This window comes from Streptomyces sp. TP-A0356, assembly GCF_001417775.1.
In the GTDB taxonomy this organism is placed as follows: Bacteria; Actinomycetota; Actinomycetes; order Streptomycetales; family Streptomycetaceae; genus Streptomyces.
In genome coordinates, this window is the sequence record NZ_BBZJ01000018.1 from 56714 (window position 1) to 269575 (window position 212862).

General features: G+C 70.5%; 179 protein-coding genes, 2 tRNA genes and 11 pseudogenes (1 of these 192 running past the window's edge). 77 read left to right on the forward strand and 115 right to left on the reverse strand.

Annotated elements, in window-relative coordinates:
• From folP to ASC56_RS15495, 5 genes are all read left to right on the forward strand, one after another.
• On the forward strand, nucleotides 1-108 hold the 3' portion of the coding sequence (folP, locus tag ASC56_RS15475) for a dihydropteroate synthase (protein WP_079102515.1). It extends 855 nt beyond the left edge of the window; 108 of the gene's 963 nt are visible here — the last part of the coding sequence; the start codon falls outside the window, past its left edge; its stop codon occupies nucleotides 106-108.
• Nucleotides 105-608, forward strand: coding sequence for a nuclear transport factor 2 family protein (locus ASC56_RS15480; protein WP_055491996.1), 504 nt, complete (start codon nucleotides 105-107; stop codon nucleotides 606-608). Before folP ends, ASC56_RS15480 begins: the two co-directional genes overlap by 4 nt.
• 278 nt (nucleotides 609-886) lie before the next feature.
• Nucleotides 887-1246 (forward strand): dihydroneopterin aldolase, encoded by a 360-nt coding sequence (folB, locus tag ASC56_RS15485; protein WP_055491997.1) that lies wholly within the window; start codon nucleotides 887-889, stop codon nucleotides 1244-1246.
• Nucleotides 1243-1854 carry a 2-amino-4-hydroxy-6-hydroxymethyldihydropteridine diphosphokinase gene (gene folK, locus ASC56_RS15490; protein WP_055491998.1) on the forward strand — a complete coding sequence of 204 codons (612 nt, stop codon included), beginning with the start codon at nucleotides 1243-1245 and terminating at the stop codon, nucleotides 1852-1854. Before folB ends, folK begins: the two co-directional genes overlap by 4 nt.
• Before the next feature lie 79 nt (nucleotides 1855-1933).
• The gene (locus ASC56_RS15495; RefSeq protein ID WP_055491999.1) at nucleotides 1934-2419 is read left to right on the forward strand and encodes a DUF3180 domain-containing protein; all 486 of its coding nucleotides are present in this window, start codon (nucleotides 1934-1936) and stop codon (nucleotides 2417-2419) included.
• 19 nt (nucleotides 2420-2438) lie between these two features.
• On the opposite strand, the gene folE is transcribed toward ASC56_RS15495, so the two are convergent.
• The 6 genes from folE to dacB form a co-directional block, all read right to left on the reverse strand.
• Nucleotides 2439-3044 (reverse strand): GTP cyclohydrolase I FolE, encoded by a 606-nt coding sequence (gene folE / locus ASC56_RS15500; RefSeq protein ID WP_055492000.1) that lies wholly within the window; start codon nucleotides 3042-3044, stop codon nucleotides 2439-2441.
• Nucleotides 3045-3190: 146 nt separating this feature from the next.
• Complete coding sequence (ftsH, locus tag ASC56_RS15505; protein WP_055492001.1) at nucleotides 3191-5215, reverse strand: ATP-dependent zinc metalloprotease FtsH; 2025 nt, start codon at nucleotides 5213-5215, stop codon at nucleotides 3191-3193.
• 223 nt (nucleotides 5216-5438) lie between these two features.
• The gene (hpt, locus tag ASC56_RS15510) at nucleotides 5439-5999 is read right to left on the reverse strand and encodes a hypoxanthine phosphoribosyltransferase (RefSeq protein ID WP_055492002.1); all 561 of its coding nucleotides are present in this window, start codon (nucleotides 5997-5999) and stop codon (nucleotides 5439-5441) included.
• Between the two features lie 226 nt (nucleotides 6000-6225).
• Complete coding sequence (gene tilS, locus ASC56_RS15515; protein WP_055492003.1) at nucleotides 6226-7257, reverse strand: tRNA lysidine(34) synthetase TilS; 1032 nt, start codon at nucleotides 7255-7257, stop codon at nucleotides 6226-6228.
• Between the two features lie 191 nt (nucleotides 7258-7448).
• Complete coding sequence (locus ASC56_RS15520) at nucleotides 7449-8573, reverse strand: zinc-dependent metalloprotease (RefSeq protein WP_055492004.1); 1125 nt, start codon at nucleotides 8571-8573, stop codon at nucleotides 7449-7451.
• Nucleotides 8574-8667: 94 nt separating this feature from the next.
• Nucleotides 8668-10326 carry a D-alanyl-D-alanine carboxypeptidase/D-alanyl-D-alanine-endopeptidase gene (gene dacB, locus ASC56_RS15525; RefSeq protein ID WP_055492005.1) on the reverse strand — a complete coding sequence of 553 codons (1659 nt, stop codon included), beginning with the start codon at nucleotides 10324-10326 and terminating at the stop codon, nucleotides 8668-8670.
• Between the two features lie 79 nt (nucleotides 10327-10405).
• On the opposite strand from dacB, the gene ASC56_RS15530 reads away from it, so the two are divergent.
• Nucleotides 10406-10897 carry an inorganic diphosphatase gene (locus ASC56_RS15530; protein WP_055492245.1) on the forward strand — a complete coding sequence of 164 codons (492 nt, stop codon included), beginning with the start codon at nucleotides 10406-10408 and terminating at the stop codon, nucleotides 10895-10897.
• A 188-nt stretch (nucleotides 10898-11085) separates the two neighbouring features.
• Entirely contained in the window at nucleotides 11086-12792 is a 1707-nt protein-coding gene (locus ASC56_RS15535) for a threonine/serine exporter ThrE family protein (protein WP_234376962.1), read from the forward strand.
• 20 nt (nucleotides 12793-12812) lie between these two features.
• On the opposite strand, the gene ASC56_RS15540 is transcribed toward ASC56_RS15535, so the two are convergent.
• Nucleotides 12813-13826: a DedA family protein gene (locus tag ASC56_RS15540; RefSeq protein WP_055492006.1), complete on the reverse strand. Its 1014-nt coding sequence runs from the start codon at nucleotides 13824-13826 to the stop codon at nucleotides 12813-12815.
• A 160-nt stretch (nucleotides 13827-13986) separates the two neighbouring features.
• Here ASC56_RS15540 and ASC56_RS15545 point away from each other — a divergent pair, with 160 nt between their 5' ends.
• Nucleotides 13987-14352 (forward strand): YbjQ family protein, encoded by a 366-nt coding sequence (locus ASC56_RS15545; protein WP_055492007.1) that lies wholly within the window; start codon nucleotides 13987-13989, stop codon nucleotides 14350-14352.
• A gap of 124 nt (nucleotides 14353-14476) precedes the next feature.
• Here the strand turns inward: ASC56_RS15545 and ASC56_RS15550 are convergent, their stop codons facing one another.
• Nucleotides 14477-15238, reverse strand: coding sequence for a MerR family transcriptional regulator (locus ASC56_RS15550; protein WP_055492008.1), 762 nt, complete (start codon nucleotides 15236-15238; stop codon nucleotides 14477-14479).
• A 158-nt stretch (nucleotides 15239-15396) separates the two neighbouring features.
• On the opposite strand from ASC56_RS15550, the gene ASC56_RS15555 reads away from it, so the two are divergent.
• Nucleotides 15397-16683 (forward strand): ion channel protein, encoded by a 1287-nt coding sequence (locus ASC56_RS15555; RefSeq protein WP_055492009.1) that lies wholly within the window; start codon nucleotides 15397-15399, stop codon nucleotides 16681-16683.
• A gap of 165 nt (nucleotides 16684-16848) precedes the next feature.
• Nucleotides 16849-18261: a glutamate decarboxylase gene (locus ASC56_RS15560; protein ID WP_055492010.1), complete on the forward strand. Its 1413-nt coding sequence runs from the start codon at nucleotides 16849-16851 to the stop codon at nucleotides 18259-18261.
• Nucleotides 18262-18331: 70 nt separating this feature from the next.
• Here ASC56_RS15560 and ASC56_RS15565 read toward each other — a convergent pair whose 3' ends face one another.
• The 4 genes from ASC56_RS15565 to ASC56_RS15580 all read right to left on the reverse strand — a co-directional run bounded on the left by ASC56_RS15565 (nucleotide 18332) and on the right by ASC56_RS15580 (nucleotide 22135).
• Nucleotides 18332-18973 carry a PadR family transcriptional regulator gene (locus tag ASC56_RS15565; protein WP_055492011.1) on the reverse strand — a complete coding sequence of 214 codons (642 nt, stop codon included), beginning with the start codon at nucleotides 18971-18973 and terminating at the stop codon, nucleotides 18332-18334.
• A 24-nt stretch (nucleotides 18974-18997) separates the two neighbouring features.
• Nucleotides 18998-19546 carry a DinB family protein gene (locus ASC56_RS15570; protein ID WP_055492012.1) on the reverse strand — a complete coding sequence of 183 codons (549 nt, stop codon included), beginning with the start codon at nucleotides 19544-19546 and terminating at the stop codon, nucleotides 18998-19000.
• Between the two features lie 157 nt (nucleotides 19547-19703).
• On the reverse strand, nucleotides 19704-21164 hold the full coding sequence (locus tag ASC56_RS15575; protein ID WP_055492013.1) for an aldehyde dehydrogenase family protein: 1461 nt from the start codon (nucleotides 21162-21164) through the stop codon (nucleotides 19704-19706).
• A gap of 134 nt (nucleotides 21165-21298) precedes the next feature.
• The gene (locus ASC56_RS15580; RefSeq protein WP_055492014.1) at nucleotides 21299-22135 is read right to left on the reverse strand and encodes a helix-turn-helix transcriptional regulator; all 837 of its coding nucleotides are present in this window, start codon (nucleotides 22133-22135) and stop codon (nucleotides 21299-21301) included.
• 345 nt (nucleotides 22136-22480) lie between these two features.
• Between ASC56_RS15580 and ASC56_RS15585 the strand changes: the two genes are divergently transcribed.
• On the forward strand, nucleotides 22481-22969 hold the full coding sequence (locus tag ASC56_RS15585) for an ATP-binding protein (RefSeq protein ID WP_055492015.1): 489 nt from the start codon (nucleotides 22481-22483) through the stop codon (nucleotides 22967-22969).
• A gap of 164 nt (nucleotides 22970-23133) precedes the next feature.
• On the opposite strand, the gene ASC56_RS15590 is transcribed toward ASC56_RS15585, so the two are convergent.
• From ASC56_RS15590 to rpmG, 8 genes and pseudogenes are all read right to left on the reverse strand, one after another.
• Entirely contained in the window at nucleotides 23134-23391 is a 258-nt protein-coding gene (locus tag ASC56_RS15590) for a DUF397 domain-containing protein (protein WP_055492016.1), read from the reverse strand.
• Nucleotides 23392-23564: 173 nt separating this feature from the next.
• Nucleotides 23565-24026 (reverse strand): SRPBCC domain-containing protein, encoded by a 462-nt coding sequence (locus ASC56_RS15595; RefSeq protein WP_055492017.1) that lies wholly within the window; start codon nucleotides 24024-24026, stop codon nucleotides 23565-23567.
• Between the two features lie 184 nt (nucleotides 24027-24210).
• Nucleotides 24211-24561: pseudogene (locus ASC56_RS15600) on the reverse strand (ArsR/SmtB family transcription factor); the annotation flags it as partial.
• Nucleotides 24562-24571: 10 nt separating this feature from the next.
• Nucleotides 24572-24943 carry a VOC family protein gene (locus ASC56_RS15605; RefSeq protein ID WP_055492018.1) on the reverse strand — a complete coding sequence of 124 codons (372 nt, stop codon included), beginning with the start codon at nucleotides 24941-24943 and terminating at the stop codon, nucleotides 24572-24574.
• 76 nt (nucleotides 24944-25019) lie between these two features.
• Nucleotides 25020-25256: a 30S ribosomal protein S18 gene (rpsR, locus tag ASC56_RS15610; RefSeq protein ID WP_055492019.1), complete on the reverse strand. Its 237-nt coding sequence runs from the start codon at nucleotides 25254-25256 to the stop codon at nucleotides 25020-25022.
• A complete protein-coding gene (locus tag ASC56_RS15615; protein WP_055492020.1) occupies nucleotides 25256-26425 on the reverse strand; it encodes a GTP-binding protein in 1170 nt (389 codons plus the stop codon). The genes rpsR and ASC56_RS15615 overlap by 1 nt, the downstream gene beginning before the upstream one ends.
• A gap of 2 nt (nucleotides 26426-26427) precedes the next feature.
• Complete coding sequence (locus ASC56_RS15620) at nucleotides 26428-26676, reverse strand: type B 50S ribosomal protein L31 (RefSeq protein WP_055492021.1); 249 nt, start codon at nucleotides 26674-26676, stop codon at nucleotides 26428-26430.
• A gap of 5 nt (nucleotides 26677-26681) precedes the next feature.
• Nucleotides 26682-26846: a 50S ribosomal protein L33 gene (gene rpmG / locus ASC56_RS15625; protein ID WP_055492022.1), complete on the reverse strand. Its 165-nt coding sequence runs from the start codon at nucleotides 26844-26846 to the stop codon at nucleotides 26682-26684.
• Between the two features lie 62 nt (nucleotides 26847-26908).
• Here rpmG and rpmB point away from each other — a divergent pair, with 62 nt between their 5' ends.
• From rpmB to ASC56_RS15640, 3 genes are read left to right on the forward strand one after another with little or no spacing between them, the layout of a single operon-like run.
• Entirely contained in the window at nucleotides 26909-27145 is a 237-nt protein-coding gene (gene rpmB, locus ASC56_RS15630) for a 50S ribosomal protein L28 (RefSeq protein ID WP_055492023.1), read from the forward strand.
• Between the two features lie 18 nt (nucleotides 27146-27163).
• On the forward strand, nucleotides 27164-27469 hold the full coding sequence (gene rpsN / locus ASC56_RS15635; RefSeq protein WP_055492024.1) for a 30S ribosomal protein S14: 306 nt from the start codon (nucleotides 27164-27166) through the stop codon (nucleotides 27467-27469).
• Nucleotides 27470-27518: 49 nt separating this feature from the next.
• Complete coding sequence (locus ASC56_RS15640) at nucleotides 27519-28025, forward strand: hypothetical protein (protein ID WP_055492025.1); 507 nt, start codon at nucleotides 27519-27521, stop codon at nucleotides 28023-28025.
• 669 nt (nucleotides 28026-28694) lie between these two features.
• Here the strand turns inward: ASC56_RS15640 and ASC56_RS15645 are convergent.
• A complete protein-coding gene (locus ASC56_RS15645; protein WP_199836000.1) occupies nucleotides 28695-31019 on the reverse strand; it encodes an FUSC family protein in 2325 nt (774 codons plus the stop codon).
• Nucleotides 31020-31194: 175 nt separating this feature from the next.
• On the opposite strand from ASC56_RS15645, the gene ASC56_RS15650 reads away from it, so the two are divergent.
• Entirely contained in the window at nucleotides 31195-31701 is a 507-nt protein-coding gene (locus tag ASC56_RS15650) for a DUF4232 domain-containing protein (RefSeq protein WP_055492026.1), read from the forward strand.
• Nucleotides 31702-32011: 310 nt separating this feature from the next.
• Here ASC56_RS15650 and ASC56_RS15655 read toward each other — a convergent pair whose 3' ends face one another.
• A complete protein-coding gene (locus ASC56_RS15655; protein ID WP_055492247.1) occupies nucleotides 32012-33130 on the reverse strand; it encodes a DUF2786 domain-containing protein in 1119 nt (372 codons plus the stop codon).
• Nucleotides 33131-33248: 118 nt separating this feature from the next.
• On the opposite strand from ASC56_RS15655, the gene ASC56_RS15660 reads away from it, so the two are divergent.
• On the forward strand, nucleotides 33249-34007 hold the full coding sequence (locus ASC56_RS15660; RefSeq protein ID WP_055492027.1) for a Clp protease N-terminal domain-containing protein: 759 nt from the start codon (nucleotides 33249-33251) through the stop codon (nucleotides 34005-34007).
• Nucleotides 34008-34297: 290 nt separating this feature from the next.
• A complete protein-coding gene (locus tag ASC56_RS15665; RefSeq protein WP_055492028.1) occupies nucleotides 34298-35995 on the forward strand; it encodes a bifunctional 3'-5' exonuclease/DNA polymerase in 1698 nt (565 codons plus the stop codon).
• Here the strand turns inward: ASC56_RS15665 and ASC56_RS15670 are convergent.
• A complete protein-coding gene (locus ASC56_RS15670; protein WP_234376963.1) occupies nucleotides 35955-39458 on the reverse strand; it encodes a BTAD domain-containing putative transcriptional regulator in 3504 nt (1167 codons plus the stop codon). The genes ASC56_RS15665 and ASC56_RS15670 overlap by 41 nt on opposite strands.
• Nucleotides 39459-40127: 669 nt before the next feature.
• Entirely contained in the window at nucleotides 40128-41039 is a 912-nt protein-coding gene (locus tag ASC56_RS15675; RefSeq protein WP_371330067.1) for a glycosyltransferase family 2 protein, read from the reverse strand.
• Nucleotides 41040-41622: 583 nt separating this feature from the next.
• Here ASC56_RS15675 and ASC56_RS15680 point away from each other — a divergent pair.
• Nucleotides 41623-42459 (forward strand): RNA methyltransferase, encoded by an 837-nt coding sequence (locus ASC56_RS15680; RefSeq protein ID WP_055492030.1) that lies wholly within the window; start codon nucleotides 41623-41625, stop codon nucleotides 42457-42459.
• Nucleotides 42460-42534: 75 nt separating this feature from the next.
• Here the strand turns inward: ASC56_RS15680 and ASC56_RS15685 are convergent, their stop codons facing one another.
• Nucleotides 42535-43113, reverse strand: coding sequence for a nucleotidyltransferase family protein (locus tag ASC56_RS15685; protein ID WP_234376964.1), 579 nt, complete (start codon nucleotides 43111-43113; stop codon nucleotides 42535-42537).
• On the opposite strand from ASC56_RS15685, the gene ASC56_RS41895 reads away from it, so the two are divergent.
• Nucleotides 42998-43378: a hypothetical protein gene (locus ASC56_RS41895; RefSeq protein WP_234376965.1), complete on the forward strand. Its 381-nt coding sequence runs from the start codon at nucleotides 42998-43000 to the stop codon at nucleotides 43376-43378. The genes ASC56_RS15685 and ASC56_RS41895 overlap by 116 nt on opposite strands.
• 125 nt (nucleotides 43379-43503) lie before the next feature.
• Here the strand turns inward: ASC56_RS41895 and ASC56_RS15690 are convergent.
• The 11 genes from ASC56_RS15690 to bldG form a co-directional block, all read right to left on the reverse strand.
• A tRNA-Thr gene (locus ASC56_RS15690) sits at nucleotides 43504-43580 on the reverse strand.
• 107 nt (nucleotides 43581-43687) lie between these two features.
• Nucleotides 43688-45229, reverse strand: a complete 1542-nt coding sequence (locus tag ASC56_RS15695) for an alpha/beta hydrolase (protein ID WP_055492032.1) — start codon at nucleotides 45227-45229, stop codon at nucleotides 43688-43690.
• A 276-nt stretch (nucleotides 45230-45505) separates the two neighbouring features.
• A complete protein-coding gene (locus ASC56_RS15700) occupies nucleotides 45506-46711 on the reverse strand; it encodes a DNA polymerase III subunit delta' (protein WP_055492033.1) in 1206 nt (401 codons plus the stop codon).
• Nucleotides 46712-46888: 177 nt separating this feature from the next.
• A complete protein-coding gene (gene tmk, locus ASC56_RS15705) occupies nucleotides 46889-50155 on the reverse strand; it encodes a dTMP kinase (protein WP_055492034.1) in 3267 nt (1088 codons plus the stop codon).
• Between the two features lie 161 nt (nucleotides 50156-50316).
• Complete coding sequence (gene topA / locus ASC56_RS15710) at nucleotides 50317-53166, reverse strand: type I DNA topoisomerase (protein ID WP_055492035.1); 2850 nt, start codon at nucleotides 53164-53166, stop codon at nucleotides 50317-50319.
• Between the two features lie 257 nt (nucleotides 53167-53423).
• Nucleotides 53424-53621 (reverse strand): hypothetical protein, encoded by a 198-nt coding sequence (locus ASC56_RS15715; RefSeq protein WP_055492036.1) that lies wholly within the window; start codon nucleotides 53619-53621, stop codon nucleotides 53424-53426.
• A gap of 643 nt (nucleotides 53622-54264) precedes the next feature.
• Nucleotides 54265-55797 carry a class I SAM-dependent methyltransferase gene (locus tag ASC56_RS15720; protein ID WP_055492037.1) on the reverse strand — a complete coding sequence of 511 codons (1533 nt, stop codon included), beginning with the start codon at nucleotides 55795-55797 and terminating at the stop codon, nucleotides 54265-54267.
• A gap of 141 nt (nucleotides 55798-55938) precedes the next feature.
• A complete protein-coding gene (locus ASC56_RS15725; RefSeq protein ID WP_055492038.1) occupies nucleotides 55939-56565 on the reverse strand; it encodes a hypothetical protein in 627 nt (208 codons plus the stop codon).
• 217 nt (nucleotides 56566-56782) lie between these two features.
• A complete protein-coding gene (locus ASC56_RS15730) occupies nucleotides 56783-59185 on the reverse strand; it encodes a sodium-translocating pyrophosphatase (protein ID WP_055492039.1) in 2403 nt (800 codons plus the stop codon).
• Between the two features lie 342 nt (nucleotides 59186-59527).
• Nucleotides 59528-59968, reverse strand: coding sequence for an ATP-binding protein (locus tag ASC56_RS15735; protein ID WP_055492040.1), 441 nt, complete (start codon nucleotides 59966-59968; stop codon nucleotides 59528-59530).
• A 100-nt stretch (nucleotides 59969-60068) separates the two neighbouring features.
• Nucleotides 60069-60410, reverse strand: coding sequence for an anti-sigma factor antagonist BldG (gene bldG / locus ASC56_RS15740; protein WP_010986038.1), 342 nt, complete (start codon nucleotides 60408-60410; stop codon nucleotides 60069-60071).
• An 80-nt stretch (nucleotides 60411-60490) separates the two neighbouring features.
• Between bldG and ASC56_RS15745 the strand changes: the two genes are divergently transcribed.
• Complete coding sequence (locus ASC56_RS15745) at nucleotides 60491-63004, forward strand: DEAD/DEAH box helicase (RefSeq protein WP_079102519.1); 2514 nt, start codon at nucleotides 60491-60493, stop codon at nucleotides 63002-63004.
• Here ASC56_RS15745 and ASC56_RS38000 read toward each other — a convergent pair.
• The 7 genes and pseudogenes from ASC56_RS38000 to ASC56_RS38010 all read right to left on the reverse strand — a co-directional run bounded on the left by ASC56_RS38000 (nucleotide 62910) and on the right by ASC56_RS38010 (nucleotide 67783).
• Entirely contained in the window at nucleotides 62910-63314 is a 405-nt protein-coding gene (locus tag ASC56_RS38000; protein ID WP_234376978.1) for an Rv3654c family TadE-like protein, read from the reverse strand. The genes ASC56_RS15745 and ASC56_RS38000 overlap by 95 nt on opposite strands.
• 159 nt (nucleotides 63315-63473) lie before the next feature.
• Nucleotides 63474-63857, reverse strand: a complete 384-nt coding sequence (locus tag ASC56_RS15755; RefSeq protein ID WP_079102520.1) for a TadE family type IV pilus minor pilin — start codon at nucleotides 63855-63857, stop codon at nucleotides 63474-63476.
• On the reverse strand, nucleotides 63844-64062 hold the full coding sequence (locus ASC56_RS15760) for a DUF4244 domain-containing protein (RefSeq protein ID WP_055492248.1): 219 nt from the start codon (nucleotides 64060-64062) through the stop codon (nucleotides 63844-63846). The genes ASC56_RS15755 and ASC56_RS15760 overlap by 14 nt, the downstream gene beginning before the upstream one ends.
• A gap of 109 nt (nucleotides 64063-64171) precedes the next feature.
• Nucleotides 64172-65056 carry a type II secretion system F family protein gene (locus tag ASC56_RS15765; RefSeq protein WP_055492043.1) on the reverse strand — a complete coding sequence of 295 codons (885 nt, stop codon included), beginning with the start codon at nucleotides 65054-65056 and terminating at the stop codon, nucleotides 64172-64174.
• Entirely contained in the window at nucleotides 65053-65913 is an 861-nt protein-coding gene (locus ASC56_RS15770) for a type II secretion system F family protein (RefSeq protein WP_055492044.1), read from the reverse strand. Before ASC56_RS15770 ends, ASC56_RS15765 begins: the two co-directional genes overlap by 4 nt.
• Nucleotides 65910-66401 (reverse strand): annotated as a pseudogene (locus ASC56_RS41900) (hypothetical protein); the annotation flags it as partial. The pseudogene ASC56_RS41900 and the gene ASC56_RS15770, both read right to left, overlap by 4 nt.
• 257 nt (nucleotides 66402-66658) lie before the next feature.
• A complete protein-coding gene (locus tag ASC56_RS38010; protein ID WP_079102521.1) occupies nucleotides 66659-67783 on the reverse strand; it encodes a TniQ family protein in 1125 nt (374 codons plus the stop codon).
• Between the two features lie 130 nt (nucleotides 67784-67913).
• On the opposite strand from ASC56_RS38010, the gene ASC56_RS15780 reads away from it, so the two are divergent.
• Nucleotides 67914-68780, forward strand: a complete 867-nt coding sequence (locus tag ASC56_RS15780) for a TIGR02391 family protein (RefSeq protein WP_055492046.1) — start codon at nucleotides 67914-67916, stop codon at nucleotides 68778-68780.
• A 119-nt stretch (nucleotides 68781-68899) separates the two neighbouring features.
• On the opposite strand, the gene ASC56_RS15785 is transcribed toward ASC56_RS15780, so the two are convergent.
• The 4 genes from ASC56_RS15785 to ASC56_RS15800 are packed head-to-tail and all read right to left on the reverse strand — an operon-like array spanning nucleotide 68900 to nucleotide 74808.
• Entirely contained in the window at nucleotides 68900-70111 is a 1212-nt protein-coding gene (locus ASC56_RS15785; protein WP_079102522.1) for a TniB family NTP-binding protein, read from the reverse strand.
• 4 nt (nucleotides 70112-70115) lie between these two features.
• Nucleotides 70116-72254: a DDE-type integrase/transposase/recombinase gene (locus ASC56_RS15790; RefSeq protein WP_055492047.1), complete on the reverse strand. Its 2139-nt coding sequence runs from the start codon at nucleotides 72252-72254 to the stop codon at nucleotides 70116-70118.
• Nucleotides 72254-73021, reverse strand: a complete 768-nt coding sequence (locus ASC56_RS15795) for a TnsA-like heteromeric transposase endonuclease subunit (RefSeq protein ID WP_055492048.1) — start codon at nucleotides 73019-73021, stop codon at nucleotides 72254-72256. The genes ASC56_RS15790 and ASC56_RS15795 overlap by 1 nt, the downstream gene beginning before the upstream one ends.
• Nucleotides 73018-74808, reverse strand: a complete 1791-nt coding sequence (locus ASC56_RS15800; protein ID WP_055492049.1) for a TniQ family protein — start codon at nucleotides 74806-74808, stop codon at nucleotides 73018-73020. Before ASC56_RS15800 ends, ASC56_RS15795 begins: the two co-directional genes overlap by 4 nt.
• 68 nt (nucleotides 74809-74876) lie before the next feature.
• Between ASC56_RS15800 and ASC56_RS40615 the strand changes: the two genes are divergently transcribed.
• The 7 genes from ASC56_RS40615 to ASC56_RS15835 all read left to right on the forward strand — a co-directional run bounded on the left by ASC56_RS40615 (nucleotide 74877) and on the right by ASC56_RS15835 (nucleotide 81282).
• Nucleotides 74877-75122 carry a helix-turn-helix domain-containing protein gene (locus ASC56_RS40615; protein WP_055492050.1) on the forward strand — a complete coding sequence of 82 codons (246 nt, stop codon included), beginning with the start codon at nucleotides 74877-74879 and terminating at the stop codon, nucleotides 75120-75122.
• A gap of 7 nt (nucleotides 75123-75129) precedes the next feature.
• Nucleotides 75130-76401, forward strand: a complete 1272-nt coding sequence (locus ASC56_RS15810; RefSeq protein WP_055492051.1) for a TniQ family protein — start codon at nucleotides 75130-75132, stop codon at nucleotides 76399-76401.
• Nucleotides 76376-77566 carry a TniQ family protein gene (locus ASC56_RS15815; RefSeq protein ID WP_079102524.1) on the forward strand — a complete coding sequence of 397 codons (1191 nt, stop codon included), beginning with the start codon at nucleotides 76376-76378 and terminating at the stop codon, nucleotides 77564-77566. The genes ASC56_RS15810 and ASC56_RS15815 overlap by 26 nt, the downstream gene beginning before the upstream one ends.
• A 286-nt stretch (nucleotides 77567-77852) precedes the next feature.
• Entirely contained in the window at nucleotides 77853-78488 is a 636-nt protein-coding gene (locus ASC56_RS15820; protein ID WP_055492053.1) for a hypothetical protein, read from the forward strand.
• Nucleotides 78489-78525: 37 nt separating this feature from the next.
• Nucleotides 78526-79617: an ImmA/IrrE family metallo-endopeptidase gene (locus tag ASC56_RS15825; RefSeq protein WP_055492249.1), complete on the forward strand. Its 1092-nt coding sequence runs from the start codon at nucleotides 78526-78528 to the stop codon at nucleotides 79615-79617.
• Between the two features lie 112 nt (nucleotides 79618-79729).
• A complete protein-coding gene (locus ASC56_RS15830) occupies nucleotides 79730-80215 on the forward strand; it encodes a hypothetical protein (protein WP_159039654.1) in 486 nt (161 codons plus the stop codon).
• 56 nt (nucleotides 80216-80271) lie between these two features.
• Entirely contained in the window at nucleotides 80272-81282 is a 1011-nt protein-coding gene (locus ASC56_RS15835) for a protein kinase (protein WP_159039655.1), read from the forward strand.
• Here ASC56_RS15835 and ASC56_RS40620 read toward each other — a convergent pair.
• From ASC56_RS40620 to ASC56_RS15845, 3 genes are all read right to left on the reverse strand, one after another.
• On the reverse strand, nucleotides 81228-81635 hold the full coding sequence (locus ASC56_RS40620) for a hypothetical protein (protein WP_159039656.1): 408 nt from the start codon (nucleotides 81633-81635) through the stop codon (nucleotides 81228-81230). The genes ASC56_RS15835 and ASC56_RS40620 overlap by 55 nt on opposite strands.
• A gap of 345 nt (nucleotides 81636-81980) precedes the next feature.
• On the reverse strand, nucleotides 81981-84353 hold the full coding sequence (locus tag ASC56_RS15840; RefSeq protein ID WP_159039657.1) for a hypothetical protein: 2373 nt from the start codon (nucleotides 84351-84353) through the stop codon (nucleotides 81981-81983).
• Nucleotides 84354-84509: 156 nt separating this feature from the next.
• Nucleotides 84510-85691: a hypothetical protein gene (locus ASC56_RS15845; RefSeq protein WP_055492057.1), complete on the reverse strand. Its 1182-nt coding sequence runs from the start codon at nucleotides 85689-85691 to the stop codon at nucleotides 84510-84512.
• Nucleotides 85692-85888: 197 nt separating this feature from the next.
• Between ASC56_RS15845 and ASC56_RS40625 the strand changes: the two are divergent.
• The 4 genes and pseudogenes from ASC56_RS40625 to ASC56_RS43120 form a co-directional block, all read left to right on the forward strand.
• Nucleotides 85889-86092 (forward strand): annotated as a pseudogene (locus ASC56_RS40625) (hypothetical protein); the annotation flags it as partial.
• 1267 nt (nucleotides 86093-87359) lie between these two features.
• A complete protein-coding gene (locus ASC56_RS15855) occupies nucleotides 87360-87623 on the forward strand; it encodes a helix-turn-helix transcriptional regulator (RefSeq protein ID WP_055492059.1) in 264 nt (87 codons plus the stop codon).
• A 161-nt stretch (nucleotides 87624-87784) separates the two neighbouring features.
• Nucleotides 87785-88171 (forward strand): annotated as a pseudogene (locus ASC56_RS43115) (DUF6083 domain-containing protein); the annotation flags it as partial.
• Between the two features lie 279 nt (nucleotides 88172-88450).
• Entirely contained in the window at nucleotides 88451-88675 is a 225-nt protein-coding gene (locus ASC56_RS43120) for a hypothetical protein (protein ID WP_371330075.1), read from the forward strand.
• A 468-nt stretch (nucleotides 88676-89143) separates the two neighbouring features.
• Here ASC56_RS43120 and ASC56_RS15865 read toward each other — a convergent pair whose 3' ends face one another.
• The gene (locus tag ASC56_RS15865; RefSeq protein ID WP_055492060.1) at nucleotides 89144-89374 is read right to left on the reverse strand and encodes a hypothetical protein; all 231 of its coding nucleotides are present in this window, start codon (nucleotides 89372-89374) and stop codon (nucleotides 89144-89146) included.
• A gap of 235 nt (nucleotides 89375-89609) precedes the next feature.
• Between ASC56_RS15865 and ASC56_RS41905 the strand changes: the two genes are divergently transcribed.
• From ASC56_RS41905 to ASC56_RS15880, 4 genes are all read left to right on the forward strand, one after another.
• Nucleotides 89610-89750, forward strand: coding sequence for a hypothetical protein (locus tag ASC56_RS41905; protein ID WP_234376966.1), 141 nt, complete (start codon nucleotides 89610-89612; stop codon nucleotides 89748-89750).
• A gap of 433 nt (nucleotides 89751-90183) precedes the next feature.
• Nucleotides 90184-90933 carry an SDR family NAD(P)-dependent oxidoreductase gene (locus ASC56_RS15875; RefSeq protein WP_055492251.1) on the forward strand — a complete coding sequence of 250 codons (750 nt, stop codon included), beginning with the start codon at nucleotides 90184-90186 and terminating at the stop codon, nucleotides 90931-90933.
• A 212-nt stretch (nucleotides 90934-91145) separates the two neighbouring features.
• Nucleotides 91146-92828 (forward strand): cyclic nucleotide-binding domain-containing thioredoxin-disulfide reductase, encoded by a 1683-nt coding sequence (locus ASC56_RS38030; protein WP_079102525.1) that lies wholly within the window; start codon nucleotides 91146-91148, stop codon nucleotides 92826-92828.
• Between the two features lie 125 nt (nucleotides 92829-92953).
• Nucleotides 92954-93589, forward strand: coding sequence for a TetR/AcrR family transcriptional regulator (locus tag ASC56_RS15880; protein WP_055492062.1), 636 nt, complete (start codon nucleotides 92954-92956; stop codon nucleotides 93587-93589).
• Nucleotides 93590-93974: 385 nt separating this feature from the next.
• On the opposite strand, the gene ASC56_RS15885 is transcribed toward ASC56_RS15880, so the two are convergent.
• The 4 genes from ASC56_RS15885 to ASC56_RS15900 all read right to left on the reverse strand — a co-directional run bounded on the left by ASC56_RS15885 (nucleotide 93975) and on the right by ASC56_RS15900 (nucleotide 97120).
• Nucleotides 93975-94301: an MmcQ/YjbR family DNA-binding protein gene (locus ASC56_RS15885; RefSeq protein ID WP_055492063.1), complete on the reverse strand. Its 327-nt coding sequence runs from the start codon at nucleotides 94299-94301 to the stop codon at nucleotides 93975-93977.
• Nucleotides 94302-94358: 57 nt separating this feature from the next.
• On the reverse strand, nucleotides 94359-95363 hold the full coding sequence (locus ASC56_RS15890; RefSeq protein WP_055492064.1) for a zinc-binding dehydrogenase: 1005 nt from the start codon (nucleotides 95361-95363) through the stop codon (nucleotides 94359-94361).
• Between the two features lie 45 nt (nucleotides 95364-95408).
• The gene (locus ASC56_RS15895) at nucleotides 95409-96056 is read right to left on the reverse strand and encodes an NADPH-dependent F420 reductase (protein WP_371330074.1); all 648 of its coding nucleotides are present in this window, start codon (nucleotides 96054-96056) and stop codon (nucleotides 95409-95411) included.
• Between the two features lie 89 nt (nucleotides 96057-96145).
• On the reverse strand, nucleotides 96146-97120 hold the full coding sequence (locus ASC56_RS15900; protein ID WP_055492066.1) for a zinc-dependent alcohol dehydrogenase family protein: 975 nt from the start codon (nucleotides 97118-97120) through the stop codon (nucleotides 96146-96148).
• A gap of 638 nt (nucleotides 97121-97758) precedes the next feature.
• Between ASC56_RS15900 and ASC56_RS15905 the strand changes: the two are divergent.
• Nucleotides 97759-98046, forward strand: a pseudogene (locus ASC56_RS15905) (sulfite exporter TauE/SafE family protein); the annotation flags it as partial.
• A 581-nt stretch (nucleotides 98047-98627) separates the two neighbouring features.
• Here the strand turns inward: ASC56_RS15905 and ASC56_RS15915 are convergent.
• Both ASC56_RS15915 and ssd read right to left on the reverse strand, forming a co-directional pair.
• Nucleotides 98628-99578, reverse strand: a pseudogene (locus tag ASC56_RS15915) (TadA family conjugal transfer-associated ATPase); the annotation flags it as partial.
• A 3-nt stretch (nucleotides 99579-99581) separates the two neighbouring features.
• Nucleotides 99582-100673, reverse strand: a complete 1092-nt coding sequence (gene ssd / locus ASC56_RS15920; protein WP_055492252.1) for a septum site-determining protein Ssd — start codon at nucleotides 100671-100673, stop codon at nucleotides 99582-99584.
• 585 nt (nucleotides 100674-101258) lie between these two features.
• Between ssd and ASC56_RS15925 the strand changes: the two genes are divergently transcribed.
• Entirely contained in the window at nucleotides 101259-102083 is an 825-nt protein-coding gene (locus ASC56_RS15925; protein ID WP_055492069.1) for an HAD family phosphatase, read from the forward strand.
• 382 nt (nucleotides 102084-102465) lie between these two features.
• Here the strand turns inward: ASC56_RS15925 and ASC56_RS15930 are convergent, their stop codons facing one another.
• Entirely contained in the window at nucleotides 102466-103290 is an 825-nt protein-coding gene (locus ASC56_RS15930; protein ID WP_055492070.1) for a Fic family protein, read from the reverse strand.
• Nucleotides 103291-103390: 100 nt separating this feature from the next.
• On the opposite strand from ASC56_RS15930, the gene ASC56_RS15935 reads away from it, so the two are divergent.
• Nucleotides 103391-104371, forward strand: a complete 981-nt coding sequence (locus tag ASC56_RS15935; RefSeq protein WP_055492071.1) for an ATP-binding protein — start codon at nucleotides 103391-103393, stop codon at nucleotides 104369-104371.
• A gap of 102 nt (nucleotides 104372-104473) precedes the next feature.
• Here the strand turns inward: ASC56_RS15935 and ASC56_RS15940 are convergent, their stop codons facing one another.
• On the reverse strand, nucleotides 104474-105736 hold the full coding sequence (locus tag ASC56_RS15940; RefSeq protein WP_055492072.1) for a hypothetical protein: 1263 nt from the start codon (nucleotides 105734-105736) through the stop codon (nucleotides 104474-104476).
• Between the two features lie 337 nt (nucleotides 105737-106073).
• On the opposite strand from ASC56_RS15940, the gene ASC56_RS15945 reads away from it, so the two are divergent.
• The 6 genes from ASC56_RS15945 to ASC56_RS41910 all read left to right on the forward strand — a co-directional run bounded on the left by ASC56_RS15945 (nucleotide 106074) and on the right by ASC56_RS41910 (nucleotide 114482).
• Nucleotides 106074-108449 (forward strand): SulP family inorganic anion transporter, encoded by a 2376-nt coding sequence (locus tag ASC56_RS15945; RefSeq protein WP_055492073.1) that lies wholly within the window; start codon nucleotides 106074-106076, stop codon nucleotides 108447-108449.
• Between the two features lie 373 nt (nucleotides 108450-108822).
• The gene (acs, locus tag ASC56_RS15950) at nucleotides 108823-110820 is read left to right on the forward strand and encodes an acetate--CoA ligase (protein ID WP_199836004.1); all 1998 of its coding nucleotides are present in this window, start codon (nucleotides 108823-108825) and stop codon (nucleotides 110818-110820) included.
• A 182-nt stretch (nucleotides 110821-111002) separates the two neighbouring features.
• Nucleotides 111003-112424, forward strand: coding sequence for a Na+/H+ antiporter NhaA (gene nhaA / locus ASC56_RS15955; protein WP_055492075.1), 1422 nt, complete (start codon nucleotides 111003-111005; stop codon nucleotides 112422-112424).
• A 222-nt stretch (nucleotides 112425-112646) separates the two neighbouring features.
• Nucleotides 112647-113126, forward strand: coding sequence for a phage holin family protein (locus tag ASC56_RS15960; RefSeq protein ID WP_055492076.1), 480 nt, complete (start codon nucleotides 112647-112649; stop codon nucleotides 113124-113126).
• Entirely contained in the window at nucleotides 113123-114073 is a 951-nt protein-coding gene (locus ASC56_RS15965) for an alpha/beta fold hydrolase (RefSeq protein ID WP_055492077.1), read from the forward strand. Before ASC56_RS15960 ends, ASC56_RS15965 begins: the two co-directional genes overlap by 4 nt.
• A gap of 229 nt (nucleotides 114074-114302) precedes the next feature.
• Nucleotides 114303-114482 (forward strand): hypothetical protein, encoded by a 180-nt coding sequence (locus ASC56_RS41910; protein WP_079102527.1) that lies wholly within the window; start codon nucleotides 114303-114305, stop codon nucleotides 114480-114482.
• Between the two features lie 63 nt (nucleotides 114483-114545).
• Here the strand turns inward: ASC56_RS41910 and ASC56_RS15970 are convergent, their stop codons facing one another.
• The 3 genes from ASC56_RS15970 to nth all read right to left on the reverse strand — a co-directional run bounded on the left by ASC56_RS15970 (nucleotide 114546) and on the right by nth (nucleotide 117783).
• Entirely contained in the window at nucleotides 114546-115745 is a 1200-nt protein-coding gene (locus tag ASC56_RS15970; RefSeq protein WP_055492078.1) for a MarP family serine protease, read from the reverse strand.
• A 120-nt stretch (nucleotides 115746-115865) separates the two neighbouring features.
• Nucleotides 115866-116552 carry a CoA pyrophosphatase gene (locus tag ASC56_RS15975; protein WP_234376967.1) on the reverse strand — a complete coding sequence of 229 codons (687 nt, stop codon included), beginning with the start codon at nucleotides 116550-116552 and terminating at the stop codon, nucleotides 115866-115868.
• A gap of 163 nt (nucleotides 116553-116715) precedes the next feature.
• Nucleotides 116716-117783: an endonuclease III gene (gene nth, locus ASC56_RS15980; protein ID WP_055492080.1), complete on the reverse strand. Its 1068-nt coding sequence runs from the start codon at nucleotides 117781-117783 to the stop codon at nucleotides 116716-116718.
• Between the two features lie 341 nt (nucleotides 117784-118124).
• On the opposite strand from nth, the gene ASC56_RS15985 reads away from it, so the two are divergent.
• Nucleotides 118125-118799 carry a Crp/Fnr family transcriptional regulator gene (locus tag ASC56_RS15985; RefSeq protein ID WP_030573597.1) on the forward strand — a complete coding sequence of 225 codons (675 nt, stop codon included), beginning with the start codon at nucleotides 118125-118127 and terminating at the stop codon, nucleotides 118797-118799.
• A gap of 246 nt (nucleotides 118800-119045) precedes the next feature.
• On the opposite strand, the gene ASC56_RS15990 is transcribed toward ASC56_RS15985, so the two are convergent.
• The 4 genes from ASC56_RS15990 to ASC56_RS39705 form a co-directional block, all read right to left on the reverse strand.
• Nucleotides 119046-119876: an MBL fold metallo-hydrolase gene (locus tag ASC56_RS15990; RefSeq protein ID WP_055492081.1), complete on the reverse strand. Its 831-nt coding sequence runs from the start codon at nucleotides 119874-119876 to the stop codon at nucleotides 119046-119048.
• 25 nt (nucleotides 119877-119901) lie between these two features.
• On the reverse strand, nucleotides 119902-120771 hold the full coding sequence (locus ASC56_RS15995; protein WP_055492082.1) for an NUDIX domain-containing protein: 870 nt from the start codon (nucleotides 120769-120771) through the stop codon (nucleotides 119902-119904).
• Between the two features lie 569 nt (nucleotides 120772-121340).
• Complete coding sequence (locus ASC56_RS16000) at nucleotides 121341-121808, reverse strand: RidA family protein (protein ID WP_055492083.1); 468 nt, start codon at nucleotides 121806-121808, stop codon at nucleotides 121341-121343.
• Nucleotides 121805-121966 carry a DUF4177 domain-containing protein gene (locus ASC56_RS39705; RefSeq protein ID WP_003975360.1) on the reverse strand — a complete coding sequence of 54 codons (162 nt, stop codon included), beginning with the start codon at nucleotides 121964-121966 and terminating at the stop codon, nucleotides 121805-121807. The genes ASC56_RS16000 and ASC56_RS39705 overlap by 4 nt, the downstream gene beginning before the upstream one ends.
• Before the next feature lie 161 nt (nucleotides 121967-122127).
• Here ASC56_RS39705 and ASC56_RS16005 point away from each other — a divergent pair, with 161 nt between their 5' ends.
• Both ASC56_RS16005 and ASC56_RS16010 read left to right on the forward strand, forming a co-directional pair.
• Entirely contained in the window at nucleotides 122128-123105 is a 978-nt protein-coding gene (locus tag ASC56_RS16005; RefSeq protein WP_055492084.1) for an ArsA-related P-loop ATPase, read from the forward strand.
• Nucleotides 123102-124490 (forward strand): ArsA family ATPase, encoded by a 1389-nt coding sequence (locus ASC56_RS16010; RefSeq protein WP_055492085.1) that lies wholly within the window; start codon nucleotides 123102-123104, stop codon nucleotides 124488-124490. Before ASC56_RS16005 ends, ASC56_RS16010 begins: the two co-directional genes overlap by 4 nt.
• Nucleotides 124491-125038: 548 nt before the next feature.
• Here ASC56_RS16010 and ASC56_RS16015 read toward each other — a convergent pair.
• Complete coding sequence (locus tag ASC56_RS16015) at nucleotides 125039-125377, reverse strand: WhiB family transcriptional regulator (RefSeq protein WP_055492086.1); 339 nt, start codon at nucleotides 125375-125377, stop codon at nucleotides 125039-125041.
• Between the two features lie 410 nt (nucleotides 125378-125787).
• Between ASC56_RS16015 and ASC56_RS16020 the strand changes: the two genes are divergently transcribed.
• Complete coding sequence (locus ASC56_RS16020) at nucleotides 125788-128064, forward strand: transglycosylase domain-containing protein (protein ID WP_055492087.1); 2277 nt, start codon at nucleotides 125788-125790, stop codon at nucleotides 128062-128064.
• Between the two features lie 107 nt (nucleotides 128065-128171).
• On the opposite strand, the gene ASC56_RS16025 is transcribed toward ASC56_RS16020, so the two are convergent.
• Nucleotides 128172-128639, reverse strand: coding sequence for a GatB/YqeY domain-containing protein (locus ASC56_RS16025; protein ID WP_055492088.1), 468 nt, complete (start codon nucleotides 128637-128639; stop codon nucleotides 128172-128174).
• Between the two features lie 128 nt (nucleotides 128640-128767).
• On the opposite strand from ASC56_RS16025, the gene ASC56_RS16030 reads away from it, so the two are divergent.
• From ASC56_RS16030 to ASC56_RS38045, 4 genes and pseudogenes are all read left to right on the forward strand, one after another.
• Nucleotides 128768-129694, forward strand: a complete 927-nt coding sequence (locus ASC56_RS16030; protein WP_055492089.1) for a metallophosphoesterase — start codon at nucleotides 128768-128770, stop codon at nucleotides 129692-129694.
• Between the two features lie 173 nt (nucleotides 129695-129867).
• Complete coding sequence (locus ASC56_RS16035) at nucleotides 129868-130659, forward strand: Pr6Pr family membrane protein (protein WP_055492090.1); 792 nt, start codon at nucleotides 129868-129870, stop codon at nucleotides 130657-130659.
• 32 nt (nucleotides 130660-130691) lie between these two features.
• A tRNA-Pro gene (locus ASC56_RS16040) sits at nucleotides 130692-130765 on the forward strand.
• Nucleotides 130766-130852: 87 nt separating this feature from the next.
• Nucleotides 130853-131268, forward strand: a pseudogene (locus tag ASC56_RS38045) (mobilization protein); the annotation flags it as partial.
• Nucleotides 131269-131323: 55 nt separating this feature from the next.
• Here ASC56_RS38045 and ASC56_RS38050 read toward each other — a convergent pair.
• A pseudogene (locus tag ASC56_RS38050) lies at nucleotides 131324-131766 on the reverse strand (FAD-dependent oxidoreductase); the annotation flags it as partial.
• Nucleotides 131767-131871: 105 nt separating this feature from the next.
• Nucleotides 131872-132669: a trans-aconitate 2-methyltransferase gene (locus ASC56_RS16050; protein ID WP_055492092.1), complete on the reverse strand. Its 798-nt coding sequence runs from the start codon at nucleotides 132667-132669 to the stop codon at nucleotides 131872-131874.
• A 97-nt stretch (nucleotides 132670-132766) separates the two neighbouring features.
• On the opposite strand from ASC56_RS16050, the pseudogene ASC56_RS16055 reads away from it, so the two are divergent.
• The 5 genes and pseudogenes from ASC56_RS16055 to ASC56_RS16075 all read left to right on the forward strand — a co-directional run bounded on the left by ASC56_RS16055 (nucleotide 132767) and on the right by ASC56_RS16075 (nucleotide 137986).
• A pseudogene (locus ASC56_RS16055) lies at nucleotides 132767-133625 on the forward strand (hypothetical protein).
• Nucleotides 133626-133783: 158 nt separating this feature from the next.
• On the forward strand, nucleotides 133784-133963 hold the full coding sequence (locus tag ASC56_RS16060; protein ID WP_159039658.1) for a hypothetical protein: 180 nt from the start codon (nucleotides 133784-133786) through the stop codon (nucleotides 133961-133963).
• A gap of 283 nt (nucleotides 133964-134246) precedes the next feature.
• Nucleotides 134247-134501 carry a hypothetical protein gene (locus ASC56_RS16065; RefSeq protein WP_159039659.1) on the forward strand — a complete coding sequence of 85 codons (255 nt, stop codon included), beginning with the start codon at nucleotides 134247-134249 and terminating at the stop codon, nucleotides 134499-134501.
• Nucleotides 134502-134906: 405 nt separating this feature from the next.
• A complete protein-coding gene (locus ASC56_RS16070; RefSeq protein WP_055492095.1) occupies nucleotides 134907-135404 on the forward strand; it encodes a universal stress protein in 498 nt (165 codons plus the stop codon).
• A 452-nt stretch (nucleotides 135405-135856) separates the two neighbouring features.
• Nucleotides 135857-137986, forward strand: a complete 2130-nt coding sequence (locus ASC56_RS16075; protein WP_079102529.1) for a SpoIIE family protein phosphatase — start codon at nucleotides 135857-135859, stop codon at nucleotides 137984-137986.
• A gap of 174 nt (nucleotides 137987-138160) precedes the next feature.
• Here the strand turns inward: ASC56_RS16075 and ASC56_RS16080 are convergent, their stop codons facing one another.
• Entirely contained in the window at nucleotides 138161-139108 is a 948-nt protein-coding gene (locus tag ASC56_RS16080) for an MIP/aquaporin family protein (protein ID WP_055492096.1), read from the reverse strand.
• Between the two features lie 984 nt (nucleotides 139109-140092).
• Between ASC56_RS16080 and ASC56_RS16085 the strand changes: the two genes are divergently transcribed.
• The 3 genes from ASC56_RS16085 (at nucleotide 140093) to ASC56_RS16095 (ending at nucleotide 145341) form a co-directional block, all read left to right on the forward strand.
• Nucleotides 140093-142057 (forward strand): NAD(P)-binding protein, encoded by a 1965-nt coding sequence (locus ASC56_RS16085; protein ID WP_055492254.1) that lies wholly within the window; start codon nucleotides 140093-140095, stop codon nucleotides 142055-142057.
• A gap of 328 nt (nucleotides 142058-142385) precedes the next feature.
• Nucleotides 142386-144239: a prolyl oligopeptidase family serine peptidase gene (locus tag ASC56_RS16090; RefSeq protein WP_055492097.1), complete on the forward strand. Its 1854-nt coding sequence runs from the start codon at nucleotides 142386-142388 to the stop codon at nucleotides 144237-144239.
• Nucleotides 144240-144354: 115 nt separating this feature from the next.
• Nucleotides 144355-145341, forward strand: coding sequence for an SURF1 family protein (locus tag ASC56_RS16095; protein ID WP_079102530.1), 987 nt, complete (start codon nucleotides 144355-144357; stop codon nucleotides 145339-145341).
• A gap of 148 nt (nucleotides 145342-145489) precedes the next feature.
• On the opposite strand, the gene ASC56_RS41920 is transcribed toward ASC56_RS16095, so the two are convergent.
• From ASC56_RS41920 to ASC56_RS16130, 7 genes are all read right to left on the reverse strand, one after another.
• On the reverse strand, nucleotides 145490-147037 hold the full coding sequence (locus tag ASC56_RS41920) for a hypothetical protein (protein ID WP_234376968.1): 1548 nt from the start codon (nucleotides 147035-147037) through the stop codon (nucleotides 145490-145492).
• On the reverse strand, nucleotides 147034-147702 hold the full coding sequence (locus ASC56_RS16105; RefSeq protein WP_079102531.1) for a SigE family RNA polymerase sigma factor: 669 nt from the start codon (nucleotides 147700-147702) through the stop codon (nucleotides 147034-147036). Before ASC56_RS16105 ends, ASC56_RS41920 begins: the two co-directional genes overlap by 4 nt.
• A 393-nt stretch (nucleotides 147703-148095) precedes the next feature.
• Nucleotides 148096-149181: an aspartate-semialdehyde dehydrogenase gene (locus ASC56_RS16110; protein ID WP_055492098.1), complete on the reverse strand. Its 1086-nt coding sequence runs from the start codon at nucleotides 149179-149181 to the stop codon at nucleotides 148096-148098.
• A gap of 40 nt (nucleotides 149182-149221) precedes the next feature.
• Entirely contained in the window at nucleotides 149222-150499 is a 1278-nt protein-coding gene (locus ASC56_RS16115; RefSeq protein ID WP_055492099.1) for an aspartate kinase, read from the reverse strand.
• A 348-nt stretch (nucleotides 150500-150847) separates the two neighbouring features.
• Nucleotides 150848-151507 (reverse strand): DUF5063 domain-containing protein, encoded by a 660-nt coding sequence (locus ASC56_RS16120; RefSeq protein ID WP_055492100.1) that lies wholly within the window; start codon nucleotides 151505-151507, stop codon nucleotides 150848-150850.
• The gene (recR, locus tag ASC56_RS16125) at nucleotides 151500-152099 is read right to left on the reverse strand and encodes a recombination mediator RecR (protein ID WP_055492101.1); all 600 of its coding nucleotides are present in this window, start codon (nucleotides 152097-152099) and stop codon (nucleotides 151500-151502) included. Before recR ends, ASC56_RS16120 begins: the two co-directional genes overlap by 8 nt.
• 108 nt (nucleotides 152100-152207) lie before the next feature.
• Nucleotides 152208-152546 carry a YbaB/EbfC family nucleoid-associated protein gene (locus ASC56_RS16130; RefSeq protein ID WP_055492102.1) on the reverse strand — a complete coding sequence of 113 codons (339 nt, stop codon included), beginning with the start codon at nucleotides 152544-152546 and terminating at the stop codon, nucleotides 152208-152210.
• A gap of 364 nt (nucleotides 152547-152910) precedes the next feature.
• Between ASC56_RS16130 and ASC56_RS16135 the strand changes: the two genes are divergently transcribed.
• Nucleotides 152911-153651, forward strand: coding sequence for an SLATT domain-containing protein (locus tag ASC56_RS16135; RefSeq protein WP_055492103.1), 741 nt, complete (start codon nucleotides 152911-152913; stop codon nucleotides 153649-153651).
• A 19-nt stretch (nucleotides 153652-153670) separates the two neighbouring features.
• Here the strand turns inward: ASC56_RS16135 and ASC56_RS16140 are convergent, their stop codons facing one another.
• Nucleotides 153671-155203, reverse strand: a complete 1533-nt coding sequence (locus ASC56_RS16140; protein ID WP_055492104.1) for a substrate-binding domain-containing protein — start codon at nucleotides 155201-155203, stop codon at nucleotides 153671-153673.
• Nucleotides 155204-155350: 147 nt separating this feature from the next.
• Nucleotides 155351-157546 (reverse strand): serine/threonine-protein kinase, encoded by a 2196-nt coding sequence (locus ASC56_RS16145; protein ID WP_055492105.1) that lies wholly within the window; start codon nucleotides 157544-157546, stop codon nucleotides 155351-155353.
• Between the two features lie 917 nt (nucleotides 157547-158463).
• Between ASC56_RS16145 and ASC56_RS16150 the strand changes: the two genes are divergently transcribed.
• The 3 genes from ASC56_RS16150 (at nucleotide 158464) to ASC56_RS16160 (ending at nucleotide 161529) form a co-directional block, all read left to right on the forward strand.
• On the forward strand, nucleotides 158464-159819 hold the full coding sequence (locus ASC56_RS16150) for an aspartate aminotransferase family protein (protein ID WP_055492106.1): 1356 nt from the start codon (nucleotides 158464-158466) through the stop codon (nucleotides 159817-159819).
• Nucleotides 159820-160046: 227 nt separating this feature from the next.
• A complete protein-coding gene (locus tag ASC56_RS16155; RefSeq protein WP_055492107.1) occupies nucleotides 160047-160736 on the forward strand; it encodes a GntR family transcriptional regulator in 690 nt (229 codons plus the stop codon).
• 142 nt (nucleotides 160737-160878) lie between these two features.
• Nucleotides 160879-161529 carry a hypothetical protein gene (locus ASC56_RS16160; protein WP_055492108.1) on the forward strand — a complete coding sequence of 217 codons (651 nt, stop codon included), beginning with the start codon at nucleotides 160879-160881 and terminating at the stop codon, nucleotides 161527-161529.
• Between the two features lie 98 nt (nucleotides 161530-161627).
• Here ASC56_RS16160 and ASC56_RS16165 read toward each other — a convergent pair whose 3' ends face one another.
• Together ASC56_RS16165 and ASC56_RS16170 are read right to left on the reverse strand one after the other, a co-directional pair.
• Nucleotides 161628-163451 carry a bifunctional UDP-sugar hydrolase/5'-nucleotidase gene (locus ASC56_RS16165; protein ID WP_055492109.1) on the reverse strand — a complete coding sequence of 608 codons (1824 nt, stop codon included), beginning with the start codon at nucleotides 163449-163451 and terminating at the stop codon, nucleotides 161628-161630.
• 409 nt (nucleotides 163452-163860) lie between these two features.
• The gene (locus ASC56_RS16170; protein ID WP_055492110.1) at nucleotides 163861-165144 is read right to left on the reverse strand and encodes an adenylosuccinate synthase; all 1284 of its coding nucleotides are present in this window, start codon (nucleotides 165142-165144) and stop codon (nucleotides 163861-163863) included.
• A 195-nt stretch (nucleotides 165145-165339) separates the two neighbouring features.
• On the opposite strand from ASC56_RS16170, the gene ASC56_RS16175 reads away from it, so the two are divergent.
• Nucleotides 165340-166206, forward strand: a complete 867-nt coding sequence (locus tag ASC56_RS16175; RefSeq protein ID WP_055492111.1) for a diacylglycerol kinase family protein — start codon at nucleotides 165340-165342, stop codon at nucleotides 166204-166206.
• Between the two features lie 33 nt (nucleotides 166207-166239).
• On the opposite strand, the pseudogene ASC56_RS43125 reads toward ASC56_RS16175, so the two are convergent.
• Nucleotides 166240-166880: pseudogene (locus ASC56_RS43125) on the reverse strand (ethanolamine ammonia-lyase light chain EutC).
• A 103-nt stretch (nucleotides 166881-166983) separates the two neighbouring features.
• Here ASC56_RS43125 and ASC56_RS16185 point away from each other — a divergent pair.
• On the forward strand, nucleotides 166984-168495 hold the full coding sequence (locus ASC56_RS16185) for an APC family permease (protein WP_055492112.1): 1512 nt from the start codon (nucleotides 166984-166986) through the stop codon (nucleotides 168493-168495).
• 133 nt (nucleotides 168496-168628) lie between these two features.
• Here ASC56_RS16185 and ASC56_RS16190 read toward each other — a convergent pair whose 3' ends face one another.
• Nucleotides 168629-169126: a GbsR/MarR family transcriptional regulator gene (locus ASC56_RS16190; RefSeq protein WP_055492113.1), complete on the reverse strand. Its 498-nt coding sequence runs from the start codon at nucleotides 169124-169126 to the stop codon at nucleotides 168629-168631.
• Between the two features lie 103 nt (nucleotides 169127-169229).
• Between ASC56_RS16190 and ASC56_RS16195 the strand changes: the two genes are divergently transcribed.
• The gene (locus ASC56_RS16195; protein ID WP_055492114.1) at nucleotides 169230-170138 is read left to right on the forward strand and encodes an ABC transporter ATP-binding protein; all 909 of its coding nucleotides are present in this window, start codon (nucleotides 169230-169232) and stop codon (nucleotides 170136-170138) included.
• Nucleotides 170135-171745: an ABC transporter permease gene (locus ASC56_RS16200; protein WP_055492115.1), complete on the forward strand. Its 1611-nt coding sequence runs from the start codon at nucleotides 170135-170137 to the stop codon at nucleotides 171743-171745. Before ASC56_RS16195 ends, ASC56_RS16200 begins: the two co-directional genes overlap by 4 nt.
• Nucleotides 171746-171830: 85 nt before the next feature.
• On the opposite strand, the gene ASC56_RS16205 is transcribed toward ASC56_RS16200, so the two are convergent.
• The 19 genes and pseudogenes from ASC56_RS16205 to ASC56_RS16285 form a co-directional block, all read right to left on the reverse strand.
• Nucleotides 171831-173051, reverse strand: a complete 1221-nt coding sequence (locus ASC56_RS16205; protein WP_055492116.1) for a cytochrome P450 — start codon at nucleotides 173049-173051, stop codon at nucleotides 171831-171833.
• Nucleotides 173052-173120: 69 nt separating this feature from the next.
• On the reverse strand, nucleotides 173121-173795 hold the full coding sequence (locus tag ASC56_RS16210) for a response regulator transcription factor (RefSeq protein WP_055492117.1): 675 nt from the start codon (nucleotides 173793-173795) through the stop codon (nucleotides 173121-173123).
• Nucleotides 173792-175138 carry a sensor histidine kinase gene (locus tag ASC56_RS16215; RefSeq protein ID WP_079102553.1) on the reverse strand — a complete coding sequence of 449 codons (1347 nt, stop codon included), beginning with the start codon at nucleotides 175136-175138 and terminating at the stop codon, nucleotides 173792-173794. Before ASC56_RS16215 ends, ASC56_RS16210 begins: the two co-directional genes overlap by 4 nt.
• A gap of 287 nt (nucleotides 175139-175425) precedes the next feature.
• Nucleotides 175426-176400 carry an alpha/beta hydrolase gene (locus tag ASC56_RS16220; protein WP_055492118.1) on the reverse strand — a complete coding sequence of 325 codons (975 nt, stop codon included), beginning with the start codon at nucleotides 176398-176400 and terminating at the stop codon, nucleotides 175426-175428.
• 242 nt (nucleotides 176401-176642) lie between these two features.
• Complete coding sequence (locus tag ASC56_RS43130; protein ID WP_371330068.1) at nucleotides 176643-176774, reverse strand: hypothetical protein; 132 nt, start codon at nucleotides 176772-176774, stop codon at nucleotides 176643-176645.
• A 218-nt stretch (nucleotides 176775-176992) separates the two neighbouring features.
• A complete protein-coding gene (gene kynU / locus ASC56_RS16225) occupies nucleotides 176993-178186 on the reverse strand; it encodes a kynureninase (RefSeq protein WP_055492119.1) in 1194 nt (397 codons plus the stop codon).
• The gene (locus ASC56_RS16230) at nucleotides 178179-179027 is read right to left on the reverse strand and encodes a tryptophan 2,3-dioxygenase family protein (RefSeq protein ID WP_055492120.1); all 849 of its coding nucleotides are present in this window, start codon (nucleotides 179025-179027) and stop codon (nucleotides 178179-178181) included. Before ASC56_RS16230 ends, kynU begins: the two co-directional genes overlap by 8 nt.
• 179 nt (nucleotides 179028-179206) lie before the next feature.
• Nucleotides 179207-179620: a DUF3151 domain-containing protein gene (locus ASC56_RS16235; protein WP_055492121.1), complete on the reverse strand. Its 414-nt coding sequence runs from the start codon at nucleotides 179618-179620 to the stop codon at nucleotides 179207-179209.
• 97 nt (nucleotides 179621-179717) lie between these two features.
• Complete coding sequence (locus ASC56_RS16240; RefSeq protein ID WP_055492122.1) at nucleotides 179718-181220, reverse strand: MFS transporter; 1503 nt, start codon at nucleotides 181218-181220, stop codon at nucleotides 179718-179720.
• A 106-nt stretch (nucleotides 181221-181326) separates the two neighbouring features.
• A complete protein-coding gene (gene fbaA, locus ASC56_RS16245; protein ID WP_055492123.1) occupies nucleotides 181327-182358 on the reverse strand; it encodes a class II fructose-bisphosphate aldolase in 1032 nt (343 codons plus the stop codon).
• 155 nt (nucleotides 182359-182513) lie between these two features.
• Nucleotides 182514-183062, reverse strand: coding sequence for an orotate phosphoribosyltransferase (gene pyrE / locus ASC56_RS16250; protein ID WP_055492124.1), 549 nt, complete (start codon nucleotides 183060-183062; stop codon nucleotides 182514-182516).
• A 33-nt stretch (nucleotides 183063-183095) separates the two neighbouring features.
• Complete coding sequence (locus ASC56_RS16255; protein WP_055492125.1) at nucleotides 183096-183884, reverse strand: aldose epimerase; 789 nt, start codon at nucleotides 183882-183884, stop codon at nucleotides 183096-183098.
• A 60-nt stretch (nucleotides 183885-183944) separates the two neighbouring features.
• The gene (locus tag ASC56_RS16260) at nucleotides 183945-184799 is read right to left on the reverse strand and encodes an SRPBCC family protein (protein ID WP_055492126.1); all 855 of its coding nucleotides are present in this window, start codon (nucleotides 184797-184799) and stop codon (nucleotides 183945-183947) included.
• A 79-nt stretch (nucleotides 184800-184878) separates the two neighbouring features.
• Nucleotides 184879-186531, reverse strand: a complete 1653-nt coding sequence (locus ASC56_RS16265) for a polyamine aminopropyltransferase (RefSeq protein ID WP_055492127.1) — start codon at nucleotides 186529-186531, stop codon at nucleotides 184879-184881.
• Between the two features lie 139 nt (nucleotides 186532-186670).
• A complete protein-coding gene (locus ASC56_RS16270) occupies nucleotides 186671-187240 on the reverse strand; it encodes a DUF2617 family protein (protein ID WP_055492128.1) in 570 nt (189 codons plus the stop codon).
• A 533-nt stretch (nucleotides 187241-187773) separates the two neighbouring features.
• Nucleotides 187774-188094, reverse strand: coding sequence for a hypothetical protein (locus ASC56_RS38060; protein ID WP_107309263.1), 321 nt, complete (start codon nucleotides 188092-188094; stop codon nucleotides 187774-187776).
• A 179-nt stretch (nucleotides 188095-188273) separates the two neighbouring features.
• Entirely contained in the window at nucleotides 188274-189536 is a 1263-nt protein-coding gene (locus ASC56_RS16275; RefSeq protein ID WP_055492129.1) for a tyrosine-type recombinase/integrase, read from the reverse strand.
• Complete coding sequence (locus ASC56_RS16280; RefSeq protein ID WP_055492130.1) at nucleotides 189536-189733, reverse strand: AlpA family transcriptional regulator; 198 nt, start codon at nucleotides 189731-189733, stop codon at nucleotides 189536-189538. Before ASC56_RS16280 ends, ASC56_RS16275 begins: the two co-directional genes overlap by 1 nt.
• Before the next feature lie 2 nt (nucleotides 189734-189735).
• Nucleotides 189736-190692, reverse strand: a pseudogene (locus tag ASC56_RS16285) (replication initiator); the annotation flags it as partial.
• A 447-nt stretch (nucleotides 190693-191139) separates the two neighbouring features.
• Here ASC56_RS16285 and ASC56_RS16290 point away from each other — a divergent pair.
• From ASC56_RS16290 to ASC56_RS40630, 5 genes are all read left to right on the forward strand, one after another.
• Nucleotides 191140-191523, forward strand: coding sequence for an ester cyclase (locus tag ASC56_RS16290; protein WP_055492131.1), 384 nt, complete (start codon nucleotides 191140-191142; stop codon nucleotides 191521-191523).
• 145 nt (nucleotides 191524-191668) lie between these two features.
• Nucleotides 191669-191968: a putative quinol monooxygenase gene (locus tag ASC56_RS16295; protein ID WP_055492132.1), complete on the forward strand. Its 300-nt coding sequence runs from the start codon at nucleotides 191669-191671 to the stop codon at nucleotides 191966-191968.
• Between the two features lie 336 nt (nucleotides 191969-192304).
• On the forward strand, nucleotides 192305-192934 hold the full coding sequence (locus ASC56_RS16300; RefSeq protein WP_055492133.1) for a DUF4360 domain-containing protein: 630 nt from the start codon (nucleotides 192305-192307) through the stop codon (nucleotides 192932-192934).
• A 260-nt stretch (nucleotides 192935-193194) separates the two neighbouring features.
• A complete protein-coding gene (locus tag ASC56_RS16305) occupies nucleotides 193195-194391 on the forward strand; it encodes a pyridoxal phosphate-dependent aminotransferase (RefSeq protein ID WP_055492134.1) in 1197 nt (398 codons plus the stop codon).
• A 54-nt stretch (nucleotides 194392-194445) separates the two neighbouring features.
• Nucleotides 194446-194610, forward strand: a complete 165-nt coding sequence (locus ASC56_RS40630; RefSeq protein ID WP_159039660.1) for a hypothetical protein — start codon at nucleotides 194446-194448, stop codon at nucleotides 194608-194610.
• A gap of 7 nt (nucleotides 194611-194617) precedes the next feature.
• On the opposite strand, the gene ASC56_RS16310 is transcribed toward ASC56_RS40630, so the two are convergent.
• The 3 genes from ASC56_RS16310 to ASC56_RS16320 all read right to left on the reverse strand — a co-directional run bounded on the left by ASC56_RS16310 (nucleotide 194618) and on the right by ASC56_RS16320 (nucleotide 198760).
• A complete protein-coding gene (locus ASC56_RS16310; protein ID WP_055492135.1) occupies nucleotides 194618-195148 on the reverse strand; it encodes a YbjN domain-containing protein in 531 nt (176 codons plus the stop codon).
• A gap of 278 nt (nucleotides 195149-195426) precedes the next feature.
• Nucleotides 195427-198024 (reverse strand): ATP-dependent chaperone ClpB, encoded by a 2598-nt coding sequence (gene clpB / locus ASC56_RS16315; protein ID WP_055492258.1) that lies wholly within the window; start codon nucleotides 198022-198024, stop codon nucleotides 195427-195429.
• 400 nt (nucleotides 198025-198424) lie between these two features.
• Nucleotides 198425-198760 carry a hypothetical protein gene (locus ASC56_RS16320; RefSeq protein WP_055492136.1) on the reverse strand — a complete coding sequence of 112 codons (336 nt, stop codon included), beginning with the start codon at nucleotides 198758-198760 and terminating at the stop codon, nucleotides 198425-198427.
• A 307-nt stretch (nucleotides 198761-199067) separates the two neighbouring features.
• On the opposite strand from ASC56_RS16320, the gene ASC56_RS16330 reads away from it, so the two are divergent.
• Entirely contained in the window at nucleotides 199068-200051 is a 984-nt protein-coding gene (locus ASC56_RS16330) for a helix-turn-helix transcriptional regulator (protein ID WP_079102532.1), read from the forward strand.
• Between the two features lie 62 nt (nucleotides 200052-200113).
• Here ASC56_RS16330 and ASC56_RS16335 read toward each other — a convergent pair whose 3' ends face one another.
• The 9 genes from ASC56_RS16335 to ASC56_RS16375 all read right to left on the reverse strand — a co-directional run bounded on the left by ASC56_RS16335 (nucleotide 200114) and on the right by ASC56_RS16375 (nucleotide 210294).
• On the reverse strand, nucleotides 200114-201157 hold the full coding sequence (locus ASC56_RS16335) for a LuxR C-terminal-related transcriptional regulator (protein ID WP_055492139.1): 1044 nt from the start codon (nucleotides 201155-201157) through the stop codon (nucleotides 200114-200116).
• 684 nt (nucleotides 201158-201841) lie between these two features.
• On the reverse strand, nucleotides 201842-202978 hold the full coding sequence (locus tag ASC56_RS16340) for a sugar ABC transporter substrate-binding protein (RefSeq protein ID WP_055492140.1): 1137 nt from the start codon (nucleotides 202976-202978) through the stop codon (nucleotides 201842-201844).
• A gap of 421 nt (nucleotides 202979-203399) precedes the next feature.
• The gene (locus ASC56_RS16345; protein WP_055492141.1) at nucleotides 203400-203852 is read right to left on the reverse strand and encodes a heat shock protein transcriptional repressor HspR; all 453 of its coding nucleotides are present in this window, start codon (nucleotides 203850-203852) and stop codon (nucleotides 203400-203402) included.
• Between the two features lie 4 nt (nucleotides 203853-203856).
• On the reverse strand, nucleotides 203857-205026 hold the full coding sequence (gene dnaJ / locus ASC56_RS16350; RefSeq protein WP_055492142.1) for a molecular chaperone DnaJ: 1170 nt from the start codon (nucleotides 205024-205026) through the stop codon (nucleotides 203857-203859).
• Nucleotides 205027-205065: 39 nt separating this feature from the next.
• On the reverse strand, nucleotides 205066-205719 hold the full coding sequence (gene grpE / locus ASC56_RS16355) for a nucleotide exchange factor GrpE (protein ID WP_055492143.1): 654 nt from the start codon (nucleotides 205717-205719) through the stop codon (nucleotides 205066-205068).
• The gene (dnaK, locus tag ASC56_RS16360; protein ID WP_055492144.1) at nucleotides 205716-207563 is read right to left on the reverse strand and encodes a molecular chaperone DnaK; all 1848 of its coding nucleotides are present in this window, start codon (nucleotides 207561-207563) and stop codon (nucleotides 205716-205718) included. The genes grpE and dnaK overlap by 4 nt, the downstream gene beginning before the upstream one ends.
• Nucleotides 207564-207719: 156 nt before the next feature.
• Nucleotides 207720-208358, reverse strand: coding sequence for a hypothetical protein (locus ASC56_RS39725; protein WP_055492145.1), 639 nt, complete (start codon nucleotides 208356-208358; stop codon nucleotides 207720-207722).
• Nucleotides 208355-209809, reverse strand: coding sequence for a polysaccharide biosynthesis tyrosine autokinase (locus tag ASC56_RS16370; protein ID WP_159039661.1), 1455 nt, complete (start codon nucleotides 209807-209809; stop codon nucleotides 208355-208357). Before ASC56_RS16370 ends, ASC56_RS39725 begins: the two co-directional genes overlap by 4 nt.
• A 266-nt stretch (nucleotides 209810-210075) precedes the next feature.
• Nucleotides 210076-210294 carry a hypothetical protein gene (locus ASC56_RS16375; protein WP_055492147.1) on the reverse strand — a complete coding sequence of 73 codons (219 nt, stop codon included), beginning with the start codon at nucleotides 210292-210294 and terminating at the stop codon, nucleotides 210076-210078.
• Nucleotides 210295-210304: 10 nt separating this feature from the next.
• Here ASC56_RS16375 and ASC56_RS16380 point away from each other — a divergent pair, with 10 nt between their 5' ends.
• Nucleotides 210305-210793 (forward strand): hypothetical protein, encoded by a 489-nt coding sequence (locus ASC56_RS16380; protein WP_159039662.1) that lies wholly within the window; start codon nucleotides 210305-210307, stop codon nucleotides 210791-210793.
• Nucleotides 210794-210855: 62 nt separating this feature from the next.
• A complete protein-coding gene (locus tag ASC56_RS16385; protein ID WP_055492259.1) occupies nucleotides 210856-212658 on the forward strand; it encodes a DUF4012 domain-containing protein in 1803 nt (600 codons plus the stop codon).
• The last annotated feature ends 204 nt before the right edge of the window (nucleotides 212659-212862 follow it).

The window sequence follows — 212862 nt, forward strand, 5'->3', positions numbered from 1 at the left end:
CGTGCAGCGGATCACACACCGGGCGCGCTCTCCCCGAACGCCGCCCCGCAGGACGCCCCCGCCCCGAAGACGGCCCCTGGCACCGGAACCCCCGAAGGAGCCCGGTGAGCACCGCTCGCACCGACGTCGAACAGGTCGAACAGGCCAACACCGCCTTCTACGAGACCATGGAGCGGGGTGACTTCGAAGAGCTGACCTCGCTCTGGTTGACCCCCGCTGACCTGGGCGTCGACGAGGAGTACCACGACCCGGCCGACGTCGGCGTGATCTCCTGCGTCCACCCCGGCTGGCCCGTCCTGACCGGCCGCGGCGAGGTCCTGAGGTCGTACGCGCTGATCATGGCGAACACCGACTACATCCAGTTCTTCCTCACGGACGTCCACGTCTCCGTGACCGGCGACACCGCCCTGGTGACCTGCACGGAGAACATCCTCAGCGGCGGCCCGGCCCCCGATGACGGCGACGAGCTGGGGCCCCTCGTCGGCCAGCTGGTCGTCGCCACGAACGTGTTCCGCCGCACCCCCGACGGCTGGAAGCTCTGGTCGCACCACGCCTCCCCCGTCCTGACGGAATCCGTTGACGAAGAGGACGACGGCTCCCCCGCATGAGAGACGATTCCGCCTCATGAGGGGTGGGCTTCGCGGCCCGAGTGGGTAGGCGGCCTCATAGTGGGCGGAATCACCTACTCCTGGGTACAGGCGGCTGCCAGCTCGTGAGCCACCGCGTTCGCCAGGGAAAACGCCGGATGAACCCTTCTGTCCGTATCGCGGGCGCGCGCCCCGTGAGCGAGCTGTGTCAGTACTCGCAGGTAAATTCGTTCGAGGCCGGTGTACCGACCGCACTCGGTGAGTACCTGCCGCTACCGACGATTGCAGGAGTGATTCGCGTGGATCGTGTCGCGCTGCGCGGCCTGAAGGCCCGCGGGCACCACGGGGTGTTCCCCAAGGAACGCGAGGAGGGCCAGACCTTCATCGTGGACCTCGTCCTGGGCCTGGACACCCGACCGGCCGCGGCCGACGACGACCTGTCGAAGACCGTGCACTACGGCGTCGTGGCGGAGGAGGTCGTGGCCCTGGTCGAAGGTGAGCCCGTCGACCTCATCGAGACCCTCGCGGAGCGCATCGCCCTCTCGTGCCTCAAGCACGCCCCCGTCCTGGAGGTCGAGGTCTGCGTGCACAAACCGGACGCGCCGATCACCGTCCCCTTCGACGACGTGACCGTCACCATCACCCGGAGCCGAGTATGACCGCCTTCCTCCCCGGGGGTCAGAGCGACCCGACCGTGCAGCCGGTGCCCGCCTCCGTGGTGGAGCGCGTGGACGCCGCCGACACGACGCTGCAGAACCCCAAGCGCGCGGTGATCTCGCTGGGCGCGAACCTGGGCAACCGCCTGGAGACCCTCCAGGGCGCGATCGACGCCCTGGAGGACACGCCGGGCGTCCGCGTCAAGGCGGTCTCCCCGGTGTACGAGACGGAGCCATGGGGCATCGCACCGGGCAGCCAGCCCACGTACCTGAACGCGGTGGTCGTCGTGAAGACCACGCTGCCCCCCTCCTCCCTCCTGGAGCGGGCACACGCCGTGGAGGAGGCCTTCCACCGGGTGCGGGACGAGCGCTGGGGCGCGCGCACGCTCGACATGGACATCGTCACGTACGCGGATCTCGTCTCCGACGACCCGGTGCTGACGCTGCCCCACCCACGTGCCCACGAGCGGGCCTTCGTCCTCGCACCGTGGTACGACCTGGACCCGGAGGCCCAGCTCCCTGGCCGCGGCCCGGTGGCGGACCTGCTCGCCATGGTCACCCGCGAGGGAGTCACCCCCCGCTCCGATCTGGAACTCCGGCTGCCCGAGTAGTCGTTAAGGTCTACCGGGCCGGGATCCTTCCCGCTCCACGACCGTGTACCGGCTACCGTCGGGCTGACGAAGGGACATCGTGAGAGAGCTGCGCATCAGGACGCTGGCAGCGGTGTTCGTGGTGGCCGGAGTGCTGTCCTGGGCGGGCGCCCGCCTGTGGAGCTCGGTGGGCACGCTGCCCCGGGTCCCCCTGGCCGCGCCCATCGTGCTCGCCCTGATCGCCGTGGTCCTGCTGGCCACGGCGCTCTCCATCCGCGCCCGCCTCAAGGCCCAGCGGGAGCGCCGCCCCGGCGCCAAGGGCGTCGATCCGCTGATGGCGGCCCGCGCGGTCGTCTTCGGCCAGGCAAGCGCCCTGGTCGCGTCCCTGGTCGCCGGAATGTACGGCGGCACGGGCGTCTTCCTCCTGGAGTCCCTGGACCTCCCCACCCGTCGCGATCAGGCCATCTACGCCGGCTTCTCGGTCCTGGGAGGCATCGCGGTCATAGCGGCGGCCTTCTTCCTCGAACGCGTCTGCAAGCTCCCGGACGACGAGGACCACAACGACGGCACGGCACCGGTTTCCTAGGGCGCGGCGGGCGGGGGAGTCAGCGCGCCAGTATCAGGCTCATCGCCTCGGCCCGGGTCGTGGCGTCCCGGAGCTGTCCCCGTACGGCGGACGTCGTCGTCTTGGCGCCGGGCTTGCGGATGCCGCGCACGGACATGCACATGTGCTCGGCCTCGATGACGACGATGGCACCGCGCGCCTCAAGGATGCGCATCAACGAGTCGGCGATCTGCGTGGTGAGTCGTTCCTGTACCTGCGGCCGCCGGGCGAACACCTCGACCAGCCGGGCGAGCTTGGACAGACCGGTGATCTTCCCCGTCTCGGCCGGGATGTAGCCGACGTGGGCCACACCGTGGAACGGCAACAGATGATGCTCGCACAGGCTCACGATCTCGATGTCCTTGACCAGGACCATCTCGTCGTGGCCCAGATCGAACGTCGTCGTCAGGACGTCCTCGGGCTGCTGCCTGAGTCCGGCCAGAAGCTCCCGGTACGCCCGGGCCACCCTCCCCGGGGTCTCGCGCAGCCCCTCTCGGTCCGGGTCCTCACCGATCGCGATGAGCAGTTCCCGTACGGCGTTCTCCGCACGCTTCTCGTCGAACTCGCCGATCGTTCCCTCGCCGTCCAGCGTCACCGGGTCGATCATCTGGTGCCTCGTTCCTGCGCCTGGGACGCGCACGGATCACGCGTCTCATATGCGGCTCTACGGACATGCCGCGCCCCCCAAGGCTAGAACCCTGGGGGGCGCGGCAGAAATTCCGGGCCCGGTGAGGCCCTCGGAAGAGCGGTGACTCAGCTCTCTCGGCGGTCCTCCGGTGTGGTGTCCGTGGGGACGGACTCCGTCGCGTTGGCGATCGCCGGGCTCGCGCCGTTCGCCCCGTTCGTCAGTGCCAGCTCCTTCGGGGAGAGCACCGGCGGGCGGGTGGACGGCGTGCGGCGGGAGGAACCGGTCCAGGCGGGCCGCGGCGGGCGCTTGACGACCGGGGCGAAGATCTCGGCGATCTCCTCCTTGCCCAGGGTCTCCTTCTCCAGCAGCGCGAGCACCAGGTTGTCGAGGACGTCGCGGTTCTCGACCAGGATCTCCCAGGCCTCGTTGTGCGCGTTCTCGATGAGCTTCTTGACCTCTTCGTCCACGAGCGCGGCGACCTCTTCCGAGTAGTCGCGCTGGTGAGCCATCTCACGGCCGAGGAACGGCTCGGTGTTGTCGCCGCCGAACTTGATCGCGCCGAGACGCTCGGTCATGCCGTACTGCGTGACCATCGCGCGGGCCGTGGACGTGGCCTTCTCGATGTCGTTCGCGGCACCCGTCGTCGGGTCGTGGAAGACCAGCTCCTCGGCCGCGCGGCCGCCCAGCATGTAGGCCAGCTGGTCCAGCATCTCGTTGCGGGTCGTGGAGTACTTGTCCTCGTCCGGAAGCACCATCGTGTAGCCGAGTGCGCGGCCGCGGGACAGGATCGTGATCTTGTGGACCGGATCGGCGTTCGGCGAGGCCGCCGCGACCAGGGCGTGGCCGCCCTCGTGGTACGCGGTGATCTTCTTCTCCTTGTCCGACATGATCCGGGTCCGCTTCTGCGGGCCCGCGACCACTCGGTCGATCGCCTCGTCCAGCATCTGGTTGTCGATCAGCTTGCGGTCGCTGCGCGCCGTGAGCAGGGCCGCCTCGTTGAGGACGTTCGAGAGGTCCGCGCCCGTGAAGCCGGGCGTACGGCGGGCGACGGCCGACAGGTCGACGTCCGGAGCGACCGGCTTGCCCTTCTGGTGGACCTTGAGGATCTCCAGACGGCCCTGCATGTCCGGGCGGTCCACCGCGATCTGGCGGTCGAAGCGGCCGGGACGCAGGAGGGCCGGGTCGAGGATGTCGGGGCGGTTCGTGGCGGCGATGAGGATCACGCCGCCCTTCACGTCGAAGCCGTCCATCTCGACGAGCAGCTGGTTCAGGGTCTGCTCGCGCTCGTCGTGACCGCCGCCGAGGCCGGCGCCGCGGTGGCGGCCGACCGCGTCGATCTCGTCGACGAAGACGATCGCCGGGGCGTTCGCCTTGGCCTGCTCGAACAGGTCACGGACTCGGGAGGCACCGACACCGACGAACATCTCGACGAAGTCGGAACCCGAGATCGAGTAGAAGGGGACGCCCGCTTCGCCGGCCACCGCGCGCGCGAGCAGCGTCTTGCCCGTACCGGGAGGCCCGTACAGCAGCACGCCCTTGGGGATCTTGGCGCCGACGGCCTGGAACTTGGCCGGCTCCTGGAGGAACTCCTTGATCTCCTGGAGCTCCTCGACCGCCTCGTCCGCGCCCGCGACGTCCGTGAACGTCGTCTTCGGGGTGTCCTTGGTGATGAGCTTGGCCTTGGACTTCCCGAAGTTCATGACCCGGGAGCCGCCGCCCTGCATCTGGTTCATCAGGAACAGGAAGACGACCACGATGAGGACGAAGGGCAGCAGGGAGAGCAGGATCCCGACGAAGGGGTTCTGCTTGGACGGCGAGACCGTGTAGCCGTCCGGGATCTGCTTGTTCTGGAACTTGTCCTGCAGGGTGTTGGCCAGGGTCACGCCCTGGTCGCCGATGTAGCTCGCCTGGATCTTGGCGCTGCCACCGACCTTCTCGCCGTCCTTGAGCGAGACCTTGATGATCTGCTCGTCGCCGGTGGTCAGCTTGGCCGACTGGACCTTGTTGTCATTGATCGCCTGGACGACCTGGCCGGTGTCCACCGTCTTGTAGCCGCCGGAGGAGCCGACGACCTGCATCAACACGACCACGGCAAGGACGGCCAGCACGATCCACATGACCGGCCCACGGAAGTATCGCTTCACGTCCATCCATACGGAGCGGTGCCGCCCCGTCCCTCCTGCCATAGTGAGTTTGATAAAGACAGTTCTTCTGACGGTACCCCAGGATTGTCACCCGAAGCCGCAGGGGACTTCCGGCAGTACCGTCCACGCCTGCTACAACGGCGCGAAACCCGCTGGGGTTCCCGGGCCTCTTGCCAGGATCGTGACCTGGGCGTTCGGCCGCCGCGGACGACGGCCGAACCCCGGGGGCTCAGCCGCCGTAGACGTGGGGGGCGAGCGTACCGACGAACGGGAGGTTGCGGTACTTCTCCGCGTAGTCGAGGCCGTAGCCCACGACGAACTCGTTCGGGATGTCGAAGCCGACCCACTCGACGTCGATCGCGACCTTGGCGGCCTCGGGCTTGCGCAGCAGCGTGCACACCTTGAGGGAGGCGGGCTCGCGCGAGCCGAGGTTGGAGATCAGCCAGGACAGGGTCAGACCGGAGTCGATGATGTCCTCGACGATCAGGACGTGCTTGCCCTTGATGTCGGTGTCGAGGTCCTTGAGGATCCGCACGACGCCCGATGACTGGGTGCCCGCACCGTAGGAGGACACGGCCATCCAGTCCATGGTGACGGGGGTGGACAGCGCGCGGGCGAGGTCGGCCATGACCATCACCGCGCCCTTGAGAACGCCGACGAGAAGCAGGTCCTTGCCCTCGTACTCCGCGTCGATCTTCGCGGCCAGCTCGGCCAGCTTCGCGTCGATCTCTTCCTTGGTGATGAGCACCTGCTTGAGGTCGGCACCCATGTCGTTCGCGTCCACCCGCATCACTTTCGGTCGTCCCGCACTTGTCGCTCCTTCGCCTCCGGAGTGCCGGTGCCGCCAGGCGGTCGGCCGTGCCCGGAGGTCCGCGTCCGGCAGCCGTGTGAGGGCTGCAGCCCGCGCGGCCTGAGCGCGCTCTCCCTGTCGGCAGCGGCGGGCCCTTCGGCTCGCTCGCGCGGCTGACCGGCCATCCCCTGAGGGCCACCGGGTGCCTCCCGCGGGAGGCGAGTTTTCAGCCTTGCCGAATCACCAGTCTGCCACCCTGCCGCTGGGCGACGACTTTGCCCGGGAGATTGATGGCCCCCTGGCCGCGCCAGCCGGTGATCAGACGGTCGACTTCCTCGATGTGGCGGGCGAAGAGAGAGCCGGCCGGGGCACCGGCCTCGATGGCGGCGCGGCGCAGGATGCGGCGCCGCACGGCGGGAGGCAGGGCGTAGAGCTTGGCGCATTCCAGGAGGCCGGAGGCGTCGCGCACGGAGGCCTCGGCCTGGCTCGCCCAGGCGTCGAGGGCGTCCGCGTCGTCGCGGGAGAGCTGGGCGGTGCGGGCGAGGGCCTCCACGACCCCCTTGCCGAGCGCCTTCTCCAGGGCCGGCAGTCCCTCGTGGCGCAGCCGGGAGCGGGTGTAGGCGGGGTCGGTGTTGTGGGGGTCGTCCCAGACGGGCAGGGACTGAACCATGCAGGCCTTGCGCGCGGTCTGCCGGTCGATGTGCAGGAAGGGGCGGCGGTACCGGCCGCCGGCCCCCGAGACCGCGGCCATACCGGACAGGGAGCGGATGCCGGAACCGCGGGCGAGGCCGAGCAGGACGGTCTCGGCCTGGTCGTCGCGGGTGTGTCCGAGGAGGATCGCGGCGGCGCCGAGGCGTTCGGCGGCGACGTCCAGGGCGGCGTAGCGCGCGTCCCGGGCTGCGGCCTCGGGGCCGCCGCCGCGGCCGACGCTCACGGCGACCGACTCGGCCGGGTGCAGGCCGAGCTCGCGCAGGCGCAGCACAACCTCTTCCGCGCGCAGGTCGGAGCCGGGCTGAAGGCCGTGGTCGACGGTGATGCCGCCGGCGCGGATGCCGAGTTTGGGGGCTTCGAAGGCGAGGGCGGAGGCGAGCGCGACCGAGTCGGCGCCGCCCGAGCATGCCACGAGCACGAGCGGCTCGGAAGGGCGCTCGTGTGTCGTCTGCCCGCTGATCTGCTCCGCGGTGTGCGCGGTGAGGATGTCGTGGAGGACGCGGCGGACCGCCAGGCGTATCGCCGCGACCGCAGGATGGGGACCCATGTCCGGTTCCCTTCATGAAGTTTTCGGGGGGTGAGCCCGAGCCGGTCACTCAGAGTATGTAGATGGTGACAGAAACGGGCCGTTCCCCGAGCATTGCACGGCTACCCATCGCTCACGGTCCCTCGGACGAGTGATTGGCGAGGCGTTCACCTGCCGACGGCCGGATTCGTTTCACTAGGCTCGCGCGGGGCTCACGACTCGGCCCTGCGGTGCACCCGTGCGACCCAGTCCGCCGGTTTGGCGATCTCCGCCTTGGTCGGAAGGGTGTTCGGGGAGGTCCACACCCGGTTGAAGCCGTCCATGCCGACCTGCTCGACGACCGACCGCACGAACCGCTCGCCGTCCCGGTACTGCCTGAGCTTGGCGTCCAGACCCAGGAGTTTGCGCAGGGCGAGGTCGAGGCGGGAGGCGCCCTTGGCGCGGCGTTGCTGGAACTTCTCACGGATCTCGGCGACGGACGGGACGACGTCGGGGCCGACGCCGTCCATCACGAAGTCGGCATGTCCCTCCAGGAGGGACATCACGGCGGTGAGGCGGCCGAGGATCTCCCGCTGGGCAGGCGTCTGCACGAGTTCCACGAACGAGTGACCGTCGTCCCCCTCCTCGCCCTCCGGACGGCCGCCGGCGAGCGACTGGGCGGCTTCCCTGATGCGCTCCAGGACGGTCATGGGGTCGATGTCGGTCTCCCCCAAGAACGACTGGATTTCGCCCTCCATGTGGTCACGCAGCCAGGGCACCGCCGTGAACTGGGTGCGGTGCGTCTCCTCGTGCAGGCAGACCCAGAGGCGGAAGTCATGGGGGTGTACGTCCAGTTCGCGCTCCACGTGCACGATGTTCGGCGCGACCAGCAGGAGGCGGCCGCCGCCGTTCTCGCCCGCGGGGATTTCGCGGGTGGCGGGCGCGAAGGTCTCGTACTGGCCGAGCACCCGGGAGGACAGGAACGACAGGAGCATGCCCAGTTCCACTCCGGTGACCTTGCCGCCGACGGCGCCGAGGACGGCTCCGCCGGGTGTGTTCCCGCGCCGCTCCTGCATCTTGTCGAGGAGGGGCTTGAGGAGTTCCCGGAAACCGGCGACGTTCGCCCGGACCCAGCCGGGGCGGTCGACGACGAGGACCGGGGTGTCGTGCACGCCGTGTTCACCCATACGGGTAAAGCCGCGGACGTGTTCCTCGGAGGCCTTGGCGTGCCTGCGCAGCTCCGCGACGACGGCTCGGGCCTCGTCGCGGCTCACCTCGGGGCCCGGCCGCACGAGCCGGGTCGCGGTCGCCACCGCGAGATTCCAGTCGACCATCTCGGCACCACCGATGCTCGTCATGCGTCAACGGTACGTGCTCGTGCGCGAGTGCGGTGAGGGGTGCGACCGCGGGGCGGGCCGTGGTTGCGGGCCCGTGATGCCGGTGGTGCCGCTGTTACCGGCAGCCGCAGCCCGCCAGGGCCGCCGCCATCCGGTCCAGGGCCGCCCTGGCCGCCGTCTGGTTCATCGAGCCGTCCGTCATGAACGCGAAGGCCAGCAGTCGGCCGTCGGCGTCGACCAGGGTCCCGGCCAGCGTGTTGACGCCGGTCAGGGAGCCCGTCTTGGCGCGTACGACGCCGATGCCCGAGCGCGCTGCGCCGTCCTCGTAGCGGTCGCTGAGGGTGCCCGTGAAACCGGCCACCGGCAGGCCCGTCAGGACGGGGCGGAGTTCGGGGTGGGCGGGGGAGCCGGCGGTGGCCAGCAGGGCCGTCAGCAGGTCGGCGGTGAGCCTGTCGGCCCTGTGCAGGCCGCTGCCGTCGTGGAACTGGGCGCCGGCGAGCGGCAGCCCGAGCTTGCCGAGCCGGGCGGCGATCGCGGCCGCGCCGCCCTCGAAACTCGGCCGGCCACCGGTGGCGAGGGCGGTCTGCCGGGCCAGGGCCTCGGCGATGTCGTTGTCGCTGTTGGTGAGCATCCGCTCGACCAGGGCGGACAGGGGCGGCGACTGGACCGTGGCCAGCGTCTGAGCCCGCTGCGTGGCCTTCGCGGGGGAGGCGCCGGGGGCCGAGGTCTTGATGCCGCGCTCGCGCAGCAGACCGCCGAAGGTCCGCGCCGTGTCGGCCGCCGGGTCCGTGCTGCGCCCTGCCGGCCCGCTGGTGGAGTCGTCCTTGCGTCCTTCGTCGGCCGTCAGCGCGGTGACGGGCGCGAGGTTGTCGTTGTCCCCGATGGGGTGCTTCGCCTCGCCCGTGAACAGGGAGGCGTCGTAGGTGAGCGTCACCGAAGCCATGTGACGTTTCTGCAGGGCGGTGGCGGTCTCGTCGGCGAGGGTGCGCAGACTGGCCCAGCCTCCGGCGTCCTTGCGGGCGGTCAGGGTCGGGTCGCCGCCGCCGACCAGTACGAGCTTGTCGCTGCCGGGCTCCAGCACCGCGCGCGTGGCGAGACGGTGGTCGGGTCCGGCCGCCGAGAGCACGGCGACGGCGGTGGCGATCTTGGTGGTGGAGGCAGGGGTCAGCGAGTCGTCCCCGCCCACGTCGTACAGGCGTTTGCCGGTGACCACGTCGACGACCGCGGCGCCCCGGCGGGGGCCGAGGGAGGCGTCACGCAGGAGCGGGTCGAGCGCCGCGGCCAGGGCCTGGTCCGCCGGGGCCGAGCCGGTGGTCACGGCGGCGCCGAGGCCGGTGAGCACGGAGGCGGCGCTCGGTGCGGGCGCGGGTGCCTGCGCCGCCGTACCGGCGTAGGCTCCGTGATCTGCGCCACCCTCGCGGGCCCACGCTGCGGCCCGGACGCGCTCGGCCGTACGCTGACCCGAGGAGTCCCAGGGACCGGCTGCGGTCGCGGCCCCGGCCGCGAGCGTCAGACCCACGGTGGCGGCGACAGCCGTCAGTTGCGGGGTCGTGAGCCCCCCGGCGCGCGGGCGCATGGCGCGCGCGACCCGCGCGACGTGCGGTTTCACCACCCCGGTGAGCCGTGTCACGTGCGGTCTCACGGCCTCGGAGCTCCGCGCCGCACGGGGTTTCACGGCCTGGGCCACGCGCGCGAGGCGCGGTCTCACGGTCTGCGCGGCCCGCACGAGATGCGGTCTCGCGGCCCGCCAAGCCCTCAGCTCCGGCACGACCACCAGCCCCTTTCGCGATCACACACCTGCGTGAGGGACACTTAACCACCAGAACTATGTGCTGATCATGGAGGAGCCACCGGTGGAGTTCGACGTCACGATCGAGATCCCGAAGGGTTCGCGGAACAAGTACGAGGTGGACCACGAGACCGGTCGTATCCGCCTGGACCGTCGACTCTTCACCTCGACCAGCTACCCGGCCGACTACGGCTTCGTCGAGAACACCCTCGGCGAGGACGGCGACCCGCTGGACGCGCTGGTCATCCTGGAGGAGCCGACCTTCCCCGGCTGCCTCATCAAGTGCCGCACCATCGGCATGTTCCGGATGACGGACGAGGCCGGCGGCGACGACAAGCTGCTGTGCGTGCCGGCGTCCGACCCGCGCGTGGAGCACCTGCGGGACATCCACCACGTCTCCGAGTTCGACCGCCTGGAGATCCAGCACTTCTTCGAGGTCTACAAGGACCTGGAGCCCGGCAAGTCCGTCGAGGGTGCCAACTGGGTGGGCCGCACGGACGCCGAGGCGGAGATCGAGCGCTCCTTCAAGCGTGCCAAGGAGCACGGCGGGCACTGATCTTCGTGAGCCCCGCGGGCCGCGTGACCCTGAGGGGTGACGCGGCCCGTTCGCGTACTGGTGCGCATACTGGGGCGTACGGAAGGTACGTACGGGACACAGACGTACGAAAGGCAAGGCGGGAACTGGTGGCGGAACCGGAGACGGAGGATCGCAAACCGCGGTCGGACGAGGCGAGGAGTGCGTTCGTGCCTCCGGGGCGGAGCGAGAGCGAGTCCGTCACCACCTCCGAGTTCACGATCCCGGGGGGCCTCGGCGTGTCGGCGGGGGGCCTCACCGACGGGTCCACGACCTCCGAGTTCGCCGTCCCCGAGGGGCTCGACGTGCCGTCGCCGGGGGGCGAGTCGTCCGAGACGACGTCCGAGTTCTCCCTCCCGAAGGGGCTGGAGGCCCCGCAGCCGCCGACGGCCGAGCCCGAGGGGTCGGCGTTCAGCCTGCCGAGCACGTACAGCACCAAGAGCGCGCCGCCCGCCTTCACGCCGCCCGCCGGGATCCCCGCGGTCCGGCTGACCAAGGAGGTGCCCTGGCAGGACCGGATGCGCACGATGCTGCGCATGCCGGTGGCCGAGCGGCCCGCGCTGGAGCCCGTGCAGAAGACCGACGAGTCGGGTCCCGCCGTGCCGCGCGTGCTCGACCTGACCCTCCGCATCGGCGAACTGCTGCTGGCGGGCGGCGAGGGCGCCGAGGACGTGGAGGCGGCGATGTTCGCGGTCTGCCGCTCGTACGGGTTGGACCGCTGCGAACCGAACGTCACCTTCACGCTGCTGTCGGTCTCGTACCAGCCCTCCCTGGTGGACGATCCGGTGTCGGCCTCGCGCACGGTGCGCCGCCGCGGCACCGACTACACGCGCCTGGCGGCCGTGTTCCGGCTCGTGGACGACCTCAGCGACCCGGACACGGCGATCTCCCTGGAGGAGGCCTACCGGCGGCTCGCCGAGATCCGCCGCAACCGGCACCCCTACCCCGGGTGGGCGCTGACCGGGGCGAGCGGTCTGCTCGCCGGAGCGGCCTCCGTGCTGGTCGGTGGTGACCTGATCGTGTTCATCGCGGCAGCGCTGGGCGCGATGCTCGGCGACCGGCTGGCGTGGCTGTGCGCCGGGCGCGGACTGCCCGAGTTCTACCAGTTCACGGTGGCCGCGATGCCCCCGGCCGCGATCGGCGTCGCGCTCACGGCCGCGCACGTGGACGTGGAGGCGGCCGCGGTGATCACCGGTGGGCTGTTCGCACTGCTGCCCGGGCGGGCCCTGGTGGCGGGGGTGCAGGACGGGCTCACCGGCTTCTACATCACCGCGGCCGCGCGCCTGCTGGAGGTCATGTACTTCTTCGTCGGCATCGTCATCGGCGTCCTGCTGATCCTGTACTTCGGCGTGAAGCTGGGGGCCCAGCTCAACCCGGACGCGGCGTTGAACCCCGCCGAGCGCCCGGTGGTGCAGATCGTCGCCTCGATGCTGCTGTCCCTGACCTTCGCGGTGCTCCTCCAGCAGGAACGCTCCACCGTGATCTGGGTGACCCTCACCGGGGGTGTCGCCTGGAGCGTGTACGGCGCCCTGCACTACCCGGGCGGCATCTCGCCGGTCGCCTCCACGGCCGTCGCCGCGGGGTTGGTGGGCCTGTTCGGGCAGTTGCTGTCGCGCTACCAGTTCGCGTCCGCGCTGCCGTACACGACCGCCGCGATCGGGCCCCTGCTGCCCGGTTCGGCGACGTACTTCGGGCTGCTGTCGATCGCCCAGAACAACGTGGACAAGGGCCTGGTGTCGCTGGCCAAGGCGGCGTCCCTCGCCATGGCCATCGCGATCGGTGTGAACCTGGGCTCGGAGATCTCCCGGCTGTTCCTGCGGGTGCCGGGCGGCTCCGCCGCGGGGCGGCGGGCGGCCAAGCGGACGAGGGGGTTCTAGGACCGTCGGCAGTGGCCGGCTCAGCCCTGCGGGTAGCCGTTCTGCGGGTAGCCCTGGTCGTAGGGGTACTGCTGTGGCTGCTGCTGGTGGTGGTCCTGGGGGTACTGCGGGGCGTACGGCTGGCTCTGGCCGTAGTCCTGGCCATAGTTCTGGCCGTATCCCTGGTTCGGATCGTAGGGCTGCCGGCCCTGCGGGTGAGCCTGGCCGTGGTTGCCGTACCCCTGGTCGCCGTAGGCCTGGTCATGGCCGTGGTTGCCATAGGCCTGGTTGCCGTAGGCCTGGTCGCCATAGCCCTGGCCCTGGTGGGTCGGCGGCATGCGGCGCAGCTGGGTCGTCGCGTCGTCCGTGACCGGCGGCTGCTGCAGGCCCTGAACCGGCGGCTCCTGGTGGGCGGAGGCCTCCCGCGGGTTCTTCCTGGCCTTCGAGCGTGCCCGCAGGAACTCGATGGCGATCGGGACGACCGAGACGAGGACGATCAGGATGAGGATCGCCTCGATGTTGTTCTTGACGAAGCCGATGTTGCCCAGCCAGGAGCCGAGCAGGGTGACGCCCGCGCCCCACAGGACACCGCCGATGACGTTGAACACGACGAACGAGCGGTACTTCATGCCGCTGACGCCGGCGATGATCGGCGTGAACGTGCGCACGACGGGCACGAAGCGGGCCAGGACCAGGGACTTCGGGCCGTACTTCTCGAAGAACTCGTGAGCCTTGGTCACGTTCTCCTGCTTGAAGAGCCGCGAGTCCGGGCGCTTGAAGAGCGACGGGCCGACCTTCTTACCGAACATGTACCCCACCTGGTCGCCCAGGACCGCGGCGACGCAGATCAGGGCGATGGCTCCCCACAGCGGGAAGTTCAGCTGCTTCGAGGTGATCAGCAGGCCGCACGTGAACAGCAGCGAGTCGCCCGGCAGGAAGAAGCCGATGAGCAGGCCCGACTCCGCGAAGACGACGAGGAGCAGGCCCCAGATTCCGAAGGTGTCGAGCAGGTAGTTCGGATCCATCCAGCTCGGTCCGAGGGCAAGCGTCATCACGGTTCCGGGCTCCTGAGCGGTGAGGGGAGGGGTGCGGCGTCCTGAAACAGCCGACCCGAGGGCGATGGCCGGACAAAGCTATCAACGCCCGGTGTCGCCGCCACGTTCCACCGGTGTCACGGGATTGCACTGTGCGCGAACCCTGGCGAAGCTGTGAGCCATGGGCATCGAAGAGTACGGCGGCGGCCAGGGTCCCCAACCCGACGTGCTGGTCGTGACGACGAACGACGTACCCGGCTACCGAGTCGAGCAGGTCATCGGCGAGGTCTTCGGCCTCACCGTGCGCTCACGGCATCTGGGCAGCCAGATCGGAGCGGGCCTGAAGTCGATGATCGGCGGTGAGCTGAAGGGGCTCACCAAGACGCTCGTCCAGACCCGCAACCAGGCCATGGAACGGCTCATCGAACAGGCACGCGCGCGTGGCGCGAACGGTGTGCTGGCGTTCCGCTTCGATGTGACGGAGGCCGCGGACGTGGGCACGGAGGTGTGCGCCTACGGAACGGCGGTGGTCCTGGCCAAGGAGTGAGCGTGCACCGGGCACAGCGGTAAGGGGCGCGCGGGGTGTACGCGCCCCTTACCGCTGTCTGCCCCACGACACCGCCGTCTGCTCCGCGACCGGTGTCCGTACGGTCACCGGTGGCCGACCGCCCTCACTCGCCGTGGCGGGTTGCGTTCGCCGCGATCGCGTCCCTGAGGTGCTCGGCGAGGCCCGGCCGCTTGGAGTCGTAGAACTCCTTGAAGCGCTCGTCGGAGACGTACATCTCGGCGAGCCCGCGGTGCATCTCGTACGAGCAGGCGTAGAACCACCTGCCGATGTGCTGCCGGTGCTCCTCGGCCATGTCCATGGCGCGTTCGCCCGCCGGAGGCTCTCCCGCGGCCATCAGGGCCTCATAGCGCTCGCTCCATGAGGCCACCTCGGCCTGTATGCGCTTCCAGTCGTCCTTGGTGTAGCGGGCGACGCGGCGCTGCGACTCGGCATACGCCTCCGTGCCGCCCCAGCGCCGCTCGGCCTCCTCCGCGTGCTCCTCGGGGTCCTTGTCGCCGAAGACCTCGAACCTCTCCTCGGGCGTGAGGTTGATTCCCATCTTGCGTGCCTCCATGGCGTGCTCCACGGCCGCCGCCATCTTCTGCAGCTTCTCGATCCGGGCGGTCAGCAGTTCGTGCCGGCGGCGCAGATGCGCGCGCGGGTCCGCGTCCGGGTCGTCGAGCAGGGCGGCGACCTCGTCGAGCGGGAAGCCGAGTTCTCGGTAGAACAGGATCCGCTGCAGCCGGTCCAGGTCGGCGTCGCCGTAGCGCCGGTGACCGGCGTGCGTGCGCTCACCGGGTTCGAGCAGGCCGATCTCGTCGTAGTGGTGCAGGGTACGCACGGTCACACCGGCGAAACCGGCCACCTGGCCCACCGAGTAGCTCACTTCCGCTCCCTTCTGGGTACGCGCTTCAGGCTGGGGCCTCACGTCGCGTGAGGTGCAAGCGGAATTCCTTCGGGGGGCGCTCTGGGTGGCGCGATGCGCCCGGCCCCCCTCGGGATGTTGCACCGATATGCCCGTTTACCCCCGTTTATGGTGAGCGCGTGGCCCAGGACACCGCGCAGCAGGAGACCGCCGTCCCGGCGACCCCCGCGCGGGGTCTGCTGCCGTTGGTCCTGCCGGCGCTCACCGTCGGCGTCGGGGCCAGTCTGCTCTACCTCGGGGTGAGCGGGCTCGCCGAACAGCTGGAGCACGTCCTGTGGCGGAACCTGCCCGACGCGCTGGGCGTCGGTCGCTACTCCGTGCTCTGGATGCTCGTCGTGCTCACGGCGACGGGCGTGATGGTGGGCCTGGTCGTCTGGAAGGCGCCGGGGCACGCCGGTCCCGACCCGGCGACGCTCGGCCTGGCCGTCACGACCCCGCTGCCGCCCTCCGTCGTGCCGGGCCTGCTGCTGGCGGCGGCGCTGATGCTGGCCGGTGGTCCGAGCCTCGGCCCGGAGAACCCGGTCCTGGTGACCAACGCCGCGCTGGCGTTCTGGCTGGGCCGCAGGATCGCGCCCCGGCTGCCGGGCGGCGCCTGGGTGGCGCTGGCCGAGGCGGCGACGATCGGCGCGCTGTTCGGCACGCCGGTCGCGGCGGCCCTGCTGCTGTCCGAGGCACTGGCCGGGCAGCCGATCAGGGGGCTGCTGTGGGACAACGTCTTCGGACCACTGATCGCGGCCGCCGCGGGTGCGCTGACCACCACCCTGCTGGCCCGGCCGTCCCTGGACCTGGACCTGCCCGCCTTCGGCCGGCCCGACTGGGGCGATCTGCTCAGCGCGCTGGCGGTCGCCTCCGCGGGCGCGCTGCTCGGGATGGCCTCGGTGTACGCCTTCCCTTACGTGCACGCCGCCTTCAGGCGCCTGGGGCACCCGATGGTGGCGCTGCCCGCCGGCGGACTCCTCCTGGGGCTGCTGGGGGCCCTGGGCGGCCATCTGACGCTCTTCAAGGGGCTCGACGAGGTCGCGGTGCTCGCAAGGAATCCGGACGGCTGGTCGGCCGGGCAGTTCGCGGCGATGTCCGTGGTGAAGCTCGCGGCGATGCTGGTGGCCGCGTCCTGTGGCTTCCGCGGCGGGCGGATCTTCCCCTCCGTGTTCATCGGCGCCGCACTCGGGCTGTGCGCGCACGCGCTCGTCCCCGCCGTGCATCCGGCGCTCGGCGTCGCCGCGGGGGTGCTGGGCGTGCTCCTCGCGGTCACCCGGCACGGCTGGGTGAGCCTGTTCACGGCCGCGGTGCTGGCACCCTTCCCGGCGATCCTCGCCCTGCTCTGCGTGGCGTCGCTGCCGGCCTGGCTCCTGGTCACCGGCCGCCCGCAGATGCAGCTTCACCCGGACGGCACCGCGATCCGATGAACGGCGGCGCAGGTCCGTCGAACGGGTGAATAAGGAGAACCGGTGAACCAGCCCGCCCCGCCGATCCGATGAACCAGCAGAGCACCCGATCCGATGAACGAGCACAGCACCCGATCCGATGAACCCGTAGACGCGCACCGCCGACGCGATGGGAGACGAGACACCATGTCGCTCCACACAGGCCCGAGGAAGCACGACGAACGCCCCATTTCGCTGAACCCGTTCTTCGGGGAGGCGAATCCCATCCTGGAGATGACCGAGGCACCGCCGAAGCACCGGTTGCCCAGGCGGCCCCTGCCGCCCTCGATCGCGTACCAACTGGTGCACGACGAGTTGATGCTGGACGGCAACGCCCGGCTGAACCTCGCGACCTTCGTCACCACCTGGATGGAGGAACAGGCCGGCCAGTTGATGAGCGAGTGCCGCGACAAGAACATGATCGACAAGGACGAGTATCCGCGCACCGCCGAGCTGGAGAGCCGCTGCGTGGCGATGCTCGCCCACCTGTGGAACGCGCCGGATCCGGATTCCGTCGTCGGCTGTTCGACGACCGGTTCGAGCGAGGCGTGCATGCTCGCCGGGATGGCCATGAAGCGACGCTGGGCCAGGCGCAACGCGGACCGCTACCCGTCCAAGGAGGCGCGTCCGAACCTGGTCATGGGGGTGAACGTGCAGGTCTGCTGGGAGAAGTTCTGCACCTTCTGGGAGGTCGAGGCCCGCAAGGTGCCCATGGAGGGGGACCGGTTCCACCTGGACCCGGGGGCGGCCGCCGACCTGTGCGACGAGAACACCATCGGGGTCGTCGGCATCCTCGGTTCCACCTTCGACGGCTCCTACGAGCCGATCGCCGAGTTGTGCGCGGCCCTGGACGGACTTCAGGAGCGCAGGGGGCTGGACATTCCCGTGCATGTGGACGGCGCGTCCGGGGCGATGATCGCGCCCTTCATCGACAAGGAGCTGGTGTGGGACTTCCGGCTGCCGCGGGTCGCGTCGATCAACACCTCCGGCCACAAGTACGGGCTGGTCTACCCGGGCGTGGGCTGGGCGCTGTGGCGCGACCAGGAAGCCCTCCCGGAGGAACTCGTCTTCCGGGTCAACTACCTGGGCGGCGACATGCCGACCTTCTCGCTCAACTTCTCGCGGCCCGGGTCCCAGGTCGTCGCGCAGTACTACACCTTCCTGCGGCTGGGCCAGGAGGGCTTCCGGGCGGTCCAGCAGACGACTCGGAACGTCGCGCAGGCACTCGCCGAACGGATCGAGGCGCTGGGCGACTTCGAGCTCCTCACCCGTGGCACCGAGTTGCCGGTCGTCACCTTCACGACCGCGCCGGACGTGAAGGCGTACGACGTCTTCGACGTCTCCCGGCGCCTGCGTGAGTACGGCTGGCTGGTACCCGCGTACACGTTCCCGCCCAACCGCGAGGACCTGTCGGTGCTGCGGATCGTGTGCCGCAACGGCTTCTCCATGGACCTCGCCGATCTGTTCCTGGAGGATCTCGAACACCTACTGGCCGAGCTGAGAGAGCAGGAGCACCCGATGACCTTCGACAGAGAGCGGGCCACGAGCTTCCACCACTGACACCGCTGGATTTTGGCTACAACACGAAGTAGCGCCGCCGCCCCGATTGATCAGACGCGATCAGTAGCGATCAGCGGCCATCCTCTGGATGCCGCTCCCCAGTCGCGTAAGGGTTCTCCTCGCCCTCGCCCAGGATGCCCACGAACGGATCGCCCTCCCCGGCGAAGGTGTAGGCACCGGCCTCGATGCGCTCGATCAGGCCTCTGGTCCACGCGGCTTCTCCGTCGGCCGCGTGGACCCACATGTTCATGATCTCGCCGATGTGACCGAGCTTCTCCGGCCCGTCCTCGGGCACGTAGTGCTCCGTTACGGCGTCGCGCCACTCCGCCAGGCGGCGCAGCCGTTCCCTCAGCAGCCGTACCACCTCCGCGCGCTCCAGGTCGACCATGAATCCGATCGCCGTGGAGAGCATGTCGATGCTCCGGTCGCGCGCCACCAGAGCCTCGCGCAGCAGGGTGAAGTACTCCTCGGTGCCCTTGTCCGTGATCTCGTACTCGGTGCGGGGCGGGCCGCCGGCCGTCGACGGGGCGATCTCGTGGGCATGGAGCAGCCCCTGCTTCGCCATCTGTTTGAGGGCGTGGTAGATCGAGCCGGGTTTGGCGTTGGACCACTCGTGCGCGCCCCAGTACTCCAGGTCGTTGCGCACCTGGTAGCCGTGGGCCCGCCCGTGCTGGCGGACGGCGCCCAGCACGAGGAGACGGATCGCTGACATGCGTTCAGACTAGGCCGCCCGGCGTCAGCCCCAGGACGTGCCCCGCTCCGCGGCCACCAGCTCGAAGGCCGTCTTCCCGTCCAGTGACTCACGGATGATGTCCGCGTGCCCCGCGTGCCGGGCCGTCTCGCGGATCAGGTGGAGCATCAGCCAGCGCATCGACACCCTTCCATCCGGCGGGAACCAGGGGTCGTTCGGCAGCGGGAACGTGTCGTCGAGGCTGGGCACCGAGCGGATGAACGCCTCGGTCTCGGCCGCGACCTTCTCCCAGTACCCGAGCTGCGACTCGACCGTCTCGTCCCCGAGGAGCCGGAAGCACTCGTGCCAGTTCGACTCGTCGCGCCTGACCGCGGGCGGCTCGCCCTTGGCCCGGGCGATCCAGGCCTGCTCGACCTCCGCGACATGCTTGAGCAGCCCGGACAGGGACAGTTCGCTGGCGCTGGGCCGGGATGCCGCCTGCTCCGGCGTCAGACCGAGCAGGGCCCGGCGGATGCCGCCGCGCTGTTCCTCCAGGAAGGAGAGCAGCGCTCCGCGCTCGTCGCCCTGCGCCTCCGCACGCACATGAGTGACCATGACCGGCCGCCTTTCGTCGGTTCCAGCGGGTTCGTTCCCGTGTCTGACACCGACGACGCTACGGGCCCTTGCGGTCAGCCTCTGTCCGCAAGGGCCCACCGCACCGAAGGAACCGGAAGAACCCGGAAGAACCAGGTGTGCTGTCCGGACAGCACACCTAGAAGGGGAACGCGCTCCGACCGTGCTGCACCGAGATCCACTTCTGCGTGGTGAAGGCCTCGATCGTCGTCTCGCCGTTCAGCCGGCCGATGCCCGAGTGCTTCTCGCCGCCGAAGGGCACGAGCGGCTCGTCGTGGACCGTGCCGTCGTTCACATGGAACATGCCCGTGTCGATCTGCTTGGCGAAGGCAACGCCGCGCTCGATGTCGGCGGTGTGGACGGCGCCGCTGAGGCCGTAGGGGGTGTCGTTGACGATGCGGACGGCCTCTTCCTCGCCCTCGAAGGGCATGAGGATCGCGACCGGGCCGAAGATCTCCTGCTGGAGGATGGAGGAGTCCGCCGGAACGCCCGTCAGGACCGTTGGCTCGACCAGGTTGTCGGTGGTGGAGCCGTGCACGAGGGCCGTGGCGCCCTCGGCGATGGCCTGCTCCACCGCGCCCGAGATCGCGTCCGCCTGCGAGGAGTTGATGACCGGGCCCACGACCGTCTGCAGGTCGCGCGGGTCGCCCACCTTCAGGGACTTGACCTTGGCGACGAACTTCTCGGTGAACTCGGCCTGCAGAGAGCTGTCCACCAGGACGCGGTTGGCGGCCATGCAGACCTGGCCCTGGTGTACGTACCGGCTGAAGACGGCCGCGTCGACGGCGTAGTCGACGTCGGCGTCGTCCAGGACCACCAGCGCGCTGTTGCCGCCGAGTTCGAGGATCGAGCGCTTGAAGAGGGAGGCGCAGACGGTGGCGACATGGCGGCCGACCTTGTCGGAGCCGGTGAAGGAGATGACCTTCGGGACCGGGTGTTCGAGGAACGCGTCGCCGATCTCCGCTATGTCGGTGATCACGACGTTCAGCAGACCGCCGGGGAGCCCCGCCTCCTCGAAGATCTTGGCGACCAGGGAGCCCCCGACGATCGGGGTGTTCTGGTGCGGCTTGAGGACGACGCCGTTGCCGAGCGCGAGCGCCGGGGCGACCGACTTGATCGACAGCAGGAACGGGAAGTTGAACGGGCTGATCACGCCTACGACGCCGACGGGCACACGGTAGAGGCGGTTCTCCTTGCCGTCGATCGGCGACGGCAGGATCTTGCCCTCGGGACGCAGCGCCAGATGGATCGACTCGCGCAGGAACTCCTTGGCGAGGTGCAGCTCGAAGGCGGCCTTCAGACGCGTGCCGCCCAGCTCCGCGGTGATCACTTCGCTGATCTCGGCCTCACGGTCCTCGATGAGTCGCAGGGCCTTCTCGAACACCGCACGGCGCGTGTAAGGGTTGGTGGCGGCCCACTCCTTCTGGGCGGCCGCGGCGGCCCTGTACGCCTCGTCGACCTCGTCCACCGTGGCTATCGTGATCGACGCCAGCTTCTCGCCGTCGTACGGGTTGAAGTCGATGATGTCCCAGGAGCCTGTGCCCGGGCGCCACTCACCGCCGATGTACTGCTGAGCAAGATCGGTGAAGTAGGACGACATGTGATCCCTCAATCCCTGGCAGCCGAAGCAGACACCGTTCACGCACCCGTGACCGAGTCACGGCCTGATCACGCGTCATCGTACTGTTGTTTAAAGGGAGTTGGAGAACCCGTCGGGATACTCTGCGCGGACTGTCAGGAAAGCTGGAGCAACCCCCGCAGCAGATCGCGGCTCTCGGCCGGTCCGGGGCTGTCCTGCTGCAGTTGCTTCATCGCGGTCTCGTACTGTGCCACGTCCTCGTGTTTGTCCAGGTAGAGGGCGCTGGTGAGCTGTTCCAGATAGACCACGTCGGACAGGTCGGACTCGGGGAAGCTCAGGATGGTGAAGGCACCGCTCTCGCCGGAGTGCCCGCCGAAGCTGAACGGCATGACCTGCAGCCGTAGGTTGGGGCGCTCCGAGATGTCGATCAGATGCTGGAGCTGTCCGCGCATCACCCCCCGGTCACCGTAGGGGCGGCGCAGGGCGGCCTCGTCGAGGACGACGTGGAACTGCGGGGCGTTCTCCGAGACAAGGTACTTCTGCCGCTCCAGCCGCAGCGCCACACGCCGGTCGATGTCCGCGGCGCTCGCTCCCTGCATACCGCGGGCGACCACCGCGTGCGCGTAGGCCTCGGTCTGCAGCAGGCCGTGCACGAACTGGACCTCGTAGGAGCGGATCAGATGTGCCGCGCCCTCCAGGCCGACGTACGTGGGGAACCAGCTCGGCAGGATGTCCGAATAGCTGTGCCACCACCCGGCGACGTTGGCCTCCTTGGCCAGGGAGAGGAGGGAGGTGCGTTCGGCCTCGTCCGTGATCCCGTACAACGTCAGCAGGTCCTCGACATCGCGCGTCTTGAAGCTCACCCGTCCCAACTCCATGCGGCTGATCTTCGACTCCGAGGCCCGAATCGAGTAGCCCGCCGCTTCCCTGGTGATGCCGCGCGCCTCCCGCAGGCGCCTGAGATGGGATCCCAGCAGAATGCGCCGCACCACCGACCCGCTCGAGTCCCCAGCGCTCACGTTCGTCAGCCTCCCCAACCGTCCTTCAGACCGCGCAGTCTGCCACTAAAACACTTCGAGCAGTACTCGTCCGGTTACAGAAATGGAAAGGAGCCAAAGAGGAGACGCAACGAGAGATCAGGAAGGAGCGGCAAGCGGGAAGAAAGTGACAGAAGAAATAAGCAGAAAGCGGTACGGGGCGACCAATTCCGGCCGCGTGCACGTGCATCTGCCCTTGCATCTGCTTGGCTCATCCGAAACCATGGTCCCGCGCCACCGCTGCATCGCCACGACCGCGAACACCCGGGAGTGCCTCGCATGGGAACGAATGGATCGACCATGCTCGAGCCCTTACGGCAGGGACTTCCGCCGCTCGACCCCGCCGCCGTGTCCAGTGCCGCCTCCTGTGCCCTGCCCGCCCGCCTCGAAGCGGTGCGCGAAGCACGGCAGTTCACGCGCAGGACGCTGGGCCAGTGGGATGCGGGCGAGCGCTTCGACGACGTGTGCCTCGTGGTCTCCGAACTCGTGACCAACGCACTGCGGCACGCACTGCCCTCGTCGGCCCCCCGGACGGGTGAGCAGGACCCGCCGGTGCGGCTGCACCTGATGCGCTGGACCACACGCCTGGTGTGCGCCGTGCGCGACCCCAGTCACGACAGTCCGGTGGCGGGCGACTCGGAGGACTTCTCGGCGGAGTCGGGCCGGGGACTGTTCCTGGTCGACTCGTTCGCCGACAGCTGGGGCTGGCACCCGCTGGCGGGCACGCTCAGCGGCAAGGTGGTCTGGGCGCTGTTCCGGCTGCCGCCCGCGCAGGTCTGCGCGGAGTGACCCCCCGCGGCCCTTACTGAGGCCTCGGTTCTACGCGTGTTACGGCCTGCGGCGCATCCATGCGCCGCAGGCCGCTCGCGTTCGGACGGCCAGGACGGACCGGCAGGACGGCCAGGACGGACCGGGGTCCGTGAGCGCCCCAATCCCCGCCCCCCTCAGGCGCGTTACGTGATGAGGTGGTCGAACTCGCCGTCCTTGATGCCCAGCAGCATCGCCTCGATCTCCGCACGGGTGTAGACCAGCGCGGGGCCATCGGGGAAGCGCGAGTTCCGCACCGCCACATCTCCCCCGGGCAGCCGGGCGAACTCCACACAGGACCCCTGGGAGTTGCTGTGCCGGCTCTTCTGCCAGGCCACTCTGTGCAGCTCCGTCGCAGCCATGCCGTTGTACACGTCGTCCACGTCGCACACGTCGTGGTCCACAGGTCGCTCCCCGGATGGTGCATTGGCTGATATGGCCATTTGATGCAGCGGTCAACTGCCCCGGATCATAACTCTGTTCACATGCAGATGCATGGGCAGATGCACGTGCACGGGGGGTGTTCCTGCGATTACAGCTTTTACAGTCCCTTGACTACAGCGTGACGGCGACCTGACTACAGTCCGTCAAGCGCCTGCCCCAGAGCTCGCAATACATGCGACCTCCAGCCCCCGTCCATGACCTTCCGCGCCATCATCTGTGCAGGATCGTCCGGGTCGAACCCTTCATGCACTAGGAAGAGACGCGTACCGCGGCCTTCCTGTTCCAACGTCCATGTGATGGTCCAGTCCGCCGGGTTGGCGGGGTCGGCGTCGGCCCAGCGCAGACGCAGCATCCGCCCCGGCTCGAATGCGAGAACCTGCACGTCGACCGCGCCGGAGAACTTGGTGTTCGGCCGCGGGACCGAGGTCATCCGGTACCGGTGACCGACTTCGAGACGGAAGTTCCCGGCACCGGGCATCTGCCACTGGGCGAGCAGAGCGGGCTCGGTGAGGGCGCGCCAGACCTTGGCCGGCGGATGCGGCAGGAACTGGTCGACGCGGATCGTGGTGAGATCGCCGTCGGGTGCGGTACTCATGGCTGATCGCCGTGGGGTGCGGTGCTCATGGCTGATCGCCGTCGGCCGCGGTCCTGATGACTGGGTCACCGTCGGCCGCGGTCCTCATGGCTGGGTCACCGTCGGCCGCGGTCCTCATGGCTGGGTCACCGTCGGCCGCGGTCCTGATGACTGGGTCATCGTCGGCCGCGGTACTCATGGCTGGGTCATCGTCGGCCATGCGGTCGAGCAGTTCGCCGAGCCCCTTCAGCTGCTCGCGCCAGAACCGCTCGTACGGATGGAGCCAGTCCTGCACCTCGGCGAGCGGTGCCGCCTCGAGGCGGTAGATGCGCTGCCGTCCGCTGCGCTGCTCGGCGACGAGCCCGGCCTCCCGCAGCACCTTGAGGTGCTCCGAGAGGCTGGGCCGCCGCATGTCGAAGTGGTCGGCCAGGGCCTGGACAGGCTGCGGCCCCTCTTCGCGCAGCAGGCGCAGCACCTCGCGGCGCGTGGCGTTGGCGAGCGCGGTGAAGACGCGATCCTCGGCGGCGGTGCCCGCCCCGGCCCCGGTCGTGGTCATGCCGGTCTTCCTATCCCTGAGCCTCCGTCAGCAGCATCAGACCGTTGCCGTCCGGGTCCCCGAAGGACGCCATCCGGCCCCAGGGGAGGTCGTCCGGGCCCTGCACGGACACCCCCGCCTCGGCCAGCCGGGCACAGTCGGCGTCGACATCGGTCGTCACCAACATGATCCCCCGGGCCGAGCCGGGCTCGAAATCACCCATTCCGGGGCCGGAGAGCGTGAAGACGGTCTGCGCGCCGCGGGGGGCGACCTGGAGCCACCGCCCCTGCGGCAGGTCCAGATCGGCGGTGACCTCGAAGCCGAGGACGTCCGTGTAGAAGCGCAGGGCGCGGTCCTGGTCGGCGACGGGGAGCGTGAGGAAGGAGGCGTGTGTGATGCTCATGCGAACGAGAATAGGTAGGAGATTCCCTACGAGTCAAACGTAGGGAATCTCCTACCTATCTGCCGCGGGAGACGGGCTACCGGGACGAGTAGGGCAGCAGCGCCATCTCCCGGGCGTTCTTGATCGCGCGGGCCAGCAGGCGCTGCTGCTGGGCCGACACGCGGGTCACCCGGCGGCTGCGGATCTTGCCGCGGTCCGAGATGAACTTCCGCAGCAGGTCCGTGTCCTTGTAGTCGATGTACGTGACCCCGGCCTGGTCCAGGGGGTTCGGGCGGGACTTGGCCGGGCTCTTGCGGTCGGGCTTGCGGGGCATCAGGCCTCCAGAAGGGTGTCGAAGGCGGGCGGCAACTGCTTCCAGGCGTCGCGGCCCGCGGCGAACTCGGCGTCGGTCAGCAGGCAGGACTCGAGCAGTTCTTCGAGTCCGTCGCGGTCCAGGCCCGGGGAGGTGAACACCAGGTGCTGACAGCAGTCGCCGTGCTCCGGGTGCCAGTCCAGGGCGGCGGCCGCCCGGCGCACCGGCGGCACCATCTCCCAGGCGGCGTCGGGGAGGGAGGCCAGCCACGGGCCCGCGCTCTCCACGCACAGGGCGCCGCCCGCCGCGTCCCAGTGCAGCAGGGTGTCCGGGCGGTCGGCGAGCCAGAACCGGCCCCGACTGCGCGCAGCGGCGCAGGTCAGGTCCTCCAGCGCCGCGTAGAGCCGCTCGGGATGGAAGGGGCGGCGGCGGTGCCACACCAGCGTGGAGACGCCGTGCGCGTCGGCCTCGGCCGGCAGCAGCGCACACGCCGGGTGCTGGGCCGCGGCGGCCGCCTCCACGTCGAACCCGGCGAGGGCGGCCTCCGCCAGCGCCGACCGCCGCGGCGAAGCACCCGCCGGTCCTTCACCGTGGGCGCCCCCGAGGGGGACCTGGCGGGCCGTCGGATGCAACTGGGCCAGCAGCGCCCGGTCCTCTTCGTCGGCCTCCTCGGACTCGGCGACGGCCAGGACGGGGGCGTACTCCAGTTGCCGGGCGAAGGTGTCCGCGACCGTCCGCTGGTCCGTGGCCGCGGCGGCCAGCCCGCGTTCGGCGAGGTCGTCGCCGTTGCCGAGGTAGGGCAGCAACAGGGCCGGGTCGACGGCGGTGATCACCCCGGTGACCGTGAGTCCGCCGGCGGCGATCACCTCGGCCATCGCCTTGGGTTCCACCGAGTCCCACAGTTCCACGACGGCGAGCCGGGTCAGCTCGGCCTCGGCGAGCCGCAGCAGTTCGGGCACCAGGTCCTCGCGCAGCGCGCAGCAGGCGCAGTCATTGACCAGCGGCGCCTCGCCGGTGGACAGCACGCCGCTCGCATCGCGGACCGATCGCACGACCGTGCCGGCCGCTGCGGTCGCCAGGTCGTGATGGAGCGCCACGCTGCCGGGCACGTCGGCGAGCAGCCGCGCGACGGTCGCCCTGCGGGCGTCGGTGTGCAGCCCGGCGACGACCACGACGGAGAGCTCGGTCACGCTCAGCCCCGCTTCCCGTACCGCCGCTCGAAGCGCTCCACGCGCCCGGCCGTGTCCAGGACGCGCGCGGTGCCCGTGTAGAACGGGTGGCTGACGTTCGAGATCTCGACGTCGACCACCGGGTAGGTGTTGCCGTCCTCCCACTTGATGGTCTTGGCGCTGGTCATGGTCGAGCGGGTGAGGAAGGCGTGGTTGGCGGCCCGGTCACGGAAGACGACGGGCCCGTACGAGGGATGGATGCCTTTGCGCATCGGGCTCAGCGCTCCTCTCGGAACTCGACGTGCCGGCCGATGACCGGGTCGAACTTGCGCAGGGTCATCCGGTCCGGGTCGTTCCGGCGGTTCTTGCGGGTGACGTAGGTGTACCCGGTGCCGGCCGTGGACCGGAGCTTGATGACGGGACGGAGTTCGTTGCGTGCCATGCTGCTATGTTACTGAAAATGAATTCCATTTACACAACCCGTCCGAGAGAGGTGCATCACCCTTGTCCGCGCACTGCATGCTGACCGGCGCCCAGCCGGGCTTCGGCAACCGGATCTCGCACTCCCACCGGCGGACCTCCCGCCGCTTCGACCCCAACATCCAGACCAAGCGCTACTGGCTGCCGAGCGAGGGCCGGCACGTACGGCTTCGGCTGAGCGCCAAGGGGATCAAGACCGTCGACACCATCGGTGTGGAAGCGGCCGTGGCCCGGATCCGCGCCCGTGGCGTGAAGATCTGACGGGGGCGAGGGAGCGATATGGCGAAGAAGAGCAAGATCGCGAAGAACGAGAAGCGCCGGGTGGTCGTCGCCCGGTACGCGCGGCGGCGGGCCGAGCTCAAGGAGATCATCCGCCGCCCGTCGTCCACCGAGGCCGAACGGCTCGCCGCCCAGCGGGAGCTGCGCAGTCAGCCCCGCGACGCCAGCGCGACCCGGGTGCGCAACCGGGACAGCGTGGACGGCCGGCCGCGCGGATACCTCCGTACCTTCGGTCTGTCCCGGGTGAATCTGCGTGAGCAAGCGCACGCCGGTTACCTGCCCGGCGTCCGTAAGTCCTCCTGGTAGCTTGCTGCGGTCGTTCACACGACCTCGTCGGCAACTTCAGGAGACTTCAGTGACTTCGGCGACCTCTGTCACGCGCCGGCAGGCGCGCATCGCGCTCGCGGCCGCGGGGCTGACGGCCGCTCTCGTGCTGACCGGCTGCAGCAGTGGCTCCGGGGACGGCGGCTCCTCCGCGCCGAGCGCGTCCTCGTCCTCGTCCCCGGCGGCCACCGGTGACGGCTCCGGCGCCCCGAGCGCCAAGCCCGGGAAGCTGGAGGGCAGCTGGCTGGCCACGACCGACGGCAAGGCCGTGGCACTGGTGATCACCGGCAAGCAGGCCGCGCTCTTCACGACGGGCGGCACCGTGTGCAGCGGGACCGCGGGCGAGGAGGCCGGGATGGAGATGATCCACCTGAAGTGCACGGACGGCAGCAAGAACCGCCGGACCGGGATGGTCGACTCCGTGACCTCCGCGGGCATGAAGGTGACGTGGCAGGGCGGCATCGGCGCGGAGACGTACACGAGGTCCGAGGGCGGCAAGATGCCGAGCGGGCTGCCGACGGCGAGCCTGGGCTCCTGACACGACGGCGCCTGCCGAACGCGGCTCGCCTGCGCCGACGCGCTGTGGAATCCCGGGTGCCGCAGCCCGTCGGCGTGGCCGGGGCTCGGGCCAAGGCCGGGCTTCACGTTTTGGGCCTCGCCCCACGGCGGGGCGTGGTCGTAGGGCCGGGCGGCGCCTTTGGATCTGGCGGTCGCATTGGGGCCGGGCTCGCCTCAGGGCAGGGCCTCGCACGGCAGGCGCGCCAGGGCCGGGGCTTGCCTCACGGCACGGCCTCGTCTCGCGGCCGGACGTCGCCTCACCGCAGGGCCTTGCCTCACGGCAGGCGCGCCAGGGCCGGGGCTTGCCTCACGGCAGGGCCTTGGCTCGGGACCGGGCCTCCCCTCGCGACCGGGAATGACGCCCGGAATCCTGCCGCGCACATCCGTCCCGTCACGGACAGATCCCCTATCAGCCGACTCTCGCAGCATCAGCATCCGCATCAGCCCGACTCTCGCAGCGCCCCCGGACTCCCGGTCACCCCCGGACCCCCGGTCACCCCCGGACTCCTGGTCACGCCCGGCCCTCGGCGCGCCCGGAATCCCCGGGCGACCAGCTCCTTCGCGCCTTGGTCCTTCGGGTGCCGCGGCTCCCCCGCGCCCTATCCCCTTCGCGCACCCTCGTCCTTCGGGCGCCCAGACTCCCCCGCACTCACTCCCCCGCGCGCCCAGGCCCCACCACGTGCCCGGGCTCCTCCCCGCGCCCGATCTCCTCCCCACGCCCAGGCTTCTCCCCGCGCCCGATCTCCTCCCTGCCCCCGGGCTCCTCCCCGCGCCCGGGATCCTGCGGGGGCTCGTCGGCCTTCTGTGTGAGTCCGTCGGTTGTCATCGGTGGCACGTCCGTGTCGAGGGCCGCGGTGAGTTGTTCCAGGGCCTCGAGGATCAGGCCCGCGCCCCGGCGGACGATCGCGGCGGCGGCGGGGTCACCGGCCTTCGTGTTCTCCTCGTCCCCCTCGTCCCCCTCGTCCCCCTCGTCCCCCTCGTCCCCCTCGTCCTCCTCCTCGTCCCACTTCCGCAGCGCCTCGCGTACGGCGTCCCACGACGGCGGCCGGCGTTCGCGGATGGCCTTCGCGCCCCGTTCCGTCGCGGTGCGCAGGGCGTCCGCGAAGCGGGCGGCCGGCGGTACGGGGCTGGCGCCGCGCTCCGGGAGGTGCGCCTCCAGGAGCATGGCGACCCGGCCCATCTGGGCGAGTGCCTCCTCGGCCTCGTCGGCCGCGGTCCGGGACAGACCCCGGTGGCGCACCGGCTCGTTGCGCGCCCGGGCCAAGGCCTCGTGCCAGGCGGCGCGGGCGGTGCGCGCGGCGAGGAGGCTCTCGCGCACATCCGGGGCGTTCTTGCCGGCGGGTTCCGCGTAGCGGCGGATGACGGCCGCGGCGTACCGCCCCTGCGCGGCCAGCCAGTCGGCGAGCCGGTTGCGTAGCCGTGGGGTCTCCCAGGCCGGGTAGACGGCGTACGCGACCATGGCGAGGAGGCCGCCGAGCAGGGTCAGGACGACGCGTTCGGGGACGGTCTGGGTCCACTGCTCGCCGATCATGCCGAGCAGGAAGACGACATACGCGGCGATGCAGGCCTGGGTCGCCACCTGCCCGGTGCGCATGATCAGGTACATCAGGGCGGCGCAGAGCACCGCGAGGGCGGCGGAGAGCACCGGGCCCGGAGTGGCAAGCCGTACGACTCCGGTGGCGAGGGCCACGCCGATGAGGGTGCCCCAGAAGCGGGCGATGGCACGGCTGTAGGTCTGCGAGAAGTCGGGCCGCATGATCATGACCGCGGCCAGCGGAGCCCAGTAGCCGTGCCCGAAGTGCAGCGCGTTGCCGAGGGCGTACCCCACGACGGCGACGACGGAGACCCGGGCCGCGTGGCGGGCGATCGGGGAGCCGGGGCGCAGTTCCTTGCGCATGGCGCGCAGGACGACGGGCACCAGGCGGACGAGACTCGGGCGCACCAGGTGCTTGGGCGGGTCGCCCCCGCCCATGGCCTTCTCGTCCTCCCGCGTGCCTCCGGCCGTCTCCACCACGTCCTGCAGCAGGGTCCGCAGCCGTTCCGCCGCCCGATGCGCGGGCCCCGTCAGGATCGCCCCCGTGTCCGGGGTGCGCAGGGCGGCGACCGCGGCCGGCGGGAGTTCGACCGGGGTGCCGTGCCGGATGGCCTGGGCGGCGGCGTCGAGGATCTCGGCGGCGGCACCGAGCAGTTCATGCACCCGGTCCCGTTCGCGGCCCTCGCGCGGGACACCGACGGCCGGGTCGGCCAGCGAGGCGAGGACCGGCCGGATGCGCTCGGCGAGGCCCCGGGCGCCATGGAGCTCGGCGGGGCGGCGGCGGGCCTGGCGCGGGGTGACGGCGGCGGCGGCGCGGGCCTCCATCAGCGGCAGCGGGTCGAAGGGCGCGACCGGGTCCTGGCGCAGCCGGCGCGCGTAGTCGGCCTCGGCGGCCAGCGCGTCGGCGAGCGCGTCACGATGGGCACCCCAGCGTCGTACCGGGAAGAGCACCACCAGCACGGCCTGCACCACACCACCCACGATCATCATCGCGGCATGGCCCGCCGCCGCGCCCACGGAGGTCGGCAGGGTCACCGTCACCAGCATCATCGCGACGTTCGAGGCGGCCATCAGACCGGCCGTCGTCCCCGCGGCCCAGCTCAGCCCGGCCACGAAGGTCCACACGGCGAGCAGGGTCAGGAACAGCGGCGGGTGGGAGACGGTGAGGTAACCGAGGAAGGTGCTGACCGCGAGGCTCGCGCCCGAGACGAGGGCCAGTTCGGGGCGTGGGCGCCAGCTGCGCTGGAAGGTGGCGATCGCCGCCTGGTTCGCGCCGAACGCCGAGCTGGCCGCGACGGCCGGTCCGAACAGCCAGAGGCTCGCCACGATCACGAGCGCGAGTCCGGCCGCACCGCGCACCGCGACGAGCGGCTCCAGTCGCTTCCGCTCGATCCTCAGCCCCGAGCGTGCGGCCTCCTTCAGCGCCGGCAGCCAGCTCATTCCGCCAGCGTACGGGAGATATGCGGGGACATACGGGAGATGTCATGACGTCCACGGCCCCCGGCGCATGGGGATCTTGAGGCGGCGCATGAGGCATTGAGGGGGGGGCGCGCAACGCACTGCCGCCCGCCTGCGTGATGATCCATGGACACCGTCACGATCTCAGAGGACCCTCATGCGCAGCCTCCCCGTCCCGCTGGCCGTCACCGCTCTCGCCGCGACCCTCACCCTGACCGCCTGCGGCGGCAAGAGCACGCACGACGCCGGGAAGAAGCCCGCCTGCCCGATCGCCGTCAAGGTGGGCCCCGCCAACGCGGCCACCACCGCGGGCGACACCGGCAACGTCCCGGTCACCATCACGAACCGCAGCGGCGGCAAGTGCAGCTTCGAGGGCTTCCCCGGCGTCGAGCTGGACGGCGACTCCTCCTGGAACGTGACGGTCGACAAGGCCGCGAAGCCGGCCAAGGTCACGTTGCAGAAGGGCGAGGCGGCGACCTTCACGATCACCTACGTCCGCGGGAAGGCCGGCGGCTCGCTCAGCGCCTCGGCGAAGACCGTGAAGATCACCATCCCGGGCGCCGGCGCCGCGCAGAGCTACCCGTGGTCGTACGGCGAGGTGTCACTGAAAGACGCGAAGACCCCCGACGCCGCGGTGAGCCCGATCCAGGTCGCGGGCGACTGACCCGCGGCCGCGGTCGGCGACTGGCCCGCGGTCCCGCCCTACCGCCGGCCGGACCCGGAGCCCACGCACGACCGGTCCGCGGCGCACCTGAACCACGGACCACCCCCACGGCGCACGTGAACCACGGACGTCCCCCGTACTCACGGGACCGACGACTCCCTCGGCGCACGTCACACAACGGGGGCTTTCCCGGGAGCACGGGACCATGGCCGACTCCCCGGCGCACGTCACCACGGGGGCTGCCCCGGGCGCACATGACCATGACCGACTCCCCGGATTCGGGCGCGCCGTGGGCGGCCGCCCCCCGTACTCACGGCAGCCGGGGCCGTCCCGCGACCTGGGCCCGGTCCGCGGCCGCGGCGCCCTGTTCCCATCCGGCCGTGTCGTCGACCCCGCGCAGCCGGGTGGTCACGGTGTCCGGGAACATCCGTTCCATGCGGTCCGTGACGGCCACGTCGCGGGCCGCGAGCACCGGCAGCAACTCGCCCTCGCTTCCGGCCACCTGCTCCTCGGCCGCCGCCCGGAGCCGGTCACCGATGCGGTGCGCGTACGCGGCCAGGAAGGACTGCCGGAACGTCTTCGTACGCTTCCTGCCGCCCTTGCGCTGCGCAGCCTCCGCCTTCGTCATCGCCGCGGTGGCCTGCACGAGCAGCGAGGTGTAGAGGAGTTCGACGGCGTCGAGGTCCGGTTCGAAGCCGATGACCGTGCAGAAGCCGAGGGCCTCGTGCCACACGGCGCGGCAACGGTTCGCGTCCGCCACCGCGTCCAGGAGCACCGCCTTGGCCGTCTCGTACGGCGGGTCGACACCGATGCGGCAGGCGCCGGGCCCGTCCTCGGCGTGCGTACGGGCCGCGAGCAGCGCCTCGTCGATGCTGTGCCGCGCCATCAGTTCCTGCGCCTTGGCACTGAGCGCTTCCGCCTCCTCCGGATACCCGGTCGCCTCCGCCTTGGCGAGCAGCGCGCGGATGCGGGCGAGCATGCGGGTCTCCGGCTGCTGCCGGGCCCTGGACTGCCGGGGCACGTCGAGGGAGTCGAGGGTGGGGAGGCGCAGCAGCAGCCGGTACAGCTGCAGTACGGCGGTGGCGTACGAGAAACGGTCGGGGGCGCGCGGCGGTTCCCCGTCGAGGTCCTGGAGCTGGGCGGCCCAGCGCGGACCGGGAGGCGGCCGCTCCCCCGCCTCCTCGACGATCAGCGCGGACACGAGACGTACGTGCAGGTCGTCCAGTTGGCGGCGGACGATGCGTACGACGTCGGCGGGCTGCCAGCCGCGCCGCCAGGCCGCGGCGACGAACTGCTCACCGCGCCGGGCGAGTTCGACGTCGGCCGAGGGGTCGGCGGCGAGCAGCGAGGCGCCGGTGTCGAGGGCCGCGTCGGTGTCGTCGTAGAGGGCTGCCTCGAAGGCGCGGTCCACGGTGGTCGTCGTACTCACGCGTTCGATCGTGACACGGGGACGGCACTGGTGGTGCGGTCGCCGGCGGCACCCGGGCAGGAACATCGAGTGTCAACTTCGGGTTGACGATGGGCTCTTGTCAACCTACGGTTGACACATGACGTCGAAGCCCGACACCACAGCGAACCTGCGTCTCGACGACCTCATCGAAGCCATCAAGAAGGTCCACAGCGACGCACTCGACCAGCTCCAGGACGCGGTGCTCGCCGCGGAGCACCTCGGCGACGTGGCCGACCATCTGATCGGCCACTTCGTGGACCAGGCCCGGCGTTCGGGGGCGTCCTGGACCGACATCGGCAAGAGCATGGGGGTGACCAGGCAAGCGGCCCAGAAGCGCTTCGTGCCCAAGGAGTCCGCGGACCTCGACCCCAGCCAGGGATTCAGCCGCTACACACCCCGGGCGCGGAACGTGGTCATGGCCGCGCACAACGAGGCGAAGGCCGCGGGGAATGCCGAGACCGTCCCCGAGCACCTCGTCCTGGGACTGCTCGCCGAGCCGGAGGGGCTCGCGGCCAAGGCGGTCGTGGCCCAGGGTGTCTCCCTGGAGGCGGTGCGCGAGGCGGCGACGGCGGCGCTCCCGGCCCGCGCCGAGGAGGTCCCTGAGCTCGTCCCCTACGCCCCCGCCGCCAAGAAGGCCCTGGAACTCACCTTCCGGGAGGCTCTCCGCCTGGGCCACAACTACATCGGCACCGAGCACATCCTCCTCGCGCTCCTGGAACTGGAGCACGGCGAGGGCCTGCTGACCGGCCTCGGCGTGGACAAGACGACGACCGAGCAGTACGTCGCGAAGACTCTGGCCGCGCTCCTCGAGACCCGCGAAGAGACCGGCGAAGAGACCGGCGAAGAGGAGGCCTGAGCCAAGGCCCCGACGCGGGCCCACCGCTCCGCGACCGTGCAGGCCCATCACTCCGCCGACCACCCAGCAACCACGCACGCCGACCACCCAGCGGCGAACCAGGACCGACCACCCAGTGGCGAACCAGGACCGACCGCTCAGGGGCGGATCGCGACCGACTGCCCGGCCAGGAGTGCCAAGGCAGAGCGGGCGCACGGCCGGCCGGTGGTCGTCGGGACCCGGCGAGCGGGCCGCGGGCGGGCCGGCTGCACGTCCGGCCCGTTGTCGGACCCCCCTGTCACACTCGCGGCATGACCGGGCGCTGGGCTCTCGCTCCGGCCGAGGACGGTGGCGTGGAGGTCGCCGCCCTCGGCCCGGACGGGCTGCTCACCGGGCCCGTGGTCAGGGAGGGGGATCTCGCCGAGGCCGTCCGGGCGCGGCCGGAGGTCACCCGGTGGGTGTGGCGGTCCACCGCCGACGTCCAGCCACGTCTGCTCGCCGCGGGGGTGCGTGTCGACCGGTGCTATGACGTCGAAGCGGCCGAGGCCCTCCTCCTGGGCCACGAAGGACGCCTCGGCGAGCCCCGGTCGGCCGCCGCCGCACTGGCCCGGCTGCGCGGCGGCCCGGTTCCGCCGGATCCCCCGTCGCGCTCCGCCGAGCCCGGCTCACAGTCCTCCCTCTTCGAGCCGAGCCCGGTCCATCTCCCCCTCGGCGACCTGGTCGAGGTGTACGCGGACCAGCAGCGCAGGCATGAGGCCACCGCGCACCCGGAGCGCATGCGACTGCTCACCGCCGCCGAGTCGGCCGGCATGCTGGTGGCCTCCGAGATGAACCGCTCCGGGCTGCCGTGGAGCGCGGACGTCCATCGCGCCCTGCTGCACGAACTGCTCGGCGAGCGGTACGCGGGCGGCGGCGAGCCCCGGCGACTGGCCGAACTGGCCGACGAGGTGTCGACCGCCTTCGGCCGCCGGGTCCGGCCCGATCTGCCCGCCGACGTCGTGAAGGCCTTCGCGCAGGCCGGCATCCGGGTGCGCTCCACCCGCCGCTGGGAGATCGAGTCCCTCGACCACCCCGCCGTGAAGCCCCTGCTGGAGTACAAGAAGCTGTACCGCATCTGGGTCGCCCACGGCTGGTCCTGGCTGCAGGACTGGGTGCGCGACGGCCGCTTCCGTCCCGAGTACCTGCCGGGCGGCACGGTCACCGGCCGCTGGGTCACCAACGGCGGGGGCGCCCTGCAGATCCCGAAGGTCGTCCGGCGCGCCGTCGTCGCCGACCCCGGCTGGCGGCTGGTCGTGGCGGACGCCGCCCAGATGGAGCCGCGCGTCCTCGCCGCGATCTCCCGCGACCCGGTGTTCATGGAGGTCGCGGGCCGTGCGACCGACCTCTACCAGTCGGTGTCCGACCGGGCGTTCTCCGGCGACCGCGCCCAGGCCAAGCTCGCCGTGCTCGGCGCGATCTACGGCCAGACCTCCGGCGACGGTCTGAAGAACCTCGCCGCGCTGCGCCGCCGCTTCCCCCGCGCGGTCACGTACGTCGACGACGCGGCCCGCGCGGGTGAGGAGGGCCGGCTCGTACGGACCTGGCTCGGGCGTACGTCCCCTCCGGCGGCCGGGGCCTCGCAGGACGCGGCGGAGGAGGCGGGCATCCCGCAGGAGGACGATCCGCCGGGCGCGTCCGAGGAGCCACACCAGTGGCTGCCGGGGTACGCCTCCACCAACTCCCGCGCCCGCGGCCGATTCGCGCGCAACTTCGTCGTGCAGGGCAGCGCGGCCGACTGGGCCCTGCTGCTGCTCGCCGCCCTGCGCCGCGCCTGCGCGGACCTCGCCGCCGAACTGGTCTTCTTCCAGCACGACGAGGTGGTCGTGCACTGCCCGGCCGCCGAGGCGGACACGGTGGTCGCGGCGATCCAGGAGGCGTCGTCCCTGGCGATGCGGCTGACGTTCGGCGAGACGCCGGTGCGGATTCCGTTCACGACGGCGGTGGTGGAGTGCTACGCGGACGCCAAGTGAGGCCCCCCACGGACGGAGAGGGATCGCCGGCCGGCCTGCCGGCCGGTGTTCCTCCCGAGGCCCATGCCTCCTTCCCTCCCCCGCCGGTGCACCCTTCCGCCAGCAGTTCCCTCAGCTCCCCGGCCACCGGACTGTCCGTCCCGTCCAGCGCGGCAAGGGCGGACGTCCACTGCCGCCGGGCCTCCCCCGCGTCGCCCTCCGCCCGGTGGAGCAGGCCTCGCTGGTGCCGGGCCAGGCCCTCGGTGTAGCGGTCGCCGCAGCGGGTGGCCAGGGTCAGCAGCACATCGCACTCGTGCGCGGCCCGCGCCGCGTCCCCCCGCCCCCGAAGCCCCCGCACCAGCCCCAGCCGCGTCTGCGACTCGCCCTGCCAGTGGCCGTGACCGCCGAGGATGCGCAGGCTCTCCTCGAAATGCGGTACGGCGGCGTCCGGTTCACCGAGCGTGAGGTGGGCGAAGCCGATGTTGCAGTGCGCGGAGTGACGGACGATGACATGACCGATCCGCTCGCCGATCTCCAGGCTCCGGCGGTGGTGGCCGATGGCGGCCCGCGGGTCCGTGTGCTCGTACAGGTTGCCGAGGTTGCTGTAGGTGATGGCCTCCTGCATGGGATCGTTCAGGACGCGCGTGTACTCCAGGCACTGCCGCAGCGCCTCGCCGGTCTCCTCGTACCGGCCGAGGCTCTCCAGGAGCAGCGCCCGGTTGTTGAGGCCCCGGCACAGGCAGGAGACGTACCCGAGCCGCCGCCAGATCTCCAGTGCCTCGTCGAGCAGGGCGACGGCGTCGTTGCCGCGGCCCTTCATGAAGTGCAGCCCGGCCAGGTCCAGCAGCGCATACCCCTCCGCGGGCGCGTCCGCCAGCCGGCGTGCCCCGCGCAGGGCGGCCCGGACGAGCACCTCCAACTCGGCAACCCGGCCGCGACGTTGCAGATGCGTGGCGATCAGGCGGACGAGCAGCGGGACATGGGCGGAGGTCTCCGCGTGGCGTTCCACCAGCGCCACCATGTTCTCCAGTTCGAGGACGATCCAGTCGGCGGCGGCCTGTGCGGAGCCGAAGGCGCGCACGCCCGCCACGTCCGCGGTGTGCGTCCCGGGCTGTGACGGGGTCTCCCGGAGCCGGTCCGCGCGCTCGGCGCCCGGCTCGACGATGGCCTCGTAGGCACGTGCGGCCACGGCGGCGTACCAGCGCAGGGCGAGGTCCGCTGCGGTGTGGTCCGTCATCGCGGGCTCCTCGCTCGCCGCGGTCTCACGGGCGAAGTCCCGGACGAGGTCGTGCGGCGCGTACCGCCCGTACGCGGTCTCCTCCAGGAGCGCGACATCGACGAGACGGTCCAGGGCGGCCTCCGCGCGGCGCTCGTCCGCGCCGAGGACGCGGGCGAGGAGGGGCGCCCCGTAGCCGGGGAGGTCCAGCACGCCGATACGGCCGAGGGCGCGCGCCGCGTCCCGGTCCGCCTCACGGTCGGAGGCGCGCAGCGCGTCGTGCGCGACGGCGAGCGAGCTGCGGACGCTGAGGTCGTCGTACTCCAGGTGGTGCAGCCGCCCCTCGGTGGCGGCCAGTTGGGTCGCCAGCATGTCCGGGGTGAGCGCGCGACGGGCGGCGAGACGCGCGGCGACGACCCGCAGGGCGAGCGGCAGACGGCCGGCGAGTTCCACGAGCGGATGCCCGGCGTCGAGCCCGTCCCGGCCGGAGACCGCGCGGAGCAGGGCCGCGCTGTCCTCGTCGGACAGGGGCGGAAGCGGAACGCGGTGGGCACCGTCGAGCGCGGTCAGCGGGGAACGGCTGGTCACGATGACCGCGCAGCGAGGGCCGCCGGGCAACAGCGGACGCACCTGGGCGGCGTGCGCGGCGTCGTCCAGCACCATCAGGGTGCGGGTGGGGGCCAGCAGCGAGCGGAGCAACGCGGCGGCCGCGGCGGGCTGTTCGGGGATACGACGGGGGTCGGCACCCAGGTCGCAGAGCAGCGCGGCGAGCGCCTGCTCGGGGGTGAGCGGGGTCATACCGGGCATGGCACCGTGCAGATTGAGGTAGAGCTGACCGTCGGAGAAACGTTCCCTCAGTCCATGTGCCACATGCAGGGCGAGCGCGCTCTTGCCGACTCCGGCCATACCGCTGAGCACGGCGACGGCGGGCGCACCGTGTTCGGCCCCCAGGAAGCGGAGTAGTTCCTCGCGTACCGTGTCGCGGCCGGTGAAGTGAGCTGGTGCGGCGGGAAGTTGGGCGGGGCGGGGCACGGCGGGCGCGGCCTGGGAGTTCGGGTTCCGGACGCCGGAGTCCTGTTCGGAGCCGGCCCGGCCGGGGTCCGTGCCGCTGTCGCCGCTCGCGCCTTCCGCGCCGACTTCACCGCGTTCGCCCTTAGCCCCCTTCGCCCCCTTCGCCCCCTTCGCTCCCTTCTCGCAGTCCTGGCAGTTCTGGCAGTTCTGGCAGTTCTCGCCGTGCGCGCCGTGCGGCGCTGAAACGTTCGCGTACGTGCGACCGATGCTTGCCCCGTCGGCATAGGTGCGACCGATGCTTGCCCCGTCGGCGTGCCTGAGACCGATGCTTGCCCCGTCGCCGTCGACGTGCCGGGGATCGCCGTTGTGCATACGTCCGCCCCGCGCACCGTCGACGTGCGTACAGCCACCCCACGCACCGCCGTCGTAGGTACGCCCACCCCGCGCACCGTCGACCTGCGTACGGCCCGGGCTCCCCTGCCGGTTGCCGTGCCCGGCCGGGTCGTCCCGCAGGATCTCCAGATGGGCCTCGCGTACGGCGGCCCCAGGCTCGACACCGAGTTCCTCGATGAGGCGTTCGCGCAGGTCGCGGTGGACAGCCAGGGCCTCTGCCGGGCGGCCCGTGCGGTGCAGGACGAGCATCAGCAGCCGGTGGAAGCCCTCCCGCAACGGGTGTTCGGCCACCAGTGCCGCCAACTCCGGGGCAAGACCGCCGAGTCGGGTCCCGCCGAGGTGCAGTTCGGCGTCGTACCGCCACTCCAGGACGAGCAGCCGCGCCTCCTCCAGGCGCTGCACCAACGCGTGTCCCCCGCTCTCCAGGGGCAGTCCGCTGAGCGGGGCCCCGCGCCACAGCGCCAGCGCGCCGGACGCCTCGCGGACCGTGCGCTCCCAGTCGCGCCCGGCGTGCGCGGCGCGGGTCGTGACGACGTGTCCCTCGAAGACCCGGACGTCCAACTCGCCCGCGTCCACCCGCAGGAGATAGCCGGGTGGTACGGCACGCAGCCGCTCGGGGCCGTCGTCGCCGAGGAGGCGGCGCAGGCGGGTGACATGGTTCTGCAGGGAGGCGTGCGCGGAGGCCGGGGGCGCCCCGCCCCACAGCGCTTCCTTGAGTGCGTCGACCGGGACGACCCGGCCCGGCTCCAGCAGCAGCGCGACCAGCAGGGCACGCATCTTGCCACTGCCGATCGCCCGGGTCTGCCCGTCGGCGTCGTACACGACGGGCGGACCCAGCAGTCCGAACCGCAGCCCGTACCGCATAGCCGCCCGCTGCCCTTCCGCACGGCCCGATCGCCGCGCCTCCCATCGCGGTCCGGTTTGCCCACCCGTCGGGAACCGGCCAGCTCACGGCTCGGAAGAACCGTTGGCCACATGTTAGCGATCTGTTGGCGTGGCCTGATGTGATCTATTCATCGGATCTGGCCCGACGGCGCGCGCGTACATGCGTAACTCGGGGGAGTGTCGCCGCCGTGGCCGGATCCGGGGAGAGCGCAGGGCCCGGTCGGCGGAGGTGAACGACCGGGTCCTTCGTCGTTCCGCGAGCTGCGGGCGTTGCCGCTCGCTTGTCGGCACCGATGCGCCGCTCGCTTGTCGGCACCGATGCGCCGCTCGCTTGTCGGCACCGATGCGCCGCTCGCTTGTCGGCACCGATGCCCGGTGCGGCGGCCGCAGCGACATGGGCCATCCGCGCTCACCGGCCCGGACGACCCATGGCCGACCACGCTGACGCGACGTACTCAACGAGCCGGTGGCCGCCCCTCCCGGGCTAGTGCTGTGGCCGGAAAGGTTTGCCGGGAAGCTCGCGGCGTCCGGTGCGGTGCATCGCAAGGCGGAGCGTCGCCCGCGTACTGGATGTACTCGGGCGATGCGACAACGCGGCGAGGTGCCGTGCCGGGCGTCGCGAGCCGGTGATCCTTTCCGGTCGCAGCACTAGATGACCGGCGGCCGGCCGAGCCTGGTGAGCCGCCACACCGTGCGCCAGCGCATGGGCCGCCGATCGCCGCCCGGGGTACGGACCCCCTCCATGAACCCGCCGAACCAGGCCCTCAGCGCGCCGGCCGAACGAGTCCGCAGGAGAGTGACGGCGATCCACACTCCGAGGTGCACGGGGATGAGCGCAAGGGGCAGCCGCCGCCGCACGAGCCACACGCGGTTGCGGGCCGTGACCCGGTAGTAGATGGCATGCCGGGCGGGCGAGGTCTTCGGGTGCTGGAGCAGCAGCTCGGGCGCGTACAGGATGGTCCAGCCGGCGTCGGCCGCCCGCCACGCGAGATCCGTCTCCTCGTGCGCGAAGAAGAACTCGGCGGGCCAGTCGCCGGTCTCGGCGAGCATCGCCATGGACAGCGCGTGCCCGCCGCCGAGGAAGCCGGTCACGGGTCCGCCGCGCATCGGGTCGGCGTCCCCCGCCCGAGGCACGTGCCGCCGCTGGGTCTCGCCGTGCTCGTCGGCGATGCGGAACCCTACGATCCCGAGCCGGGGGTCGGCGGCGTACAGGTCCCGTACGCGCCGGAGCACATCGGCGTCGACGAGCAGCCCGTCGTCGTCGAGTTCGACCACCACGTCGACGTCCCCGAACTCCCGCAGCCGGGCGAGCGCCACATTGCGACCGCCGGGGCAGCCGAGGTTCTCGTCGACCTCGATGCAGGTGACCTCCCCGGGCAGGCCGAGCCGCTCGGCGAACTCGGGCAGGGGGCAGCCGTTGCCCACGACGACGACACGGGAGGGGGCGAGGTCCTGCTTGGCCACGGACGTGAGCAGGGCGTCGACCTCGGCGGGCCGGTTGCCCATGGTCACCACGGCCACGGCGATTCGGGGCCCCGGCTCCTGCTCCGCCTGTGACACGACACCCACCCCATCCGCCCGACGAACTGTGCACGCGATGCTAGCCGTTCACTAAGAGGACGCTTTGTGTCCGCTGGTTCTCCCCGCACCGGACGATTTTTCGAACCGTACGAACAGACACGCGCCGCCACCACCACCGCCCCCGCCCTGACGGCCCCGCCCTGACGCACCCCGCCCCGACGCGCCCCGCCCTGACCGCACCTCCCCGGGCCCACCACCGCGCGTCCGTCCGCCCCCGTTTTCCGTGACACGAGCCAAACCCCGCTCGGACCAGCTTCCGCGAAGCGCTCGCATTCCTTCCGCCGGCCGAACATGCGAAAAGGGGCACCGTGAATTTCCCGTCCAATACGTCGTCGCACTACGGCTCCTCTTGCCGCTGGATCACGCAAGGGAGAATTCACGCACTGCCGGGCGGCCTTGCCACAGGACCGTACGTAACCCTCAACCGTTCCGGGCAGGGGCCCGGTTGGCGGGCGTGCAGCGGCGGCCCGACCGGGTCGGGTACCCTGGCCACGACCGCGCGCAGCACAAGAGAAAGGGGGCGGAGGATCGGCGCCGAAAGGCACCGTGATTCCCACCGCCGATGCCGTCCATCCCGCGGGTTGGTTCGCCCAAGGAAATCTCCAGCCCGAGCAACCCTCACGTAAAGGAACTCGCCGCCCTCCGCCGCCGAAGGAACAGGCAGAATTCCGGAGTGACCCTCGTGGAGGGTTATGAGGAACTGGATCTCGCGCTGCGGGCCGGCGTTCGTCCCCGCGAGCTGTATTTCTGCCCCGCCCTGACCGGCGACGCGGACCCGAGGAACCTGGTGGCCCGTGCGGCCGAACGTGGAGCCGCCCTCTTCAGCCTCAGCAGGCAGGCCTTCGACAAGGCCGCGTACCGCGAGGGCCCGGACGGCTGGCTCGCCGTCGTGCCGGACATCGAGACCGACCTTTCCCGCATCGAGGTCGGTGAGCGCGCCCTCTTCCTCGTCTGCGAGAGCGTCGAGAAGCCCGGCAATCTGGGCTCGATGCTCCGCACGGCGGACGCCGCCGGAGTGACCGCGGTCATCTCGGCCAACCCCGTGACCGACTGGGGCAATCCCAATGTGATCCGGGCCAGCAAGGGCACCGTGTTCGCCGTCCCGATCGCCTCGGCCGACTCCGAGGAAGTCATGCACTGGCTCGCCGAGCACTCGGTGAACGTCGTCGCCACGACCCCCGACACGGACGTCCTGATGGCGGACGTCGACATGAGCGGCCCCACGGCGATCCTCGTCGGCAGCGAGAAGTACGGCCTGTCGGACCAGTGGCTCGCGGGCAGCCACACCAAGGCGAAGATCCCGATGTTCGGTCAGGTGGACTCGCTCAACGTGGCGGTGTCGGCCGCCCTGTTCACCTACGAGGCCGTGCGGCAGCGCATGGCGGCGGGACAAGGCTGAGGGGCCACTCGGCCCGGGAACCACTCGCCTGGCAACGGCTCTCCGCGGGCGACTGGGCCACCTGCGCCGCCGAGGTCAGCCGACGGGTGAGGCCGACGTGACGCTCCCGGACGGCCACTCCAGGATCGTCAGCTCGGGCCACTGCTCACGCCACCGCGCCGCCTTGCTCTCATAGACCGGCCTCGGAGCGAGCACCGGGTTCGGACGAACGACGAGGTTGAACACGTCCGAGAGCCCGTGCGGCGCATACACGCGCCACCGGCCGTTGGTCTCCACACGAACTCCCAGACAGCACGTCGTCGCGGCGAAGCTGTCGATCGCTGACTCAGTGGAGTCATAGGGCGGACACGCCACCCCGAACTTGTCCTCATACCAGAGGTGAACCCGTGCCTCGTTCCGGATCTCGACCTCTGCAGGGAGGCCGGCGAAGACCTCCCGCCCGGTCTTGATCACGGCATCCTCCGCTTCCCAGGACAGATCGCCCTCGTCGAAGTAGAAGACGTCGTAGTCCTTGATGCCGCTGGTCGGCGGCCTGTCCGTGACCACGTTCCACACGGTCTGGAACAGGCACCCTGCCGTCACATACCACCCAGGCAGATCCAACGTCGCAGTCCGCGCCAGCACCTCCGTCAGCACTTCGTTACGCGACAGCACCGCGCGCAGGGACTCAAGTTGCTCGTCGAGAGGAAGTCGGCTGATCATCAACCTTGCCTACCACGGCTCGCCCGACAACGGGCTCGATCCGCCTCAGAGGACCCTCGCCCCCGAGGCCACCGCCAAGCTGGTCCCCCTCCAGCGGAAGGCGGAGGCGGAAGAGGCCGCGCGCAAGGCGGAGAAGGCACGGAAGAAGGCCAAGCGCGCCAACAAGGCCCAGGCCGAGGGCAAGAAGAAGGCCCGGCGGAAGAAGCCCAACAAGTAGGGCCGCGTCCCCTCCGCTCACGCATCGCTCACGCAAGCAATCTCACGGCACCCCGGCCGTGTGACGCGTCATGCCCCGAGCAACACAAAACCCCAGGTCAGTGACTATCTGACCTGGGGTACCAGTGGAGCCGCCTTCGGGATTCGAACCCGAGACCTACGCATTACGAGTGCGTTGCTCTGGCCATCTGAGCTAAGGCGGCGCGCTGACCGCACTATGGTGCGATCAGCAACGCCGGTAAGTCTACACAGTTTCCAAGGGTGCTCTGACCACCGCCCGGAAGCGCCACCTCCGGGGATGGCGCGGCACCTATGAGCAGCGCTTTCCCTGCGCCGAGGGGGTGCCCTGGAGCAGATACGCGTCGATCGTGGAGTCGACGCACTTGCTGCCGCGGCCGTATGCCGTGTGGCCGTCGCCGTCGTAGGTGAGAAGCCTGGCGGAGGAGAGCTGGGAGGCGAGGGACCGCGCCCAGGAGTACGGCGTCGCCGGGTCCCGGGTCGTGCCCACCACCACGATCGGCGCCGCCCCCTTGGCCTCGATGCGGTGCGGCTGCCCCGTCGCCCGCACCGGCCAGTACGCACAGTTCAGCGACGCCCACGCCAGCCCCCTGCCGAACACCGGCGAGGCCTTCTCGAACGCCGGGAGCGCCTTCTCCACGTCCTCCGGACCCGAGAACGCCGGAGGCAGGTCCAGACAGTTCACGGCCGCGTTCGCGAACATGAGGTTGGAGTACCTGCCGTCCGCGCCCCGCTCGTAGTAGCTGTCCGACAGGACGAGCAGACCTGCGCCGTCGCGGTCGCGCATCGCCGAGGTCAGGGCCTCACGCAGCTGGGGCCAGGACGCCTGGTCGTACATCGCGGCGATCACCCCGGTCGTCGCCAGGGCCTCGCCGAGCTTGCGGCCGTCCGCGTCACCCGTCGGGATGGGGGACGCGTCGAGCTTGTCGAAGAACGCCTTCAGGTTGTCGCCGACCTTCGCCGGCGGAGTGCCCGGGCCACCCAGCGGACAGTCCGGCTGCCGGACGCAGTCCTTCGCGAACGACTGAAACGCAGTCTCGAAGCCCGCCGTCTGATCCTCGCTGAGCCTGCGGGGCGACAGTGACGGGTCCATCGCGCCGTCAAGCACCATCCGGCCGACCCGGTCCGGGAACAGCCCCGCGTACGTGGCCCCGAGGAACGTCCCGTACGACGCCCCCACATAGGTCAGCTTCCGGTCGCCCAGCACCGCGCGCAGGATGTCCATGTCACGGGCCGCCTCGGCCGTGGAGACATGGCGCAGCAGGTCCGGCGAGTGCCGCCCGCAGCCCTCCGCGAACTGCCTGTACGCGTCCTCCAGCCGACGCGTCTCCGCCTGGTCGTCGGGCGTCATGTCCGTCTGTGTGTACGCGTCCATCTGGGGGCCGTCGAGGCATTCGACGGGCTCGCTGCGGGCCACACCGCGCGGATCCACGGCGACCATGTCGTAGCGGGCACGGACCTCCGCCGGGTAGCCGATCCCCGCGTACTGCTGCAGATAGCCGACTGCCGAGCCGCCCGGGCCGCCCGGGTTCACCAGCAGCGAGCCGAGGGGCTTGCCCTGGCCGGTGGCCCTCTTGCGGGCGACGGCCAGCCTGACGTCCCCGGACGCCGGCTCGGCGTAGTCGCGCGGCGCCTTCATCGTGGCGCACTCGAAGCCGGGCACTCCGCAGCTGCGCCAGGTCAGCTTCTGCGCGTAGTACGGGGCCAGGGCCGACGGCGTGGACCGGGGCAGCGCGGCCAGCGCCGCGTCCGCCGACGCCATCGTCGACCCGCCGGAGGAGCAGGCCGAGACGAACAGTGCGGCAGCGGCGAGCAGCGTGCCGCCCGTCCGCATCAGGTGCGGCGGGCGGAGGAAGGACGGGGGGCGGAACGGATGGGAACGACGGGGACTGCGGGGACTGCGGGGACTGCGGGGACTGGGGGGACGAGGGGGACTAGCGGGACCAGCGGGACGAAGGGGCGTTCCGGGAATGCGCCTGGTGTGCATTTCGTGAGAGTAACCCTGCGCGACGGATTGATCGCTGACAGTGGCCCGGGCACCTCGTACGAGTGACGAAGTCAATCCGCCGCCGGCCGTATCGCTCTCAGGGGCTTCGCCGCACGCGAGCCGTCACCCGGCCCGCAGCGCCATCGTCATCGCCTCCACCGCCAGCAGGGGGGCCACATTGCGGTCCAGGGCGTCCCGGCACGCGGCGATCGCCTCGATACGACGGAGGGTGGACTCGGGCGTTCCGGCACCGGCCAGCCGCTCCAGGGCGTCCTCCGCGTCCGTGTTGGCGAGGGCGATGCGGGAGCCGAGCTGGAGCGCGAGGACGTCGCGGTAGAAGCCCGTGAGGTCGGTGAGGGCCTGGTCCAGGCTGTCGCGCTGCGTACGCGTTCTGCGGCGCTTCTGCTTGTCCTCCAGCTCCTTCATCACGCCCGCGGTGCCGCGGGGCATCCGGCCGCCCTGCACCGCGCCGAGCGCGGCCTTCAGCTCCTCGGTCTCCTTGGCGTCGACCTCTTCCGCGAGCTGCTTGGAGTCCTCCGTGGCCGCGTCCACCAGCTCTTGGGCGGCTCTGAGGCAGCCGCCGATGTCGTCGATCCGGAGCGGAAGCTTCAGCACGGCGGCCCGGTGCGCCCGGGCGCGCTCGTCCGTGGCGAGCCGGCGGGCACGGTCGACGTCGCCCTGGGTGGCGCGGGCGGCGGCGGCCGCGACCTCGGGCTCGATGCCGTCGCGCCGTACGAGCATGTCCGCGACCGCCTCCACGGAGGGGGTGCGCAGGTTCAGGTGGCGGCAGCGGGAGCGGATCGTCGGCAGGACGTCCTCCAGGGACGGGGCGCACAGCAGCCACACCGTACGAGGAGCGGGCTCCTCCACCGCCTTCAGAACGGCGTTGGCCGACTTCTCGTTCAGCCGCTCGGCGTCCTCGACGAGGATCACCTGCCAGCGGCCGTTCGCCGGTGACGTGAACGACTTGCGGACGGTGTCGCGCATGTCGTCGGCGAGGATCTGCGTGCCCACGGCGGCGACCGTGGTCACGTCCGCGTGCGTGCCCACCAGGGCGGTGTGGCAGCCGTCGCAGAAGCCGCAGCCGGGGGCGCCGCCGAGCGCGCGGTCGGGGCTCACGCACTGGAGCGCCGCGGCGAACGCCCGCGCCGTCCGCGTACGCCCCGCGCCCGGCGGACCCGTGAACAGCCAGGCGTGCGTCATCTTCGACGCCTCGGGCGGCGGGGCGCCGGCGGTGGCCGCGGTGACCAGGGCGTCGGCGTCACGGGCAGCCGCGTCGAGCTGCTCGCTCACCTTCTCCTGACCCACCAGGTCGTCCCACACGGTCACGGGACACCGCCCTTCCCTCGCGCTTCGCCCTGCCGCGATCCATTGTGCGGGTCGCCACTGACAACCGGTCCACTGACCACGGGCGGGGCGGACTCACGACCAGCGGTCACGTCCGGTGCCTGCGGCCGTTGGCGCACCAAGGCGCGGCCCTACCGGATGCCCCGGGGGTGCGGTCTGTCAGCCGCGCCGACCGCGGCCCCGGCCGTCGTCCCAGCCCTCGTCCTCGCGCGGGCCCAGCAGTTCGTCCGCCAAGGTCGGGAGGTCGTCCAGCGGGGTCTCCTCGGCCCACTCCGGACGGGGTCGGCGGCGCGGACGGCCCTCGGCGTCCATCTGCGGCAGCTCGCGCGTGCGGTCCTCGGCCCCCTCGGGCCGCGGTGCCTGTCGCTCGTCCCGGAAGAAGCCCGGCGGCACCCGGTCCGCCGGATCACCGGCAGCGCCCTCCCGTACGGGCGGCAGCACGGCCGTCTCGTCGGCGGCACCCGGCACCACCGGCGGCAGAACCGCCGTCTCGTCGGCCGCTCCCTGCGGCTCCGGCGGTCTCGGCAGTTTCGCCGTCGTCTCCGCGTCGGTCTCCCGCGGTCGCACCGGTGGCAGAACGGCGGTGTCCTCCACCGGCCCGCCCGACGCGTTCGTCGGCGTCACCAGCGGTGTGGGAACCGTGGTCTCGTTGTCCGGCGCGCGGCCGGACGAGGACGCGCCCCCGGCACCACCAGAACCGGAAGCCCCGGCCCCGCCGGAACCGGCTGCTCCAGAACCCGAAGCCCCGGAAGAAGCCACAGTCCCGGTGCCGGCCGTGCCGGAAGCCGCCACGGCGGCCGAAGCCGCCGCCTCGGCCGCGGCCCGGCGGGCCTCCTCCGCCCGCAGCAGGGCCTCCTCGGCCTTCCGCTGCTTGTCGAGACGACGCTCCTCGGCCTCGGCCCGCAGCCGGGCCTCCTCCTCGGCCTGCTTGCGCCGCCGCTCCTCCTCGGCCTTCCTGCGCGCTTCCTCGGCCGCACGTGCCTGTTCCTCGGCGAGAAGCCGCGCCTGCTCCTCCTCGGCACGCCGACGGGCTTCCTCGGCCCGCTGCCGGGCCTCCTCCGCCTGCCGCTCGGCCTCGCGACGCTGCGCCTCCTCCAGCTCGCGCCGCTTGCGCTCCTCCTCCTCGGCGCGGAGCTTGGCGAGCTGCTCCTTGCGCTCGCGCTCCAGCCGCTCCTCCTCGGCCTTGCGCGCGGCCTCTTCCTCCGCCTTGCGCCGCGCCTCCTCCTCGGCCTTCCTGCGGGCCTCCTCCTGGGCCTTCACCTCGGCCTCGGAGAGCGGCAGCATCTGGTCGAGGCGGTGCCGGATCACGGTCGTGACCGCCTCCGGCTCCTGTCCGGCGTCGACGATCAGATAGCGCCCGAGGTCGGCGGCGGCCAGCGTGAGGAAACCGGACCGCACGCGCGCGTGGAACTCGGCCGGCTCCGACTCGAGCCGGTCCGGCGCCTCGGTGAACCGCTCACGCGCGGTCTCCGGCGCGACGTCCAGCAGAACCGTCAGATGGGGTACGAGACCGTTGGTCGCCCACCGGTTGATCCGGGCGATCTCGGTCGGGGACAGGTCACGGCCCGCCCCCTGGTAGGCCACGGACGAGTCGATGTACCGGTCCGAGATCACGACCGCGCCCCGCTCAAGGGCGGGCCGTACGACCGTGTCCACGTGCTCCGCGCGGTCCGCCGCGTACAGCAGCGCCTCCGCACGGTGCGACAGACCGGCGCTGGAGACGTCCAGCAGGATCGACCGCAGCCGCTTGCCGACCGGCGTCGCACCCGGCTCGCGGGTCAGCACCACCTCGTGCCCCTTGGCCCGGATCCACTCCGCGAGCGCCTCGGCCTGGGTGGACTTCCCGGCGCCGTCGCCGCCCTCCAGGGCGATGAAGAACCCGTGCGCCGCGGGTGCCTGCGCCGGGTCGTCCCCGCCGCGCAGGGCGTCGCGCAGGTCGTGCCGCAGCGGGACACCGGAGCGGTCGTCGACCTTGGCGAGGACCAGCGCCGCCACGGGCAGCAGCAGCGCGCCGACCAGCATGAGCGTGAACGCGGCGCCTCCGTGGGCGAACACGAACCGGTCGCTCTGCAGCCGGTGCGGGCCGATGGCCCCGGCCACCAGGGGTGCCACCAGCGCGCTCACGGCGACACAGACCCGTACGACCGCGTGCAGATGCTCGGTCGTCCGCGCCCGCCGGTGGTCCTCGGCCTCCTGGTCGAGCAGCGTGTGCCCGGTGTTCGCGGCGATGCCCGCGCCGACGCCCGCGAGCGCCAGGATCAGCAGCACGCTGGTGACGTCCGGGACGAGCCCGCCGGCGAGCAGCGCGACCCCGGTGAAGGCGATCGCCAGGGCGAGCAGCCGGCGCCGCGACAGCGACGGCAGCACGCTGGGCGCCGTACGGATGCCGACGGCGGTGCCGCCCGTCAGCGCGAGGACCAGCAGGCCGTAGGCCACCGGGCCGCCACCCATGTCCTTGGCCTGCAGCACGGAGACGGCGACGGCGGCCGAGACCGCCCCTGCGACCGCCGCACAGGCCGGCACCAGAAGCGGGATCGCGCCCGTACGGCCCTTGTCGACGCCCGTACGGCCCTTGTCGAGGCCCGTGCCTGTCCTGGGCCGGCGCAGGCCCTCCAGCGGCGACCTCGCGCGCGGGGTACGTGTGCCGGGCAGTTCGAGGGAAGCGACCACCGAGAGGGAGGCGGCGAACAGTCCCGCCGCCACGTACGAGGCGAGGGCGGCCTGGTGCTGGGCGAACCAGGTGATGGCCGTGCCCAGCAGGTTGTTCAGCAGCGACGCGACGACGAGTCCCGCGGCCGCCAGCGGAACCGCCACGAACCCCGTGCGCAGCGACAGACGCCGCAGCGCGTCCATGTGGTCCGGCAGCGGGCGCACGGTCGCGCCCTCCAGCGGCGGCGCGGGCAGCAGCGCGGGCGCCGCGCTCTCCCGGCACACCGTCCAGACGCGCTCGGCCACGCCGGTCACGAAGGCGGTGACCAGCAGGATCGTGAGCGCGTTGGCCGGGGTCCAGTCGATCCACAGGGGGGCGACGATCAGCAGGGCGGCCCGCAGTCCGTCCGCGCCGACCATGGTCCAGCGGCGATCGAGCGGCCCTTCCGGGGACGTCAGCGCGGTGAGCGGTCCCAGCAGGACGGCCCCGAAGAGCAGGGTGGCGAGGACACGCACCCCGAAGACGGTCGCGATCGCGAACCCGAGGCCCCGGTAACCGCCGCCGAAGGAGCCCTCGGCGATGGCCGCCTGGAGGGCGAGGGCGACCAGTACGAGCAGGGCGAGGGCGTCCCCGATGCCGCTCACGAGCTGGGCGCTCCACAGCCGCTTCAACTGCGGTCGGCGCAGCAGCGCGCGAACGGCGCGCTCGCGGGAATCTGCGACCAGGGCGTCGTCTGGGGCCGGATTGGGGGCCGTTGGCTGCTCGGCTCGCGTCATGCTTTCAGCCTATCGACAACCACCGACAGCCCGTGGCAGCCACCCGAACGTACACACGCCCTGACACCAAAGTGTTGCCAGGGCGTGCACAGCGCGAACCAGACGTGAGGGCTCGGCCCCGGCGGCTCAGCCCTCTCGCCCGTCGTTCACGACCCGTCCGCTCAACCCTCGACGGCGTCCCTCGACGCCGCCGTCTTCGCGGCAGCGGTCTTCGCGGCCGTCGTCTTCCTGGCCGGCGCCTTCTTGGCCGCGGCCTTCTTCGCGACGGTCTTGGCGGCCGTCTTCTTCGCAGGCGTCGAAGCCGTCTTCTTGGCCGGCGCCTTCTTGGCAGTGGCCTTCTTCGCCGTCTTCTTGGCGGGCGCCTTGGCGCGCTTCTCCGCGAGCAGCTCGAAGCCGCGCTCCGGGGTGATCGTCTCGACGCTGTCGCCGGAACGCAGGGTCGCGTTGGTCTCGCCGTCGGTGACGTACGGCCCGAAACGCCCGTCCTTCACGACGACCGGCTTCCCGCTGACCGGGTCCTCGCCCAGCTCCTTCAGCGGCGGCTTGGCGGCCGCGCGACCACGCTGCTTGGGCTGGGCGTAGATCGCCTGCGCCTCCTCCAGCGTGATCGTGAAGAGCTGTTCCTCGGACTGCAGCGAGCGCGAGTCCGTGCCCTTCTTCAGGTATGGGCCGTAGCGGCCGTTCTGCGCGGTGATCTCCTGGCCGTCGGTGTCCGTGCCCACGACACGCGGCAGGGACATCAGCCTCAGTGCGTCCTCCAGGGTCACCGTGTCCAGCGACATCGACTTGAACAGCGAGGCCGTCCGAGGCTTGACGGCGTTCTTGCCCGTCTTCGGGGTGCCCTCGGGGAGGACCTCCGTGACGTACGGGCCGTAGCGGCCGTCCTTGGCCACGATCGTGTGGCCGGTCTCCGGGTCGGTGCCCAGCTCGAAGTCGCCGCTCGGCTTGGCCAGCAGTTCCTCGGCCAGCTCGACGCTCAGCTCGTCCGGCGCGAGGTCGGCCGGGATGTCGGCGCGCTGGTGGTGCTCGGAGTCCTTCTCACCGCGCTCGATGTACGGACCGTAGCGGCCGACCCGCAGCACGATGTCGTTGCCCACGGGGAACGACGACACCTCGCGCGCGTCGATCGCGCCCAGGTCGGTCACCAGCTCCTTGAGGCCACCGAGGTGGTCCCCGTCGCCGTTGCCCGCGTCGGCGGCGGCGCCCTCGACAGTGCCCTCACCGAAGTAGAAGCGCTTCAGCCACGGCACGGCCTGCGCCTCACCGCGCGCGATGCGGTCGAGGTCGTCCTCCATCTTGGCGGTGAAGTCGTAGTCGACGAGCCGCCCGAAGTGCTTCTCCAGGAGGTTGACCACGGCGAAGGACAGGAAGGACGGCACCAGGGCCGTGCCCTTCTTGAAGACGTATCCGCGGTCGAGGATCGTCCCGATGATCGACGCGTACGTCGACGGACGGCCGATCTCGCGCTCTTCCAGCTCCTTGACCAGCGAGGCCTCGGTGTAGCGGGCCGGGGGCTTGGTCGCGTGGCCGTCGGCGGTGATCTCCTCGGCGGTCAGCGCGTCACCCTGGTTGACCTGCGGCAGCCGGCGCTCGCGGTCGTCGAGCTCGGCGTTCGGGTCGTCGGCGCCCTCGACGTACGCCTTCAGGAAGCCGTGGAAGGTGATCGTCTTGCCCGACGCGCTGAACTCTGCGTCCCGCCCGTCGGCGGCGGTGCCACCGATCTTCACCGTGATCGAGTTGCCGATCGCGTCCTTCATCTGGGAGGCGACGGTCCGCTTCCAGATCAGCTCGTACAGCTTGAACTGGTCACCGGTCAGCCCCGTCTCGGCCGGGGTGCGGAAACGATCACCCGACGGCCTGATCGCCTCGTGCGCCTCCTGCGCGTTCTTGACCTTGGCCGCGTACGTACGCGGCTGCTGGGGCAGATAGTCGGCCCCGTACAGCTGCGTGACCTGGGCACGGGCAGCGGCGATCGCCGTGTCCGACAGGGTCGTGGAGTCCGTACGCATGTACGTGATGAAGCCGTTCTCGTACAGCTTCTGCGCGATCTGCATGGTGGCCTTCGCGCCGAAGCCGAGCTTGCGGCTGGCCTCCTGCTGCAGCGTCGTCGTACGGAACGGCGCATACGGCGAACGGCGGTACGGCTTGGACTCGACCGACCGGACCGAGAACCGCGTGTTCTCCAGGGCGGCGGCCAGCGCGCGGGCGTTCCGCTCGTCCAGGTGGAGCGTGTTCGCGCTCTTCAGGCGGCCCAGCGAGTCGAAGTCACGGCCCTGCGCGACACGCTTGCCGTCGACGGACGCAAGCCGTGCCACCAGGGACGACGGGTCGGACGGGTCGCCGACACGGCCGGTGCCGAAGGTGCCGGTCAGGTCCCAGTACTCGGCGGAGCGGAACGCGATGCGCTCCCGCTCCCGCTCCACGACGAGGCGGGTCGCCACGGACTGGACGCGGCCGGCCGACAGCCGCGGCATGACCTTCTTCCACAGGACCGGCGAGACCTCGTAGCCGTAGAGGCGGTCGAGGATGCGCCGGGTCTCCTGCGCGTCGACGAGCTTCTGGTTGAGCTCGCGCGGATTGCGCACGGCCTGCTGGATCGCGTCCTTGGTGATCTCGTGGAACACCATCCGCTTGACCGGGACCTTGGGCTTCAGCACCTCCTGGAGATGCCAGGCGATGGCCTCGCCCTCGCGGTCCTCATCGGTGGCGAGGAAGAGCTCGTCGGAGTCGCGCAGCAGATCCTTGAGCTTCTTGACCTGTGCCTTCTTGTCGGCGTTCACGACGTAGATCGGCTGGAAGTCGTGTTCGACGTCCACGCCGAGGCGCCGCACCTCGCCGGTGTACTTCTCGGGGACCTCCGCGGCCCCGTTCGGAAGGTCGCGGATGTGCCCGACGCTCGCCTCGACGGTGTAGCCGGGGCCGAGGTAGCCCTTGATCGTCTTCGCCTTGGCAGGCGACTCGACGATGACGAGTCGGCGGCCGCCCTGTGCGGTCTCGCTGGTCGGGGACAACTTCGCTCTTCTCTCCGGTCGACGCTGGGGCCTCCCCAGGCCTTCGTCCCGGGGTCGGGTCATGGTGACGCTGCGGAGTGTGACGGTACATCCCGCCCCCGTGTCAAACGGGAAAAGCCCGCAACGGCCACTCGAACGGTAACCCGACTACCGGTATTCCTGCCGCCCGGAGCGGCCACCGGCCCTTTCGGCGCTATCCGGAGGGTGATCCCCCAGTTATCGGAGTCCAGGCCGCCGACCGGCCGGGAACCGTGATGTCAGAGGCGCGTGAAGCACCATGCCCCGGCGGCGAGCGCGGCCACGGCGGCCAGGCTCGCGAGGGCGGCGGATGCGATGCGGCTCACACCCTCGGCGACGGGTCGGCGACGCGGCAGCCGGGTCGCCGTCCAGATCAGCAGCCCTGCGCCGAACAGGGCGAACACCGTACCCGCGAAGATCGCCGGTCCGCTCTCCATGCCCTGTTCCTCCTGCCCGGACTGCCCTGGAGACGGGAGGCTGACACGCGCGGGAAGCGAGCGCGCGAACCCGGGGTGAACGCCGGGCGGACACTCCGGCCCGGCACGGTCCCGCGGCTCGCCGGACCGGTCCTGTGGACCAGCGGGCGACAGTCCGTCGAGCCGTCGCGACAGCCCGTGGACGTGGCACGGCAGCCCGTGGACCCACGGCACGGCAGTCCTTGGACCTGCGGCGACAGCCCGTAGACCCGTGGCATGGCAGCCCGTGGACCCGCGGCGACCGCTCGTAGACCCGTGGCACGGCAGTCCGTCGGCCATCGGCGTGGGTCCCGTGGACCGGACGCCGGCCCCGTGGACCGTAGGACACGGGCCGGTGGACCGTACCTGGGACCGGTGGACCGCACCTGCGGCCCCAGTGGACCGCCAGACACGGGCCACTGGACCGCCGGACATGGGCCACTGGACCGAAGCCGCGGCCGGGTGGACCGCCACCTGCGGGCCCGGTGGACCGCCGGACGCCGGTTGCGTGGACCGTGGGCGGCACGCGCGCGTACTCGTCACCTGGCGCATCTCGCCCCGGACGGATGTTGGCCGGTTTCACGCCCCGTGCGCGAGCTCCCTGGCGATACGCGGCACACCCTCGCTACCGCGCGGGCTCCAGGAAGCCCTGTTGGACCAGCAGGCGGATCTGCGCGGGAGTCCGGTCGCGCAACAACACCGGGTCTTCCCCGACCAGTTGGGCGATGGCGTCGAGGATCCGCCCCGCGCTCAACGTGCCGTCGCAGACACCGGCGAAACCCGCGCCCACCGTGTCCACCTTGGTGGCCCGGCGCATCCCTCGGTTCTGGCGCAGCACGACATGCTCCGGGTCCTCCGCGCCGGGCAGCCCGACCTGTTCCTGGACGACCTCGGCCGCGAGCCTGAAGTGCCCGGCGAGCAGGGCCGCGTCGTCATGGGCCCGCAGGTAGTCAATGCGGTCGAAGTGCGTGCGCACGGTGTCGCCGAGTGGCTGTTCGACCGGATGCGGCCACTCCTCGACCGTGATCGAGGGCTCGGCGGCGTCCGTCCGGTGCAGCGCGATCCAGCCGAAGCCGATCGCCCGCACCTTGCGCGCCTCGAACTCGTCCAGCCACGCGTCGTACCGCGCCTGGTACTCGGCCGTGTCACCACGGTGGTCGCCCGCGTCCCGCAGCCACAACTCGGCGTACTGCGTGATGTCCTGGACCTCGCGCTGCACGATCCAGGCGTCACAGCCGCGCGGCACCCACGAGCGCAGCCGGTCCTGCCAGTCCTCCCCTTCCACATGCTGCCAGTTGGCGAGGAACTGCGCGAACCCGCCCTCGTTCAGCCGCTCCCCCGCCTGCTGAACGAGCGTGCGGCACAGATCGTCCCCGCCCATACCGCCGTCGCGGTAGGTGAGCCGGGCGCCGGGTGAGATCACGAAGGGCGGGTTGGACACGATCAGGTCGTACGTCTCGTCGTCCCGGACCGGCTCGAAGAGCGAGCCCTGGCGCAGGTCCGCGGCCGGAGCGCCGGACAGGGCCAGGGTGAGCGCGGCGATGTGCAGGGCACGCGGGTTGACGTCGGTCGCGGTCACGCGCGTGGCGTGCTGGGCGGCGTGCAGCGCCTGGATTCCGGAGCCGGTGCCGAGGTCGAGGGCGGAGCCGACGGGCGTCCGTACGGTGATGCCGGCGAGGGTGGTGGAGGCGCCGCCGACCCCCAGGACGACCGCCGCGTCAGCCTGACGGCCCCGGCCGCCGATGCCGCCGGCCCCGCCGACCGCGCACCCGAGGTCGGACACGATGAACCAGTCCTCACCGCCGGGTCCTCCGTACGGACGTACGTCCACGGCCGCGGCCACCTCGTCCCCGCCCGTGCGGACCAGCCAGCCGGCGTCCACGCAGGCGTCCAGGGGCAGGACGTCCTCCACGCGCGCGTGCGGCACGGGCTGCTGCAGAAGGAACAGCCGTACGAGAGTCTCCAGCGGCGTGTCCCCGCGCGTCGCCCGGAGCGCGGGCACGGTCTCGCTTCGCGCGAGCGCCGCGTACGCGGGCGCACCGAGCAGTTCGAGCAGCCCGTCGGCAGTGAAGTTGGCCGCGAGGAGGGCGTCCCGCAGCCGTGCGGTGACATCGGCGCGGTCGATAGAGGGCAGGGTGGCCAGACTGGAGTTACTCACGCCCCCATTGTGGCGCGGCTAGGGCGCTTCCAGGCGTCACCGCCGGGGGCGTCGTTCCGCCGGGGCGGAACGGGCGGCCCCCGGCACGAGGAGAGCGCCACCGGCACCGGGACCTGAGACGCGCGGGTCGGAGAACGTGCCTCAGCCCGAAGTCGCCGGAGCCGAAGCCGACGCAGACGTAGACGCAGACGCGGACGCGCTCTTGCAGCTCTCCTGCCGCGTCATCGCCTTGCCGACGTCGCCCGCCTCCAGCTGCCTCAGCGCGTCGTTTCCGCTCTTGCTGAGCTTGTCGAGCTGGGTCGCGATCCCCTTGAGCCCGTCGGCGAACTTCGCCTGGTCCTTCGTGTCGAGCCCGTCGACCTGCTTCTTGAGACCGGCGTAGGCCGTGGAGATGCCGTTGAGTTCCTTGACCGCGTTCTTCTGCTTCGTCGCGCCGTCGGCCACGTTCGGCGCCCCCGCCCGCTCGACGGCCGCCCCGATCGCCTGGTAGGCGTCGGACATGGCCTGGAAGGCCTGCGAGTCCGTCTTCTGGACCTGCTCCGGTGCACTGTTGTCCGAGGTCTCCTTCTGGATCGCGGTGCTGGCATCCGCGATCTTCTTGGCCTGCGGCTGCACCGCGTCGCACACCTGCTTCGCCCAGGAGCTCAGCTTGTCGTCCGTCGCGCTGTTGCTGTTGCTGCTGCTGCATCCGGACAGCGCCAGTACCAGTACCGCACCGCCGGACAGTGCGGCCGTGAGCTTCTTGTTCACCGGATTGGTCCCTTCCATGGCTCTCTCGGCCCCGGAACATACACGCCGACCGGGCGACACCCGCGTGTCGTATATCGCTTACGTCAGCTTTTGCAGCCATTTGCACCAAGCGAGAGAAGGCTCACGAAGAGGGGCGTGAACGCAGGAAGAGCGGGCGCACGGCTCGTGAAGAGCGCGTGCGCCCGCCCATTGCTCCGTACCTGACCAGGCGCAAGAGCGGGTGCCGTGGACCGGGCTACGAAACCACTGCCGGATCGGCCGACTTGGACACCCTCTCGGCGTTGCCTTCGTCACCCACGGCGATCCCGCGCCGCTTGGAGATGTACACCGCGCCCACGATCACGAGGAACGCGAGCCCCGCGACCAGGATCCGCACACCGAGACTCTTGTCGCTGCCGTACGAGAACTTGACGATCGCGGGCGCGATCAGCAGCGACACCAGGTTCATCACCTTCAGCAGCGGGTTGATCGCCGGGCCGGCCGTGTCCTTGAACGGGTCGCCCACTGTGTCGCCGATCACCGTCGCGGCGTGCGCATCGCTGCCCTTGCCGCCGTGGTGGCCGTCCTCGACGAGCTTCTTGGCGTTGTCCCAGGCGCCACCGGAGTTGGCGAGGAAGACCGCCATCAGCGTCCCGGTGCCGATCGCCCCCGCCAGGTACGCGCCGAGGGCGCCGACGCCCAGCGTGAACCCGAGGGCGATGGGCGCCATGACGGCGAGCAGTCCCGGTGTGGCCAGCTCCCTGAGGGCGTCCTTGGTGCAGATGTCGACGACCTTGCCGTACTCCGGCGTCTCGGTGAAGTTCATGATCCCGGGCCGCTCACGGAACTGCCGCCGCACCTCGTAGACCACCGCGCCCGCCGCCCGCGACACCGCGTTGATCGCCAGCCCCGAGAAGAGGAAGACGACCGCCGCGCCCGCGATGAGACCGACCAGGTTGTTGGGCTGCGAGATGTCCATGACCAGGCTCATCGGTCCGCCGCCGCCGACCTTCTGGCCCACGCCCTGGGCGGCCGTGGTGATCGCGTCGCGGTACGAGCCGAAGAGCGCGGAGGCCGCGAGGACGGCCGTGGCGATGGCGATGCCCTTGGTGATCGCCTTGGTGGTGTTGCCCACGGCGTCCAGGTCGGTGAGCACCTGCGCGCCCGAACCCACGACGTCACCGGACATCTCGGCAATGCCCTGAGCGTTGTCGGAGACCGGACCGAAGGTGTCCATGGCGACGATCACACCGACCGTGGTGAGCAGACCGGTACCGGCCAGCGCCACCGCGAACAGCGCGAGCATGATCGATGTACCGCCGAGCAGGAACGCCCCGTACACACCGAGCCCGATCAGCAGTGCGGTGTAGACGGCGGATTCCAGGCCGACGGAGATACCGGCGAGGACCACGGTGGCGGGCCCGGTCAGCGAGGTCTTGCCGATGTCCCGCACCGGACGCCGGGTGGTCTCGGTGAAGTAGCCGGTCAGCTGCTGGATCAGGGCGGCGAGCACGATGCCGATGGCCACGGCGATCAGCGCCAGGATCCGCGGATCGCCGCCCTTGGCGTGGATCGCCGCGTCGGAGACGCCCTTGAGGTCGGCGTACGACGACGGCAGATAGCTGAAGACGGCCGCGGCGACCAGTGCCAGCGAGATCACCGCCGAGACGAAGAAGCCCCGGTTGATCGCGGACATGCCACTACGGTCGGCGCGACGGGGGGCCACCGCGAAGATGCCGATCATCGCGGTCAGGACCCCGATCGCGGGCACGATCAGCGGGAACGCCAGCCCGGAGTCACCGAACGCCGCCTTGCCGAGGATCAGCGCGGCGACGAGCGTCACGGCGTACGACTCGAAGAGGTCGGCCGCCATGCCCGCGCAGTCGCCGACGTTGTCGCCCACGTTGTCGGCGATGGTCGCGGCATTGCGCGGGTCGTCCTCCGGAATGCCCTGCTCGACCTTGCCGACCAGGTCGGCGCCGACGTCGGCGGCCTTGGTGAAGATGCCGCCGCCGACACGCATGAACATGGCGATCAGCGCGGCGCCCAGGCCGAAGCCCTCCAGGACCTTCGGCGCGTTCGCCGCGTACACCAGCACCACACAGGAGGCGCCCAGCAGACCGAGCCCCACCGTGAACATGCCGACGACGCCACCCGTGCGGAAAGCGATCTTCATAGCCTTGTGCGAGACAGCGGTGAGGTCCTTTTCCGGCTCACCCTTCGCCGGGGTGGCCTCGCGTGCCGCCGCGGCAACCCGCACATTGCTCCGTACGGCGAGCCACATGCCGATATAGCCCGTGGCCGCCGAGAACGCCGCACCGATCAGGAAGAACACCGACCGTCCGGCGCGCTGATTCCAATCGTCCGCAGGCAGCAGCATGAGCAGGAAGAACACGACCACGGCGAATACGCCCAGCGTGCGCAGCTGCCGGGCCAGATAGGCGTTCGCGCCTTCCTGGACCGCCGCGGCGATCTTCTTCATGCTGTCGGTGCCCTCGCCGGCCGCGAGCACCTGACGCACCAGGATCGCGGCGACCGCGAGGGCCGCGAGGGCGACGGCCCCGATGACGACCACGATCAGGCGGTTGCTGTCGGTCAGTACCGCGGCTGCGAGGGATGAGGGGTGGTCAAACTGTTGAGGGGTAGAAAGCCCCGCCATTCGTCCTCCTTGACGCTTGGGCTGAGCTCAAGATGTGGACGGATTGTAGGTAGCCGAACCTGATCAAAACAGTGCGCGGTAAACGGAATTAGCCCTCACATGCTCTTCAGCAAAGATCGCACGTGAACCACAGAACCCGAAAGAGCTAATGCCCCAAAACCATTGACCAGATGGCCACGTGATCAAATTATCGCGTGATCGATCGTGAAGCAATTCACGAATTGGCGGTACGGCTGTACAAAAAGAAGGGCCCTGCACAGGCAGGGCCCTTCGAAACCGTACGAGAGATACGGAGGGAGTGAGGCGTGAGGCCTAATGAGGCCTACGAGGCGTATGAGGCGGTCAGACAGGGAGCGTGGCGGGCGGCGTGGTCGGCCAGCTCATCCTGATCAGTCCGCCGTTCTCCCCGGCGGAGACCTCGACGTCGTCGACGAGACCGCTGATGACCGCGAGGCCCATCTCGTCCTCCTCGGCCTCGGCGTCCGTGATGTCGGCACCGGTGGCACCCGGCGATCCGTCACCAGGCACCAGGTGCGGTGCCTCGTCACCGACCTCGATGGAGAACTGCTTCTCCTCCTCGGTCAGCAGCACCCGCACCGGCGCCGAGATGCCGTTGCTCTGGTGCAGTCCGACGGCCCGGGTGCAGGCCTCGCCAACGGCGAGCCTGACCTCGTCGAGTACGGCCTCCTCCACTCCGGCCCTGCGCGCCACCGCTGCCGCCACCAGTCGGGCGGTCCTGACGTGCTCGGGCAGCGCGCTGAAACGGAGTTCAACGGTGGCCATGCATCCCCCTCGGAACTCGGGCGTGCGGTCAGGGGGCCGGGCCGCCGGGGCCCGGTCCCCGTCTTACTACTGCCGTCCGGGCACTACGGCCCGAGCGGGTTCAGTCGGTGGCCGCAACCGCTTCCTCGACCGAGGTGTGAATCGGGAACACCTTGGTGAGACCGGTGATGCGGAAGATCTTGAGAATGCGCTCCTGGTTGCACACCAGGCGCAGGGAGCCCTCATGGGCCCGCACACGCTTCAAGCCGCCCACCAGCACGCCGAGCCCGGTGGAGTCGAGGAAGTCCACGCCCTCCATGTCGACGACGAGGTGGAAATTCCCGTCGTTCACCAGCTCGACCAGCTGCTCGCGCAGCTTGGGCGCGGTATATACGTCGATTTCGCCACCGACCTCGACGACCGTACGATCGCCGACGGTACGGGTCGACAGGGACAGGTCCACGGATCCTCCAGCACCTTGCTATCGAGCGGTCGCCCCTCGGGACACCTCGGCAGAGCCCCCGGGACGGTTCGCCAGCCGCGATGGCATTCAATCACTTACCGGCAGGCGTACACGACGCCTTGGCCCCATTGTCCGTCACGCCAGTGACACACTCGGTGCCGATGGCCAAGAATCACCGATCCGATCGACCCTCGGCGGGCCCCGTGTCCCGCCTCTCGCCGGGCACGCTCCTGAACCGGCTCGCCTCGGGGCCGAGCCGGGCTTCGCGCATCACTCATACGGAGCACTTGCCCCCGCGGGCGGGTCGCCATGCCGTCTGGCCGGACCGGATCCGCGCCGAGGTCATCGCAGCCGTCCAGGCCGCCGGTATCGAGCATCCCTGGGCCCACCAGGCACTCGCCGCCGAGCACGCCCTGGACGGGGACTCGGTGGTCGTGGCCACGGGCACGGCTTCCGGCAAGTCGCTCGCCTACCTCGTACCGGTGCTGTCACGCCTCCTGGACGGCGCGCAAGCCCCGAACGGACGCGGTGCCACCGCCCTGTACCTCGCCCCGACCAAGGCCCTCGCGGCGGACCAGTGCCGCTCCGTGAAGGAACTTTCACAACCTCTGGGCACGGCGATCCGCCCCGCGGTGTACGACGGCGACACACCGCCCGAGGAACGCGAATGGGTACGTCAGTACGCCAACTACGTCCTCACCAACCCCGACATGCTGCACCGCGGCATATTGCCCTCGCATCCACGCTGGTCCTCCTTCCTCCGCGCCCTGCGGTACGTCGTCATCGACGAGTGCCACACCTATCGCGGCGTCTTCGGCTCCCATGTCGCCCAGGTCCTGCGCCGTCTGCGCCGCCTCTGCGCCCGCTACGGGGCCTCGCCCGTCTTCCTGCTTGCCTCCGCCACCGCCGCCGAGCCCTCGGTGGCCGCACGCCGCCTCACCGGCCTTCCCGTCGTCGAGGTGGCGGACGACGCCTCCCCGCGCGGCGAGCTGGTCTTCGCCCTCTGGGAGCCCCCGCTCACCGAGCTGCACGGCGAGAAAGGCGCACCTGTTCGGCGTACAGCCACTGCCGAGACCGCCGACCTGCTGACCGACCTGGCCGTGCAGGGCGTGCGCTCGGTCGCCTTCGTCCGCTCCCGCCGCGCCGCCGAGCTGATCTCGGTGATCACCCAGGAGCGCCTTGCCGAGGTCGACCGCTCCCTGGCCCGGCGCGTGGCGGCCTACCGGGGCGGCTACCTTCCCGAGGAACGCCGCGCCCTCGAACGTGCCCTCCACTCCGGCGAGCTCCTCGGCCTGGCCGCCACCACCGCCCTGGAGCTCGGCGTCGACGTCTCGGGCCTGGATGCCGTCCTCATCGCCGGCTACCCGGGGACGCGGGCGTCACTGTGGCAGCAGGCGGGCCGCGCCGGCCGGTCCGGGCAGGGAGCCCTCGCGGTCCTGGTCGCTCGGGACGACCCGCTGGACACGTTCCTCGTCCACCACCCCGAGGCCCTCTTCGACCAGCCCGTGGAGTCCACGGTCCTCGACCCGGACAACCCGTACGTCCTGGCCCCGCACCTGTGCGCGGCGGCTGCCGAGCTGCCCCTGACGGAAGAGGACCTCGAGCTGTTCGGTCCGGCCTGTCCCGAGCTGCTGCCGCAGCTGGAGGCCGCGAAACTGCTGCGCCACCGGACGAAGGCCTGGCACTGGACCCGCCGGGAGCGGGCGGCCGACCTCACGGACATCCGTGGCGAGGGCGGGCGCCCGGTCCAGATCGTCGAGTCCGGTACCGGGCGGCTGCTCGGCACGGTCGACGCAGGTGCGGCGCACACGACGGTCCACGAGGGCGCGGTCCATCTGCACCAGGGCCGTACGTATCTGGTGCGGTCGCTCGACCTGGAGGACTCCGTCGCCCTGGTCGAGGAGGCCAGCCCCTCGTATTCGACGGTGGCCCGTGACACGACCTCCATCTCCGTCCTGGAGACGGACATCGAAGTCCCCTGGGGCGAGGGCCGGCTGTGCTACGGCTCCGTCGAGGTCACCAACCAGGTCGTCTCCTATCTGCGCCGGCGCCTCATGACCGGTGAAGTACTGGGCGAGACGAAACTCGACCTCCCTCCTCGAACGCTGCGCACCCGCGCCGTGTGGTGGACGGTCACCGAGGACCAGCTGGATCAGGCCCGGATCAACCCGGAGATCCTCGGCGGCGCCCTGCACGCCGCCGAACACGCCTCGATCGGCATGCTCCCGCTCTTCGCCACCTGTGACCGCTGGGACATCGGAGGCGTCTCCGTCCCGCTTCACCCGGACACCCTCCTTCCCACGGTGTTCGTGTACGACGGCCACCCGGGCGGCGCGGGCTTCGCGGAGCGCGCCTTCCACACGGCCCGTGCCTGGCTGACCGCCACTCGCCAGGCCATCGCCTCCTGCGAGTGCGAGGCGGGCTGCCCGTCCTGCATCCAGTCCCCCAAGTGCGGCAACGGCAACGAGCCGCTGCACAAGAGGGGTGCCGTGCGGCTCCTCACGGTGCTGTTGCGCGGGGCACCGGAGGAGACGGGGAGCGAGGCGGAGGCTCCGCTCCCGTCCTCGGCCCCGCCGGGCCGGCTCTCGCCCTGACCTCGGCGGTGAACGGCCCCGCGACCGATGCCGCCGTGACGTCGGAGACCTCGCCCACGACGGCGCACCGCACGAGCCGGCTGCCCTGGGCCACCGCGACGCGGGCCGCGCCGGCACATGCCTCCTCGCCTCCCTCCATCCAGTGGTCGGCGGCCGCGAGAGCCGCCAGGTCGGCCGCGCCGGTCGCCCGATGCCGGACCAGCACTGCCTCCCCCTGGGCCAGCAGCACCCCGAACACGGCGCACATGGCACCGATCACACACACGACCCAGACGGTCGCCGAGCCGCGGTCCGAACGGGCCGCCCGCACACGGAAGTTCAGAACTCCCGTCGGCCGGCAGCCCCGCACCCACGCCCCCAGCCATTGACGCCACCTCACCGCCCGACCCCCTTCCTCACTCCATTGCTCCTCGCCCCACACTCCTTCATCGGTCCGGACCCACCCGCCGGTTCACGTCCCTTCACCGGTTCACCCCACCGTGTCCTCCGCCAATGCCACCGCCTCATGACGCAGTTCGAGGGACAGCCCACGCGGGCCCGGCGGACGGGCGACGACCAGCACGTGCACCAGGTCGCCCTGTCGGCTCACCGTGACCCTCGCGCCGTCCGGCGCCGCCTGCCGGGCCACCTCCTGCACCACGCCCGGCGGCTCCTGCCGGGCCGCCGCCCGGGCCCCCGCCCGGGCCGCGTCCACGCACTGGATCTGCGCGGACGCGGCCAGCAAGGCCCAGAGGAGGGCCATCGCGAAGAGCACCAGGACGGGCAGGACGACCGCCGTCTCCGCCGTCACGAACCCACGGTCCCGACCGCGACCAGGTCTCCGGCCCGCCCTCGCCCCGTCACATCCGTGCACTGAGTGCCCTCTTCACGATGTCCTGCAGCTCCGCGCTGACCTGTCCGCTCGTCAGCACCTTGTAGAGAAGCGCGGCGAAGGCCACCGCGGCGATGATCCCCACCGCGTACTCGGACGTGACCATGCCCGCGTCCCCGCGCCCCGCCGTCCGTGCCCGCCGTACCAGCGCACGCATCCGGGCTCGTACTCGTACTGCCTTTCCCATGCCAACCCCCGTGAGGTTCCCGTCCTGTTGTTCTGTCCGATCCGTCTGATCCGCCGCGCCCGGCCCCGTCCTCCGGTCCGGCGCGGCCTTCACCGCGTGCCGCATGCCGTCATCGACCACCTCCTCCCAGCAGCCCTCCAGCGAGCCCGATCACGACGGGCAGCACCCCGACGGCGATGAACGCGGGCAGGAAGCACAGCCCCACCGGGGCGGTGACCATGACGCCCGCGCGCCGCGCCCGAGCCGTGGCCGCACGACTCCACTCGGCACGGGCCTCCGCCGCGAGGCGCCCGACCGGTGCGGCCGCCGGTACGCCCGAATCGCCCGCCCGTTCCAGAAGCCGTGCCAGTGCTCCGGCGCAGGGGAGGGAGGCGAGACGCCGCCATGCGTCGGCCGGTTCGCCCCCGAGCCGCACCTCGGCCGCGCCCCGCGCCAGCCGTTCCCCGACCGGTCCCTCCAGTGCCTCGCCCACCGCCTGCGCGGCCGCCACCGGGCTCGCACCCGCCGCGATGCACGCCGCCAGCAGGTCGGCGGCCAGCGGGAGCTGACGGGCCGCCACCACCGGGTCGTACTCCTGCGCGAGGTGGTCGCGCGCCTGACGAGCCCGCCACCGCGCCACGCCGACCCCGGTGATCAACCCGACCGCGGCCCCGCCGAGACCGCCGATCAAGACCCAGCCGGCGCACAGCGCCCCCACGACCGGCAGCCACCGCCGCATGGTGTCCCGGGCCCCGGTCGCCCACCGTACGGACTGCCGTATCCCGGTCCGCGGCCCCGCCGACAGGGTGTCCCGTGCTGCGAGGCCCCGCCGCCCGGGCAGTGCCGCAGACGGCCGCATCCTCCGCTCCGGGCGTCCACCTGCGCCCACCAGCACCGCGCCCAGTCGGCGCCGCACCCTCCGCTCGCGCCGTACTGCGGCGAGCACACACACCGGCCAGCCAACCGCCAGCACCTCACACAGAACCCCCAGCCTGTGGACAAGGCCCGCGCTCATGCCGCCTCCGCTCCTCGTACGACCCGCAGCGCCCACCACAGCCCGGCGGCCTCCAGCACGCAGCCGACCATGAGACAGGCCAGTCCCGCACCGGTGTGCAACAGCACGTGCAGCGGGCGGGCACCCAGCGCGGTGCCCAGCAGCAGGCCGAGGACGGGCAACCCTGCGAGCAGTACTGCCGTTGACCGGGCACCTGCCAACTGGGCGCGCAGATCAGCCCGTTGATCGCGCTCGGCGCGCAGAGCTGCCTCCAGCCGGTCGAGCCCGGCCGCCAGTCCCGCACCCCGGTCGACGGCCACCCGCCAGCACGCGGCGAGCCCCGACAGGCCGTCGGCGCCCGGCTGCAGCGCCGCGTCCGCGAGCGCTCCCGGTACGTCCCCGCCGAACCGCGCGGCCGCCAGCACCGCCGCCTGCGCCTCGCCGAGTCCGCCCGAGTCGCGTGCCGCACGAAGCAGCGCCTCACCCGGCTGGCGTCCCGCGCGCACTTCCCCGGCAAGGGCCCCGCACAATGCGATCACCGCCTCACCGCGCTTCTCCCGTGCCTGGCGTGCCTCCCGCGCCAGCCGCGCCCGCCGCAGCACGGGCACGCCCACGGCCCCGGCCAGCAGCGGCAGGACGGACAGGCCGAGCACCGCGATGAGCGCGCCCAGGGCGAGCGACCACCACTCGGCCGGTAACCGCCGCATTCGTGCGAAGACCCGCTCCCGGGGCGGAGGACCGACCCCCGCCGCCCCGCCACCGCCCGCGAACAGCAACCGGGCCCGGCGCGCACCCGTGTCCGGGCCGCTCATCATCCAGGCCGCCGCGCCGGCACACGCCAGTCCCGCACCGACCGACAGCTCTCCGATCCCCGTCACAGCAACTCACTCCCCTCACTTCCATCGCGTCCGTCGTCCCCGTAGTCGCGGCTGTCCCTGTTGTCGCGGCGGTCCCTGCTGTCGCGGCTGTCCCTGTCGTCGTCGCGGCAGTCCCTGCTGTCGCGGCTGTCCCTGTCGTCGTCGCGGCAGTCCCTGCTGTCGCGGCTGTCCCTGTCGTTTCGGCCGTTTTCGCCGCTTCCGTTTCGCAACAGCTCCCGCAGCCGCTCCCAGCCCCGCTCGCGTGTGAAGGCCTCCCGGCCCCACCGCAGTGCGGGCACCGTCACCACGAGCCCCGACGGGTCCCGCTCCAGCACATGCACCTCCGCGATCCGGCGGCGCCCGGTCCGGTCGCGCACGAGGTGGAGGACCACCGAGAGCGCGGCCGCCAGTTGGCTGTGCAGCGCGGCCCGGTCCAGGCCCGCCGCCGTGCCGAGCGCCTCCAGACGGGCGGGCACCTGGGCCGCCGCATTGGCGTGGAGGGTGCCGCAGCTGTCGGATGGCGGGAAAGATTTCAGATGGCACGTCGCTGACCAGGGCACTGAAATCTTTCGCGAGGTGACCTACATCACATTTGTCGCACAAAAGATTTCAGTGTCCGATCCACGCGCAGGCCAAGCCCGGGAGGATCGTCACTCACCGCGAAAAGAGCAGCTCATCGGAGAGCGGCGGGCCTGAAGCGTCAACGTCACCTAGCGCGTTCGATGAGGCAGGGCATCAGCTTGATCGTCGGCGCAGCAGTCGGTGCCTAGCGCAGAACCCGGCCGTTGTGCCCCTTCACGGAGGGGGCGGCGACCCGCACTGACTCGACGATTCGAGCGATGAGTCGCGTCGTGTCCTGCGGCGGCTTTTTACGCCATGCCTGATTCAGTGGCAACGCTCGAACCGGGAGTGGGCGGCCCGCAAAGTCAACGATCGCCCGGGCGGCAGACCACGGATCGCCACTGAATAGGATTTGGGCAGAGATTCGCAGTGCCGCTGTTTTAGCCATCGGTTTCGGCCCTGCAATCCTGGGTGCGTAGGCTCCTTGATTGGACGGCGTGCAGAAATCAGTAAATCCGTCAGCGACAACCGGGTCGGCTCCCTCAATATTTTCCGGTCCGGCTACGTGGAAGGCAAAGTCCGCCATTGCCGCCAGGTCGGCAAAAACACCTCGCAGCTGAACGGTGTCCGGTCGCGCCAATGCGAGGCGCTCTTCGAGGAATTTTTGCAGGTCAGCGAGCACTTCGTCGTGTAGATCAGGAGCCTTCCACTTTTTGTAAGCGGTGCCGCATCGCCACAGCATGACGTCTGTCATGCGATGCTTTTCGGAGCCGTGGCAGCTTCCTTGATCGAGGTTGACGTGCGCCCCGGGCAGTGGAGTATGGCATTCGGGGCATGCGGCCAGCAGATAGCATCGATGCCGCAAGCACGCAAACATCCATGACGTACACCATTCGAGGGGCCAGCGTCCATCATTTTCTTCGACACAAGAAGGGCAGAACTTAAATTCCCGCGGGTCGATCCAGCTAGCTTTCATAACCCGGAATAGGTTCCGCGGAGCGGTTTTGACCAGATCAAATTTCACGGCGGTCCCCAGGAAGCGCATCCAGGTCATCGCCTGCAGTTCGTCACCTGACAGTCCGGTTGCCTGTTCGACGCGCAGAACGGCCTCGTCGCCCAGGCCGTACACGAGCGACGTCGGCCCCGAGTCGGCGATGCGCGCCGCGTTGTCGCCCGGCCGCAGGAGCCCGCACGCCGTGGCCATCGAGGTGCGGGAGACCTCGTAGACCGCGCTCAGGTGTCCCAGCCAGCTGAGGAGCGACTCCCTCGGAAGTGGCAGAGGCACGACCGGCAGACGTCGGAGACTGCGGGCAGCGGAAGGGACGGGCACACGTCACGATACGACGGGCCGCCTCCGCGCATTGGTGGAAACCGCCCCCGCCCATGCGAAAGGAGGTGGTGGTGCGGTGCTCTCCTAGGCTCTCGGTGCAAGACAGGCAAGATCAGAGGAGGGGGAGCGCGTGGCGACGTACGGCGCTGAATACCTGAAGCGGTTGCTCGCTGCTGTGGAGCGGTTCGAGCGGGCCTTCGAACGCTGGATGGAGACTCAGGTCGAGTCGGATCTTCGTTCGTCTCGTGGCTTGTTTCCTACGGTCCATGTGAAGGACGGGCAGGATCAGGGGACAGTGCGGGAGCTTGAGCTCGACGTGGCGGAGACCGCAGGCGCTGCTGCGCGGGCTGTCGCCGTCACCGGGGCTCGTATCGGTGTCGCTGGACTCGGCCCGGTCGATCCCATCGCGAACTGGTCACTCATGTCGGCTCCGAAGGCACTCTTCTCGCCGCAGGATGTCCGCAATACAGCGGCGACGGTCCGGGGCCGGCTGAGCATGATGATCGACGAGGCCGAGGCGGCCGCGGAGACGGCTGTGCCCGGGTTCGCCCCGTCTGAGCTGCATCCGGTCATCTGGACTGCGGCGGCGGCGCATTGGACGACCCATCAGTACCGGGTCGCGGTTCGTGAGGCGTCGGAGGCGCTGACCGTGCATTGGAAAACGCGCCTGGGCCGCCATGACGTGGACGACACCCCATTCTGGCAGCAGACTCTCTCGCCGGGTGAGCCTGAGCCTGGCAGGCCCAAGCTCGCGTGGCCTGGCGATCCCGCGGACAAGACGACCAAGAGCATGCGTGGTGGGCTGGAGCCGCTGGGCAAGGCGTTGAACAGCCTGGCGACCGGACTGAATCTCACGGTCAGAAACGTCACGACGCATACCCGTGACGAGTTGAGCGAGCAGGAAGGCATGGAACGCCTGTCCGCCTACAGCTACTTCGCTCGTCTCCTCGACAAGTGCGAAGTCCGCCGCGTCGACGAAGCGCCCCAGACCACCTGAGCTGCCTCAAGCCGTCGGTCAGTTCCCCGGATGGATGACGCCAACTGGTAGGCGGAGCCGGGCTCGTTCGGGTCGGCTGCGTCTGCCTTCCTGCTCGTCACGGCGTGGCGAGGGGTGTTCTAGCCGACGGCGGCCTGGCCGTCTTCGTCCTCGGGGTTGTGGCGTTGCTCTGGTGAGGGAGGCAGAGGCTCTTCGTGCCACATGGCGTCGTACGTGCTCTGCGCGTGCTCGTTGATCACGATGGTCTCGAGGAGGGCGCGGTCGATGCGCTCCGTGCCGGTGAGCACCGCGTCGGCCGCCGCTTCGCGGATGAGTTCCGCCAGGGAGCTGATGTTGCCTCCGGTGCGGCGGTACAGGTACTTCCACTCGCCGACGAGGGTGCCGTGATGGTGTTTGTACAGGACGAGGGCTTCTTCCATCGCGGTGATGACGGAGACCCAGTCCTCCTTCTCTGCCCTGGTCCGGATGCCGTAGGGGGTCATGTGGAGCAGGAGGTTGCGGCCGGCGGTCTGGGTGGCGCGGCGGCCGCCGGTGCCTTCGAGGAAGAGGCCGGAGTGCTTGAGGTCGACGCCGGTGTAGATGAAGGTGGCCGCGGTGTGGTTCGCGATGTGCTTGAGGTGGTCGTTGACGACCTTGCCCTCCTTGAGGGAGAGGTCCATGAAGTGGGCGTCATCGATGATCACGAGTTCGACGCCGACGCGGCGCATGTTCTCCAGGACGAGGCGGGTGATGTCGCTCTTGGTGGCACCGGTGCGGTAGTGCTGGCCGAGGTACTCGGCGAGCGCGATGGACAGGTCCTTCGGCGTGGCCTGGGAGGGGATGTTGACGTAGACGACGGGCGTGTAGTCGATCAACCGCCCGTCGACGATGTACTTCTTGTCGTAGCGGTCGGGATGGTTCAGCCGCAGTTCGTGCTCGAAGTCGTAGGCGAACGTCTTGACCAGGGTGGACTTGCCGAGGGTGGCGGGACCGTCGAGGACGATGCCGCGTCGGGCGCCGGCCGGCTGGAAACTGTTGGTCATCATCCGGCGGCGGATCTGGTGGTGGATGGACTTCATCTGGCTGGTGCGGACGATGACCAGGGCGCTGTGGTGGGCCACCCGGGCCGCGTTGTGCCGGCGTTGTTCCTCGGTGCTGAGCTGCTCATAGGCCTCCAGCGGCAGCAGGACCGGCTTCGGCGGGAGAACGTAGTCGAGGTATTCGCGCCATTCCTCCTTGGTCCGGGGTTCGGACAGGCCGGGATGCTTGAAGTCGCCTGCTCCGTAGGCCTCTTCGGGCTGCTCTTCGGGCTGCTCTTCGGGCTGCTCTTCGGACGGGTCGGGGGTAGTCACGGGGTCAGCCCTCCTGGCTGGTTCGGGGACTCCAGACCTCGGCGGGCTGGACGGCGTGCGGGTTGAAGTCGTCGTCCTCGCCGGACAGGTCGGGAACGGCGTGAAGGGCGGGAACGGTCGGCTTCGCGGCCGGTGGAACGGGACGCGGTGGTGGCGCGGGGGCCGCCGGGGTGGAGCGTGCTTCGTCCTGGGCCTGGGCGTCGGCGCGGTGCCGGTCACGGGTATGGCGCTTGCGGTCGGTCCTGGTCCACGTCTCGGGAGCGTCGATACGGTTTTGCAGGTCCCGCAGGGCTTCGGCGATCTGCTCCTGGTACTCCTTGTCCTTCGGGTCGCCGCCGCGCAGTTCGACCAGGCGTTTGGCCTCCCGCAGGGTGATGTCGGTGAAGGGCTGCAGGTCGCTGAGAGCCTTGGTCCATCCCAACGTGTGCCAGGTGTTGTCACGGGGGTTGTGGAAGTAGGCGTGCAGCAGGTTGCGCGGGTCGTAGCGGATGGGCCAGAGCCCGTTGTCGTAGGGCGACTTGGCCCGGCGGAACTGGTACAGCACCGGGGCGTCGTAGACCAGGTAGTTGAGTTCGACGCCGTAGGGGTTGATGACGCGGCCGTTGTCGGCGATGGGCAGCAGTTCGTAGTAGAGGTTGGGATCTCTGGGGCAGTCGACGAAGCCGGCCGAGCCGAGCGCCATGGCGTACGCCTCGTTGGGTGAGACGTGCAGGTCGGGGAAACCGTGCAGGTGCAGCCCTCGGTGGTGCTGGTTCTGGTAGACCGCGATGACGTATTCGGCGAAAAACTCGGCGATCTCGTCCAGAGTCCAGCGGGCCTGCTGCTCGACGTTCTTGCCGCGGTGGGCGACGTTGAAGCCCTTGTACCCGGCGACGTGCATGGAGAACTGCTCACGGATCGTCAAGAACAGCCGCTCGACCTGGGGTTTGTCGGTTGCTTTGAGTTTGCGGGCGTCCTGCGGGTCGATCTTCCATGTGCGGCAGGCGCGCTTGACGACATCGGACTTGTACGGTTTGCCGTGGTCGTAGAGGAGGGTCTCGGGGTAGACGATGGGCCGGGCGGCGGCTTCGGCGAGGCGTTCGTCGACGCTGAGGTGGCGCTCGTAGGGGATGCGCAGCATCTGGTAGCGCAGGGCGTCGGCCCACTTCGGGCGCATCGGTTCGGGCGTCATGACGTCGGCGAGCAGCAGGCCGATGTCGATGGCCTTGGTGCCCAGCGGGGTGAGCCGCCAGGCGAGGATGGAGCGGGTGGCGACGTCGATGGCGACGGTGAGTTCGATGTTGTAGGTGTCGTTCGTCGCCGGGTCGTAGGCCAGGACGTCGAGCGGGGTGGTGTCGAGCATGACGACTTGGCCGGGCCGGTGGGCGATGACGTGGCCGAAGGTCCGGTCGGGCTGGCCTGCGTCCGAGATCCGCTGGTAGGCGGGGTCGGAGGGGCTGCGGTGCAGCAGGAGTTTGACCACGCGGCGGAACGTGTCCGGTTTGGGCAGCGGGACGGCGCCGGTGCCGTGGTCTGCGTCCAGCCGGTTCTGGCAGCGACGCCTAAAGCGGGTGGAGACGCTGGAGGAGCTGTCGAGGCGCTCGACGGCGGCCTGTTCGCGGATCGCGGTGATCACCCGTTCGTCGATGTTGCGCAGCGGGTTCTTCAGCCGGGCTTTGCGGCCGTCGACCAGCCCCCACAGGCCCTTCTCCTCCCACGCCTCGATCAGCTGCCAAACGCGGCGCTCGGTCAGGCGCAGCTCGCCGGCCTTGGTCACGACGCGCTCGGTCAGAGGGAGGCCGGGGTCGTATTGCGGGCGGGGTTCACCGGGTGCGGCGTCGAACTCTGAGCCCGAGCGGTAGCCGGTAGTGGCCTCCTGCAGCTGGGCTTCGAGTTCCAGGGCGTCGTCACGAGCCTTCTCGTCCTTCAGGGTCGCCAGCACACCGCCGGGGTCCAGGCCTGCGGCGGTGTTGTCGACGGTCTCGGGCGGGGCGGCCAGGGCGCGGAAGGAGGGATCGGTCAGCAGGACGCTGAGCATGATCGTCTGATGGTGTCCGGAGATCGAGCGCAGCCGCACAAGTGCACCGGTGAGGCCGGTGACCTGGTGCTGTTCCTCCTCGAACTCGATCCAGTCTTCGGCTGCGATGCGGTAGCGCTGGTCCATCAGGTGTGCTCCGGGTCGGGTGCGGCCCACACGATGGTGTGGTCGCGCAGCGGGCGGGTGACGTCGAACAGCAGTCGGTGGTGCCACATGAGGTGGTAGGTGACGGCCCGCTCGATGTCCGGCTCGGGCCACAGGGACAGCAGTTCGGCGATGCTGAGGGGCTGCAGGGCGCGGAAGAGCAGGACGTGAGCGACGGGGGCTGCGGCGTTCAGGGGTCTGCGGTAGCCAGCGAGCCATTCGACGGTGGCCCACAGTTGTGGATCCGGCTCGCCCACCATCTGGTAGTCCCAGCCGAGCTGCCGGCAGGCGGCCTGAGTCCGGGCGGCTTGGAGGCGTACTCGGGGCTTGTCGATCTGTTCGGGGTTCTTGACGTCCAGCAGCAGGACGGAGCCGTCGGTGCGGCGGACGAACAGGTCGGGGTAGTGGCTCCACGTCCTGTCGCCGTCGGTGCCTTCGAAGATGAACGGCTGGGCCGAGAAGCAGGCGACCTTCGCGTCGAAGTCGAGGAGTTTCATCCAGCGGGCTTCCAGGTAGCTCTCGTAGTCCAGCATGGTGTCGCTGCTGGCCGCCCAGTAGGAGCCGGGAGTGTGCTGCTGGCCTTCGTACGTGGGGAAGTCGCGGGCGGGCAGGCAAGTCTCGAAGCGCATGTCGTGGGCCTGGTCGGCGGGCAGCAGGCGCTCAGTGCCGCCAGCGTCGTAGAAGTGCAAGTAGAGCTGATGGGAGGCTTGCCGCAGCGGCCGCAGGGTCTGTGGTCTTCTCGGGGTCACGCCCCTCCTGTCGCATCGGGCACGTCGTGCTGAAGGAGGCTGAGCCCGAAGGAAGTCAGGCAGGCGGTGACAGGGGCGGGGATCCAGGCGTCGAAGCGTCGCCAGCCCTCCCGCACTGACTCGGTGCTCGTCTGCGGCCACAACTCGGCGGCGTAGGCGGGCGCTTCGCGTACATCGCCTCCGGTGAAGTGCTGCCACACCCAAGCTGCGGCGTGACGCCGCCGCTGAAGGGTGACGTCGTGCTCCAGCGGCCGGCACACCGGATACAGGACGGCGTGCGGCACCGCGGTCAGCGCAGCCAGCGTCTCCCGCCGGGCGGCGTAGTCGACCCAGCCCCGCTCCTTCATGCGTGCGCCGAGCCGTTCGATGTCCGCCCAGAAGGCCCGCGGGTCACTGATGCGCTGGACGAGGGTGTTGGTTACGCGGGCTGCACGCTGGGGGTTCATGTTCAAGTCGGCGGCGGCCCGCGGCCAGCTCGCCGCGCCCCCGAGCCGCACCAGCGCCACGGCGGCCAGGCGTCGGCCGCTGACCGGGGCGGTGCCGGGCAGGTGAGGGGCGATCAGGTCGGTGTAGTCACCGGCGTCGACCAGATGCGGCACATGCCGGGCTGTGATCCGCATCCGGGGTGCGGGGCGCAGGGCCAGGGCGCCGGCGACCCGCGAGGAGGGCGACCGGGCCGCTCGGACCAGCGCGTCCAGACACGCCGGAGGGGACAGGGGCCGCAGCGGGTCGCTCTTGCCGGGGTCGCGGCGCTGGCTCGCCGCGCGCCGTGTCCAGTCGGCCAGCGCCTGCCCGGCGGCCTTGCGGTCACGGGCGAACAGCACCGTGGCGCTCAGTGCGAGCACGCTCGCGGCGTGAGCCGCGCTGGCAGGGCTGGCCCCCAGCTGGGTCCCCGCGCCTCCCTGCCGTGCCCGCTCGCGCACCCACAGGTCGGCTAAGAAGGCCTCCGCCAGGCCCTCGGCTTCGGATAAGGCGGCGCAAGAGGAGAGGTCGTCGGCGGAGGCGACCAGACGGATCACCGCCGTCGTGAACTGCAGCGCGGCGAAGAACTCGGCCGGTTCCACCGTTTCACCGGCGACCTGGGCCTCGCTGCCGTCGGCGACGGCCAGCACGCGCTGCTGCAGGTCAGCGAGCGCGGCGGGCATCGGCGCCGCGGGCAGGTCCTGGAGCCGCTGCTCGCACAGTCCGGCTTGACGCTGCCGTTGCGCCGGGCGCCGGTTGCAGCACCGCGCGGGGTCGGTCACCGTCTGGCGGGTGATCAGACCGCGGGGGTGGCCGTTGTGGCCGCGGCCCACCCGCGCCCCGCAGCGGCGGCACTTATCCACTAACAGCACCCGGTGCACCGGGCAGACTGCGGCGATGCCCAGACGCCACCACAACGGCCACACCGGCCGCTCGGCCAGGCACTTCGGGCAGGCGCGGCTGGAGGTGAACAGCGCCCACTCACGGCGCACCACCGGCGCCAGCGAGGAGTCCACCGCCGGATTCCACCCGGCGAAGTCCAGCACCGTCCCGCGGTAGCGGGTCAACTGCATGGCCTGCAGGGTGCGCGCGTCCAGCCCCGTGGCCGCCTCGGCCCCGGCAAGGCTACGGCGCGTCAGCGCAATGCCGAACAACGGCGGCCATACCCCTGAGCCTGGCCGGCACTCCAGCCCGATGGCCTGCGCGGCACGCCCCGGGGAGAGCTCCCAGTCCACCGATGCTCTCGCCAGCCAGGACGCGAACGACTCACCGGCCTGCGGCACCAGCACCGCGGGCAGCCGCCGCGGCCGTCCGCCCTCCCGCACGCACCCCTCCACACCCACCGTTTGTAGGAGATCTCCTACAAACCTGGGACCGTACTACGGTTTCCTCTGTGGCGAACAGCGATTCCGGCCGTATCCCGGCCCAGCGGCTGGCCTTCGCGGCCCGGTTGCGGGCCCTGCGCCGGCGCGCGGGACTGACCCAGACCGCGGCGGCCCAGGCGGCGGGTATGGACCGCTCCTTCTACGCGGAGGTCGAGGCCGCCGTCCACAGCGTGTCCGTCGACCGGATCCCGGCCCTCGCCCAGGCCCTGAGCGTCCAGCCGTACGAGCTGTTCCAGGACCACGACGAAGAGTAGAACTCACGTGCCCACGCAGGTCAGTTACCGAAGCATCCCCTGGGGGCTGCCCAGGCGGCTGCCGGTGGTCCCGCTGCCCTTGGCCGGGGAGTCCTTCTTCAGCTGGGTCGACCACCTCGCCCACACCTACGAGGTCCACCGCGGCCCGATGATGCACACGCTGGGCCTGATACAGACCGCGCCGCAATGGGCCGCGCGGGATCTGATCCGCTACACGATGCAGCTGCCTGCGCAGGCATCCCGGGTCGTGGGAACGGCGACGGGCCTGACCACCCGGGAACTCGCCTTGATGACACTCGAGGACATCGGGCCCCCCTACGCCGGCATCTCAGCGTCCCGTATGCCGAAGGAGACCTGGGCGTTCTGCCCGAAGTGCCTGGCCCCCGGGGGCCGCTGGCCGCTGTGGTGGTACGAGCCGTGGGCCGTGGCCTGTCCGGTGCACCTGTGCTACCTGGTCTCCTTCTGCCCCCGCTGCGACACTCCGTTCACGCCGGAAAGGACCAGCTCACGCTGGGGCTCCGCACTGCGGTGCAGGGGCTTTCGCGACCCCTACCTCCGCCTCCTGCCTCCGGGCACGCGCCGCGAGCACTGCGGCATGACCCTGTCGGAGATCGACACCACGCCGGTCAGCGATCCCGTCGTACTCGATGCCGTGAACCAGCTGCGGCACGGTCTCACCTCCCGCGGCCGGCCCCGCTTGTGGCTGCGCACCTACCACGTACTGAACGCGCTCTTCGACCGGCCTGTCTTCGAAGTCCGCTCCTTCGACAGCCCGGATCCCGTCCTGCAGCGCCGCTACTCACCCCAGCGCATCACCGCTCCGGGCTACGTGGTCGACTCCAGCGGGTTCCTGGAGCCCGGCCGCACGCTCTCCGACGGCACCCACTTGTCCTACCGCGACCCGATCACCAGAGCCTGCAGGCTCAGCGTGCTCGGGAAAATCCTGGGCTCTCACGACATGAGCGCCACCGCCCAAGAGCTGCTGGAGATACGCAGCCGCGTCAGGATGCGCCGCTACCTGACTGCGTACCGGTCACCCGATCCACGAGCTGCCAGTGTCCGGCTGCACCGCTTCCTCGACGATGTCTTCGGCCCCGGCGAGTTCGCCACGCTCAAGCGGTCCCGACGGACACTGACACCCGAGCACCATCCCGGCCCCTCCAGCAACAACTTCATATCGCGAAGACCCTTCCGCTCCCAGCGACCGCTGCGCCTGCCGCCGTCCCGGATCGACCAGACCGAACAGGATCCCCATGCCGCAGCCGCACCCGACAGGTGAGGACGGCCCTCAGCCAGCACGGACGACGCCCCGCAGGCTGCCCGTCGTCCCGCTTCCGCAGCCCTGCGAATCACTGTTCAGCTGGGTCGATCACCTGGCCGCTGAATATAAGACGGACCGTACCCAGACCATGGCCCGGCTCGGACTGGAGCCAGCGACCGCGCACGCAGCCCGGCTTGCCCGCTACACCGCCGAACTCCCCCTCGCCTCCGCACTCCCGCTGCTCGCCGCAACCGGCCTCGACCCCCAGCAGCTGCGTGCCATGACTCTCTTCGGCATCGTCAAACGCAGCGAGGGCAGGGTGCCGCGCCATCCCGACTTCCGCTGGGCCCCGGAAGAGACCTGGGCATTCTGCCCCCAGTGCCTGAAACCTCCAGAGCGATGGCCCCTGTGGTGGTACCACTCCTGGGCGGTGATGTGCCCCACACATGACTGCTACACCGCGTCCTACTGCCCGGACTGCGGCTCACCGTTCTCCCCCTCCCTCCTGCGCGGCGACGCCCCGGGCACATGCCCCGGATTCCTGCGGCGCGACGACAACGCTCTCGCGCCGCCTGGCCGGCGCCGCGCCAAGCGCAAACGCTGTGGCCGGCCCCTGTGGGAGATCGAAACGCCGCCCGTCACCGACCCCGCCCTGCGCTCCATCCATCAACGCCTGGTCCGGCTCGACGCCGAGGACACGGCCGCTCACCCCGACCTTGAACAGTGGTACGACGACCTGCGGACCTTGAGGATCCTCCTCGAAGAACCTCACGCGCTGCGTGTCCAGGTCTTCACCAGCACCGACCCGGCCCTCCGGCAGCGCTTCGACGGCGACGAAGTCTCCATGCGCTGGGACCACTTTGACGACGCCGACAGCCTCGTCGGCTGGCAGCGCTCCGACTGCGGCTTCCTCTACCCGTGGCGCCGCACGTCACCGAGCAGCTCCAGACAGCAACGCGATCCGGTCACCGCGGCCGCCAAGCTCACCGTCATCAGCGAGGTCCTCGACAGCCCGGACCCTGCCGCTGCCGCCCGACGCGTCTTCCGCACCCCTTCCCCAGCGACACTCCGCGATTTCGGCCACAGCCTGCCCCCGTACATGCACCGGGCCAGCACCCACCTGCACGAACTCCTCAGCCAGGCCCTCGACGAGCATGCCTTCGCCGAACTCTCTGATGCCTGACCGCTCCCGCAGGCGGACCAGCGATCAGGGACGATCAGGCACGCCCTCTGGGGGCGACGGAAGCCGCTTGCCCCGGGCGGAGGAAACCCGAGAAGTCCGTCGAGGCAAGATGATCACGAGTGCCCTGTCACACATCCCCCGTTGGCATTCGGTCCCAGACGGACGTCCGCGGCGGGGACCCGACGAGATGACATATTCGAACTGACATGCGATGATGATCGCGGTTTCAAAAACGCCACCTCGAATGAGGTATGGTTTTTGAAACCCACGGTTGTCTGGAGGGGCTGTGCAGAACCTGGATCCCGAGTGGTGCGTGCAGCGGCTCGCGCAGCTCGACTTCTCGAATGACCTCTTCCATGGGGCGCTCGACCTGGCGGCGGCCGATGTCCGCAATTGCACCGACTTCGACGCGCCGGCCATGGCCGGGTTCACGTTCTGGAGCCGCACCAACCGGTACCTCGCCGAGACGCTTCACCCGGACGGGTGGGGCCACACTTCGCGGGACAGCATCCTCCGGATGATCCACCCCAGCATGAGTCACGCGGTCACGGCGATCAGCGCCCAGGGAGGCGTCGGCGATCTGAATGCCCGGGTGAAGTCGAAGAACCCGAAGGGTCCTGCCATGGCCCGCCTGGTGGAGAGGAATGGCCAGTTCGCGTTCCTCAGCCACGACGAGGTGCTGTACGGCCGTGAGCTCGACCAGATCCCGACGTGGTGCCTGCTCTACAAGTGGGACAAGGGAGTGATCTCCGCCGAGCTGTCCCTGCCGATCAAGATGAACGGGAAGTTCGTCGATGAGTGGCAGGAGCGCATCCCTCTGGTGCTGCCCGACCTGGGCGACCCCGGTGCGGACATCGCGCTGCTGGACGATCCGGGCGACGACAGCGGCCCGGACGTTGTCGTGGAGCTGCTGGGGGGCTGACCGGAATGTAGAAGTGCGGACGTGGGAGCTGAGGAAAGTGTTCACCCCTGAACGGCTGGTCCTTGCCCGTAAGAGGCGACGGATGACGTTGGCCGAGCTGGCCCGTCGGTCTGGGTTCTCGGCGCAGAGCATCACTGCGTTCGAGAACCACCGCAGACCGCCGTCGCCGGAGACGCTTTCCTCCCTCGCGGCCGCGCTTCACTACCCGGTCGCGTTCTTCGAGGCTCCTCCGCCGGCTCAACTGCAGCTGGACGCGGTCAGTTTCAGGGCGCCGTCGAAAATGACAGCCTCGGAGCGTGACAGCGCGCTGAGCTCAGGGGCCGTGGCCGTGGCGCTCAACACCTGGCTGACAGGGTTGTTCAAACTGCCGAGGCCGAACGTGCCGACCTATCCCCATCTGAAGCCGGAGGCAGCGGCCGAGCAGGTGCGCGCCGCGTGGGGCCTGGGGGAGGCGCCCGTCCCCAACACGGTGCACCTGCTGGAGGCCAACGGTGTGCGTGTGTTCTCCCTGCCGTCGGACTGCCTGGACATCGACGCTTTTTCGACCATCAACGCGGGCACCCCTTACGTCTTCCTGAACACCCGCAAGACCGGGGAACGGGGCCGCTTCGATGCCGCCCACGAGCTCGGGCATCTCGTACTGCACTGTGAGCACCGCATCCCCCACGGGCGGGACTCCGAGGGCGAGGCCAACGACTTCGCCTCCGCCTTCCTCATGCCGCGGGCCGGGATCCTCGCCCAGAGGCTCAACAACGCCTCTCTCGACCGGATACTGAGCGCCAAGCGCAAGTGGGGCGTGTCGGCCATGGCCCTGACCTACCGGCTGCGCAAGCTCGAGCTGCTCTCCGAATGGCGCTACACCCAGACCGTCAAGGAGCTCGCGCGCAGGGGATACCGCCGTGACGAGCCGGGATCTTCCCTTGTCCGCGAGAGCAGCCAGTTGCTCGCAAAGGTGTTCGAGGCGCTGCGCCAGCCCTTGAGTATGTCGCCGGCAGATGTCGCGGCTGAGTTGAACATCTATCCTGAGGAACTCAATGAGTACGTCTTCGGCTTGGTCCCTATCGGCGTCGACGGAGGCGGCAGGCAGTCGGCGCCCGTGCGGCCCGACCTGCGGTTGATCAAGGGGTAGCTGGCGCGGCTAACCGCCGCAGGCATGACAATGATCCGCTCACAACCGGCCTGCCCGCAGGGGCCGCAGGTCGGGACTTCCCGGAAAGACGTGACGCATGAAGGTCCTGGGTGTGGCTGTCTCAGCAGGCGCGATCCACTACGGAGCACTCACTGCCGCCCAGGGCACGCAGGACATATCTCACCCGCCAGGGGCCCCGGAACGCCTGGTGCCCGCGCTCGGCCTGACGGGAGCTCAGCGACTTGGGGACACCCACCAGAGGATCGCCCAGGAGATCCGTGTGTTGCAGCCCGACGCCGTGATCATCGTGGCGACCCGCAGGAAGAACCAGTGGGTGTACCGCGAAGCATTCGACCGCATCTCGCTGATCTCGGCACTCATGCTGTCCTGCGTGGAGCAGGGGGTCACATGCGAAGAGTGGAGCACGGAGCGAATCGGTAAGCTCGTCGGCGTCCCTGCGCCCAAGCTGGCCTCGTTCGACTGCAAAGAGGCCGGGTTCGCTCAGCTCCCCCTGTACTGGGCGGCCGGGCGCGTGCAGGCGTTCGCCGCGGCCAAGGCCTACGTCGTCGAGATGTCCAGCGAGAGCAGCGAAGGATAAGGGCAGTGAACGAGCGCGAGAGACCGCTCATCCTGGACTACGAGTGCCTCCACAGCATGCCGGGCGGCCTGCGTGAGGTGCGCGTGTGGCTGGATCCGGTCCTGGAGACGTGGCTGGTCGGCAAACGCATTGACCTGTCCGAAGTCCAGGGCGCGGACCTGGTGGAGCCCCGGGTCATGGAGATGATCAACCACCCGAACGTGGTGAAGGTGCGTTCGGTCGCGAGCATCCCCAGTTACAAAGCGCCCATGCAGGTAGTCGAAGTGTTCATGCCCTACTACGAGAAAGGCAGCATCACCGACGCGATGCTCGAGGGCGAGCACTTCACAGCAGCCCAGTCGCTGCGCATCATCCGCGCGGCCCTGCAAGGCCTGGCCGAGATGCATGAGCGGTACAAGATCCTTCACCGCGACGTGAAGAGCCCGAACCTGTTCCTCACCGGCGACGCCGACACGGTAAAGATCGGCGACCTGGGCCTGGCCGGTGCCATGGACGACACAGGCAGAGCTCCCTGTGTAAACGCGCCTCACCTGTACGCTCCGCCCGAACTGTTGACCGGAGAGGCACTGACCCGGTCCTCCGACCTGTACTCCCTCGGCGTGGTCCTTCTCGAACTGCTCCGGGGGAGATTCGACTATGCCTCGTACACGACCACCGACGTGGTCGACGCACTCCTGGCCGGCCAGCCACCTTTGCGCAAAGAGGACACGGTCCTGCCCGCATGGGTGTGCAAGTCGCTGCGGAAGCTCGTCCAGAAAGCCACCGACCCCAACCCGGCCCGCCGCTTCCAGACGGCCCGGGAGATGAGCGACCAGATCGCCAAGATCCGCATCGCGGACTGGCAGGAGACCGAGGAACAGACCTGGGAGGCGCCATTCCTCCGCAACCCGAAGACCCGCGTGCGCATCACAGCGAAACCCTCCAAAGAGGGAGGGATCATCCTGACCACGCACCGCAAGAAGACGCTCTCATGGCGCCGACTGGGAAAGGATGCAACGGTCCCCAGCTTGGATCACAGCGCCGCGCTGGCCGTCTTCGAGAGCGCCAACAGTCTGGCCGTCAGCTGACGCACAGCGAACTCCACAACCTGCCCCTCCTGTGGTGACAGGTCCCTGTCGGCCATAGCCTCGGCGAAGTCGGCCGTCTCGTACCTCGCCGCGTTTCCCGCACCGACAGGCACCAGCGCGCCCGAACGCGCGAGTTCCCAGATCTCGGCCCGCACGCGCCGCGCATCAACGCCCCCTTGCCCGATCATCGGAGCAAGCACCTCACGCCACGTTTCGGCGTGCTCGCCAGGCGAGCCTGCCCAGAGCTGCTCCACAAGGACTTCGGCCGCCCACGCATGCCTCGGCAGAGAACGCTCCGGTAGACGGGCAATGCACGCCACGAGCAGAGCGCCTTGAGGCGAGAGCGCTTCCACAGCTGGCTCCTCCTCAATAGCAGCGGCGTTACTCAGTCAACAGTCTGCAGAGGACTTGTCCTTTCAGCGTGCCGGACAGGCTACAGACACGCAAGACTCACCGTCATGACTTATTGCACACTTGTTCGATTTTGATCGGGTTGAGTCCGTCACGGCAAGGCTGGACGCATTAGCCCTTGACTGCGCCGGCGAGCACAGTCGCCACAGCTGACGCCAACAGACTCTGTCCGTCTGCCCCGCCCGTTGCTGCCGCCGATCACCGGACACGGCGCTTCGACGGCAGGAGGCTGAAGCGCGGCACCCGGGGGGGCGGAGCGCGTCGTGGTGCTGCAGCGGCGCTGGGTATCAGCGCAGGCTGGTGAGCCAGGTGACCTTGGCTGCCTGCGCAATCTTCTCGTTCACCAGGGTCTCGGTCCGCCGGTCCCACGCGGGGCCGGTAGTGGCCATGACGAACTCGTCCGCGCTGAGATCGTTGATCAGGCCCTTGAGGGCGGCGCAACGCCGCGCTTCCTCGCGTTTCGTCGGCTCGAGACGATCGCTGATCTTGGCCTCGCCGATGACGATCCGGCCGTCGACGATGGCCCAGAGGTCGACCTCCAGGTCCGGGTAGCCGTCCCGGCGGACGACCGCCTCGGGCATGTGCTGGAAGGAGTGCGCCGGCTCCGCGAGCGCCGCGAGAGCGAGGATCGGCACATGAATGTTCGAGCGCAGGCCCTGGTAGGCGACCTCATCGAGGCCGTAGTACCACTGCGGCTCCAACTCCTGCCCCTTCCAGGCCGACCGGACGATCGGGTTGTGCTGCCGGCAGCGCTGGCAGCGGAAATGCGATCCGATGTCCTCCAGCCGGTAGAAGCCGGTGCCGACACACTGCCCGCAGGTCAACAGCAGGCCCCGCGTCGCGATGGACCGCTGCAGGTAACCATCCAGCAGCTGCCGGACACTTTCCTCGCTCCCGCCGGTCATCATGCGGACATCGGCGAGCGTGAGGTACTTGCGGTCCTGGTAGACCCGCCCGGGCTCTTTCCCGGCGGAGATCCACCCGGACAGCAGGTTCGCGGCAGGACCCTCCTTGAGATCGGCGGCCAGGGCCGCGAAGTCTCCCCACAGTTCGATCATGCGACGGGTGTAACGGCCCTTGTCGGACTCCTCCAGGGTGACGCCCGCCCCCGCAAGGAGGGTGCTGAACACCTGACGGGCTGTCGGAACCCGCAGCCGTACCTGGACCAGAAGTTGGGCCAGGGACGTCCCGGTGACGGTGAAGATCCGGCCGTGGGAGTCGATGCTGATACCGGATGTGCTGGAGCGGACTCCCCACGAGGTGCCGTCGGCGGTGATCACGTCGTTCAGGGCCCACCGGGCAGGAAGGACGGCTTTGGGGTCCAGGACGTCCACCTGCCACCGGCAGGAGTCCGGCTGGACCCCGACCGCCTCGCTGGGCAGCGGGATCTCGACGTTCCGTGCCTGGTCGGTCCCAAGGAACGGCTCGTGCAAGGTGTCGCCGACGTGCGCCTTGTCGAGAAGGTGGAGGCGGCGGCGCACCGGCAGATCCGACGGGGCACAGACACGCACGTCCAAACGGCCTGGGGAGCCGGAGGCGGCCATCCGCCCCCACGGCGTGGCCAGCAGCCGGTCACGGACTTCGTGCAGCTGGTCCTCATCGAGAGTGAGTGATGACAGCAGGACCGGACGGGCGGAGACCGGCGGCACCGCAAGGTCGTACAGGAGCCGCATCAACTCGGTATACAGCTCCAGGCTGAGATCTGCGGTGTCCGGGCCGACCGGCAGCCAGTGCGCATCCCCCACCACACGCTGGCGGGTGTAGGCGTAGCAGAAGTCCTCGGCGCCGTCCCCGCAGATCACCACCAACGGCTCGCTGTCCGCGTCCGCGTCGAACGTGGTGAACCAGGAGCAGCCCAGCCGGGACTGCGCCAGCGGCATATCGTCCAGGAACTCCTGCTCGGTGAAACCGACGCCGGTCTCAGGCCGGCCCGTCCACGCGTACCGCAGCACCTGGACCAGGTCCTCCCGGTCCACCGGCACGGTGGCGTGGTCCACCTCGCCGCGCTCTCGCAGCCGCGCCAGATGCCCCGGCGCCACCAGGCCGGCGCGCGCGGCAACGAGCAGCTGCACCGCAGGCGGCAGCCCGTCCACGTCGAGGCCGGTGATGCGCTCGGGCTGAAACGTCAACCCGCACATGTCCACCAGCCGGTGCGGCGGCGCCTCGTCCGCCCGGAACTCCGCTGTTACCGCGACCTGTGCCGACGCCAGCGGAGCCATGCGCCGCCGGATACGGTCCCCCAGCTCCTGCGGCGCCACCCTCCCCGCGCCCCCGGACGACAGGAGCTGAGGCTCTAGCATCCGCCGGGCCTGGGCTTCGTCAACGTCGTTCTCCCGGGCCCACCCTTCCACGATCGAGGCGAGCTGCGCCTCGTACGCCTGAGGGTCCGACATCTGCAGGCCCCGCCCTGTCCGGGCGAACACCGCCCAGTGATCCGCGTCGAAAGCCTCCGCGAGCCTCCAGAACGGCTCCGCGACCTCCCACTCGGGCGAGCAAGCGATCAGACCGTGGCCGTCACCACCCCACGTGCGCGCATAGCACTCCACCATCCGCAGTACATCCGCCCGCCAGTCCCCGCCCGAACACAGCAGAGTCAGGGCACGCGGGGGCCGCACATTGCGCTGCACCAGCCGATAGCCCAACGCGTTCACTTCAGCCATCCCCGCCCCATGTGCTGCCCGTGACCACGTCGGACCGACGCAGATCCGTTGTGTGACGTGGCGTCTCCACACTCCCGCGCCCCGGAAATGCGCCATTTCAACGTATCAGCGGTCATGGCACGGGGGCTGCTGAGCTCAGTCGGCGCCTTCACCCGATCACGCGGCAGGGCGGCGCGGTGCGAGCGCGCGCAGATCCTCCATGTCGGTGCAGAAGTCTTCGTCAGGAGCGATCCAGTCGGTTTCCGATCGGCCACCGTCGGCGGTACGGATCCGAGCCTGGAGGTCGGCCAGCTCGCCCGGCAGGTCCCGCAGTCGCGTGACGACGCGAGTGCCGTTACGCGGACCGGCCTTGGACCGTGACAGCAGATTCGCCATCTCTCGGTCCGGCACAACGACGTGGCAGTACGGCACCGCGATGCCCAACGCATCGATGTCGTACAGGGCGTTCACCGTCCAGGCCTTGGTCTGGTTGCTGAACAGCTCGGCTTTCAGGTCCACGGCAATGCGCACCGACGGCATCCGGTCCGTGAACGCGGTCATGCGCGGCCGGCCCGACCTCGGGTGAGCCGTGTCGAGTCCGATCTCCCGGTGAAGGTCGATGCGGTACTCGGCCAGTAGCTCCCGGAGCAGTTCGTAGTGCTCGTGCAGGATTTCGCGTGCCTGGACCCGTACGCGCAGTTCGTGCCGACTGATCGGATCGTCTGCGAGCATCCCGGCATACGTCTGCTCCCATTCGAGCCTGCTCCGGGCAGCGTCCCGTACAGCTTCGGGCCGGTACCCGAGCCGCCGCAGGCCCTCGATCTCCTCGTCCCTGGGCCCCACGAGCAGCTGGAACTCGGCGTACTGGTTGGCCTTGCGCAGCAAGTCGCGGAGCTCCGGGACCGTGTCCATGTCGACGTCGCCGGAGGGACCACGCAGGACCAGCGGGGCGCGCTCGCCCACGAGCGCCCATGCTGCCCCGATGCCGAGCACTCGCGGTGGGCTGGGCCGGAACGCCGGTCGGCCGAAGCTCACATGCATGGCGTGCAGCATCTGGTGCCGGAGCAGGACACGGCGTGAACGCATGGTGCGGCAGTGGGAGACCGATGCCATGATCCGGGCCACGTCCGCCCGCTGGCGCGGGTCGGTGATCTTCCCGATCTCCGTGTAGTGGGTGGCCGAGAGCGGGAACACGACACCTGCCGCGGAAGCGTCCCTGACGGCGGCGAGCACGGCGGTGTCGTATGCGTCGCGCTGCGCTCCGTTCGCCGCGCAGGCCAGCCGGATCCGCACCCACGGATCGAGATAGACCGACGGTGGGGCCATGTGGAGGTTCGGCGAGTCGGCAGCCTCTGTCATCGGCGTCTCCTGGTTCTGCGCGCCGCGCGATGTGTGTGACGCGCGTGGCAGGCGAGACGGTGACGCCTGGTCGAACTGACCAGCGTCGTGCCCACGGGCCACCATATTTCCAGCAGAGCATCGCGGGCGCCGCACAATTTCACCTGGCGGCACATGCGGGCCGGCAGTATCTCCCCTCCACGATCTGCCTGTTGGGCATCGACGTTCCGTCGCCCGCAGACCTGTTCCGCGCCAAGGAACCGGTCCCGAACCGCGATTCAGCCCTCTGCTTCGGCCACCGCCACCCCGCGCTGATCGAGGCAGCCCACCGCCAACTCGATCGCCTCACCCTCACCTCCCGCACCTTCCACAAGGACAAGCGCGCCGTATTCGTCGAGCGGCTGGCCGCGTTGACCCACTTACCACGCGCGGACATCGCGTGCGGCCGAAGAGCCCTGACCGCCAGCACCTTCCTGTATCCGGCCCGGAGCTGCACCTGGCTCGAGCGCAAGTTCAGCGCCTCCGTGTGAGAGTCCAATGGACGTCGCCTGAGCGCGGGCAGATCTGCCACCTCTCCAGAACGCCGCTGTCCGCCAAACGGTTCAGAACGCGGGCGAGTTCGTGTTCGGGCATACCGCAGTCACGTAGGACCCGGTCGCTTTCGCGCAGCCCTTCTCTTGAAGACGGATCGGTGTGGGCGATGAGGGAGGTACCGAGGAGCTGCATCTGTGGCTCTGCCACCCCGATCCGTGCCGGGCACCCAGTGCGCAGCGCCCAGTCGGCGGCGCGTCTTCGGTCAGGACGGGCGGGTGGCTGGGCGAGCAGTGCGGCATCAAGTAGTTGCGCGGCAGTTCCGGCCGTTCCGGGCGGGTCATCGAGACGCAGCCACCGCGCCTGCTCCAACTCGCGACAGGCTTGTGCTGCGCCGACGCGAAGGCTGTGCAGCACGCCTGCAGGGAGGGCGACCCTCATCTGTGCGTTCATGCGCAGCGCGCACTGCAGGGCGAGGAGCCTTGCTTCGGCGGACACCTCCGAAGGTAGGGCCACGGCGAGGTAGCTGAGGATCTCGCCCACACGCACGTGCTCGCCCGGCCCTCTCATGAGCCGTGGGCGCCGCGGCCGCGTGGAAGTCGGGTGGAGGGAGCCGACAATGGCGGTGTCGGGGACGACAGCGGCCTGGTCGGTTGCTGCGGCGCACGCGCCGCAGGCGTCGACGAGGCGCCATACCCGACCACCACGTTCACAGGCCAGGAGCAGGCGAATGGGACCGTCGCACCCGCGGTGGCGGCGGTGCCAGCGGCAACCGCGTTCATGGCAGTGGCATGTCCGCAGATGAGGTGCTCGCAGATCACCGCGAGCGTGCCGGGCGAGGTGGGCCAGCACCGCCGAACGGGCGGAGGCCGCGGTGACCGGCCGGCTGGCCAGGGGGCACTGCTGGCATGTCATGACCAGTCGGCCGGACTGGGACCGCAGCTCCACCGTCCAGGCGCGCGGCGCTGCAGGACGCACGGTGCGCAGTGGCATGAACAAGCGGCCATCCTTCCCGATCCGGCACCGATCCCTCCTGTCTTGTGGCGGGCGGCCGTCACCGTAGTGCAGAGCTCTGCCCTCTCGCCGCCGGGGCAGCCGGGAGAAATAGGGCAGAGGTCTGCACTGACAGGGCAGGGGTCTGCCCCGTCGGATGGTCGGGTGACGATCTTGCCGCCCGATCCGGACCTCGACGCGCTACGGCTGGAGCTGGCGCGACTGCGGGCCGCCCGCGGGTGGAGCTACGACGAGCTCGCGGCCCGCAGCGGCCTGGCCAGGCGCACTGTGATCGAGATCGAGCAGGGGCGCACCGTCGGCACGCTCAAGACGTGGCATGCCCTCGCCCATGCCTTTGAGACGCCGTTCGACGAGCTCTTCGCCACCCTCTGTCGCGGACACGAGCCGCCCCGGGGTAGCGACGGCTGATCAGGGGGCGGCGTGGGATGCCGCGAATCACCCGAACCGGCAGTGGTGCATCGAACGCGCGATCAGCCGTTCGTACTGCTGTCGCCTTGTTTTGGTCTGCCCGGGGGATCCGGCGGGCCGGGTGCTGTCGGCGCGGCGTGTTGGCTGGCAGCTTCGCCCGCATGTGCTCTTCGCCTCATCCTTCTGCGCGGCGCTGGGACGGCAGCCGCGTGAGCGCCCCACCCCGCAGGTCCTTGCGGGTCGACCCGGAGGGTGTCAGCCGGCTGCTGCGCTGTGGCCAGACCGCGTCTTGCCGCGAGTGCGGCAATGCGGTCGAGTGGTACGTGCGCAGTGACGAGCGCCGGGTGCGGATGCATCCGCAGGAGATGCCTGCCAGCCGGGTGCCGGAGTCCTGCCGCTGGCACGTCAGCTCCGGTGTCGCTCATCCCTCTGGCGACGGGAGCAGCTGGTGCCGCCTGCCGCACGCCGTGCTGTGTCCCGCGCGTCCGGCACCGCTGGAGGCACCGCAGCTATCCGGGCTGCGGCGTTCTCTTGCGCTGCGCACGCGCAGGCTGCTGGATGCTGGGGTCTTCGCCCCGTCTGCGGCCCCGCCGCAGAATGGCCCGCGACCGGGTGAGGAGGTATGCCGCCCGGCAAGGCCCGTGGTGCAGCTGCTGTACCTGCGCTACCTGGCGTCCTGTCCCATCGAGGAAATCCAGTGCGTCACCCAGACCCGGCGCCGCGTGCGCTGCCGCGACAAGGTACTCGGTTCTGGCGCTCTGCGTGGCATGTGGAGTTTGGTGCCCGTGAGCGCGCAGCGCGGTCAACTGGCGCTACCGTCGGACGTCATGGCTGTCTACAGCCTGTCTGCGCTGCCGTATCAGGAGCAGTTGCGCTGGCGCCGTCAGCGGTGTCTTCAGCATGACGCCACCCCTACGGCTGGTGATCTCGCTGTGGCGGACTGGGAGCTCTTCGACCCGCTCCGTCACCACGAACACATCCACACCCGCCTGCCCGCACACCGGCGCCGTCCCGGTCCCGGCAGTCCCGCACCTCGGCAGGCCCACTCGTGACGATGCACCAGTATGCCGTCGAGATCTCCTTGACCAGACCCGCTACTGCCCGGGAGCTCGACCGGGCCCGTCGCAGGATGCCTTTCGCGGCGAACGCCGACCGCACCCGGCTGATGACGGTGCACAGCGGCACGAGTCCGGGCCGTGCGCTGCACCGGCTGCGGCGCAGGCTGGACGATGTTCTGCCGATCGACGTGTTGACCACGTACTACCCCGATCGCGATGGCCGCGTGCTGCTCAATGTCGGCCTCCCCCAGGACCTCCATGCTCTGATCCGCCGGGAGGCGGCCGCCAGCGGTCGGCGCCCTCGGGACGTACTCGGCGAGCGGATCACGACCGGTCTCGCGCGCGAGCGACGCGAGAGGCGTCACCGTCTTGAGTCGCAGTTGCAAGGCCTGCTCGCCCAGCACACTCCGCAGGACGTGCTGGCCTGCGCGGCCGCGCTCCTTGCGAGCACGCCGGACTGCGTCAACCCGCCCAGCCCACGTCGATCACCTCGATGCCACCGAGGAACGCGGTGAACGACACCCACGAGCGGGGCCCGAACACCACCGCCGCATGCCACCCGCCGGGCTCCGGCCACGCGCGGGGCCGCACCAGCGCCGCGGCAATCGTCTCCATGACCTCTTGGCGTCCCTGCGGCGGCAGGTCCTCCAGCGCATCCTCCGCCCGGATGGCCAGGTCAACCTCGTACGGCACAACGCACCCCCGTGCTCGTGATCAGCGAAGCCCACACCGTACGGGCCTGCAGCCGGTCACACGCCGGCCTGTGGATAAGCAGATCGCTCAACTTCACGATCCTCTGGCCCCGCCGAGCCGCCGACACCTCCTCCTGCCGGGCGCCGTGCCCGGCCGTCCCCGCAACCCCGCCGGTCTGGCAGACCAGATGAGGCACCACGGGCTTCCCCTACGCGCTGCACGCAACACCGCGCTGATGGAGGCCATCACCGACCTGCCGCCCATCGTCGTCGCCGACCTCTTCGGCATCAGCCCCGCGACCGCCCACCGCTGGTCCCAGCTCGCCGGGAACAGCTGGGCGCCCTACCTCGCCGCCCGGCAGCGATCACGGCCATAGACCGACCGCGATGTGCGCACTTCGTCTTGGAGGGGTGGGCATGGGAACTCTCGCCTGTCACATTCGAGAGGCCGAGCGACCAGTTCGGCGGTCTCGGCAGCGCCGAGACCGCCGCGATCGGACAAGAACTCGGTGATCGAACTCGCGGACCTTGTGGACTTCCCCGGGCCCGGGTACCGCTCAGCTTGAATCGCTGCCAGAGCCCTCCCGTTGGCTGATCCAGGATTCGACAGTCCGCAGGCGCGTCCCCCTCCGGTTGCAGCGCGCCACTCAGAGCTTCTTTACTAATAGGTACAAATCGATCTAAACCATGCGGTCCGTGAGCTAGGCCGCGGAGGGCTCCGCCGTCGGGTGGGGCGTAGTTGCCGCGTGCCGGTGCGCTGGGCCTTCAGTCGGTCTCTGGTCGGGTTGCCGCAAGGGAGATGTGGACATCATGGGACAGCTTGATGGCAAGATCAGCCTGGTGACTGGCGGCTCGACCGGGATCGGTCTGGCCATAGCACGTGGGTTCGTCGCCGAGGGCGCCACCGTGTACCTCACAGGCCGGCGCAAACCCGAACTTGACGCGGCTGTGGAAACCCTCGGGGAACGGGCCATCGGCATACAAAGTGATGTCTCGGATCTCGATGCGCTGGATGAGCTGTTCGCGATCATCCAGGGCGGCAGCGGACGGCTGGACGTTGTCGTCGCCAACGCCGGCGGCGGCGAGCTGGCGCGGCTGGAGGAGATCACCGAGGAGCAGTACCGTTCGACCTTCGACATCAATGTCAAGGGGACGATCTTCACGGTCCAAAAGGCACTCCCGTTGCTGCCGGACGGCGCCTCGGTCATCGTGCTCTCGTCCACCAACGCCTCGATGGGCGTCCAGGCCATGACGGTCTACAGCGCCACCAAGGCAGCTATCCGCAACCTGGCCCGCACCTGGGCCGCCGAACTCGCGGGGCGCGGCATCCGTGTCAATGCCCTCAGCCCGGGACCGATAGAGACCCCTGGCATCCGCGGTCTGGGCAGCCCGGCAAAGGGCGAACGGCAACTGGCAGACCGTCTCGCCGACGAGATTCCCCTCGGCAGGATAGGACGCCCCGACGAAGTCGCCGCCACGGCCGTCTTTCTCGCCTCTGACCAGAGCTCCTTCACCACGGGAGCCGAGCTCTTCGTTGACGGCGGCCTTGTCCAGGTCTGAATACGGCCGCCATGTGCTGGCATCGCCGCGAAGAGAGGCCCGAAGACGGATTGGCCCGGCTGCCGGCGGAGGCCTGGGGAACTGCGCCCCGTCCTTGAAGTGCTGATTCTTGCCTCAGGCGTCGAAGAACTCGGAGCCGGGAAGGGCCAACCCATGTCAGTGCAGTGCGGGACCGGCTGCTGGTGTAATGCCTCGATCTAGGGGAGCAGATCATGCCCTCGCGACAACCGGGCCGCCGAATCTGGGGCGATAGAGCCTATCCGCATCTTGCGGGAGACCAGCTGGCCCGACTTTTTGAGTTCGGAGTTCCGCAGAACATCTCCGCAGGGCAGTTTGTATTCCGTCTGGGAGATGACAAGTATGACCTGGTGGTCATCGAAGAAGGCCAGCTTGAAATCATCAGAGAGGCAGGGCCGGGTTATTCCGAGGAGGTGATTGTCACCTTCGGACCGGGAGAATTTATCGGTGAACTCAGCATTCTCACGGGACAGTTCGTGTATCTCCCTGCCCGCGCTGCCACGGATGGCCGCATCTATCGAATCCCACCCGACCGGTTTCGCTTGCTGATGGAAACCGAGACCGCACTATCCGACATCCTGCTCACCGCTTTCAGGGCTCGACGTGAAATTTTGATGGAGTCCGCCTCGCACACCATTGAGGTCATCGGAAGCGCTTCCTCTGCCGAGTGCCTGGCGCTGCGCTCGTACCTTGAACACATGGCACTTCCGTATCGCTGGATGGACGATGCAACGCCGGACGGGTTGCTGCTGATGGGGCTCGCTTCGCTCACCGCAGGTGATTTGCCTGCTGTTCTCCTTCCGGGGCGCTCGCTACGCAACGCCACACCCGGAAGCCTCGCGATGAATCTCGGACTGTCACATGAAGGAATCAAGGACGAAGAGATAGACCTCGCTGTCATCGGGGGTGGCCCTGCCGGACTGGGTGCCGCGGTGTATGGATCATCAGAGGGACTCGGGACTGTCCTGCTTGATGCCGTGGGCCCTGGAGGTCAGGCAGCAGCTAGTTCCCGCATCGAGAACTACTTGGGGTTCCCTAACGGAATCAGTGGCGCCGAACTGACCCGCCTCGCCGCCATACAGGCGCTGAAATTCGGATCTCGCCTCTACTCGCCTTCGTGTGCCGTAAGCCTCCAGCCCCTTGCCGACCGGATTCAGATTTCCCTGTCCGACGGCACGGATATTCTTGCGCGCGCCGCTATTATCGCTACCGGTGCCCGCTACCGGTCCCTTCCGATCGCCCGCTGGAAACACTTCGAAGGGGCAGGAATCTATTACGCTGCCACTGAGCTGGAAGTCCGTTCGTGCGCAGGCAGGTCGGTGTCCGTGCTGGGAGGGGCGAACTCTGCAGGGCAAGCAGCTCTGTTCCTGGCCGGTAAATCAATTGCAGTCAACATCATCCTGCGCCGCGACAACATCAGGGCCCGCATGTCTTCTTATCTTGTTCGCCGTATCCTCGCGGATCCGCGGGTTACCGTGCATACGTCAAGCGAAGTGACAGCACTCGAAGGGGAAGACTCTCTGGAGGCCATCAGGATCAGAAATTCCGCTACTGGCGTCGAATCTCTGCTGGGATGCGGCGGGCTTTTCTGCTTCATAGGTGCAACACCGGCAACTGATTGGCTAAATGCAGCCTGCGCAGCCGACAAGGACGGATTCGTATATACCGATGTGCACATTGATGAAAAAAGTCTGGGGCCGCCCTGGCAGGAACTGCAACGTTCCCCACTCCCCTTTGAAACGAGCATTCCCCGTGTCTTTGCCGCTGGCGACGTACGACATGGGTCAATCAAGCGTGTCGCCGCCGCAGTCGGCGAAGGGGCCTCTGCCGTTTCTTCCGTTCATCAGGTCATAGGGGTTCCCGGGGTCCCCTTCTGAGGGTGAGCGGGGCAGGCAGTACAAGCTTGGACGTTCGGGCGAGCCGATGTTCGCAAGCCTCGAAACAGGCTCGTACTGTCCTGTCTTCGCCCCGTAATGCCCCTTACGCGGCGTACAGTTTTCTCATGGCCCGGCCTCGGCAGTTTGACGACGAGGAGGTTGTGCGGGCTGCTCGCGACCAGTTCTGGTCCCACGGTTACGACCGCACCTCCATCGACGATCTGAGCGCCGTCACGGGCTTGGGACGCGGAAGCCTGTACGGGGCATTCGGAGACAAACACGCCTTGTTCCTGCAGGCTCTAGACAGCTACAACAGTGACGCGATCAGAGCCTGGCGTTCTGCTCTGCGCGGCCCGGGACCGGCCCTCCCGCAACTGGAGCGCTTTGTGCGCGACATCGCCGAAGCGATCAGCAGGGACGTGGAGCGGCGCGGCTGCATGATGGCCAGGAGCGCCACGGAACTCGCCGCGGTCGACAAGACCGTCGCCGAGCGGATTGCTGCGACTGTCCGCGGAATGCACAGCGAGCTGTCGGACTGCCTTGCCCGGGCCCAGGAGGAGGGCTCGCTGGATGCCGAGGCGGACACGGACGGTCTCGCAAGCCTTCTCCTTGCTGTGCTGCGGGGACTGGAGGCCCTGGGCAGGGCGGGAGCCGCAGCGGAGGTTGTCACCGGCGCTGCCGAGCAGGCACTGGCCCTTCTTCCCCGCGTGTCCACGAACGAGCCGGCGCCGGACCGGCTGGAGGACCGTTCGGCGCCGTGACCCGGTCCTGTTCTGGACGGCCCTTGGGTTTTCGGTGCCATGGGCCGCACGCCCAGGAGGTCTTGCCCCGCCAGACGTCACGGGCGTCGCCTGGCCATTGGCGCGCAAGCCGCCTACGAACAGGACGATCAGCAGCACAGGGGCGCCTACCAGGGATGGATGAGGACGGTGCCGACCTTGCCGGGCCGTCGCGTGTGTTGCACGGCCTGTGCCAGGTCGCCGAGACCGTAGGTGGCAGCCAGGCAAACCGGTCCTTGGCCGCCATCGCGATCATCTTCGCGGCGGCGACGTCGGATGTCTGCCTGCCGAGGGAGGTGTCTGACATCCAGCGGCCGATGCTCCTGCCGCGCAGCGCCGGCGATTTGTGCACCTGGTCGCCCGGGGCTCATGGTGCGACCAGATCGTGGCTGTCCTCTATCAGCTCCCGAATCAGTTCGTCCGGGACATCGCCGGCCAACGAAATGTTGACCCAGTACCGCTTGTTCAGCTTGTACGCCGGGTGCACTGCCTCGAAGCGGTGCTGCAACGCGGTGACCCGCTCCGGATCGGCCTTGACTGTCACCTGGTCGTCCGGGAACTCATGGCCACTGAGGATGGCAAACACCTTGTTGTTCGCCACTGTCTTGAACACCACGCGGTCCGGGGCGAACGGACGCGACTCGCTGACTCCGGCGAAAGAGAGCGCCAGCTCCCGGACGTCGTCCACGTTCATGGCTACCTCGCTTCCATAACGGAAGTTGCAGGACTCCGCCCTTGGTAGCAGGGGCTACTAAGGGCGGATGAGGACGGTGCCGACCTTGCCGGGCTGCACCGCGTGCTTCACGGCGGTGGCCAGCTCGCCGAGGTCGTACGTAGCGGCCACGTCGAACTGGTTTTGGAACGCCAGCGCGATCAGTGTCGCGGCGACCGCGTCCGATGCCCGCCTCTCGGCGGATGCCTCCAACAGCCACCGGCCGAGGGTCGCGCCCCGCACTGTCAGCGCGCGGTGCAGCAGTGTCGACGCATGCACCGAGATCGGCTCGTCGGCGAGTTCCCCGTAAATAATCAGTCTGCCGCCCGGCGCCAACAGGTCCAGAAGGCTTTCCGTCAGCTTTCCGCCGACAGGGTCGAAGGCCACACTGAGCGGGCGGCCGCCGGCTGCCTTGCGGACCTCGTCGGCCCAGCCCGGATTCTCCGTGGCAACGACCGGGACGTCCGGGAACCGCTTGCGCAGCTCGGCGGCACCGCGGTCACTGCGGACGACGTTGACCAGGCCCACGTTGTGGTACTGCATCACGCCGGTTACCAGCCGCCCGACCGACGAGCCGGCGGCGGCCTGCACCAGATAGCCGTCGTATCCCAAGGCCACGTGCTGCTCCGCCTCACGGCGCAGCATCACCGCGGTCAGTGGGTTCGTCAGCATCTGCGCGGCGACCTCGTCCGACAGTTCATCAGGCACGGGGACGACCGTCTCAGCGTTCGCCAGGATCCACTGTGACCACCCACCCGGCAGGGGAAAGGCTGTTACACGGCCGCCAACCTCGACGCCCGGAGCCACGCGCGTATCCGGGCCGATGGCCTCCACCAAGCCGGTCCCTTCCACGCCGATCGGTACCGGCCCTGCAGCCGTCGCGGGGAAGGCATCGAGGCCCAGGAGATCACCAGGGTGAACCGGGAAGGCCGTGGCACGGATGAGGACCTGACCGTGCACGGGTGCTTCCGGCTCGGGCTCCTCGATGACGGTCAGGACGTCGGCGGGCGCCCCGCTACGGGTCCAGACGACACGACGGTTCATGATTCTCCTCCTGTGCGCTGGTGTGTATGGGGCTTGGCCGGGGCGTCAGCCGGCGTCCTGGAGCAGCAGGTGCTTCGCGCTAAGCGGGCCGTCCAACTGCATCAGCCGGCCTCCCTCCCGTAGCCCGCCGAGGTCCAGGGCGGCGAATCCGAATTCGCCGAGCAAGCCGGCCACGGCCGCCTTCGCGTCGGCGTCGTCGCCCGCGTAGAAGACCACCTGACGGCCTTCCTCGTGCTGGGGATCCGCGGCGATGAACGCGGCGAACAGGGTGTTGAACGCCTTCACGATCCGCGCGCCGGGCAGGCGCTGGGCGACCCATTCGCTGCCCGTGAGGTCGCCGACGTCGTAGCGGCCCCGCCAGGGGTTGGCCGCGGCGAACTGGTTCGTCGTGTCGACGACGATCTTCCCGGACCAGTCGGCAAGGCCGGTCAGGTCCGGCACTGCGGAGAACGGCACCGCGAGGAAGACGAGGTCCGGCTGCGCCGCCTCCTCGGCCGTCACCGCGTGGGCCTTCGGTCCCAGCTGCTCCACGACCGCCTTGAGTGTCTCCGGGCCCCGGCTGTTGCCGATGAGTACCTCGTGCCCGTGACGGATGGCCTTGTCGGCGACGGCCCGGCCGATCTCTCCCGCGCCGAGAATGCCGATGGTGCTCTGTGCGGCCATGCTGCACCTCCTTGATCGTGTGCCGGGGATCGTGCCGGCGCCCCGGCAGCGGCTGTGTGATCGGCTCCGGCTGCTTCCTGCCGGGATGGTCCCGGCTTCGGCGGCAGGTGCGGCTGCGCCTACGCGCGATGCGGGTTGAAGTCCAGCAGGACCTTGCCGTTCTCCCGGAAGTACGCGAGCGCCTCGGGAAAATCCTCCGCCTTGTAGACGGGCGCGGAGGGCAGGACGAGTCTTCCCTCGGAGACCAGCCGCGCGGACTCCGCGTTCAGAGCCGGAAGCCGGGGAAGGAACTCGTCCTGGTACATCCAGAATTCCGTCGTGGTGATGTTCTTCGTCCCCAGTACGTCGGGATCGGGCGTGAACGGCCGGCCGCTCAGATACCCGTAGATCGCCAGCAGGGCGCCGTCGGTCAGTACGTCCAGCAATAGTGCGGTCGCCGCACCGCTGACACCGTCAAGGCCGAGCAGCACGGGATCGGATCCGATGGCTTCCCGCACGCGCGCGCCGGCGTCCGCCGAGTCGACAACCACGATGTCGGCTCCGAGGTCATGGAGTTCGCTCACGAGTTCCGCGCGGCGCACGATGTTGATCGTGCGCAGCCCTCGTTCCTTGGCGAACACAATGACCGACCGGCCCACCCCGCTGTTGGCCGCGTTCTGCACCACCCAGGAGCCGGCCGGGAGGTCCCGCAGGCCGACCAGGAGCCCCGCGCTGACGGGATTGATGGTGAGCATCGCTGCCTGTTCAAGACTGATGGACTTGTCCACCACGGTCAGGTCTGCTGCCTCGGCCACGACCCGCTCGGACCAGGAAAAGACGCCGAAGGGAAGCAGGACCCTCTCGCCGGGGCGGACCTCGATGACGCCGGGCCCTACGGACACGACCGTCCCGACGCCCTCGTTTCCGATGGCTGTCGGCAGCTCAGGGCGTACGGGGTAGACACCTTGCGCCAGGAGAAGGTCATGGTGGTCAAGCGGGGCATACTCGACCTGGACCAGCGCCTGTCCGGCGGTGGGAGCCGGGGGCTCGGGCACGTCCACCACCTTCAGGCTCTTCTCCGGCTCCCCGAACTGCGTGAGGTGAATGGCGAGCATGGGACATGACTCCTAGCTTTGTCGCCGTCGCTTCTTGAAATTCGAGACATCGCTTCGGATACCGACGGCCCGGTCCCCGAGAGACTCCACTGGTGCATCCAGCTCGGTTCTGCTCCGGCCCGTGAGGTGGACGGTGGAGCCCTCGGCGACGAACCGGGCTATGGCCAGACTGATCCCGGTCGAGCAGTCACAAACCGACCTTGCCATCAAGCTGTCCCAGGATGCCCGCTTCTTCCTCGATGTAGCTCACCCGGAGACCTGCAGAGAGCCCAGCGCACCGACACGCGGCAACCCATGCCCGTCCGCCTTCACGCCACCTCACGGACCGCACGGTTTAGATAGATTTGTACCTACTAGTAAAGAACCCGAACAGGGACACTGCAACCGGAGAGGCACTCGACCTTGCCCAGTCTTGCAACTGGCTGAAAAGATCCTTCGGCGGTCAAGCCTTCCTGACCCCACCGTCCCCACATATCGAGCAGCCTGCACGACGATCGCAACGCTCTGACCTGCACGTTTACGAGGCGCTGCACATAAGTGCCTGCGGTGATCAAACTTCGATGACACAAACTCGCGTCCGTCAAAGTCCGATGGCAAACGGTCAAGATCCAGTGGCACGGGACACCCGCCATCGGCTGGCCGCCGCGGCGGAACCGTCACCGGCCACGCTCACCACCCTCGCCCTCGCGGTCGGCATCGTCGGCGGGATCTACGGCATCGGCGGCGGCTCCCTGCTCGGCCCGATCCTCGCCGCCTGCGGCCTGCCCATGGCCCGCCTCGCCCCGGCCGCGCTCGCCGCCACCTTCGCCACCTCCCTCCTCGGCGCCCGCTTCCAGCGCCGCCTGCCCGAGACCCCCCTGCGCCTCCTCCTTGGCACCCTCGCCACCAGCATCGGCACGCTGCACGCCATTCAGGCACTGGTATAGGCCCCGCCGCCCGGACCGCGCCCGACCCGGCAGCAGAACCGACCCGGCACTGATAGAACGGCTCACCGCGCAGGTCCTAGACGGCGACACCGTGCTGGACGACCTGGCCCGCCAAGCCAAGGGCGGCTCCGACGACGTCGTGGCCCACCTGCTCGCGCAGGCACGGAGCGGAGACGACCAGTAGGGGAAGCCCAACAAGACCAATCTCACCGGGATTTCCTGTACCTCAACTACTCACGCCCGAAGCTGCCTAGGCCCCCGGAGCTGCCCTGTAAGGCGGACCACGGTCGCCTTCTCCCCGAACGCTGTCGCCTCGCAAATCAACCAGTTCCTCACCATGACCACAGCGCCGCGCAGCATCTCGCCGACGGTACTAACCTTCCACCCTCGGCGGGCTGGACGCACGAGGAGACAGCTCTTCCCCCACTGCAACCTGGCCACAACATGGGCCATCGAGCAAAAGGTCTCCACGCCCGATGAGCCACAATCACGCTGGGTGAGCACACTGAAGTCTTTCGTGCGCTACTGAAATCTTCACTGAAATGAATCGTGCGCTACTGAAATCTTCAGAGCTGTCCGACACAGCCGCCCTCGTGGCCCGTGTTCAGCGCGGCCAGCAGGGACACCACCTCCGGACCGCGCACCTCGCCGACGACGAGCCGGTCGGGTCTCATCCGCAGCGCCTGCCGCACCAGGTCCTGGAGCTCGACGAGTCCCATGCCCTCCTGGTTCGCGGGCCGCCCCTCCAGACGCACCACATGGGGATGGTCGGGCCGCAGCTCCGCCGAGTCCTCGGCCAGCACGATCCGCTCGGCGGGCCCCACCAGACCCAGCAGCGCGCTCAGCAGCGTGGTCTTGCCCGTACCGGTCCCACCGCTGATCACATACGAGAGCCGGGAAGCGATCAGCGCCCGCAGCACCCGGTCCCCGCCCGGCGGCACCGTCCCCGCCGCCACCAGCTCGTCGAGGGTGAACGCCCGCGGCCGTACGACCCGCAAGGAGAGACATGTGGAGCCGACCGCGACCGGCGGCAGCACCGCGTGCAGCCGGGTGCCGTCCGGCAGGCGGGCGTCGACCCACGGTCTGGCGTCGTCGAGCCGTCGCCCCGCCACGGCGGCCAGCCGCTGCGCGAGGCGTCGAACGGCTGCCGCGTCCGGGAAGGACACCGTCGACAGCTCCAGTCCGCCGCCCCGGTCCACCCACACCCGGTCGGGTGCCGACACCAGGACGTCGGTCACGGACGGGTCGGCGAGCAACGGCTCCAGCGGGCCGCTGCCGACCAGCTCGGAGCGCAGCTGGTGAGCCGCGCCCAGCACCTCCGCGTCCCCGAGCACCCGGCCCTGCTCGCGCAGGGCCTGCGCCACACGCGCGGGAGTCGGCTCGGCCCCGCTCTCGGCCAGCCACTGCCGTACCCCGTCCAGCAGCCGGGCACGTTCGCCGATCCGCGTCGCGCGCTCGTCATCCGCACCCGCCCGCGAAGCGGGTCCCGTGCCGCGGTCGGCCCTCGCCACCGCTTCCCAGCCGGTGCCCATGCGTCAGTCACCCGCCTCGGCCAGCGCACGGTCCCAGAAGACCGAGCAGAACCGGGCGAGCGGCCCCCGCACCGCTCCCCCGGGCGGTACCGAGCCGTCCGGCGGCGGTGTCTCGGAGGGCACTTCGCCTAGCAGCGGCAGCTCCAGCAGGCGGGCCACCTCGTGGTCGTCGAGGCCGGGCGCGTACGGCCCCCGTACCGCGATCCGCAGGTCGCCCAGGACCATGCCGACGGCCGACGCCACCCGCCGCGCGGCCGCGATCGCACGCAACTCGGCGGGGACCACCAGCACTCCGACGTCCAGCTGGGCGAGGACTTCGGTGACTGCGTCGTCGATACGGCGCGGTAGGTCCACCACGACCGCGCCGCCGCGTCGCCGGGCCGCGGCGAGGACCGCGCGGACCGCCTGGGCCGGGACGGCCACGGTGTCGCCCCGATCCCAGCTGAGCACCCGCAAGGCGTGCAGCTCCGGCAGGGACTCCTCCAGGGCGCCCCCGCCGACGCGCCCGCGGGAGGCGGCGAACGCCGGCCAGCGCAGCCCTTCGGAGCTCTCTCCGCCGAGGAGCACATCGAGTCCGCCGCCCAGCGGATCCGCGTCCACAAGCAGTGTGCGCCTGCCCTCACGCGCGGAGGTGACGGCCAGGGCGCAGGCGAGCGTGGAGGCGCCGGCTCCGCCGCGACCGCCGATCACGCCCACGGTGAGGGCGGGCCGACCGACCCCCTCGGCCACATCGGCGATCCGGTCGACCAGCCACCGCTCGCCGTCCGGCAGAACCAGGACGTGATCGGCGCCGATTTCCACGGCGCGCCGCCAGACGCCGGAATCGTCCTGATCCCGCCCAACCAGCACCACGCCGCGTCGGCGTGCGGCCCCGCGCACGCGGCGCGCCGCGTCGTCGCCGACGAGGACGAGCGGCGCCGCTTCCCAGCTGCCCCGGTGCTCCGGCACTCCGGGGTGGACCTCCGCTCTGGCACCCGCGGCCGCGCACAGGCGCAGCAGGTCGTCGAGGAGTTCGGCGTCCTCGGTGACGATCAGCGGTCCGCTCCGCCGCCCCTCGGCGACGGCCGGCCCCTCGTGCGTGATGGCTCCCGCCACGATCTCCAGCCCCCTTCGCTGCTTCTTCCGCGCCCGGTCCGCGGGCCACCGCAGTCCCGCGCCTCCCGCACATGTGAGGAACCGGCATCCGGTCTCCATATGAACGGGCGATACGAACCGGCCATACGCGTCCGACAAATGGAACCGGCGATGAACAGACTCGCCACCGGCGGGACGCGTTGGAATCACGGTGCGCCGATCCCGGAAATCGTGTGGATCTTGGTCGATAACTGTGGACAACTCAGTGGTTGTGAATATCGTCATCACTCATACGGGTCAGGCCTCGACGACTTCCGCAGAGCCACAGAACGGCTACCGAGCGTTACGAATCATGAACATGCCGACGCGGTCCCTGCGGAACCACCACCGGGCTCCGGGACCGCACAGGAAGAGGAGAAAACCCACCCGGACATGCGACGACCCCCGCCGGGGGGGAGAGCGGGGGTCGTCCCCACGGCCGACTCGGGGGGGGAGGAGTCGGACCGGGTTAGCACGGTCGCGAACGATCCGTGACTTCCATGGTGTACCCGAGAGCCCTCTCAGGCAAACCCACGCGCCCCACCTTACGCCGAATGGTGGGCGCATATGCTCAGGCCCGTGGAAAACCACTCCTTGCTCCGCACTGCGGCCTTCTTTGACCTCGACAAGACGGTCATCGCGAAGTCGAGCACGCTCACCTTCGGCAAGTCCTTCTACCAAGGCGGACTGATCAACCGGAGGGCCGCGCTGCGCACCGCGTACGCCCAGTTCGTGTTCTTGGCGGGCGGCGCCGACCACGACCAGATGGAGCGGATGCGCGAGTACCTGTCGTCGCTGTGCCGCGGCTGGAACGTCCAGCAGGTCAAAGAGATCGTCGCCGAGACGCTCCACGACCTGATCGACCCGATCATCTACGACGAGGCCGCCTCCCTCATCGAGGAGCACCACAGCGCCGGGCGGGACGTCGTGATCGTGTCCACGTCGGGCGCCGAGGTGGTCGAGCCCATCGGCCAACTGCTCGGCGCGGACCGGGTGGTGGCCACCCGCATGGTCGTGGGTGACGACGGCTGCTTCACGGGCGAGGTGGAGTACTACGCGTACGGACCGACGAAGGCCGAGGCGATCAGGGAGCTCTCCGAGTCCGAGGGATACGACCTCGCGCGCTGCTACGCCTACAGCGACTCGGCGACCGACCTGCCGATGCTGGAGTCCGTCGGCCACCCCCATGCCGTGAACCCGGACCGGGCGCTGCGCCGCGAGGCACTCGCGCGCGGGTGGCCGATTCTGGACTTCCACCGCCCGGTCCGGCTGAAGCAGCGGCTGTCGGTGCCACCGCGCCCGGCGCTCCTCGCGATGGCCGCCATAGGCGCGGCGGCGGCCACCGCGGGGCTCGTCTGGTACGCGAGCCGTCGCCGCGCACCGGCCGTGTGAGCCCGCCGCGGGCGGGACGAGCAACGCGATCCGCCCGGTTCGCACCTCTTTGAACCTAAAAGTAAAGAACTGTAGGCAGGGGTTCCACTCAACCGGGGCCAGGAGTACAAAGGGGTTAAGGCCCGCGAGACCAAAAGACATCCGAAAGGATCATCTTTTAAACGCAATTGGCCCACGGACCGTGCATGAACACTGGGCACCCACGCGACGTCGACCCGTCGATTACGGGCCAGCCGCACCAGGTGACGGGCAACAGAATCCCGACCTGATGGGCGACATATCGAGGACGCCTGGTAACCCGGCCGACATGCCAGCGGCGGTACGAGACCTCGTACCGCCGCAACCACGCGCAAAGGCCCCCAGAAGGGCCTTTCCGCCGGGGCTACGCCGCCCCGCGCTGCAGCGCCTCGCACACCGCGACCGACTCGCGGACCCCCAGCTCGACCGCCTTTCCGCAGTGGGCGATCCAGGCCGCCATACCCTCCGGAGTGCCCGACACATAGCCGTCCAGTGCCGCGAGATATGCCGCACGGCCCAGTTCGGCGAGGCCGACCTCCGCGGGGCAGATCGCCTTCGGGTCCAGACCGCTTCCCACGAGGACGATGCGCTGCGCCGCACGCGCGACGAGGCCGTTGTGGGAAGCGAAGGGACGCAGGGCCAGCAGTTCGCCGTGCACGACGGCCGCCGTCACCAGGGCCGGAGCCGAGCCACCGGCGATGATCAGCCGGGAGAGCCCTTCGAGGCGGCCGGAAACCTCGGCGGCGTTCGGCAGCGGCAGTTCCACGAGCGGCTCGTCGACCGGTTCGCCGTCCTGCCTCGGGCGCCCCACGCGGGGGTCGGAGTCCGCGGCCGCCACCAGATGCAGCCGCGCCAGCACGCGCAGGGGCGACTGCCGCCAGATGGACAGCAATTGACCCGCCTCGGCGGTCAGCCTGAGCGCCGCACCGACCGTACGGGCCTCGTCGTCACCACTGAAGTCGGTGCGCCGGCGCAGCTCCTCAAGGGCCCAGTCGGCACCGGAGAGCGCGGCCGAGCCGCGCGCGCCGCGCAGCGCCGCCTCGGAGGTGATCTCATTGCTGCGACGCCGCATGATCCGGTGCCCGTAGACCCGGTCCACGGCCTTGCGCACGGTCTCCACTGACTCGGCCACCCCGGGCAGCGCACCCAGGGTTGCGAGCGGATCGGCGGTGGCACCTGTCGTACTCATGAGTACGACACTACGCATCTACGAGCCCCTCCTTCGAAGGAGTGGTCTTCCTCACGCCCCACTGCCACGTACGGCGATTGCGGCACTACTCTTGGTGAACATGAAAATTGCTTTCGTCGGGAAGGGCGGCAGTGGCAAGACGACCCTGTCCTCCCTGTTCATCCGCCACCTCGCCGCCGTCGGAGCGCCTGTCGTCGCCATCGACGCCGACATCAACCAGCACCTCGGGGCCGCGCTGGGACTCGACGACGACCAGGCCGCGGCGCTGCCCGCCATGGGCGAACGACTGCAGCTGATCAAGGACTATCTGCGCGGCTGCAATCCGCGGATCGCCTCCGCCGAGACGATGATCAAGACCACTCCGCCCGGCGAGGGGTCGCGGCTCCTGCGGGTCCAGGAGGACAATCCGGTGTTCGACGCCTGCGCGCGCCCGGTGGAACTCGACGGCGGCACCGTCCGTTTGATGGTCACCGGCCCCTTCACGGACGCCGACCTGGGGGTCGCCTGCTACCACTCCAAGACGGGAGCGGTGGAGCTGTGCCTGAATCACCTGGTGGACGGCCGCGACGAGTATGTGGTGGTCGACATGACGGCGGGCTCGGACTCCTTCGCCTCCGGCATGTTCACCCGCTTCGACGTCACGTTCCTCGTCGCCGAGCCGACCCGGAAGGGGGTCTCCGTCTATCGCCAGTACAAGGAGTACGCCCGCGACTTCGGGGTCGTCCTGAAGGTCGTCGGCAACAAGGTGCAGGGCCAGGACGACATCGACTTCCTCCGCGCCGAAGTCGGTGACGACCTGCTCGTGACGGTCGGGCACTCCGACTGGGTGCGCTCCATGGAGAAGGGCCGTCCGCCCCGGTTCGACCTCCTGGAGGACGCCAACCGCCGCTCCCTGCACATGCTTCAGATCGCTGCCGACGCCACCTATGAACTGCGCGACTGGGAGCGCTACACGCGCCAGATGGTGCACTTCCATCTGAAGAACGCGACCAGTTGGGGCAACGAGCGCACCGGGGCCGACCTGGCCGCGCAGATCGACCCCGGCTTCGTCCTCAACGAGCGCCTGGCGGCCACTGTGTGAGCAATGGCCGCTCGCTCGCCGCGACTCGCGGCCGGGTGTGAGCACCGGCCGCATCCCCGAGGGTGGCGGCCGGCACCGTGCGGGGCAACGGCCGCGCGCCGCCTACGGCGTGACCGGCGGAGCGCCCGGGACCCCCCTCGGCGCGGGAGCGGGCGAGGCCGCCGTGAAGGACTCCCAGCCCTCGCCGGGGGCCCGGCCGACCTTGAGCGTGCGCAGCTTTTCCAGGACCTGCGGATCCTGCGCGTCCAGCCAGTCGACGAGCTGGTGGAAGGACACGCAGCGGACCTCAGGCTGGTTGCAGACATGCTCGATGACCTCCTGGACGGCGCGCATATAGGTGCCGCCGTTCCAGGACTCGAAGTGGTTGCCGACGATCAGGGGCGCGCGGTTTCCGTCGTACGCCCGTTGGAAGCCCTGGAGCAGGCCGTCACGCATCTGGTTGCCCCACTCCTCGAACTTGTCGGGGTCTCCCTGGGTCTGGGTGCCCGACTGGTTGACCATGAAGTTGTAGTCCATGGTCAACTGCTCGTAGGAGTGTCCGGGAAAGGGCACGAGCTGCATCGACAGGTCCCAGAGGCCGTCCTTCTTCTTGGGCCATACCTGTTCGTCGACGCCGGAGGTGTCGTAGCGGAAGCCCAGGTCGCGGGCCGCCTTCATGAAGTTCTTCTGCCCCTCCAGACAGGGCGTGCGGGCACCGATGAGCTCCTTGTCGTAGTCGAAGGGCAGCGGCGGTTCCTTCTTGAGGTCGGCGTTGGTCTTCCATGACTTGACGAAGGCCTTGGCCTGGCTGATCTCGTCCTTCCACTGGTCGACCGACCACTGGCCCACCCCTCCCTCGTTGCCGCAGAAGTGGCCGTTGAAGTGGGTCCCGATCTCGTTGCCCTCCAGCCACGCCATGCGCAGCTGCTTGACGGTGTTCTTGATGCCCTTCTCGTCGTTGAAGCCGATGTCCGAACGGCCCGGGGAGTGTTCCGGCGGCTTGTACAGCTCGCGCTTCTCCTCGGGCAGCAGGTACACACCGCTGAGGAAGTACGTCATCGTCGCGTTGTTGGCCTTGGCGATCTTCCGGAAGCGCGAGAACAGCTTCTGGCTGTCCTCACCGGCCCCGTCCCAGGAGAAGACCACGAACTGTGGAGGCCTCTGGCCGGGCTTGAGCCGCTCGGGTCTGGGCAGATGCGGCTGGGCTCCGGTGTAGGCGGTGGAACCGTCGCCGATCAGGCGGACCGCGCTGCCCGGAGCGGGGGCACCGGACGCCTTCTTCGCCCCTGCGTGGGGGCGGGTCGTGGCGGTCGTGCAACCGGCGAGCGCGGTGGCGCATGCCGCGGCTAGTGCGACGCCCGCGGCGATCCTCTGGGTGGCGGCCATCTTCCGCCCACCTTCTTCCTTCGGTCGGGGCCACGCTGGTGTGCTGGGGCGCGGAACGGGCGGAAGCCGGCTCCCACGCGCAGCCCGGCCAAGGTCGCACGGGACATCAACGGAATTTGTATGACAAGCCGATGAAGTTACAGACTCACTCGCTTGAGTGATTTAGCGCCCTATTTGCCCAGACACTCGATACGCTCTCTTTACTCAGGATTACGATCCATTTACCGAACGTTGAGACATCCCGCCGCTGTACGCCGTGACCCACGGCCGCGCCCGACCCCGGCCCCGCCAGGGGCCACCAGTTCCGCGACCGCGCCACACCGGAGGAGACGGGAACATGCCCGCTTGCGTCCCTGCCCGCGCCACCGACTCGACTCGGCCGAAGCACGTGCACCAGCCCCACAGTCCGCCACCGCCCCGCCGCTTCCGCGTCGCGGGCGCCGATCTCTCGGCATCCCTCGCGGTCTTCCTGATCGCGCTTCCCCTGTCCCTCGGCATCGCCCTCGCCACCGGGGCCCCACTCCAGTCCGGCCTCGTCGCCGCGGCCGTAGGGGGACTCGTCGCCGGCCGGTTCGGCGGCTGCCCGCTCCAGGTCAGCGGCCCCGCCGCGGGACTGACCGTGGTCACCGCCGACCTCATCCACCGCTACGGATGGCGTACGACGTGCGCCATCACGATCCTCGCCGGACTCGCCCAACTCGTCCTCGGCTGTCTGCACGTGTCGCGTACGGCGCTCGCCGTGAGCCCCGCGATCGTGCACGGCATGCTCGCCGGCATCGGCGTGACCATCGCCGTCGCCCAGCTGCACATCGTGCTCGGGGGCACCCCGCAGAGCGCCGTCCTCGACAACTTCCGAGCGCTGCCGGCCCAGTTGGCACGCCTCGATCCGGCCGCCGTCTGGACGAGCGCGCTGACCCTGGCCCTCCTCCTGGTCTGGCCACGGCTTCCCGGACGGACCGGGCAGTTCCTGCGCAGGGTCCCGGCAGCACTCGTCGCCGTCGCCGCGGCCACCGCGACCGCCTCACTCGCCGGACTCAGCCTGCCCAAGGTCGACCTGCCGTCCTGGCACAGCCACGCACTCGCCGGGCTGCCCGAGGGGCCCGCGCTCGGTCTTGCCGCCGCAGTCCTCACCATCACGCTGGTGTGCAGCGTGCAGTCGCTGCTCGGGGCCGTCGCGGTGGACAAGCTGGCGGCCGGGCGCAGGCCGCACCCCGGCCGCTCCGACCTCAACCGCGAGCTGCTCGGACAAGGCGCCGCGAACATCGCCTCGGGTGCCCTCGGCGGGCTGCCGATCGCGGGCGTCGCCGTCAGAAGTTCGGCGAATGTGCGATCCGGTGCCGTCAGCCGGAACTCCACGATGCTGCACGGCGTTTGGGTAGTAGTAGCCGCGCTGCTGATGGTCCCGGTGCTCGAGCTGATCCCCCTCGCCTCGCTCGCCGCCCTGGTGATGGCCGTCGGCATCCAGATGGTGTCCCTCCACCACATCCGCACGGTCACCCGTCACCGAGAGGTGCTGGTGTACGTCGTCACCACGCTCGGCGTCGTCTTCGTGGGCGTCCTGCAGGGCGTGACGCTGGGGGTCGCGACCGCCGTCGCCGTCGCCCTGCACCGCCTCACCCGCACCCGCATCACCCACGAGAAGAGGAAAGGAGTCCATCATGTGCGTGTACGCGGCCAGTTGACGTTCCTCGCGGTGCCCCGGCTCAGCCGGACGCTGCACCTGGTGCCTGCCGGGGCGGACGCCGTCGTGGAGCTGGACGGGTCGTTCATGGACCACGCGGCGTACGAGTCCCTCCAGGACTGGCAGAGAACGCACCTCGCCCAGGGCGGCACGGTCGCCGTCACCGGCCGGGCCGGCATGCCTATCGCGGTGCCCATGCTGAACTCCCCTGCCCCGAAGGGAGGCCGGGAGGCCACCGAGGCGTCCGCGTGCCGGTGCCGACCCTGGACGCCCTGGCGCAACCACCAGTGCGAGCGTGCGCCGACCGCGCAGCCCGGCGGCCATCCGGGTGCCTCGGCCGGCGGGTCCGGACCGAGCAGGCAGCAACTCGCATACGGGATCAGCGCCTTCCACCGGAACACCGCACCGCTCGTGCGCGGTGAGCTGGCCCGCCTGGCGCGCGAGGGGCAGCGGCCGTCGCAGCTCTTCCTGACCTGTGCCGACTCGCGGCTCGTCACATCGATGATCACCTCCAGCGGCCCCGGTGACCTCTTCGTCGTCCGCAACGTCGGCAACCTGGTGCCGGCGCCCGGGGCGGAGTGCGGTGACGACTCGGTGGCCGCCGCCATCGAGTACGCGGTGGACGTACTGAAGGTGCGGTCCATCACGGTGTGCGGGCACTCCGGGTGCGGCGCGATGCAGGCCCTGCTCACGACGGAGCCGGGCGGCGCGCAGACCCCGCTCGAGCGGTGGCTGCGGCACGGGGTGCCCAGTCTGGAGCGCATGGCCGACGAGGAGCGGCCCTGGGCCAGGATCGCCGGACGGGATCCGGCCGACGTCGTCGAGCAGCTGTGTCTGACCAATGTGGTGCAGCAGTTGGAGCATCTGCGGGCACACGAGCCCGTCGCCAGGGCGCTCGGCGAGGGTGCGCTCGAACTGCACGGGATGTACTTCCACGTGGGCGAGGCACAGGCATATCTGCTCACCGCCTCCGAGGAGGGCGACGTCTTCGGCCGAGTGGGGGCGGCCGAGGATCTGCACAGTCCGGCGTGACACCGAGGTGATGCGCGGCCCGCGTGGGACACCGAGGTGACGCGCGGCCTGCGCGGGACGCCGGTGATGCGCGTTCCGCGAGGGACGCCGAGGTGGTGCGCGGTCCGCGAGGGACGCCGAGGTGGTGCGCGGTCCGGCCGCGCACCACCTCGCTCGCCACGCACGACAGGGCTGCGCCCGTCCGCATGGGCCCTGTGCGCCGCCGACGGCTCATGACGCGTCGCCCCCGGATCAGGTGTGAGAAACATCGCCGCATGAACCAGGGCGGGGCAGCGCACGTGACCTCCGAGGAGACCTGTTCAGCGGCAGACATGACAGGTCTAAACCAATTTTCGGTCGGCCCTTGTCACCGAGCCCTCCGGTCTGATGAGCTGTGGCCTGGGACACAACGGACACCCCGGGAAAGGGAGATGTCGTGAGCAACGAAAGCCTGGCCAATCTGCTCAAGGAGGAGCGCAGGTTCGCGCCCCCCGCCGACCTGGCCGCGGGCGCCAACGTCACGGCAGAGGCGTACGAACAGGCCAAGGCTGACAGGCTCGGCTTCTGGGCCGAGCAGGCCCGCCGGCTGACCTGGGCCGTGGAGCCCACCGAGACCCTCGACTGGTCGAATCCGCCCTTCGCCAAGTGGTTCAAGGACGGCAAGCTCAACGTCGCGTACAACTGCGTGGACCGGCATGTCGAGGCGGGCCACGGCGACCGGGTCGCCATCCACTTCGAGGGCGAGCCCGGCGACAGCCGCGCCATCACCTACGCCGAGCTCAAGGACGAGGTATCCAAGGCCGCCAACGCCCTGCTGGAGCTCGGAGTCCAGAAGGGCGACCGGGTCGCCATCTACATGCCGATGATCCCGGAGACCGCGATCGCGATGCTGGCCAGTGCCCGCATCGGCGCCGCGCACTCCGTCGTCTTCGGCGGCTTCTCGGCGGACGCGCTCGCCACCCGCATCCAGGACGCCGACGCCAAGGTCGTCATCACCTCCGACGGCGGCTACCGGCGCGGCAAGCCGTCCGCGCTCAAGCCGGCCGTCGACGACGCGATCGAGCGCGTCGACAACGTCGAGCACGTGCTCGTCGTGCGCCGCACGGGCCAGGAGGTCGCCTGGACCGAGGGCCGGGACGTGTGGTGGCACGAGATCGTCGAGCGGCAGTCCGCCGAGCACACGCCCGAGGCCTTCGACGCGGAACACCCGCTGTTCATTCTCTACACGTCCGGTACGACCGGTAAGCCGAAGGGCATCCTGCACACTTCCGGCGGCTACCTCACCCAGGCGTCCTACACCCACCACGCCGTCTTCGACCTCAAGCCGGAGACCGACGTGTACTGGTGCACCGCCGACGTCGGCTGGGTCACCGGGCACTCGTACATCGTCTACGGGCCGCTGGCGAACGGCGCGACCCAGGTCATGTACGAGGGCACACCCGACACGCCGCATCAGGGCCGCTTCTGGGAGATCGTGCAGAAGTACGGGGTCACGATCCTGTACACGGCACCCACGGCCATCCGTACGTTCATGAAGTGGGGCGACGACATCCCCGCGAAGTTCGACCTGTCGTCGCTGCGGGTGCTGGGGTCCGTCGGTGAGCCGATCAACCCCGAGGCCTGGGTCTGGTACCGCAAGCACATCGGCGGGGACCGCACTCCGGTCGTCGACACCTGGTGGCAGACCGAGACCGGCGCGATCATGATCTCGCCGCTGCCGGGCGTGACCGAGACCAAGCCGGGCTCGGCGCAGCGGCCGCTGCCGGGCATCTCCGCGACCGTCGTCGACGACGAGGCCAACGAGGTGGCGAACGGAGGCGGCGGCTATCTCGTGCTGACCGAGCCGTGGCCGTCGATGCTGCGCACCATCTGGGGCGACGACCAGCGGTTCCTCGACACCTACTGGTCGCGGTTCGAAGGCAGGTACTTCGCCGGCGACGGTGCGAAGAAGGACGACGACGGGGACATCTGGCTCCTCGGGCGCGTAGACGACGTGATGCTCGTGTCCGGGCACAACATCTCGACCACGGAGGTCGAGTCGGCGCTGGTGTCGCATCCGGCGGTCGCCGAGGCGGCGGTCGTGGGTGCGGCGGACGAGACGACCGGACAAGCGATCGTGGCGTTCGTGATCCTGCGGGGCACGGCGTCCGAGGACGACAAGCTCGTCGGTGAGCTGCGCAACCACGTCGGTGTCACGCTCGGCCCGATCGCCAAGCCGAAGCGGATCCTGCCGGTGGCGGAGCTGCCGAAGACGCGGTCCGGGAAGATCATGCGGCGCCTGCTGCGGGACGTCGCGGAGAACCGGCAGCTCGGGGATGTCACGACGCTGACGGACTCGACGGTGATGGACCTGATCCAGACGAAGCTGCCGGCGGCGCCGAGCGAGGACTGAGGCCCGCCCGAGCGGCGAGGGCACCCCTCGATGGGGCGTCCGGCAGCACGCCGGACGCCCCTTTCCCATGCTCAGGTAAAATGGCGATCTCAGGGTGCGCCGGGAAGTCTGGTCGGCAAGCCGTCCGCGCGATCGCGTGAGGGCGGTCAGCCTGCCGTACCGACCCGGAGGAGGTCTCCACCGTGGCCGCGCCCCGCACCCGTATCCGTACTCGTACGTTCCTCGGACGTCTCTCCCTGCCCGAGCGGAACTTCGTGGCGGAGGCGCTGCGCACCGAGACCGTCGGTGGTGTACTGCTCCTGCTCGCCGCGGTCGCCGCGCTGGTCTGGGCGAACATACCCGCGCTGCACAGCGGCTACGAGAGCGTCAGCCACTACCACCTCGGACCCGGTGCCCTCGGCCTCCGTCTGTCCGTTCAGCACTGGGCCTCCGACGGCCTCCTGGCGATCTTCTTCTTCGTCGCCGGAATCGAACTCAAGCGTGAGCTGGTCGCGGGCGATCTGCGCGATCCCCGCGCCGCCGTACTCCCGGTGGTCGCCGCGCTCTGCGGCATGGCCGTCCCCGCCATCGTCTACGCCCTCACCAACGCCACCGGCGGCGGCTCCCTCGTCGGCTGGGCGGTCCCCACGGCCACCGACATCGCCTTCGCGCTCGCGGTTCTCGCGGTCATCGGAACCTCGCTGCCGTCCGCCCTGCGCGCCTTCCTGCTCACTCTCGCCGTCGTCGACGACCTGTTCGCGATCCTGATCATCGCCGTCTTCTTCACGACCGATCTGAACTTCGCCGCCCTCGGCGGCGCCGTCGCCGGGCTCGCCGTCTTCTGGGCGCTGCTGCGGAAGAGGGTGCGCGGCTGGTACGTGTACGTCCCCCTCGCGCTGGTCATCTGGGGGCTGATGTACAACAGCGGCGTCCACGCCACCATCGCCGGTGTGGCCATGGGACTGATGCTGCGCTGCCACCGCCACGAGGGCGAGGAGCACTCCCCGGGCGAGTACATCGAACATCTCGTACGACCCCTGTCGGCCGGTCTCGCGGTGCCGCTGTTCGCCCTATTCAGCGCGGGCGTCGCGATCTCGGGCAGGGCACTCGGGGACGTGTTCACCAAGCCGGAGACGCTCGGCGTCGTGCTGGGCCTCGTCATCGGCAAGGCGGCGGGAGTCTTCGGCGGTACATGGCTGACGGCCCGCTTCACCCGGGCTTCGCTCAGCGACGACCTCGCCTGGCCCGATGTGTTCGCCGTCGCCTCCCTGGCCGGCATCGGCTTCACCGTCTCGCTGCTCATCGGCGAACTGGCTTTCGATGGTGATCCGGTACTCACGGACGAGGTGAAGACCGCCGTCCTCATCGGGTCACTGACAGCGGCCGCATGCGCGACCACGTTGTTGAAGGTACGCAACGCCAAGTACCGCGCCCTGTGCGCGGACGAGGACCGCGACGAGGACCTGGACGGCATTCCGGACGTCTACGAGCAGGACGACCCGGCGTACGACCTGCGCATGGCGGACATCCATGAGCGCAAGGCGGCCGAACACCGCAGGCTCGCCGCACTGAAGTCCGCCGGAAGCGGGCCGCCGGCCCAGGTCGGCAACGGCACGCCCAACTGAGGTCGAGGGGCACATCCGCCCGAGACCGAACGGCACACCCGCCGAAGGCCGAACGGCACACCTGCCCGAGACCGAACGGCACACCCGCCGAACGCCGAACGCCACGCTTGCCGAAGTGACGGGCGGGGAAGCGGGGAGAACGACCGTCCGGCATGATCTGACACACCCACAGAACTCCGCAGCCTCCGCGGAGTCCGTAGCCAGAGAGCAGGGAGACCCGCGATGAGCGCACCCGACGGCAGCCCGGTCGGCGCCGAACGCAGCATCGGCCAGCTGTTCGCATCGGCGACGACCGAATTGTCCGCACTGGTGCACGACGAGATCGCGCTGGCGAAGGCCCAGCTCAAGCAGGACGTCAAGCGCGGCGCGACCAGCGGCGGCGCGTTCTCGGCAGCGGGCGCCGTGCTGCTGTTCTCCCTGCCCATGCTGAACTTCGCGCTGGCGTACGGGATCCGGACGTGGAGCGGCTGGAACCTGGCCGTCTGCTTCCTGCTGTCCTTCGCCGCGAACGTGCTGGTCGCCGGGCTGCTCGCGCTCATCGGCCTGGTCTTCGCGAAGAAGACCAAGAAGAGCAAGGGCCCGCAGAAGGTCGCCGCGTCGATGAAGGAGACCGCGGGCGTCCTGCAGCACGCCAAGCCGCACCCCCGTCAGACCGGCCCGGCCGACACCGCGGTCGAGGCTGTGGCACGCTCGTCCTCATGACGGACCCCGCCACCCCTTCGGCGCAATCCACCTCGGTCGTACGGATCGACATCCCCGGCGGCACAGAGGTGACGCACCGAGACGTCGCCGCCAACGGCGCCCGCTTCCACATCGCCGAGCTGGGCGACGGACCGCTGGTGCTGCTGCTGCACGGCTTTCCGCAGTTCTGGTGGGCGTGGCGGCACCAGTTGGTGGCGCTGGCCGAGGCGGGCTTCCGCGCCGTGGCGATGGATCTGCGCGGGGTGGGCGGCAGCGACCGTACGCCGCGCGGTTACGACCCCGCCAACCTGGCCCTCGACATCACAGGCGTCGTACGGTCCCTGGGCGAGCCCGACGCCGCGCTCGTCGGCCATGACCTGGGCGGCTACCTCGCCTGGACGGCGGCCGTCATGCGCCCCAAGCTCGTACGGCGGCTCGTGGTCGCCTCGATGCCCCATCCACGGCGCTGGCGCTCGGCGATGCTCGGCGACTACAGACAGACCGCCGCGGGCTCCTACATCTGGGGATTCCAGCGGCCCTGGATCCCCGAGCGCCGGCTCACCGCCGATGACGCCGCGCTGGTCGGCCGGCTGATCCGGGACTGGTCGGGGCCGCGGCTGCCGGACGACGAGGCCGTGGACACCTACCGGCGCGCCATGTGCATCCCGTCGACGGCGCACTGCTCCATCGAGCCGTACCGCTGGATGGTGCGCTCCCTGGCCCGCCCCGACGGCATCCAGTTCAACCGGCGCATGAAGCGGCCCGTACGAGTGCCCACCCTGCATCTTCACGGCTCGCTCGACCCCGTGATGCGGACGAGGAGCGCGGCCGGATCCGGCGAGTACGTCGAGGCGCCGTACCGCTGGCGGCTGTTCGACGGGCTGGGGCACTTCCCCCACGAGGAGGATCCCGTGGCGTTCTCCTCCGAGCTGATCAACTGGCTCAAGGACCCCGAGCCCGACCGGTAGGACCCCGCCCGACCGGCAGGACCCCGAGCCCGACAAGTGACCCGGCATCGGGACCTGCGCGAGTCGGCCGGCCGGACGGGGGAGTTCGAACCCGGTCGGTGACCGCGCGTACGCGCCCGGTATCCGGACGGGAACACCTGTTCCTCGAATGGCCACATGCCTGCCGCATAGGCCAAATGGGGGGCCCGGAGGCGGTTATCGACCTTGGGGCGGGGGCAGACGTCGGGGTATGGGCTGGACGCACGACTACAGTGACGCAGCACGCAACCGCCGCTCGGCCGCCGCGCCGGGTTCCCACCAGAGGGGCACCCCGCAGCTGCCGGGCACGGACCCCCGAGTGGGGATCCCGCACATTCTGCGCCGCCGGGCCCGGTGGGTCTCGGTACGACTGCGTCACCCGCGCGGCTGATCCCATCTCCCGGAGGCTGTGGCCCCGCTCGCCGGAATCAGGCGGGTGGCCCGCCCACCGGAGTCAGAGCGCGCAGCTGTCGCTGCCCACCTGCTGGTTCGCCGCACGCCCCTTGGCGATGTCCTCCCGGACCTCGTCCGCGGTGAGCGCGTACCCCGTGTTGGCGTCGTCGAGGGACTTGGCGAAGACCACCCCGTAGACCCTGCCCTCGGGCGTGAGCAGCGGGCCTCCCGAGTTGCCCTGGCGGACGGTCGCGTACAGCGAGTACACATCGCGGCGGACCGTGCCCCGGTGGTAGATGTCCGGGCCGTTGGCCGCTATGCGACCACGGATGCGCGCGGGCTGGACGTTGTACGACCCGTTCTCCGGGAAGCCCGCGACGATCGCGCCGCCGCCGCCGGCCGCGTCCGTGGACGTGAACTGCAGCGCCGGCGCGCTCAGGTCCGGCACGTCGAGCACGGCGATGTCGCGCCGCCAGTCGTAGAGCACGACCTTCGCGTCGTACTTCCTGCCCTCGCCGCCTATCTGGACGGTGGGCTCGTCGACTCCGCCGACCACATGCGCGTTGGTCATCACACGGCGGTCGCCGAAGACGAAGCCGGTGCCTTCGAGGACCTTGCCGCAGCTCTGCGCGGTGCCCATGACCTTGACGATGGACCGCTGCGCGCGCGTGGCGACCACGCTCCTGGCGAGGGCCGGGTCGGGTGGCCGGACCTCTGTGATGGGTTCGCTCGCGAACGGGCTGAAGACCTGCGGGAAGCCATTCTGCGCGAGGACCGAGGAGAAGTCCGCGAACCAGGTGTCGGCCTGCGCGGGCAGGGCGCGGGAGACACCGAGGAGCACCTTGGAGCCGCGGACCTCCTTGCCGAGCGTCGGCAGTGTCGTACCGGCCAGCGCCGAGCCGATCAGCCAGGCGACCAGGAGCATCGCCACCACGTTGACGAGTGCGCCGCCGGTGGCGTCCAGGGCGCGGGCCGGGGACCAGGTGATGTACCGGCGCAGCTTGTTGCCCAGGTGGGTGGTCAGGGCCTGGCCGACGGAGGCACAGACGATCACCACGACGACGGCGACGACGGCGGCGGTCGTGCTCACCTTGTGGTCGCCCGTCGCCCGGTCCCAGAGGAAGGGCAGCAGATAGACCGCGACGAGCCCGCCGCCCAGGAAGCCGATCACCGACAGGATGCCGACGACGAAGCCCTGGCGGTAGCCGACGATCGCGAACCACACGGCGGCGACCAGCAACAGGATGTCCAGCACGTTCACTGCTTCACGCCTCGCCTCATCACGTTCCGGTCGCCGTCATCCGGCCGGGGTTGCGGCCCGCCACGCAGCGGCACTGGGGCACGGCGTCCCCCGGAAAAACACAGCACGGGGGCCACCTTGTCATGCGCGCCAGTCGAGCGGGACCTGCTTGTCGCGGTCCCAGGGACGCTCCCAGCCCGCGTAGTGCAGCAGGCGGTCGATGACGCCGGCCGTGAAGCCCCACACGAGGGCCGATTCGACCAGGAATGCCGGACCTCGGTGGCCGCTGGGATGGATCGTGGTGGCTCTGTTGGCGGGGTCCGTGAGATCCGCCACGGGGACCGTGAACACGCGCGCCGTCTCGTTCGGATCGACGACGGCCACCGGGCTCGGCTCGCGCCACCAGCCGAGGACGGGCGTGACGACGAAGCCGCTGACCGGGATGTAGAGCCTGGGAAGCACGCCGAAGAGCTGGACGCCGCTCGGGTCGAGCCCGGTCTCCTCCTCGGCCTCACGCAGTGCCGCCCGCAGCGGCCCCTCGCCCTTCGGGTCGCCGTCCTCGGGGTCCAGGGCGCCACCGGGGAAGGAGGGCTGGCCCGCGTGCGAGCGCAGCGAACCGGCGCGCTCCATCAGCAGCAACTCGGGGCCGTGCGCACCCTCGCCGAACAGGATCAGCACGGCCGACTGGCGTCCCGCGCCGTTCTCCGGCGGCAGGAAGCGGCTGAGCTGGAGCGGCTCGACCGTGCGCACGACCCGCACGACCGGGTCGAGCCAGCCGGGCAGGCCCTCCGTGCTCAGCCGCAGCCGGCCGCCGTCCGTGTCGCTCATGTGGTCCGTATCGCTCGCGTGCGTCATCGCCACCCCCGTTCTGCCGATCCCAACGCCCCCGGGGCCGCGGATCGTTCCGCGAGTCCCCCGTGTGGGTGTCCTGTCCCCCGGTCAGCCGGGAGACCTCCCTCTCCCGGGTGGCGCGCAGCACCGCGCGCGCCCGTCATCCGGCGCCCAGCGGCGGGGCCGGCTTGCCCCCCGCGTCCAGGTAGGCCTGCGGGGGCTTGAGGCGCTGGCCCGGGTAGCCGCCCTTCTCGTACTTCAGGAGCTTGCTGGCCTTCTCGGGGTCGGTCTCGCCCTCGCCGTAGGACGGGCAGAGGGGGGCGATCGGGCAGGCGCCGCAGGCAGGCTTGCGGGCGTGGCAGATGCGGCGGCCGTGGAAGATCACGCGGTGCGAGAGCATCGTCCACTCGCTCTTCGGGAAGAGCGCGGCGACGGCCGCCTCGATCCTGCCGGGGTCGGTCTCGGTGGTCCACTGCCAGCGGCGGACGAGACGCTGGAAGTGCGTGTCGACGGTGATGCCCGGGCGGCCGAAGGCGTTGCCCAGCACCACGAAAGCGGTCTTGCGGCCGACGCCGGGCAGTTTGACGAGCTCCTCCAGGTCGTCGGGGACCTCGCCGCCGAACTGCTCCACCAAAGCCTTGGAGAGGCCGATCACCGACCTGGTCTTGGCCCGGAAGAAGCCGGTCGGGCGCAGGATCTCCTCGATCTCCTCGGGGTTGGCCGCCGCGAGGTCCTCGGGGGTCGGGTACCTGGCGAAGAGTGCCGGGGTGGTCTGGTTCACCCGCAGGTCGGTGGTCTGCGCGGACAGGACCGTCGCGATGAGCAGCTGGAAGGGGTTCTCGAAGTCCAGCTCCGGGTGGGCGTACGGGTACACCTCGGCGAGCTCGCGATTGATACGGCGGGCCCGGCGCACGAGCGCGGCGGGCGACTCGTCCCCGGGCGGCGTCAGGGCGACGGTCTTCGCGGGAGCGCCCTTGACGGGGACCGTGCCCTGCTTGGAGACGGCCTTCGGGGGAGCGGTCTTCTTCGCCGTGGTCTTCTTCGCCGTGGTCTTCTTCGCCGTGGTCTTCTTCGCGACCGTCTTGTTGGCGGTGGTCTTCGCGGGAGCGGCCTTCTTCGTGGACGCCTTCGCCGGTGCGGGCTTCTTGGCAGCCGTCTTCGCGGGGGTGGTCTTCTTCGCGGCGCTCTTCTTGGCGGGGGCCTTCTTGGCAGGGCTCTTCTCCGACACCTCCCCAGGTGCCGTTTTTGCCGCCTTTGCCGTTTTCTTCCCGCCGCCAGGACCCTGTTCGCCCAGAGCGGAATCACGACGTACAACCACCCGCGCAGCCCCCTTGGCCTGTGCTCTCACCGGCGATTTGGACACCCGGCCAGCCTAAAGCCCGGCACGGACATCCGCCCCGAACCCAGGAGATCGGCCCCCGATTGGACCCCTGCCGCGTACCCCGGCCCGGCAGTGCGGCATCCTTGTGACAGATCACACTGTTTGGACCGTCCGGCAAAATGGGGAACACGGTCCCCTGGTATCCGGGGGAGCAAGATCCCCTGAGCAGGTCGACAAGGAGAGTACTCGTGGACGACGTTCTGCGGCGCGCCCCGCTCTTCGCGGCGCTCGATGACGAGCAGGCCGCGGAGCTCCGCGCCTCCATGAGTGAGGTGACCCTCGCCCGCGGCGACTCGCTGTTCCACGAGGGCGACCCCGGTGACCGCCTGTACGTGGTCATGGAAGGCAAGGTCAAGCTTCACCGCACGTCCCCCGACGGCCGCGAGAACATGCTGGCGGTGCTCGGCCCCGGTGAGCTGATCGGCGAGCTTTCGCTGTTCGACCCGGGCCCGCGTACGGCGACGGCGACCGCGCTGACGGAGGTCAAGCTGCTGGGCCTCGGCCACGGCGACCTCCAGCCGTGGCTGAACGCACGGCCCGAGGTGGCCGCGGCACTGCTGCGTGCCGTCGCGCGGCGACTGCGCAAGACCAACGACCAGATGTCCGACCTGGTCTTCTCGGACGTGCCCGGCCGTGTGGCCCGCGCACTGCTGGACCTCTCGCGGAGGTTCGGCGTGCAGTCCGAGGAGGGCATCCACGTCGTGCACGACCTCACGCAGGAGGAGCTGGCCCAGCTGGTCGGCGCCTCGCGCGAGACCGTCAACAAGGCGCTGGCCGACTTCGCCGGGCGTGGGTGGCTCCGTCTGGAGGCGCGCGCGGTGATCCTGCTGGATGTGGAACGGCTGGCCAAGCGGTCGCGCTGACGCTGGGTCCTGGCCGTACGACCAGAGGTCCCGTTCTCTGCGGACTCCGCGGAGGCGGGACCCGTTGTCGTTCGTTGCCGCCATGGGGCGCCGCCGCCCCAGCCGTTCTCGGCCTCGACGGCCTTTGGGGTACATCCGGCGTGAAGGCTCCCCGGCGTCGGTGCCCGCTCCCCCTAGCCATCAAGGCGCCACGCCCCTAGGCACGTAGGCACTCGGCCGACGGGGCCTCGAATCGGCATGGGCGGCTCAGATCAGCCCGTGTTCCCTCAGGTAGTCCAGCTGCGCCCGTACCGAGAGCTCGGCCGCCGGCCACAGGGAGCGGTCCACGTCCGCGTACACATGGGCCACGACCTCGCCCGGCGTGCGGTGGCCGTTCTCGACCGCCGTCTCGATCTGGGCGAGACGGTTCGCCCGGTGGGCGAGGTAGTACTCGACGGCGCCCTGGGCGTCCTCCAGGACGGGCCCATGGCCGGGGAGCACGGTGTGGACGCCGTCGTCCACCGTGAGCGACCTCAGGCGCCTCAGGGAGTCCAGATAGTCGCCCAGGCGGCCGTCGGGGTGCGCCACGACCGTCGTACCGCGGCCCAGGACGGTGTCGCCCGTCAGGACGGCCCGGTCGGCGGGGAGATGGAAGCACAGGGAGTCCGCGGTGTGGCCCGGCGTCGGCACGACACGCAGTTCCAGGCCGCCGACCGTGACGACGTCCCCGTCGCCCAGACCCTCGTCGCCCAGGCGGAGCGCAGGATCCAGGGCGCGCACCTTCGTGCCTGTCAGTTCGGCGAACCGCCCGGCGCCCTCCGCGTGGTCCGGGTGGCCGTGCGTGAGCAGGGTGAGCGCGATCCGTTTGCCGGTCTCCTCCGCCGCGCCGATCACATGACGCAGATGCCCGTCGTCGAGCGGGCCGGGATCGATCACCACCGCCAGCTCGGAGTCCGGCTCGGAGACTATCCACGTGTTGGTGCCGTCGAGGGTCATCGCCGACGCGTTGGGGGCGAGGACGTTGACGGCACGCGCGGTGGCGGGACCCGAGACGACCGCGCCGCGGGGCTGGCCGGGGAGAACTGCGGCGTCCGTCATGCGCGGGCACCTTCCGTCGCGTAGGTCATGAGGGCCTTCCACCCGTCGGGATGTGCTTGGTGAACTCGTCGTGGCCGGGCCAGGCCAGCACGACCTCCCCGTCCTCCAGACGGGCCCGGGCCAGGACAGGGGTCAGATCACGACCGAGCGCGGCCTTCAGCGCCTGGGCCGCGGTGGCGTAGGGGATCAGCTGGCGCAGGGTCGCGATGGTGGGCGGCATCATCAGCAGCTCGCCCTTGTCGTACGAGGCGGCCGCGTCCGACGGCCGGATCCACACCGTGCGGTCGGCCTCAGTGGAGGCGTTCCGGGTGCGCTGCCCTTCCGGGAGCGCGGCCACGAAGAACCAGGTGTCGTAGCGGCGGGGCTCGAACTCGGGGGTGATCCAGCGGGTCCACGCGCCGAGCAGGTCCGAGCGCAGGACCAGCCCCCGGCGGTCGAGGAACTCGGCGAACGAGAGGTCGCGCGCGACCAGGGACGCGCGGTCCGCCTCCCACTCCGCGCCGGTGGTGTCGCCGACGACCGTCTCCGGGGTGGATCCGGCGAGCAGCACGCCGGCCTCCTCGTACGTCTCCCGGACAGCGGCACAGACGATGGCCTGGGCGGACGTCTCGTCCACACCGAGGCGCTCCGCCCACCACGCGCGCGTGGGGCCCGCCCAACCGATCCGCAGGTCGTGGTCGCGTGGGTCGACACCACCGCCGGGGTAGGCGTACGCGCCTCCGGCGAAGGCCATGGAGGCGCGTCTGCGCAGCATGTGGACGGCTGGAGCCCCGTCGGTGTCCCGGAGGAGCATGACGGTGGCCGCGCGCTTCGGAGTGACCGGGGTGAGCGTGCCCTCGGCGAGCGCGCGGATCCGCTCTGGCCACTCCGGGGGAAACCACTGCCCATTCGCCATGGGCGGAGGCTATCCCCTAGTGAGCGGATGTTCGAGTGGCAACGATCGCCCACTTCAGGAACCCGTCGACCTCTCCGGGTGGCCGTCGGCGGCTCCGAGAGACCATCGGCGCCTCCGGGAGCCGTCGGCACCACGCAAAACCATCGGCGCCATGGAAGACCCTCGGCACCACGCAAGACCATCGGCACCACGCAGAACCATCGGCGCCACGGAAGACCACGGCATCCGCAGGAGGCATCGGCACTTCCGGGAATCCATCGCCGCTTCTGGGGAGCCCGACGGCGCCTCCGGGAGGCAACGGCATCCGCAGCAGACCATCGGTATCTCCCGAAGGCCGAGGTGCCTCCCGAAGGCCAAGGTGCCTCCGGGAAGCCATCGGTGCCTCCGTGAGGCCATCGCGGCCTGCCCGGGCGGCATCGGCGCTCCAGGAGGTCGGCGGCACGCACAGGAGCCCCGGCACCTCCCGGAGGCGACGGCACCCGCGGCAGGCCACCGGCGTCTCCGGGAGCCCCTCGGCAACTTCGGGGAGCCGTCGGTCCGGCGGCTGTCCCCAGTCCCAGGAGGCGCGGTTACGCCTCCGTCAGCTCCACCTGGATCTCGACCTCGACGGGAGCGTCCAGCGGGAGCACCGCCACACCGACCGCGCTGCGGGCGTGCACACCCTTCTCGCCGAGGACTTCGCCCAGCAGTTCACTGGCGCCGTTGACGACACCCGGCTGGCCCGTGAAGTCCGAGGCCGAGGCCACGAAACCGACGACCTTCACCACGCGCGCGATGCGGTCCAGGTCGCCGGTCACGGACTTGACCGCGGCGAGCGCGTTCAGCGCACACGTGCGGGCCAGGTCCCTGGCCTCCTCGGCGGTGACCTCGGCGCCCACCTTGCCGGTCACCGGGAGCTTGCCCTCCACCATCGGCAGCTGGCCGGCGGTGAACACGTAGGCCCCGGAGCGTACGGCGGGCTGGTAGGCGGCCAGCGGCGGGACGACCTCCGGCAGCGTCAGCCCCAGTTCGGCGAGTCGGGACTCTACCGCGCTCATGCCTGCTTCTCCCGCTTCAGATAGGCCACCAGCTGCTCGGGGTTGTTGGGCCCGGGCACGACCTGGACGAGCTCCCAGCCGTCCTCGCCCCAGGTGTCCAGAATCTGCTTCGTGGCGTGGACGAGCAGCGGCACGGTTGCGTATTCCCACTTGGTCATGGGCCGACTGTAGCCGCTGTGGCCGCCAGGTCATGTGGCCGACCACGGCCCCCGATGCGGCCGACGTGTGGCCGATACGTGGCCGATGCATGGCCGACTGTGGCCGGAGTTGTCCACAGCCTCCCGCGTAGGCCGCGCGCGGACTGGTTAGGCTCGAAGACGTGAGCAGGCTCCAGGTCGTCAGTGGCAAGGGCGGAACCGGTAAGACCACGGTCGCCGCAGCACTCGCGCTCGCCCTCGCGACCGAGGGCAAGCGCACCCTTCTCGTCGAGGTCGAGGGCAGACAGGGAATCGCACAACTCTTCGAGACAGAGGCGTTGCCGTACGAGGAGCGGAAGATCGCCGTGGCCCCGGGCGGCGGCGAGGTGTACGCGCTGGCGATCGACCCCGAGCTGGCCCTGCTGGACTACCTCCAGATGTTCTACAAACTGGGCGGCGCGGGAAGGGCCCTGAAGAAGCTCGGTGCCATCGACTTCGCCACCACCATCGCACCCGGTGTCAGGGACGTGCTCCTCACGGGCAAGGCGTGCGAGGCGGTCCGCAGGAAGGACAGGAGCGGCCGGTTCGCGTACGACTACGTGGTGATGGACGCACCGCCCACCGGACGCATCACGCGCTTCCTGAACGTGAACGACGAGGTGGCAGGCCTCGCCAAGATCGGCCCCATACACAATCAGGCCCAGGCCGTGATGCGGGTGCTGAAGTCGTCGGAGACGGCCGTGCACCTGGTGACGCTCCTGGAGGAGATGCCCGTCCAGGAGACCGCGGACGGGATCGCAGAACTGCGCGCGGTGAAGCTGCCCGTGGGCCGGATCATCGTGAACATGGTGCGGCCCACGGTCCTCGGCCACTGGGACCTGGAGCTCGCGCACACCGTGCCGCGGACGGCCATCGCCAAGTCGCTGTCCGGCGCGGGGCTCGGCGGCGCTCGCCGCGGCGGCCTCGCGGAGCGACTGGTGGACCCGCTGCTCCAGCAGGCCGACGAGTACGCGGAGCGGTTCGCGCTGGAGCGTGAGCAGCGTGCCGTGCTCACGGAGCTGGGTCTGCCGCTGCACGAACTGCCGCTGCTCGCCGAGGGAATGGACCTGGCGGGCCTGTACGAACTGGCCACGGAACTGCGTCAGCAAGGGATCTCATGAGCTCGGACCCGGCCCCCACGCACGACGACACGGCCTCCGCACCGGATGCGGCACACCCCCACGACACCGGGTCCACGCGCGCGTTGAACCCCGGCCCCCTGCTGGAGATCGACCCGCTCCTCGACGACCCGAAGACCCGCATCGTGGTGTGCTGCGGCTCCGGGGGTGTCGGCAAGACGACCACGGCGGCGGCCCTGGGGCTGCGCGCCGCCGAGCGTGGCCGCAAGGTGGTCGTGCTCACCATCGACCCGGCCCGTCGGCTCGCCCAGTCGATGGGCATCGACGCGCTCGACAACACCCCGCGGCGGGTGAAGGGCATCGAGGAGGCCGCGGGCGGCGAACTGCACGCGATGATGCTCGACATGAAGCGCACCTTCGACGAGATCGTCGAGGCGCACGCGGATCCCGAGCGGGCGGCCGCCATTCTGGGCAACCCCTTCTACCAGTCGCTCTCGGCCGGCTTCGCGGGCACGCAGGAGTACATGGCGATGGAGAAGCTGGGTCAGCTGCGCGCGCGGAACGAGTGGGACCTCATCATCGTCGACACACCGCCCTCGCGTTCGGCGCTGGACTTCCTGGACGCGCCCAAGCGTCTCGGATCCTTCCTGGACGGCAAGCTGATCCGGGTCCTGATGGCGCCGGCGAAGGTGGGCGGCCGTGCGGGCATGAAGTTCCTGAACGTCGGGATGTCGATGATGACGGGCGTCCTGGGGAAGATCCTCGGGGGTCAGCTCCTGAAGGACGTCCAGACGTTCGTGGCCGCCATGGACACCATGTTCGGCGGGTTCCGTACGCGCGCGGACGCCACGTACAAGCTGCTGCAGGCACCTGGTACGGCGTTCCTGGTGGTGGCGGCACCTGAGCGGGACGCGCTGCGCGAGGCCGCGTACTTCGTGCAGCGCCTGGCCGCCGAGGACATGCCGCTGGCCGGCCTGGTGCTCAACCGGGTCCATGACAGCGCCGCCGCCCAGCTGTCGGCCGAGCGGGCGATCGCCGCCGCGGAAAATCTTGAAGAGCCCCGCATTGTGGATCAACGGGACGGGAAGGCTGGACTTCGTAACTCTCCCGACGCATACGGCAGTTCAGAATCCCCCCTGACTGAGGCTCCTGATCCCGACGCAGGCTCCCCCGCCGCCACGGACCAGCACCGGAGCGTCGAGGAACTCACCGCGGGCCTGTTGCGGCTGCATGCCGAACGTATGCAGTTGCTCTCCCGCGAACGGCGCACGCGTGACCGTTTCACCGCGCTCCACCCCGAGGTGGCCGTGGCGGAAGTGGCCGCGCTGCCCGGCGACGTCCACGACCTCGCGGGACTGCGGGACATCGGGGACCGGCTCGCGGCCGGCCGACCGGACCTCCCCGAGGAGCGCGAGGCCCGAGCGTAAGGGGTATCGGCCGCCGCGGGATGGCGTCCGCGTCCTCCCCGGCAGTGACGCACACACGTAAGGAGTACCGGTCACCGTGACATGGCAGCCGCGTCCTCTTCGGCACATGAGGTACGCGGGCGACTTCGGCACATGAGGTACGCGCGCGACGGTCCCGGCGGAACGGGTCGCAGCCGAAGTCTCGCCTGCTGCCACCGGACACCCGGATCCGTGAGACCGAGTCGGGGCGCAGGTGCGTATCACGGGCCGCCCATGTGTTCAAGGCGCGGCATCGAGCCACGGGTTGCGCGGTGGGCCCGGCCCGGCAGGCCCAGCGCCGCGGCCCGAGCGCCCATCGTGACAGCACGCCCAAGCCGAAGAGGGCGCACGCCCGTGCCGCACGCGGCACACCTGCCCCGTAGAGCACGCCACTTGAGGCATCAGCCACCAGGACACGCGCTCCCCCTGTGCCAGGGCGCGCCCAGGGCACATCGACACACCCCGGGGACACACCACGGGGGCGTCGGCACCCCGCGGCCGCGGACAGCCATGCCCGGCAGTGGCTGCCCTCAGCCCACCGCCGCGTAGTTCGCGTACGTCTCTTCCTCGTCGAGGGGCAGCAGGCCCGCTCCGCGCTCGTACTCCGTACGTGCGGTCTCCAGCAGGCGACGCCACGAGGTGACGGTCGGTCGCCTGCGCAGCAGTGCGCGGCGCTCCCGCTCCGTCATGCCACCCCATACGCCGAATTCGACGCGGTTGTCCAGCGCGTCGGCCAGGCACTCCGTGCGTACCGGGCACCCGGTGCACACTGCCTTGGCCCTGTTCTGCGCTGCTCCTTGAACGAACAGTTCATCCGGATCGGTAGTGCGGCAGGCCGCCTGCGCACTCCAGTCGGTTACCCAGCCCATACCGGCGCCGTCCTCTCCCGAATCGAGGCTCCCCCACGGCGGCAGCGGCATATTCACCGCCGCCAGTTGAGGACGTTACGGAAGGTGGGCACAGCGCAACACCCCCTGCGGGCCCAATCTTGAATGGTCCGAACGGACTATGGGTAAGCGGCAGATCACCCGGGGGAGTGAGCTGGCGACATACGCGACTTTTCCGGGCAGAACTGGTCAGTTCAGTTGAGTCACAACGGACGCCCGGTGACACACGAGGCGGATTCGGACACGCATCCAACAGAGAAGTTGGGGGAACACCGGAACGATTCGGGGTCGCCGGACGTACTTGATACATGGCCCTACTGCTGTGACAGTTGGGAGCAGCTTAGGCCAAGGCATATACGCGTGTCCGGCGAATGAGAACGTAGGCTGCCCTCATGCCAAAGAAGCGCTCGGGCGGGGGGCTGTCCCCCGCGCAGCAGGCCGCCAAGTTCCTCGGAGTGAGTGTGCTCGCGGGGGCGGTGATGGCCGGCATCGCGATGCCCGCCGCGGGTGCGCTCGGACTCGCGGCAAAGGGCACGGTCCAGGGATTCGACGACATTCCCGCCAATCTGAAGAGCCCGCAGCTGAGCCAGCGGACCACCATCCTGGACAGCCAGGGCGGCGAGATCGCCATGGTCTACTCGCGCGACCGCACGGTGGTGGACCTCAAGGACATGTCGCCGTACATACAGAAGGCGATCGTCGCGATCGAGGACTCGCGGTTCTACCAGCACGGCGCGATCGACCTGAAGGGCGTCCTGCGCGCGCTGAACCAGAACGCGCAGAGCGGTGGAGTGGCCCAGGGCGCCTCCACACTCACGCAGCAGCTGGTGAAGAACTACTTCGTGGAGGAGGCCGGCGACGACCCGACGAAGGTCGCCCAGGCCACCCAGCAGACCATCGGCCGCAAGATCCGCGAGCTGAAGTACGCGATCCAGATCGAGAACAAGCTCGGCAAGAAGAAGATCCTCGAGAACTACCTGAACATCACGTTCTTCGGGCAGCAGGCCTACGGAGTGGAGGCGGCCTCCCAGCGCTACTTCTCCAAGCACGCCAAGGACCTGAACCTCCAGGAGGCCGCGCTCCTCGCCGGCCTCGTCCAGTCGCCCACGCGGTACGACCCGGTGAACGACGAGGCGGAGGCCAGGAAGCGGCGCAACGTGGTGCTGCAGCGCATGGCCGAGCTGCACGACATCTCGCAGGCCGAGGCCGACAAGGCCAAGCAGACCGGCCTCGGGCTGCATGTGAGCCAGCCGAAGAACGGCTGCATCACGGCGGTCAAGGGCGCGGGCTTCTTCTGTGACTACGTGCGCGAGGTCTTCCGGAACGACCCGGTGTTCGGCAAGACCCAGGCGGACCGGGCGAAGATCTGGAACCGCGGCGGTCTGACGATCCGTACGACGCTCGACCCGGCGGCCCAGCAGTCGGTGCAGCAGTCCATCAAGGACCACGTCAACAAGAGCGACGAGGTGGCCACGGCAGCGACCATCGTCGAGCCCGGCACCGGCAAGATCCTCGCGATGGGCCAGTCCCGTCCGTACGGCTTCGGCAAGGACGAGACGCAGATCAACCTCTCGGTGGACAAGGCCATGGGCGGCGGCGCGGGCTACCAGCCCGGTTCGACCTTCAAGCCGATCGTGGCCGCGGCCGCCATCGAGGGCGGCAAGGCGGCGACCCAGGAGTACCCGTCGCCGTACGAGATGCCGTACCCGAGCCCCGTCACCGCCTGCAACGGCAGGAACTGGATGAACACGGACGGCTCCAAGCTCACCAATGAGAACGCGTCGGAGCACGGCCCGTACGGCATGAAGGAGGCGACCGCCAAGTCGGTCAACACCTACTACGTGCAGCTGATCAGCGACATCGGCATCTGCCCGGTGATAGACATGGCCAAGAAGATGGGCGTGAACCGCGCGGACGGCGCGAAGATCACCGAGGCCCCGTCGATCGCGCTCGGCACCCAGGAGATGTCGCCGCTGACGATGGCGAGCGCGTACGCGACCTTCGCCGACCGCGGCACGTACTGCACGCCGGTCGCCATCCAGTCGATCACGCAGGCCGACGGCAACCAGAGGAAGTCCCTGCCCGTCCCGAAGTCGTCGTGCTCGCGCGCGATGTCGGAGACCACCGCGGACACGATCAACACCATCCTGAAGGGCGTGGTCGAGGACGGTACGGGCACGGAGGCCGGCCTCGGCAGCCGTCCCAGCGCGGGCAAGACCGGTACGACGGACTTCCGCTACGCGGCCTGGTTCGTCGGCTACACGCCGAACATGGCGGGCGCCGTCTGGGTCGGCGACCCGGCGCACAAGCGGCGCATGGTCAACATCAGCATCGGCGGCACCACCTGGGACAAGGTCTACGGCGGTAAGGTCCCGGGCCCGATCTGGCGCGACATGATGACGGGCGCGCTGTCGGGCAAGCCGGTCCAGGACTTCAACCTCGTCAACATCCCCGATGGCAACCATGGGAAGGGCGACGGGGGGAACGGCAACGGGAACGGCAACGGCAACGGCGGGCAGACCGCGGGCGGGCTGATCGGCGGCCTGATCACCGGAGGAAACACCGGCGGCGGCACGTCCCCGGCGCCTTCGTTCTCCATCCCGCCGGGCTGGATCCAGGGGAACGGAAACGGCGGGAACGGCAACGGCTTCGGCGGGCGGCACGGCTAGGGCCCTTCGGGTCGCGAAGGCCCCGGTTCCTGTACGCCGACGGGGGCGCCCCTCACTCGGAGGGGCGCCCCCGCTGTCGTACCCGCCTCGGGCGAGGCGGGCGCCGGTCAGCCGCCCGCGAGGAGCTGCTTGACCACGGCGGCGACGCGGCCGCCCTCCGCCTGGCCGGCCACCTTCGGGTTCACGATCTTCATGACCTGACCCATGGCGCGCGGGCCCTCGGCGCCGGCCGCCTTCGCCTCCTCCACGGCCTGCGCGACGATCTGCCGGAGCTCGTCGTCGGACAGCTGCTTGGGCAGGTACGTGGCGAGCACCTCGCCCTCCGCCTTCTCCCGCTCGGCCTGCTCGGGGCGCCCGCCCTGCGCGAAGGCGTCCGCGGCCTCCCGGCGCTTCTTCGCCTCGCGGGTGATCACCGTGGTGACCTCCTCGTCGGAGAGCTCGCGCTTCTCCTTGCCCGCGACCTCTTCCTTGGTGATCGCGGCGAGCGTCAGCCGGAGCGTCGAGGAGCGGAGCTCGTCACGCTCCTTGATCGCGGCGTTGAGGTCTTCGTGCAGCTTCGACTTGAGCGTGGTCATGGCTCCGATTGTCGCAGGTGTGACGGGCCGGCCGCCCGTTGATTTCAGGGGTTGCGTGATCCGCCGGGCCCGCAGCGGTCCTCCACAGGCGAGCGCGTGGTCTCGGCCGTTTCTGACACGATGGTCGTATGCGCGCGCTATACGGAGTACCCCTGGGAATCACGGCGGTGGCCGCCGCCGGAGTGCTGTACTCGGCCGGGTTCGAGACCCGTTCCTTCCGGCTGCGCCGGGTGACGGTCCCGGTGCTGCCGCCGGGGGCGCGCCCGCTGCGGGTCCTTCAGGTGTCCGACATCCACATGGTGAGCGGGCAGCGCAAGAAGCAGCGCTGGCTGCGCTCGCTGGCGGGACTGTGCCCGGACTTCGTGATCAACACCGGGGACAACCTCTCCGACCCGGAGGGCGTGCCGGAGGTGCTGGACGCGCTGGGCCCGCTGATGGAGTTCCCCGGGGCGTACGTCTTCGGTTCGAACGACTACTACGGCCCCAGGCCCCGCAACCCCGCCCGCTACTTGGTGGAGAAGACGAGAGGCCGCCACGGCCTGAACGGAAACCCGCCGGTGGTCGGCGCCATCCACAACCCCTGGGAGGACCTGCGCGACGGCTTCGACGCCGCGGGCTGGCGGAACCTGACGAACACACGCGGCACGGTGAAGATCGAGGGCCTGGAGATAGAACTGACGGGCCTGGACGACCCGCACATCAAGCGCGACCGGTACGCGCGCGTGGCGGGCGGCCCTTCCGCGTCGGCTGACTTCTCGATGGGCGTGGTCCATGCGCCGTACCTGCGCAGCCTGGACGCCTTCACGGCGGACGGCTACCCGCTGATCCTGGCGGGCCACACCCACGGCGGCCAGTTGTGCATCCCCTTCTACGGCGCCCTGGTCACCAACTGCGACCTGGACACGGACCGGGTGAAGGGTCTGTCCCGACACACCGCGGAGGGGCGGACCTCGTACCTCCACGTGTCGGCGGGCTGCGGGACGAACCGCTACACGCCGGTACGGTTCGCCTGCCCTCCGGAGGCGACGTTGCTGACCCTGGTGGAGCGGGAGTAGCGCAGGGAGCCGAGGCCGACCGGCACCGTTCGACGGAGCTCCCGGTGCTCTCCGCGGAGGTGGACCCGAAGCTCCGCGGAGAGAGCCAGGAGCTTCATGGAGGAATCCGGCAAACGTAACCCATCTGGATCACCCATATCGCCCGTTTTGTCCCATCTCCTTAGCGTGAGGGCATGAGCACGCCGATACCCAAGGACATTCCGGACCTCCCCGCGGTGCCGGGCAGACCCAGGCTGCGACCGTCCTTCGTCCCCGCCGCCGCCGTGGTGGCTCCGGTATACCGCCCGCTGGCCGCCCTCTACCGCTTCCTGGTGGCCGTGACGGCCGCGGCGGCGGTGGCCGTCGACCTGCTCCTCGGCAGCCCGGGCCGGGTGCTGAGCTACTTCACGATCGAGAGCAACGTGCTCCTCGCGCTGGTCTTCGCCCTGTCGGCGTGGCGGGCGGGGACGGCCCGCCGCCCGCTGTCGCCGCTGGTGACCGGCGGCGCGCTGTTCTACGTCGTGATCGCGGGTCTGGTCTATCACGTGCTCCTGGTGAACGAGCCGGGCCCGTTCTCCATGACCGGCCGGTCCGGCGCGCCCACAGGCTGGGCCGCGCTCGCCAACCAGGTGCTGCACACGGTGACGCCGGCCGCGGCAGTGCTGGACTGGCTGCTGCTGACGAGCCCGGCCGCCCCACTGCGCCTGCGGCACGCGAGGAAGTGGCTGCTGTACCCCATGGCGTACCTGGCCTTCTCCCTGGTGCGGGGCGCGCTGATCCCGCCGGGCAGGGAGGGTCGCTATCTCTACCCGTTCCTTGAGGTGGACCGGCTCGGCTACAAGAGCGTCCTCGGCAACGCGCTCCTGCTCGGCCTGACGTTCTTCGGCCTGGCCCTGCTCCTGGTCGTCATCGACCACTTCCGCCCGGACCCGACTCGCCGCCGACGCCGCAAAACCGGATTTCGTCTCCAGCCACCAGTGGGCTAAAGTAAACGACGTCGCCGCGAGAGCAGCGGCATCGGGGTGTAGCGCAGCTTGGCAGCGCGCTTCGTTCGGGACGAAGAGGTCGTGGGTTCAAATCCCGCCACCCCGACAGTGAAGTACCAGGTCAGGGGCCTGATCCGCATCGCGGGTCGGGTCCCTGAGTGGTTTCTGGGGTGGCTTTGGGAACCGTTTGGGAGCCAACTTGAATTGGCACGCCAAGAAGCACCACGGCCAGCGGGCCGCTGCCGCCCGGCAAGCTGCCGAACACCTGCGCACCGCCCACCAAGTCGCCGCAGGTGAACCCATGGCCGTCCTCTGCCAGCGAGGCCAACGTCTGGCCCCCCGCGTTCGCCAGCGGCAAGCCGCCCTTCTCCACCAGGTGCTGCCGGACCTGGCCGCACGGTCCAGGCCATGGCCGGCTGGCCCGCCCTGGCCGCCACCCTCGACGACGCCCGCAGAGCTGGCCACAACCCGGCAACCCTGCTGACCGAAGCCACCCGACGGCGCGAGCTCGACACCGCCACCTCCATCAGCGACGTCCTCGTCTGGCGACTGCGGCGCAGCGCCCACCTGGCCGCCCTGCCCGAAACCCCTCACGACCCACTCGCCTGAGGCAGTCGACGCCCAGGATCCCCGGCGCCCAGCACGCTGCCGGCGCCGAGCGCCGCCCGGCATCGCGGAGCCGGCGCAGGAAGTAGTCGAGGTACGTGGGCATATCGATCAGCGGCACGGTGAACCGGTAACCCGCCGTGAACCCGGGCGGCAGTTCGGCGGGCTCGCACGGCCGAAAACCGGGCAGGGTCGTGGCCCAGTCTGGCGCGGCCTCGGCCGTGCGGGACGCCTCGATGCCGCTGGTCAGCCGGACGCCCGTCGCCGGGATCCTGCGCCAGCTCCCGAAAGATCTCAAGCGACCGTTGTTCCCACTGGTCGACCTTGTCCTTCGGCTCGAGCAGATAAGGGCCCCACATCGCCCCGGCCGCCAGCGACGTGACACCGGGGCACCTGCTCGGCGATTACGTGCACCGAAGCCCCGGCCTCGGCGAGAACGACGGCCGTGGTGAGCCCAGCCACCCCAGCCCCGACAACGACGACGCGCTCCCCTACGGTCATGGACCTGACCCTAAGCTCCGGGTGACGTCGATAGGGCGTGTTGTGCGTTGCGTCGTGATCGACCGTGTCCGAGGCTGGCGGCGGGCCCTCTCGTACTGTCGGGTGTCACCTCCCGCTCCGCCGCCCGAAGCGGATCAGGAACTCGTTCTCCTCCGGGAAGGTGTCGTCCTTGCTGAAGTCCGTGAGCCGCTCCTTGACCGCGGTCCCGAACTCGGGCAGCCGGTCGCCGAAGAGGTGGGGTGCTGCGAAGGAGGTGGAGTAGAGGTAGCCGAGGATGCTCTCGGTGGTCCAGGTGCGGTGCACGGGAACCCGTGCCTCCTCGACCTGGTCGAAGGGCGATTCCTCCATGATCTCGCTGTACGGGCGGTTGTGGTGCTGGAAGGTGCCGGAGCCCGCGCGGCGTTCCTCGCCGAGGAACGTCTTGATGACGTCCCGGACGGCCTCCTTCCAGGGGCTGGTCGCGGTCCAGAAGCTGCTGTCACCGAAGATGGCCACGACACCGTCGGGTGCGACCTGGCCGTCCAGGCGGCCCAGGACGGCTGCTTGGTCGAGCCAGTGGAACGCGCGGCAGATCGTGACCAGGTCGGCCTTCCATCTGGCGGGCGGCACGAAGTCCTCGGCGGTGCTCTCGACGAGCGACAGGCGCGTGCCTTCGGGCAGCTTCGGGCGCAGCGCCGATTCCGCCGCGGCAAGCATGTCGGCGTCGTTGTCGATGGCGATGATGTCGTCAAACCGGCCGAGCAGTGCCTCAGCAACCAGTCCGGTGCCGGTGCCGACGTCCAGCAGGCGACGCCGGCCACCGGACCGGGGCGGAGTGGCCTGGTCCAGGGCCTCGGCGACGTCCTCCGGGATGCCGGGGCGGAACTGACGGTAGTAGCTGGCGGTTCCGGTGAACTGGCTCATGTGATCTCGTCCCGTGAGGTACTGGACGTAGCCGACCGTAGCCGCTGGTTTCTCGTGTTGGACTACCTCTCGCTGCCCCGCTGCTACGGTCGCGGGTATGACGCTCTCGGTCTCCACGAGTCAGGCTGTTGACCTACGCGTACAGCCGGTTTGACGAGATTCTGGATCGCGTAGCGCGGTCTCTGCAGGTGCGTTTCCTACCGGATACGGTGGTGCGCAAGCGCCGGTCCGTAGGAGCACGGACAGACCGCGAGACCTGGGTCCGCATCGAGCGACGCTTGCTCGACAAGATCACCGATCAAGGATGGAACGGCGCGGAGTGCGCCGCCCGCTTGGATGGCGTCGCCCAGCCGACATGGCAGGGATGCGTGGTCTGGCGGCACACGAACGAACCGGTGATGTGGAGGGCTGACGAGACTGACCTCCTGCCGGCTCCTCCCGTCGGAAACGCCATTCTGAGTGAGGCCCCCGAACTCCCGGACGAGTGGTGGGATGGGTTGAACGCCTCTCTGGACGCGCTGGCAGCGCACCAGACGAGGCGGGTCGCCACACCCGACACCGACACCATCACCCAGGCGTCGGTCACCGAGTCCATCCGAGCTGTCTTTTCCGGCGACTTCGATACGACCGTCCAGCGTTGGGTACCGGCCCACGCCGACCTGAACTGGGCCAACATGACGGCCCCAATGTTCAGTCTTTTCGACTGGGAGGACTGGGGGAACGCCCCGCGGGGACTGGACTCCGCCTCACTGTGGGGGAGCTCGCTTGCCGTCCCGTCTCTGGCCGATCGTGTACGGCAGGAGCGTCGGCGGGACTTCGAGAGTCGGGACGGCAAGCTGATGACGCTGTTCGTCTGCTCGAAGATCCTCGGGCCGTACGCGCACCCGGAGGATCCTCGGTTGAAGCCCCCGCGTCGCATGGCCGAACAGGTCATCGAGGAGCTTCAGGCGGACTGAAAGTGTGACAACCGGTCGGCTGGACGCGGCCACCGCGGCGCCGCTGCCCGAAGTGGTGTGTTCCGTGAAGGCGTTGAGCGCCCGGATGGCGGGTGACGGCGGGGGCGGCGACTCCGCACGTGCGAGAGGAACTGCCTACGAGGCTGCAGGAGGCGCCGGTGAGGCGGGGCTTCGCGAAGGACGAGTCGGTCACTCGGCCCGTGCTGGAGATGGCAGGAGCCGCATTCGGCTCCGCGGTCACGTCCGCGCTGTCGGGCTACCTGCTCGCCCAGCTCGGCGAGCACGCCGTCCCGCGCCTGCGCCGCAGGGTGATGGAGCACGCGCTGAGACTACGGTGATGGGACTGGGGCAGCGGATCGCCCTGGTAGCGGTCATCATGGGCGGTGGAGCACGCATGGCGGACGGGCGCCTGAACACGTCCGACTTCGCGGCCTTCCTCCTTTACCTGCTGCAGCTCGTCTCGCCCGTCACGTTGGTCGCCACTGGCGTCGGCCGCCTTCAGTCCGGCCCCGCGGCCCGGGCCCGCTTCAACGAACTGCTGAGCCTTCCGCAGGAGGGGAATGAGCAGCCGGACGGCGTACACGAGCGCCCGCCCCGGCCGGGACGGGCGCAACCGCGCCGGTGGGCGACGCCCCGCCACTGGACGAACTGCGTCGACGAGTGGTGTACGTGGACCAGCAGTTCACTTTGCTGGAAGGGACGGTCTGCGACAACCTCCAACTGGGCCGCGCCGCCGCGGCATCCGACGCGGAGCTACGCACTGCTCTCGACGCGGTCGGGCTAGCCGACGACATCTTCACCCTGCCGGACGGCCTGGACACCGAGCTCGGCCGCGAATACGACCTCTCCGGCGGCCGGCGCCAACGCCGACAGTGAAGTAACAGACCAGAGGGCCCTCGCCGAATCGGTGAGGGCCCTCCGGGACTGCCGCATGTGACGGGCTGTCGGTGCTCAGTGGAACTTGTCTCTGATCCAGGCGACCAGGGCTACCAGCCCCACGAGTACCAGGATTCCGCCCTTGACCGGCAGTTTCGCTGTGATCGTCCAGAAACCGGGGAAGTGCCAGCCCAGCCCCCACCACACCACGGTCCACTACAGGCCGGTGGTCAGCAGGGCGCCGAGCAGTGTCAGAGCGATCTGCACAGCCTTGATGCGGCGTAGTTCCTTGTCCTTCCCCATGGTCACGAGGATGACTAGAGGAGCAGCTGCCGACGGTCTTTCGAGTCGTCGGCGTAGCTGTGGCGTCCGGCTGATTGTTCGGGGAGCGGGGAGGCTGTAACCGTGAACGTCATCGCCTGGATCGTGGAGGGCACCTGGCCCGCCTGTGTCGACGCCGCCCGTGTTCATGCGCCCGAGGGGTCCGACCTCGTGCTGCTGCATGTCAGCGGCCCCGAAGCCGAGGCCGCCCACGGTGCCTACGCCGGACTCCTCGGCCGTGGCCGCGTGGGGAACGACCCCGGCACCGCGCTGGAGGACCTGGCCGCGGCCGCCGCCGAACGCGTCCTCGCCGCAGCGGCCGAGCGGCTGGGGCGGCCCTGTACCCGGCAGGAACGCTCGGGCCGCGTCGAACGGGAGGTCGTGGCCGCCGCGGAGGGCGCCGATCTGCTCGTGGTCGCCCGTGACGGGGACCGCACACATCTCGGCCCCCGCAGCCTCGGACCCGCCAGCCGCTTCGTCGTCGACCACGCCCCCTGCCCCGTCCTGCTGGTCTGGCCCGAAACCGCCCCCAGCACGTCCACCATTCCGCCCCCGCCGGCGCGGCCACCCCACCACCGGTAGCGCTGGGTCCGCCGTGCGCTCACGGCACTCTGGCTCGCCCGCCCGGGCGGCCTGGGCCGCCTGGGCCGCCTGGCCGCCTGGGCCGCCCTGGGTCGCCCGGGTCCGCCCAGGTCCGCCCGGGTCCGGCCAGGTCCGCCCTGGTCCGCCCTGGTCCGCCCGGGAGAGGTTCACCGACGGTATGCCAGTAATCCCCTATCGGGCGTATCGTCCGGTTATGGCTGGCGCATGCAGTGTTCCGTGTCGCGACAGTGCTCGCGTGGTTCCTCATCCACGGGAGGCCCCTGTTGCCCGGCAGCGGCGGTTGCGGCAGCCCGCCCGGTGGGCCTCCGTGACGGGCGGGTCCCGTCGACCGGTGTGCGGCGAGCGGGGTGGGCCCACGCGTGGTGCGGCCCGGGTGGCGGGACCGGGTCCCGCGCTCCGCCGCCCGTCAAGACGGCGGACCGGAGGACGCCATGCCGGGGATGGATGAGTCACCGGGTGATGCCGGGGCAGTGCACGACGTCCTCGGGACGGTCCTCGCCGACACGGTGCGGCGTACCGGGGCTTCCATCGGTGCTGTGTACCTGATCGAAGAGGCGGAGCCGGTGCTGCGTCTGGTGGCCTTGTCCGGTCTGCCCCCGGACTTCGCCGCCCCGTGGGAGCGCCTGCCGCTCACCGCTCCCGTGCCCGTCGCCGATGCGATCCGTGAGGGCCGGCTCATCTGGGTCGGGGACCAGGACGAGATGGCCCGCCACTACCCGCGGGTCGCCGCCGTCCTCCCCTATGAATTCCCTCTCGCCGCCATCGCGCTGTCCGGGGTGCACCGATGCTGGGGCGGGCTGGTGCTGACGTGGCCCGCCGACCACCCCCGGGAGGCCACGCCTCGCGAACGCGGCCACATCGCCTCCAGCGCCCGTCGCCTGGCCCGGCTCCTGGACGACGCCCCCCGCCCACCCGCACTGCCCGACCATCCGCGCGTCGTCCCGACCGAGGCCCCGCACCACCCCTCCCAGACCGGAATGGCAGCGGCGGACTACCTGGAACGTCTCCCCGAGGGCGCCCTGTCCCTCGATCTGGACGGCGTGATCACCTTTCTCACCACCACCGCCGCCCAACTGCTCGGCCGTGACGCCGAACGACTGCTCGGCACCCGGCCCTGGCAGGCACTGCCCTGGCTGGACGATCCCGTGTACGAAGACCACTACCGCACCGCGGTGGTCACGCGCGCGCCCCTGTCCTACACCGCTCTGCGTCCGCCGGATCAGTGGCTGACCTTCCATCTCTACCCGGACACCAGCGGCATCAGCGTCCGCATCACTCCGGGCGGAGAACAGTCCGCGCCCGATCCCCCGGCCCGGCCCGCCGCCACGGTGACCCCGACCGGGCGCCTCTACCAACTGGTGCATCTGGCCGCCGCGCTCACCGAGACGGTGAGCGTGCGGGACCTCGTCGACCTGATCGCCGACCAGGTCCTGCCCGCCTTCCGCGCGCAGGGTCTGGTGCTGTCCGTCGCCGACGCCGGCCGCCTGAGAATCAGCGGCGTTCGCGGCTACCCGGCCGACGTCATCGAACGTATCGACGGACTGCCGCTCGACACCGAACTCACTCCCGCCGGCCAGGTCCTCGCGAGCGCCACGCCTGCCTTCTTCACCAGCCCCGCCGAGATGGCACGCGCCTATCCCCAGGCGCCCCGGATCAGCGACAAGCAAGCGTGGGCCTTCCTCCCCCTGGTCATCAGCGGACGGCCGGTGGGCTGCTGCATCGTCTCCTACCACCAGCCCCACGCCTTCACCGCCGACGAGCGGGCCGTCCTGACCTCACTGGCCGGCCTGATCGCCCAGGCCCTGGACCGCGCACGGCTGTACGACACTCAGCACAACCTTGTGCACGGACTCCAGCAGGCACTCCTGCCCCGGGCCCTGCCCACCGTGGCGGGACTGGACGTGGCCGCCCGCTATCTGCCCGGCAGCCACGGCGTGGACGTCGGCGGCGATTTCTACGACCTGCTGCGCCTGGACGACACCACCGCGGCCGCGGTCATCGGCGATGTCGAGGGCCACAGCATCGCCGCGGCCGCCCTCATGGGCCAGGTGCGCACCGCCATCCACGCCCATGCCACCGCCGGCGCGGCTCCGGACCAGGTCCTGGCCCGCACCAACCGGCTCCTCACCGACCTGGATACCGGCCTGCTCGTCTCCTGCCTCTACGCCCATCTGGACCTGTCCCGCGACGAGGTCACCCTCGCCAGCGCGGGCCACGTCCCTCCGCTGCTGTGCGAGGGCCCCGATCACGCACGCGTGCTGGACGTCGAGCCAGGGCCGTTGCTGGGCATAGACGCCTGCGCCTGCTACCCGGTCACCCGGCTGTCCCTGCCCGATGACGCCACCCTGGCCCTTTACACCGACGGTCTCGTGGAGGTCCCCGGCACCGACCTCACCCAGGTCACCACCGCACTCGCCAAGCAGCTGGCCGACACCCACGGCCACGACCTCGAAGCCCGGATCGACAGCCTCGTCCGCCGCACCTGGCCCGGCGGCCGGCACACGGACGACATCGCGGTCCTCCTCATACGCGTGGCCCGCACGCCCTCGACCGCCGGGTGAGACGGAGGACGATCGCACGTGGGGGTGCGGGTCACTCCGCGTCCGCGGTCCTCGGTCCTCCCGTGTCCGCGGTCCTCGGTCATGCCGCGTCCGCGGTCCTCGGGCATCCCACGTCCGCGATCCTCGGTCATCCCACGTCCGCAGTCGTCGGTCTCCCGCGGCCGCGGTCATCGGTCACTCCTCGTCCGCGGTCCTCACTGGCCGGGTCCTGCCCACCTCCGGGGCTTCGCCCAGTCGGGCGCGGACGTACAGGACATCGCCGATGAACAGGTCGTAGACCAGCACCCCGATCACACCGCCGATGAGCGGGCCGACGATGGGGATCCAGAAGTAGTTGCTGAAGGAGCCGGCGAGGGTGCCGGGCATCGCGAGGTCCTGCCAGCCGGCGGCCCAGGTGAACAGTCGTGGGCCGAGGTCCCGGGCCGGGTTGATGGCATAGCCGGCGTTCGCGCCGTACGACATGCCGACGGCCGCGACGACCAGGCCGATCACCAGCGGTCCGAGGTTCGCCTTCACCGCCGTATTACGCAGGTCGATGACGGCCACCACGAACATGACGAGGAAGGCCGTGCCGACGATCTGGTCCACGAGCGGGCCCCAGACACTGCCGTGGAAATACGGTGCGGGGAAGGTTCCGAAGATGGAGAAGGTGGCCAGGGTGTGCCCGTTCGTCTTCGGACCCTTCATGGCATGGTCGAAGGTGTTGATCGCGTCGTGATAGACGCCGTACACCAGCGCGGCCCCGACAAACCCGCCGATCAGCTGCGACAACATGTACGGAAGGACCTTGACCCAGGGGAATTTACGACGCACCGCGAATGCGAGCGTCACCGCCGGGTTGATATGCGCGCCACTGACGCCGCCTGCAACGTAGATACCGAAGGTCACCGCCATGGCCCAGCCCAATGAGATCAGGAGCCAGTCGCCGGCGCTGAGGAAGAAGGTGGTGGGTCCTGCGGTACGGCCTGATCCGGGAAGCGCGGCCACCGCCATGGCCACCACGCCGCAGCCGAAGGAGGTGAGGACGAACGTCCCCAGGAATTCTGCGAGGCAATCACCGAGCAGGCCCCCTCGCCGTCTGAGCCGGGAGGGTCTTACCAGGGGCGGAATTTCCACAGCCATGTTGGCCCCCTCAGGGACTGGTCTGGCCGGTGGCGGCTCTTTCCGCCGCTGACGTCGTCGATATCCGGCTACTGCGTCGTCCGGCTATCTTCATTTCCGTGTCGAGGTGAGCCGATGCCACCCGCCCGGCCTGAGTATTCGAATGTGACGGTCTCTGCATTCCGCACGAGCGATGTGCCGGATTGCGCACGGGCATTCCCATCCTGGCCACCGTCGAGGCACACAGACGAGTATGGCTCACAGATCGTCGACTCGCTCATCACCATCACACCTTCGGCTGATCTCCGTCACACGAAGGTGTAGCCGCTGCACCCTGTTCGGGAGAGTGGGGCGGTGGAGCGGCCGGTGCGGGGTCCGCCTCCGTGAGAATGCCTCCCGCCCGCTCGTCGTGTCGGGCAGGGCGGCCAGCAGGTCGAGGAGCGCGACGCCGTCTTCGAAGCCGAGCAGGTCGTGTGGCGGGGCGCGCTCGACGGCCGGTTGCCGGTCGGTCCATGGGGGCGCGGCGGTCCGGTGCGTGGGGTGCGGCTGTACGGCGACGGCGGGGCGTACGGCGGTGTCGTACGCGTAGGCGCCGGTGCGGCCGTGGCCCGGGGCGCACGGGTGCGCGGCCCGGGATACGGCTGCCGGTCGGACGACAGCTCGGACGGCAGCGGTCCCAGGGGCGGGCCTCGAGAGGTGATCGCGTGGACGGGAAGGAGCCGCCTCGGCGCGCGGGCCGAACGGCGGCGGCGGGGGCGGAAGCGGGGCCGATCCGGAGGGGCGGGGGGGCGGAAGCGGGGCCGATCCGGAGGGGCGGGGGGGCGGAAGCGGGGCCGGTCCGGAGGGGCGGGCACGGCGAGCGGCAGCGCTGCGGTGCGACCAGTAGGCCGGCCACCGCCCCCAGGACCGGCAAGTTCCCGTGGAACCACTGTCATTGGTAGGGCAGTCTTTCTCCCCGTGGCAAACGTTCCGCAGCAGAACGGTTCAGTCGACGCCGTCGCACACATGGTGGTGTGCGGGGACGACGGGCTCGCGCACCGGCTGGCCGCCGAGTTGCGCGGGGTGTACGGCGAACAGGTGACGCTCGTCGTCCCGCCCACGGATCGGGTCGCCCGACAGCCGGTGGTGGGCCGCGCCCGCGCCTCCGCGCTGCTCGACCGGGTCTCCGCCGCCGTCACGCGCGCGGCGGGCAACGGGAACGGCAACGGAAACGGGAACGGAAACGGCGGTGGTACGGACGGACGCGCCACCGGAGCGGGCGGCGGCCGCACGGCCGGACAGCCCGGCGTCGCACGTCTGTTGGAGGCCGCCGAGGCGTCCGAATCCGTACTCGCCGAGGCCGGGGTGGAGCGGGCGACGGCACTCGCGCTCGTCTATGACGACGACGAGACCAACATCCGCGCCGCCCTCACCGCCCGTCGCCTCAACCCACGGCTGCGGCTGGTCCTGCGCCTCTACAACCGGCGGCTCGGCCAGCACATCGAGGCGCTCCTCGACCAGGCCGCGGCCCTGGCCTCCGGCGGGCCCGAAGGGGGCAACGACGCGTTCGACGCGTCCACGACCGTCCTGTCCGACGCCGACACCGCCGCCCCCGCGCTGGCCGCGACCGCCGTCGCCGGCACCACGAAGGTCGTGCAGACCGACGGTCTGATGCTGCGAGCCGTCGAGCGCCCGCCGCCGCGGCCCGGCCAGGTCGCCGACCCCGGACTGTGCACCCTGGCGCTGCTGTCCGCGACGGCCAGCGATCCCGCCGGCGCCGACGGTTCCGAGGGCAGCGGCGAGCAGGGACCGCGTCTCCTGCCGGACGAGAGGGCGGTCGCGGAGGCCACCGGGCGCGGCACCGTCGTTCTGGAGACCGTCTCGTACGCGGGTCCGGCGCTGCCCGCCGGGCGCAGCCTCGTACGGCTCGGCTCGCTGCTGTCGCGGCGGCTGCGCTGGTCGTTCGCCGGCCTCGTGGGCTGTGTCGTCGCGCTCGCGGTCGCCTCGATGGCGGTCACCAACGAACGGCCGCTGACAGCCGTGTACTTGACGCTGCTCGACCTGTTCGCCATCAACAACCCCGCGATCGGGGAACCCGTCGGGCGGCAGATCCTGCAACTGCTGTCCGGACTGGTGGGGTTGCTGCTGCTGCCCGTGCTGCTCGCGGCGGTGCTGGAGGCGCTCGGCACCTTCCGCAGCGGGACCGCGCTGCGCAAACCGCCGCGCGGGCTGTCGGGGCACGTGGTGCTGCTCGGCGTCGGCAAGATCGGTACCCGGGTGATGACCCGGTTGCGGGAACTCAAGATCCCGGTGGTGTGCGTCGAGGGCGATCCGGAGGCACGCGGACTGGCGACGGCCCGGCGGCTGCGGGTGCCGGTGGTGCTCGGCGACGTGACGCAGGAAGGCGTACTGGAGGCCGCCAAGATCCACCGGGCGCACTCACTGCTCGCCCTGACCAGTGCCGACACCACGAATCTGGAGGCCGTCCTCTACGCCCGCTCCTTGCGGCCCGACCTCAGGGTCGTGCTGCGTCTGTACGACGACGACTTCGCGACCGCCGTCTACCGCACCCTGCGCGCCGCGCACCCGCACGCCCTGACGCGCAGCCGCAGTGTGTCGCACCTGGCCGCGCCCGCGTTCGCCGGGGCCATGCTGGGGCGGCAGATCCTGGGGGCGATACCGGTGGAGCGGCGGGTGCTGCTGTTCGCCGCCGTGGACGTGGCCGGCCATCCGCAGCTGGAGGGGCGGACGGTCGCCGAGGCGTTCCGCGCGGGGGCGTGGCGGGTGCTCGCCCTGGACACCGCGGCGCCCGGGGAACGCAACCAGTCGCCCGGCCCGGAGACGGACGACTCCGACCGCCCCTCGGGACTGATCTGGGAGCTGCCGCCCACCTATGTCCTGCGCCCCGAGGACCGAGTGGTCCTGGCGGCGACGCGGCGCGGCCTGGCCGAACTGCTGGGCCGCAGGCGCCAGGAGACGGCCGGCGCGTGAGGCGCACGGGACGGTCGGCGCGGGACGCGTAGGGCCAAGGGCACGGCCGAGGCGCGGGACCACAGGACGGCCGGGGCGCAAGGGCCACGGAACGGCCAGCGCAGGACGCGAAGGGCCAAGGCACGGCCGAGGCGCGGGGCCATAGGACGGCCGGGGCGCAAGGGCCACGGAACGGCCGGCGCCGGACGCGTAGGGCCAAGGGCACGGCCGAGGCGCGGGGCCACAGGACGGCCGGGACAGGAGGGGCAGGAGCGGGGGCGTAGGTGAGTTATCCACAGGCTGGGGGCCTCCTCGGCGGGAAGTCGGCCGGGGCAGGCACTATGGGGCCATGACTGAGAGCAACGGGTCCACCTCGCCGGAGCGCGGCGGGGACATGCCGGACTGGGAGAAGCGCTTCCGAGCGCCGCGGGTTTCGCTGCCGGACTGGGCGGAGGACGCACCGCACCGCTCGCTGTTCGTGTCCAACGCGACGGGGACGTACGAGCTGTATGCGTGGGACCGCACCACGGGTGAGCAGCGCCAGGTCACGGACCGGCCGAACGGCACGACGGACGGCCTGCTCTCCCCGGACGGCGAGTGGATCTGGTGGTTCGACGACACGGACGGGGACGAGTTCGGGATCTGGAGACGCCAGCCGTTCGTGCCCGGTGACCCGGGCGCGGCCTCCGGGACCGACGAACCGGCGGCTCCCGGTCTGGAGCCGTCGTATCCGGCCGGGCTCGCGATCGGACGGGACGGCCGGACCGCGGTCGTGGGCCGCTCGACCGATCAGGACGGCTCGACGATCCATCTCGTACGGGCCGGTCAGGACCCGATGGAGATCTACCGGCACCGCGAGTCGGCCGGGGTGGGCGACCTCTCGCGCGACGGTTCGCTGGTCGTCATCGAGCACACCGAACACGGCGACGCGATGCACTCGGCGCTGCGCGTGCTGCGGCCGGACGGCTGGACGGTGGCGGAGCTGGACGACACCAAGGGCGGCACGGTCGAGCTGGGTCTGGAGGTGCTCGGCTTCGCGCCCGTCGACGGGGACACGCGTCTGCTCATCGGGCACCAGCGGCGCGGCCGGTGGGAGCCGATGGTCTGGGACGTCGCCACGGGTGAGGAGACGGACCTGGCGCTGGAGCTGCCGGGTGATGTGGCCGCGGAGTGGTATCCGGACGGCTCCGCGCTGCTGATCGTGCACAGCTTCGAGGCCCGCAGCGAGCTGTTCCGCTACGACCTGGCGACGCGCGAGCTGGTTCGGGTGCCGACGCCGCCGGGCTCCGTGTCGGGGGCGACGGCCCGCCCCGACGGGACCGTGGAGTATCTGTGGTCGTCGGCGGCCGAGCCGCCGGTGGTGCGGTCGACGTCGGGCGAGGTCGTGCTGGATCCGCCGGGGATGAGGGCGCCCGGGTCGGTGCCCGTGGAGGACGTGTGGGTGGAGGGGCCGGGCGGCCGCATCCACGCGCTGGTGCAGAGGCCGGCGGGGGCGCGCGGGCCGCTGCCGACGGTGTTCGACATCCATGGCGGTCCGACCTGGCACGACAGCGACTCCTTCGCGGCGGGCCCGGCGGCCTGGGTGGACCACGGGTATGCGGTGGTGCGGGTCAACTACCGCGGCTCGACGGGATACGGGCGCGAGTGGACGGACGCCCTCAGGCACCGGGTCGGGCTGATCGAGCTGGAGGACATCGCCGCGGTGCGGGAGTGGGCGGTGTCGTCCGGGCTCGCGGATCCGGAGCGGCTCGTCCTGACGGGCGGCTCCTGGGGCGGCTACCTCACACTGCTCGGCCTCGGCACCCAGCCGGACGCGTGGACGATCGGGATCGCGGCGGTCCCGGTCGCCGACTACGTCACGGCGTACCACGACGAGATGGAGGCACTGAAGGCGATGGACCGGACGCTGCTCGGGGGCACGCCGGAGGAGGTGCCGGAGCGGTTCGAGGCGTCGTCGCCGCTGACATACGTCGATGCGGTGAAGTCACCGGTGTACATCTCGGCGGGGGTGAACGACCCACGGTGCCCGATCCGCCAGGTCGAGAACTATGTGGACCGGCTCACCGCCCGGGACGCGGTGCACGAGGTGTACCGGTACGAGGCGGGGCACGGCTCGCTGGTGGTCGACGAGCGCATCAAGCAGGTGCGGCTGGAGCTGGACTTCGCCGAGCGGCATCTGGGGGAGGTGACGAGCGGCATCTGAGGGAGCGGGAGGGGACGGCGGCCGGCGCGGGAGGCGGCGTACGGGGCATGCGCGTGTGCCCCGTACCCCGGCCCCACGGGCAGGCCCGCGGCGGCGGCACCGTACCGTTGAGGGCGTGTACCGGTTTCTGCTGACGCCCCGCTGGTGGGGGATCAACGTCTTCGTGCTGCTGGCCATCCCCTTCTGCGTCTTCATGGGGTCGTGGCAGTTGAGCCGGTTCGAGGCCCGGGTGCACGACCAGCGGACGGCGAGTGAGCAGGCCTCGGCGGCCCGGAAGGAGGCGGCCCGGCCACTGGACGAGCTGCTGCCGGTGGACAAGCGGACGTCCGGGAAGCGGGCCACGGCCACCGGCCGGTACGGGAAGCAGTTGCTGGTGCCGGACCGGGAGCTGGACGGCAGGCGCGGGTTCTACGTACTGACCATGCTGCGGACCGGCGGGGGGAAGGCACTTCCGGTGGTGCGGGGCTGGCTGCCGGGTGACGCGGACCCCGCGAAGGCGCCCGCCGCGCCGGCCGGAGTGGTCACGGTCACGGGAGCCCTGCAGGCCTCCGAGAGCCCGGGGGCGAACGGGGTGGGCGCCGGCGGCGGTCTGCCCGCCGGGCAAACCTCGGCGATCAGCTCCGCGTCGCTGGTGAACCTGGTGCCGTACGACGTGTATCCCGCGTGGGTCACCCTCGACAAGGGCGACAGCGGGATGAAGGCGGTACCGGCGACGGCACCCGTGGGGACCGGGCTGGATCTGAAGGCGTTCCAGAACCTGGGCTACACCGGGGAGTGGTTCGTCTTCGCGGGCTTCACGGTCTTCATGTGGTTCCGGCTGCTGCGGCGCGAGGTGGAGTACGCGCGGGACGCGGAACTGGGACTCGTCACGGAGGGTCCGGACTCCGGGCCGGAGACCGGAAGCAGCGCGGCGACGGCTTCCGGGACCTCCCCGGCTCCGGGGGCGGCGAACGACGACGGCACATCGGCCCCCGGAAGCGAGAGCTCGGCCGAAGGCCACACGCAGGCCACCGGAAGCGAGAGCTCGGCCGAAGGCCCGGCGGAGGCGGCCGGGAGCCGGGCAGCCGGCGACGAGAAGCAGCCCCGCGCCACCAAGGCCTGAGGCCGGCCGACCGCTGAGCCGAATTTACCTGCCCCGGCCACCATGCCCCGGGCCGCCCGGCCGCCGCTGTGCGTGAGGCCCGGCCGCTGCTGGGACCCGGCCAGGACCTACCGAGCCACGCCCGCCCGGTGGCCTGTCGTCGTGCCGTTCAGGAAGAAGTGGGCAGCATGCCCGTGTGGTAGACCGTGCCGGCGCAGGCGTTGGGGATGGTCGTCGTGGAGGTCGCGGAGCCGGGCTCCACGCTGTGGGAGACCGCCACGCTGCCATCGGCCACGCCGGCCTCCGTCATCAGCTGCGGTGAGGTACCGCCGCCGCTCGCGGTCGCGGCGCCGCTCGCGGACGCGCTGTCCGAGGGGCTCGGGTCCGGGGACGGGCCGCCGGTGCCGCCGCCCGTGGTGGGGCAGGTCCCCGAGGGGACCCAGGCGAACTTGACCTCGTACGCGCCCCCTGGCTTGAGCACCAGGGAGGTGACTTCCTGGGCCGTGTCGGGCAGGCCGGTGGCCGGGTCGCCCGAGACATGGTTCAGCACGCTGATCTTGGTCGGGTCCGCAGCGCCCTGGGCGAGTGCGGACACGCTGCCGCCGCCCAGGACGGTACAGCTCGCGGTGGAGACGTTGGCGACGCGGAAGGTGCCGTAGACAGTGCCGGTGGAGTCCGGCGCACCCACGGTCGGGGTCGCGCGGCCGAGTTGGGCCGCCGTACACGGGGGTGCGTTCTGCGCGGATGCCGTCGGGTTGGCTCCGCCGGTGGCCCCGCTGGTGGCGCCCTTGCCCTTGTCCTCCTTGCCCTTCTGGCCGTCCTTGTCCTTCTCCTTGGTCGTCCCGGAGGAGCCGGCCGCGCCGCTGGAGCCGCCGTCCGGGCCCTTGCCCTGGCTTGTGCCGCCCTGCGCCTGCGAGGCCTGGCCGGCGATGGACGGGTCGGCGTCGGAGCCGGTGGCGTTCGAGACGTGGACGAGGGCCGGGATCGCCGTGCCGATGAACAGGGCGGCGGCCGCCATACCGACCACTGCCTGCCGCTTGCGGGCCCGCCGGGCGGGTACCGCATGCCGCAGATGGTCCAGGGTGCCGTCACGCGGCTCGATGTCGCGCACCGCCTCCTGCAGCATCCGCCGGAGAGCCAGCTCGTCCGAACCGAGCCCGTCGGGCGCCGCCTCGGACTCGTGGGGCGCGCCCCCGGGCCCCGCGGACTCCGGGCCCGACCCATCGGCCCCGGGTCCACCGTGCCCAGACCCACCGAGCCCAGACCCACCGAACCCAGACCCACCGAGCCCAGACCCACCGGCCACGGACCGGTCGTCCCCGGACCGGTCGTCCCCGGACCGGTCGTCCCCGGACCGGTCGTCCCCGGCCCGGTCGTCCCCGGCCCGGTCGGCGTCGAAGCCACCCCGGCCGAGGCCGCCGAGTGCCGACAGGAGCCGGTCCCGCCCGGCACCGAAGCCGTCGTCGCCACCCGCACCCAGGCCCTCGCCACCCGCGCCGGAGCCCTCGGAACCCGCGTCCGGGATGGCGCGGTCCGGTCCGGCGTCGTGACGACCCTGGTCGTCGGGGCGGTGGTTCACAGTTCCGTTCCCAGCATGGTGCTCGTGCTCGTCCTCGGGCTCGCGCCGGTCCGTCGGCTCGCGCCACTCGTAGGGCTCGTGTCGTTCGTGGGAGTCGCGCCCCCTGGCGGCGGAGCGCCGCTCGTCGTACTCGCTCATGCCGGCGCCCCCATGGCGGCACGGAGCGCCGCGATGCCGCGCGAGCCGTACGCCTTCACCGACCCCAGCGATATGCCCAGCGTCTCCGCGACCTGAGCCTCGGTCATGTCCGCGAAGTAACGCAGCACCAGCACCTCGCGCTGGCGGCGCTGCAGACCCTTCATCGCTCTGATCAGCGAGTCGCGCTCCAGCTGGTCGTAGGCGCCCTCCTCGGCGCTCGCCATGTCCGGCATCGGCTTCGTCAGCAGCTTCAGGCCGAGGATGCGCCGGCGCAACGCCGAGCGCGAAAGATTGACGACCGTCTGACGGAGGTACGCAAGCGTCTTCTCCGGGTCGCGGACGCGCTTGCGCGCCGAGTGGACGCGGATGAACGCCTCCTGCACCACGTCCTCGCAGGACGCGGTGTCGTCGAGGAGGAGCGCCGCGAGGCCCAGCAGGGAGCGGTAGTGGGCGCGGTAGGTCTCGGTCAGATGGTCGACCGTGGTGCCGACGGCCATCGTCTCGTCAGCGCTCTCGCGCTGGTCCGGTATGCGGGTGGGCCGCGCGGCGGGCATGGGCGCGATCACCGGCATGCCGCCGGGCGCGCCGGGCATGCGGGGGCGCCGGGGCGGACGCAGGGCCGTGCCCCTCGTCTGTACCGCGGTGAATTCGAGTACCTCTGCCACGCCAGTTGGACACGTCTTCCCCCGTCAGGGTTGTACGCGACAGGCATCACGTTCGTGTCGGGCAGCACGTCCGTCTGCACGTCCTGTCGTGCGCCCCCCAGCACACCGGACCGCGCGTCAAGTGCCCTCATGCGTACCAGCTCTTCCCTTATGCCCCGTGTGTGGTGGCGCCCAGCCCCCGGAAGGCGACCGCAAAGACGCTCCCCGCCCTGCGCGTGGTTGCGAGGGCGGGGAGGGAAATCTTCGAACGCCGAGAGGCTTCGATTCAAGTGGTCCGGACCAGCGACCGGGCCAAGGAAACGACTCCGATCCTACAAACGTTTGAGCCAACGGCAGGAAGTCTCTCGGCCACCGGACATCGACCACCGCAGAACATACGCGTGGGAGAGTGCCTCAGCGCGAGGCGGTGTCTGACGAGGCACCCAGCTCTGCCGCCACCAGCTCGGCGATCTGCGCGGTGTTCAACGCGGCGCCCTTGCGCAGGTTGTCGCCGCACACGAACAGTTCGAGCGCCGTGGGATCGTCCAGAGCGCGGCGTACCCGGCCCACCCAGGTCGGGTCCGTGCCCACCACGTCCGCGGGTGTGGGGAATTCGCCCGCCGCCGGGTTGTCGAAGAGGACCACACCGGGCGCGGTGTCGAGGATCTCGCGGGCCCGGTCGACCGTCACCTCGCCCTCGAAGCAGGCGTGGACCGTGAGGGAGTGCGTGGTGACCACCGGGACCCGCACGCAGGTGACGGCCACACGCAGCTCCGGCAGCCCCAGGATCTTGCGGGTCTCGTCGCGGACCTTCATCTCCTCCGAGGACCACCCGTCCTCGCGCGGCGACCCGGCCCAGGGCACCACGTTCAGCGCGACCGGCTCCGGGAACGGGCCCGTGCGGTCGCCCACCGCGCGCCGTACGTCACCGGGGCTCGTCCCCAGCTCCGTGCCCGCGACCAGCGACAACTGCTGCCGCAGCGTGTCGATGCCCGCGCGTCCGGCGCCGCTGACGGCCTGGTACGAGGAGACGACCAGTTCGCGCAGCCCGAACTCGGCGTGCAGGGCACCGAGGGCCACGATCATCGAGAGCGTCGTGCAGTTGGGGTTGGCGACGATGCCGCGCGGACGCACCCGGGCGGCATGCGGATTGACCTCCGGAACGACCAGGGGCACCTCGGGGTCCATCCGGAACGCGCCCGAGTTGTCGACCACGACCGCACCCCGGGCCGCGGCGACGGGCGCCCACTGCTCCGCGACCTCGTCCGGTACGTCGAACATCGCCACGTCGACCCCGGACAGCGCGTCCTCGCAGAGCGCCACGACCTCGACCTCCTCGCCGCGCACGGTCAGCTTGCGGCCGGCCGAGCGCGGCGAGGCGATCAGGCGGATCTCGCCCCAGATGTCCGCGTGCTGGGACAGGATCTGGAGCATGACCGTGCCCACGGCCCCGGTCGCTCCCACGACCGCGAGCGTCGGCCTGCCGGTCCGCGCCGTCATCGACGCTCCGTGCGCCCCGTGCCCCCGCCGAGGAGGGCGGTCATCGGCCGGTGCCTCCGTAGACGACGGCCTCGTCGCTCTCGGAGTCCAGGCCGAACGCGGAGTGCACCGCGCGGACCGCCTCCGGCACGTCGTCCGCGCGCGTCACCACCGAGATGCGGATCTCGGAGGTCGAGATCAGCTCGATGTTCACGCCGGCGTCGCTCAGCGCCTCGAAGAAGGCCGCCGTGACGCCGGGGTTCGTCTTCATGCCCGCGCCGACGAGCGAGATCTTGCCGATCTGGTCGTCGTAGCGCAGTGAGTCGAACCCGATGGCGCTCCTGCCCTTCTCCAGGGCGTCGATCGCCTTGCGCCCCTCGGTCTTCGGAAGGGTGAAGGAGATGTCGGTGAGACCGGTCGACGCGGCCGACACGTTCTGCACGACCATGTCGATGTTGATCTCGGCGTCGGCGATGGCGCGGAAGATCGAGGCGGCCTCGCCCGGCTTGTCCGGCACACCGACGACCGTGATCTTGGCCTCGGAGGTGTCGTGCGCGACACCGGAGATGATGGCCTGCTCCACCTTCTTGTCCCCTTGCTCAATCGGCTCGCTGCTGACCCACGTGCCCTGCAGCCCGCTGAAGGAGGAGCGGACGTGGATCGGGATGTTGTAGCGGCGCGCGTACTCCACACAGCGGTGGAGCAGCACCTTGGACCCGGACGAGGCCAGCTCCAGCATGTCCTCGAAGGAGATCCAGTCGATCTTCCGGGCCTTCTTCACCACACGCGGGTCGGCGGTGAACACACCGTCGACGTCCGTGTAGATCTCGCACACCTCGGCGTCGAGGGCGGCGGCCAGCGCCACCGCGGTCGTGTCGGAGCCGCCGCGCCCCAGGGTCGTGATGTCCTTCTTGTCCTGGCTGACGCCCTGGAAGCCGGCGACGATGGCGATGTTGCCCTCGTCCAGCGCGGTCCGGATGCGCCCCGGCGTGACGTCGATGATCCGGGCTTTGTTGTGGACCGAGTCGGTGATGACACCTGCCTGGCTGCCGGTGAACGACTGGGCCTTGTGACCCAGGTTCTTGATCGCCATGGCCAGCAGGGCCATGGAGATCCGCTCTCCGGCGGTCAGCAGCATGTCGAGCTCGCGCCCGGCAGGCATCGGGGAAACCTGCTCGGCGAGATCGATCAGCTCGTCCGTCGTGTCGCCCATCGCGGAAACGACCACAACCACCTGGTTGCCGTTCTTGTTCGCTTCCACGATCCGCTTGGCGACGCGCTTGATGCCCTCGGCATCGGCTACGGAGGAGCCTCCGTACTTCTGCACGACAAGGCCCACGTGCGCTCCTCGCTCAGTCCGTCTCTTTCCGCACCTGCGCATGTGCAGTGCGGTCGGCTCAGTCTATCGAGCGGCCGAATCACCCTTCCGGGATACCGCATGGTGAGATGTCCCGCTCACGCCGGGTTCACCCCGCTTTTCTTCGGATGCACCGCGGACGTACGACGGTTTTCACCGCCGCCCACCACGGCGAACTCCGGCCGCTCCGGGACGCACCTGCCCCCGCCCCGGACTCCGTACTCGCAACGTGCCGCGTGTCACAGGCGGGGGTGGGGAAGTGCACGCGACCAGCCCTGCCGACCTCGGGTTCCTGACGGAAGGCGACGATGTCGTGACCTTCCGCAGTCGTCACTTGACCGTGCGCAGCCCGAGCGGACCCGCGATCTCCTGTGCCATGACCCGGCCCGCCTCCTCCGCGAGGATCTCGTCGCCGGGGTCCTGGTCGGTGTCGAGGCCGTCGAGCTCCTCCAGAGGCTGGTTCAGCCGCACGTGGGCGACCACCGACTGGAGTGCGCGCAGCGTCGCGGACGCGGTGGAGCCCCAGTTGGAGAAGTACGAGAACTGCCACCACCACAGCGCCTCGGTGGTGCGGCCGGCACGGTAGTGGACCATGCCGTGGCGCAGATCCGTGATGACGTCCGCCAGGTCGTCGGAGATACGGGCCGGGACCGGCGCCTTGCGCGGCTCGTACGGGTCGAAGACCTCCGAGTAGATGTCGATGGGGTCCAGCATGGTGGCGAGGTGTTCGCGCAGTTCGTCGACGTCCGGTTCCGGGCCGGGGTCCGGCTCGTAGCGCTCGTCCGGCACGATGTCCTCGTGCGCGCCCAGGCGGCCGCCGGCCAGGAGGAGTTGGGAGACCTCCAGCAGGAGGAAGGGGACGGCCGAGTCCGGCTCGTCGCCCTTCGCGACCTCCGTGACGGCGACCAGGAAGCTCTCGATCTGGTCCGCGATCTGGACCGCGAAGTCGTCCGGGTCCTGCGTCGTGGAGTGCAGCGTGGCGTCAGACATCTAGGAGTCGTCTCCCCTCGAAGGCGCGGCCGAGGGTGACCTCGTCCGCGTATTCCAGGTCGCCACCCACCGGGAGGCCGCTGGCCAGGCGGGTGACCTTCAGGCCCATGGGTTTGATCATCCTGGCGAGGTACGTCGCCGTGGCCTCGCCCTCCAGGTTCGGGTCCGTGGCCAGGATCAGCTCGGTGACCGTGCCGTCGGCCAGCCGCGCGAGCAGTTCCCTGATGCGCAGGTCGTCCGGGCCCACGCCCTCGATCGGGCTGATCGCGCCACCCAGGACGTGGTAGCGGCCCCGGAACTCGCGCGTGCGCTCGATCGCGACGACGTCCTTCGGCTCCTCCACCACGCAGATCACCGACGGGTCGCGGCGCGTGTCACGGCAGATGCCGCACAGCTCCTCCTGCGCGACGTTGCCGCAGGTCGCGCAGAAGCGGACCTTCGCCTTCACTTCGAGCAGGGCCTGGGCGAGCCGGCGGACGTCCGTCGGCTCGGCCTGCAGGATGTGGAAGGCGATCCGCTGCGCGCTCTTGGGACCCACGCCGGGCAGCCGACCCAGCTCGTCGATGAGGTCCTGGACCACGCCTTCGTACAACGGACTGCCTTTCCTGGAGAGCTTCGGTACGTACGGTAGCCGCGCTCGGTCTCTTGGTACGTACGGTAGTTGGCCCTCGCCTTTCTTAGAAGGGACGAGCCGGTGGACTCAGAACGGCAGGCCGGGGAAGCCTCCGCCAAGCCCCTGGGCCAGCGGGCCGAGCTTCTGCTGCTGGAGGCTCTGCGCGTTCTCGTTGGCCGCCTGGACCGCCGCGACGATCAGGTCGGCCAGCGTCTCCGTGTCCTCCGGGTCCACCGCCTTGGGATCGATGACCAGGGCCCGCAGCTCACCGGCGCCGGTGACCGTGGCCTTCACCAGGCCGCCGCCCGCCTGACCCTCGACCTCGGTCCGCGCCAGCTCCTCCTGGGCGTCCGCCAGGTCCTGCTGCATCTTCTGGGCCTGCTGGAGCAACTGCTGCATGTTGGGCTGCCCACCACCGGGAATCACGATCAGCTCCTGGTTTCGTACGGTTCGGCTGTCAGGGTTTCGCACGGCTGTCAGGGCGGGGTTTGCCGCCTGGCACGAGCCTACGTGGTCACCGGGACGATCGCTCCGCTAGTCCGTCCGGACTCAGGCCGGACCCCTCACGAAACTCTTTCGAGTGAGTTTGCGGGTGGTTCTCCACCCGACCCAGGCCTACTTCCGGGCGGAAATGCGATGAAACCCGGGTTCTCGGCACCCGTTGGACGGTAGGAAGGGTCCTGCGCTTCGGCACCATGCGTCACGAATCCATCGCGCAACGTGCACGATGTGGCGGCGCAGTACCGCGGAACGCATCGGGGACGTCATAGCCGTACGTAGGGAGTGCCGGGTGAGTCAGCCGGAGATGCAGCCCGAGGGTCCGCTCCAGGACGGGCGGGACGACGGGGCGGCGGGGCTTCGGCCGGGCGACCTCTTGGGGCGGCCGTTCCCACACGGTGACTGGGGAGAGCCGGCGCAGCGCCTCGACGAGCTGTACCGGTGGGTGGAGCGCCGCGCGCTGGAGACGGCGGCCTGGTATCTCGCCAACCGGGTGTGGAAGCGACGGGCGGCGCGGGCGCTGCGCGTGGGCGCGGTGGCGGGGGCGGTGTGCGGGGCCGCGCTGCCGCTGCTGGAGCTGACCGGGGCGACGGGCGGGGTGGCGCCATGGGCGTATCTGTCGCTGCTGCTCGGGGCGGCGTGCGTGGCCGGGGACCGGTTCTTCGGGGTGACGTCCGGGTGGATAAGGGACGTGGCGACCGCGCAGGCCGTACAACGGCGGCTGCAGACGCTGCAGTTCGACTGGGCGTCGGAGTGCGTGCGAGAGGTGCTGGGGCCGACGGAGGGGACCGCGGGGGAGGCGGCGGAGCGGTGCCTGTCGGTGTTGCGGCGGTTCTCGGAGGACGTGACGGAGCTGGTGCGGTCGGAGACCGCCGACTGGATGGCGGAGTTCCGGACCGGGTCCGCGCCGCTGGTGATCCAGTCGGCGGGGGCGGCTGCGCCACGGACGGAGGGTGCGACGCCGGGACGGTTCGCACCCCCGACGGGGACCCGGCCGAACATGCCCCGGCAGCGACCGCCGGAGACCCGGTAGCCGGGCCGGCCGGGGGCCGTCAGCTCTCGGCGCAGATCCTCAGGCCCACCGGGGTGCCGCAGGGAAGGTGTCCGTGGGTGCGGATGACGTTCTGGCCGTTGCCCTGGCTGATGTAGGTGAGGAAGCTGGAGGCGAGGGAGTCGGCGGGCGGGCGGCCGTAGGTGTACGCGTACTCGATCTCCCGGTACGGGTAGTCGCTCCCGCCGTGTTCGAGCTCGTCGACGGACGGGTGGTGGCCGTCGAGGGCCGGCAGCCGCAGCCCCGTGTGCCCGGCGGCGAGGTTGAGTTCGCTGTAGCCGATCGCGCCGGGCAGCGCGGCGACCGTGTTCAGCACCTGCTCGGTGGAGTCGAGTTCACAGCGGACGACCGGAGCCGTCGTATCGTCCTTGTGGACGCAGTCCAGCGAGGAGTTGGCGATCTCGCCGCGCCCCAGGACGCGGCGCTGGAACACCTGCCGGGTACCGGAGTTGGCGTCGCGGCTGACCAGCAGGACCGGTCGATCGGGGCCGCCGAGCTGCTTCCAGTTCGTGATCCGGCCGGCGTACAGCCGACGTACGTCGTCGATCGACAGGTTCGTGAGCGGGACGTCCTTGTTCATCACCAGCGCGAAGACCGACACCGCCACCCGGGTCTCGCTCAACTGCGACAGACCCTCGGGCTTCGGGCCGTCGGAGAGGGCGACGACCGGCGGCGAGCCCTTCGCCGACTGCTGCCCAGTGGCGGCGAGTTCGCGCACGCCCGCGGTGCTGCCGTGTGCGTCCACCGTGATGACGGAACCCGCGCAGTCCTTCTCGTACTTCTTCGCCAGCTCCCGCATCACGGGCTCGAACGCAGTCGACCCGGTGACCGTGAGCGTGCCCTTCGCGCAGCCGATGGGCGGTCGCGTGTCGTCCCGGGCCACCACGATCGTGGCCAGGGTGATCACGCACACCGTCAGCAGCACGGTGATCAGCCGGGAGGCGCGGCTGAACAGGGGCGGCTTGTCGTCCGGGGTCGTACTGCGGTTGGGGCGCACCTCCCCGTCGCGGATGCCGCCGATGAGCCGGATCCCGTTGCCCACGTCGCCGCCCGACAGCAGCACGAGCAGCTTGAAGTGGTCCCCGCGGTTGAGCGGGACGCGCGGGATGCGCAGCGTGTTGCCCTCGTAGCCGAAGCCGGCCGCCGGGGTGAAGTGGTCCATGAGGTGGTCGGTGCCGGACGGCTGTGTGACCGACGCCCCACGGACCGTGCGGTCGGTGAACACCGCGGTCAGACCGTGGACTTCACGGCCCGTGTAGTCGTTGTCGGCGATGCTCTGCGAGCCGTCGTTCTCGATGCGCAGCAGCACGAACGTGGCGTCGGCCATGCCGGAGGCCTCGTCGAACCAGCCGAGCCGTACGTTGGCCCGTCCCGAGCGCACGTTGTCGCCGATCGGGTTGTCCATCTGGACGCGGTACCCGATCCTCTTGCGCCGTGGCACCCGGCGCTCGTACCAGACCATCCCCGCCGATGCCGCGATACCGAGAACCGCGGTCCCCACAGCGACGATGTTCTCCGGGCTCACCCACGCCACTTGGCCACTCCCCCGAGCCGACGGTGCGGACACCGTACGGCCCGCTGGGAGAACATTTCGGACACGAGGGGGGAAGTTCAGCGGGTGTTCAGCGAGACTTCCTGATGTTCCGTCAGGGCTGCTGCGCCATGGCGGTGTTGGAGTGCGTCAGCGCTCCTTCGTGTACGTCAGGGAGCCGCCGTTGCTCGTGTTCACACGCCTGAGTCGGCCGTCCGGGAGGATCGTCAGTTCCGTCGCGGCGCCCGGGGTGCACGAGGACGCCGGCGCGCCGACCGTGACCGTGGACGACGCGATCCTCAGCGGGCCGCCCGCGGTGGGCCTGGCGGCCAGCTTCGCTTCGAAGACACAGCGGTACGTGCCCGCGCCGGCCGGGCCGTCCGCCGTCAGGGAGAGCACGGTGTCGCCCACCTGGCCCTGCTGGATGACCAGGCGGCGAGTGCTGTGCCCGGTGGCGTTGTCGATGGCGGCGGTCCAGGTGCCCAGGTAGGCCTCGGGCACGGCCCCGGCGGAGGGCGACTGGGCGGTGGGGCTCGCGGTGCCCGGGGTCGAGGGCGGGGGCGTGCCGCGGCCGGGGGTCGCGGGCGCGGTGGAGGCGGAGGGCAGACTGCCGCCGCCGCGCTGCGGGGTCCCGTCGCCCCGCATGAGCGCGTACACCGAACCGCCCGCGCCGAGCGCCACGACCAGGGCGACGACGATCAGCGCGGCGGTGGAACGACCGGAGCGGCGCGGTGGCTCCTGCTGTCCCGGGTCGCCGTAGGGGTGCATGCCGTACGGGGGCGGGCCGTACGGCGGTGTGGAGCCGAGGGCGGGGCCGGGGCCCCGGGCCGGGGCCTGGGCGCCGCCCCAGCCTCCTCCGCCGCCGTGCGGGTAGCCGTACGCGGGAGGCTGGGGGTGCTGCTGGGGGTAGCCGTAGGCGGGATGGGGGGCGGGCGGTGCGCCCGGCGGGGGCACGGCGCCGGGTGCGACCACCTGGGTCGGCATCCGGTCCAGGTCGGCGGGCCGGCCGGGCGGCGGCGGAGCGGCGCCGTCCGGCTCGTCGAGGGCGGGAGCGTGCTCGGGAGTGGCCTGCGGCACCACGGCCGCCGGGCGCCGCTTGGTCAGGTCCACGGGAGCCGCCGGGGCCCCCTCGCCGGAGCCCGCGGTACGCACGCCGCCGCCCGCCGCGGGCCCGACGGAACCCGCCGCACTCCCGTCGGCCCCCGGGAGGCGTCCGTCCGCACCGGCCCCATGTCCGTCCACCACACCGGCCCCCCGACCGTCCGGACCGTCCACGGGACCGTCCGAGCCGTCCACCGGGCCGTCGGCACCCACCGCGCCGACCGGATGCCCGTCGGCGAGGGCCGCCCCACCACCGCCGGCTTCCCGCCCGCCGGTCCCCGCCGACGGCACCCCGTTCGCCGAGCCCGCCGTGTCCGACCCCTCCTCCGGGTCCTCCGTGTCCAGCAACTGCACCGCGTGACGGCCCAGTTGAGCGACCAGGGAGCCGGGCAGCCAGGGGTCCCGGGTGCGGCCGCCGGAGAGCGTGTCGTCGGCGCCGGTCCGTTCCAGGACCTGTGCCGGCGTGGGCCGGGCGGCCGGGTCCTTGCGCAGACAGTCGCGCACGAGGTCGGCGAGGCTCTCGGGCAGACCCGCCAGATCGGGGTCCTCCTGGGCGATGCGGAACATCAGGGCGTGCACGCCGCTGTTGGCGCCGCCGAAGGGAAGGACGCCCGTGGCGGCGTAGGCGAGGACGGAACCCAGGCAGAAGACGTCGCACGCGGGCGTGATGCGGTCACCGCGCACCTGCTCGGGCGCCATGAACCCGGGCGAACCGACGAGCGCGCCGGTGCGCGTGAGTCCGGCGCCGCCGAGGGTCTCCAGGGCGCGGGCGATACCGAAGTCGATGACCCGCGGCCCGTCGATGGTCACGAGGACGTTGGAGGGCTTGAGGTCGCGGTGGATGAGTCCGGCGGCGTGGATGTCCTGGAGGGCGTGCGCGAGTCCGGCGGCCAGGACGCGCACGGAACGCTCCGGCAGGGCGCCGTGGTCGCGCGAGACGACGGTCTGCAGGGCGGGGCCCGCGACATAGCCCGTGGCGACCCACGGGACGACGGCCTCGGTGTCGGCGTCGAGGACGGGCGCGGTCCAGTACCCGCCGACCCGCCGGGCGGCCTGCACCTCCTGACGGAAGCGGGCCCGGAACTCCTCCTGCTCGGCCAGCTCCCGCCGCACCAGTTTCACGGCGACCGTACGGCCCCGGTCGGAGCGCGCCAGATACACGCGCCCCATGCCTCCGGCACCGAGCCGCGCGAGCAGCCGGTAGCCCCCGATGCGCTGCGGATCCCCGGCCCCGAGCTTCTCCACCGCCGCGTCACCTCCCCCTGCGTGTGCGACAGCCAGAGAATAGTGCCGCCGTACGGGGAGAGTCGGCCCCGCCCGTGTCTACGGTTCCGTAACGGGCCGGGCGACCTCGTCCCGCGCCGCCGAGGGCCACTCCGGTACCCGTACGGTCTCGGCGAATCCCGCGTCCCCAGGGCCTCCGCGAGCCGGTCGGCGAGGGCCGCGTGACCAGGGCGATCCGTGCCACGGCCGCCCGGCCGGCCTCGGTCGGGGCGAGCAGCTCGGCCCCCCGGTGGGCGGGGCTGGGCGGTTACTCGGCGGGGCGCTCCATGAGGAGGCCCGCGACCCGCCGCACGCCCTGCCGTGCATGCCCGCGACCCGCCGCACGCCCTGCCGTGCATGCCCGCGACCCGCCGCACGCCCTGCCGTGTATGCCCATGACACGGGCGATCCCGGACACCGGCGGCGGCCCGGACAGGCCGGCCCCGAGGGCCTGCCACCGGGCGGCGATCCGACCGGCCGGCCGGGCCACGTCCTGCGCGACGGCGAGGAACCGGCCATCGAGCCGGAAGACTGCGGGTCCCCGCGGCTGAGCGGCTCCTGCCGCTCCCGGCCCGGGCACAGACCCCCGAGCGCCCTGTCGGGGCCGATACGCGGGCCGCCGAGCGAGACGACCGGCTCCCTGGGGCCGGGCCGGCGGTGCGGATCCCGTACCCGGCCAGGGCGAGGTGCGGTCGTGTGTCCGGTCTCCCCGTCGGCGGGGGTGTCGTACACGGCGAGGTGGACGGGTGTGCGGCTCGTGGCTCCTCCTCCGGCGCACCCGGGCAGGTGTGAGCAGGCCGTGATGACGACAGTCACCCGACAACCTGTCGCGTTCCCGTCCCGACCGCAGACAGGACGCCGATGTCGCGTCCGCATCCCGGACACCTACCCTCGGGCGCATGACCCCTCAGACCGACCCCCAGGCCGGCGCTGCCGTCAAGGCCGCGGACCGTGCGCATGTCTTCCACTCCTGGTCAGCGCAGGAGCTCATCGACCCGCTCGCCGTCGCCGGTGCGGAGGGGTCGTACTTCTGGGACTACGACGGCAACCGCTACCTCGACTTCACCAGCGGGCTCGTCTTCACCAACATCGGCTACCAGCACCCGAAGGTCGTCGCCGCGATCCAGGAGCAGGCCGCCACCCTGACCACGTTCGCCCCCGCCTTCGCCGTGGAGTCCCGCTCGGAGGCCGCCCGGCTGATCGCCGAGCGCACCCCGGGGGACCTCGACAAGATCTTCTTCACCAACGGCGGCGCCGACGCCATCGAGCACGCCGTCCGCATGGCACGGATCCACACCGGGCGGCCCAAGGTGCTGTCCGCGTACCGCTCCTACCACGGCGGCACCCAGCAGGCCGTGAACATCACCGGCGACCCGCGCCGCTGGCCCTCCGACAGCGGCTCCGCGGGCGTGGTGCACTTCTGGGCGCCGTTCCTGTACCGCTCGCGGTTCTACGCCGAGACCGAGCAGCAGGAGTGCGAGCGGGCGCTGGAGCACCTGGAGACGACCATCGCCTTCGAGGGGCCGGGGACGATCGCCGCGATCGTCCTGGAGACCATCCCCGGGACCGCCGGGATCATGGTCCCGCCCCGCGGCTACCTCGCGGGCGTCCGTGAGCTGTGCGACAAGTACGGGATCGTCTTCGTCCTCGACGAGGTGATGGCCGGGTTCGGGCGGACCGGCGAGTGGTTCGCGGCCGACCTCTTCGAGGTGACCCCCGACCTCATGACCTTCGCCAAGGGCGTGAACTCCGGCTATGTCCCGCTCGGCGGCGTCGCCATATCCGGGAAGATCGCCGAGACCTTCGGGAAGCGGCCCTATCCGGGCGGTCTGACGTACTCCGGGCACCCGCTGGCCTGTGCCGCCGCCGTCGCCACGATCAACGTCATGGCGGAGGAGGGCGTCGTCGCGAACGCCGCGGTCGTCGGCGCGCAGGTCATCGAGCCGGGACTGCGCGAGCTGGCCCGGCGGCATCCGTCGGTGGGCGAGGTGCGCGGCGTCGGCATGTTCTGGGCCCTGGAGCTGGTGAAGAACCGCGAGACCAGGGAGCCGCTGGTGCCCTACAACGCGGCGGGCGAGGCGAACGCACCGATGGCCGCGTTCGGCGCCGCCGCGAAGGCGAACGGCCTGTGGCCCTTCATCAACATGAACCGCACGCATGTCGTCCCGCCCTGCACCATCACGGAGGCCGAGGCGAAGGAGGGCCTCGCGGCACTGGACGCGGCGCTGTCGGCGGCGGACGAGTACACCCAGTAGGAGACGAGCACACCGAGCAGGGGACGAGTACACCGAGCAAGGGACGAGTACACCGGGCAGGACGCGCACGGGGGGCAGACCGTATACACCGAGTGAGCGGCAGAACGCGCACACGGACCGGCCGCAAGAGGCCCCCGACGTGCGCGGGGCTCCCGCACCCCCACCGCGTAAGGTGACGTGTTCGAGAGGCACACGAACCCGTACGCGGATGGGGGACCACGACCACCATGCCCGGCAATCGCGCCGTTACTCGCAGCACCCTGCGACAGCAGATCGCCGACGCGCTCCGCGACGAGGTGCTGGCCGGCCGACTGCAGCCGGGGCAGGAATTCACGGTGAAGGAGATAGCCGAGCAGTACGGCGTCTCCGCGACCCCCGTCCGCGAGGCCCTGGTCGATCTGTCGGCCCAGGGCCTCCTGGACGCCGTCCAGCACCGCGGCTTCGAGGTCCGCGCCTACTCCCTCGACGACTACCGCGACATGATCGACGCCCGCAGCCTCGTCACCGACGAGATCTTCCACCGGCTCATCGACGGCGCCGGGAAGACCGCCGCGGACGACGCCCGCCACACCGCCACCCTCACCGTGGTGCGCCGCCGCGGCGAGGAGGCCCAGCGGGCGGCCAGCGCCGGCGACCTGAACATACTCATCGGCTACGACCTGCGCTTCTGGCGCGAGCTGAGCGCCCTGCACGGCAACCCCTACCTCGCCGACTTCCTGCACCGGCTGCGCGTGCAGTCCTGGGTCTGCGTGGTGCAGCACCTGCGCGGGGTCACCGAGCTGAAGGGCCGCCTGTGGGCCGGGCACACCGAACTGGTCGACGCCCTCGCCCGCCGGGACCACGTCGCGGCGCACGCCGTCGTCACCGCGTACAACAGGCACTCGCTCGCCCTGCTCGAACGGCAGGCCGCCGGCTGAACCGCCGGCCCGTCGTCGCACGGCCGGGCCCGGCACGGAGCGGATCGGCGGCGTGTGGGTATGGGACGTGCAGGGCTGCGGCGCTGCGCGCCCGCGCCCATTACGCTGCCAGCACCACTCCGATGACCCGAGGAGCTTACTGTTGGCCTGTGACCTGTGGCTGGTCCCGCTCGTCGACGTGCTGTGCCACACGCCCGACAACCCGTTCGCCGAGGAACTCGCCCTCTACGACAAGGTGCTCGGCGCGGCCGGACTGCCGCCGGTGCCGGTGTACCAGTACATGCCGGGGCTGACCGGCGAGGTGGCGCCGGTCGCGGGCTTCGACTACGACGCGCTGCACTTCCTGCGGCGGGCGTATCTGCTCCAGGTGTGCGGGCTTGCCGTGACCCCGGTCGACGAGCTGGGCGGCGACTACGAGCAGCTGCTGGAGATGTTCGAGTCGACGGCCCAGCAGTCACACCTGGTATGGCACTACGACCACGCCGGCGCGTACGTCCCCGTGGACTTCCCGCACCCGCTGTCCGACGACGAACTCCTCGCGGGCGGCGGCCCGTTGGGCTCGTCCCAGGCCCTGCTGCGGGAGCTGCAGTTCGTGGCCCCCTCGATCGGCATCGACCCGGCGAACCCGCCCGTCGCCCCCGAGCCCCCGCTCGCCCCCACGGCGCTGGAGGAGCCGGCGCTGCCGGCCCCGTACGACCCGAGTCCCTTCGCCCGCGAACGCCATGTGTGGCTGGGCCTGCACGCGGCGGTGACCCGGAGCCTCGCCCAGGGCTCGATGATCGTCTTCAGCTGAGCCGTACGAGCGATGCCCGCGGATCCGCACGGGGTCCGCGGGCGCTCGGCCCCGGCCGTCGGGCACCTCTCGAGCACGGCGGCCGTCTGGACCACCGTCTAGAACACCGGCGTCCCGTTCTGCGTCAGCCTCCAGTTGGTGACCGCGAAGTCCGTGGGGTTCAGGGTGCCCTTCGACGTCACGTAGTCGATCATCAGCTGACGGATCTCGTTGGTGGAGCTGTAGGCGATGCCGGCGGAGGCGATGTGCGGGTAGCCGCTTCCGCCGTTGGCCCGGTAGTTGTTGACGGCGACGACGAAGACCTGGTCGGGGGCGACCGGAGCGCCCTTGTAGGAGAGGTTCTTGATCCGCGACCCCTCGGGCTGCGCGATGTCGATCTCGTAGTCGACGCCGGCGGCGGTGTCGTACATGTAGTCCCAGAAGTTGTTGGCGTTCGTGAGCGTCGCCGTGTCGACCTTCGTACCGCTGGGCACCTGGTGGTAGTACTTCGCCGCGTACTCCAGGTAGTCCTTGAGCTGGGCGCCCGTGAGCCTCTTGCCGTACAGGGTGTTGTCGTAGATGTAGAGCCCGGCGATGTCCCGGATCGTCACATCGCCCTTGGGGATGTCGGCGGTGCGGCTGAAGGGCGCGGCGACGGAGATGAGCGGCAGGGCGGCGTCGGCGGTGGACAGCCCCTTGGCGACGCTCGCCATCTGGACCTGGTGGATGAAGTCCATGACGGGAACGTCCTTCCAGCAGGACTCGGCCGCCGAGAGGTCCTCCGTACAGGTGCCGACAGGCGTGTTGACGTACTTCACGACGAGGTCGTGGTCGGCCTTGAGGAGCCGGGTGATCTCCGGGTCCTCCTCGGCGTCCTTGGGGTTGAGGGTCTCCGCCTTGGTGCTGGTCACCTTCCACTGCCCGTGGTGCAGTTCGAGCTCGAAGTCGAAGACGGTCAGGCGCATGCCCCAGCAGTACGGCTCGGAGAGGACGACGTCCTTGCCGGTCTCCTTGTTGGTGACGGTGTAGGAGGAGACCTCGACATGGGTGTGGCCGACGAGGATGGCGTCGATGCCGGGAACCTGCTCGGCCACGAGGTTGGATGCGTTCTCGACGTAGGGGAGTTCACCGCCGTACGAGGACGATCCGTCGAGCCCGGAGTGGTCGGTGAGGAAGACGACGTCGCAGCCGAGGGCCTTCAGCCGCGGCACGTACTTCTTCGCCTGCTCGACGAGCCCGGGGAAGACCATCTTCCCGCTGACGTTGTCCTTGTCCCACAGGGCGATACCGGGGTTGGTCAGCCCGAGGATGCCGACCTTGATGTCGGGGGCGCCGGGGACGCAGATCCGCTTCACCGTGTACGGGTGGAAGGCGGGCCGCAGGGTCCTGGCGTCGAGGGCGTTGGCTGCGAGCAGCGGGAAGTGGCACTGCTTCTCGAACTTCCGCAGCAGGTCGATGCCGTAGTTGAACTCGTGGTTGCCGAGGGCGGCGGCGTCGTACCGCATATGGTTCATGGCGACGGCCATGGGGTGCCTGGGGCCGTGCTTGCCGGAGGTGCCGGTGATCGGGTCGACGCGGGCGTAGTAGTACGCCAGTGACGTCCCCTGGATGATGTCGCCGGCGTCGACGAGCAGCACCCGGTCCTCGCCCTTGGCCTCCCGCTGCTGCTTGATGAGGGTGGCGACGCGCGCGACACCGACGGAGTTGCCGGCCTTGTCGCTGTAGGCGGCGTCCTTGTAGTAGTCCCAGTCGAAGACGTGGCTGTGCAGGTCGGTGGTGCCCAGGATGGAGAACGACCAGGTGCGCGGCCGGTGGTGGGGCGTCCCCGGCCGCTCGGCGGCCGCGGCCGGGGCGGCTGCCGCGCTCCCCGCGACGGCCACGGCCGCACCGGTGACGGCCGACTTCTGCATGAACTCCCGGCGGTTCATGGGGCTGACGGGCATACGGGTCTCCTGGGACGCGCGCGAGGGGCGGATGGACGAGCCGTGCGGGACTACACGCGTAGATCGTGGCGTCACCCCGCCCCACCGGGAACCAGGAACAAGTCATGCCCAGGTCAAGGAAGAGGAATGCGTTCCCGAAACCGCCCTCGGGACAAGGGTGATGGGCGGATCCGGACCGCCTCCGGGGTCCGGGGACCCCGCGGGTGCGGCCCGCATCCGCCCATCACCGACCGGCCGGTCGCGGCCTAGTGCTGTGGCCGGAAAGGTTTGCCGGGAAGCTCGCGGCGTCCGGTGCGGTGCATCGCAAGGCGGAGCGTCGCCCGCGTACTGGATGTACTCGGGCGATGCGACAACGCGGCGAGGTGCCGTGCCGGGCGTCGCGAGCCGGTGAACCTTTCCGGTCGCAGCACTAGATGAACGAGTTGATCTCGATCGTCTCGTCGCGCCCCGGGCCCACGCCGATCGCCGAGATCGGGGCGCCGGACATCTCCTCCAGCGCCTTGACGTAGTTCTGGGCGTTCTTGGGGAGGTCGCCGAAGGTCTTGGCCTTCGTGATGTCCTCGCTCCAGCCGGGAAGGTACTCGTAGACCGGCTTGGCGTGGTGGAAGTCCGTCTGGGAGTAGGGGAGTTCCTCGACACGCCGGCCGTCGATCTCGTACGCGACACAGACCGGAATCTGCTCCCAGCCGGTGAGGACGTCGAGCTTGGTGAGGAAGAAGTCGGTCAGTCCGTTGACCCGGGTCGCGTAGCGGGCGATCACCGCGTCGAACCAGCCACAGCGGCGGTCCCGGCCGGTGGTGACACCGCGCTCGCCACCGATGCGGCGCAGCGCCTCGCCGTCCTCGTCGAACAGCTCCGTCGGGAAGGGGCCCGAGCCGACCCGGGTCGTGTAGGCCTTCAGGATGCCGATGACACGGCTGATCTTCGTCGGGCCGACGCCGGAGCCCGTGCAGGCGCCGCCCGCGGTCGGGTTCGACGAGGTCACGAAGGGATACGTGCCGTGGTCGATGTCCAGCAGGGTGCCCTGACCGCCCTCGAAGAGGACGACCTTGCCGTCGTCGAGCGCCTGGTTCAGGATCAGGACCGTGTCGGCGACGTACGGCTCGATCTTGTCGGCGTAGCCCAGCAGCTCCTCGACCACCTGGTCGACGGCGATCGCGCGCCGGTTGTACAGCTTGGTGAGGATCTGGTTCTTGACGTCGAGGGCCGCTTCGACCTTCTGGGTCAGGATGGACTCGTCGTACAGGTCCTGGACGCGGATGCCCACGCGGTTGATCTTGTCGGCGTAGGTCGGGCCGATGCCACGGCCGGTCGTGCCGATCTTGCGCTTTCCGAGGAAGCGTTCCGTCACCTTGTCGACAGTGACGTTGTACGGGGTGATGATGTGCGCGTTTCCGCTGATCATCAGCTTGGACGTGTCGACGCCACGCTCGTTCAGACCGCTCAGCTCGGAGAGCAGGACCGAGGGGTCGACCACGACACCGTTGCCGATGACGGGCGTACATCCGGGCGACAGGATTCCGGAAGGGAGGAGGTGGAGTGCGTACTTCTGGTCACCCACGACCACCGTGTGGCCGGCGTTGTTGCCGCCCTGGTAGCGCACTACATAGTCCACCGAGCCACCGAGCAGGTCGGTGGCCTTTCCCTTGCCTTCGTCACCCCACTGAGCACCGAGCAGCACAAGTGCGGGCACGCGCGTACACCCCTTCCGGGCGGGGCATGTCCAGGGTCGGGGGCGTACGCGGAGGGTCCACCGCCGCGTGCACCGCGACCGTCATTGGCCGCAACCGTCGGACCCGGATGCCCCGGAATAGACGAAGCCCCTGGCGCAATAGCGCAAGGGGCTCTTGCACAAAGATGCTACCCGAGGAAGCGAGGCAGGACCGAGGTGGCGACTTCCGACCAGTTGCTGGTGGTCATCGACCCGGTCGCCCGTCACAGTGACGGTGAGTCGGTACGGATCGCGAAAGACGTGCTCAGCGCGGGTGCGGCGACGAAGGTGTGCCTCCCGGACGGCCCGGAGGAATTCGCCCGGGCACTGGATCGCAGGGGGTCACGGCGGCCGGTGGTGGTGGGCGACGACCGTGCGCTGCTGCGCGCGGTGACCCTGCTGCACCGGCGGCGGGAGCTGGGCACGACGGGCCTGTCGCTGGTCCCGGTCGGGGCCGCGCTGTCGCTGGCGCGATCCCTGGGGGTGCCCACGGGGGCGGTGGCGGCGGCCCGCGCCGTGCTGGACGGTGCGGAGCGGCGGCTGGATCTGCTGGTGGACGACAGTGACGGGGTGGTCCTCGGGGATCTGCGGATTCCATCCGCAGCGTCCGTTCCGTCCGGCCAGGGCACCCCGCCGCTCACGGAGGAGGCGTCGGCGGTGCGGCCCTGGCTGCGGGTGCGCCAGTCCCTGGTACGGACGCTGGTGGCGCGCCCGCCCCGGCCCGCGGCCCCGCCGACGCCCGGGCCGTCCCGGCTGCGGGTCGAGGTCGACGGGATGACGCTGGTGGATCTGGACCAGCCGGTGGAGGGGGTGTCCGTGCTGCCGGGGGACCCGGGGGTGGCCGCGGTCGAGGTGCGGCCGGTCTCGGTGGGGGCGGAGGCGGCACCGCTCAGCGCGGTGGGGCGGCGGGTGACGGTGTCCGGGGCCGATTTCCGGTACCGGGCGGATTGCGTGGTGAGCGGGCCGGTGCGGACGCGGACGTGGGTGGTGCGGGAGGGGGCGTGGGGGCTCACGCTGCCTGCCCCCGGCCCGTCCGGCTTGTGACCGGCGTGTGACCGGCCTGCGAGGCGAGGCCGGTCAGGCCGAGGCGGCGTCCGGGGGCACGGCCCCGGGGAACGGCCACGACGGCAGTGTGTCCGACTCGTCCTTCAGGCCCACCCCCGTCAGGCCCAGTTCCGGGCGCGCACCGTCAGCGCCACCAGCTTCGCCGCCGCCGTCCCGTATCCCAAGCCCCAGGGGCGGCCGGATGTTGGAGAGGCAGTTGCGGTCGGCGTCCGTCGTGACGCCCGGCGTCGGGGCGTACGTCAGGTAGGCGCCCAGGGAGTCCGCCGCGGACATCCCCGGGCGCTCCCCGATCAGGACCGCCACGAGCCGGGCCCCATGGCATGCGCGACGTCGTCGCCCAGTGCCACCCGGGCCTGCTCCGCGAGCACCACCGGCGCGACGCGCCACCCGTCCGGCAGCAGTGCCGTGGTCGCGCGGACCATCGCCGCCGCGTGGTCGTGCACGGCACGGCTGGACAGCCCGCCGGCGACCACGAACAGCACGTCCCACGCGTCGTGCGGGAGGTGCGCGCGGTCCGCCGCGTCCAGGCGGCGGCCCAGGTCCGGCCGCTGGAGGTAGGTCCCCCCGCGAGTGCACCGCGTCCCGCGCCGCCGCGTGCGCCGCCCAGAGCAAGAGTGTTCGCCCCGGCCGATTTCTAAAGGTCTGGTTGACAAACATTTAACGTGCCGACACGCTGGACCGACTCATTCGGGCTACAGAGTTCCACCCCAACAGCAGTGCGCGCAGCGATCGCGGCAACGAGGAAGGGGCCACCCGATGGCAGTTCAGGAGGGCATAGCCCCGGACGCGAGGACCGGCGGTGACGGTCCTGTTCACCGGCTGAAGCCCAACGCCGTGGGATTGCTCGGAGTGGTCTTCATGACCATCGCGACCGCGGCCCCGATCACCGCGATGACGGGCAACGTGCCCTTCATGGTGTCGGCGGGCAATGGCATCGGGGCACCGGCCAGCTATCTGGTCGCAATGGTCGTCCTGGCAATCTTTTCCGTCGGCTTCACCTCGATGGCGAAGCACATCACCTCGACCGGCGCCTTCTACGGCTTCATCTCCTACGGCCTCGGCCGCACCGTCGGCCTGGCGTCCGGCCTGCTCGCGACCTTCGCGTACGTCGTCTTCGAGCCGGCCCTGATCGGCATCTTCTCGACCTTCGCCACCACAACGCTCAGGGACCAGACGGGAGTTCACGTCCCATGGTGGGCGTTCGCGCTGCTGATGCTGGCCATCAACGCGACCGGGACATGGTTCGGCGTGGACGTCGCCGAGAAGCTGCTCGTCGTCCTGCTCGCCACCGAGGTCACCGTCCTCGCGGCGATGGCGATATCCGTGGCCCTGCACGGCGGCGGCCCGCACGGCTTCACCTTCGCCCCGGTCAACCCGGTCAACGCGTTCAAGGGGACGAGCGCCGGGCTCGGGCTCTTCTTCGCCTTCTGGTCGTGGGTCGGCTTCGAGTCGACGGCGATGTACGGCGAGGAGTCGCGCGACCCGAAGAAGATCATCCCCAAGGCGACGATGATCTCGGTCCTGGGTGTCGGTGTGTTCTACGTCTTCGTGTCGTGGATGGCGATCACGGGCAACGGCGAGGCGGAGGCCGTGAAGGCGGCCTCCTCGGCGAACCCGCTCGCCCTCTTCTTCCACCCCACCGAGCACTACGTCGGCCACTGGGCGGTCGTCGTCATGCAGTGGCTGATGATCAGCGGCTCCCTGGCGTGCGGCATGGCCTTCCACAACTGCGCCGCGCGGTACATGTACGCGCTGGGCCGCGAGGGCGTACTGCCGTCGCTGCGGCGGACCGTCGGGCGCACTCATCCGCAGCACGGCTCGCCGCACATCGCAGGCCTGGTGCAGACGGTCGTCAGCGCGGTGCTGATCGGGGCGTTCTGGCTCGCGGGCAAGGACCCGTACACCGGCACCTACGTCCTGCTCGCCATCCTCGGCACGATGGCGATCCTGATCGTGCAGGCCGTGTGCTCCTTCGCGGTCCTCGTCTACTTCCGCAGCCACCACCCGGAGAGCCGCCACTGGTTCAGGACCCTCGCCGCCCCGCTCATGGGCGGCATCGCGATGCTCGCGGTGGTGGTGCTGCTGGTGTCCAACATGGGGGTGGCGGCCGGTCCCGAGTCCGGCTCGTTCGTCCTGAAGGCGACGCCGTGGCTGGTGGCGCTGGTCGCGCTGACGGGCATCGGCTACGCGCAGTACCTGAAGCGCAGGTCGCCCGAGCGGTACGCGCTGCTGGGGCGGACGGTGCTGGAGGAGACGAAGGAGCGGTAGGCCGGGGAGGGACCCGGGAGGGGCGGCGCGGGGGCGTCCGCCCCTTCGGCGGGCGGGGCGTCCAGCCCATGGGCGTACGCGAGGCGCCAACCCCTTCGGCGTACGCCAGGCGTCCGGCCCTCCCCCGGGTGCTTCAGCCCTCCCCGTACAGCTTCTCCCGATGGGCCCGCCACCGCTCCATCATTCTGGCGATCTCGCCGTCCATGAACTCGAAGAAGGCGAGCGTCTCCGCCAGACGCCGGCCCGCCGGAGTCGCGGCGCCGAGGCTGTCGACCCCCTCACACAGCGCGTGCTCCCAGCGCTTGATCACGGCGTCCCGGTTGGTCAGCGCCTCGTACCACTGATTGCTGTGCACGCGGTAGCGCTCACGCCGCGAGCCGGGCTCCCGCTCGCGCGCGACCATGTGCTGCTGCGCCAGATAGCGCACCGCGCCGGAGACGGCGGCCGGGCTGACCTGGAGCTGTTCCCCCAGTTCGGCGGAGGTCAGCGAGCCGGAGTCGGAGGACAGCAGCGCGGCGAACACCCGGGCGGGCATGCGCTGCATGCCCGCCTCGACGAGCTGCGCCGCGAAGCTCTCCACGAACTTCGAGACCGCCTCGGGGTCCCGTCCCACCGCACCCGGTTCCGTCATCTCCCGATCATCTCCCCTGTTCCGCCGCCGCCCCCGAGTGTATCCGTGATTTATACGCTTCCTTAACTTCACAAATTTCTGAAGGTCGCGTACGTTCTGAAGCATGACGAAGGCCATCACCGTCTCCGGACTGCACAAGTCGTTCGGCGGCACGCACGCCCTGGACGGCCTCGACCTGGAGGTCGAGACCGGCGAGGTCCACGGCTTCCTGGGGCCGAACGGCGCCGGGAAGTCCACCACCATCCGGGTCCTCCTCGGCCTGCTGCGCGCCGACTCCGGCGCCGCCCAGGTGCTCGGCCGCGACCCGTGGACGGACGCGGTGGAACTCCACCGCCAGGTCGCGTACGTCCCCGGGGACGTCACCCTGTGGCGCAACCTCTCCGGCGGCGAGGTCATAGACCTGTACGGCCGGCTGCGCGGCGGCCTGGACCCGCGGCGCCGGGCGGAGCTGATCGAGCGGTTCGAGCTGGACCCGACGAAGAAGGGGCGGACGTACTCCAAGGGCAACCGGCAGAAGGTCGCCCTCGTCGCCGCCTTCGCCTCGGACGTGGACCTGCTGATCCTGGACGAGCCGACGTCCGGGCTGGATCCGCTGATGGAGGAGGTGTTCCAGCGGTGCGTCGAGGAGGAGCGCGACCGCGGCCGGACGATCCTGCTGTCGAGTCACATCCTCAGCGAGGTCGAGCAGCTCTGCGACCGGGTGAGCATCATCCGCAAGGGCCGCACGGTCGAGAGCGGCTCGCTGGCCGACCTGCGCCATCTGACCCGTACGAGCGTCACGGCGGAACTCGCGGGCCCGCCGAACGGACTGACGCGCCTGCCCGGCGTCCATGACCTCGACGTCCACGGAAGGCGGGTCAGACTCCAGGTCGACACCGACAAGCTGGACGCGGTGCTGCGGGCGCTGAGCGAATCGGGGGTGCGGTCGCTGACCTCGACGCCGCCGACGCTGGAGGAGCTGTTCCTGCGGCACTACCAGGACGACCTCCACAAGGAGGCGGGGACACGATGACCGCCGTCGCGTCGGACTTCGCGGTACGGGCCGGTGGATCCCGCCAACTGTCCCACACAGGAACGCTGTTGAGGTTCGCGCTGCGCCGGGACCGGATGATGATCCCGGTCTGGGTCGCGGTCGACGCCCTGATGGTGCTGTCCATGCCGGGCACCCTCAAGGGCCTGTACGGCACCCCGGCCCAACGCGCCGACCTGGCCGACCAGATGGCCACCAACACCTCGCTGCGCGCATTGGTCGGACCGGTCTTCGGCCAGTCCCTCGGCGCGCTCACCGCCTGGCGTATCGGCGTCTACGCCGGACTGCTGGCCGCGGTCATGAGCCTGCTCGTCGTCGTACGGCACACCCGCGACGAGGAGGAGAGCGGACGGCAGGAACTGATCTCGTCGGCGATGGTGGGGCGGCGTGCCCCGCTGACGGCGGCGCTGCTCACCGCGGGGGTCGCGAACGCGGCCCTGGCCCTGGTGATCACGGCCGGGCTGTCCGGGCAGGGCACCGCGGGGGCGCTGGCGCTGGGGCTGGGGGTCGGCGGTGTCGGGCTGGTGTTCGCCACCATGGCGGCGATCGTCGCCCAGCTGACGGAGAGCGCGCGGCTGGCGCGGGGGCTGACGGCCGCGGTGCTGGGCGCCGCCTTCGTGCTGCGCGCGGCGGGCGACGCCGGGGAGAACGGCGGCTCGTCCGTACTGACCTGGCTCTCCCCGCTCGGCTGGCTGGAGAACGAGCGCTCCTACGCCCACGAACGCTGGTGGGTGCTGCTGCTGTTCGCGGCGGCGGCGCTGCTCCAGGGCGCGGTGGCGTACGCGCTGGCCGGGCGCCGCGACCTCGGCATGAGCTTCCTGCCCACGCGGCCGGGCCCGGCCACCGGCCGTCTGGGCTCGGCGGGCGCGCTGGCCTGGCGGCTGCAGCGCGGCGGTGTGCTCGGCTGGAGCCTCGGCTTCTTCCTGGCCGGGCTCGTCTACGGCGGGATGACCGACGGCGCGGCCAAGTTCGTCGGCGACAACGCGAAGGCCCGCGAGATCTTCCAGCGCATGGGCGGCCACTCGGGACTGACGGACGCGTTCCTCGCCGCGATGGTCGGCATCATGGGCCTGGTCGCGGCCCTCTACATCGTCGCGGCGGTCCTGCGGCTGCACGGCGAGGAGACGTCGGGCCGGGCCGAGGCGGTGCTGGCGAACGCGGTCGGGCGACTGCGCTGGGCCGCCGGCCATCTGCTGATCGCCTTCGGCGGCGCCGCGCTGCTCATGCTGCTGGCGGGCGCGGGCTTCGCGCTGGGCTACGGCGGGAAGACCGGCCCGATCCTGGGCGCCTGTCTGGTGCAGTTGCCCGCGGTGTGGGTGATCGGCGGCCTGGCGGTCCTGTTGTACGGCGTACTGCCACGGGGGGCGTTGGCGGCCTGGGGCGTGGCGGGAGCGGCGCTGCTGATCGGGTGGGTTGGGCCGGCGCTGAACCTTCCGCAGGCGGTGCTGGACGCGTCGCCCTTCGGTCACCTGCCGAAGCTGCCGGGCGGACAGATGACGTGGGCGCCGGTACTGACGCTGACCGGAATCGCGGTGGTGCTGGTGGCCGGGGGGCTGGTGGCGCTGCGGAGGCGGGACATGTCGGGCTGAGGGTTCCTTGCACTATGCCCGCGCTCATAGTGCAAGGACCCCTGAGGGTGCCGTCGGCCGGCGTACTGCTTGAGCTCCTCGGTGATCAGCCCACCTCGACGCTCAGCCCCTCCAGACCCCGGATCACGAAGTTCGGCTTCCGCTCCGGCTCCGCCGCAAGCCGCAGGGTCGGGGCCTTCTCCAGCAGGGCCGTCATGGACGCCGCCAGTTCGATGCGGGCGAGCGGCGCGCCGATGCAGTAGTGGATGCCCGCGCTGAAGGAGATGTGCGGGTTGTCCGCGCGGGTCAGATCCAGGCTCTCCGGGTCGGTGAAGACCGCCGGGTCGTGGTTGGCCGAGCCGAACAGCATGGCGACCTCCGCGCCCCGCGGGATCGACGTGCCGTCGATCTCGATATCGTCCAGCACCCAGCGCTCGAAGAGCTGCAGCGGGGTGTCGTAGCGCATCAGCTCCTCCACGGCGGACGGCACGAGCCCGTGGTCCGCGCGCAGCGCCGCCAGCTGGTCCGGGTGCCGGAACAGCGCCCACCAGCCGTTGACCGTCGCGTTCACCGTCGCCTCGTGACCCGCGTTCAGAAGCAGCACACAGGTCGAGATCATCTCCTGCTCGGTGAGCCGGTCGCCCTCGTCGTACGCCGCGATCAGTCCCGAGACCAGGTCCTCCCCCGGCTCCTTGCGGCGCAGCGCGATCAGCTCCCGCAGATACGCGGAGAACTCGACCGACGCCCGTACCGCCTGGCGCGCCGTCTCCTGTGACGGGTTGAGCTCGTACATCCCGCAGATGTCCGCCGACCAGGGGCGCAGCTGCGCACGGTCCGCCTCCGGGACGCCCAGCATCTCGGCGATCACCGCGACCGGCAGCGGTTCGGCGACGTCCGTCAGCAGATCGCCGCCGCCCGCCTCCACCAGACGGGACACCAGGTCGTCGGCCAGTCCCCGCACATACGGCGTCAGCCGCTCGACCGTCCGCGGCGTGAACGCCTTCGACACCAGCCGCCGGATACGGGTGTGGTCCGGCGGCTCCAGGTCCAGCATGCCGTGGTCGTTGAGCGTGTGGAACGGCTCGTGCTCCGGCGGCGGCGCCGTCCGGCCGAAGTCCTCGTGGGTGAAACGGTGCTGATACGTCCGGCCGAGTCGCCTCTCGCGCAGCAGCGCCGACACGTCCGCGTGGTGCGGGACCAGCCACTGGTCGGTGGGCTCGTAGTAGTGCACACGGCCCCGTGCGCGCAGCTCGGCGTAGGCGGGGTAGGGGTCGGCGACGAAGGCCGGGTCCCAAGGGTCGAACGCGAGGTCGGATCGGGCTGCCATGCCCGGACGCTAGCCCGGCCCGCCCCTCTCTGACCAGATCCGTCTCACCGGCCGACGCCCTCGGCGAGGTCAGCCCGGTATCACCAGCCTCGTCTCGTACGCGAACACCGCCGCCTGCGTCCGGTCCCGCAGCCCCAGCTTCACCAGGATCCGGCTCACATGGGTCTTGACGGTCGACTCGGCGACCACCAGCCGCTCGGCCATCTCCGCGTTCGACAGGCCCTGCGCGATGAGGACCAGTACCTCCGTCTCCCGCTCGGTCAGATCTCCGTAGGCCCCCTGCGCGGTGGACGCGAACCGCGGAGCCTCGGACAGCTTGGAGAACTCCGAGATCAGCCGCTTGGTCACCGAGGGAGCCAGCAGCGCCTCACCGGCCGCCACCACCCGTACCCCATCGGCGAGCCGGCGGGCCGACGCGTCCTTGAGCAGGAAGCCGGAGGCTCCCGCCCGCAGCGCCTGGTACACATACTCGTCGAGGTCGAAGGTGGTGAGGACCAGCACCTTCGCCGACCCGTCCGCCGCGACGATCTCCCGGGTGGCCTCGATGCCGTTCAGCTCCGGCATACGGATGTCCATCAGCACGACGTCCGGGGACAGCTCCCGGACCCGCTCGACCGCTTCCCGGCCGTTGACCGCCTCGCCGACGACCTCGATGTCCGGCATCGCCCCGAGCAGCACCGAGAAGCCCTCGCGGACCATCATCTGGTCGTCGGCGATCAGTACGCGGATGGTGCCGCTCCTCATGCGGGGGCCTCCGCCGTCGTCACCGGCAGGAACACCGTCACCTCATACCCTCCGTCGTCCGTCTCCCCCGCGGTCATCTCCCCGTTCAGCATCGAGACCCGTTCGCGCATGCCCGTGAGGCCGTGCCCCGCGCCGTGCGTCGACTTCTCCAACGCGACCTGCGGAGCCGGGCCGTTGACGATCCGCAGACCCAGCCCGCCGAGCACATAGCCGATCTCCACACGGGCGGTGGCGCCCGGTGCGTGCCGCAGTGCGTTGCTGAGGGCCTCCTGGACGATGCGGTACGCCGACAGCTCGACTCCCTGCGGGAGTTCCCGCACCGCGCCCGTGAGCACCTTGTCCACGGTCAGGCCCGCCTCCCGCACGTTCGTCAGCAGGGCGTCCAGGTCGGCCAGGGTGGGCTGCGGGGCGTCCGGGGCCTCGTAGTCCTCCGCCCGTACGACGCCGAGGACGCGGCGTAGCTCGGTCAGGGCCGCCACCGCGTTCTCCCGGATGGTGGCGAAGGCCTTCTCCAGCTCGGGCGGTGTGTTCTCCACTCGGTAGGGCGCGGCCTCCGCCTGGATGGCCACCACCGACATGTGGTGGGCGACCACGTCGTGCAACTCGCGGGCGATCGTCGTGCGCTCCTCCAGCAGGGTGCGCCGGGAGCGCTCCTGGGCGGTCTCCGTCTGCTGGGCGGTCACCTCGCGCTCGGCCGCGCGGCGTGTGTGCCGGACGGTGACGACCAGCAGGGCGAGCGCGGAGACCGAGAGCAGCTGCATGGTGTTGGTGCCCTCGTGGCCCCAGCCGAAGAAGGTCTCGGCCGCCGTCCCGTACACCCCGGTCAGCAGCCACATCCAGGCGGCCGTGCGCGGCCGGGTGCGCAGTGCGACGACCGTCATCACCAGCAGGTGCGAGAAGAAGTTCCCGGGCAGCCACGGCCAGTCCCACACGGTGCTGCCGAGCACGGCGGAGACGGGGGTCGCCGCGAGGGAGCACCAGAAGGCACCGACCGGCCGGACCAGCGTCAGCAGGACCGGGCCCAGCACCAGGAACGCCATCAGCAGGGAGGACAGGCCGCCCTCCATGCGGCCCTCGTGACTGGCGCCCAGCGCGGCCAGCAGACCGGCGAGGCTCACCGCGGCATGCGGGGTCCAGGCCGCGTACTGCCGCAGGCCCGCGGGCAGTCGGCGGACGAGCGGGCCGTCGGTCCGCATGCGCGGCAGGGGGCGGTAGGCGAAGGCGTCGTGGAACAGGTCCTGCCGCAGCCCGCGCAGGGCGTCCGCGGCGAGGCGGTACTCCGGGCTGTGCGGCTTGGTCCCGCGCCCCGGTGGCGTCGTCCGCGTCTGGGTCGTCTCGGTCACGTGGAAACGGTAGGCCGGGTAGGGAGATGCGGTCGTCACCGGTGAGAAGGGTTCTTCGGGGTCCGTCTCAAGTACTACGGCGACGCGCTCCTTGAGCGGGGCCCGGGGCGTGCCGTCGAGGCGGGAGAACCCGGCGATCAGACGCCGGGTGGTCCCGGGTGCCAGAAGCACGTCGCCCGCGGCCACCACGCGTACCGCCTCGGCGAGTTGGTCGGCGGAGGCGTCCTTCAGCGGTGCCCATCAGGACGACGTCCCGTCAACTCCCGACATTACCTGGCGACTTGGCGCTACCAGGCCAGCTGTGCGATCTCCTCCGCCACCACGGCGCACGCGTCGGCCGCCGGGTCGATCAGGGGGAAGTGGCCGACGTCCTCCAGGAGGGTGAGACCGACGACCTCGCCCGCCCTCGCCGCCGCCTCCGCGTACGACTCGGCGACGGCCTGCGGCACCACGATGTCCTTACGGCCCTGGACGAGGGTCGTGGCGATGCCGGTGGGCAGCAGGAGCGCCGGGTCCGCGTACGGTCGGCGCTCCGCGAACAAGGTCTTCGCACCGAGGAGTTGGACCGACGCGTTGCCGCACACCCCCAGCTTCTCGGCGACGAGGAGGTCCGCGATCGGGGCGAGCCCGACGACGCCGCGCAGCGGGGCCGGGCGGTCCGTGCGCCACGGCGAGTCCGCGGGCAGGACGTGGCGGGCCGCCGCCCACAGCGCGAGGTGGCCGCCCGCCGAGTGGCCGGTGATCACCGTGCGGCGCGGGTCGGCCTGGGGCAGCGCCTCCCGTACGAGTGCCGGGAGCGCGTCGATCGCGGCGGCGACGTCGTCGAACGTGTCCGGCCACCGGCCCGCCACCGGCCCCGTGCCGCCGCCGTCCGGGCCCGTGGGCCCCTCGGCCTGCGAGGGGATGAGCGCGCCCCGGCGGTACTCCACATTGGCCACGGCGAAACCCCGGCGGGCCAGGAAGTCCGCGAACGGGGTGATGTGCCGGCGGTCGTACGGCGCCCGCCACGCCCCGCCGTGCAGCACGACGACGAGCGGAGCGAGGCCCGTCGTGTCCGCCACCGCCCCGGCGGCCTCCGTCTCCCGCGGGGCGTAGAAGTCGATCACCTGGTCGGGGAGGCCGCCGTACGCGGCGGTGGCGTCCGGCTCCACCGGCGGGTGCGAGAAGGCGGACGCCTCCTCCTCGGCGTCCCGCGCCGCGGCCTCGCGGGCGGACGCGTCGTCCGGCTCTGCGGCATCGCGGGGGGCGGCGTCGTCCGGCATGCTCCGACCTCTCAGCGGCGAAACGGGATTCGTACGCGATGGCCGGAAGGTGATCGGCCGTTGGCGGGGACGGTATCAGGCGGGTGACGTGGGTCCCCACGGGGTTGTCACGCTCGGTGAAGGGCAAACGGTCCTGCTGTTTCGTTAGGGGTGCGCGGCAGAAGCCTTCGCCGTACTCGCGCGCGCGATCATCGTGCTCCGCACGCGAGTCCATCGCCCTTCGGCGCCAGGAGGCCCCCATGTCACAGTCCGATGCCGCGCCGCCCGGGGCGGCCGAGCCGGGCACCGTGCGCCCCGGCGGGCGCACCGCGCGCCTGCGTGCCACCGTGCTGCGGGCGGCCGGGGACGTCCTGGCCGAGCAGGGGTTCGCGCATCTGGGCCTGGGGAGGTGCCCGGTCCGGCGGGCGCCCGACGGGCCGCGGAGGCGGCGATGGCCGCGGCGGTGGCGGGGGTGTACGTGGTGGCGACCTGACACCACGTACCCGGGGGGGACCGACCTGGCGCGAGGACGGACGGCCGCGGCTCCCCGGCGCCCCGGCGGCGGGGTCGGCGATGTGGTCGCCGTGCGCACCGCCGCCAGGGGAGCCCCTGGTCAGGCCAGCGTCTCCGCCAGTACCCGGGCCGCCCGTTCCACGTCCGCGAAGCCCACGTACAGCGGCGTGAACCCGAAACGCAGCACGTCCGGCGGCCGGAAGTCCCCGACCACGCCGCTCGCGATCAGCCGCTTCATCACGTCCCCCGCGCCGGTGCAGCGCAGCGCCACCTGGCTGCCCCGCTCCGGGTGCGCGGCGGGCGTCAGCGACTCGACCGTGCCCTCGGGGACGTAGGCCGCCACGCACTCCAGGAAGAAGTCCGTGAGGGCCAGGGACTTGGCGCGCACCGCCTCGATCGAGACGCCGTCCCACACCTCCAGCGCCGCCTCCAGGGCGAGCATGGACAGGATGTCCGGGGTGCCGACGCGGCCGCGCGGCGCGCCCGCGGCCGGTTCGTAGTCCGTTCGCATGCCGAAGGGTTCCGCGTGCGAGTTCCAGCCCGGCAGCGGTGAGTCGAAGCGGTCCTGCAGGTCCCGCCGCACATACAGGTACGCCGGTGAGCCCGGGCCTCCGTTCAGGTACTTGTAGGTGCAGCCGACGGCCAGGTCGACCCCGTGTTCGTCCAGGCCGACGGGCAGCGCGCCCGCGCTGTGGCACAGGTCCCAGACGGCCACCGCGCCGGCATCGTGCACCGCGGCCGTCAGACCGGGCAGGTCGTGCAGCCGACCCGTGCGGTAGTCGACGTGGTTGAGCAGCACCGCCGCCGTACGTCCGCTGAGGGCCCCGGGCACCTCCGCCGGGGCCACCGGGCGCAGCGTGCAGCCCGTCATCCGGGCCGCCGACCCGGCGATGTACCCGTCCGTCGGGAACGTCGTCGCGTCGACCAGGATCTCCTCCCGCCCGTCCCCGCTCCCGGTGGCCAGGCGCACGGCGGCCACCAGCGCCTTGAAGACGTTGACGCTGGTCGAGTCGCCCACCACGATCTGCCCGGGCGCCGCGCCGACGAGCGGGGCGATCCGGTCGCCGATCCGCTCCGGCGCCGTCCACCAGCCGCTCTCGTCCCAGGAACGGATCCGCAGGGATCCCCACTGCCTGCGGACGACGTCCTGCATCCGGCCCGGCACGGCCGCGGGGAGCGCGCCCAGCGAGTTCCCGTCCAGGTAGACGGCCTCGTCGAGCACGAACCTCGCGCGCAGTGCGGCCAGTTGATCGGCCGCGTCCAGCTCCTGTGCCCTGCTGATCAGTTCAGACATGCGACCGCGCCGTCCACAGCTCGGGGAACACGTTCTTCTGCGCCCGCTTCTCCAGCCAGGCCACTCCCGCGGAGCCGCCCGTGCCGGGCTTGGCGCCCATCGCACGGCGGGTGGCCACCAGGTGGTCGTTGCGCCAGCGCCACACCAGTTCCGCCACATCGGTCAACGCCTCGCCCAGACGGGCGAGTTCGTCCGCCGGATCCCCGGAGTAGAGGGCGGTCCACACGGCCTCGACCTCCTCCGACGGCTCGTACCGCCGGGAGACGTCGCGCCGCAGCACGGCGTCCGGGACCGCGTGCCCGCGGCGCCCGAGCAGCCGCAGCACCTCGTCGTACAGACTCGGCTCGTGCAGCGCCTTCTCCAACTCGGCATGGACGCGCGGCGCGCCCCGGTGCGGGACCAGCATGGACGCGGACTTCTCACCGAGCAGGAACTCCATACGGCGGTACATCGCCGACTGGAAGCCGGAGCCCTCGCCGAGGGCGGAGCGGTAGGAGTTGAACTGAGCGGGCGTCAGCTGCGCGAGGGGACGCCAGGACGCGTTCAGCGCCTCCAGCTCCCGTACGGACCTCTTCAGCGCGTCGATCGCCACCGGTACCCGGTCCTCACGCAGGGCCCGCGCAGCGGTCTCCCACTCGTGGACGATCACCGTGAACCACAGCTCCATCACCTGGGTCGTGACCAGGAAGACCATCTCTCCGGGGTCGTCGGAGAGGGTGTGCTGGAGGTGGGTGAGCACGTCCGCCTTGACGTAGTCCTCGTACGGCGTCGTGCCCTGGAAGTCGAGATGCGGGGTCTCGGGCTCCTGAGTCTCGTGCGACTGATGAGCCTGTTGGGACATCGCTGTCTCCTGTTGTGTGCTCCGGGTGGCGGTCCGCCCCTGCCGATGCCGGCACGGGGGCCCCGGTCCCCACGGGCATCCTGCGCACAGACCGCGGACACCGCAAGGCCCGCCTGGTCACAGGCGGGCCTTGCCACTCTTCAGGACCAGCCGCTCAGGGACTACCAGCAGCTCAGGGACTAGCTGAGCGTCTGGGCCGCCGTCGGCGAGGAGTCCTTCAGGAACTGCGAGCAGCGCTCGTACTCCTCCTGCTCACCGATCCCCTGCGCGGCGCGCGCGAGGGCGTGCAGGGCGCGCAGGAACCCGCGGTTCGGCTCGTGCTCCCAGGGGATGGGACCGTGGCCCTTCCACCCGCTGCGGCGCAGGGCGTCCAGGCCACGGTGGTAGCCCGTGCGGGCGTAGGCGTACGACTCGACCACCGAACCGCGCTCGAACGCGTCGTCGGCCAGCTGGGCCCAGGCGAGCGAGGAGGCGGGGTGCTTGGCGGCGACGTCGGCGGGCGCCGTGCCGCCCGCCAGGAGCTCGCGCGGCTCCGGGTCGTCGGGCAGGTGGGTCGGGGGCGGGCCCCCGAGAAGGTTCTCGTGAACGTTCATGGCTCCCAGTGTGCGCCATCGCCCTTGATCGGTAACGGTCGCGTGCGGTCCTTCGGCGCCGGCCGCCCGGCCCGGCGGAGACGGTGCGGGGACACGATCACGCAGCTGGGCCGGCGCCGGAGGCCGCAGGTCCGTGTGGCGACTCCAGGGGCGGGGTCGTCACACAGCCGTGCGTACGGCATTCGGGGTGACGGCACTCCGGTACCGGACGGCGCACCGTCGCGAGGGCGAGCGCCGCCCCCGCCACCAGGACGCCCGCGCACAGCGGCATCGCGCGGCGGAAGGCGGCGTTGAACGCGTCCGCCGAGCGGTACGCCTCCGGGCCCATCCCGGTGAGCAGTGGCAGCGCGGCAACGGCGATCAGGCCGGCCGCGCGGGCCGCCGCGTTGTTGATACCGCTGGCCAGGCCCGCCCGGCCGGTGTCGACCGAGGCGAGCACGGTGGCGGTGAGGGGTGCGACCAGGGTGACCATGCCCGCGCCCATGACCAGCAGGGCGGGCAGAACGTCGGTGGCGTACGAGGCGCCCTTGCCGACGCGCAGCATCAGCAGCATGCCGGCCGCGCAGAGCAGGGGGCCGACGGTGAGCGGGATGCGTGGTCCGATGCGCTCGGCGAGGGCGCCCGAGCGGGCCGAGAAGAGGAGCATCAGCACGGTCGTGGGCAGCAGTGCCGTCCCCGCCCGCAGCGCCGAGTAGCCCGCCACCACCTGGAGCTGCAGCGCGGTCAGGAAGAAGAAGCCGCCGAACGCCGCGTAGACGCAGAGGGTCACCAGGTTGACCGCCGTGAACTGACGGGAGCCGAAGATGTCGAGCGGCATCATCGGATCGGGGCGGCGCCCTTCGACGTACCCGAAGGCGATCCCCGCGGCCACGCCCGCGGCCGTCGTGAGGGCCACGGTCAGCGAGCCCTGACGGGCCTCGACGAGGGCATACGTCACCAGGGCCAGGGACAGGGCGCCGAGGGCGGCGCCCAGGACGTCGAAACGGCCGTGGGAGCGGTCGTCCGCCGATTCCGGTACGTGTCTGATCGCGATGGGCGCGCAGAGCAGGGCCAGCGGGACGTTGAGGAGGAAGACCCAGCGCCAGCCGGGGCCGTCCACCAGCCAGCCGCCGAGGAACGGGCCGACGGCGGCACCGATGCCACCGAACCCGGACCAGAGGCCGACCGCCCGTGCGCGGTCGTCCGGGTGGAACGACGCCTGGATGAGCGCGAGCGAGCCGGGGGTCAGCAGCGCGCCGCCGATGCCCTGGAGGGTGCGGGCGGCGATGAGGACGCCGGGGGTGGGGGCGAGGCCGCACAGGAGGGAGGCGCCGGCGAACCAGACGACACCGAGGACGAAGACCTTGCGGCGCCCGAAGTGGTCGCCGAGGGCGCCGCCGAGGAGGATCAGACCGGCGAGCGTGACCATGTACGCGTTGACGGTCCACTGGAGGGCGGCGAGGTTCGCGTTCAGGTCGCGGCCGATGCGGGGCAGGGCGACGTTGACGACGGTGGAGTCCAGCAGGGCCATGCTGGAGCCGAGCACGGTCGTCAGCAGGATCCACTTGCCCTGCGGGGAGCTGATCCTGATGCTTGGGGTCTGCTGTGCGGTGACAGCCATGTTCGGATCATCCCGCGTTCGCTGTCCCTGAGCCAGATGCACAACGAGCCCGGCGCGCGGGGGGCGTGCCGCCCACAGCCTGAGCGCCGGGCTCGTCGGGCCCCGGTTACTTGATCTTCGCGCCCGTGGAGCGGAGGTTGTCGCAGGCCTCGGTGACGCGCTGCGCCATCGACCCCTCGGCCACCTTGCCCCAGGTGCGCGGGTCGTACGCCTTCTTGGAGCCGACCTCGCCGTCGACCTTCAGGACGCCGTCGTAGTTCTTGAACATGTGGTCGGCGACCGGACGCGTGAAGGCGTACTGCGTGTCCGTGTCGATGTTCATCTTGACCACGCCGCTCTCCAGCGCCGTCAGGATCTCCTCCTTGGAGGAGCCCGAGCCGCCGTGGAAGACGAAGTCGAACGGCTTGCTGCCGGCCGGCAGGCCGAACTTGGCGGCCACGCCCTCGTTCAGCTCCTTCAACAGCTCCGGGCGAAGGACGACGTTGCCCGGCTTGTACACGCCGTGGACGTTGCCGAACGACGCGGCCAGCAGGTAGCGGCCCTTCTCGCCCAGGCCCAGCGCCTCCGCCGTACGGATCGCGTCCTCGACCGTGGTGTAGAGGGAGTCGTTGATCTCGTGGGAGACGCCGTCCTCCTCACCGCCGGTCGGGGTGATCTCGACCTCCAGGATGATCTTCGCGGCGCGGGCCCGCTCCAGCAGCTCCTGGGCGATCTTCAGGTTGTCGGCGAGGGTCTCGGCGGAGCCGTCCCACATGTGGGACTGGAACAGCGGGTTCTCGCCGCGGGACACGCGCTCCTCGGAGATCGCGAGCAGCGGACGTACGTACCCGTCGAGCTTGTCCTTCGGGCAGTGGTCCGTGTGCAGCGCGATGTTGACCGGGTACTTCTCGGCGACGATGTGCGCGAACTGGGCCAGGGCCACCGCTCCGGTGACCATGTCCTTCTTGTACTGGCCGCCCAGGAACTCGGCGCCGCCCGTCGAGATCTGGACGATGCCGTCGCTCTCGGCCTCCGCGAAGCCGCGCAGGGCAGCGTGCAGGGTCTGGGACGAGGTCACGTTGATGGCCGGGTAGGCGAACTTGCCTGCCTTCGCCCGGTCGAGCATCTCGTTGTAGACCTCGGGGGTTGCGATGGGCATCTGTCCGCTCCTTGTTGTGCGGGTTGCGTTGTCCTTACGGCCCTGACCTAGGGGGCGACGTCATCGTCGTCCCCATCTTTCCAGACTTGGCCGGATGCTCCGGTCACCTTGTCCAGCCTGTGGATAACTCCCCCGTCACCCCCTGTGAACAGCGCTCAGTCCAGGCCGAGTTCGTCCTTCGAGTAGGCGAAGAGATACGGCACTCCGGCGCCCTCCTGGATCTTCTCGGCCGCGCCCGTGGCCCGGTCGACGATCGTCGCGACGGCGACCACCTCGGCCCCGGCCTCGCGCACCGCCTCCACCGCGGCGAGCGGGGAACCGCCCGTGGTGGAGGTGTCCTCGACGACCAGGACCCGGCGGCCCTTGATCTCCGGGCCCTCCACGCGCCGCTGCAGGCCGTGCGCCTTCGCGGCCTTGCGGACGACGAAGGCGTCCAGCCTGCGGCCGCGCGCGGCGGCCGCGTGCAGCATGGCGGCCGCGACCGGGTCCGCGCCCATGGTGAGCCCGCCGACCGCGTCGAAGTCCAGGTCGGCGGTCAGGTCCAGCAGCACCTGGCCGACCAGCGGCGCGGCCTCGCCGTCGAGGGTGATGCGGCGCAGGTCGACGTAGTAGTCGGCCTCCAGACCCGAGGAGAGGGTCACCTTGCCGTGCACCACGGCCTTGTCCTTGATCTGCTGCAGCAGGGCGCCACGTACGTCACTCATACGAGTCAGCTTAGGTCCTGCCGCAGGGGCCCCTCACAGGCGACGCCAGCTCCAGGTGGTCGTGGCCTCCAGCGGGTCGATGGGTGTGACCAGGCGCGGAAGGGTGTTGAGGCCGTTCGGCGGGCCGGTCTGCGGCTCCACGCACACCGCCTCCTGCTGCTCGTCGTACACCACCACCCACTCCTCCCGGCTGGTGACCTTCAGCTCCAGTCGTTCCGGCCAGGTGAGGGTGACGTCGACGCCGCCGGGCATGCCGAAGCAGTCGTCCCAGGGGCCGGGCTTCGGGTCGATGCGGTTCCCGGTGGGCAGATGGTCCTCGCCACGCTCCTCCTGCCAGGCCGGGCTGAAGTCGACGCGTACGTCCTGGCCGTCCAGGGTGCGGTTGAACCAGGGGTGCCAGCCGATCTGGGCCGGGAACGAGGACTCGTACGTCTCCACGGACATGGTGAGCGTCAGGGAGTCACCGGTGAGCGTGGCGAGCTGGGTGACGCGGCCGGCGTAGGGCCAGGGGGCGACCAGGTCGTGGGTGAGGACGGCCTCGGCCAGGTCGGCGCGGGCCACGCGCCAGGCGCCGTCCCGGACGGTGCCGTGGATGGCGTGCGGCGGGGCGTTGAGGGGCATCCGGTGGACCGTGCCGCCGTCGCGGAAGCTGCCCTCCCGGATCCGTCCGCACCAGGGGACCATGGGGAAGCACCCGAACCGCTCGCCCTGCCGCAGCAGCTCCCTACCGCCGACGCGCAGACTCCTCACGCGCCCGCCGTTGCCCGGCGCCAGCACGACTTCCGCGTCTCCCGCGGCCAACGTGATCTCGTCGTTACTCACGAGGCCGACCCTACTTGGCCGATCAAGAGGACGTACGACAGCGCCGCAACGCCCGAACGGTCAGCGGCGCCGGCGGAGCAGGCGGCCGGCCACGATCGCCGACGCCACGATCAAGGCCGCCGCCGGGGCCGCCCAGCGGAGCGTCGCCGTGGCCGAGACGGTCTCCGGGGCCGGTACGGGGGCGTAGCGGCCGCGTGGAGGCGCGTGGTCGACCTCCTCGGCGCTGCGGCCGATCATCGTGCGCCGGGCGTGCGCGGCCTCGGCAGGGGGCTCGCCCTCACCGCCGAGCTCGTCGTCGGGCTGGTCCCGGTCGGCGAAGGGGTCGAGGGACGGCGGAGGGACGTCGGTGTCGAAGACCGAGGGGGCGGGGGCTTCCGCCGACGCCTCGGCAGAGGTCTTCTCCGACGTGTCCTCCCGCTCCTCGGCGGGAGCCGCCCCCGACGTGACGTCAGTGTCCTTGCCGAAAGCCTCCTCTGACGCCTCGCCGGACACCGGAACCGGCTGCCCCAGGTTCTCCGCGAACCGGCCGAGCAGCCGTACCACCGCCGACGCCACCGCGTCCCCGGGCAGTTCCGCGATCCGGCCTTCCCCCGCGGCCGTACCCGTGAACGCGACCGTCGTGCCGTCCTCGGCCGGGAGGAGACGTACCGACAGGGACATCTTCACCGTGCCCGTGCCGCGGGCCTCCGCCGCCTCCCCCTCCATCGCGTACGAGCCGTCGTCCTGTCCCGCGACCCGCAGTGTGCCGCGGTAGGTGATCGTATGACCGCCGGCCCGCACCTTCAGACGGCCGGCGACGGGATCGGTGCCCGCATCCTGTTGGAGCCCGGGGATCGCGCGGGCCACCCGGGCGGGATCGGCCAGCGCCTCCCTGAGCCGCTCGGCAGGAACCGGAACGAACACCTCATGCTCCATGTCTGCCGAGCCTACCCAGCATGGCCCGAACCGCACCCCGCATCGCGTGATTCGCACCCCCGGAGGGGGAACCGCGCGTTCACGTCGGGTACCTCGGGTGCACCAGCGTCGACGCCGGCAGGCCCGCCACCCGGGTGCGTGCCGCCGCCTGCGCGTCGGCCCACAGGGAGGTCCGGGTCAGGGCGGGCAGGCGGGGCTCGCGCGGGTCCAATGTCAGGGCGGGGCGGGTACGAGCGGCGAGTACGAAACCCCAGTCGCGCGGGGCCCGGGACACGCCCGGCGAGCGGTCGGCATCCGGCACGGCGCCGGAGGCCCGGCGGACGACGCGGTACGAGGCCGTCCGCAGGCCCGCAGCCCGTACCGTCGCCTCGACCGTCCAGAAGGCACGCGGACGGGAGGTCACCGGGCCCGCGTGCACCACCAGCCGACCGCCCGCCGAGAGAGCGCGGCGGGCCAGACCGTAGAACTCCTGCGAGTACAGCTTCGTGCTCGCCGTGATGCCGGGGTCCGGCAGGTCCGCGATCACCACGTCGTACGTCCGCCGGGTGTGTCTGAGCCAGCAGAACGTGTCCCCCGTACGGACCCGGACACGCGGATCGGCGAAGACGTGGCCGTTCAGCGCGGACAGGGCCGGGTCGCGGCGGGCGAGCCGGACCAGCACCGGGTCCGGCTCGATCACGTCGACCCGCTCCACGCCCGTGTGCCGCAGCACCTCGCGCGCCGCGAGGCCGTCACCGCCGCCGAGGACGAGCACGCGCGCGTGCGGGCCGCCGCTCATCGCGGGGTGCACGAGCGCCTCGTGGTACAGGCCTTCGTCGCGGCCGCTCACCCGTAGCCGCCCGTCCAGGAAGAGAGCGAGGGGGTGGCCGCGGGTGCCGCCGGCCAGCACCACCTCCTGGACACCGGTGCGCACCGCGACCCGGACCTGCCCGCCGTACACCGCCTGGCGTGCCGCCCGCTCGAAGTCGTCGACCAGGACGGCCGCCGTGGCGAGCAGGCCCAGCACGACCAGATTGGCGACCACGAGCAGCCGGTATCCGCGACGGGACAGGTCCCGCCGGAACAGGCCGAGCACCAGGGCACCGCCCGCCACCGCGTTGACGCCGCCGGTGAGCAGGGCGCCCCTGAGCTCGCCGAGCTGCGGGAGCAGGAGAAAGGGGAAGGCGAGGCCGCCGACCAGCGCGCCCACGTAGTCCGCCGCGAACAGGTCGGCGACCGCGCCGCCCGCGTCCTGGCGGCGGATGCGCTGGATCAGCTCCATCAGCAGGGGGACCTCGGCGCCGATGAGCAGGCCGATGGCGAGCGAGAAGACGACCAGCAGACAGCGTGGGCAGCCGGACCAGGCTCCACCCCAGCCGCCGGTCCAGGCGAAGACCGCGTACAGGGCCATCGCGCTGCAGCCGCCGACGAGCGCGAGGGCGGCCTCCACGGCGCCGAAGCCGGCCGCGGCGCGAGCGCGGAGCCGCTTCGCGGCGAGCGAGCCGATGCCCATCGCGAAGACCATCACCGACAGCACGACGGACGCCTGGGTGACCGAGTCGCCGATCAAGTACGAGGCCAGTGCGACGAGTTCCAGTTCGTACACGAGTCCGCAGGCCGCACAGACGAACACGCCGACGAGGACGAGGAACCTCCCGGTGCCTGGGCGTACGGGCAGCCGCGCCCGGCTCTGGCCGCCCTCGCCCCAGGGGCGTGGCACGCCGGGTGGTGCGGGCGCGTGCGGATCGATCACGGTCGGAACGCTACGTCACGGTTGCGCTGGGTCCTGTCACCCACACGTGTGGAACTGCCGGGCCCGGGGCGCCCGGGGTCCAGGGGCGGCGCCCCGCGGACGGCCACCCCAGCACCCTGGCTCATCGGCGCGAACGGCCTCAGACGCCGGACGGACTGAGCGCGCCCGGGCTCGGCTGCGCCTCGTCCGGGTCGCGTGCCGTCGGCTCCCTCACGCCCACCCGGGTGCGCGTCGCCACCAACTGGCCGTCCTGCGGGTACGCGTGCCAGGTGCGCCAGTGGACCTGACCCTCGTGGTGCTGGGCCAGCAGCGCCGTGAAGGCGTGCGGGCTGCCCGGGAAGACGCCGGCCAGGCCGTTGGGATGGTCGGAGACCAGGGCCAGCAGCTCCTGGGCCCGACCCGCGAACGAACCGGGCGACAGCACCTCGACCCGGGCCGCGAACTCGTACTCCCAGTCGCCGACCCGCTTGGCGACACCCAGCGGCAGCGGGGCGCTGGAGCCCGCGATGCACGCCACCGTCTCCGAGCAGTTGCCCCGCTCCTCCTGCAGGAGCACCTGGTGGGATGCGCCGAGCAGTCTCAACTGGAGCTGGGCTCCGGCGAGTTCCAGGTCGAGCGTGGCCAGTGCGGGCAGCGGCTCGCGGCCCAGGGTCCACGCGAGGTCGGCCGCACGCGTGTCGGTGTAGGAGGTGTTCAGGGTGGTGAGCATGGATCGGCTCCGCTAGCACGCAAAGTGAGGAGTGGGTGCGGCGCACCCCGGTCGTGGCGCCGGATGGGAAGGCCGGCTCAGCCAGTCGGGTGGTACGTCCGGTTGGCCCGGTGGGGAGGAACGCCTGGGGACAGGTGTCCGAAAGGCGTCCGCGGGCTGCTTTGGGTGGTTGAGAGGGAATCATGAACTGTGGCGCCGCCACAGCGTTTTTACCCAAGTCCGCCGGGTTTCCATCCCCCCGAGGGCTCCACAGCTCAACTGTTCAACTACGGCGTACGCCAGTGGCATTGGCGCATATGGCATACGCTCCGTCGCGGCCGGGCAACGGGGCGCGCGCCCAGCGCACAACGCCTGCGGCACGCACCCTCACGCCCCCTCTGCCGGGGGACTCACACGCCCGGTGCTGACGCGCCGGTGCCGCCCCCTGCCGAGCCGTACCGGGTCGCACGCGCGAGTGCCCGCCGGGACGTTCTCCCGGCGGGCACTCGCCCACCCCGGATGCGCGTTTCCGCGCGGAGCTCGGCTGCCCCGTGTCAGCTGCCTCCGCCGCATCCGCCCCCGCCGCAGGACGAGTGGCCCCCGCCGCAGGAGTGACCCCCGCCGCAGGAGTGGTGACCGCCCGAGTGGCCACCCCCGTGGTGGCCGCCCGACGACGAACCACTGTCGCCCCCGGCGGCCCACCAGCTGCCGCCGTCACCGCCGCCGGCGGAGCTGCGGGAGCTGCGCGACGACCGCCGCGTCCGTGGGCCGTGGCCCCTCGACCGCAGCGCCGGCTTCCTGGAGCGGCGGTCGGCCATCACGAGGAGTACGACCACGACGATGCAGACGATCGCCAGACCGATACCGATGATCACGGCGGTCCCCCTTTCGAATCCCCCGAAGGAGCCCCCGCGGGCCCCTCTGTGTCTCTCGTGTGCACGGGGGATGCCCCGGCGTCCCGCCCGCCAAAGCAGAGTTGAGGAAGTTCTGAGGGTCAACGCACGAAAGAGGCCCCTGACCTGCACAGAAAGGCAGATCAGGGGCCGTCAGGGTCTCACTGGGCCGTCTGTGGGCCGTGATGTTCCTGCGAGGCATGCTGAAACACGGTGTCGATGGCACGCCGGGTTCGCTCTCGGCTGTCGGGCATCAGGTGGGCGTACACCCGCAGCGTCAGCGCCAGGTCGGCATGCCCCATGTACTCGCTGACGGCCTTGATGTTCTCGCCCGCGTCCAACAGCGCGGAGGCGTAGAAGTGGCGGAGGGCGTGCATGCCGTGCTCGCGCGCCGACTCGTACTTGCCGTCACCGTCCGCTTCCGGGATGAGGCCCGCGGCAGCGAGAGCGGGCTTCCACTCCTCGCCGTTGAAGTTGCTCCGCCACACGATGCCCCCTTGCTCAGCCGTGAAGATCAGCCGGGCGGACACCTTCGGCCCTTCCGGCACGTCCCACGGCAACGTGATCTCCACGGGCTTGCAGGCGTCCATGTGCGTCCGGAGGGCTTGCGCCACAGAGTCGGGCAACGGCACGTCCCGCTTCTTGCCGCCCTTGGGCAGAGCGAAGACCGGGTGCCCTTCCACGTGCTTGATCTGTCGGACGACATGGAGCGTGCGCCCGTCAGCGTCGATGGCGTCCTCAGCCAGTCCGAACACCTCGCCCTGACGCAGACCGCATCCGGCGCCGACATCGACCATCGCTTGGTACCGCTCCAGAAGGGCCGATCGAACGGCGAACACCTGGGCGGGCACCCACGGAACTACGGGATGCGCTTCAGGCCTGGGTCGCCGGACGCTCCGTGCGCTGCACGGATTGCGCGACAACAACGAGTCATCGACAGCGGCAGACAGGACCGACTGAACGTCCGCGAAGATGTTTCGGGCGTAGGAAGGGCCCACGCCGGGCTTCGCTTCCAGGGCGGCGAGGAATTCCCTGATGTGCTCAGGCCGGAAGGTCCCGACCGGTCGGGAGCCGAGCACCGGGTAGGCGTGCAGCCGCAGGCGCCGGCCGAGCTCCTTCCTGGCGGTTGCGCTGGGCGTCTTGCTGTCCAACCACTTCTCGGCATACTGCCGGAACGTGATCTGCATGGACTTGGGGTCGGTGTACTGACCGCGCGTCATATCCGTCTCAATGGCGCTGAGCCACTTCTCGGCGAGACGTTTCTTGCCATCTGGGAAGCTCTTGGACTTCTCGGTTCCGTCGGGGCCTACATACCGGGCGCGGTAGCGCATGCCCTTGCCGTGGCGGTCGGTCTTGACCTTGACGGGCTTGCCGTCCGATCCGGTCTCGGACCTGTACCAGCGGTCTTGGATGTGGCCGGCCATCAGGCAGCCTCTCCAAGCCGAGCGTTCACCCAGGCCCGCACATCACCGGGGTCAAAGCGCAGGTGCCGGCCGACCCGGAAGCCGCGGGGACCGGTGCGCTTCCGGCGCCACTGGTAGACCGTCTCCACGCTGGGAAGCTCGAACATCTCGACCAGGTCCTCAGGGGTCAGAAACCGGTTTGGCAGCTCTGAGGCCATGGTCAGCAGTCCCTTTCGTCAGCGAGCAGGGCTGGTAGTTCTTCGCGGGCGGTCTCGCGGTTGAGTTGGATGTCCCGGCGGATGTTGGCGGCGAGCCAGGATTCGCCGGGGGTGTGGCCGTGCCCGGCGTAGACCCAGTGCGCGAGGGTGAGGGTGGTTGCCTCTTCTTCGTCGGGGTCGGGCAGGGCAAGGGCGGCGCGTTGCTGGGCTGCGCGGTAGTCGGCGCGGACCTGGCGGAGGGCGCCGAGGGTGGTGGAGTAGCGGCGAGACTTGGTGGAGAAGTGGCCCCGGAAGCCGAGCATGTGAGCCCAGTCGCGTAACTTCCGGTCGGGATAGAGCGCGTGCAGGTCGAGGCAGGCCGCGATGAGCCGGGCAGGATGCTCCGGGACGTCGAGCAGTGCCAGGGCCTCTTTGTTGCCGATGCGGCGGTCTACGGTGCCGGTGGTCTCGGCGGCCTTGGCGACGTAGGAGGCGACGGACTGTTCGGTGATCTCCTCGCCGTGGCCGAAGGAGCTGATGGCCTGGACGTCAAGCTGGGTGCCCCAGCGCAGCGTGCGGGCCGGTTGGTCCCCAGCCGGGGGTACGTCGACTGCGACGCGGGCAGCGGCGGCGCGGATGGCGTCGGTGAGCAGGTCGAGGGTGGCCCAGGCTGGGGGCGAGGTGTCGGGTCCTTCGGGGCCGTCGAAGCGGATCACGGCGTGGAAGTGGACGGCTCCCCGCTTCTGGTACTCGGCGACCTTTCCGAAGGAGACGCGGGACTGTTCACGAGCAGCCTTCTGGGTGAGACCGACCCGCTTCGCGATCTCGCGGCGCAGGTAGATCGTGAAGTAGCGCCACAGGTCGGAGGCGTGGTTGTTCCACAGCACGGCGCCCGCGTAGTCGTAGGTGTCCGGGTCAAGCCCCGGCTGCGCTCCGCTCCGCCGGGCGCGCTTCCCGGCTCCGCTGCGGGCGCCGCTCCTGCCTCCGGCCCGCTCCGCCCGCGCTGCGCCGACGCGCGCCCACGTGCAGGCGGCCGGGTCATGAGTCGATCATCGTAGAAGGCAGCCACGGCGAGAACGAGCCTCCGGCGGGGGCGCTCAGGCTCCGAGATGGCGGGGGCGCCGTTCGCGAGTGCCGGCGAGCAGTGGCGTGCGCGGGGAGCTCCCATCCCGCCTGCCATCGACCCAGGCAAAGCCGAGCAGACGCGGCCCATGGCGTCCAGGTCGTTCGTACAGTGGCGCGCTCCACCTGGACGCCATGAACCACGCCCGCTCCACGGTGTGTGGGCCGACGGCAGACGGGATGGGAGCTGGGGAGAGTGGTGGGCTGGGGCGGGTGCTGAGGGGGGACGACGTCTTGAGTGCCGGTGGCTTGGGTGAGTCGAGCGCGTGGTTGACTGCTGAGGTCGCCGACGACTGGAGAGTGATATGACGCACGACGCAAGGGCCGTTGCTCAGCGCATGTACGCGGCGTTCAACGCTCGTGACCTCGCTGCGGCAGAGACGATCTTCTCCGCCGACTTCGTGAGCCATCCGCTGGGCACCGTCGGCGTCGACAGCGTCGTCAAGGCGTGGAGCGGGCTTCACGCCACGTTCCCCGACATCCAGGTCATCGTCGAGGACATGGTCGTGGATGCGGACAAGGTGGCGGTTCGCACGTCCTTGCACGGTGTCTTGGGCGGCGCAGGCGTCGATGACCAGCCCCTGCCCTCGATGATGGAGATCTTTCGGGTGCTCGACGGTCGCATCGCCGAACTGTGGGGCATATCCACGCTCAACCGCCCGGCGGGTAGCAGCGTGACCCCAGGTTGATCACTTGCGAGATGATCTCGGTGTGCGTAGTGGCGATGGGCTGTGTGGGCGTTCGGCCGTGACCTCTCGTCCTTGTGTCTCCAGGCCACCGATGGAAGGGTCCTGGTCCAGGCACAACGGTTCATCCCAGGGAGAGGGAGTCACTATGACTTACGGCTACATCGCCTCGATGAAAACCCAAACCGGTTCCCGCGACGAAGTCGTCTCCATTTTGTTGAGTGGTGTGGACGGCCTCCGCGAGGCGGGATGCCACCTCTACGTTGTCAGCGTGTCCGACGACGATGACGTGACGATCTGGGTGACCGAGGTCTGGGAGAGCAAGGAACACCACGATGCTTCGCTGGAGCTGCCGGAGACAAAAGCTGCCATCGGCAAGGCGATGCCGATGCTGACGGGAGAGTTCACCAGGCAGGAGGTGTCCGCCGTGGGCGGGCTGGGACTGTAGACGTTGTCAAGACTGCATTAGTCTCTGACACCAGCGCTGACACCAACAAGCACGAACAGCAGCGTTCGGTGCCGGATGTCAGTGGACGATCGACCGAGGCGCAGGGACCGTTGGTCGACGTTGACAAGCCCCTGTGATCAACCTGATAAGGATGAGGCCACAGGTTCAAACTCTGTGAGCTCTAACGAGGTTTCCCCTGAAGGCTGTTTGAGTGACTGGAGCGTCACCTTCCGTACGCGGACACGCAACGTGTGGTGCGATGCCCACGTGAAATCCGGGGGCCGGGCTCGGAAAGCGACCCCCGCCCTGGATCCGTGGACGACTGAAGGGAAGCCCATGGTGCTCCGCGCGCTGGCCGCGACTGGTGTCGCCACATCATTGTTCGGCTCGGCGGCCTTCGGCGGCCACCCGACCCCGCCGCCGGCCCCGATCACCATCGGCAGCGTGACAGCCAACGGTACCGGCTGCCCGCCGGGGACGGCCGCCGTGGCCATCGGCCCTGACCAAACCACCTTCACCGTCACCTACAGCAACTACATCGCCCAGGCGGGGCCCAGCTCGCCGCCGAGCGCCCGCCAGAAGAACTGTCAGCTCAACCTGCTCCTGCACCTCCCCGGTCGCCGCTCCACCTACGCGATCGTATCCGTCACCTACATGGGCTTCGCGTCACTGGCGCCGGGCGCCTCAGGGACCGAGCGTGCCAGCTACCACTTCCAGGGAGATGCCCACACCACCAACTTCACCCATCACTTCCCAGGCGGGTTCAACAACGACTGGCAGACGACCGACACCGTGCACGCCCGGAACCACGCCTACTGCGGAAAGGACCGCACCCTCACCATCAACACGGAACTGCAGGTCGATCCCGGCACCTCGAGCCCGAGCGCCACCAGCTTCATGGAGATGGACTCGACGGACGGCAGCATCCAAACCGTGTACCACCTCGCCTGGAAGAAGTGCCAATGATCTCCTGGCGCTGCGATCTGCGGGTGCGTCCAAGCCAACGGCTCCCGTAATCGGTGGTAGTGCTCATCAGCATGCGGACAAACCCGCCGCGCACGCGGCACCCCGCTCGGGCCGTCTCTGGGCCGTCCGAGGGTGGACGACGACGACAGATGACGACAGCCGACAACCGCACCGCCCCTGCTCAGAGGCGACGCATAGCGCACGTGCGCAGGTACCTATCAGCGAAGCATTGTTGAGGAAGTCCAGAGCTTGGGCGCAGGATGGCGGCCATGACCTCCAGCGCGCGTCCCCTCCTCAACCGGCGGCTCGCCGAGTTCGGCACGACGATCTTCGCCGAGATGTCGGCCCTCGCCGCGAGCACCGGGTCCATCAACCTCGGCCAGGGCTTCCCCGACACCGACGGCCCGCAGGAGGTCCGCGAGGCCGCCGTGCGGGCGCTGCGCGACGGGCGCGGCAACCAGTACCCGCCCGGTCCCGGCATCCCCGAGCTGCGCACCGCGATCGCCGCGCACCAGCAGCGCAGGTACGGGCTCAGCTACGACCCGGGCACCGAGGTCCTCGTGACGGCGGGCGCGACCGAGGCGATCGCGGCGGCCCTGCTGGCGCTCCTGGAACCCGGCGACGAGGTGGTCGCCTTCGAGCCGTACTACGACTCGTACGCGGCCTGTATCGCGATGGCGGGCGGCGTACGCGTGCCGGTCACCCTGCGACCGCACGAGGACGGCAGGAGCTTCCGGCTCGACCTCGACGAGCTGCGCGACGCCGTCACCGACCGCACCCGGCTGCTGCTGATCAACACCCCGCACAACCCGACGGGGACCGTGCTCACCCACGAGGAGCTGCGGGCGATCGCCGAACTCGCCGTCGAGCGCGACCTGCTCGTCGTCACGGACGAGGTGTACGAGCACCTGGTCTTCGACGACGCCGAGCACCTGCCGCTCGCCACCTTCCCCGGGATGCGCGAGCGGACCGTCACCATCGGCTCCGCCGGGAAGACGTTCTCCTTCACCGGCTGGAAGGTCGGCTGGGTGACCGCGGCGCCCGGGCTCGTCACGGCGGTGCGCTCGGCCAAGCAGTTCCTGACGTACGTCTCCTCGGGGCCGTTCCAGTACGCCGTCGCGGAGGCGCTCGCGCTTCCCGACGCCTACTTCGAGGGACTGCGCGCGGATCTGCGAGCCAAGCGGGACCTGCTCGCGACAGGGCTCGCGGAGGCGGGCTTCGCGGTGTTCCGCACCGCGGGCACGTACTTCATCACCACCGACATCCGTCCCCTCGGGCAGAGCGACGGCTTCGCCTTCTGCCGGTCCCTGCCGGAGCGCGCGGGGGTCGTGGCCATCCCGAACGCGGTCTTCTACGACCACCGCGAGGCCGGTGCCCCGTTCGTCCGTTTCGCCTTCTGCAAGCGTACGGAGGTCCTGGAGGAGGCCGCCCAGCGGCTGAAGGCGCTGGCGGGCTGACAGGCGGCCCGCCACCGGCACCCCCCGCCGTACGCCGTCCTCACCGGGCGCCGGGTGTGGGCGGGTGCGCTGGCGGCGCTCGCGGGCCTGTTGTCGCGGGCGCTGGTGCGGACGGCGAGAGCCCGGCCCGCGCACGCCGCCGTGGTGGCGTGCGCCCCGGCCGGGCTCTCCTTCGTCTACGCGGCGTATCCGGTGGTACTGGCCCGGTCGCCCCGCTAGGCGGTGTCTACTCTCCGTCGTCCTCGGGCTCCTCCGCGTCGTCGACGTCCTCCGCGAGACCGAGCTGTTCGACGAGCCACCGGTCGAACTCGATCGCGGCCCGCACCCAGCTGACGGTCGACGAGACGAAGTGCTCCAGACTGACGCCCGTCCCGATCAGCATCTGCGCCTCACCGATGAGGCGGACGGTGCCGTCGTCGTGCGTGTGGCTGTAGACCTTGGGCCACAGGGTGCGCCGGTTCCAGTCGTCGATGGACTCCAGCAGCTGCGGCTTCTCGTCGATCTTGTGCGGGCGGTCGTAGAACGTGCGCACCGAGAAGACCTGCTGGTCTCCCTCGCCGCGGAACATGAAGTACGTACGGAACTGCTCCCACGGCGCGACGAGGTCACCCTCTTCGTCGACGAGGTGCTTGAGCTCCATCTGGTCCAGGAGCTGCTTCACGAGGTCCTGATCCGGAACCACGGGGCCCGCCGGTCCTTGCGGCTGCGGCTCGGGCTGGCCCCCGAAGTTCGGAATCGAGGACGGGTCGATGCTCACCGTGTTCTTCCCTTCGTACGGATTCCGCCATCCTCCCCCATGCGGGGAGGGGGGTGGCAAGCCCCGGCGGATCGTGTCAGCCGACGGCTGACACGATCCGGTCACCCGGGTGGCCGGGCCCCCGGTCACCTGGGCGGCCGTGCTCCGAGTACCCGGGTCGGCGGGCTCCGACCACGGTCCGCGCGTACGCTCCCGCGGACCGGGCCCAGAAGGCCTCGGCCCCCTCCTCCGATGGCGGAGAAGGGGGGCCGTACGGCGGCTGTGGTGCCTGCCGTCTCCTAGAGCGTCTTGCCCGTCGCCGGGCCCACGAGGAGTCCGTCGCCGAACCTGTCCACCCGGACGGTGTCGCCGTCCTTGACCTCTCCGGCCAGGATCTCCCTGGCGAGGCGGTCACCGATGGCCGTCTGCACGAGGCGGCGCAGCGGGCGGGCGCCGTAGGCCGGGTCGTTGCCCTCGTCGGCGAGCCAGGCCAGGGCCTCAGGAGTGACCTCCAGCGCCAGGCGCCGTTCCGACAGACGCTTGGCCAGGCGGTCGATCTGGAGCTGGGCGATCCGGCTCAGCTCGTCCTTCGACAGCGCCGAGAAGACCACCAGGTCGTCGAGGCGGTTGAGGAACTCCGGCTTGAAGGAGGCGCGGACCACCTCCAGCACCTGCTCCTTCTTCTCCTGCTCGCTCGTCACCGGATCGACCAGGAACTGGCTGCCCAGGTTCGAGGTCAGCACGAGGATGGCGTTGCGGAAGTCGACCGTACGCCCCTGACCATCCGTCAGACGGCCGTCGTCCAGCACCTGCAGGAGGATGTCGAAGACCTCCGGGTGCGCCTTCTCCACCTCGTCCAGGAGCACCACGCTGTACGGGCGGCGGCGCACCGCCTCCGTCAGCTGGCCGCCCTCCTCGTAGCCCACGTAGCCGGGCGGGGCGCCGACCAGCCGGGCGACGCTGTGCTTCTCGCTGTACTCCGACATGTCGATGCGGACCATCGCCCGCTCGTCGTCGAAGAGGAAGTCGGCGAGCGCCTTGGCCAGTTCGGTCTTGCCGACGCCGGTGGGACCGAGGAAGAGGAACGAACCGGTCGGGCGGTCCGGGTCGGCGATACCGGCACGGCTGCGGCGTACGGCGTCCGAGACCGCGCGCACGGCCTCGGCCTGGCCGATCAGCCGCTTGCCGAGTTCGTCCTCCATGCGCAGCAGCTTCTGCGTCTCGCCCTCCAGGAGGCGTCCCGCGGGGATGCCTGTCCAGGAGGCCACGACGTCCGCGATGTCGTCCGGGCCGACCTCGTCCTTCACCATCGTGCCCTTGGCGGCCTCCTCCTCGGCCTCGGAGGCGGCCTCCAGCTCCTTCTCGACGCCCGGGATCTCGCCGTACAGCAGCTTGGACGCGGTGTCGAAGTCACCGTCGCGCTGGGCGCGCTCGGCCTGGCCGCGCAGTTCGTCGAGCTTCTCCTTCAGCTCACCGACGCGGTTGAGGGACTGCTTCTCCTTCTCCCAGCGGGCGGTCAGGCCGCGCAGCTCCTCCTCCTTGTCGGCGAGGTCGCGGCGCAGCTTCTCCAGGCGCTCCTTGGATGCCTGGTCGGTCTCCTTGCTGAGCGCCAGCTCCTCCATGCGCAGGCGGTCGACGGCGCGCTGCAGCTCGTCGATCTCCACCGGGGACGAGTCGATCTCCATGCGCAGCCGCGAGGCCGACTCGTCGACCAGGTCGATGGCCTTGTCGGGCAGGAAGCGGGAGGTGATGTACCGGTCGGAGAGGGTGGCCGCGGCGACCAGCGCGCTGTCCGCGATCTGCACCTTGTGGTGCGCCTCGTACCGGCCCTTGAGCCCGCGCAGGATCGCGATGGTGTCCTCGACGCTCGGCTCGGAGACCAGCACCTGCTGGAAGCGACGCTCCAGCGCCGGGTCCTTCTCGATCCGCTCGCGGTACTCGTCCAGGGTCGTGGCACCGACCATGCGCAGCTCGCCGCGGGCCAGCATCGGCTTCAGCATGTTGCCGGCGTCCATGGCGGAGTCGCCGCCGGCGCCGGCGCCCACGACGGTGTGCAGCTCGTCGATGAAGGTGATGATCTGGCCGTCGGAGTCCTTGATCTCCGCGAGGACGGTCTTCAGGCGCTCCTCGAACTCACCGCGGTACTTCGCGCCCGCGACCATGGCGCCCAGGTCCAGCGCGACCAGCCGCTTGTCCTTGAGGGACTCGGGCACGTCGCCCTTCACGATCCGCTGGGCCAGCCCCTCCACGACGGCGGTCTTGCCGACGCCGGGCTCACCGATGAGGACCGGGTTGTTCTTCGTACGGCGGGAGAGCACCTGCACGACGCGCCGGATCTCCTGGTCCCGGCCGATGACCGGGTCGAGCTTGCCGTCGCGCGCGGCGGCGGTGAAGTCGGTGCCGAACTTCTCCAGCGCCTTGTACTGGCCCTCCGGGTCCGGGGTGGTCACCCGGCGTCCTCCCCTGCTCCTCTGGAACGCCTCCAGGAGCTTCCTGGCGTCCGCTCCCTGCCCGGACAGTACGTCGCCGGCGGCGCCGCCCTTCGCGGCGATACCGATGAGCAGGTGCTCGGTGGAGAGGTAGTCGTCGCCCAGGTCCTTGGCACGCTTGGTCGCGTCGGCGATCACGGCGAGCATCTCACGGTTGGGCTGGGGCGGCGCGACGGTCGATCCGGTCACGCTGGGCAGACCGGCGAGCACGCGCTCGGTGCCGGACCGCACGGAGGCCTGGTCGGCGTCCACGGCGGCCAGCAGGTCGATGATGTTCTCGTTGTCCTGCCCCTCCAGCAGCGCGAGGAGCAGGTGGGCGGGGGTGAGGTCCGGGTGACCCTCCGACACGGCACGGTTACTGGCCGCGTTGATCGCGTCCCGGCTCCTGTTGGTCAGCTCGGCGTCCACGTTCGCCTTCTCCTCCTTGCGTCGGCCCACGCTCAGCTGTCGTCTTCCATGCTGACCTGAGCAACGTACACAAAGTTGAGTCTATTCCACTCAAGGCACTGGGCGGGAGTGGGGACGGACAAGTTCCCGGCCCGGAGCCGCGCATTCCATGGATCGTTCCGGGAGACGCGCTCCGGGATGCGTTTCGGGGATCCGTCCGCGGGTCCGCAGCGGAACCGTCACGGTTGGTGATGGAAATCGCTCCCGGGACGCCTGGACACGGCTGATTCCAGCCACTGTCACCTCCAGGTGATATTCGGAGGTTCTGGCACAAACTACAGCGGCGTCACCGTGTTCAGGTCACGGTGACGCCGCTGCGGGGGGAAGCACCTGAGCGATCTGTTACGACGGGGGAATCGCGTCAGGCACTGCGGGGGGTGGCTGAGACGGTCCTGGGGGCCGAAGGCTCCGGCTCCACCTGCCGGTGGTCTCGCTGGTCAAGATTCACGAAGATCATTCCATACCGAATGGCGCATCGCACAGGCTGCGGCGCCCCCCGAGGCCGTCGCAGACACCGGTACGCCCGCACGTCTCCGTCCTCGTCCCGCGTGACGACGACCGGCTCACCGAAGACGGTCACCATCAGCGAATCACCACTGTGCGGGATGGCGGTGATCAGGTCGATGAAGTGCCAGCCGGAACGATAGGCAGTGGCCATCTCGCGGCGGAAGGAGCGGTCGTCGGGTGGAGTGGTCACATCAGCTCCCCGAACCGTCCGCCGCGGCCACGGGTGCCGTGGACACGGCCACCGCCGGCCACCTGCTGTCCGCCCGATCGTCGCCCTTCGTACCGGAGAGGCCACTCAGCACCCCGAGGACCACAACGGCGGAGAAGGTGGCGACAAGTATCGATCGAAGCGCTCTCTTACCCATAGTCGGCTTCGTCCTCACTTGAAGGTGCCCTTCTTCCCCCGTCGGATACGACGATGGCTCATTCGGGCACGTCATGGCCACACAATCAGTGCATCATGTTCCTGCACGTTCAGGACCCTGGGGGGTGGAGATTTGACGACAAATCGGACCAAGGTGACACATCCCCATGCGGTGACCGAACTGTGTGAGGAAGGTGGCCGACTTTATGCCAATGCCCTGCGCGCGGGACGCATTGCCCGCGCGGACGTGGAGCCGGCGCCCTGCCTGATGGAATTCTCCCTGCTGCACCCGGATCCGGACGATCCGGACTGGCTGCGTCCCACCCCTCCGGCCGTCGCCCTGGCTCAGCGGCTCAACCCCATCGAGCGGGAGATAGCCGAGCACCGGCGGCGGTCGATCGAACTCTCCCATGCTTTCGAGCCGTTCATGACGCTCAGCGCCCAGACCACGGCGGCCACACACTCCATCTCCGTGCTGGAGGGCAGCGACCGCATCAACGCCGCACTGGACCTGGCCACGTCCCAGTGCCGGACCGAGATGCTCACGGTCCAGCCCACCAACCGCTTCTCCGAACGGACCTTCATACAGGGGCTGGAGCGCGACCGGCCGCTGATCGAACGTGGTGTGCGCATCCGGACCCTGTACCAGCACACCGCCCGCTACAACCCCGAGAAGCTGTCCTATGTCGAGCGGTTCGCCGACGGCAAGGTCGAATACCGGACCATCGACGAGTTGGTGGAGCGCCTCATCATCTGCGACGAGACCGTCGCCTTCATTCCCACCCGCGACGATCAGCAGGTCGCCCTGGAGCTCCGGCACCCGGGGCTGGTCCGCTACCTGATCAAGGTCTTCGAGTTCATGTGGAACCGCGCGGTTCCGCTCAGTGTGGGCGCTCCCTACGAAACCGCTCCGGACGGCCTCACGGACATCCAGCACTCGATCGCCAAACTCCTCGTGGAGGGCCACGTGGACGAGGCCATAGCCCGCCGCCTCGGCATGAACGTCCGCACCTGCCGGGCCCACATAGCGAAGCTGGCCAACGCCCTGGGCAGCGGCAGCCGCGCCCAGCTCGGCTATCTCATCGCGGAGTCGGGGATCCTGAAGCAGGAGTACTGAGCCGCCGGTCGGGCCCCGCACGGCCGCGCCGGCGCCGCGCCGGGGGGCCTGGCCCGCCGCGGTCACCCGGCCGCGGACGACTCCTGACCCGGCATGCCCGCCACGCCGACCACCTCGGCCCCGGCCGGACGCAGGGGACCGTCCAGCCCCGCCTGGGCGATGCGGACGCCCAACTGCGTGCGACTGGCCGCTCCCAGGGTCTCGGAGAGCCGGGCGATGTGCGCGCGGCAGGTACGGACGCTGATGCCCAGGCGCTCGGCGACCACCGCGTCCTGGTGCCCCTCCGCGAGCAGCGCCGCGATCGAGCGCTCCCGGTGCGTGATCCCGTCGATGCCCGTGTCCGGCAGCGGGGAGGTGAGCGGGATCGCGAGCCGCCACAGGCGCTCGAAGACCGTCACCAGATAGTCGATCACGGCCGGATGACGCAGTTCCAGGGCGATCGTGCGGTCCGTGTTCGCCGGGATGAAGGCGACCGTGCGGTCGAAGACGATCATGCGCTCGGGCACCTCGTCCAGGGTGCGCGCCTGGGCCGCGTCCCCCATCAGCTCCATGTAGTTGTGCAGGCCCTGGCCGTGCCGGGCGACATGCGTGTACAGGTCGCGCATGCGCACACCCCGGCGGCGCATCTCCAGCGCCCGGTGCAGGCCCTCGGAGAGTTCGTCCTCGCGGCGGATGCCCCCCGGCTGCACCGTCAGCACCTCGACCGTGCACTGCTCCGTGGCCTCGTCCATGGCGGCGCGGATCCGCGGCAGCCCGTCGAGGACGCGGATCGCCACGCCTTCCGCGGAGCCCTGCTCACGGCCGTCGAGCCCGGCGTACCACTCGACCGCGGCGACCGCCGTGCCGACCCGGGCCTGGCTCGCGCTGACCTCCTCGTGCATGCCGCGCAGCAGCCGGGTCATGACCTCCTGCGGGGAGGTCGGCACCAGCCAGTCCATGTCGTCGGGGTCGGGGTGCAGCAGCGCCAGCTCCAGCAGGCAGGGCACCGACGCGGCGTCGGCGCGGGGCACCCGGCCCCGGCGTACGGCCCGGGAGTACACGCGGTTGCCGGCCTCGCAGAGCCGGTCAGCGCCGTGCGGATGCGCGTCCGTCCCGTGCCCGGCCATCTTCCACTCCTGGCTCCGACTCCTGGCTCCGACCCCTGGCTACGACCCTGGCTCCGGCGTCCTGCGCGACGCGGCTCATCAGCGACGTCCCTCCCACGTGCCCGGGCGCTCGCACACGGTGCCGCGTCCGCACGCCTTCGCAGCGCAACTATGCGCGGACCCGCTCGCCTCCGCAACACGGCTCCGCCGCCCCAACGCCCGTGATCGCCCCGGAAGATCCCGGATCCTCCCCACCTCCGGAACTTCCGCTGCACGAAGCTGCCCGAGGCCACGCGCCCCCCGGCGCCGGGCGATCGTATGTGCTGCCGGAAATCACCGAGTGATCGGCGCGTCACATGACGCACTTACCGTCAGGCCATGGCGGACATGTTTGACGCACACGCGTTGGACGCATACGCGTTGCCTGACGCATGGGACCTCGTGCGACGCGGAGTCGCCCAGCGCGTACGGGCGTTGGAGGCCTGCCTCGCGGACGCGTACGGGCCCTGCCGCGCGGGCGGCCAGGGCATCGTCATCGGCCCCAGGGCCCGTCCCCGGTGCGACGGGGGTCGACACGAGTGCGGCGCAGGCGTGGGGAGGGCAGGGCGCCGGGGCCTGCCAGGACATCACCCACCGGCCGTGGGCGCGGGGACACGGGCCACCGCCGTTGCGTGCCCTGGGCGGGCGTCGCCGCCCGCCCAGGCGTCACCTCAGTCCGATCGCCGCGCAGTCCGCCTTGTACTTCGTGGTGCAGATGTCCTTGACGGTGTAGATGCCGTCCTGGATCACCGTGTCCTTGATGTTCTCCTTGGTGAGCGCGACCACCGGCACCAGCATCGACGGGATCTTCTTCTGCGTCGGGCTGTCGACCTTGTCGCGGGTCAGCGAGTCGAACTCGATCGAGCGGCCCTGGACCTTGGCCACCGCGATCTCGGCGGCGTTGCTCGCCTCCTCCGGGTACGACTTGTACACGCTCATGTACTGGTCGCCCGAGACGATCCGCTGCACCCCACCGAGCTCCGCGTCCTGCCCGGTCACCGGCGGGACCTTGCTGCTGCCCGCCTCCTTCAGCGCCTCGATGACGGCGCCGGCCATGGTGTCGTTGGCGGAGTAGACCGCGGCGATGTTGCTCAGTCCGACGGCCCGGATCGCCTCCTGCATGTTCGCCTTGGCGTTCTCCGGCTTCCAGTCCTTGGTGTCGTACGTCTTGACGATGTTGACCTTGCCCTGGAGCTCGGCGAGCGCGCCCGCCTTGAACTGCGCCGCGTTCGGGTCGGTGACCGAGCCGTTCATCATCACGATCTTGCCGGCCGAGGTCCTGGTGCCGAGCGCCTCAAGGAGGGCGCGGCCCTGCACCTGGCCGACCAGCTCGTTGTCGAAGGAGATGTAGGCGTCGATCGGGCCCTGGGCGAGCCGGTCGTAGGCGATGACCGGAATGCCCGCGTCCTTGGCCTTCTGGACGCCCGAGGCGATGGCCTTGCTGTCCACCGCGTCGACCAGCAGGACGTCCACCTTGTCGGCGATCATCTGGTCGAGCTGGTCGCTCTGCTTCGCCGGGTCCGCATCGGCGTTGGCGTAGACGACCTTGCCCTTGTTGTTGGTGAGGGAGGCGACCTGGCTCTTGATGATGGGGTAGTCGAACTTCTCGTAACGCGTGTTCGCCTTCTCCGGCAGAAGGAGGCCCACCGTGATGTCGTTGCCCTTCTTCGGAGACGCGGAGCTGCTGCTTCCGCCGACTCCGCTGATCACGCCGCACGCGGCGAGCGAGACGGCCGACGCGGAAGCGGCCAGGGCTATGGCGGTACGGCGCACCGCGATCCTACGGGTGGTACGAGCGTTCACATCAGGTGCCTTCCGGGCGGGGGAGCAGCATTGCGACCCAGTGGCTGAAAGCCAACGCGGCGTCGGTATGCAGCGTCAAGAAGTACGGGTTAACGAGATGGCAACAGCATCCTGTGGAAGTCAAGTGAAGACCAAGGGAGCGTCCTTCGCCGGTCGTTTCCAAACCTTCGCGCGATGAAGCTCTCGTCCCCCACCTGGGCGGATACCACGACCGACGGTTCGTCAACTCCCTTGCGTCACCTGCGTGTTCATCCGATCGCAGAGAGTGATCAAGATGGCGCCCGCGAGGGCCGCGGCAGTTGGGCATGCGGATGGTAAAGATCTGTACAACTCGCCCACGGGGCAGCAGGACGCGGACGGGTGACGTACCCGGACAGCGGAAGGGCCCTGAGGAAACCTCAGGGCCCTTCCGTGGCGTGGGTCAGTCCGTCTGCTGTGGTCGCTTCGGGCGCCACACCACCAGTGCGCTGGTCTGCTGGACCTCCTGGTACGGCACCAGATCGCGGCGGTAGGAGGCGTGGACCGCCGCCTCGCGCTGGCGCATCGCCGCCGCCGCGCCGTCCAGCGCGGCCTCCAGCTCCGCCACCCGGGACTGGAGCGCGACGACCTGGTTCTCCAGTTCGATGATGCGTTTGATGCCGGCCAGGTTGATGCCCTCGTCCTGCGACAACTGCTGCACCTGACGGAGCAGTTCGATGTCACGGGCCGAGTAGCGCCGGCCCCGGCCCGCGGTGCGGTCCGGGGACACGAGCCCCAGGCGGTCGTACTGGCGCAGCGTCTGCGGGTGCAGTCCGGAGAGCTGGGCAGCCACCGAGATGACGTAGACCGGGGTGTCCTCGGTCAGTTCGTACGGGTTGCGTCGACGGCCGTCCATCTCATCATGCTCCCTTCGCGGCCTGGAACAGCTCCCCCCGCGGGTCCTCGCCCGCGGTGGCCTCGCGATACGCCTCCAGCGCGTCACGAGCCTTCCCCGACAGGTCCTTGGGGACACTCACCTCGATGGTGACCAGCAGGTCGCCGCGGGTGCCGTCCTTGCGGACCGCGCCCTTGCCGCGGGCGCGCATCGTGCGCCCGTTGGGCGTGCCCGGGGGCAGCTTCAGCGTCACCGGAGTCCCCCCGAGGGTGGGCACCCGGATGTCGGCGCCGAGCGCCGCCTCCGCGAACGTCACGGGCACGGTCACCGTCAGGTTGTCGTCCCTGCGGCCGAAGACGGGGTGCTGGTCCACGTGGACCACGACGTACAGGTCACCGGCCGGGCCGCCCCGCTCGCCGGGTGCGCCCTTGCCGCGCAGCCGGATGCGCTGCCCGTCGGACACGCCCGCGGGGATGCGGACCTGCATCGTCCGGGACGACTTCGCCCGGCCGCTGCCCTTGCAGACCTCGCACGGGTTCTCCGCGATCAGACCGCGGCCCTTGCAGTCCGGGCAGGGGTCGGTCAGGGAGAAGCCACCGCCCGAGCCGCGCGCCACCTGGCCGGTGCCGACGCAGGTCGGGCACACACGCGGCGTGCCGTTCTTGTCGCCGGTGCCCGAGCAGGCCTTGCAGGGCGACTGCGAGGACATGCGCAGCGGTACGGTCGCGCCGTCCACCGCCTCCATGAAGCTGAGCGTGACCTCGGACTCGATGTCCTGGCCGCGCCGCGGCTGCGTACGCGTGCCCGCGCCGCCGCCGCCGCGGTTGAACAGGCCCCCGAAGACGTCACCGATACCGCCGCCGAAGCTCCCTCCGGCGCCGCCCTGGCCGCCGAAGAGGTCGCCCAGGTCGAAGTTGAACGAGCCGCCCGCTCCGGGGCCGGGACGGAAGCCGCCGTTGCCGAAGAGGGCGCGGGCCTCGTCGTACTCCTTGCGCTTCTTGGGGTCGCCGAGCACGTCGTTGGCCTCGGAGATCTCCTTGAAGCGCTCCTCCGCCCTGACGTTGCCCTTGTTGGCGTCCGGGTGGAACTCGCGGGCGAGCTTCCGGTAGGCCTTCTTGATCTCGGCCTCGGTGGCGTCCTTGGGGACGCCGAGGACCTTGTAGTAGTCCTTCTCGATGAAGTCCTTGGTGCTCATCCCCGACGTCCCTCCTTCCCTACGCCTTGTTGATGTACGTCAGCCCTCGTCCGGGCCACCGCTCTCCTTGTCGTCGCCCGCCTCGGTCGTCTCCTCGGCCTTGACCGTCTGCGCCCCCGGCTGCGGCTCGGCGACGGCCACCCGCGCGGGGCGGATGGTGCGTTCGCCGAAGCGATACCCGGGCTGCAGAATCGCCACGCACGTCGTCTCGGTGACGTCCGGCGCGTACGAGTGCATCAGGGCCTCGTGGATGGTCGGGTCGAAGGGCTCGCCCTCCTTGCCGAACTGCTGCAGACCCATCTTGGCCGCGACGGTCTCCAGCGACTCGGCGACGGACTTGAAGCCGCCGACGAGCTCGCCGTGCTCCCGCGCGCGGCCGATGTCGTCGAGCACGGGCAGGAGCTCGGTCAGGAGGTTCGCGATGGCGATCTCCTTGACCGTGATCCGGTCGCGCTCGACGCGACGGCGGTAGTTCTGGTACTCGGCCTGGAGGCGCTGGAGGTCCGCCGTGCGCTCTCCGAGCGCCGTGCGCACCTGGTCCAACTGGGCCACCAGACCAGCGGTCTTCGCGTCCCCCGCCGGGGCCGCCGCCTCCTCCGGAGAGGGGGAGGCGGCCTTCGGCTCGGCGTCATCAGGGGTGGCGCCGGAGGGGACGTCGGGCTTCTCCTCGAAGCCCGGGGTCTCCTCCGTCACGCGGCACCGTCCTTACGGTCCTCGTCGACGATCTCGGCGTCGACGACGTCGTCGTCGGCCTTCGCCCGGCCGGCACCGGCGTCACCGGCACCGCCCGCGGCCTGCGCGGCCTGGGCGTCGGCGTACATGGCCTGGCCGAGCTTCTGCGAGACGGCCGCGACCTTCTCCGTGGCGGTGCGGATCTCGGCCGTGTCCTCGCCCTTCAGCTTCTCCTTGAGCTCGGCCACCGCGGTCTCGACCTCGGTCTTGATCTCGGCCGGGACCTTGTCCTCGTTGTCCTTGAGGAACTTCTCGGTCTGGTAGACCAGCTGCTCGCCCTGGTTGCGGGTCTCGGCGGCCTCGCGGCGGCGGTGGTCCTCCTCCGCGTACTGCTCGGCCTCCTGGCGCATCCGGTCGACCTCGTCCTTCGGGAGCGAGGAGCCGCCGGTGACGGTCATCTTCTGCTCCTTGCCGGTGCCGAGGTCCTTCGCCGTGACATGCATGATGCCGTTGGCGTCGATGTCGAAGGACACCTCGATCTGCGGGACGCCACGGGGCGCCGGCGGCAGACCGGTCAGCTCGAACATGCCGAGCTTCTTGTTGTACGCCGCGATCTCACGCTCGCCCTGGTAGACCTGGATCTGCACCGACGGCTGGTTGTCCTCGGCCGTGGTGAAGATCTCCGAGCGCTTGGTCGGGATCGTGGTGTTGCGCTCGATGAGCTTGGTCATGATGCCGCCCTTGGTCTCGATGCCGAGGGACAGCGGGGTCACGTCGAGGAGCAGGACGTCCTTGACCTCACCCTTGAGGACACCGGCCTGGAGCGAGGCGCCGATGGCGACGACCTCGTCCGGGTTCACACCCTTGTTGGCCTCCTTGCCGCCGGTCAGCTCCTTGACGAGCTCGGCGACGGCGGGCATCCGGGTGGAGCCACCGACGAGGACGACGTGGTCGATCTCGCCGAGCTGGATGCCGGCGTCCTTGATGACGTTGTGGAACGGCGTCTTGCAGCGCTCCAGCAGGTCGGCCGTCAGCTGCTGGAACTGAGCGCGGGTGAGCTTCTCGTCCAGGTGCAGCGGGCCCTCGGCGGACGCGGTGATGTAGGGCAGGTTGATCGAGGTCTCGGTGGACGAGGACAGCTCGATCTTGGCCTTCTCCGCGGCCTCACGGAGGCGCTGGAGGGCCATCTTGTCCTTGGACAGGTCCACGCCGTGACCGGACTGGAACTGCTTGACCAGGAAGTCGACGATGCGCTGGTCCCAGTCGTCACCACCGAGGTGGTTGTCACCGTTGGTGGCCTTCACCTCGACGACGCCGTCGCCGATCTCCAGGAGGGACACGTCGAAGGTGCCGCCACCGAGGTCGAAGACGAGGATGGTCTGGTCGTCCTTGTCGAGGCCGTACGCGAGCGCGGCCGCGGTGGGCTCGTTGACGATGCGCAGGACGTTGAGGCCCGCGATCTCGCCGGCCTCCTTGGTGGCCTGACGCTCGGAGTCGTTGAAGTACGCCGGGACCGTGATGACCGCGTCGGTCACCTTCTCGCCCAGGTACGCCTCCGCGTCCCGCTTCAGCTTCTGCAGGATGAACGCGGAGATCTGCTGCGGGTTGAAGTCCTTGCCGTCGAGCGAGATCTTCCAGTCGGTGCCCATGTGACGCTTCACGGACCGGATGGTCCGATCGACGTTGGTGACCGCCTGGCGCTTGGCGACCTCACCGACCAGCACCTCGCCGTTCTTGGCGAAGGCGACGACGGACGGCGTGGTCCTGGCACCCTCGGCGTTGGTGATGACGGTGGGCTCGCCGCCCTCCAGAACGCTGACGACGGAGTTAGTCGTGCCCAGGTCGATGCCGACCGCACGTGCCATTTCGATTCCTCCAGCTGACTTGAGTGGAACAGGCTCAAGGATGCACGAGGGATCGGAACGAGTCAACAGACCTGAGTCAGGCGGACTCAACTTTTGTCCGACACTGAACTGCAAGCATGGGAACGCCGCAGGTCACGGCCGGGAAGGCCCCCGGATTCAGGCGCTGGGGGCGCTCGCGACGACCAGCAGCGGGGCGAGCCTGCGCACCGCTCCGTCGATCTCGCGAGCGCACCCGTACAGCACATGGTGGGGCCTTCCCCAGGGGTCCGCGATCTCGTCCTCGTCCGGCGGGACCGGGGTGACGGCACCCCGGCGGGCGGCCGCGGCCGCCACCACGGCGTCGAAACCGCCCACGGACCGGTAACCGCCCGCGGCGCCCGGCTCTTCCCCGGCCCTCACCCGGTCCCCCACCCCGTCGACTCCCCCGGAGGCGAGCCGCACGAACTCCTCCCCCGAGGCGAGCCGCACGAACTCCTTCAGTGTGAAACAGCGCCGCATCGCCGACGGCGCGAGCCGCACGGCGGCCTCCCGGTGCTCGCGGGCGAGCCCCAGGACCAGTGCCGCTCCCGCGACGAGCTGCGCGGTGAGCGGGCGGCCCGCGAAGCCGGAGCCGTCACCGCCCAGCTCCTCCAGCACCGCCCTGGTGGCGCTCTCCATGCCGGACCGGGGCCGTGCCTCGGTCCCGGCGCTCTCCGGCCGTACGGCCGAAGCTGCCGGAAGCCTGGCGGCCAGCAGCCGCTCGGCGAGCGCCGAGCGGTGCACATTGCCCGTGCAGACGAACAGGACCCGGGTCACTGCTCGCCCGCGGGCGTCACCGCGTGGGAGGCACCGTCCGTCCGGGATGCGGACGCACGGGGGGCGGGCAGGTCGCCGTACCGGCCGTAGGTGCCGTAGCGGTCGCCCTTGGGGACCGGGGCCATGTTGAAGACGGTGCCGAGGACCCGGACGCCCACGCGCTCCAGCGACTGCGCGGCGATGCGGACCTGGTCCCGGCTGGTCCGGCCGGCCCGGACGACGAGCAGCGCGCCCTGCGAGAGTGAGGCGAGTCCGACGGTGTCGGCGACCGGCAGCAGCGGCGCGGTGTCGACGATCACGACCTCGTACATGGCCGACAGCTCCCGCAGCACCTCCTCCATGCGCGCCGAGGCGAGCAGTTCCGTGGGGTTCGGCGGTACGGCGCCGCTGGCGAGCACCGAGAGGCGGCCGCCGGCCTGCTGCATCACGTCCTGGATGCGAGCCTGGCCGATGAGCACCGTGGTCAGACCGGCGTCCTGGACCATGCCGAAGGTCGAGGCCACGCAGGGACGGCGCAGGTCACCGTCCACCAGGCAGGTGGAGATGCCCGCCTCGGCGAGCGAAAGGGCCAGGTTCACCGCGGTGTTGGTCTTGCCCTCACCGGGCACCGAACTCGTCACCACGATGATCCGGGGGCGGTCGTCGACCTGCGAGAACTGCAGGTTGGTGCGCAGCTTGCGGAAGGCCTCGGCGCGCTTTGAGTGCCCGTCGGCGTTGACGAGCGGCTGCTTGGGGGCGCTCCTGTCGTACGGGATGGTGCCGAGGCCCGGCAGCGCGGTGAACTCGCCCAGCGCCTCGCTGGTCTTCAGCGTGGTGTCGAGATTCTCGCGCAGAGCGACCACTCCGGCGCCCAGCAGCAGACCGCCGAGCGCGCCCACGGACAGGTTCAGCAGCGGCCGGGGCGAGACCGGAGCGGCGGGCGCGACGGCCTCCTGGGTGACACCCAGGGAGACGGGCGAGGCAGCGCCCCGCGTGCGGCTCTTTTCGGAACGGTCCCCGCCGGACGCGTGCTTGGGCGCCTCCAGCCGCTCGACGACCGCGCTGAACCGCGTCGCCACGGCGTTGGCGATGCGCGCCGCCCGCTTGGGCACCGTGTCCTGGACGGTGATGTCGATGAGCACGGTGTTGATCGGGGCGACGGCGGTGATCCGGGAGGCCAGCTCCTCGGGAGTGGTGCGCAGCTTCAGCTCCTTCACCACGGGCGCCGTGACCTGACGGGTCGTCACAATTGCGGCGTACGACTGCACTCGTGCCTGCGAGAAGCTCTGACCCTGATTCAGCTGGGCGGAGTCCTCACCGGTGCGGGTGGCGACGAAGAGCTGGGTCCTGGCCTCGTAGACGGGCGTGCTCAGGCTCGTCGCGGCGAACGCCGCCCCGAGCGCGAGCACCAGACAGACCATGACGGTCGGCCAGCGTCTGGCAAGAGCCTTCAGGAATCCGTGGAGATCCAAACTGCACCCCTCATAGAACCGAGGGAACCACCCGAATTGAGATGTTCTGTTCCCTGTGCGCACAGCCGACCATAGGGACTCGCACGCCCGGAGCGGGGGAGGCACCCCAATGTCGGCCCGTCGAACGACCCTGGCGTCGCACATCGCCCGATGACTCCATCGGGGTGGCGGGTGTGGGCCATCGAGGAGCGCGCACTACCCCATCCGGTGACTTCTCGGCAGCGTCACGTTAGTCAAGGTCGGTATGTCCCATTTATTCGATGTATCTAGATCTTGATGACGGCCGACGCTCCAGCCGCCTGGCCGGGATTGAAGTCGAGGAGAGTGGAGAACATGACGACATCGACCAGATGGCGGGCCACGCTGGCATCGGCAGCATCGGCTGCCGTGCTCGTCGCGGCACCGCTGGTGGGAGCGCAGACCGCACATGCGCAGTACCCGCCGCCGCCCCCGACCCTGACACTCAACAGGACGTCGGTGCCCATCGGAGAGACGGTGAGCTTCGTCGGGACCGGGTTCGTCCGCCGACAGGCAGTGACCGCGCAGCTGCTGTCGGCCCCGATCGTCCTCGGCCGGTTCCACGCCGACGACAGCGGCACGGTGACGGGGACCGTCACCATCCCGCGCAGGGTGCGCGCCGGTTCGCACACCTTCAAGCTCACCGCGCAGCGCCCCCGGCGCAGCGTCTCCACCGGCATCCAGGTGCTGGCCGCGGTCGGTCAGCCGCCGCCCGGCGGGCCCGGCGACCCCAACGGGCCCGGCGACCACAACGGGCCCGGTGGAGACGACCGGCCCGGCGGTCCCGGCCGCCACAGCGGACACAACGGACACAGCGGACACAGCGGACCGGGGCGCTCCGAGCACCGTCCGGGCCTCGCGGCCACCGGCAGCGAGAAGGCCCTGGCAGTGGGCGGCACCGCGGCCGGACTGATCGCGGCGGGCGGTGGCACGATGCTGGCCGTGCGCCGTCGCCGCACTTCATGACGGAGCAGGACATCGCTACGGCGGTACCACGGCGTCCCGGCCCACGCCGGGGCGCCGTCCGCATGCACCGGCCCGGTCGCTCCCGCGAGGCGCGGCCGGGCCGCCGTCGCGCGCTCAGGTACGCCCTCCTGGCCGTAGTGGCGCTACCGGTGGCCGGCGCGGTCTGGATCGGGGTCACCGGGCTGTTCGCGCGCTGGGAGCTGCTCGCGGCCCAGCGGGACCTGAACGCGCTGCGGCAGTCGGTGACGCCCGCGTCGGGCTCCGGCTCGGCCCGGGAGCGGCAGCAGGTGGCGCGTTCCGCGGCCGTCCACGCCGCTCGGGCGCACCGCCTCACCACCGGCCCGGCCTGGTACTCCGCCTCCTCGCTGCCCTTCCTCGGCGGCCCGGTCGACACCCTGCGCGGCGCCGCGTACGCGGCCGACCGGCTCACCGGCGAGGTGCTGCTCCCGCTGGCGGGCGCGCTGCCGACGCCCACGCCGAACCGCCATGGCGGCGGGATGGCCCAGGCCCTGACGACGCTGCAGCAGCATGCGCCGGACCTCGTCCGGGCCGCCCGCGTCGTCTCCGAGGTACAGGCCGATGTGCACCGGCTGCCCCGGTCCACCTGGCTGTCGGCGGCCGACCGGGCCCGTGCCGACCTCGCACGGCAGCTGGACCGCCTCACCCCGGTGATGGCCGACGCCTCCCTTGCCGCCCGGGTCCTGCCGCCCATGCTCGGCACACAGGGGGACCGGCGTTACTTCCTCGCCTTCCAGAACATCGCAGAGGCACGCGGCACCGGCGGCGTTCCCGGAGCCTTCGCCGTGCTGCGCGCGAACCGGGGCCATCTGTCCTTCGAGCGGTTCGGCAACAACACCGAGATGGCCACGGCGAAGGCGGACGTCGACCTGGGAGAGGACTTCACGGCCCGCTACGAGGGCAGCGCCCCCACCCGCGTATGGGCCAACTCCAACATGAGCCCGCACTTCCCGTACGCGGCCCGCATCTGGGCCTCGTACTGGCGCGACCACACCGGCGAGGACGTGGACGGTGTGATCGCCCTCGACCCGGCGACGCTGGGCCGTCTGCTGCGGGTCACCGGCCCGGCCCGCATGGCCGACGGCACCGAACTGTCCGCGGACAACGTCGTGGACCTCACCGAACGGACCAGCTACGCGCGCTACGACGATGTCACCCGGCGCAAGGCGTACTTCGTCGACGCGGCCCGCGCCGCGGCCGGGCGGCTCATGGCGGCGATCGACGACACGCGCCTGCTGCCCGGCCTGCTCATGGCCGTGCACGACGCCCAGCGGGACGGGCGGCTGAAGGTGTGGAGCGCTCATACGGCGGAGCAACGGCTCCTTCAGACGCGCCCCTACTCGGGCACGCTTCCGGACGCCCCCGGCCCGTTCGCGGGTCTGGTGGTGAACAACGCGGCCGGCTCCAAACTGGACTACTACCTCGACCGGAGTCTCACCTGGGAAGCGGAGGGCTGCTCGGGCGGCGAACGCCTGGTCACCGTCACCGTGACGCTGACCAACCGGGCCCCCGCCTCCGGGCTGCCCGGTTACGTCACGCTGCGCGAGGACCGCCCGAACTACCGCACCCGGCCGGGTGACAACCGGCTCCTGGTGTCGTACTACGCCGGAGTCGGAGCCGGCCTCACCGGCGCCACCCTGGACGGCCGCCCGGCGCTGCTCGCGTCCGGCGTCGAACGGGGCCACTCGGTGTTCGCGCTCAACCTGGAGTTGCCGGCCGGCTCCAGCCGCACGCTGGTCCTGCACCTGAGGGAACCGCACGCGGACCGCGCCCCCACCCTTCTGCAGCAGTCCCTGGTGACCCCCCAGCGAACCACGGTGAAGCCGGGCGGTGCCTGCGGTGTCTGAGCGCGGCAGGAACAGGGCGCGTGCGGTCGCCTCCAGGCTCGGCGGGCGGCCCAGGAAGACCACCTCCGAGCGAACGGGCCCACCGGTACCCACGCACCCCGACCAGGCACGCCCGACGGCACCCACGCACCCCGACCAGGCACGCCCGACGGCACCCACGCACCCCGACCAGGCACGCCCGACGGCACCCACGCACCCCGACCA

Bases quoted from the DNA above. Each gene is read 5' to 3' on its own strand.
- folK (WP_055491998.1), top strand. From the start codon at position 1,243: ATGACCGCCTTCCTCCCCGGGGGTCAGAGCGACCCGACCGTGCAGCCG.
- folE (WP_055492000.1), bottom strand. From the start codon at position 3,044: ATGATCGACCCGGTGACGCTGGACGGCGAGGGAACGATCGGCGAGTTC.
- ftsH (WP_055492001.1), bottom strand. From the start codon at position 5,215: ATGGACGTGAAGCGATACTTCCGTGGGCCGGTCATGTGGATCGTGCTG.
- hpt (WP_055492002.1), bottom strand. From the start codon at position 5,999: ATGCGGGTGGACGCGAACGACATGGGTGCCGACCTCAAGCAGGTGCTC.
- tilS (WP_055492003.1), bottom strand. From the start codon at position 7,257: ATGGGTCCCCATCCTGCGGTCGCGGCGATACGCCTGGCGGTCCGCCGC.
- ASC56_RS15520 (WP_055492004.1), bottom strand. From the start codon at position 8,573: ATGACGAGCATCGGTGGTGCCGAGATGGTCGACTGGAATCTCGCGGTG.
- ASC56_RS15545 (WP_055492007.1), top strand. From the start codon at position 13,987: ATGGGCATCGAAGAGTACGGCGGCGGCCAGGGTCCCCAACCCGACGTG.
- ASC56_RS15560 (WP_055492010.1), top strand. From the start codon at position 16,849: ATGTCGCTCCACACAGGCCCGAGGAAGCACGACGAACGCCCCATTTCG.
- ASC56_RS15565 (WP_055492011.1), bottom strand. From the start codon at position 18,973: ATGTCAGCGATCCGTCTCCTCGTGCTGGGCGCCGTCCGCCAGCACGGG.
- ASC56_RS15570 (WP_055492012.1), bottom strand. From the start codon at position 19,546: ATGGTCACTCATGTGCGTGCGGAGGCGCAGGGCGACGAGCGCGGAGCG.
- ASC56_RS15575 (WP_055492013.1), bottom strand. From the start codon at position 21,164: ATGTCGTCCTACTTCACCGATCTTGCTCAGCAGTACATCGGCGGTGAG.
- ASC56_RS15585 (WP_055492015.1), top strand. From the start codon at position 22,481: ATGCTCGAGCCCTTACGGCAGGGACTTCCGCCGCTCGACCCCGCCGCC.
- ASC56_RS15595 (WP_055492017.1), bottom strand. From the start codon at position 24,026: ATGAGTACCGCACCCGACGGCGATCTCACCACGATCCGCGTCGACCAG.
- ASC56_RS15605 (WP_055492018.1), bottom strand. From the start codon at position 24,943: ATGAGCATCACACACGCCTCCTTCCTCACGCTCCCCGTCGCCGACCAG.
- rpsR (WP_055492019.1), bottom strand. From the start codon at position 25,256: ATGCCCCGCAAGCCCGACCGCAAGAGCCCGGCCAAGTCCCGCCCGAAC.
- ASC56_RS15620 (WP_055492021.1), bottom strand. From the start codon at position 26,676: ATGCGCAAAGGCATCCATCCCTCGTACGGGCCCGTCGTCTTCCGTGAC.
- rpmG (WP_055492022.1), bottom strand. From the start codon at position 26,846: ATGGCACGCAACGAACTCCGTCCCGTCATCAAGCTCCGGTCCACGGCC.
- rpsN (WP_055492024.1), top strand. From the start codon at position 27,164: ATGGCGAAGAAGAGCAAGATCGCGAAGAACGAGAAGCGCCGGGTGGTC.
- ASC56_RS15645 (WP_199836000.1), bottom strand. From the start codon at position 31,019: ATGAGCTGGCTGCCGGCGCTGAAGGAGGCCGCACGCTCGGGGCTGAGG.
- ASC56_RS15650 (WP_055492026.1), top strand. From the start codon at position 31,195: ATGCGCAGCCTCCCCGTCCCGCTGGCCGTCACCGCTCTCGCCGCGACC.
- ASC56_RS15660 (WP_055492027.1), top strand. From the start codon at position 33,249: ATGACGTCGAAGCCCGACACCACAGCGAACCTGCGTCTCGACGACCTC.
- ASC56_RS15665 (WP_055492028.1), top strand. From the start codon at position 34,298: ATGACCGGGCGCTGGGCTCTCGCTCCGGCCGAGGACGGTGGCGTGGAG.
- ASC56_RS15670 (WP_234376963.1), bottom strand. From the start codon at position 39,458: ATGCGGTACGGGCTGCGGTTCGGACTGCTGGGTCCGCCCGTCGTGTAC.
- ASC56_RS15680 (WP_055492030.1), top strand. From the start codon at position 41,623: ATGCCGTCCATCCCGCGGGTTGGTTCGCCCAAGGAAATCTCCAGCCCG.
- ASC56_RS15695 (WP_055492032.1), bottom strand. From the start codon at position 45,229: ATGCGGACGGGCGGCACGCTGCTCGCCGCTGCCGCACTGTTCGTCTCG.
- tmk (WP_055492034.1), bottom strand. From the start codon at position 50,155: ATGACGCGAGCCGAGCAGCCAACGGCCCCCAATCCGGCCCCAGACGAC.
- ASC56_RS15715 (WP_055492036.1), bottom strand. From the start codon at position 53,621: ATGGAGAGCGGACCGGCGATCTTCGCGGGTACGGTGTTCGCCCTGTTC.
- ASC56_RS15725 (WP_055492038.1), bottom strand. From the start codon at position 56,565: ATGGAAGGGACCAATCCGGTGAACAAGAAGCTCACGGCCGCACTGTCC.
- ASC56_RS15730 (WP_055492039.1), bottom strand. From the start codon at position 59,185: ATGGCGGGGCTTTCTACCCCTCAACAGTTTGACCACCCCTCATCCCTC.
- ASC56_RS15735 (WP_055492040.1), bottom strand. From the start codon at position 59,968: ATGGCCACCGTTGAACTCCGTTTCAGCGCGCTGCCCGAGCACGTCAGG.
- ASC56_RS15745 (WP_079102519.1), top strand. From the start codon at position 60,491: ATGGCATTCAATCACTTACCGGCAGGCGTACACGACGCCTTGGCCCCA.
- ASC56_RS15760 (WP_055492248.1), bottom strand. From the start codon at position 64,062: ATGGGAAAGGCAGTACGAGTACGAGCCCGGATGCGTGCGCTGGTACGG.
- ASC56_RS15765 (WP_055492043.1), bottom strand. From the start codon at position 65,056: ATGAGCGCGGGCCTTGTCCACAGGCTGGGGGTTCTGTGTGAGGTGCTG.
- ASC56_RS15790 (WP_055492047.1), bottom strand. From the start codon at position 72,254: ATGGACCAGCGCTACCGCATCGCAGCCGAAGACTGGATCGAGTTCGAG.
- ASC56_RS15815 (WP_079102524.1), top strand. From the start codon at position 76,376: ATGCCGCAGCCGCACCCGACAGGTGAGGACGGCCCTCAGCCAGCACGG.
- ASC56_RS15835 (WP_159039655.1), top strand. From the start codon at position 80,272: ATGCCGGGCGGCCTGCGTGAGGTGCGCGTGTGGCTGGATCCGGTCCTG.
- ASC56_RS15840 (WP_159039657.1), bottom strand. From the start codon at position 84,353: ATGGCTGAAGTGAACGCGTTGGGCTATCGGCTGGTGCAGCGCAATGTG.
- ASC56_RS15845 (WP_055492057.1), bottom strand. From the start codon at position 85,691: ATGACAGAGGCTGCCGACTCGCCGAACCTCCACATGGCCCCACCGTCG.
- ASC56_RS43120 (WP_371330075.1), top strand. From the start codon at position 88,451: ATGGCTGTCTACAGCCTGTCTGCGCTGCCGTATCAGGAGCAGTTGCGC.
- ASC56_RS41905 (WP_234376966.1), top strand. From the start codon at position 89,610: ATGGAGGCCATCACCGACCTGCCGCCCATCGTCGTCGCCGACCTCTTC.
- ASC56_RS15875 (WP_055492251.1), top strand. From the start codon at position 90,184: ATGGGACAGCTTGATGGCAAGATCAGCCTGGTGACTGGCGGCTCGACC.
- ASC56_RS38030 (WP_079102525.1), top strand. From the start codon at position 91,146: ATGCCCTCGCGACAACCGGGCCGCCGAATCTGGGGCGATAGAGCCTAT.
- ASC56_RS15880 (WP_055492062.1), top strand. From the start codon at position 92,954: ATGGCCCGGCCTCGGCAGTTTGACGACGAGGAGGTTGTGCGGGCTGCT.
- ASC56_RS15885 (WP_055492063.1), bottom strand. From the start codon at position 94,301: ATGAACGTGGACGACGTCCGGGAGCTGGCGCTCTCTTTCGCCGGAGTC.
- ASC56_RS15890 (WP_055492064.1), bottom strand. From the start codon at position 95,363: ATGAACCGTCGTGTCGTCTGGACCCGTAGCGGGGCGCCCGCCGACGTC.
- ASC56_RS15900 (WP_055492066.1), bottom strand. From the start codon at position 97,120: ATGCTCGCCATTCACCTCACGCAGTTCGGGGAGCCGGAGAAGAGCCTG.
- ASC56_RS15925 (WP_055492069.1), top strand. From the start codon at position 101,259: ATGCTCAGGCCCGTGGAAAACCACTCCTTGCTCCGCACTGCGGCCTTC.
- ASC56_RS15930 (WP_055492070.1), bottom strand. From the start codon at position 103,290: ATGAGTACGACAGGTGCCACCGCCGATCCGCTCGCAACCCTGGGTGCG.
- ASC56_RS15935 (WP_055492071.1), top strand. From the start codon at position 103,391: ATGAAAATTGCTTTCGTCGGGAAGGGCGGCAGTGGCAAGACGACCCTG.
- ASC56_RS15940 (WP_055492072.1), bottom strand. From the start codon at position 105,736: ATGGCCGCCACCCAGAGGATCGCCGCGGGCGTCGCACTAGCCGCGGCA.
- ASC56_RS15945 (WP_055492073.1), top strand. From the start codon at position 106,074: ATGCCCGCTTGCGTCCCTGCCCGCGCCACCGACTCGACTCGGCCGAAG.
- ASC56_RS15960 (WP_055492076.1), top strand. From the start codon at position 112,647: ATGAGCGCACCCGACGGCAGCCCGGTCGGCGCCGAACGCAGCATCGGC.
- ASC56_RS15965 (WP_055492077.1), top strand. From the start codon at position 113,123: ATGACGGACCCCGCCACCCCTTCGGCGCAATCCACCTCGGTCGTACGG.
- ASC56_RS41910 (WP_079102527.1), top strand. From the start codon at position 114,303: ATGGGCTGGACGCACGACTACAGTGACGCAGCACGCAACCGCCGCTCG.
- ASC56_RS15975 (WP_234376967.1), bottom strand. From the start codon at position 116,552: ATGAGCGACACGGACGGCGGCCGGCTGCGGCTGAGCACGGAGGGCCTG.
- ASC56_RS15990 (WP_055492081.1), bottom strand. From the start codon at position 119,876: ATGACGGACGCCGCAGTTCTCCCCGGCCAGCCCCGCGGCGCGGTCGTC.
- ASC56_RS15995 (WP_055492082.1), bottom strand. From the start codon at position 120,771: ATGGCGAATGGGCAGTGGTTTCCCCCGGAGTGGCCAGAGCGGATCCGC.
- ASC56_RS16000 (WP_055492083.1), bottom strand. From the start codon at position 121,808: ATGAGCGCGGTAGAGTCCCGACTCGCCGAACTGGGGCTGACGCTGCCG.
- ASC56_RS39705 (WP_003975360.1), bottom strand. From the start codon at position 121,966: ATGACCAAGTGGGAATACGCAACCGTGCCGCTGCTCGTCCACGCCACG.
- ASC56_RS16010 (WP_055492085.1), top strand. From the start codon at position 123,102: ATGAGCTCGGACCCGGCCCCCACGCACGACGACACGGCCTCCGCACCG.
- ASC56_RS16015 (WP_055492086.1), bottom strand. From the start codon at position 125,377: ATGGGCTGGGTAACCGACTGGAGTGCGCAGGCGGCCTGCCGCACTACC.
- ASC56_RS16020 (WP_055492087.1), top strand. From the start codon at position 125,788: ATGCCAAAGAAGCGCTCGGGCGGGGGGCTGTCCCCCGCGCAGCAGGCC.
- ASC56_RS16025 (WP_055492088.1), bottom strand. From the start codon at position 128,639: ATGACCACGCTCAAGTCGAAGCTGCACGAAGACCTCAACGCCGCGATC.
- ASC56_RS16030 (WP_055492089.1), top strand. From the start codon at position 128,768: ATGCGCGCGCTATACGGAGTACCCCTGGGAATCACGGCGGTGGCCGCC.
- ASC56_RS16035 (WP_055492090.1), top strand. From the start codon at position 129,868: ATGAGCACGCCGATACCCAAGGACATTCCGGACCTCCCCGCGGTGCCG.
- ASC56_RS16050 (WP_055492092.1), bottom strand. From the start codon at position 132,669: ATGAGCCAGTTCACCGGAACCGCCAGCTACTACCGTCAGTTCCGCCCC.
- ASC56_RS16075 (WP_079102529.1), top strand. From the start codon at position 135,857: ATGCCGGGGATGGATGAGTCACCGGGTGATGCCGGGGCAGTGCACGAC.
- ASC56_RS16080 (WP_055492096.1), bottom strand. From the start codon at position 139,108: ATGGCTGTGGAAATTCCGCCCCTGGTAAGACCCTCCCGGCTCAGACGG.
- ASC56_RS16085 (WP_055492254.1), top strand. From the start codon at position 140,093: ATGGTGGTGTGCGGGGACGACGGGCTCGCGCACCGGCTGGCCGCCGAG.
- ASC56_RS16090 (WP_055492097.1), top strand. From the start codon at position 142,386: ATGACTGAGAGCAACGGGTCCACCTCGCCGGAGCGCGGCGGGGACATG.
- ASC56_RS41920 (WP_234376968.1), bottom strand. From the start codon at position 147,037: ATGAGCGAGTACGACGAGCGGCGCTCCGCCGCCAGGGGGCGCGACTCC.
- ASC56_RS16110 (WP_055492098.1), bottom strand. From the start codon at position 149,181: ATGACGGCGCGGACCGGCAGGCCGACGCTCGCGGTCGTGGGAGCGACC.
- ASC56_RS16120 (WP_055492100.1), bottom strand. From the start codon at position 151,507: ATGTCTGACGCCACGCTGCACTCCACGACGCAGGACCCGGACGACTTC.
- ASC56_RS16150 (WP_055492106.1), top strand. From the start codon at position 158,464: ATGACCCCTCAGACCGACCCCCAGGCCGGCGCTGCCGTCAAGGCCGCG.
- ASC56_RS16155 (WP_055492107.1), top strand. From the start codon at position 160,047: ATGCCCGGCAATCGCGCCGTTACTCGCAGCACCCTGCGACAGCAGATC.
- ASC56_RS16165 (WP_055492109.1), bottom strand. From the start codon at position 163,451: ATGCCCGTCAGCCCCATGAACCGCCGGGAGTTCATGCAGAAGTCGGCC.
- ASC56_RS16185 (WP_055492112.1), top strand. From the start codon at position 166,984: ATGGCAGTTCAGGAGGGCATAGCCCCGGACGCGAGGACCGGCGGTGAC.
- ASC56_RS16190 (WP_055492113.1), bottom strand. From the start codon at position 169,126: ATGACGGAACCGGGTGCGGTGGGACGGGACCCCGAGGCGGTCTCGAAG.
- ASC56_RS16195 (WP_055492114.1), top strand. From the start codon at position 169,230: ATGACGAAGGCCATCACCGTCTCCGGACTGCACAAGTCGTTCGGCGGC.
- ASC56_RS16200 (WP_055492115.1), top strand. From the start codon at position 170,135: ATGACCGCCGTCGCGTCGGACTTCGCGGTACGGGCCGGTGGATCCCGC.
- ASC56_RS16205 (WP_055492116.1), bottom strand. From the start codon at position 173,051: ATGGCAGCCCGATCCGACCTCGCGTTCGACCCTTGGGACCCGGCCTTC.
- ASC56_RS16210 (WP_055492117.1), bottom strand. From the start codon at position 173,795: ATGAGGAGCGGCACCATCCGCGTACTGATCGCCGACGACCAGATGATG.
- ASC56_RS16220 (WP_055492118.1), bottom strand. From the start codon at position 176,400: ATGCCGGACGACGCCGCCCCCCGCGATGCCGCAGAGCCGGACGACGCG.
- ASC56_RS43130 (WP_371330068.1), bottom strand. From the start codon at position 176,774: ATGCGCGAACCCCTGCTCGGCCAGGACGTCCCCGGCCGCCCGCAGCAC.
- kynU (WP_055492119.1), bottom strand. From the start codon at position 178,186: ATGTCTGAACTGATCAGCAGGGCACAGGAGCTGGACGCGGCCGATCAA.
- ASC56_RS16230 (WP_055492120.1), bottom strand. From the start codon at position 179,027: ATGTCCCAACAGGCTCATCAGTCGCACGAGACTCAGGAGCCCGAGACC.
- ASC56_RS16235 (WP_055492121.1), bottom strand. From the start codon at position 179,620: ATGAACGTTCACGAGAACCTTCTCGGGGGCCCGCCCCCGACCCACCTG.
- ASC56_RS16240 (WP_055492122.1), bottom strand. From the start codon at position 181,220: ATGGCTGTCACCGCACAGCAGACCCCAAGCATCAGGATCAGCTCCCCG.
- fbaA (WP_055492123.1), bottom strand. From the start codon at position 182,358: ATGCCCATCGCAACCCCCGAGGTCTACAACGAGATGCTCGACCGGGCG.
- pyrE (WP_055492124.1), bottom strand. From the start codon at position 183,062: ATGAGTGACGTACGTGGCGCCCTGCTGCAGCAGATCAAGGACAAGGCC.
- ASC56_RS16260 (WP_055492126.1), bottom strand. From the start codon at position 184,799: ATGGAGCATGAGGTGTTCGTTCCGGTTCCTGCCGAGCGGCTCAGGGAG.
- ASC56_RS16270 (WP_055492128.1), bottom strand. From the start codon at position 187,240: ATGCTCACCACCCTGAACACCTCCTACACCGACACGCGTGCGGCCGAC.
- ASC56_RS16275 (WP_055492129.1), bottom strand. From the start codon at position 189,536: ATGGCCGGCCACATCCAAGACCGCTGGTACAGGTCCGAGACCGGATCG.
- ASC56_RS16280 (WP_055492130.1), bottom strand. From the start codon at position 189,733: ATGGCCTCAGAGCTGCCAAACCGGTTTCTGACCCCTGAGGACCTGGTC.
- ASC56_RS16290 (WP_055492131.1), top strand. From the start codon at position 191,140: ATGACGCACGACGCAAGGGCCGTTGCTCAGCGCATGTACGCGGCGTTC.
- ASC56_RS16295 (WP_055492132.1), top strand. From the start codon at position 191,669: ATGACTTACGGCTACATCGCCTCGATGAAAACCCAAACCGGTTCCCGC.
- ASC56_RS16300 (WP_055492133.1), top strand. From the start codon at position 192,305: ATGGTGCTCCGCGCGCTGGCCGCGACTGGTGTCGCCACATCATTGTTC.
- ASC56_RS16305 (WP_055492134.1), top strand. From the start codon at position 193,195: ATGGCGGCCATGACCTCCAGCGCGCGTCCCCTCCTCAACCGGCGGCTC.
- ASC56_RS16335 (WP_055492139.1), bottom strand. From the start codon at position 201,157: ATGGCCGGGCACGGGACGGACGCGCATCCGCACGGCGCTGACCGGCTC.
- ASC56_RS16345 (WP_055492141.1), bottom strand. From the start codon at position 203,852: ATGGACGGCCGTCGACGCAACCCGTACGAACTGACCGAGGACACCCCG.
- dnaJ (WP_055492142.1), bottom strand. From the start codon at position 205,026: ATGAGCACCAAGGACTTCATCGAGAAGGACTACTACAAGGTCCTCGGC.
- dnaK (WP_055492144.1), bottom strand. From the start codon at position 207,563: ATGGCACGTGCGGTCGGCATCGACCTGGGCACGACTAACTCCGTCGTC.
- ASC56_RS16375 (WP_055492147.1), bottom strand. From the start codon at position 210,294: ATGGGCACCGACGTCCTGTTGAGTGTCAGGGTCGGGGGCGGCGGCGGG.
- ASC56_RS16385 (WP_055492259.1), top strand. From the start codon at position 210,856: ATGCACCGGCCCGGTCGCTCCCGCGAGGCGCGGCCGGGCCGCCGTCGC.